The organism is Xanthobacter sp. (genome assembly GCF_041911315.1).
Classification (GTDB): Bacteria; Pseudomonadota; Alphaproteobacteria; order Rhizobiales; family Xanthobacteraceae; genus Xanthobacter; species Xanthobacter aminoxidans.
Window position 1 is genome coordinate 1 of the sequence record NZ_JAYRPE010000065.1, and the last position, 205,608, is coordinate 205,608.

A 205,608-nucleotide genomic window follows, 5' to 3' on the forward strand; every position below is an offset into this window, starting at 1 on the left:
GGGCTGGCAGCCTGCTGGGCGCCGGCCTGGGCCAGGGGGAAAACCGACAGGGCGAGCGCGACCAGAAAGGCCGCGGACGTCTTCACCTTCATATTGAACCTCCGCGGCGGCGTTCCTGTCGCCCGAAGGCGGCAGCCTCGTGGCGGATGGGGGATAAAGGCGTAAAGGTCGCCCCAAACCGCGACAAAAGCGCTGGAAAGACCCGCACCTTTGCCGCTATCTCGTCATCCCCCGGTAGCGATGAGGCTTTCCTGATGACCGCCGATGCTTCCGTCAAGCCCGAGCTGCGGGCAAACGTCCCCGATGCGCTGACGCTGGCGACCGAACTGATCCGGGCGCCGTCCGTCACCCCCGATTCGGGCGGCGCGCTGGAAATCGTCGCCCGCCGTCTGGAGGCCTTCGGGTACCATGTGGAGCGCCTGACCTTCGACAGCGGCGGCATTCCCATCCCTAACATCTACGCCCGCATCGGCACCGGCTCGCCCAACCTCTGCTTCGCCGGCCATGTGGACGTGGTGCCCGAGGGCGATCCCGCCCACTGGCTGCATGGGCCGTTCGCCGGCACCGTGGAGGACGGCAAGCTCTTCGGCCGCGGCGCGGTGGACATGAAGGGGGCGGTCGCCGCCTTCCTCGCCGCCGCGCTCAGCCATGGCCGGCCGGAGGCCGGCAGCCTCTCCTTCCTCATCACCGGCGACGAGGAGGGCCCGGCCCTCGACGGCACGGTGAAGGTGGTGGAGTGGCTGAAGGAGAGGGGCGAGGTCATCGACCACTGCGTCCTCGGCGAGCCCACCAACCCCAACGCCATGGGCGATGCCTTCAAGGTGGGCCGGCGCGGCAGCCTCTCGGGCATCCTCACCGTGAAGGGGGTGCAGGGGCACGTCGCCTATCCGCACCTCGCCGACAATCCCATTCCGCGCCTCCTGAAGCTGGTGGGCGAGCTGACGTCGGCGCCCCTCGATCACGGCTCGGACTTCTTCCCGCCCTCCAATCTGGAGGTGGTCTCCATCGATGTGGGCAATCCGGTGTTCAACCTGATCCCGGCCGAGGCCACCGCGCGCTTCAACGTGCGCTTCAACGACCTCTATTCGCTGGAGACGCTGAAGTCCGAGATCATCCGCCGGATCGACGGCGCCGGCCTCACCTACGATCTCGCCTTCCAGCCCGGCGCCAGCCAGAGCTTCCTCACCGCGCCCGGCCCGTTCGTGGAACTGGTGGCGGACGCGGTGGAGGCGGAGACGGGGCGGCGGCCGGAGGCCTCCACCTCCGGCGGCACCTCGGATGCGCGCTTCATCAAGGACATCTGCCCGGTGGTGGAGTTCGGCCTCGTCGGCCAGACCATGCACAAGGTGGACGAGGCGACGCCGGTCGCCGACCTTGAGGCGCTGACGCGCATCTATTCCCGCATCATCGCCCGCTATTTCGCCACCTTCGCCTGAGCGGACGCCCCCATGACCGAGACCATTCCCGGCGAAACCGCCTCCACCCTCGATGTGGACGGCCGCGCCATCGCCATCCGCGCCATTCCCGGCGCGGCGCCCGGCCTGTTCTGGCTCGGCGGCTTCAAGTCGGACATGACCGGCACCAAGGCCGAGCACCTCGCGCGCTGGGCTCAGGCGCGGGGGCAGGCCAACGTGCGGTTCGACTATTCCGGCCATGGCGCATCGGGCGGGGCGTTCGAGGAGAGCACCGTCTCGCGCTGGCTCAACGAGGCGCTGGCGGTGTTCGACCACGCCACCTCCGGCGACCAAGTGGTCATCGGCTCGTCCATGGGCGGCTGGATCGCGCTGCTGCTGGCCCGCGCCCTCGCGGCGCGGGGGGAGAAGCGGCTGAAGGGGCTGGTGCTGGTGGCACCGGCGCCGGACTTCACCGAGGCCCTCATGTGGGACAAGTTCCCGCCCCCGGTGCGCGAGCTGATCGAGACCTCTGGCCGCTTCCTCAAGCCGACGCTCTATGGCGAGGACCCCTATGTCATCACCCGCGAGCTGATCGAGGACGGGCGCCGCCATCTGCTGCTCGGCGCGCCGTTCGCCGTGGGCTGCCCGGTGCGCATTCTGCAGGGCGCGCGGGACGAGGACGTGCCGTGGGAACACGCCATGCGCCTTGTGAGCTGCCTCGCCGAGGACGACGTGGTGTTCTCCCTCATCAAGGACGGCGACCACCGCCTGTCCCGCCCGGAGGATCTGGAGCGGCTGACGGAGGCGGTGGAAGGGCTGGTGTGAGAGGGGCGTCTCTGCCGGTCGAGGCGTGGGGGGACACGCGATACGAGAACCACCGTCATGGCCGGGCTTGTCCCGGCCATCCACGTCGTTCCGCCGGTGCAAAGGTTTGGCGTCCGTGCCCGGCCTTACCACGTGGATGCCCGGGACAAGCCCGGGCATGACGAAGACGCGGTGAGACGAAGCCGGCGCGTCCGCCCCTCAGCGGCGCATCTGCTGGAGCAGGACGAGGTCGGGATAGCCGTCCGGCAGCAGGCCGGCGCGGGCCTGATAGTCCTGGATGGCGACGCGGCTCTTCTGGCCGAGGATGCCGTCCACGTTGCCGATGTCGTAGCCCATCTGGGCGAGGCGGCCCTGGATTTCCTGCCGCTCGGCCTTGGAGAGGCCGCGCTCCTCCTTCGGCCAGGACTGGACGAAGGCGCCGCCGCCGCGCAGCCGGTCGGCGAGATGGCCGATGGCGAGGGCGTAGGCGTCGGCCGGATTGTACTTCAGGATGGCGTCGAAGTTCCGCATCATCAGGAAGGCGGGGCCGTTGGCACCGCCCGGCAGCAGCAGATAGGCGGTATCGGTGGGGCGCGGGAAGGCGACGCCATTGGCGCGGCGCACGCCGAGGGCGTTCCATTCCCCCAGCGTCTTCTTGTTGCTGCGGCTGGCGAGGCGGTAGTCGAAGCCCTGCGGCAGCGCCACCTCATAGCCCCACGCCTTGCCGAACTCCCAGCCGTCCAGCTTCAGATTGTTGGCGGTGGAGGCGATGATGTCGGGGATGGAATCCACCACGTTGCGCTTGCCGTCGCCGTCGAAGTCCACCGCGAAGCGCTGGAACGAGGTGGGCATGAACTGGGTGGGGCCGAACGCGCCCGCCCACGACCCCTTCAGGTGGTCGTAGGGCACGTCGCCCTTTTCCAGGATCTGCAGGGTGGCGATGAACTCGTCGCGGAAATAGTCCTGCCGCCGGCCGATGCAGGCGAGGGTGGCGGTGGATTCCAGCACGTTGCGCCGGCCGATGCCGTCCGGGTCGCCATAGGTGGATTCGATGCCCCAGATGGCGGTCACGGCGTAGCGGTCGACGCCATAGGCCTTTTCCGCCCGGTCGAAGATGGGCTTGTAGCGCTCCAGAATCTCGCGGCCCTTCTTCACGCGCGTCTCGGTGACGAGCATGTTCACATAGGCGCCGATGGGCTTGGAGAATTCCGGCTGGCTGTCGAGATAGTCCATGATCTTCATCTGCGGTTGCAGCGAAGCGGTGTACGTCTCGAAGGTGCGGCGGGAGACGCCCTTGGACTGGGCCAGCGGCCACAGATTGGCGATGCACTGGGGGAAGTTCGCCTCGGCCTGGGCGATGGCCTGCGGCGTCATCAGCGGATGGCCGGCGCCGGCCGGCGGGGTCTGCTGGGCCGGCGGGAAGCCGAAGATGGAGCCGGTCGTCTGGGCCTGTCCGGCGGCGGGGCTGACGAGACCGGCAAACAGCGCGAGCGTCACGGCCACGCCGCTTCCGAAGGTGGTCCTTTCGCGCGTCGTCGATGCCATCTTGAAAACCTTCCGTTTCCGGCCTGCCGCGAGGGCACCGGGGTGATCGTCTGAGGCTCCTACTGGGCGGCAATATGGTTGCGTCGCGGTTAATGGATGGCAAGTTTCAGCGGCTGGTATGCTGTTGGGGCGGCATTAACCGAAGTTGGGGAACACGGCCGAGATCTCTGCCGTTGCCACTCGGCTGCCATAGGGGCAGGAAAGGTTTCCAGGCGGCGGCGTGCCGCGCAGGGCGCCGTCCGCGCCGAGCTGTGCTAGACGACGGGCGTGGGTATTCAGGAGGGGCATTACTCAAGATGCGTAGACCCATTCGCAAGGCGATCCTACCCGTCGCGGGCCTTGGCACGCGCTTCCTTCCGGCGACCAAGGCGGTGCCGAAGGAGATGCTGACGGTGGTGGACCGGCCCGTCGTGCAGCACGTGGTGGACGAAGCCCGCGCCGCCGGCATCGAGCACATCGTTTTCGTCACCGGCCGCAACAAGGCGGTGATCGAGGACCATTTCGACCGCCAGTTCGAGCTGGAGCGCACGCTTCAGGAGCGCGGCAAGGTCAAGGAGCTGGAACAGCTCGACCGCGACACGCCCAAGGCCGGCACCACCTCCTTCACCCGCCAGCAGCTGCCCCTGGGCCTCGGCCATGCGGTATGGTGCGCGCGCGACATCATCGGCGACGAGCCGTTCGCGCTGCTGCTGCCGGACATGCTGCACATGCCCAAGGCCGGCAATGGCAACGGCCACGGCTGCCTCGGCTCCATGGTCGAGGCCTACAACGAGACCGGCGGCAACGTGGTGGCGGTGTACGAGGTGCCGGACGACCAGACCCACCAGTACGGCATCGTCGGCACCGGCGCCGATGCGGCGAAGGGCGCCAAGGCCATCACCCAGATGGTCGAGAAGCCCAAGGCCGGCACCGCGCCGAGCAACCTCGCCATCTCCGGCCGCTACATCCTCCAGCCCGGCATCTTCGACCTGCTCGCCAAGCAGGAGCGCGGCGCCGGCAACGAGATCCAGCTCACAGATTCCATGCTGAAGCTGAAGGAAACCGAGCCGTTCTACGCGGTGCGGTTCGACGGCGCGGTCTATGACTGCGGCTCGAAGATCGGCTTCCTCATGGCCAATGTGGCCTATGCGCTGTCCCGCCCCGACATCGAGGGCGAGTTCCGCGCCGAGCTGAAGGCGATGCTGGGCGGGAACTGAGGGGCGGCGGCGCCCCCGACCGCTGTCAAACCAACGGCGTCATGGCCGGGCTTGTCCCGGCCATCCACGTCGGGCCGAAAGAGCCTGGCGCCGCGGGTTTATTCCCAGCCGAACCCCGTGGATGCCCGGGACAAGCCCGGGCATGACGGTGGGGCGGGGCGGCGAGGGTGGTTTAGCCTATTCCGCCGCCACCGCCGTCGGGGCCGGCGGGTTGCGGAAGCGGGCGAGGAGGTCCTTCTCCTCGGCCTTCGCGGCTTCGAGGTGCCGCACCTTCACAGGACCGAAGCCGCGGATCTTCTCCGGGATGGAGGCGATGGCGACGGCGAGCGCATGGTTGGCGGGATCGAGCTTCGCCAGCAGCTCGCCCATTGTGCGCTCATACTCCGCGATCAGCGCCCGCTCGGTCTTGCGCTCGTCCGTGTAGCCGAACACATCCAGCGCCGTGCCGCGCAGGCCCTTCAGCTTCGCCAGCAGGGAAAAGCCCTTCATCATCCACGGCCCGAGGGTGATCTTGCGCGGCTCCCCCGTCGCGTCGTTGCGGCGGGCGAGGAGTGGCGGGGCGAGGTGGAACTCGAACCTGAGATCGCCGTCGAAGGCCGCGTCCGCCTGGGCGCGGAAGGCGCCGTCGGCATAGAGCCGGGCGACCTCGTATTCGTCCTTGTAGGCCATGAGCTTGTAGAAATTCTTCGCCACCGCCTCGGCGAGCCCGCCACGGCCGGGCGTCTTGGCCTGCTCGGCCGCGCGCACCTTGTCCACCAGCGCGGTGAAGCGGGCAGCATAGGCGGCGTTCTGGTAGCGCGTGAGATCGGCCACGCGGCGGGCGATCACCTCGTCGAGGCTCTGGGAGAGGCGCCGGGCGTCGCTGGAGACAGTCCCCTTGGGCGTCGCGATGGCCTCCACCGCCTTGGGATCGTGGGCGGCGCGGCGGCCCCAGAGGAAGGCGGCCTTGTTCATGGCCACCGCTTCCCCGTTCAGCTCGATGGCCCGCTCGATGGCGGCGGCCGAGAGGGGCAGGGCGCCGAACTGGTAGGCATAGCCCACCATGAAGATGTTCTGCGCCAGCGCATTGCCGAACAGCGCCTGGGCGAGGCGGCTCGCCTCGATGAAATGGGTCTGCGGCTCGCCCACCAGATCGCGGATGGTACGCTTGATGCGCTCGGTGGGCAGAGAATAGTCGGCATTGCGGGTGAAGTCGCCGGGCAGCACCTCGTGGGTGTTCACCACCACGATGGTCTTGCCCGGCTTCACCGCCGCCAGCACCTTCTTGGTGCCGGCCACCACCAGATCACCGCCCAGCACCACGTCCGCCCCGCGCGCCGGCACGCGGATGGCGGTGATGTCGGCGGGATCGTTGGCGAGGCGGATGTGGCTGTAGACCGCGCCGCCCTTCTGGGCGAGGCCGGCCATGTCGATCATGCCGCAGGCCTTGCCTTCCAGATGCGCCGCCATGCCGAGGATGGCGCCGATGGTGACGACGCCGGTGCCGCCCACGCCGGTGGCGATGACGCCATAGGTGCCGTGGATCTCGGGATGCGCCGGCTCCGGCAGCTCCGGCCAGCTGTCGGCGCCGGCCGCCGCGCCCGCGCTCTTCTTCGGCTTGGCGCCCTTCACCGTGACGAAGGAGGGGCAGAAGCCGTTCACGCAGGAGAAGTCCTTGTTGCAGGACGACTGGTCAATCTCCCGCTTGCGGCCGAATTCGGTCTCCAGCGGCTGCACGGAGACGCAGTTGGACTTCACCCCGCAATCGCCGCAGCCCTCGCAGACGCGCTCGTTGATGAGTACGCGCTTGTCGGGATCGGGGAACTGGCCGCGCTTCCTGCGCCGGCGCTTCTCGGAGGCGCAGGTCTGGTCGTAGATCATCACCGTGACGCCGGGAATGGCCGCCAGCTCCCGCTGCACGGCGTCCAGCTCGTCGCGGTGGTGGATGGTGAGGCCTGAGGGCCAGAGCGTGTTGGCGGGGTATTTCCCCGGCTCGTCGGTGACGACGACGACCCGCTCCACCCCTTCCGCCGCCACCTGCCGGGCGATGACGGGGACGGTGAGGTCGCCGTCATGCTTCTGGCCGCCGGTCATGGCGACCGCGTCGTTGAAGAGGATCTTGTAGGTGACGTTCACCTTGGCGGCGCAGGAGGCGCGGAGCGCCAGATAGCCCGAATGGTTGTAGGTGCCGTCGCCGAGGTTCTGGAACACGTGGCCGCGCTTGGAGAAGGAGGATTCTCCGATCCAGTTGGCGCCCTCGCCGCCCATCTGGGTGAAGCCGGTGGTCTCCCGGTCCATCCACTGCACCATGTAGTGGCAGCCGATGCCGGCATAGGCGCGCATGCCCTCTGGCACTTTCGTCGAGGAATTGTGCGGGCAGCCCGAGCAGAAATAGGGAATGCGCGTGGCCACGTCCGAGGTCGCCGCGAGCACCCGCTGCGCCTCCTCCAGCTCCGCCACGCGCGCGGCGATGTCCGGGATGTCGCCATAGGCGAGGAGCCGGCGGCCGAGCTGGATGGCGATGTCGTTGGGGTCGAGCGCGCCCTTCACCGGGAACAGCCAGCGGCCCTGCTCGTCCTTCTTGCCGATGCAGACGGGCTGATTGGCGGTGCCGTACAGCTCCTCGCGCACCTGCACCTCGATGAGGGAGCGCTTCTCCTCCACCACCATGATGAGGTCGAGGCCCTTGGCGAACTCGTAGAGGCCCTGCGTCTCCAGCGGCCAGGGACAGGCCACCTTCCAGATGCGGATGCCGAGATCGTTGGCGCGCACCTCGTCGATGCCGAGCTCGTCCAGCGCGAGGCGCACGTCGAGGTACGACTTGCCCACGGTGGCGATGCCGATGCGCGGGCGGGCGCCGCCGGAGGTGATGAAGCGGTTGAGGCGGTTGGCGCGCAGGAAGTGCAGCACCGCGTCGCGCTTGAACTCCTGAAGCCGCTCCTCCTGCGCCAGCGGCGTGTCGCCGAGGCGGATGTTGAGGCCGCCGGGGGGCATCTCGAAGCCCAGCGCCGGCTCGATGCGCACGCGATCCAGCCGCCCGTCCACGATGCCGGTGGACTCGATGGTGTCCTTCACCGCCTTGAGGCCGACCCAGGTGCCGGCGAAGCGGGAGAGCGCCCAGCCGTAGAGGCCGTAATCGATGATCTCCTGCACGCCGGCCGGGTTCAGCACCGGGATCATCACGTCGACGAAGTGGAACTCGCTCTGGTGGGCAGTGGTGGAGCTTTCGCAGGTGTGGTCGTCGCCCATGAGGGCCAGCACGCCGCCGTGGCGGGAGGTGCCGGCGTTGTTGGCGTGGCGGAACACGTCGCCGGAGCGGTCGACGCCCGGCCCCTTGCCGTACCAGAGGCCGAACACGCCATCGAACTTGCCTTCCCCGCGCAGCTCCGCCTGCTGGGAGCCCCACAAAGCGGTGGCGGCGAGATCCTCGTTGAGGCCGGACATGAACTTGATGTCGTTGGCCTTGAGCACCTTCTCGGCGCGCAGGAACTGTTGGTCGAGCCCGCCGAGGGGGGAGCCGCGATAGCCGGTGACATAGCCGGCCGTGTTGAGGCCGGCGCGCCGGTCGCGCTCCTTCTGCATCAAGGCGAGGCGGACCAAGGCCTGCGTGCCCGATACGAACACGCGCTCCTGGGACAGGTCATATTTGTCGTCGAGCGAAACAGGCTTCAGAGCCATCGCGACGCCTCCAGCGGGGCCGGGCAGGGGACGGCGTCGCGTGGAAATCACGCGCACCGTTCGCCTTTAGGCTGGCACGGAGTGTCGCACCCGGCAATTTCGTTGTTCCAATTCAAGGCGCAACGAAATTGCCGAAAAGCTGGGCGTGACGAATTTTGGTGCATCGCAACCGAATTTGGCTGCGTTGCGGGAGCTTAGCCCGGCAGCAGGCGCTCGCTTTCGAGATAGCCGGTGAGCAGGCCGAAGCCGAACAGCATCACCAGCAGGGCGGCGCCAAGCTCCACACCCAGCCGGGCCATGATGGACCATTTGGTGTCCCGCCCGGCGATGCGCACGGCGAGCCGTTTGCCATAGACGGCGATGGCGGCGATGGCCGTCACGGTGGCGGCGGTGCCGAGGCCCATGGCGAAAGCGGAGGCGACGCCGCTCAGGAACACGCCCTGCGACAAGGCGAAGGTGAGCACCAGAATGGCGCCGGAGCACGGCCGCGCCCCGGCCGAGACCACGGCGACGGCGGCGCGCTTCCATCCGCCCTGTCCGGCGAGAAGCGCGGGGTCGGGGGCGTGCTTGTCGCCGCAATCGCAGTCGGCGGCATGGATGTGGCCGACATCCCCCCGCGCCGCAGCAACCAGGGCGCGGCCCTTCACGATCGCGAGATAGAGCCCGAACAGGCCTATGCCGCCATAGGCCGCGACTTCCACCACCGTCATGGCCTGCGCCATGGAGACGGCGGTGGCCCCCAGCGCCAGCGCCAGGATGCCGACGAAGAGGATGGCCGCGACCGCCTGCACCATGCCGGCGGCCAGCGACAGGGCCGCGCCCCGGCGCAGCGTGCCGCCATCGGCGAGGAGATAGGAGGAGATCACCGCCTTGCCGTGTCCGGGGCCGGCGGCATGGAACACGCCGTAGGCGAAGGAGAGGCCGGCGAGGAGGAAGGTGGCATTGCCATCCTTTTTGGCCGCGCGCACGGCCCCCACCAGCGCGCGGTAGAATTCCGACTGCTTGGCGAGGATGAAGCCGGTGATGCCGGAGGGCGGCGCGCCGCCGCCGCCGAGGCCGAAGGGCGTCGCCTTTGGTCCGCCGCCACCGGGCGGGCCGAAACCCTGCGCGAAGGCGAGGTCTGGATAGAGCACCAGCGCGACCAGCAGGGCGAACAGCACCACCGCGCCGAGCCCGAGAACGATCATCCCCGCCCGGCGCATCCGCCCGGGGACCGCCGCAGGGAACCCGCTCACGGGCACTTCACCGTGATCTTGTCCGCAAACTGGGCGCCGTAGGTGCTGCCCGCGGTGAGCCCGGCAAAGAAGGCCTCGTTGAGCGTCGAGCTGGCCGGCGGCTCCGGCGAGGTGACTTCCTGCGTGCAGCCGGCCGGCGCTGCGACCATCTTCACCGGATCGGTGTCGGCGAAGGAGAAGGAGACGAACACGGTCGGATCATAGATCTCGATGGTGGCCGCGCCCTTCACCGCGATGGGCTTGGCCAGCGGCAAGGTGAAGTGCAGGGTCAGCAGCTCGTTCTCGTAGGTGAGGTAATAATCCACCGGGTCCTTGAAGGCGAGCTTGCCGGTGGCGGTCTTCCCCCGGACGAAATAGTCATATTCCTTCAAGGAGGTGACATTCACCTCGGCGAGCGGCTTCAGCACGTCGTCGCCATAGCTGCCGTCCTTCTGCTTCTCCAGCCCCTGCAAGGCGAAGGCGGTGAAGGCGTCGTCGAAGGTCCAGGCCTGCTTGAGGGCGGTGAGCTTGCCGTCGGCGCCGTAGACCACTTCGGTCTTCATGGTCACCCAGACGTGGGGATGGGCCTCCGCCACCCCGGGCAGGAGCGCCGCGGCGAGCAGCATGACGACGGGCAGCAGGCGCGCCAGCATCCGAATCTACTTCCTTGTGTCGGGGCGAACCCCTCTCAGGTCGCGCGAGACTTCGGCGGAATGGTGACGCCGGTCCCTACAGGCCCCATGACACGCGGATATGACACGCGGGTGTGACAGGGCCTGCCCGAGCGTCATATTCCGTGCGTCACATTGGCCGGCGCGCTCTTCCCGAGGGTCAGCTGTCCTCGTGCTTCGGCTTTTCCGCCGCGCGGCGGCCGAAGTCGGGGGCGGCGGTTTCCTGGCCCTGCTCGATGATGGAGCGGCGGATGGCGCGGGTGCGAGCGAAGTGCTCGAACAGCACGTCCCCGTCGCCGTAGCGGATGGCCCGCTGCAACGCCGTCAGATCCTCGGTGAAGCGGCCGAGCATCTCCAGCACGGCGTCCCGGTTGGTCAGGAACACGTCGCGCCACATGGTGGGGTCGGAGGAGGCGATGCGGGTGAAGTCGCGGAAGCCGCCGGCGGAGAACTTGATGACCTCGGAGGTCAGCGTTTCCTCCAGATGCGCCGCCGTGCCTACGATGTTGTAGGCGATGAGGTGCGGCACATGGCTGGTGATGGCCAGCACCAGATCATGGTGCTGGGCGCTCATGGTCTCCACATTCGCCCCCGCCGCCCGCCACAGGCCGACGATGCGCGCCACCGCCTCGGGGGCCGCGCCCTCGGGCGGGGTGACGATGCACCAGCGGTTCTCGAACAGAGTGGCGAAGCCCGCGTCGGGGCCGGAAAACTCGGTTCCGGCCACCGGATGGGCGGGGATGAGATGGGCGTGGGCCGGCACATGGGGGGCCATGGCCTCCACCACGAAGCCCTTCACCGATCCCACGTCCGAGAGGATGGCGCCCGGCTTGAGGCGCGGCCCCACCACCTCGGCGACCTTGCCGGAGGCGCCGACCGGCACGGCGACGACCACGATGTCGGCGCCGTCCGCGGCTTCGCCCGCATCCTGCGTCACCACGTCGGCGAAGCCGAGCTGCCGCACGCGGTCGCACACGGCGGGGTCGGCGTCGGCGACGACGAGGGTGCCGGCGAGATGCTTCTCCCGCGCGGCGCGGGCAAGCGAGGAGCCGATGAGACCCGCGCCGATGATGGCGAGGCGCGGCACGAGGGGCTGGATCACTTGGCGGGCCCCTTGGTGGGCCCCTTGGTGGTCCCCGCCGCTCCGCCGGCCATGAACTCGGTCAGCGCGGCGACCACCAGCTCGTTGGCCTCCTCAGTGCCCACCGTCATGCGCAGGGCATTGGGCAGGCCGTAGCTCGCCACCTGCCGCAGCACCAAGCCACGGCGCATGAGGAAGGCATCCGCCTCCTTCGCCGTGCGGCCGGGCTCCTCCGGGAAGTGGATGAGCAGGAAGTTGGCGACGGAGGGCGTCACTTTAAGCCCCAGCGCCTCGATCTTGCCGGTGAGCCAGGGCAGCCACTTGGAATTGTGCGCCACCGACTTTTCCACGTGGGCGGCATCGGCGATGGCCGCCGCGCCCGCCAGCAGGGCCGGGGTGTTCATGTTGAACGGCCCGCGGATGCGGTTCATGGCGTCGATGACATGGGCCGGGCCCACCGCCCAGCCGATGCGCAGCGCGGCGAGGCCGTGGATCTTGGAGAAGGTGCGGGTCATTAAGACATTTTCTGTCGAAAGAGCCAACTCCAGCCCGGTCTCGTAGTCGTTGCGGCGGACGTATTCGGCATAGGCCGCGTCCAGCACCAGCAGCACGTTGGAGGGCAGGCCCGCGTGCAGGCGCTTCACCTCGTCGAACGGCAAATAGGTGCCGGTGGGGTTGTTCGGGTTGGCGAGGAAGACGAGCCGCGTCTTCGGCGTCACCAGCGCGAGCAGCGCGTCCACGTCGGCCGTGAGGTCGCGTTCCTTCGCCACCACAGGCACGCCGCCAGCGGCCAGCGTCGCGATCTTGTAGACGAGGAAGCCGTGCTCCGAATAGATCACCTCGTCGCCCGCGCCCACATAGGTGTGGGTCACGAGGTTCAGGATCTCGTCGGAGCCGGCGCCGCAGATGATGCGCTCGGGATCAAGCCCGTTGGCCTTGGCGATGGCCTCGCGCAAGGCGCGGGCGGAGCCGTCGGGATAGTCCTCCAGCTTGAGCCCGGCCTCGGCGAAGGCGGCAACCGCCTTCTCGCTCGGGCCGAGGGGGGTCTCGTTGGAGGAGAGCTTGAACACCTTCTCCACCCCCGGCGCGTGGCTCTTGCCCGGCACATAGGCCTCGATGGCGAGCACGCCCGGCTTCGGCTCGGGCCGGCCGGTGGGGATCGGGTCGTTCAGCACGGCGGACATCTCGGGTAACTCCAGACGATCTTTCTTCACGGCCGGGCGGCGGGGCGCACCACCTTGTGGGTGGCGGCGTGGCTGCCCACCTCGGCGACGGCGCGGATGCCCGCGCCCGCTTCAGTGAGGGCGCCCGTCACCTCGTCCACGGCATGGCCGGGGGGCAGGGACACCAGCAGAGCGGCGCCGTCGAGGGCTTCATCCGGCGCCACCACCACCTCGGCGAAGGCGGGTATGGCACGGCCGGCGGCCGCGCTCCATCCCGTCACGCGCAGCGAATAGACGCGGACCTCGCGCACGGCGGCATCCGCGATGGGGTGGGACACCACGAACACCGGCAGGCCGGCGGGGTGGTCGTCGCGCTCCACGAAGGGCAGGCGGGCGATGATCTTGGGCGCGCCTTCCGCTTCCAGCGCCGTCCACCAGGGATCGGCGGCAGACGGAGAGGGGGCGGCGGCCAGCAGGCCGAGATCGCCGCGCGAGCCGGCCACCGCGTCGATCACGCCCCGCGCGCCCATATGGGGCAGGAACGGTACGGTGAAGCCGAAGTGGAAGCGCGCGCTGTCGCGCATGGGCGCCTCGCCGCCGGAGAGGTCGGCGTGCACGGAATAGGGCGCCTGCACATAGGTGAAGGTGGCGATGATGACGCGCCAGATGCTCTCCACCGTGTCGAGCGGCAGCAGGCCGTGGTGGCGCTCCACCAGCCGGCGCATCATGTCCGCCTCGCGGGCGGGGCGGAAGGCGGAGCCGCCCTCGGTGCCCTGGGTGTGCTTCACCTGCACGAGGCGGTCGATGATCTCGCTGCGCTCCATGAGCAGCTGGTGCATGGCCGCGTCGATGCGGTCGATCTCGGAGCGCAGGTCGGCCAGTGAGAGCGGAGCGTCGGAGAGGGGAGCGTCGTTGTGTGTCATTGGCGTTCGCGCGTCTGGAGCGCGACGCCCTGGCGGACGAAGTCCGTCCGCCGGATGAAACGCCCCTCCAACTCGGGGACGGAGACCGCGGGACCCGATCCGCCTGCGTCGCAGGCTTCCGGCACGCCCTCCAGCCGGCGAGGCTTACCGGGAACGGGCGCGGGAATCAAAACTTTGTTGCGCGCCGTGCCGGTATCCAGGCGCTCTAGCGCTTGAAATAGCCCTTCGCCAGATGCTGCGCCACGAAGGCGTCGATGGCGGCGTGAATGGTGTCCCAGCGGGGCAAAGCGGTCGCCGGCACCTCCACGGCGGCGGACCAGACGGGCGTCTGGAACCAGAGCTGCGCGCGGGCGTCGGCGGCATCGGGGCTTGCCGGCAGGCGGGCGAGCACGCCACGATCCTCGGAGATGCGCACCAGATAATCGCCGCCCGCTGCCGGAAACCGCTCCAGATCGTTGAGGAAGCCCTGCCTTTTGTCCTCCCGCCGCACGCTGGCGATGGTCTTGGTCATGCCGGCGAAGTCGGGGTGGGGGCCGAGGTAGAAGGCGGTGACGCGGATGGTCGGGTCATCCCCCGCCGGTGCGGCTTGCGCAGTCCCTGCCGCACGCGGCGGCGCGACGCCCGGGGTCGCGGCATGGGCCGCCATGGCAGCGGCCATGTCCGAGAGGGGAAAGGCGAAGGCGGTCTCCCGGCTGCGGATGAGGCAGCCCAGCAGGCCCAGCTCCGGCGGCGCGAGGGCATAGCGCGCGGGGAAGGCGAAGAGGTCGTCCCCGGCGCGGTAGAACAGCGTCTCGCCGAATTTCGCGACCGCCGCCTGCCGCGCCTCCTGCCGCGCCTCTTCCGCCTTGCCCGAGGGCTTTGCGGCAGGTTTGGCAGCAGGTTTCGCGGCGGGCGCGGGCTGGCAGAGCGCGGGGGGAATGTCGGGAACGGGAGCCATCCCCGAACTATAGGCCCTTAGGTCAGGCCGATGCGATAGGTCTGGGGAAACGGCGTGCCGGCCATGTCCACCGGCGCCAGCGGGCGGGCGGCGGGGCGCAGCAGCACGCGCTTCACGATCTCCGGGATCATGGTGCCGCCCAAATAGCGGCCGAGGCACTCGTGGTGCCCGTAGCCGAAATGCAGGTAGGTGTGGAACGGCCGATCCGGCTTGAAGGCGTCCGGCTCCGGCACGAAATCCGGGTCGAACATGGCGGAGAGGCTCAAGGGGAGCACCACCGTCCCCGTGCCCAGCACCTTCTCCCGCGCCGTGCCCTTGGCGAGGGTGTAGGTGGAGGCCGCCTCGCGGAACATGAAGGCGACGATGGGCGAGAAGCGCAGCGCCTCCCACACATAGCCGTCGAACACGGCGTCATCCCCCGCCTTGGCGGCCGCCCGCGCATCGCTGAGCACTTCCGGCCGGGCGAAGAGTTCGGCCAAAGCGTTGATGGCGGCTTCCGCCGTGGTCTCGATGGCGCCGATGAGCAGGCCGCCGATGTTGATGACCACCCGGTCCATGCCGAAATGGTCCGCCGCCGGCAGATTGAGGCTGAGGATGCGGGTGAGGCTGTCGTCCGGCGCGGTGCCGGCCTTGATCTCGGCGATGCGGGCCGGGATGAGGGCGGCGAACAGGGCCCGCAGCTTCACTCGGCTGTCCTCCGCCGCCTGATGGATGGCGTCGGCGTCCGGGCGGTCGTCGTAGGGCAAATTGTTGAACTGATCCATCTGGTTGGCATAGGACCAGTCGAGCAGGTCGGCGTCCGGCCCCTTGATGCCGAAGAAGCGCTGCACGATGCGCAGGGGCACGAGCCGCGCCAGCTTCTGCACCGCCTCAATCTCGGACCCTGCTGCGTTCAGCGCGGCGTCGGCGATCTCGGCCACGGCGGCGCGGATCTTCGGCAGGTCGTCCCAGGCGAGGATGGCGCGCATCACGGACTTGTCGCGGTAGTTCACCACCGTCTCGTCCATGGCGAGCATGAAGTCGCCCATCTTGGGCTTGTAGAGATCGACGGTGAACACCTTCGGCACCGACAGGATCTCGATCACGTCCGCCCGTTTGGCGATGAGCGTCACCTCGCTGGTCTCGTAGACCGGGGCGTGGGCGCGCAGCTCGGCGAAGAAGGGGCGGGGCTCGCTGGAAATCCAGCCCCGCGCCAGCGGCCAGCGCTCGGCGGGGCGGACGGCGGCGAGCTTGTCGAGATAGGGCGTGTAGGGGCGCACGCGCGCCGCGGCCTCAGGGACGGACATCGGGCCCCTCCAGGATCTTGAGATATTCGATGATGGCATAGCGATCCTCGGGGGAGAGCTTCGCCCCGGTGGGGAAGGCGTGGCCGCGATTGGAATTGCCGGGCAGGGCGGTGTCGAAGCGCGACACGCGCACCCGCTCCGCCTCGGGGATCGAATCGTAGGACGAGACGAAGCCCAGCTTCTCCGCGTCGAAGCGCTTCGAGCCCACATAGAACAGCGCCGGGCGCTCCTCCTCGGGGGAGAGCAGGTCATAGATGGTGGGCACCGAACCGTTGTGCAGGAACGGCCCCGTCGCCCACACGCCGGCGAGCGGGCCGGCCTTGTAGCTCGGCGGCAGCAGCCAGCCGGATTGCGGCGTGTCGCTGCTGGGGGCGAAGCGCCAGCCATAGGCGGCCTTGCGGGCGTCGCCGGTGATGCCGCGGGTGCGCAGATTGTTCTCGGTGAGGGTGGTCACTGCCGCCAGCAGCAGCGAGCCGGCGAGCACTTCCTTGCCGTCCTGGGAGTGCGGCGCGGCACCGAGCAGGGGTGCGAAGGGGCCGGGCTTGGCGTAGCGGGTGATGAAGTTCATCGCCATCTTCGGGTCGGTCTTCACGGTGTCGATGTTCACCATGGAGACGGCCAGCCACTGCCGCCCGCCCTCGGTCTCGGCGGCGGGGGTGAGGCGATAGTCGGGACCGCCGTGGCAGCCGGCGCAATTGGCCTTGAACAGCTCGGCGCCGCGCTTCGCCTTGGCGGCGTCCACCTTGCCCAGTTCCTTCTCCGGCCACGGCGGCGGCTTCAGCGTCGAGACCCAGGCTTCGAGGGCGACCAGATTCTCGCCGAGCGCGGTGGAGCTGGCGTCCCTGAGGTTGCCGTTGGCGAAGTCCGGATGGCCGAACACGCCCAGCACCTCGCCGAGATTGCGGCCGAGCGGGTTGCCGGCGACGCCGTTCCACTGCACGTAGCGCTGCCAGGGCGTGGTCCACAGGAAGGGGTAGCTCACCGGCGCGTCGGGGATGCGGTAGTTGGCCGGCTCGTTGAGCGCGGTGGCGGAGACCGCGTTCAGGATGTGGCCGAAGGCGTCGAGCCGCCCGCGCCCGTAGGGCACCGGCGTCCAGGAGGCGGCCTCCAGCCGCCGGATCTCGGTGGCAAGCGCCTCCAGCGCCGGGCGCACGGCCTTGGGGTCCATGGCCACGAGCCGCGCCGCGAAGCGGTGGAACTTGGCGGGATCGGCGAGGGTGATGTCGAGCGCCTTGCTGAGGCGTGCCATCAGAAGCTGGTAGTCACCCTGCGAGGCGCCACCATCGATGCGGATGCGCGCGCCGGTCTTCGCCTCGATGTCGGCGGTGTGGCAGGCGGCGCAGGTGAGGCCGACCATGGGGCCGAGCGCGCTCGTGCCGGGGCGCGGGTCCTTCACGAAGCCGATGGGCAGGCCGTCCGGATTGAGGGCCGAGGGGCCGTCCGCCGGCAGGAAGCCCATCTCCGCCACATGGGCGGGATCGAGGAACAGCTTGTCGGACAGCGGCTGCTCCAGCGCCCGCAGCATGGCGTAGGGCATCAGCTGGGAGCCCTGGGAGGTGAAATAGAACTGCTCGCGCATCTCCTTCGACCAGCCCTGGTCGAGCGGCTGCGCCTTGCCCGGCTCGGCCGGCGCCTCGTTGCGCGACATGATGGCGTCGGTGAGGGCGGCCAGCCCCAGAAACCCGATGATCCCCGCCCCGAGGATCAGACCCTTGCGCCCCAGCATTCTTGCCCCCGGATCGTCCTGCGTCTGCGGCCCCTGCCGGAAGACGCCCGTTTGAACCCCTCAATCGTGAGCGGCCGCGCCATCTCGGGCGCGGCCGTATGATGTCCACGCGCCATGAATGCGCGATGAACCGGTGCGCGATGAACGGTCAGACCAGCGACAGGTCGACGCTCTCGCGCAGCCGCGCGACAAGTTCGCCCTGCCGGTTGGTGCCGGTCTTCTCGTAGAGCGCCTTCAGCTGGCTGCGCGCGGTGGAGAGCGCCACGTTGCGCTGCTGGGCGAAGTCGGCGAGGGAGGCCCCCACCGCCAGCGCCGCCGCCAGCGCCGCCTCGGAGGGCGTGAGCTTGAAGGTGGTCTGGATGCGCCGCGCCACGTCCGCCCCGCCGCGTCCCGGCTGGCGCACCACCACCGCGATCTGCGAGCGGGTGGCGAGGCGCGGGCTGCCCTCGCCCGCCGGCAGCGGATGCAGCGATACCCGGTAGGGGCCGGCATCCTCGCCCGCGCGCGGCACTTCCATGTGCTCGGCATGGGTGATGTTGGCCTCGCCCCGCGCGGCGGCCAGCGCCAGCGCGACGGCGGAGGCCACCTGCCGGGAGGCGCGGTCGTCGCGGAAGGCGAGCTTGCCCTGTCGGACAGTGATGTCGCCGGACTTCACCATGCTCTCGCCGGCCCGGTTGACGTGGGCGACCTGCATCTCCGCATCCACCAGGAAGATGCCGGCATCCACGATGTCGAGGGCGGCGGCGATGTCGCCCACCTTCGCCTTCGCCTCGTCGAGCAGCGCGTAAAGCTCGAACGCGCGCCTGAGGTGCGGCACCACGAGGCCGAGCTTCTGCCGCTCCGCCTGCCCGAACGGCCCCTGCGCACGGCCGCGCATGGCGCAGATGGTGGCCATCACGTCGGCTTCCTGGGCGAAGTAGGAGACGAGCGAATGCTCGATGTCCATGGGCTCCACCACCTCGCGGAACAGGGCCGAGGCGCGAAACTGGTCGGGGTCCACCCCGTCCTCGCCGCAGATGACGCGGCCGGGATTGGAGAGGATGTAGGAGAGGCGGGGGTCTTCCGTCGCGTGGCGATAGAGGAAGGTCTTGTAGTCGTTGTGGTCGTGGCCCCACACGCGCCAGGTGGGCTTGGTCTGCTGCTTGAGGCTGAAGACCGCGAGCTGGCCGACGCGCCCGTCGATGAAGCGGGTGACGCCTTCGAGCAGGATGCCCCACTGGCGGGGATCGCCGGAAAGCTCGTAAACGTCCCCGACGAGGCGGGAGTAGTGATCGAGTTCGCCCATGTCCGTCCCATTTTTCGCGCGGCGATATCTCCGGCCGGGCCGGCGATCGCGTCGCCATGATCCGATGGGCCGCCATGGTCCACCCCGCGAGGACCGGACGGCGACTTAGAGTGTGCCTTGAGGCTTGCCCTGGCGCCCGCCGATGCCGGCGGGCGGCCCACGGAGATCGTGAGCGCAGCATTGCACAACCACCTCAAGCTGCAAGACGTCCGAAAGGGGGTCATCCCCCATTCGGATGATGCTGACCGAACCGTTGAAATGGTGACGTATGGGGGAGCCCCGGGGCGGGGGCATCAGAGGAGCGTGCCCGAGAATGCGTGTCGAAAGGCCCCTTGAGATGACCACCGGAAGCGACGAGCAGCGCCCCTCGACCCGGGAGGCCATCAGCGCGCGCGTCCGGAGCCTTGCCATCGAGGCGGGGGCGCGGCCGAGCGACCATGGCTTCGGCCGCATGTTCCCGACGCTGGCGACGCCCTCGCGCGGCATCGGCGAGGGACCGCGGACGCTGAAGGACCTCGCCCGCCTCGCCACCGCCATGGGCGCCTGCGCCGAGGCGCCGAGCGGGCGGCCGCCGCGCCGCCGCGCCGAGGGCGATGCCGATATTCCCGCCGCCTATGCCTTCCTGGTGGAGTTCGTGCTCAACGATCTCGTCTGGGAGCGCCGGCCGGCGGAGGAGGCGGCGCTCGCGGGCGCGCCGGCCTTCGTTCCTCTGGGCACATTCTCCACCCTGTTCAACCGCCGGTCCGGCTGCCTCGACCTCGAATCCATCTATGACGCGCCGCGCGATCCCGCCGCCGTGCGCCGGATGCTGCTGGGCGAGGTGTGGCGCAACCCGCTGGGCGAGCCGGCGCTGCCGCCGCGCAAGGGCCCGCGCAACGACCTGCCGCGCCTTCCCCGCGCCCTCGACCCGGCCCGTGATCGCGTGCCGCGCATGAGCGACGCGCGCAACGATCGCAGCCTGCCGCTCAGCCAGCTCCACGTCGCCTTTCTCAAGGCGCACAACGCGCTGGTCGCCACCGGCCGCTCCTTCGAGGCGGCGCGCCGGGCGCTGCGGCAGCGCTATCAATGGATGGTGCTGTTCGACCTCCTGCCCAAGATCGCCGATCCGGCGGTGGTGGAGGAGGTGATGAGCGAGGGGCCGCTGCTGTGGCGGCAGGATCGGCCGGGCGACATCTTCATCCCGGTGGAATTCTGGGCGGCGGCCTTCGCCATCGCCCCCAGCCTCGCCCGGCCCAGCTATGACTACAACCGCCACCTGAGGGACGCGGAAGGGGCGGCGCTCTCCACCCGCACCGCCCTCGGCCCCTCCGGCTCGGGCCCGGACGGCCTGCCGGCGGATCGCATCATCGCCTGGGAAGGCTTCCTGCCGCTGGAGGCGGAGGCGCCGCAGCGGGCGCGGCGGCTCGATACCATCCTCGCCGGCGCGCCGGACACGGTGGAGGCGTCGGCGCTCCGGCACCTGTCGCGCGGCTACCGGCTCGGCCTGCCGAGCGGGCAGGCGGTGGCGCAGCATCTCGGCCTCAGGCCGCTGCGCGACGACACGCTGCTCGCCGCACTGCCCGAAGCCCAGCGCGTCGCCGCTCTGCCGTTCTGCGAGGCGACGCCGCTGTGGTTCTACATCCTCGCCGAGGCGGGCGATCCCGCCGGACCGGCGGGCAAGCATCTCGGCCCGGTGGGCAGCCGCATCGTCGCCGAGGCGCTGTGGACGCTGGCGCGCCATTCCGACGCCTCCATCCTCGCGCCGGGCGAGCTGCGCGACTTCGACCGCTTCACCCTGAGCGATCTCGTGCTGCTGGCGGCGGAAGAGGACGGCTGAGCCCGCCCCCATCCCCATCGCCGAAAAGGCCGCCGGCGCTCTGCGTGCCGGCGGCCTTTTCGCGTCAGCACAACCGCAGGAGGTGTGGTCGCGGACAGGCTTCAGTATTGGCGCACTCATTTCATTCACGCTGCCCGGAAATGAAGCAGAATGACCGGTAGTCTGGTAAATATACTTCGTATCATAATACCATTTAAAAGTATTTATGCGTTCACTCAAGAATTGGTGATGACAACATTTTTGGTATGAGCCTATTTTGCGGTGCGGGATCACACGGAAGGGGCGCTTCCGATGGACAGTGTCGATCTGCTCGACGGCGAGCTGAAAGCCGTCGCCTCCCACACGCTTGCCGAACCCCGGCTCACCGAATCCCTGGCCGTCGCCGTGGTCGGCATCGGCTGCCGCTTTCCCGGCGGCATCGCCAGCGGGGCCGATTATTGGTCTTTCCTCGTCGGCAAACGGTGCGGCATCCGGGAAATTCCGGCCGATCGCTGGAATTACCGCAACTATTACGATGCGGACCCCGAATGCGCGGGGCGCTCCTATTCCAAATGGGGCGGTTTCCTCACCGGCGACGTGTTCCACTTCGATCCCGCCTTCTTCGACATGGCCCCGCGCGAGGTCATGTCCATGGACCCGCAGCAGCGGCTGCTGTTGCAAGTGGCGTTCGAGACCGTCGAGGACTCCGGCATCACCCTGCGCACGCTGCAGAAGAAGCGCACCGGTGTTTTCGTGGGCATCTCCACGTCCGACTTCAGCTATTCCCAGCGCTACCGGCGCGTCGCCACCGACATCTTCGCGGGCACGGGATCGGCCTATTCCATCGCCGCCAACCGCATCTCCCACCGGCTCGACCTCAACGGCCCGAGCATCGCCCTCGACACCGCCTGCTCCTCGGCGCTGGTGGCGGTGGACCAGGCGATCCGCCATCTCTCCATGGGCACCTGCGACGTGGCCCTGGCCGGCGGCGTGAACATGATGCTGGACCCCGGCCCCTTCGTCGCCTTCTCCAGCGCCAACATGCTGTCCGCGACCGGTGCCATCTACACCTTCGACGCCCGCGCCGACGGCTTCGTGCGCGGCGAGGGCTGCGGCCTCGTGCTGCTGAAGCCGCTCGCCCGCGCGGTGGCGGATGGCGACCGCATCTATGGCGTGCTGCGCGGCTCCACGGTCAATCAGGACGGCCGCACGCCGACCCTCACCGCCCCCAGCGACGTGGCCCAGACGGCCATGCTCAACAGCCTGCTGGAACAGACGGGCATCGACCCGGAGGATGTGGGCTATGTGGAGGCGCACGGCACCGGCACGCCGGTGGGCGACCCCATCGAGGCGAGCGCCATCGGCCGCGTGTTCGGCGCGGGGCGGGTGGACCGGCCGGTGCTGGTGGGCTCCTTCAAGCCCAATCTCGGCCATCTGGAATCCGCTTCCGGCATCGCCGGCCTCATCAAGATCGTGCTCTCGGCGCATCACGGCATCGTGCCGCCCAACCTCAATTTCGAGCGGCCGAACCCCAACATCCCGTTCGACGCCCTCGGCCTGAAAGTGCCGGTGGAGCCCACCCCCTATGATGCCGAGGACGGGGTGCGCCTCTCGGCGGTCAATTCCTTCGGCTTCGGCGGCACCAACGCCTCGGTGGCGGTGGAGAGCTGGCACGGCGGCGGGCGGCCTGCGAAGGCAGCGCCCGCGCGCGCCGTGCCGTCCGACGACCCCGCCTTCATCCCCCTCTCCGCCAACGGCAAGCCGGCGCTCGCGCTCTGGGCCGAGGAACTGGCCGATGCGGTGGACGAGGGCGGCGCGCTGTCCGGCGTCGCCTACGACAGCCTCTCGCAGGTGCTGAAGACCAGCCGCGACCATCTCAGCGAGCGCGCCGTGATCCTCGCGGACCGTGTGGCGCAGGATCTGCCGTACAAGCTGCGCATGCTGGCGCTGGGCGCCGATGCGCCGGCCGAGGAGGCGGAGGCCGTCGCGCCCTACATCATCACCGGCCGCGCTCGCCCGCGCCGGCTCGCCTTCACCTTCTCGGGGCAGGGCGGGCAATGGTGGGCCATGGGCCGCAATCTGCTCACCACCGAACCGACCTATCGCGCCTTCGTGGACGAGTTCGACGCCGTGCTGAAGCCGTGGACCGGCTGGTCCGTGGTGGAGGAGGTGCTGAAGGCCGAGGACAAGACCCGCATCAACGATGCGGACGTGACGCAGGCCTCCATCTTCACCATGCAGGTCGGCCTCTACCGCATGTGGCGCGAGCGCGGCCTCACCCCGGAACTGCTGGTGGGCCACAGCTTCGGCGAGGTGGCGACCACCTACATCGCCGGCTGTATCGATCTCGAAACCTGCGCGAAGATCATCTACCATCGCGGCCTCATCCCCCACGGCAGCACGCGGCGCGGCGCCATGGCGACGCTGGGCGTCACCTACGACCAGCTCGCGCCTCTGCTGCCCGACGACGGCAGCGTGGTGGTGGCGGCCTATAACGGCCCCACGGCCCAGACCATCTCCGGCATGGAAGCGCCGGTGGACGCGGTGCTCGCCGAGGTGCGTCGGCTGTTCCCGGACGTCCTCGCCCGCCGCCTCACCATGGATTTCGGCTGGCACTCGCCCCACCTCGACGATTGCGAGGCGAAGTTCCGCGCCGGCCTCGGCGAGATCGACTGGAAGCCGCCGTCCATCCCCATCGTCTCCACCGTCACCGCCATGCTGGAGACGCGGTTCGACAGCGAATACTGGTGGCAGAATTTGCGCCAGCCGGTGAACTACAAGAAGGCCATCGACTTCTGCCTCGACCTCGGCATCGACGCCTTCCTGGAGCTGGGGCCGCACCGCACGGTGACGCCGCTGATCCACGGCATCGCGCAGGAGCGCAACGCCGCCGTGGTGGCCGTGCCCTCGCTGGAGCGGCAGGGCGACGACCGCCTCGTCATGGCCCGCTCCATGGCGAACCTTTATGTGAACGGCGTCGGCTTCGACTGGACCGAGGCGGCCAAGGATGCGGAGGCCGATGCCCCCGCCCGCGCGGAGCATCTGGCCCTGCCGCGCCGCCCCTGGGCCAACGAGCGGCTGGTGCAATTGCCGCTGGAGGCCAAGCAGTTCCTCTTCGATGCCGACCGCCACCCGCTGCTCGGCTGGCGCGAGAGCGGGCCGGAGCCGTCCTGGACCAACGAACTCACGCTGAAGAGCCTCAAATATCTCGCCGACCATCGTCCCGGCGGGGACTGCCTGTTCCCCACCGTCGGCTATGTGGAGATGATGGCGGCGGCGCTGCGCGAGCTGTTCGGCGCCGCTCCGGTGGAACTGCGCGATTTCAAGATCATGGAGGCGCTCTCCATCGGGTCCGACGACGTGGTGCTGCTGCGCACCTCCTATGATCCCGTCACCAGCCGCCTGCGCATTTCCTCGCTCAAGCGCGACACGGAGGAGGACTGGCGCCTGCGGGTGGAGGCCTATGGCTGGCAGCACGCCTTCACCTTGCCCAAGGCGAAATTCGACCCCGCGGTTCTCTCCGGCACCCCCGCCATCACGCGGGAGGATTTCTACCGCCTCACCGCCCGCCACGGGCTCGACTACGGCCCTTCGTTCCAGGCGGTGGAGGCGCTGTGGCTGCCCGGCCCGCGCCATGCGGTGGCGCGCATCGTCAGCGCCGAGGCGGCGCGCCGCACCGGCTTCATCGCCTTCCCCGGCCTGTTCGATTCCGTGCTGCAGGCGGGCCTCGTGGTGGACGACGTGGACGCGGGCCTCTGGATTCCCGGCGAGCCTTTGCCTGATATGGAGGAGGTGGGCGGCAAGTATCGCCTCATGCTCCCCATCGGCATCCGCAAGGTGATGGTGGCCGGCCCGCTGCCGAGCGAGGTCATCTGCGAGTTCTTCACCGATCCGCGCGACGACACCGGCATCTATCGCGTCTACGCGCCGGACGGCACGCCGCTTCTGGCGGTGGAGAATTTGCAGGTGAAGACGCTGGGCGCGCTCAAGGCGGCGACCGGCGAGGGCGCCGTCGTCATCGACGAGACCTATGAGAGCGATGCCGACAAGCCGCCGGCCCCGCTGCGCACCGGCCGCTGGCTGCTGGTGAGCGGCGATGCCGCCGAGACCGCGCCACTGGTTGCGACGCTTCAGGCGCAGGGCTCGACGGTGGAGACCATGGACCCGGCGCCCCTGTTCGCCATGGAGGCGGACGCCTTCACTGCGCAGGTGGAAGGCATGCTCGCGGCGCCGGAAGGGCTCGTTGGCATCATCTATGCCGCCACTGCCGGCACACATCTCGGCGACCCCGAAGCCCTCTCCACCGAGGCGCTGCTGGCGGCGGTGGAGCCGGCTGCCAATGGCCTCGTCACGGTCGGCAAGGCGCTGGACCTTCTGCGCACCGCGTCCCTGCGGCCCACCCTCGTGGTGCTCGGCCGCGCCGGGCGGCGGGTGCCGGGCGACGGCGCCATGACCACGGACGGCCTCGCCGATGCGCCGCTCCTCGGCCTCACCCGCACCATCGCCAATGAATGCCCCGAATTCGCCGTCCGCCATGTGGACGCGGACGCCGCGGCCTTCGCCGCCGGGGCGACGCTGGCCCAGGCGGTGGCGGAGGAGAGCGCGGAGTCGGAGATCGTGCTGCGCGGCGCCGGCCGCCTCGTGCCGCGCCTGCGCCAGAGCGAGCTTTCCGCCCAGGCGCCGAAGCATCGCTTGATCGCGGCGGCAACCGACCGCTCCAACTTCACCGTGACGATGACCCAGCCCGGCGTCATCGACAATGTGGTGCTGCGCGAGTGCCGTTATCCCGCCCCCAAGGCGGGCGAGGTGGTGGTCGAGGTTGCGGCCGTGGGCCTCAACTTCCGCGACATCATGGCCGCCACCTCCATCCTGCCGGACGAGCAGGATGGCGAGGGCGCGTGGTGGCGCAATCTCGGCCTCGAATTCGCCGGCACCATCCAGAGCGTGGGCGAGGGCGTGACCGGCTTCAAGGTCGGCGACCGGGTGATGGGCATGGGCAAGGGCTTCCTGCGCCGCTTCGCCGCCGCCGATGCCCGCTTCCTCATGCATGTGCCGGATCATGTGGACCTGAAGGACGCGGCAACCCTGCCGGCCGCCTTCATGACCGCGCATTATTCCCTCGTGGACATCGGCCGCCTGCTGCCCGAGGAGCAGGTTCTGGTGCATCTCGCCACCGGCGGTGTGGGCCTTGCCGCCATCCAGGTGGCGCGCAACATCGGCGCCGGCATCCTCGCCTCCGCCGGCTCGGATGCGAAGCGCGATCATCTGCGCGCGCTGGGCATCACCTGCGTGATGAACTCGCGCAGCCTCGAATTCGCCGAGGACGTGCGCGCGGCGACAAGCGGGCGCGGCGTGGACGTGGTGCTGAACGCGCTTTCCGGCGCCGGCATCGACAAGGGGCTGGAATGCCTCGCGCCGTTCGGCCGCTTCGTGGAGATCGGCAAGCGCGACCTTGCGCAGGACAAGCCCATCGGCCTCAAGTCCCTCTATTACAACAACTCCTACGCGGTCATCGACCTCTCCACCATCGCCGACGAGCGCCCCGCGCGGCTCTCCTCTTTGCTGCGGGCGGTGGAGGCGGAAGTGGCGCGCGGCGTCTACCGGCCGCTGGTGGCGACGCGCTTCCCCGTGTCGCGGGCGGCGGATGCCATGCGGCTGTTCGCCAAGGCGCAGCACATCGGCAAGGTGGTTCTCACCTTCGATGAGCCCGAGGTGGAGGTGGAAATCGACCTCGCCCAGCCCATGCAGCTCTCGGGCGAGGCGAGCTATCTCGTCACCGGCGGCCTGCGCGGCTTCGGCGTCGCGGTGGCGGATTATCTCAGCAAGGCCGGCGCCGGCCGCCTGCTGCTCGCCGGCCGCAACGGCACGCCGGACGAAGACTCCGCGCCGGTCATTGAAGCCATCGCGGCGCGCGGCACCGAGGTGGTGCCCCTCGCCCTCGATGTCACGGACCCTGAAGCGGTGGAGGCGGTGATCGCCGCGCATGCCGCGTCCGACAAGCCGCTGAAGGGCATCGTCCATGGCGCGGCGGTGATCGAGGACGGCTTCCTCGCCCAGCTCGACGCCGCGCAGATCAGCCGCGTCATCCGCCCCAAGGTGGGCGGCGGCTGGAGCCTGCACCGCGCGGTGGAAAAGCATGGCGCCAAGCTGGATTTCTTCGTCAGCTTCTCCTCGCTGGCGCAGGTCATCGGCAGCCCCGGACAGGCGAACTACACGGCGGCCAACGCCTTCCTCAATGCGCTGGGCTCGTTCCGCAAGGGGCGGGGCGTCGCCGGATCGTCGGTGGCGTGGGGCTCCATCGCTGGCTCGGGCTTCGTCTCCCGCTCGGAGGCGCTGGGCAATTATCTCGAAAGCATCGGCATGAAGCCGGTGCCGGACACGGAAGCCGCGGCCTCGCTCGGCACGCTGCTGCGCGCGGAGGAGGAGAACCCCGCCTTCGCCCGCGCCGACTGGTCCGCCATCGCCCGCGCGCTCGCCCGCACCGCCGCGACGGGGCGGGTGAAGCCGCTGCTGGCGCAGCGTTCCGCCGGCCGCTCGCGCATCCAGGCGGATCTCCTCGCCGCACCCCGCGAGCAGTGGGACGCCATGCTCGCCGACCTCATCCGCGGCGAGGTGGCGAAGGTGCTGAAGGTGGCCGCCGCCGATATCCCGCCCGACCGGCGGCTGTCGGAGCTGGGGCTCGATTCCCTCTCCTCCTTCGAGCTGAAGAACCGCATCGAGGCCCATGTGGATGTGAACATCCCCGTGGCCAAGTTCCTGCAAACGCCCACCATCACCGGCCTCTCCGGCGTGGTGGCCGCCACCTTTGAGGCGGCTCAGAAGGCCCGCGCGGCCAGCGCGGAAGCCCTCGCGGCCGGTGGCGAAGGGGCGGCCGGAAGCGCCGGCCCGCTCGCCTTCCGCCCGCTGGTGCGGCAGGAGGCGATGCTCGCCCTCGGCACCCGCCCCATGACCACGCAGGCGGTGCGCGGCGCGTTGGAGGTGGCGGCCTCGCGCGCCGTCCCGGCCGGGCTTGCCTTCGAACAGCTCGCGCAGGCGCTCTCCGACCTCGCGGCGGCGCAGGACGCCTTGCGCCTCACCGCCACCGAGACCGGCGCCATCGTGCTCAACGGCGCACCCGATCTCGAATGGGTCGCCTCCGCCGGAGCCCTCGCGCCGGTGACGCAGCCGGGGCCGCTGTGGCGCTTCGGCGTCTCGAAGGGCGACGATGGAACGCTGACGCTCCATGCCCGCGCCCACCGCGCGGCGGCGGATGCGCTCTCGCCCCATCTCGCCCTCGCCGCTTTGATCGCGGCCGTGGAGACGGTACCCGTCCCCGGCGCGCCCTTCACCACCTTCGCGGCGGAGGGGCGTCCGGCCGATGGCGCGCCGGAGCAGGGGCGTCATCTCGCCTTCTGGAAGGAAGTGCTGCGCGCCGTGCCTCCCGCGCTCAAGACCGGCGTGCGCTCGCTGGCGCTGGCGCCGGCCGGCTTCGGCATCAATCGCGGGCCGGTGGGGCGCATCTCCGCCCGCATCGCCATGCCCGGCTTCGCCGCCTTGCCGGCGGTCGAGCAGGAGGCGCTGCTGCTCTCCGCTTTCGCCCGCACCCTCGCGACGCGCCACGGCGCGACGGCGCTCGCCATCGAGTGCCACGACCCGGCGCGACGCGACGGGCTGCTCGGCCCGGTTTCCACCTCCGTGCCGCTGCTGCTGGACCGGCTGTGCGAAGCCGACCGGCTGGTGCGCCGCACCCGCCAGCGTCTCGCCATGGTCCGCGACCATCGGGCCATCGACACGGCAGCGCTGGAATCCATCCTCGGCGCCAGGCTCAATGCCGCCGGGGCGGCGCTCCGGCAACTGGGCTTCTCCTATGTGGATGCGGCCGCTGCCTCGGCGCTCGCTGCGCTCGGCATCGCCGACCCGCTGGCGGCGCTGGCCGATCCGTTCAACGAGCTGCGGCTCGATGCGGTGGCGGACGGCGACGGCGTGCGCCTCGTGCTCGCCCTCGACACGGCGGCCTTCGACGCTGGCGCCGGGCGCCCCTTCCTCGATGCCTTCGCCACGACGCTGGAGGCCCTCGGCGGTAGTGCCGCAAGCGTCTGCGACGCCACATGGCACGCCCCCGCCGAGCCCCTGCGCCGCACGGCTGCGGCGGTGCCCGAGCCGGTGGCGGTGGCGTCCGCCCCGGTGCATGTGAGCGGCGAGCGGGAGGTGCCGCTGTCGCTCAAGCAGGGGCTGCTGCTGCGCTCCTTCCTGAAGCCAGAGACCGGCCACGCCTGCCGGTCCGCCTGGACGGTCAACCGCGCCTTCCGCATCACCCCGCGCATGGACCTCGAACGCCTGCGCCGCGCGCTCAAGCTGGTGGAGGAGCGGCAGGAGGCGCTGCGCTCGCGCTTCGTGCTGGGCGACGACGGGCGTCCGCGCGTCTTTATCCTGCCCCCCGGCGAGCCGCCTTTGGTGGTGGAGGACATGCCGGAGGCCGGCGAGGCGGAAGTCGAGGCCCGCATCTCCGCCCTCATGGACGACGAGATGGACCCCTTCACCAACCCGCCCTATCGCATCACCGTCCTGCGCTGCGGGCCGGAGGGCGACGTGGTGGTGGCGCACGGACACCATACGGTGTTCGACGGCTGGTCCCTCGGCCTGTTCGTGGAAGAGCTGTTCCAGGCCTTCCTCGGCATCCCGCTGCCGCCGCCGGAGATGGATGTGGCGACCTACGTCAACACCTTCGAGCGGGCGACGGACCCGGCCTTCATGGCCGAGCGCGACGCCTATCTGCGCAGCCTCTATGCGGTGGACCCGCCGCCGGTGCCGCACTTCGGCCGCCGGGCCAAGGGCCTCGCGCCGAACTTCGACCTCACCCAGGGCGGCCCGTCCGGCGAGATGTTCGCCTTCCTGAGCGCCGCCGGCCAGCAGCGGCTGCAAACCCGTGCCAGGGCCGCCGGTGTCACCGAGACGGCGCTGCTCATCGCCGCCGTCGCCCAGACGGTGGCGGCGCGTGGCGGGGTGGATGACGTGATGCTGAACGTCCCCGCCGCCATGCGCACGGACCGCCGGCTCAACGGCTTCATCAGCTGGGTCGCCGGCTCGGCCTTGCTCCGGGCGCCGGCCCGCGCGCTGCCGAAGCTGGAGACGCTGGCCGCAAGCCTCGCCGACCAGCTCAACCGGGCCATGCCCTATGTGCCGTTCGAGTACGCGGCGCTGGACGGGGCGGTGCATGACGAAGTGATCGCCGCCGGCTCGTATCTCGCTTTGTACCAGACCGGCATGCAGGCGCCGGACCGGTTCGCGCGGGGCGCCACCACCTCCACGCTGCAACGGCAGGGCAAGAGCGAGGTGCTGGACCTCGGCCACATCAAGGTCGCGCCCGTGAGTTCACGGCTCATGCGCTACGCCATCAACGAGTTCGACCTGCGCTCCTTCCAGAGCACGGACGGGCTCGCCTACCGTCTCGGCTTCGACCTCACCGCCTTGACTCCCGTCGAAGGGCGCGGCCTCTTGGAGGAGGTGCTGGACCGGATGGAACTCGGCGGCGACGGCTGCACCGCCATCGTCGATGCGGACGAGGAGCAGCCCGCGTGAGCCTCTTCGAAGACTTTGCACCCCCCATCGTCGCGCGTCGCGGGGGGCGCTCGTGAAGCCGGAGCGCGTCCAGCCCGTCCACCTCAAGCCCGACCATTCGGCCGGGTGGCGGCGCTTCGCCGTGGTCATGCTCCTCATCCTCGCGGCGGGTGGCGCCGGCTTCTGGTGGTATGTGCTGCCGGTGCCGGTGGCGTACCACGAGGTGCGCCTGCGGATGATGAGCCTCGAGATCAACGGCCCCGGCATCCTCGACGCCATCAATCGTGTGGTGGTGACGAGCCGCATCCAGGGCTTTCTCAAAGTCATCGAGGCCGACCGCAACGACACGGTGAAGCGCGGGCAGGTGCTGGCCCGCCTCGAATCCGTCGACCTCCAGAACCAGCTCGCCGCCGCCCAGGCGGAGGCGAGCGCCGCCGGGCGCATGGTGACGGAGGCGCAGGCCGATCGCGCCCGCGCGCAGGCGGTGCTGGACAAGACCAAGATCGAGTTCGAGCGCCGCACGACCCTCGTGCGCCTCAACGCCGCCTCGCAGGCGGAGCTGACCACCACGGAGGCCGCCTTCAAGCAGGCCGAGGCGGACATGGCGCGCTCGGAGGCCGGCATCGAGCGGGCGCGGGCGCAGCTCCTGTCGCAGGAGGCAAATGTGAAGGTGCTGGAGGCGCGCCTCGGCGAGGCCACCATCAGCGCGCCGCTGGACGGCGTGGTCATCTCCCGCGAGCGCAATCCCGGCGACCTGCTGCTGCCCGGTGCGAACCTGATGCAGGTGGTGGAGCTCTCCTCCATCATCATTTCCGCCCGCTTCGATGAATCCGCCCGCGCGACCATCAAGGCCGGCCAGCCGGCGCGCATCACCTTTGCCGCCGATCCCGGTCGGGTGTGGAGCGGCAAGGTGCTGCGCCTGTCACGGCAGGTGGACCAGGAGACGCGCGAGTTCACCGCCGACATCACGCTGGATTCCCTGCCCGAGAGCTGGGCCATGGGCCAGCGCGCCAATGTGGCGGTGGAGGCGCAGTCGCCGGAGCAGGTCATCGGCATTCCGGAATCGCTGGTGATCCGGCGCGACGGACGGGCCGGCGTGTGGCTGGCCCAGCGTGGCCGCGCGGCCTGGACGCCGGTCACGCTCGGCTACATCAGCGGCTCCAACGTGGTGGTGACGCGCGGGCTGAAGGAAGGCGACGTGGTGCTGGCCCCGGCCGGGCGCTACGCCTTCCAGCCGGTCAGCCTCGGCACGAAGCTGCCCTGAGGCGCGCCCATGAACATCGCCCTGAGGGACATGCGCTTCTCCGCCCTGCGCTTCGCGCTGACGGCGGTGGGCATCGGCATGCTGCTGGGCGCCACCATGGGAATGATCGGCCTTTATCGCGGCATCGTCCACGAGGCGCTGCTCATCATCAACGACATCGGCGCCGACCTCTGGGTGGTGGAGGGCGGGCGCTCCGGCCCCTTCGCTGAGACCTCGGCGGTGCCGGCCAATCTCGACCGGCGGGTGGAGGGCGTGCCGGGGGTGGATTCCACCCGCCGCTTCATCCAGTACAACCAGCAATACACGATCGACGGCAAGCCGGTGCGCCTTGCCGTGACCGGGGTGGACTACCCCAAGGATTCCGCCGCCTGGATCCCGCTCATCGACGGGCGCGCCTTCCGCTCCACCCGCTACGAGGCCATCGCCGACCAGTCCACGGGGCTTCTGGTGGGCGACGTGATCCGCCTCGGCCATGACGACTACACGGTGGTGGGCCTCACCAAGGGCCAGGTGGACATGGGCGGCGACGGCATGTTCTTCGTCACCATCCCCGATGCGCAATCCATCAACCGCGTGCTCCCCTCCGAGGCCGTGCTGCTGAACCGGCTCGCCAAGGGCCGCTCGCGCATGGGCATGGGCGATGGAGGCTCCATCGCCGCGGTGATGGTGGAGCTGAAGCCCAATGCCGACGTGAAGGAGGTGCAGCGCCGCATCAAGGCGTGGGGCGACGTGGAGGTTCTGACCCAGGACGAGGAGCGCGACATGCTGCTGAACGGGCGACTGTGGCGCCTCAGGGTGCAGATCCTCGCCTTCACCGCCATGACGCTGCTGGTGGCGGGCTCCATCATCGCGCTGACGATCTACATGCTGACGCTGGAAAAGATCAACCAGATCGCCCTTCTGAAGCTCATCGGCGCGCGGGACCGCGTCATCATCGGGCTCATCGTGCAGCAGGCACTGTGGATCGGCGTGCTGGGCTATGGGGTGGCGCTCGCCATCTCCTTCACCCTCTATCCCAACTTCCCGCGCACCGTGCTGCTGCTGCCGGACGACCTCGCCTGGATCGCCTTCACCCTCTTCCTCATCAGCCTGTTCGCCAGCTGGTTCGCCATCCGCCGCGCCATGCGGGTGCGGGCGCAGGAGGTGCTGGCATGAGCGCCCTCGCGGGAACCGCCCCGGCCCCCCGCCTCGCCCCGCCGTCGCCGGACGTGGTGATGGAGGTGCGCGGCGCCAGCAAGATCTACCTCTCCGGCCCCAATGCGGTGGCCGCGCTCTCGGACATGACGCTGGCGCTGAACGCCGGGGAGCTGACCGGCATCGTCGGCCCCTCCGGCTCGGGCAAGACCACCTTCCTGATGATCGCCGGCCTGCTGGAGCCGCCCTCCACCGGCGTCGTGCATTTCCGCGGCCGGCCCATCGCCGATCCGCAGACCAAGCTCAACAGCCTGCGCGACTTCCGCCGCACCCATGTGGGCTTCATCTTCCAGAAGGCGAACCTCATCCCCTTCCTGACCGCCGTTGAGAACGTGCAGATCGCGCTGGAGATCAATGATGTCAGGCCGAAGCTGGCGCGGGAGCGGGCACGGGAGCTGCTGGACCAGTTCGGCCTCGGCCAGCGCGAGGACAATTACCCCACCCAGCTCTCCGGCGGCGAGCAGCAGCGTGTCTCCATCGCCCGGGCTCTGGCCAACGATCCGGTGCTGCTGCTGGCGGACGAGCCCACGGCGGCGCTGGACGGCACGCGCGGCCGGCAGGTGATGGAGGTATTCCGGGCGCTGGCCGACGAGCGGCAGGTGGCGGTGGGCGTCGTCACCCACGACCCGCGCTGGTCGGACATCTTCGACCGCATCGTGGAGATGAGCGACGGCCGCATGGTGTCGGAGCGGGCCGGGGGCGTGGCGGGGCATTTGTAGAAGGTGAGCGGGAGGTGTCCGGGAGAGGGACGAAACCCGTGCCCCGGACCAGCGACGGCGCAGCCGGAGCGCCGAGCCGGGGCCCAGGGGAAAAGTCGGCGAAGCCGGCGACACCCCCAACACCCTCGGTTTGAGCCGCCTGCGGCGAACCCTTGCGCTGGGCCCCGGCTCGCATTCCGCTGTCGCTGCATGCGTCCGGGGCGCGAGGGTGGTTCCGGCGGCGCCCTCCTCACACCAGCGGGGAGACCTGCTCGCGCGCCGTCTCGATTTTCCCGTCGGGCGCCAGATAGTCGATCAGCTTGAGGGTGCGTTCGCCGGTGCCGGCGAGCTTGGCGATGATGGAGCGCATGGCGCGGAATTCGCTCCCCGAGAGCGGGCCGAACAGGGTGTCGTTGGCCGGCGCCTGCACCCGCGTCAGCTCGGCGAGGCGCTGCTCGGCCTCGGGCGTGACGGCGAGCAGCACCCGGCGGCGGTCGCTGGGATTGACGGCCTTGCTGACGAGGCCCGCGGCGACGAGCTTGTTGATCTCGATGGTGACGAAGGCGCCCGACAGGTGCAGGTGCTCGGCGAGGGTGGCGACGCCCAGTTCCGGCACCTTGCCGGCCAGCCGGGCGATGGACATCAGGATCGTGTACTGCGTGCCCGACAGGCCGATGAGGCCGCCGAGGCGGTTGCGCACCTCCTGGATGGCGGCCGCGAAGGCGAGCATGTCGTGCACCAGCTCACGGAACTCGGTGTCCGAACCATCGATCAGCAAGGCGGCGCGTGACGCTGTCAAAGGCAGCGGCCTCCGGCCCCGCCCGTTCTTCGTCTGAGGCATGAACGCGTGCTCCCGCGCACCGTGGACCCTCCCCCTGCAGAGGGGCGGCACGCCGACATGTTTTTAGCCGGGCAGGGGGCTTGACGTCCATCACCCATTTGATAATAGCTTTATAACAAAGCTATCAAGTGCTGTGGACATTGCCCCATGTCTTCGCCGCCCCCCCTGTCTCCGCCCCGCTCTCCGAGCGTCACTGCCTTCGATCCGCGCGCCTTCCGCCAGACGCTGGGGGCGTTCGCGACCGGCATCGCCGTGGTGGCGGCCGAGGCGGCCGACGGAACGCTCATCGGCATGACCATGAGCTCGTTCAATTCGGTCTCGCTGGACCCGCCGCTGGTGCTGTTTTCCGTTGCCCGCTCGGCGCTTTCGCTGCCGGCTCTGCGCACGGCGGCGGCCTACGGCATCTCCGTCCTCGCCCATGACCAGCAGGATCTGTCCGGCCGCTTCGCCCGTGCCCAGGGCGAGAAGTGGACCGGCGTGGACCACCTGCGCGGCCATGGTGGCGCCCCGCTCCTTGCCGGTGCGGCAGCGCATCTGGAGTGCGTGCCCCACGCCATCCACGACGGCGGCGATCACGAAGTTTTCATCGCCCGCGTCGTCGCCCATCGCTCGGCTGCCGCCGAGCCGCTTATCTTCCATGCCGGACGCTACCGCACGCTTGCGGCCGTCGCCGGCTGAACCGAACTTGAGGACCCTGCCATGATCAAGACCGGTGCCGAGCATATCCAGAGCCTGAAGGACGGCCGCGAGATCTTCATCGACGGCCAGAATCTGTCCGATGCCACCACCCACCACGCCTTCCGCCGGTCCATCGCCTCGGTCGGCAAGATGTTCGACTTCCACAGCGCCCCGGAAAACCGGGAGCTGATGACCTTCGAGACCGACACCGGCACCCGCGCCAACCGCATCTGGCAGCTCCCCACCAGCTATGAGGAGCTGAAGACCCGCCGCCGGGGCCTGGAGGCCTGGACCGAGCTGCATGGCGGCTTCCTCGGCCGCGCGCCGGATCACGTCGCCTCCTGCATCTCCGGCATGTACATGGGCCTCGACCAGTTCGAGCTGTACGACCCGGCCCGCGCCCGCGCGCTGGCGGACTATTACCGCTACGCCCGCGACAACGACCTCTATCTCACCTACGTCATCATCAATCCGCAGGCCGACCGCTCCAAGAATGCGGCCGAGCAGGCCGACCCCTTCCTCTCCGCCGCCGTCGTGGACGAGGACACCTCGGGCATCACCGTGCGTGGCGCCAAGATGCTGGCCACCGGCGGCATCATGGCCAACGAGGTGTTCGTCACCTGCATCCAGCCCCTGCAGAAGGGCGAGGAGCCCTATGCGCTCTCCTTCTGCATCCCGATGAATGCGAAGGGCCTGAAGATCCTCTCCCGCAAGTCCTATGAGGCGGCCTCGCCCAGCGTGTTCGACAACCCGCTGTCGAGCCGCTTCGACGAGAACGACGCGGTGCTCTACTTCGACGACGTGAAGGTGCCGTGGGACCGCATCTTCATCGCCCGCGACATCGCCATGACGAACAAGCAGTTCCATGCGACGCCGGCCCACGTCTACCAGAACTACCAGGCGCAGATCCGCCTCTCAGTGAAGCTGAAGTTCCTGCTCGGCATCGCCCGCCGCATCACCGAGGTGAACGGCACCACCAATTTCCCGCAGGTGCGCGAGACGCTGGGCCAGCTCGCCGCCGAGGCCGGCATGGTGGATGCCTTCGTCGCCGCCATGGAAGCCAAGGGCAGCTATTACGGCCCCTATTTCGTGCCCGACCGCCACACCCTCTATGCCGCGCAGACGCTGGCCCAGCAGCTCTACGGTAAGTTCATCACCACCCTGCGGGAGCTCGCCGGCGGCGGCATGATCATGCTGCCCTCCTCGGTGCACGACTACGAGAATGCCGAGCTGGCCCGCCTCATCGGCAAGACCCAGCAGTCGCCCGCTGCCAGCGCCGAGGAGAAGGTGAAGTTCTACAAGCTCGCCTGGGACGCGGTGGGCTCGGAATTCGCCTCGCGCCATGCGCAGTACGAGATGTTCTATGCGGGCGCCTCCTTCGTGGTGAAGGGCCATTCCTTCCGCACCTATGACTGGGCGGGCGCGGAAAAGCTGCTCGCCGACATGCTCTCCTCCTACGCCCTCTCCGACGAGGTGAAGCCCTTCGCCGCCGCCCGCGCGGCCGAGTGATACTTGGTTCACTGGAAGACACAGCCATGGCGATCAACAAGATCCACGACGAGTTCCATACCCTGGACCTGACCACCGGATGGGAAGTGCCCCCCGGCTATCCCTCCGGCATCCAGCAGAAGATCCTCGCGGGCGCCCTCGACGAGGAGAACCGCGCCGGCTCGCGCTCGCGTCTCCTGAAGTTCGAGCCCGGCGTGTTCACCACCAAGCCGTTCGTGCACGAATACTGGGAAGAGGTGTTCCTGGTCTCCGGCGATCTCACCGTGGGCAATGACGACAAGGGCGAGGGCGGCGAGAGCTTCGCGCCCTTCACCTATGCGGTGCGTCCCCCGGGCGCCGTGCATGGGCCGTTCAAGTCGGATAAGGGCTGCATCCTGTTCGAAATCCATTATTTCGATCCGGCCTGATTCCTCTCCCATTCTGGACCCGCGCCCCATGCAGCCCACCCTTGCCGCCCTCGCCGATGATCTCGCCTCCGGCCGCACCACGGCGCGGGCGCTGGTGGAGGACTGCATCGCCCGGATCGATGATCCGGACGGGGAGGGCGGACGCGCCTTCGTGCGGGTGAACCGGGAGGCGGCCCGCGCGGCCGCCGATGCGCAGGACCTGCTGCGCAAGGCGGGGGCCGCGCCCTCGCCCTTCGCCGGCATCCCCATCGGGGTGAAGGACCTGTTCGACGTGGCTGGCGAGGTCACGGCGGCGGGCTCCAAGGTGCTGCGCGATTCTCCCCCGGCGAAGGCGGATGCCCCGGCCGTGGCGCGCCTGCGCCGGGCCGGCTTCGTGCTGGTCGGCCGCAACACCATGACCGAGTTCGCCTATTCCGGCCTCGGCATGAACCCCCACACGGGCAACCCCGCCGCCCCGTTCGAGCGGGCGACGACGCCGCGCGTCTCCGGCGGCTCGTCCTCCGGCGGCGCGGTGGCGGTGGCGGATGGCATGGCCCATGCGGCGCTCGGCACCGACACGGGCGGCTCCTGCCGCATCCCGGCGGCCTTCTGCGGCCTCGTCGGCTTCAAGCCCACCGCCCGCCGCGTGCCGCGCGAGGGGGCCTTCCCGCTCTCCACCACGCTCGATTCCATCGGCCCCATCGCCCGCTCGGTGGCCTGCTGCGCGGCGCTCGATGCCATCCTTTCGGGCGGAGACGCGCCGCTGCCGGCCCGCCCGGTCGTGGGCCTGCGCCTGCTCGTGCCCACCACGGTTGCCCTCGACGGTCTGGACGCGCCCGTTGCCGCCGCCTTCGAGGCGGCGCTGGAGCGCCTCGCCAGGGCCGGCGCGCACATCGTTTCCGCGCCCTTCCCGGAATTCGGCGAGATCGCCACGCTCAACGCCAAGGGCGGCTTTGCCGCGGCGGAGAGCTATGCGGTCCACCGCCGCCTGCTGGCCGAGAAGGGCGAGGGCTACGACCCGCGCGTCTCCGTGCGCGTTCGTCGCGGCTCCGAGCAGTCGGCGGCGGATTACGTGGAGCTGGTCGCCGCCCGCGCCGGCCTCGTCGCCCGCGCCGCCGCGCGGCTCGCGGGCTTCGACGCGCTGGCCCTGCCCACCGTCGCCATCGCCCCGCCGCGCATCGCCGACCTTCTGACCGACGACGACGCCTATGGCCGCGCCAATCTCATCGCCCTGCGCAATCCCACCCTCATCAACATGATCGACGGCTGCGCCATCTCCCTCCCCCTCACCGGCGAAGGCGGCCTGCCTGCCGGCCTCATGCTGGCCGGCGCGCCGGGCACGGATGCCGCCCTCTTTTCCGTGGCCGCCGGCGTCGAGGCGGCGCTGAAGGACTGAACGACCGTCCCGCAAGGGGGGGCGATCGCCTGATCGCGCCCGCTCGTGATGACCTATGTCAACGCAGCCGTCCTGGAGGTGCCGCAAGTTTTGCAGCGGTTCACCGGGTCTCCGTTCGGAGGCCGAGATCAGGGACGCGATCGCCCAATGTGGCGGCGCGGGGGGGCGGGCGCCATGGGCTTGTTTCACTTCGATCGCAATCTCGAGCAGACGCTGGCCCCCATCACCCTGATCCGGGGTGGCAGCAGCCGGGGGTTCTATTTCGAAGGGCGCAACGTCCCCCTGCCGGGCCAGGGGCTTGAAGAGTTCCTGCTGGCCGTGCGCGGCTCGCCCGACCCGATGGGCATGGACGGTCTCGGCGGCAACACCATCCTGCAGTCGAAGACCGCCATCGTGCAGCCCTCCACACGCGAGGGCGCCGATGTGGACTACACTTTCGTGCAGATCTTTCCCGACCAGCCGGCGACCGTCACCTACAAGATGAACTGCGGCAACATCTCGGCCGGGGTGCCGGTGTTCGCCCTGATGAAGAACATGATCCCGGGCGTCCGGGACGGCCGCCTCACCGTGCGCGCCTATTCGACCAACACGCAGAAGATGATGTACATGACCCTCGACGTCGCCAACGGCGAGGCGCTGGTGGATGGCCAGACCGCCATCGGCGGGGTGCCGGGGACGGGCGCGGAAATTCTGGTGGACTTCCGCGACCAGGGCGGCGGCTTCACCGGCCGGACCTTTCCCACCGGCAATCTGGTGGACACCGTCGTGTTGAGCGACGGCAGCAAGATCGATGTCACCATCGTCGACATGGTGAATATCTGCGGGTTCTTCCGGGCCGAGGACTTCGGGCTGGGCTGCACGGGCCTGGAACTGCCCTCGCCCACCGGAGCGGTGCTGACGCCGCCCGGCATGCTCGCCCGCCTCACCGAGCTGCGGCTGAAGATCGCCCAGTTGATCGGCTGGAACCAGTACACGATCGACACCATCGGCAAGGCGACGCTGCCCTTCGCCGTCTCGGTCGCCGCGCCCGCGACCTACACGGACCTCGACGGGCATGAGGTGAAGGCCGAGGCGGTGGATGTCGTCGCGCGCTTCTATCTCGAATCGATCATGCATTCGGCGGCGCCGGGGAGCGGGTCCACCTGCCTCGCGGCCGCCGCGGCCATCCCCGGCACCGTGCCCAACCAGGCCCTGCGCGACGGCGCGCTGAAGGCGGGGAAGGGCGGGAGCCTGACGCTCGGCCATCCCAGCGGCACCTTCGCATTGAAGACCAGCCCCATTCTGGGCGCCGACCGGACCGCCGCCACCTTCTCCGAACTGAGCTTTCCGCGCACCGCGCGGATCATCTGTGACGGCACGGTCTACATCAAGGTCAACCGCCCGTCGGAACAGACGGCCTGGACGGTCGCCGACGATCTTGACGCTGCCTCCTACTTCCTGAGGGGCGAGGACATTTCGGTGCAGCGGTGAGCGGGTTCGCCCTGGGCCCGGACCGGTTCAGGGCGTGCCGGCCTGCCCTCCCGGCTTCGGCAGCCGCACGGTGAGGCAGGCGCCGCCGCCGGGGCGGTCGGAGATGGTGACGCCGCCGCCGTGCCCCTCGGCGATCTGCCGCACGATGGTGAGGCCGAGGCCGGCGCCGCCGCTGTCGCGGTTGCGCGAGGGCTCCAGCCGGTAGAAGGGCTCGAACACCGTTTCCCGCTCGCCCTCGGGAATGCCCGGCCCGCGATCTTCCACCACGAGGTCCACCGCGTCGCCGCGAGCCAGAAGCGTGATGTCCGCGCACGCGCCATAGGCGATGGCGTTTCCGACGAGATTGGCGAGCACGCGGGCGAGCGCGCCGCGATTGCCGGCGACCACCCACTCCGCGTCGGCGCCATGGAGCCTGACGGCCGCGCCCTGCGCCCGGCGCGTCTCGCACTCGGCCCGCGCCAGCGCGCCGAGGTCCACGGTCTCGCCGGAGGCGGGGGCGAAGGAGGCACGGGCGAAGGCGAGGGCGTCGTCCACCAGCGCCTGCATCCCGTCGAGGTCGGTGCGGGCCTTCTCCACCTGGTCGCCGGGCGGCATCAGTTCCAGCCGCAGCCGCAGGCGCGTGAGATAGGTGCGCAGATCGTGGCTGATGGCCCCCAATACCAGCGTGCGCATGCGCACCAGTTCCGAGATGCGGGCCTGCATGGCATTCACCGTGCGGATCACCAGCCGCACGTCCGGGGCGCCGCGTTCCTTCACATGCGAGGGCTGGAGCTGGGCGCCGAACCGCTCCACCGCCGCCGCGAGGTCGGAGAGGGGGCGGGTCTCCCGGCGCACCGCGAGCAGGGCGAGGAGGGCCACGAGGAAGCCGAGGATGCCGCCGATGAGCCCCACCGGAAGGCCGAGGAAGCGCACCGTCACGTCGCCTCCCGCCACGATCTCCAGATAGCCGCCGCCGACCAGCGCAAAGGCCACGGTGAGCTTCGCGCCGCGCAGGTCGCGCAGGCGCTCGACGAGGCCGTGGGGGTGATCGTCGCCGGCGAGCGACAGCGCGATGAAGCGGTCCGGCGGCAGTCCCGTGAGCAGCCGGAGCCGGCGCTCGGCGAAGCCGAGCAGGCGCGGCGTCTGGATGTTCGGCTTCTCGGACCGGATGGCGACGAGGAAGCCGGGACCTGCGGCCGCGCGCACGGCGAGATCGCGCTCGGCGGGGGGCAGCCGATCCAGCAGCTGCGCCAGCGCGGCGATGCGCTGCATCACCATCAGCACGGCGACGGGCGAGGAGGACCGCTGGCGCTCCAGCACATAGGCGGCGAGCATCAGCACCTGCACCGCCAAAAGGCCGGCGACGACGATCAGCGCCAGCCGCGTGCCGAGCCCGAACCGGCGGTGACGGCGCATCGCCGGATCAGAGCTGGCGGACATCGACGGTGAGCAGATAGCCGCCATTGCGGACGGTCTTGATGAGCAGGGCCGCCTCTTCCGAGACGGCGGAGAGCTTGCGCCTCAGCCGGCTGATGGAGACATCGATGGTGCGGTCGAACGGGTCGGCCGAGCGCCCGCGGGTCCAGTCCAGAAGCTGGTCGCGGGAGAGCACGCGCTTCGGCCGCTCCAGGAAGCAGGCGAGCAGCTCGAACTCCGCCGAGGTGAGGTCGAGGAGGGGGCCGTCGGCCTCGGCGACGCTGCGGGCGTCGAGATCGGCCACGAAGCCGGCGAAGGCGACGCGGCGGTTGCGCGGGGCGGGCTCCACCAGCGTCCCGTCCGCCCGGCGCAGCACGGCCCGGATGCGGGCGAGCAGCTCGCGCGGGTTGAACGGCTTCGGCAGATAGTCGTCGGCGCCCATCTCCAGCCCGACGATGCGGTCCACATCGTCGCCCTTGGCGGTGAGCATGAGGATGGGCACGCCGCCCCGCGCCCGGAGGCGGCGGCAGATGGACAGACCGTCCTCGCCCGGCAGCATGAGGTCGAGGATCACCAGGTCTGGCCGCGCGGTCGACAGGATACGGTCCATGGCGACGCCATCCTCGGCCGCCAGCACGCCATAGCCCTCGCGGCCGAGGAAGTCCGCGAGCAGGGCGCGAATCTCGCGGTCGTCCTCGACGATGAGCAGCGTGCGCGGGGCCAAAAGCGGGTCTCCAAGGGGTGGGGTCTCGGCTGGGACGGGGCGAGTTTCGCCGGAGGGACGCCCGCCATCAATGCGCGGCCGTGTGGAGGATACAAAACGTTACAGCACCTCACCGGCAGGCAAACGCGATGCAACGGCCATCCGTGAAGCTCTCCCCATCGCAACCGGCCATGCCCCCCGGGATGGCGCCTGAGTGAGACCGAGATGCCCAGCCTGATCCCCTTCTCCCGTTCCGCCGCCATCCTCACCGTCGCCGGGTTCACGATGCTCTCGGGCATCGGCGAGGCGGCCGCCTGGACGCGCACCGGCAGCACCACCACGCCGCGCGGCACCTACAACAGCTCTGCTGCCGGCGGCTGCGCGGGCGGCACCTGCAGCCGCGCTTCCACCGTCACCGGCCCTGCTGGCGGCACGGCTTCGCATACCGGCAGCGTCACCCGCACCTCCCCCGGCACCTATTCCTACCAGGGCTCCAGCACCGGCCCGGCCGGCAACAGCGTGAGCCATTCCGGCACGGTGAGCCGCTACTGACCGGATATCCAGCTCCGGGCCGTCAAGGCTCGGAAAGCCGGGTCGCGGCCTCCGCCCCAGGTCGCGGCCCGGCTGACCGTTCGGTGTCGGGACGGCGGGGCTGGGGGCCCCACACGGGATCATCGTTATGTTCGGCCTTCTCGCCAGCGGCACCGCCGTGCCCCATCCGCTTGCCTTCGCGCTCATCGCGCTTGCACTGATGCTCGTGGAATTCCTGTTTCACAGGCTCAACCATCACGACAGCTACGACGCGCGGGAGACCGCCGCCTCCCTCGCCATCGCCGTCGGCAACAAGGTGATCGCAGCGCTCACCGCGGGGATCGTCGCCGTGCCCGTGTTCTTCGTCTCCGGCCACAGACTGTTCGACATCCCCATGGACGGGGCCGTGGCCTGGGTCGCGCTCTTCCTCGGGGTGGAGCTGAGCTACTATGTCCACCACTTCGCCATGCACAAGGTGCGCTGGCTGTGGGCGACCCATTCCGTCCATCACTCCGCCACCCGCCTGAACCTCTCGGCGGCGGTGCGCCTCGGATGGGGCGGGCAACTCACCGGCGGGTTCGTGTTCTACCTGCCGCTGGTGCTGATCGGCTTCCCGCCGCTGGCGGTGTTCGGCATGCTGGGGGCGAGCCTCGTCTACCAGTTCTTCCTCCACCTCGCCGCCCCGCCCCATCTCGGCCCGCTGGAATGGGTGCTGAACACGCCCCGCCATCATCAGGTGCATCACGCCGCGAACACCGCCGTCCTCGACCGCAATTTCGGTGGCGTACTGATCATCTTCGACCGGATGTTCGGCACATTCACCGAAGCGCCGAAGGGGGAGCCGCTGGTGTTCGGAGTGGCCGGTGTGGAATCGAGCCTGAACCCCATCCGAATCGTCTCGAATACCTGGGTGGACATGTACCGGCAGTGGGGTGTCAGCCGGGGTGTCAGGGCCCGCCTGCGCGTCCTTTTCGGGCCTCCGGGCTGAAAGGGTACCGAGGTAGGTGGAGATTTGCGTGGAATGCATTTCTGGAATGCGGAAAATACGCGTGCTGCATCGCAGCAAGTCCGGTATGGTGCACCACAGCTAAAGCGCACCGAGATCTTGGCCGCGGGCCGCACGGAGCGCAGCGAGGCTGACATGAAGAACATCCTCCTCGCCGGCGTTGCCGGCCTCCTTTCCGCGACCTCTGTGATCGCGGCCGTCCCTGCCTTCGCTGGCGAGACCCTCCCCGCCGAGCGTCAGGCCATCGTGACCAATCTGGGTGGCAAGGCTTCCGCCGTCACCTATTACGTGCGTGCCGCCAAGGGTTATCAAGTGGTTACGACCCTTGATGCCGCCGGTGAGCCCGGTGCCACGCCGGCCGTGGTCCGCGTTTCCACCGTGCTCCAGCAGCCCGGCGACGAGCAGATCGTCTCCCTCCCCGGCCCGGTCGGCCGTGATGGCACCTCGCTGCGCATCGTGCGCGTCGGCGACGCCATCCAGGTGGAAAAGGTCGGCGCGCTCGCCTACTGACATTTTGCCGCACCGCAGCGAAAAGGCGCCCGTCGGGCGCCTTTTTTGTTGGCCGCGGGAGGGTCTGGTTACCTCTCCCTCAGCTTCACATCGCCAAATCCGCCCCCTGTCGGGGTGACGATGATGACCGCCTCGCCTTCCTCCAGCACCTTCTGGTCGCAGCCTTGAAGGACCTCGGTGGAGCCATCCAGCCGGCGCACAAACCCTTCTCCCAGCTGGCCTTTTTCCCCTCCGTCGACGCCGAACGGGTGGATGCGGCGGTGGGAGGAGAGCAGGGCGCAGTCCATCCTCTCAAGGAAGCGGATGCGCCGGTAAGTCCCTGATCCCGCATGCCAACGCCCCCGTCCGCCGGAGCCGGGGCGGATGTGAAAGTCTTCCAGCAGAACGGGAAACCGCGTCTCCAGCACCTCCGGATCGGTGAGGCGGGAATTGGTCATGTGCACATGCACGCCATCCGTCCCGTCAAAGCCGGGGCCGGCGGGGGAGCCGGAGCAGATGGTCTCGTAATACTGATAGACGTCGTTGCCGAAAGTGAGGTTGTTCATGGTGCCCTGGGAGGCGGACATGGCCTTCAGCGCGCCGAACAGGCAGTTTGTAACTGCCTGAGATGTCTCGACATTTCCCGCCACCACGGCGGCCGGATAGACCGGCGACAGCATGCACCCCTCCGGCACAACGATGCGGATGGGCCTGAGGCACCCCGCATTCATGGGGATCTCGTCCTCCACCATGACGCGGAACACATAGAGCACCGCAGCGCGGGTGACGGGGGCAGGGGCGTTGAAATTGGTGGGCTGCTGGGGAGAGGTGCCGGTGAAATCCACCGTAGCTTCGCGCTTCTCCTTGTCCACCGAGATCTTGACCTTGATAACGGTGCCCTGGTCCATCTCGTAATGGAAGGAGCAGTCGTCAAGACGATCGAGAACGCGGCGCACGCTTTCGGCCGCATTGTCCTGCACATGCCCCATATAGGCCTGCACCACATCGAGGCCGAACGTGTCGATCATCTTCAGGAGCTCGCGCACGCCCTTCTCGTTGGCGGCGATCTGCGCCTTGAGATCTGCAATATTCTGTACCGGATTGCGGGCCGGATAGCGCGCGGAGGTGAGCAGATGGCGCAGTTCGGCCTCGCGGAAGGTGCCTTCTGCGACCAGCTTGAAGTTGTCGATATAAACGCCTTCTTCCTCGATATGGGTGGCCAGCGGGCTCATGGAGCCGGGGGCGACGCCGCCCACGTCCGCATGGTGTCCGCGGGAGGCGACCCAGAACAGGATGGCTTTTCCGGCGTCGTCGAAAACCGGCGTTACCACTGTAATATCAGGCAGATGCGTCCCGCCGTTGTAGGGGGCGTTGAGGGCGAAGACGTCGCCGGGGTGGATGTCGCCGGCGTTCTCGCGGATGACGGTTTCGACCGAGCGGTCCATGGAGCCGAGGTGCACCGGCATGTGCGGGGCGTTGGCGACGAGATCGCCCTCGGCGGAGAAGACGGCGCAGGAAAAGTCCAGTCTTTCCTTGATATTGACCGAGTAGGCGGTGTTCTGGAGAGTCACGCCCATCTGCTCGGCGATGGACATGAAGAGGTTGTTGAAGACCTCCAGCATCACCGGGTCGGCATGGGTGCCAACCGCTTCTGATCGTTGAAGTTTTTCCGTCCGGGTGAGGATCAGGTGGTTCTTGGCCGAGACCTCCGCCCGCCAGCCCTTCTCCACCACCACCGTCTGGTTCGGCTCGATGACGATGGCCGGGCCCTGCAAGCCCATGCCGGGCCTGAAGTTTTCCCGCTTCACCACGGGCGCGTCATGCCATGCGCCGCGGGCGAAGAAACGGGTCTGGGAGGTATCCGAAGGTGTACCGGCATGCAGTGGAAGGTCAGGCTCGGCGATGCCGGCGCCGCCGCCCGCCGAAATCACCTCAAGCGCTTCCACCACAATGGTTTTTTCCGGAGAGACGAAGCCGAACTGGGCCCGGTGCTTGGTCTCGAACTCGGCGGTCATCGACGCGATGTCGGCGAGCTGAACCGGGAGTGCAGTATCGGTTCCACCATATCTCAGGTGGGCTTTCGCCTCTGTCAGGATCGAGTCAGTCAGGATGCCCTGCGCAGCCAGTTCGGCACGAGTGGCGGCGGCCAGTTCGGCTTTCAGATCAACCAATGCGGGAATGAGGGTTGTGGTCATCTCCTCGCCCACGGCGCGGGTGCGCTGGGCGCGGACGGAGGCGAGGCCCATGCCATAGGCGGAGAGGAGGCCGGAGAAGGGGTGCAACAGCACCTTGGTCATCCCGAGCGCATCGGCGACGAGGCAGGCATGCTGGCCGCCGGCGCCGCCGAAGCAGTTCAGGGCGTAGCGGGTGACATCGTAGCCGCGCTCCACCGAGATCTTCTTGATGGCGTTGGCCATGTTCTCCACCGCGATGGTGACGAAGCCGTCCGCCACCTCCTCGGGAGTGCGCCCGCCGCCGATCTCCTCGGCCAGATCAGAGAACTTCCGGCGCACCACCTCGGCGTCCAGCGGCTGGTCCTGGGCGGGGCCGAAAATCCTGGGGAAGTAGTCGGGAATGAGCTTGCCCAGCATCACGTTGGCGTCGGTGACGGCCAGCGGCCCGCCGCGGCGATAGCAGGCGGGGCCGGGATTGGCGCCGGCGGAATCCGGGCCGACGCGGAAGCGCGCGCCGTCATAATGCAGGATGGAACCGCCGCCCGCCGCCACCGTATGGATGCGCATCATGGGCGCGCGGATACGTACGCCCGCGACCTCCGTGTCGAAGGCGGTCTCCAGCTCCCCGTCATAGTGGCAGACATCGGTGGAGGTGCCGCCCATGTCGAAGCCGATGATGCGGTCGAAGCCCGCCAGCGCCCCGGTCTCCGCCGCGCCCACCACGCCGCCGGCCGGGCCGGAGAGCAGGGCGTCCTTGCCCTGGAACAGATCGGCGGCGGTGAGGCCGCCCGAGGACATCATGAACATCAGGCGGATGGCCTCGCCCTCGGCTTCCTTGCCAGCCCCCTCGGCGCCGCCGGACAGCTCCTCCGCCACCTGCCGCACATAGCGGCGCAGAATGGGTGAGAGATAGGCGTCGGCCACCGTGGTGTCGCCGCGCCCCACCAGCTTGATGAGGGGGGAAACCTCGTGGGAGACGGACACCTGCGGGAAGCCGATCTCCCGCGCCAGCGTCGCCACCTGCTGCTCGTGCTCGGGGAAGCGGTAGCCGTGCATGAAGACGATGGCCACCGCCGCGATGCCGTCCGCCTTCGCCTGCTCCAGCGCGGCGCGCACGGTGGCGAGGTCTGGGGCGGCTTCCACGGTGCCGTCGGCGCGGACCCGCTCGTCCACCTCCAGCACACGCTCGAACAGCATGTCCGGCAGTACGATCTTCTTGGCGAAGATCTTCGGCCGCGCCTGATAGCCGATCCTCAGCGCATCCCTGAAACCGCGGGTGGTGACGAGCAGGGTGCGGTCGCCTTTGCGCTCCAGAAGGGCATTGGTGGCAACCGTGGTGCCCATCTTCACGGCAGAAACCAGCCCCGGCGGGATCGCCGCGCCGGCAGGGAGGCCGAGCAGTTCGCGGATGCCGTGCACGGCGGCGTCGCGGTAGGCCTCCGGATTTTCCGACAGCACCTTGTGGGCGACGAGGCTGCCATCCGGCTTGCGGCCGACGATATCGGTGAAGGTGCCGCCCCGGTCGATCCAGAATTCCCAAGGTGCGGGGGAGGGTGCGGAGGCGGGCGGAGAGGGGGCCGCCGCAGCTTCGGCTTCGGCGGCTGCGCTCGTCTTCACATCGTCGCTCGACATCGGCCCCGTTTCCCGTCTGGATGGTGGCTGGCGGGGTTGGCAGGCTTCCTGCTCCCCTGTTTCGGACGCAGCGAGGGCGCGCCCGCGAGGCACGATGCCCCGCTCACGAATAAGGAAGTCACGAGGGCGATAAAACGTCAACAATTTGTTGACGAAATATCGAAGGCGGGAGAACATCCCTTCAAGAGCGCCTGAATGCCGGTTCTTCTTGGCGGGCAGAACAATGGCGCCGGTCTCCAGAGGGGTTCCGATGACCAGCGAAGAATTCCGTCACCGAACGGGGGCCGCGCGGACCTGCGCCCAGGCCCCGGCGTACACCCCGGCGTACACCCCGGGGGCGCCCCGATGATCCGGAAGCTGCTCGATGGCCTTTATTTCGCGTCCGGCGTGGTGGCCGCCGGGTTTCTCATCATCATCTTCCTGTTGATGATGGGCCTGTCGGTGGGCCGGCAGTTCGGCATCAACATTCCCTCCGGCGACGACTTCGCCGCCTGGTCCATGGCCGCCATGGCCTTCCTCGGCCTCGCCCACACGTTCCGCTATGGTGAGATGATCCGTGTCGGCCTGCTGCTGGAGCAGCTCACCGGGCGGCGGCGGCAGGCGCTGGAATTGTTCGCGCTCGTCGTCGCCATCGCCTTCCTCGCCTATTTCACCTGGAACGCCGGGCGCCTCACCTATGATTCCTGGCGCTTTGACGACATGTCCCAGGGCGTCGTCGCGGTGCCGCTGTGGATCCCCCAGACGGGGTACGCCGCCGGCCTCGCCATTCTGCTGATCGCCATGGTGGACGAGTTCGTCAACGTCGCCCGCGGCAATCGCCCCCGCTACGAGAAGGAACCCGTCTCCTCGCCCGAGGAACTGGTGGAGCGCATCGCATCGGGAGGCGGCGTCTGAGCCATGCCGCACCTCGATCTCATCCAGCTTTCGCTGGTCCTCCTCGTCTTCCTCATCGCCATTCTCGCCTCCGGCGTGTGGATCGCCCTCGGGCTGGGGCTCGTCGGCCTGCTGGCCATGGTGCTCACCACGCCGGTGCCCATCGGCCAGGTGCTCGCCACCACGGTGTGGAGCGCCAGCGCCTCGTGGACCCTCGCCGCCTTGCCCCTCTTCATCTGGATGGGCGAGATCCTGTTCCGCACCCGATTGTCGGAAGAGATGTTCCGGGGTCTTGCCCCGTGGCTGCAATGGCTGCCGGGCCGGCTGCTGCATGTGAACGTGATCGGCTGCGGCATCTTCGCGGCGGTGTCCGGCTCCTCGGCCGCCACCTGCGCCACCATCGGCAAGATCGCCTTGCCGGAGCTGGATAAGCGCGGATACGACAAGGGCATGAGCCTGGGCTCGCTGGCCGGCTCCGGCACGCTCGGCCTGCTCATCCCGCCGTCCATTCCCATGGTGGTCTATGCGGTGACGGCCAACGTCTCCGTGCTGCAGGTGTTCCTGGCGGGCTTCCTGCCGGGCCTGCTCGTGATGGGGCTCTATTCCGGCTACATCATGCTGTGGTCGCTGCTCAATCCCAGCCGCACGCCGCCGCGCGACCCGCACATGCCGTTCGTCGAGAAGCTCCGGCAGTCGGCGCGGCTCGTGCCCTGCCTGTTGCTCATCGCGGCGGTGTTCCTGTCGCTGGTGCTGGGCATCGCCACCGCCACCGAATGCGCCGCCTGGGGTGTCACCGGGGCGCTGGCGCTGGCGTGGTGGAGCGGCACGCTCACCTGGAAGACGCTGGTCGAAAGCGTCATGAGCGCCACGCGGCTCAGCTGCATGATCATGCTCATCATCGCGGGGGCCGCCTTCACCACCGCGGCCATGGCCTATACGGGCATTCCCGTGGCCCTGGCGGAGTGGGTGCAGGGGCTCAACCTCACCCCCGGCAAGCTCGCCCTCGCGCTGACCGTGATGTACATCATCCTCGGCTGCCTCGTGGACGGCATCTCCATGATCGTGCTGACCGCGGTCATCGTGCTGCCCATGGTGAAGCAGGCGGGCTTCGACCTCGTGTGGTTCGGCGTCTACCTCGTCATCCACGTGGAGATGGCGCAGATCACCCCGCCGGTGGGCTTCAACCTGTTCGTGCTGCAGAACATGAGCGGGCGCGATACCTTCTCGGTGGCGAAAGCGGCATTTCCCTTCTTCATTCTCCTCAACATCGCGGTCATCATCATCACCACGTTTCCGGAGATCGCCCTGGTGCTGCCGCGCTGGGTGTTTCCGGGCGGCTGATGCCGCAGTTCAGGCGTTTCCGCGCGGGCCTTCGGCACAGTCCGCGCGGCACATGAGCGTAACGCATCGGCGAAGGTCGCAGACCCGCGCCGCTGCGATGAGGGCAACACGTTCGAGACCTTCCCAGGAACCAGAGAGAGACCAGACATGGCGCCTTTCCGCACCCTTGCTCCCGCGCTCCTCGCCGCCGGCCTCGCCGCTCTGGCGAGCACCGCGCCCGCCGCCGCGCAGACCAAGTGGAACCTTGCCTCGGCCTATCCGGCCGACAATTTCCACACCGAGAACCTCGCCCAGTTCGCCAAGGACGTGGAGGCGGCCAGCGGCGGCAAGCTCGCCGTGACGCTCCAGCCCAACGCGGTGCTGTTCAAGGCGCCCGAGATCAAGCGCGCCGTCGCCACCGGGCAGGTGCAGGCGGGCGAGGTGCTCCTCTCCATCCATGAGAATGAGGACCCGATCTTCGGCATCGACGTGGTGCCCTTCCTCGCCACCTCCTACGGCGCGTCGAAGAAGCTGTGGGACGCCTCCCGCCCCGCGGTGGAGAAGAAGCTCGCGGCGCAGGGCATCAAGGTGCTCTACGCGGTTCCGTGGCCGCCCCAGGGCCTGTTCTCCAAGAACGCCGTCGCCAAGGTGGACGACCTGAAGGGCGCCAAGTGGCGGGCCTACAACGCCGGCACCTCGCGCATCGGCGAGGCGGTGGGCGCCCAGTCGGTCACCGTGCAGCAGGCGGAACTGGCGCAGGCGCTCGCCACCGGCGTCGTCAACGCCCTCATCACCTCGTCCGCCACCGGCAACGACGTGAAGATCTGGGAGAGCATCCCCTATTTCTACGACATCCAGGCCTGGCTGCCGAAGAACGTCGTCTTCGTGAACCAGGCCGCCTTCGACGCCCTCGACAAGCCCACCCAGGAGGCGGTGCTGAAGGCCGCAGCCGCCGCCGAGGCCCGCGGCTGGAAGCTCTCCGAGGAGAAGACCAAGGCCTATATGGACATCCTCGCCGCCAAGGGCATGAAGGTCGCCCCGCCCGCGCCCGAGCTGAAGGCCGGCTTCGAGAAGATCGGCGGAACCCTCACCGAGGCGTGGCTCGCCAAGGCCGGCCCGGCGGGCCAGGAGATCATCGCCACGTACAAGAAGTGAAGGCGCGGACCGGGGACGGGCCCTCCCGCCCCCGGTCTCCAGCCAGGACCGTCTCGTCAGGATCGATCCCGTGACCAAGGACACCCCCAAGAAGGCTGGCGAGAGCAAGGCCGGCGAGAGCAAGGCCGCCGAGGGTGCCGCCCGTCGCAAGGCCGGCCCCTCCATCGTCTCCTCCGCCCATCTCGCGGACGGGGCGCTGCCGGCGCTGTCGGAGTTCGAGTTCGGGCTCAACATGCTCACCCACGCCTACGGCCGCTGGATGGTGCGCTGCATGGCGGCGGCGGGCGTGCCGGACCTCTCGGCCCTCGACGTGCTGATCCTGCACCATGTGGTCCATCGCGACCGGCCCAAGACCATCGCCGACCTCTGCCTCGTGCTCGACGTGGAGGATACTCACCTCGTCACCTATGCGGCGAAGAAGCTGCAGGGCCTCGGCCTCGTGGAAGGTGGCCGCCGCGGCAAGGAGAAGACGCTGGCCGCGAGCGACACCGGCCGCGCCGTCTGCGCGCGCTATCGCGAAGTGCGCGAGGCGCTGCTCGCCGACGCGGTGGCCGCGACCGGCATCGACCCGGCCCGGCTCTCCGAGATCGCCGCGCTGATGCGCACCCTCTCCGGCCATTACGATCAGGCCGCCCGCGCGGCCGCGTCGCTCTGAAGCCGGCTTAGAATCTCCTCCACCAGCCATGGTGCGCCGGGGGCGTTCGGCTATGATGGGCCGTCGCCCCCACCCGGACCGCAAAGGACGGACCGCGCCTCATGTGGCTTGACGATCTGCGTCCCTTCCGTCCCGCAGCGGCCGACACGCTCCCCTGCGCGACCGAGGAGGCCTATCGCGCATTCGGGCTGGCGAGCGGCACGGTGGGCGATACGGTGCCGGCCAGCCTCCCGTTCGGCCGGCTGCGGCTGTTCTCGCGGCAGAATGCCCGCGATGGCGTGGCCCCCGCCCGGAGTGTTCTGGTGGTGGCGCCCATCGCCGGCGGCTTCCCGTTCCTGATGCGCGACCTCGTTGCCGCGCTGTTGCCAGCGGCCGGACGGGTGGGCATCACCGAATGGCCCAATGCGCGCTATCTGCCGCTCGGCGCCGGCCGCTTCGGCTTCGCCGAGAACTGCCTGGAGACGGCGCAGATGGCCCGCGCGCTGGCGGTGACGGGGCCGGTGCATATCGTCGGCGTCTGCCAGGGCGCGCTGCCCGCCTTCGCCGCCGCCTGCCTGCTGGCGGAGGAAGGCCTGCCGGTGGCGAGCCTCGGCCTGATGGGCGGGCCCATGGACCCGGCGCGCAATCCCACCCGCCTGTGGAAGATGCTGCAGGAGCGCTCGCTGGAGGCGCTGGAGGCGCAGGTGATGGAGGAGGTGCCGCAGGGCCTGCCCGGCGCCGGGCGCCGCGTATTCCCGGCGTGGCGGCAGATCGACACCTTCGCCCTCTACCTCTGGCGGCAGTCCATCACCGGCGGGGAACTGCCCATGCGCCTGCTGTTCGACGATGGCGACGACCCGCTGTGCTTTCCGCTCTCCCGGCTGTGCTGGACCATGATGGACGTGCCGGCCGAATTCTTCATGGAGAACGTCTCCACCATCTTCCGCGACAATGCGCTCGCCCATGGCACGCTGGAGATCGCCGGACACAGGGTGCGGGCCGAGGCGCTGCGCGGGGCGCTGCTGACCGTCGAGGGCACGGACGACGACATCTCCGCCCCCGGCCAGACCGAGGCCGCGCACGATCTGTGCCGCGGCGTGCCGGACGCCCTGCACCGCCACGTCAGCGTCGCGGGCGCCGGCCATTTCGGCCTGTTCTACGGCCGCAGGATGCGCGCCACCGTGGTGCCGGCGCTGATCGAGGTGATGGAGGCGGGCGAACGGGCGCTGTGAGCGCCCCGCTGCCCGCAGCCCCTCAGTTCCGCAGGCCCTCAGTTCCTCAAGCCCGGCGCTTCCTGGCCGGTGCGGGCGACATATTCCGTGTAGCCGCCATTGTACTGGTGGATGCCGTCCTGCGTCAGCTCCAGCACCCGGTTGGAGAGGGCGGCGAGGAAGTGCCGGTCGTGGGAGACGAACAGCATCGTCCCCTCGTAATCGGCCAGCGCCGCCACCAGCATTTCCTTGGTGGCCATGTCGAGATGGTTGGTGGGCTCGTCCAGCACCAGGAAGTTCGGCGGGTCGAACAGCATCTTGGCCATCACGAGCCGCGCCTTCTCGCCGCCGGAGAGCACCCGGCAGCGCTTTTCCGCGTCGTCGCCGGAGAAGCCGAAGCAGCCGGCGAGCGTGCGCAGGGCGCCCTGTCCGGCCTGGGGGAAGGCGTCCTCCAGCGTCTCGAACACGGTGCGCTCGCCCTCCAGCAGGTCCATGGCGTGCTGGGCGAAATAGCCCATCTTCACGCTGGCGCCGACATTGACCGTGCCGTCGTCCGGCGCTGTGGAGCCCGCGATAAGCTTGAGCAAGGTGGACTTGCCGGCACCGTTGACGCCCATGACGCACCAGCGCTCGCGGCGGCGGATGTGGAAGTCCAGCCCCTCGTAGATGACCTTGCTGCCGTAGCTCTTGTGGACGCCCTTGAGGCTCGCGACGTCCTCGCCGGAGCGGGGCGCGGGGGCGAATTCGAAGGCCACGGCCTCGCGGCGGCGGGGCGGCTCCACCCGGTCGATCTTCTCCAGCTTCTTCACCCGGCTCTGCACCTGCGCAGCGTGGGAGGCGCGGGCCTTGAAGCGCTCGATGAAGGCGATTTCCTTGGCCAGCATGGCCTGCTGGCGCTCGTATTGCGCCTGCTGCTGCTTCTCGTTCATCGCCCGCTGGCCGGCGTAGAACTCATAGTCGCCGGAATAGGTGTTGAGGCTGCCGGCGTCGATCTCGACGATCTTGTTGACGATGCGGTTCATGAAGGCGCGGTCGTGCGACGTCATCATCAGCGCGCCGTCGAAGCCCTTGAGGAAGCTCTCCAGCCAGATCAGGCTCTCGATGTCGAGATGGTTGGAGGGCTCGTCGAGCAGCATCACGTCGGGCCGCATGAGAAGGATGCGGGCGAGGGCCACGCGCATCTTCCAGCCGCCGGAGAGCTTGCCCACGTCGCCGTCCATCATCTCCTGGGAGAAGCCGAGGCCGGCGAGAACCTCCGCCGCGCGGCCCTCCAGCGCATAGCCGCCCAACTCCTCGAAGCGGCCCTGCACCTCGCCGTAGCGCTCGACGAGGGCGTCCATCTCGTCCATGCGGTCGGGATCACCCAGCGCCGCCTCGATCTCCTTCAGCTCCGCCGCGACGGTGCTGACCGGGCCGGCGCCGTCCATCACCTCGGCGAGGGCCGAGCGGCCGGACATCTCGCCCACGTCCTGGCTGAAATAGCCGATGGTGATGCCGCGATCGGCCGAGACCTGGCCCTCGTCCGGCGTCTCCTGCCCGGTCATCATGCGGAACAAGGTGGTCTTGCCGGCACCGTTGGGGCCGACGAGGCCCACCTTCTCGCCCTTCAGCAGCGCCGCCGACGCCTCGATGAAGACGAGCTGCCGGCCGTTCTGCTTGCTGATGTTGTCGAGGCGGATCATGGGAAAAGGGCACCCGGGGCTCTGGGGATCGTTCGTCCCGGGGGCTTAATGCATCTTTGTGCGGTGCGAAAGGGGCGGCACCCGCCTCAGGCGGCGCGATAGGCGCGCAGATAGTGGGCCTCGAACATCCGTTTCACATGGTGCAGCGGGCCGAGCCGGGGCAAGGCGAAGTTGCGCCGCGTGTCGCGGAACACCAGCATCCCCGCATCCAGCGTGTCGACGATGCAGACGAGTTCCGGCCGGAAGGTCTCCCGCTCCGGCCGGCCGGCGAGGGCGGCGGCGATGTTGCGGGCGGCGGCGCGGGCCTGCAGGTCGGCCTGGTGGGCCTGCTTGGGCATCCAGTCCGGGCCGGGGAAGGAGCCCGCGTCGCCCGCCACGTAGACATCGTCGAGACCCTGCACCGCGCAGGTGGCATCGGCCGCGACGAAGCCGCCGGGCGAGAGCGGCAGGCAGCTCTCCGACAGCCATGCCGGTCCGGTGAGGCCGGGCATGAAGAGGATCAGGTCGGCGGGAATCTCGCCGCCCTCCGTCACCACCCTGTCGGGCGCAAAGCGCAGCGGCTTGTGGCCGAGGTAGGTCTTGATGCCGCGCCGCTCCATCTCCTTCAGGAGCCCGCCGACGGCCTTCGGGCCAAGGCGCTGGCCGGGCTGGGTGGAGGCGTTGAAGAAGACCAGATCCACGGCCTCCCGCCGGCCCTGCCGACGCAGCAGGGTGTCGAGGCCGAACAGGAACTCGAACATGGGCCCGCCGCGCACCGCCGAGGGTTCTTGCGGATTGGCGCCGAACCCCACGGCAATGGTGCCACGCGCGAGGGCCGCGAGGCGCAGGCGCAGGGCTTCCGCCACGGCGATGCCTTCGCAGGGGATGAAGGCGTTCTCGATGCCCGGCAGCTTGCGGATATAGCGCCCGCCGGTGGCGATGAGCAGCACGTCGTTCTCAATGACGCCGCCGCTGGTGTGGACGCGTCGCCCGCCGTCCGTCACCTGCTCCACCGTCGCGGCGATGTGGCGGACGCCGTGGCGGGCGAAGAAGCCTGTGAGCGGGATCGTCAGGTCCTCCGCCCGCCGCAGCCCTGCCGGCACCCAGATGAGGCTCGGCAGATAGGTGAGCACGGGGTTGGGCGACACCACCGTGATGTCCGCCCCGACGGGCCGCCGTCGCAGCTCGCGCACGGCGGTCAGCGCCGCGAAGCCGGAGCCCAGAATGACGATGCGTGGCGCGGACATGGGGGTCACTCCGCCGGTTCGAGGTGGGAGCGCGGGGTCTTCGCCGGCGCGGCGGGGCCGAAGTCACCGTCCACGTCGGCACCGAGATCGGCGCGCCAAGGCCGCCACATCTCCAGCCCCACGAGGATCAGCACCAGCACCGCGGCGAGGCCGACGGCCATCACCGGATAGGAGAGGCCGGTGAGGTCCATGAAGGTGATCTTGCCCGGCCCGGAGGCGGCGAGGACCGGCTTCAGCACCGGCTCGGCATAGCCGAAGGCGGTGGCGCCGGCGATGCCGCCGAGGAGGGTGAAGAGGGCGTCGCGATAGCCCACGCCGACCTGCGCGAGCACCGTGCCCGGGCAGGCGCCGGCCAGCGCGATGCCGGCACCGAGCATCAGGCCGCCCACCACGTCGGCGGCATAGAAGGTGGCCTTCGGGGCGAGCTTCACGAGGCCAAAGCCGTGCAGTGCCGCGATCACCAGCGCACCGGTGGCGACGGCAGTGAGGAACACCTTGAGCATGATGAAATTGCGGAACTGCATCTGTCCCACGATCATGCCCGGCTCGAACACGCGGGACTTTTCGAGGGCGACGCCGAACACCGTGCCCATGAGCAGGCCGATGACGATGGATTGGACGAGAGACATGGCGTTTCTCCTTGCCGGTGTTCGGCGTCAGATGCGGCGCAGCAGGAGGAGGGCGGTGGCGATGCCGCCGGCGAACATGGCGGCGACGGCGACGGTGGAGGACACGGCAAGCTGCGCCATGCCGGACAGGCCATGGCCGGAGGTGCAGCCATCGGCGATGCGGGCGCCGAACAGCATCACGAAGCCGGCGCCGAACGCCACCGCATAGCGGACGCCGGGGCTCGCCGTGCCGAGCGCCCGCGACCAGATGGGCGAGATCGGCTGGCGGCGGGCGCCGGAGATGCGCATGGAGAGGAAGGCACCGATGGCGACGCCGACGACCAGCGCCACCTGCCACCAGTTCTTGCCAGTGGCGGCGATGTGCTTGGCCACATAGTCGATGTTGGTCACAGCCGGGTCGATCCACGACGCGGCGATGCCGCCGACGGTGACATAGGACGAGGAGGCGCCGAGCGCCGTCTCGATGAGCAGGAAGGCCGGCACCTGCAGAAGGCCGATGAGAATGCCGGCCACGTAGGGCGACCACGCCTTGGCCTTCAGCGAACAGGCGAAGCCTGAACCGGACCCGCCCCGGGCCTGTGCGATCTCGCTCATGGGGTTCCTCCTTGACGGTGCGTCGTGACGACGTCCAAATCCCTTGACATTCAAAAAAATGAAATTCTAATTCTTGAATGTCAAGAGGCACGACGTGGGGTCAACAGGTCCCGAGCGTGCCCGGCATCCGCCGGCAGGACCGGCGGGCGCACCAATTGGAGGAAACCATGTCGCGGATCGTCATCCTCGGCGCCGGGCTCGGCGGCGTCATCATGGCCTACGAGATGAAGGAGAAGGTGGGGGCGAAGCACGAGGTGGTGGTGGTCAACAAGGGCTCCACCTACAGCTTCGTGCCGTCCAATCCATGGGTCGCCGTCGGCTGGCGCAAGCCCGAGGAGATCACGGTGGACCTCACCAAGGTCTTCCAGTCGCGCGGCATCCGCCTCATGCCCATGGGTGCGAAAAGGCTCGATCCGAAGACCAATTCCATCGAACTGAACGACGGCGAGACGCTCGATTACGATTATCTCGTCATCGCCACCGGTCCCGATCTCGCCTTCGACGAGGTGGAGGGGCTCGGCCCCGCCGGCCATACGCAGTCGGTCTGTCTCACCGACCATGCCGCCGAGGCGCGCACGGCGTTCGATGCGCTGGTGCGTTCACCGGGGCCGATCGTGGTCGGGGCGGCGGCGGGCGCCTCCTGCTTCGGGCCGGCCTATGAATTCGCCTTCATCCTCGATGCCGCCTTGCGCAAGGCCAAGGTCCGCGACCGCGTGCCCATGACCTTCGTGACGCCCGAGCCCTATATCGGCCATCTCGGCCTCGACGGCGTGGGGGACACCAAGGGCCTTCTGGAGGGCGCGCTGCGCGAGAAGCACATCAAGTGGATCACCAACGCCCGCGTCGCCCGCGTGGAGGCCGGCCGCATGAGCGTGGAGGAGGTGAACGAGGATGCGAGTGTGAAGGCGACCCACGATCTGCCCTTCGCCTTCTCCATGATCCTGCCCGCCTTCCGCGGCGTGCCGGCGGTGTCCGGCCATGAGGGGCTTTCCAATCCCCGCGGCTTCGTCATCGTGGACCGGCACCAGCAGAGCCCGGCCTATCCGAACATCTTCGCCATCGGCGTCTGCGTCGCCATCCCGCCCATGGGCAAGACGCCGCTGCCGGTGGGCGTGCCCAAGACCGGCTTCATGATCGAATCCATGGTCACGGCCACCGCCGCCAACATCGCCGCGCTGCTCGCGGGAGAAAAGCCGCGGGCGGTGGCGACGTGGAACGCGGTGTGCCTTGCCGATTTCGGCGACGGCGGAATCGCCTTCATCGCCCAGCCGCAGATCCCGCCGCGCAACGTCAACTGGTCGTCGCAGGGCGCGTGGGTCCATACCGCCAAGGTCGGATTCGAGCGCTACTTCCTGCACAAGGTGCGGCAGGGCGTGAGCGAGACCTTCTACGAGAACGCCGCCCTGAGCCTGCTCGGCATCAAGAAGCTCAAGGAAGTGCGGATGGAGGAGGCGGGGCCGGTCTGAGCAAAGGCCCATGAGTAACCTCATGGGCCTTTGACCAAGCCCGCGCGGCGCTTGAGCGCCAACCCACCCGGCACCGGTCAAGGACCGGGGCCGAGGGAATGACCTTTGCTCACGGGATCAGCATCCGCACGATGGCCTCGGCGGCGGCTTCGGCATCCATGGCGGTGGTGTCCACGCGCAGCTCGGGAGCGGCGGGGGCTTCATACGGGCTGTCGATGCCGGTGAAGTTCTTGAGCTGGCCCGCGCGGGCCTTCTTGTAGAGGCCCTTCACGTCGCGCCGCTCGGCCTCGGCCAGCGGCGTGTCGATGAACACCTCGAAGAATTCGCCCGGCTGCATCATGCCGCGCACCATGTCGCGCTCGGCGCGGAACGGGCTGATGAAGGCGGTGATGACGATGAGGCCGGCATCGGTCATCAGCTTCGCCACCTCGCCCACGCGACGGATGTTCTCCACCCGGTCGGCGGCGGTGAAGCCGAGGTCCTTGTTCAGCCCGTGGCGCACATTGTCGCCGTCGAGCAGGAAGGTGTGCCGGTTCATCCGGGCCAGCTTCTTCTCCACCAGATTGGCGATGGTGGACTTGCCCGCGCCGGACAGGCCCGTGAGCCAGACCACCGCCGGCTTCTGGTTCTTCAGCGCGGCATGGTGCTCGCGGGAGATGTCGGTGGCCTGCCAGTGGACGTTGTCCGAACGCCTGAGCGCGAAGTGGATCATGCCCGCGCCGACGGTGGCATTCGTCATCTTGTCGATGAGGATGAAGCCGCCCAGCTCGCGGTTTTCCGCATAGGGCTCGAACGGGATGCGCCGGTCGGTGGCGATGTTGCAGGAGCCGATGGCGTTCAGCTCCAGCGTCTTCGCCGCCAGATGGTCCATGTTGTTGACGTTCACCTGGTACTTGGGCTCGGTGATGGTGGCGGACACCGTCTGGGTGCCGAGCTTCAGCCAGTAGGGGCGGCCGGGCAGCATGGGCTGCTCGTCCATCCACACGATGACCGCCTCGAACTGGTCCGCCGCCTGCACCGGGGCCTCCGCCGCCGCGATCACGTCGCCGCGCGAGCAGTCGATCTCGTCAGCGAGGCACAGGGTGACGGACTGGCCCGCCACGGCCTCGGCAAGATCGCCGTCCAGCGTCACGATGCGCGCCACCGTGCTGGTCTTGCCCGAGGGCAGGACGCGGATGGCATCGCCCGGCTTCACCGTGCCGGAGGAGATGAGGCCGGCAAAGCCGCGGAAGTCGAGGTTGGGCCGGTTGACCCACTGCACCGCCATGCGGAACGGCTTTTGCGCGTCATGGGCGGCGTCGATCTCCACGCTCTCCAGATGCGCCATCAGCGTCGGGCCGGAATGCCACGGCGTGTTGGGGGAGAGGGTGGTGATGTTGTCGCCCTTGAAGCCGGAGATGGGCAAAGCGACGAAGTCCGTGATGCCGATGGAGGTGGCGAAGGCCCGGTAGTCGGCGACGATCTGCTCGAACACCTCGCGGCTGTAGCCCACGAGGTCCATCTTGTTCACCGCCAGCACGATGTTGCGGATGCCGATGAGGTGGGCGAGGTAGGAGTGGCGCCGGGTCTGGGTGAGCACGCCCTTGCGCGCGTCGACGAGAATTACCGCGAGGTCGGCGGTGGAGGCGCCCGTCACCATGTTGCGGGTGTACTGCTCGTGGCCGGGGGTGTCGGCGACGATGAATTTGCGCTTCTCCGTGGCGAAGAAGCGGTACGCCACATCGATGGTGATGCCCTGCTCGCGCTCAGCGGCGAGGCCGTCCACGAGGAGCGCAAAATCCAGTTCCTGCCCCTGCGTGCCGACCTTCTTCGAGTCGGCCTCCAGCGCGGCGAGCTGATCCTCGAAGATCATCTTGGAATCGTAGAGCAGCCGCCCGATGAGGGTGGACTTGCCGTCGTCCACGCTGCCGCAGGTGATGAAGCGCAGCATGGTCTTGTGCTGGTGGACATCGAGATACTTGTCGATGTCCTCGGCGATGAGGGCGTCGGTCTTGTAGACGGGATCGAGGGGCTCGCTCATCAGAAATACCCCTCCTGCTTCTTCTTCTCCATGCCGGCGCCACCGGCATCCTTGTCGATGGCGCGGCCCTGCCGTTCGGACGTGGTGGTGAGGAGCATTTCCTGGATCACCTGCGGCAGGGTGTCGGCCGTGCTCTCCACCGCGCCGGTGAGCGGATAGCAGCCGAGCGTGCGGAAGCGCACCGAGCGCATCTGCGGCTCCTCGCCGGGGCGTAGCGGGAAGCGGTCGTCATCCACCATCAGGATCAGGCCGTCGCGCTCCACGGTGGGGCGCGGGGCGGCGAAATAGAGCGGCACGATGCGGATGCCTTCGAGGTGGATGTATTGCCAGATGTCCAGCTCGGTCCAGTTGGAGATGGGGAAGACGCGCATGCTCTCCCCCTTGTTCTTGCGGGCATTGTAGAGGTGCCAGAGTTCCGGCCGCTGGTTCTTCGGGTCCCAGCGGTGGTTGGCGGAGCGGAAGGAGAAGACGCGTTCCTTGGCGCGGCTCTTCTCCTCGTCGCGGCGGGCGCCGCCGAAGGCCGCGTCGAAGCCCCACTTGTCCAGCGCCTGCTTCAGGCCCTCCGTCTTCCACATGTCGGTGTGGAGCGGGCCGTGGTCGAACGGGTTGATGCCCTTTTCCAGCGCTTCCGGATTCTGGTGGACGAGGAGGTCCATGCCGGCGTCGCGCGCGGCTTCGTCGCGCAGCTCGTACATGGCGCGGAACTTCCAGGTGGTATCCACGTGGAGCAGCGGGAAGGGCGGCGGGGAGGGAAAGAAGGCCTTTTTGGCAAGATGCAGCATCACCGCCGAATCCTTGCCCACCGAATAGAGCATCACCGGGCGCTCGGCCTCGGCGACGACCTCGCGCATGATGTGGATGCTCTCCGCCTCGAGGCGCTGGAGATGGGTCAGGCTCATCTTGTCTTCGCTCTTCGGTCCCAACGCGACGCAACGGACGGCGCAGGGACACCGCCCTATTCCGCATCTGTGAGATGTGGATATCTTATTTCTACTCCACATTCCGACAAAAGGCGAGCCGCCTGCGCGGGGGCAGGCGACGCGCGTCATTGCGCGCGGCACCGGCCCGGCGGGCTTTGACCGAGATCGCGATCTTGTATGGAAGCTTTGAAGGGGGGAGCTGCGGACGGCGCAAGGGGGCGGCAATGCCGCCCGCAGCTCTTGTCCCCACCGGCGGTGTTTGCGGCCACGCCGGCGGAGGGAGGCAGCTTTGCCGTTCGTGGAGGCCACCGCATCGGTACGAGGTCCGATTTCGGTCAGCGGCTCCGGCAACGGGCTGCAATCACCCCTGCAGTCTAGCTCAGATTGACCTGACAACAAACCGTCTGGACGGTTTTTATCCGAAATATTTTCGCCCCGGTATCTTGGTCCGTCGCAGCGGTGTCCAGGGATGGAATTGCGGTGTCCGGGGATGCCGGATGCCGCCCGTGCAGGTCAGGAGGCGGTCAGGAGGTGGGCCGGCGGGAGCGCCGCGGCTTGTCGGCTTCCGCAGGGGCGGGGGGCTCGGCTGGCCAGTTTCGATCGTCGAGCAGGTATTCGAACATCCGGTCGCGCTCGACGTCCCCCAGCGGGCAGGTGCCCAGCATGGCCGAGAGGGCGAGCCCACGGGCGGAGAACAGGCGGGCCAGCGAGCGTCCCGGATCCCTCGCCTGGCTGACGATGAGCGCGATGGTCTGCTCGTCGCGCTCGCGCACCGGGCTCATGAAGGCGGGCTCCTGCGACGCCACGCCGAGGATGGCGAACGCGATGGAGTTCGAGCCCTTCACGATCTCGCGGAACACGGCAATCTGCGCGGCGAGCGCCGGCTCGGCGTAGGCCGCACCGTGCTCCGCCACGAAGGCTTCGGCGAACTGCGTGTAGTAGTCCGCCTGATACTCCAGCAGGGCCGCGAGCACGGCGCGCTTGTTGGGGAACTGGTGCAGCAGCCCACCCTTGCTGACGCCGCTCTCCTTGGCGATGGCATCGAGGGTGAGGCGGCCGGCGCCGTCGCGGGCGATGATGGCGAGGGCCGCCTCGATGACGGCCGCCTTCGTGCGTTCGGAACGCGTGGTGTTATCCATGCCTCGGGCGGCCCCGGCGCCGCGCGAAAAAGGCAGCGCCCGCACAGGACATACCGTCGATGCCGTCGGCGAGACAAGTCATTCCGACACCACCAGCGGCGCGCCGTGGCGCCCCCCGCGTCTCACGGCGCGGGGTGCCGTTGCGTCGTGTGCCCGAAGCCATTCCGGTTCGCCGGAAAGCCTTCAGGTTTTCGACGCGACCCATGTCCTTCACGCGACCCGGAATCCACTTCGCGTGAAAATGGTCTAGCGCCCGCCCATCACATACTCGCCGCGCTCGTGCACGGTGTTGGCGCGGCCCACCAGCAGCGTCTCCAGCGGGCCGATGCGCTTCTGGTCCTTGTCCTTGTAGGGCAGGGAATGCAGCACGTAGCGCATGGCATTGATGCGGGCGCGCTTCTTGTCATCGGACTTGATGACCGTCCAGGGCGAATCCGCCGTGTCGGTGTGGAAGAACATGGCTTCCTTGGCGCGGGTGTAGTCGTCCCACTTGTCGAGGGAGGCGAGATCCACCGGCGAGAGCTTCCACTGCTTCAGCGGATGCACCTTGCGCTCCTTGAAGCGGCGGCGCTGCTCCTCCCGGCTCACCGAGAACCAGAACTTGATGAGGTGGATGCCGCTGCGCACGAGGTTGCGCTCGAACTCCGGGGCCTGGCGCAGGAACTCTCGGTATTCGTCATCCGTGCAGAAGCCCATCACCCGCTCGACGCCGGCCCTGTTGTACCAGCTCCTGTCGAACATCACGATCTCGCCGGTGGTGGGCAGGTGCTCCACATAGCGCTGGAAATACCACTGGCCGCGCTCCACCTCGCTGGGTTTCTCCAGCGCCACCACCCGCGCGCCGCGCGGATTGAGGTGCTCCATGAAGCGCTTGATGGCGCCGCCCTTGCCGGCCGCGTCGCGGCCCTCGAACAGGATGATGACCCGCTGGCGGGAATCCTTCACCCACGACTGGAGCTTGAGAAGCTCGGTCTGGAGGATGAACTTCTGCTGCTCGTAGTCCCGCCGCAGCATCTTGTACTTGAAGGGATAGCCGCCGGTGCGCCAGTCGTCGGACAGCTCGTCGCTGGTCACGCGCGGATGGCCCGTGGGCTTGGGCATGCCCAGCGACTTGCGCAGCCGCACGGCGTCGTCGGGCGAGGCGCCCGCGAGGATGGCGGCGATGCCGGCCTTCACGTCATCCACGCCCGCCGCCGTGGTGGGCTGGGCCGCTTCAAGGGAGGCCGACAAAGCGGCGACGGCGGACAGTTCCGCCTCCTGCGCCGCCAGCTGGCGTTCCTCGGCCAGCGAGCGCTCCATCTCGGCGGGAATGGCATCGGTGCCGGCCGCGGGCGGGAGGTCGTCGTTGCTCGCCATGCTGTGCTCCTTCGGCGCCGAGGCGCGCGCCATCCGCGGCTGAAAAACCGCGTGAAAACATGGGCCTTAGCCGGCTGAAGAGCGTTGATCGAGATCAAGGGAGAGGGGAGGTAGGGGGCGGCGTCCTCGCGTTCCGGACGCGTGCGGCGCCATCATTTCCGCTTGTCATCGCCCGGCTCGTCTGGGCGATCCACGGTGCGGCCGGATCGATCTTTCGAACATGGCTTAGGCGGCTCGGTGGTTCGCCCGGCTCGTCCGGGCGACGACGGCTGCGCGGGAGCCCCGGCGCGTCGTTGATCCTCGGAAGGGGGCCTACCCCTCATCCGTCACGCGGCGTCGCCGCGCGCCACCTTCTCCCGCAAGGGGAGAAGGTATACCCCCGGTGCCCTCACTTCGGGGCGAACTGCCCGTAGAGGTGCTTCAGGACTTCGGTGGTGGCGGCCTCGGCCTTTTGGCCGGGATAGTTGGTGACGGCCTCCACCGACATGTCGCTCGCCGGCTCCACCAGGATCTTGGCGAAGTTCATGCTGTTGGAGCCGTTGTGGGTGAGCACCGGCGTCTTCGTCCAATCCAGCTTCACGACGCCCCAGCCGAAGGCGTAGTCGCCGGTGGAGGGGGTGCCGGGGGGCGGGTCCTTGAACGGCGGGGTGGTGACACGGGGCTTGTGGATGACGGCCAGCGTCTCCGGCGAGACGATGTGCGGGCCGCGCTTGCCTTGGCCCGCGTTCCAGTCGCCCCAGCGGGCGAAGTCCAGCACCGACATGTGGCCGATGCCGGCCGGGCCGACCACGGGCGGAATGTCCGCCGACGGTCCCCAGGCCATGGGCGTGGCATTGCCCTTGTCGTCGAGCATGTGGCCGATGGGCGCGTCATACTTGCCGAAGGTGGCCTGCGGGCCGAAGCCGGCGCTCTTCAGGCCGAGCGGCGCATAGATGCGCTCCTCCACCAGGCGCTCCCACGGCCTGCCGGAAACCTCTTCCAGCATGGCGCCGGCGAAGATGTAGCCGAGGTTGGAATACTGGAACGGCGAGCCGGTCTTGGGCACCTCCGGGGCGTGCGTCTTCCAGCGCTCCAGCGCGTCGAGGCGCAAGGCGGTGGTGGTTTTCTCGAAGCCCACCGGATTGAAATAGATGCCGACGATCTCCTCGTTGTCGGAGGGGATGCCGCTGGTGTGGGAGAGAAGCTGCTCCAGCGTCACCGCAGCGAGCTTCGGGTCCATGTCCTTCACCTTGCCGCCCAGCACCTCGCCGAGCGTGCTCGTCCACTTGATCTTGCCCTCCTCCACCAGCGTTCCGGCGACGGTGGCGGTGAAGGCCTTGGTGTCGGAGCCGAGATGGAAGCGGTCCTCCGCCGTCACCGGGATGTCGAGGCCGATGGCGCGCTTGCCCACGGCCCCCGCCGCGATGATCTCGCCCGAGCGGGTGACGGCAGCGGCCAGCGCCGGCAGGCCATATTTGGCGCGCACGCCTTCGAGATAGAGGTCGAGGCTTTCGGCGGCCTGCACCGGCGTCGACAAAGCGAGGGCTGCCGCAAGGCCCAGTGCGAAGGCGTGGAAGACGCCTGGTTCCGAACGCCTGAAATCCATGGACGATCCCCCTGTCGCCGCGCCGTTGATCCGGCCAAGCGTGGCCGTATGAACGCAGGCAAACGGGCCCGCTGGCAAGGGACATTCGGCGGTGCGGGCGGCGGCGCTGGCGTGCCCGGGCAACACGGATGCGGCCGTTCATCCGGCTACACGCCGGCCCTCCGGGCGTGTAGAACCGAAGGCAAAGCTCAAGCGCGCGACCGCCCGCAGAGGCGAGTGGCTGCCGGTGTGCCCGCAGCCGGACGCGCGAGGAGGAAACGCATGTACGCCGCCCCGCCTGCCGTGGTCGCCCGCCCGTTCGTGGTGATGCCCGATGCCCTCAGGATAGAGGGTCGCCGCTCCGAGTGGAGCGAGGTCCAGTTCGGCGGCGTGCCGCTGACGACCTTTCTTGAAGGCCCCTCCTTCGATCGCGCGGGCAATCTGTGGGTTGTGGACATCCCGTGGGGGCGGCTCATCAAGGTGACGCCGCAGGGGAAGGTCAGCGTCGAGGCGGAGTATGACGGCGAGCCCAACGGCCTGAAGTTCCACAAGGACGGCCGCGGCTTCATCGCCGACCACCGGCACGGCATCATGGTGTTCGATCCCGCCACCGGCCGGGTAGAGCCTTATCTCGAACGGGCGATGCTCCAGCGCTTCAAGGGCGTGAACGACCTGATCTTCGCCAGCAACGGCGACCTCTATTTCACCGACCAGGGCCAGACCGGCTGGCATGACCCGTCCGGCCGCCTCTATCGCCTGCGGACAGACGGGCGGCTCGACCTCGTGCTGAAGGGCATCCCCAGCCCCAACGGCCTCGTGCTCAACAAGACCGAGACCGTGCTCTTCCTCGCCGTGACGCGGGCCAACGCCATATGGCGCGTGCCGCTGATGCGCGACGGCACGGCGAGCAAGGTGGGCACCTTCATCCAGCTCTCGGGCGGCGGCGGGCCGGACGGCCTCGCCATCGACGAGGAGGACAACCTCGTCGTCTGCCACATGGGCCTCGGTTCGGTCTGGCTGTTCAGCGCGCTCGGCGAGCCGATGCTGCGCATCCGGTCGCCGGAGGGCCATCTCACCACCAATTGCGCCTTTGGCGGGCCGGACAACCGGACGCTCTTCATCACCGAATCGAAGACCGGCACCATCCTCACCGCCGATCTGCCGGTGCCGGGCCGGCGCATGTATTCCCACGCCTGAAATCAGGGGCGGGGATCTTCGGCCTCATGGCCGGGCGTGGTGCGGCGGGGCCCCACCACGCGGTCTGTTCCGCATCTCTCCGCCGTATCGGCAGAGGCTGCCGCTCAGGCCTTGTATTCGTAGAGCAGGCGGGCGCGGATGGTGCCTTCCAGCGCGCGGATCTCGGCGAGGATCGCCTGGCTGTCCACGGCGGAGGCGTCCGCATCGAGCACCACGTAACCGATGTCGGCATTGGTCTCGTAATACTGCGCGGCGATGTTGACCGCGTGGCGGGCCAGCACCTCGTTGAGGCGGCCGAGCATGCCCGGCAGGTTGCGCTGAACCTGGATGAAGCGGGTGCCGGTGGGACGCGCCGGCAACTGCACCTGCGGGAAGTTCACCGCGCCCATGGTGGAGCCGGTGTCCGAATAGTCGAGCAGCTTGCGGGCCACCTCGGCGCCGATGCGCTCCTGCGCCTCCTCGGTGGAGCCGCCGATGTGCGGGGTGAGGATGACGTTGGCGAGGCCCTGCAGCGGGGAGACGAACTTCTGGCCGTTGGCGCTGGGCTCCACGGGGAACACGTCCACCGCCGCGCCACGCAGGCGGCCTTCCTTCAGCGCGTCGGCGAGGGCGTCGAGGTCCACCACCGTGCCGCGGCTGTTGTTGATGAGATAGGCGCCCTTCTTCATGGCGGCGATCTCGGCGCGGCCGATCAGCCCGTGGGTGGCGGGGGTCTCCGGCACGTGCAGGCTCACCACGTCGCTCTGGGAGAGCACCTCGGCCATGGTCGCCACCGGCTCGGTGTTGCCGTGACGGAGCTTGTCGGTGTGATCGTAATAGATCACCCGCATGCCCATCGCCTCGGCGAGGTTGGAGAGCTGCGAGCCGATGTTGCCGTAGCCGATGATGCCCAGCGTCTTGCCGCGCACCTCGTGACTGTCGGTGGCCGACTTGTCCCACAGGCCCTCATGGGCGGCGGCGGAGCGGTTGGGGATGCGGCGCAGCAGCATCACGATCTCGCCGATCACCAGCTCCGCCACGCTGCGGGTGTTGGAGAAGGGGGCGTTGAAGACCGGGATGCCGGCGATGCGGGTGGCGTCGATGTCCACCTGGTTGGTGCCGACGCTGAAGCAGCCGATGGCGATGAGCCGGTCCGCCGCCTCGAGCACCTCGGCGGTGATCTGGGTGCGCGAGCGGATGCCGAGCAGGTAGACGCCCTTCAGCGCCTCCTTCAGCGCGTCCCCGTCCAGCGCCTTGGGCAGGCGGGTGAGGTTGGTGTAGCCGGCGGCGAGCATCATCTCCACGGCGCTGTCGTTGACGCCTTCGAGCAGCAGCACCTTGATCTTGTCGCGGGACAGGGAAAGCTGGGGGGCGTTTTGGGTCACGGGGCGCGACGTCCTTCGGCGGTCAACAGGCGAACCCGCGCGGAAATGAGCTGCCGCAAATGAGGTTCGGCTTGAAATGGTGGTTGCCGGGTGGCGGTTGCGGCCCGGCGGCGGCGCGAAATTAGCGATTTTGCCGCGCCAGTCCAGAGATCGCGCGCCTTTGCCGCGGCTGGGACGTGACGCTGGGGCAGGGGTGGGGCCGCTCTGCGCGGCGGGCTCGCCCCTCAATCCTCGCGCGAGGAGGGGTGGAAGCGGTCGGTCAGCGCCAGAACGGCGTAGGCGGCGACAAAGATGATGTTGGCGACCACCAGCCACTTCACCTGCGCCTCGCTCACGTCCGTCTCCAGCCGCATCAGCGCCTTCAGGAGCGTGATGCCGGTGATGGCCATGAGCGAGGCGAACAGCTTCAGCTTCAGCCCCGAGAAGGAGATGCGCGTCATCCAGACCGGAGAGGAGGGCGTGTCGGCGCGGTCGATCTTCTCGACGAAATTCTCGTAGCCCGAGGAGATCACCACCACCAGCAGCCCGCCCACCAGGGCAAGGTCGATGAGGGTGAGGATGCCCATGATGACGTGCGTCTCGTTCATGCTCGGCAGGGCGATGGCGAAGCGCACGAGTTCCAGAAGGAAGGCGACGACGAGCAAGGCGAGCGCCACCGAGAGCCCCGCGAACAGCGGCACCATGGCCCAGCGGCTCAGCGTCACCAGCCTTACGATCGCCTTGCGCATCGCCTCGTCCCCCTTCCGCTCAGAAGCTGCCGACCAGCGTGCCGAGCCCGATCACCACGGCCAGCGCGATGAGGGCGCCCACCACGGCGGCCATCACGATGTCGAGGTAGCCTTCCTTGTGGGTCACGCCGCACACGGAGAGCAGCGTCACCACTGCGCCGTTGTGGGGCAGGCTGTCCAGCGTGCCGGAGCCGATGACGGCGACGCGGTGCATGAGGGACGGGTCCATGCCGATCTCGTGGGCGATCTTCATGTAGGTCGGCCCCAGCGCGTCGAGGGCGATGGTGAGGCCGCCGGAAGCCGAGCCGGTGAGGGCGGCGAGGATGTTGGTGGCCACTGCCAGCGACACCAGCGGCCCGCCCTCGATGCCCAGCACGAAGTTGCGCACGTCGGTGAAGGCGGGCAGCGCCGCGACGATGGCGCCGAAGCCCACGAGGCTCGCCACCGACAGGATGGGCAGCACCGAGGCGTTGGCGCCCGCCGTCATGGTGGCGCGCAGCTCCGGCACGCTGGTGAAGTTGATGATGATGCAGGTGACGATGGCCGCCGCCAGCGCCACGATCACCGACCACACGCCACCCACCGCCGAAAGCGTCACGCCGCCCCACTGGGGATCGGCGAGGAAGCTCACGTCCATGCGCGGCAGCACCACGAAGGACATGAGCAGGTTGACGACGATCACCACCACGATGGGCAGCGCCGCCAGCAGGATGGGCGGCGCGCGGGGGGATTCATCGCTGGAATGGATCTCGGAGGGATCGAACGGGCCGGCCGTCGAGGCGCGCTCGCGCACGATGGGGTCGTCCGCTGCGAGGTCCGCGCTCTCGTCCGGAGCGGCGATGAGCGAGCCGAAGCCCTCGCCGGCGGCACGCGCCGTATTTTCCCGCCGCTTCAGCCACCACATGCCGAAGCCCAGCATGATGAGCGAGGCGATGATGCCGAGCCCCGGCGCCGCGAACGGCGTGGTGCCGAAGAACGGCATGGGGATGGCGTTCTGGATGGAGGGCGTGCCGGGCATGGCCGACATGGTGAAGGTGGAGGTGCCGAGCGCGATGGCCGCCGGCATCAGGCGGCGTGGCACGCCGGCCGCGCGGAACAGCGCGACGCCCATGGGCGCGAGCACGAAGAAGGCGACGAACAGCGACACGCCGCCATAGGTGACGATGGCGCCGGCCAGCACCACCGCCAGGATGGCGCGGCTGGGGCCGAGCTTTTCCGTCATGTAGTTGGCGATGGAGGTGACCGAGCCGGAATCCTCCATCAGCTTGCCGAATACTGCCCCCAGCAGGAACAGCGGGAAGAATTGCGCGACGAAATCCGCCGCGTTGCGCATGAAGGTCTGCGTCCAGCTCGCCAGCAGCGGCTCGCCGGAGAAGGCGGCCGCGATCAGGCCCGCGATGGGCGCGAGGATGAGGATGGAAGAGCCGCGGAAGGCCAGGAAGATGAGGACGGCGAGGCCGACCAGAATGCCGATGAGACCCATGGATCAGAGCTCCGCCATCAGCTGGTCGAAATTGACGGTGGAGGCCTTGCCGATGTCGGCACCGTGCTCGGTGAGGAAAAGGTCGGCGGCCTTGCGCCCCTCGTCCCTCAGCCAGGTGAGGAAGTCCCACTCGGCATTGAGCTTCGAGGAGAAGCCCAGCTCGTTCATGATGGGGTTGCGCACCACATGCACCCGCATCCGCGCCCAGTTGCAGGCTTCCGTGTCGCCGGAAAGCTCGTGCACGTGGCGCTGGAGCAGCGCCATCATGTACAGCTCCTTGATCGCCACCGAGTTGAACGACACCTCGTTGAGACGGTTGAGGATTTCACCCGGCGTCTTGGGCGTGCCCGGCCGCTCCAGCGGGTTGATGGGCACGAGGATGGTGTCGTCGGACGTCAGCTCGCTCACCAGCGGCGCCAGCGTCGGGTTGCCGGAATAGCCGCCGTCCCAATAGGCCTCGCCGTCGATCTCCACCGCCTGGAAGAGGGTGGGCAGGCAGGCGGAGGCCATCAGCACGTCGGGTGTGATCTCGGCGTTGCGGAACACGCGCGGGCGGCCGGTGCGCACGTTGGTGGCGGTGATGAACACCTTGATCGGGGAGGAGCGCAGCCGCTCGAAGTCGATCTGCTTTTCGAGGATCGGCGCCAGCGCGTTCCCGCCCAGGGGATTGTACTGGTAGGGCGAGAACATGCGCGTCATGAAATCCATCATCAGGAAGCCCGGCGCGGTGTCCATGGACCAGCGGCCGAGCATCTTGTCGAAGGGCGAGCGCTTGAACGGGCTGAAGCGGGCCGCCTCGGAGACGTGGGTCCAGTAGCTCTCAAGGGCGAGCTTGGCGCCCTCGCGGCCGCCGGCGGCGAAGCCGTCCGCCAGCACGGCGGCGTTCATGGCGCCGGCCGAGGTGCCGGAGACGCCCTCGATCTCAAGCCAGCGCTCGTCGAGCAGCCGGTCGAGCACGCCCCAGGTGAAGGCCCCGTGGGAGCCGCCGCCCTGCAGGGCGAGATCGACGAGTACCGGTTCCCGTTCCATCTTGGACCTCATTCACACGCAGACCGCTCAGGGGCGGGCCTGTTGCCATTGGCGTGGCGGGCGTTTCCTCGGGTCGTTCTTGTGTTGTTGGCGGTGGCGGGGAGGCCCGCCAACCGCAGGCCGGTCACGCCGGCTGCGTCTTGACCGGCTGCGCGACGCGCTCCGGCCCGGTGTCCGGCCCGAACCACGCCACATAGAGCGCCGGCAGGAAGATGAGGGTGAGCAGCGTGCCCACCAGCAGACCGCCCATGATGGCGAAGGCCATCGGCCCCCAGAACACGGTGGGCGCGATGGGGATCATGCCCAGCACGGTGGAGACCGCCGTGAGCATGATGGGCCGGAAGCGCAGGGAGGAGGCGGAGACCACAGCATCCCACACGGTCTTTCCCGCTGCGCGGTCCGCCTCGATCTGGCCGATGAGGATGACGGCGTTCTTGGTGATCATGCCGATCAGCGCTAGCACGCCGAGGATGGCGACGAAGCCCAGCGGCCGCCCCGAGGCGAGCAGCGCCGCCACCACGCCGATGAGCCCCAGCGGCGCCACCGACAGCACGATGACGAGCCGCTGGAAGCTCTTCAACTCGAACATCAGCACGGTGAACATGAGGAACAGCATCACCGGCACCACTGCCACCACCGAGGCGAGCGAGGTCGCGCTCTCCTCCACCGTGCCGCCCGGCGTGATGGCGTAACCGGCGGGCAGGGTGCGGCGCAGGGCCTCGATCTTCGGCGCGAGCTTCTCCACCACGCTCTCGGGCAGCACGCCGCGCTTCACGTCCGACTGGACGGTGAGCGTCGGCACCCGGTCGCGCCGCCAGATGGCGGGATAGTCCTGCCCGTACTCGAAGGTGGCGATCTGCGAGAGGGGCACGGTGCGCCCGTTGGGCAGCGGCACCTGCAGGGTGGCGAGGGAGGCCAGCGACACGCGCTCCTCGTCGGTGGCGCGGGCCACCACGTTGACGAGATAGATGTCGTCGCGCACCTGCGTCACCGGCTGGCCGGAGAGCACGGTGTTGAGCACGCCGGCGAGCTGCGCGGTGGAGAGGCCGAGCAGGCGCGCCTCGTCCTGGTCCACGCGGATGGAGACCTGCCGGGCGGGCTCGATCCAGTTGTAGTTGACCGTCTCCACCTCGGGGTTCTCGGCCATCACCTTGGCGAGGTCGAAGGCGATGGCGCGCACCTTCTCGATCTCCGGGCCGGAGACGCGATACTGCACCGGCCAGCCCACGGGCGGCCCCAGCTCCAGCGGCGAGATGCGCGCCACGAGCTGCGGGAAATCGGTGGCGAGCACCTTCTCCAGCTTCACCCGCAGCCGCTCGCGGGCCGCCACGTCCTTCGCCACGATCACGCTCTGGGCGAAGAAGTCGTTGGGCAGCTGCACGTCGAGGGGCAGATAGAAGCGGATGGCGCCACGGCCCACATAGGTGGACCAGCGGGCCACGTCCGGATCATTGGCCAGCACCTTGTCGAACGCCTCGGCGACGCTCTGCGAGGCGTAGATGGAGGCGTTCTGCGGCGAGGCGAGGTCCACCAGCAGCTCGGGCCGGTCGGAGGAGGGGAAGAACTGCCGCGGGATCAGCGGCAGGGCCAGCACCGAGAGCACGAACAGGCCGGCGGTGACGGCGAGCGTCACCCAGCGCAGGCGCAGGCACAGGATGAGGAAGGCGCGGTACATCCCCATCACGCCCTTTGGCGGGGCATTGGGATCGGGGATCTTGTCCTTCGCCGGTGGGCGCAGGATGAGCACCTGGAGGAGCGGCGCGAACAGCACCGCCACGATCCACGAGACGAGGAGGGCGATGCCCACCACCGCGAACAAGGTGAAGGTGTATTCGCCCGCCGAGGAGGCGGCGAAGCCCACCGGCACGAAGCCCGCCACCGTCACCAGCGTGCCCGCGAGCATCGCCGCCGCATAGGCCTTGAAGGCATAGGAGGCGGCGGTGGGCGGGTCGTCGCCGGCGGCGAGGCGCGTCAGCGTCGCGTCCGTCGTGGTCATGGCGTCGTCCACCATCAGCGCCAGCGCGATGATGAGGGCGCCCAGCGAGATGCGCTGCATGTCGATATGCGCGAGCTGCATCAGCGCGAAGACGATGGCCAGCGTGAGCGGGATGGCGAGCGCGACGATGGCCCCCGCCCGTACCCCGAGCGCGATGAACGACACCACGAGGATGATGCCCACCGCCTGCCACAGGCTCTCCATGAATTCGGAGATGGCGCTCTTCACCGTCACCGCCTGATCGGCCACCAAAGTCGCGTCGATGCCCACGGGCATGTTGGCGAGGATGCGCGTCATGGCGCGGTCGATGTTGGCGCCCATGGCGAGGATGTCGCCGCCGTCGCGCATGGCGATGGCGAGGCCGATGGCGTCCTTGCCGTTCACCCGGAACATGGGCTGGGGCGGATCGGCGAAGCCGCGGCGGATGGTGGCGATGTCGGCGAGGCGGATGAGGCGCCCGTTCACCGCCAGATTCACGTTGGCGATGTCGGCTTCCGAGGCGAAGGCCCCGGAGACGCGGATGGAGATGTTCTCCTTGCCGGTCTGGATCTCGCCCGAGGGGCGCACGATGTTCTGCGCCGCCAGCGCCGAGAGCACCGCCTGCCGGTCGATGCCGAGGCTTGCCAGCTCGGCCATGGAGAATTCGATGAAGATGCGCTCGTCCTGCGCGCCGAGGATCTCGATCTTCGACACGTCCGGCACGTGCAGCAGCTCGGAGCGAGCCTCCTCCACATAGTCGCGCAGCTCGCGATGGGAGAAGCCGTCCGCCGTGAAGCCGTAGATGATGCCGAAGGTGTCGCCGAACTCGTCGTTGAAGAACGGCCCCACGATGCCCTGCGGCAGGGTGTGGCGGATGTCGGCGATGCTTTTCCTCACGTGGTACCAGATGTCCGGCACCTCGGAGGCGGTGGCCGAGCCCTTCAGGTGCACGAACACGGTGGTGACGCCGGGCTTGGTATAGCTCTCCAGGAAGTTGAGCTGCGGCGTCTCCTGGAGCTTGCGCTCCAGCCGCTCGGTGACTTGCCGAAAGGTCTCCTCCAGCGTGGCGCCGGGCCAGTTGGCCTGCACCACCATGGTCTTGATGACGAAGGTCGGGTCTTCCGCCCGGCCGAGATTGCGGAACGCCATCACGCCGGCCACCACGGAGATGGCCATGAGATAGAGGATGACGGATCGGTGTTTCAGCGCCCAGGCTGAAAGGTTGAAGCCGCCGCTCACAGGCTGGCTCCCGCCGGGGTGGCGAGCAGGCGCACCTTCTGGCCGGGATGCAGGGCCTGCACGCCCGCTGTCACCACGATCTCGGAGGGCTTCAGCCCCTCGCCGACGCTGACGGACGCTGGGCCGAAGCGCAGCACCTCGATGGTGCGCAGCGCCACCGTCTGGGACTTGGGGTCCACCACCCACACAGCCGGCTTGTCGTTGAGGCGGGTGAGGGCGCTGGCCGGGATTTCCACCACCGGCCCGCGGTCCACCATCACCCGGCCGACCACCGTGGTGCCGAGGCGCAGCGCCTCCGGCGGATTGTTGAGGCCCACGCGCACGCGGAAGGTGCGCGTCACCGGATCGGCCTGCGGGGCCACCTCGCGCACGCGGCCGGTGGCGGTGATGGCGGGGTCGGTGGCGAGGGCCACCGTCACCTCGGGATCGCCGGGGATGCCGGACAGCAGCGCGGCGGGCACGTCGAACACCGCGTCGCGGCCGTCCTGGCGCGCCACCTCGATCACCGGCTGGCCGGCCTGCACCACCTCGCCCGGCTCGGCCCGGCGCTGGGTGACGACGCCGGCGCTGTCGGCCTTCAGCTCGGTGAAGCCGAGGCGGTCCTCGGCCATCTGCAGGCGCGCTTCCGCGTCGTCCACCTGCGCGCGGGCGTTCAGAAACGCCTGCTCGGCCTGCTCATACTGGGCGCGCGGGGTGAAGCCGCGGGCGAGGAGCTGGCGCTGGCGCTCATACTGGTTGCGGGTCTGGGTGAGGTTGGCATTGGCCGCGCCGAGCGCCGCCTGGGCCGAGCGCAGCGCATTCTGCTCGTCCTGCGGATCGAGGCGGGCGAGCACCTGGCCGGCGGTGACGCGATCGCCCACATTCACCAGCCGGTCGATGATGCGGCCGGAAATGCGGAAGCCGTAGGTGGCCTCGTTCTGCGCTTCCACCACGCCGGTGAGGCTCACGGCGTCGCTCGCCGCGCGGTTGGTGGCGACGACCGTGCGCACCGGCCGCGGCTCCTGCGCCTGCGGCTTCTGGGCTTCACCGCAGGCAGAAAGGAAAAAGCAGGCGCCGAGCACGCCCATAAGCATGCGCTTACCTTTCACCACGCCAGCATCCTGCCCGCGATATCCCCGATGGTCACGCACGAGCAGCTCCTCTTCGCAGTGCAACCAGCGTGGCTATAAAGGAGACTTGGACGTTAGACCAGACACTTCGCCGGAAGGACCTTCCTATACGTGGCCGTTTCTGCCATTCCGGGTGGGAACGTGCGCGACATGCGCCAAAAGGAGAATATGAACATGGCTGAGGTCAAGGTCGCCGTCGTCACCGCGGGCGGTTCGGGCATGGGCGCGGCGTGCGCGCGGCGCCTTGCTGCGGATGGCTATGCGGTTGCCATCCTGTCCTCGTCCGGCAAGGGCGAGGCGCTGGCGGCGGAACTGGGCGGCCTGGGCGTCACCGGCTCCAACCAGAAGGCCGAGGACATCGCGAAATTCGTGGATCAGGTGATGGCCCGCTACGGCCGCATCGACGTGCTGGTGAACAGCGCCGGCCACGGCCCGCGCGACACCATCACCGCCATCACCGACGAGCAGTGGCATCAGGGCCTCGACGTTTATCTCATGAATGTGATCCGCTCGGTGCGGCTCGTCACCCCCGTCATGGTGGCGCAGAAGAGCGGGGCGATCGTCAACATCTCCACCGCCTGGGCGTTCGAGCCGGCGGCCATGTTCCCCACCTCCGCGGTGTTCCGCGCCGGCCTTGCCGCCTACACCAAGATCTTCGCCGACACCTATGCCGCCGACAACGTGCGCATGAACAACGTGCTGCCCGGCTGGATCGACAGCCTGCCGCAGACCGACGAGCGCCGCGCCGGCGTGCCCATGGGCCGCTATGGCACCAGCGCCGAAATCGCCGCCACCGTGGCCTTCCTTGCCTCCGAGGGCGCCGGCTATATCACCGGCCAGAATCTGAAGGTGGACGGCGGGCTGATGCGCTCGGTGTGAGGCCCGTCGCCCTCAGCCGACGCCGGGCCCCGGCTTCGCCCGAGCATCCCGCGCCACGTGGATCATCATCAGCTCGCCGACATTCTCCGGCGTGAGCAGGCCCACGAGCCGGCCGCCGGCGACATCGAGCACGCCGACGGCGGGGACCTGGGCGCTGGTGATGAGTTTCAGCGCCGCATCGAGCTTGGAGCGCGCCTCGACGGTCGGGATGTCGTGCTGCATCACCTCGATGACGGGCGTTGACGGCCCCTGGTCCTTCAGCGCCCGGATCATGGCATCGCGGGTGAGCACGCCGCGCAGATGGCCGGCGCCGTCCACCACCGGGAATTCCTTCTGGGTGGAGCGGATGAGCGCCTCCGCCGCGTCGTCCACGGTGGATTGCGGGCCGAGCGTCTCGAAATGCGTGATCATGGCGTCGGCCACGATATGCCCGCGCGAGGCTTCCCTCAGCTGCACCTGCCCGGCCTCGCCGGAGGCGGCGAGGAAGACGAACACGCCGATGATCATCAGCATGGGATTGGTGAAGATGCCCAGCAGCCCGAGGCCGATGGCGAGGCCCTGTCCGATGGAGGCGGCGAGCGCGGTGGCACGGGCAAAGCCCATTTTCATGGCGAGCAGCGCGCGCAGCACCCGTCCGCCGTCCATCGGGAAGGCCGGGATGAGGTTGAACAGCACGAGGAAGATGTTGGCCCCCGCGAGCTTGACCAGCATGGAGGTCCGCGGGTCCTCGATCTTGGCCAGATCCTCCGCCTTGAGGTCGCCGCCGGCGAGGGTGAAGCTCAGCACCACAAGCAGCACGACGGCGATCACCACGTTCACCGCCGGCCCGGCGATGGCCACCACCAGCTCCTGCGACGGCTTCTCCGGGATGCGCTCCAGATTGGCGATGCCGCCGAACGGCCAGAGCGTGATGTCCGGCGTCTTCACCCCGTAGCGGCGCGCGGCGACCACGTGCCCCAGCTCGTGCAGCAGCACGCAGAAGAACAGCATCGCAACGAACAGCACGCCCTCCCACGCCGCCTGCGACCCACCGGACCGGTAATAGGCGGCCCAGATCCACACCAGAAACAGGAGGAAGGTCACGTGGATGCGGATGGCGGTCTCGCCGAGGCGGCCGATGGTCAGGGACCAGGGCATTCGAAATCTCCCTGAGGGATGTGGATTGACACATAGCGCCTCGGGACGGGCACGCAATGACATGCATCAGGCCGTCTCCGGCTTGTTGGTAAGGAAAGCTTATTATATAGTCTCCTTATGAGATCGCCCCCGCCCGCCGCCACGCCCCAGCTCGGTTTCGTCCTCGTGGATGCGGCCCGGCTTTATCGCGCCCGCATCGACCGCGCGTTCGACGGTGCGGGCCTCGGCCTCACCCCCGGCGAGGCGCGGGCGCTGGCGCACATCAACGTCAATCCCGGCCTGCGTCAGTCGGCGCTGGCCGAGAAGATGAGCGTGGAGCCCATGACGCTGGTCGGATTCCTCGACCGCCTCGAGGCGCTGGGGCTGGTGGTCCGCGAGGCGGACCCGACCGACCGGCGGGCCAAGATCGTCGTGCTCACGGATGCGGCGCGGCCCTATCTGGACGGGATCGAGCAGGCGGCGGCGCGGGCGCGCGAGGAGGCGACGCGCGGGTTCTCGGATGAGGAGCGCGCGCAGCTGCGCGAGTTCCTCGACCGCATCCGCGGCAACCTCGCCCGGGACTGCGCGGGCCGCGAGGCCCGGCTCAAGGAGGCGCGGCGGTGAGGGCGCCATCTCCGGCGGGGACCACCGCCGCACCGCTCATGACCGAGCGCGAGGTGTCGATCATCGGCGGCATGATGGTCATGCTCGGCCCGGTGAGCCTCTCCCTCTACACCCCGGCCTTGCCGACGCTGGTGGAGGTGTTCGGCACGTCGATTGCCACGGTGAAGCTCACCCTCACCGTCTTCTTCTTCGGCTTCGCCGTGTCCCAGCTCGTCTGCGGACCCCTGTCGGACGCCTATGGCCGGCGGCCGGTGGCGCTCGGCTTCTTCGGCATCTATTTGTCCGGCGCCCTCGTTGCGATGCTGGCGCCGACCATCGGCTGGCTGGTGGCGGGGCGCATCCTGCAGGGCATCGGCGCGGCGGCGGGCATCGCGCTGTCGCGCGCGCTGGTGCGCGACCAGTATACGGGGCAGGCCTCGGCGCGGGTGATGAACCTCATCGGCACCATCCTCGCCATCGGCCCCGCCGTCTCGCCCACCATCGGCGGCCTGCTGCTCGGCACTTTCGGCTGGCATTCGGTGTTTGTCGCCATGACCGTGTTCGGGCTCAGCCTCATGCTGGTCCTGGTGCTGCGGGTGCCGGAGACCAACCGCACGCCGGACCGTCGCCTCGCCGCCCCCCGCGCCGTCGCGCGAAGCTACCGGCGCCTCCTGTCCAACCGCAGCTTCATGCGCGCGGCGCTGACGGCGGGCTGTGCCCTCGGCGGCATCTACACGCTGGCGGCAGCGGTGCCCTTCCTGCTCATCGATCGCGTGGGCCTCTCGCCCACCGGCTTCGGCCTTGCCATGATGATGCAGACCGGCGCCTTCATGCTGGGCACCCTCATCGTCCGTCCGCTGCTGAACCGCTACAAGGCGCAGCAACTGATCCTGCCCGGCCTGCTGCTGGTGCTCACCGGCGCGATCATCATGGCGGTCGGTACCCATGTGGTGGGGCTGTCCACGCTCAGCGTGATGCTGCCCATCTCTTTCTGGGCCTGCGGCTGCGCCCTGCTGCTGCCCGGCTGCACCACCAACGCGCTGGCCGGCTTCGGCTCCATCGCCGGTGCCGCCTCGGCGCTGACCGGCTTCGTGCAGATCGGCAGCGGCTTCGTCGGCACGTCCCTTTCGGCGCTGCTGCCCTCGCCGCTCATCGCCATGACCATGCTGGTCCCGGTCATGGCCGTGGCGGCGCTCGCCGTCCACCTCGCGCTCGCCCCGCGCCAGACCGATGAGCCCGCGCCGGTGGAGGTTGAACCTCAGGCTCCGGATCTCGAACTCGCCGCCGATCCCCTCGGCCTCGTGGGGGCCGCCGGCGACGAGATCGAGGCGGGAACTTACCGCCAGGCATCCTGAACACGCCACGGCCGCGCTCCCGCCGGTTGACCAAGCGGGAGGCGGAGTGGTCAATTCCCCCTCAGCTCGCGAATCCGGGCTATTGGGGGGACATATGAAACTTCGAGGATTGGCCTTCGCGGCCCTGATGGCGCTCGGCGCGGCAGGCGCCGCCGGCAGCGCCCAGGCGCAGACCGTGAGTTACGCGCAAGCCGCGGGCCTCCTGGCGCAGCATTGCGGCGAGGACATCATGAAGCTCTGCCGCGGCCAGAACCTGGGCAACGGCGCCATCTACAACTGCCTCAGCCAGAATGTGGGGCGCCTTTCCCCCGCCTGCGCCGCCAACCACGAGGGCATCCGCCAGATGACCGAGGCGCGGGCCGCCGCGCAGCGCGAGGTCCACAAGGTCTGCGACCGTGACCGCGCGCAATATTGCCCCGGCATGGTGCCCGGCGACGGCAACATCGTCTCGTGCCTGCTCGAAGCCTCCAAGGTGGTGAGCCAGGCCTGCACGAGTGCCCTCATCAACGCCGGCTACAATCAGCAGTGAAGGGGGAGGGACAGATGAAATTCCAGATGCGTTCCGCCCTGCTGCTGTCCGCCGCGCTGCTGGCGCCGGTGCTCCTCGCCGCGCCGGCCTCGGCCCAGGTCGCCACCTCCAACGCCCAGATCGTTCAGGGCCTTCAGGCCAGCGTCGCCGATGTGCCGAACGTCTCGGCCGAGGCCCTGCGCGGCCTCGCCGTCGCGCACATGAAGTACACCGGCCCGCCCGAGAGCCGCCCGCCGCTGGCCATCCAGCTCGACCAGCTGGCGCAGATCAACGTGGAGATCGAGTTCGATCTCAACTCCGCGATGATCAAGCCCTCGTCCTACCGCACGCTCGGCTCCGTCGCCGATGCCATGCACAACCCGATCCTGCTCGGCTACAAGTTCCTCGTGGTGGGCAACACCGACACCACCGGCACCCGCGAGATCAACCTCAAGCTCAGCCAGGAGCGTGCCGACGCGGTGATGCAGGCGCTCGCCACCACCTTCCGCGTGGATCCGCGCCGGCTCCAGGCCGTGGGCCTCGGCGAGGAAAACCTGCAGGACGTGAAGAATCCGCATGCCGCCATCAACCGGCGCGTCCAGATCTTCAACCTGGGCAGCACGGGCGTCCTCACCCCCTGATCCCGCCGACCACTGAACGCGAGAACGCCGCCGCCGGGGATGCCCGGCGGCGGCGTTCCTGTTTTTGCGACCTCAGTTGAGGACCGGCTCTCAGGCCTTCTTGGCGCGGGCCGGCTTGGCGGCAGCCTTCGCGGGCGCCTTGGCCGGAGCCTTGGCGACCGGAGCGGGCGCCGTCTTCACCGCCGCGGCCTTGGCGCGGGCGGCCTTGGGGGCGGGGGTCTTGGGAGCCTCGGTCTTGGGCGCGGGGGCGGCCTTGGGAGCGGTAGCCTTCGTCGCCTTCGGAGCAACCGGCTTGGCGGCCTTGGCGGCCGGGGCCTTCGCCTCGACAGCCTTGGCCTCGGGCGCGGCCTTCGGAGCAGCAGCCTTCGGAGCAGCAGACTTGGGAGCTGCGGCCTTGGGCGCGGCCTTCGCCTTCGCCGCCTTGGCCGGGGTCTCCGCCACTGCCTTCGGCGCTGCTTCCTTCGCCGCTGCCGGCTTGGCCGCCTTCGGAGCCTTGGGAGACGCGACCTTCACCACGGTCGCCTTCGGCGCGGCGGCCTTGGGCGCAGCGGTCTTGGGAGCCACAGTCTTCGGAGCCGCCGCCTTGGCAGGGGCCTTGGGAGCTGCCTTGGCAGGCGCGGCCTTCGCAGCAGCGGCCTTGGGCGCGGCAGTCTTGGGAGCGGTAACCTTGGGAGCCGCCGCCTTCGCAGGGGCAGTCTTCGCAGCAGCGGGCTTGGCTGCGGCAGTCTTGGCAGCGGGCTTGGGCTTGTCGGGGGACTGGGTCAGAGCGGAAGCCGCGAGGGACTTGATCTCCGCGTGGGTGAGGCTGCCCGGATCGCGAAGGGCCTTCGCGGCGAGGCTGCTCACTTCGTCACTGGTGACTTCCGGCTTCTTGGCCATGACTCTTCTCCGAAATTCTACGCGCCGGCGCGAATTCCGTGTCGAATCACGACGTTCGCCAGCATGTGATCCATCCCCCGGAAAATTTTCGGAATGGTTAACGCCAGTCTTATCAGGACGTTCCAGCGCGCCTGCGATCGGCCACCGGCGGCCCTCGCCGGGGTGTCACACCCTCGTCCCACCATCGGACTAGGGTGCCGAATCAGCAGCGGGCGCGGGGGCGCGATGCTTACCGATTCCCGTTATAAATGAAGGGGTTCGCATGCCCGGCCGTCCGACCGTGCTCTTCCTGTGCCCCGACAATGGGGCGCTCAGCCTGATGGCGGAAGCGGTGGCGCTCCATCGTCATCCCGATCTGCGCCCGTTCAGCGCTGCCGCCGCCACGCCGGGCCAGGTCGATCCGGCCCTCGTCGCCGCGCTTGAGGCGGAGAGCATCCCCGCTGATGGCCTCTCCGCGAAGCCGGCCGGGGTGTTTCTGCTCTCCGGCGCGCCGCGCCTCGATGTGGTGGTGGCGCTGGGCGAGGCGAGCCGGCGGGCCATCCGTCGCCAGCCCTTCCTCGGCCTGTTGCGGCTGGAGACCTGGGGCCTCGCGGAAGTGGTCCGCAGCCTGCCGGCACCGGCCCGCCGCAGCGCCTATCGCCGCCTGCTGCCGGACATCGCCGCCGCCATCGCGCGGCTGGAGGAGCGCATCGCGCTCCGCCTCTCCGGGGTGGCCGCGTAGGGCTTTACGCTGCCTTCGCTCAAGCGCCGCGCGGGCTTTTCGCGTTGCCTCCGCTCAGGCAGCGCGCGGGCCTTTGGCGTCGCCTTCGCTCAGGCGCCGCGCGGGCTTGGAGCGCCCGCGCGCAACGCCGTCCTCAGTCGGCGATCCTGCCGCCGAGTTCGTCCTCGATGTGGATGCGGATGATCTCCTCGAAGGAGTCTTCCGCCTTGAAGCCGAGCGCGGTCGCGCGCGCGGCGTCGAACTTGCGCGGCCAGCCGGAGACGATGGTCTCGATAACCGGATCCGGCACCTTCTTGATGCGCGCCACCGCCTTGTCGCCGGCCACCTTACGCAGCGCCTCGATCTGCTCGCCCACGGTCACGGCGAGGCCGGGCATGGTGAGGTTGCGGCGGGTGCCCACGCTGGCGCCGTCGAGGGTCGCGGCGTGGATGAGGAAGCCCACCGCCGAGCGCGGCGAGGCGTGCCAGTGCATGACATCCTCCGACACGGGCAGGATCGCCTCCTGCCCCGCAAGCGGCTCGCGGATGATGCCGGAGAAGAAGCCGGAGGCCGCCTTGTTGGGGAGGCCCGGCCGCACGCAGATGGTGGGCAGGCGGATGCCGATGCCGTCGAAGAAGCCGCGCCGCGTATAGTCCGCCAGCAGCAGCTCGCCCATGGCCTTCTGCGTGCCGTAGGATGTGAGCGGCGTGTGGAAATATTCGTCCGGGATCGCCTCCGGGAACGGCGCGCCGAACACCGCGATGGACGAGGTGAAGACGAGGCGGGGCGTATAGCCCTCCATCACCCGCACCGCGTCGAACAAATGGCGCGTGCCGTCGAGATTGATGCGGTAGCCCTTCTCGAAATCCGCTTCCGCCTCGCCGGAGACGATGGCCGCGAGATGCAGGATCACGTCCGGCCGGTCCGCCACCAGCGCCGCCGCCTCGCCGGGCACGGAGATGTCGGAGACGCGGGTGTCGATGGGAAAGGGCGCCTCGGGCGGCTTGGGCGTCACCACGTCGTGGGCGGTGATGCGGGTGATGGGGGTGCCGCCGAGGCGGCCGTCGCGGGCGAGGCGCTCGATGAGCTTGCGGCCGACCATGCCGGCGCCGCCGATGACCAGAATGTGCATCTTGGAAAATCCCTTCGCGCTAGAGCACGCGCCGCTCTGATTGCATCGCAATCCGAGCGGATAACGCGTTCTCTTTCCTGGAGTCAGAGAGCCCAGCCGCCGTCGATGATGTGGATCTGCCCCGTGGTGAAGGCGCTCTCGTCGGAGGCGAGATAGAGCGCGAGCGCCGCGATCTCCTCCGGCGTGCCGAGGCGCCCCATGGGCTGGCGGCCGACGAAATCGGCGCGCACCTGATCGAGCGAGCGGCCGGTCTGGGCCGAGACGGCGGCGATGCGCTCGTCCAGCGAGGGCGACTGGATGGTGCCGGGGCAGATGGCGTTCGCGCGCACGCCCTTCAGGATGAAGTCCGCCGCCACCGCCTTGGTGAGGCCGATCACCGCCGCCTTGGTGGTGCCGTAGGCATAGCGGTTCGGCACGCCGCGGATGGAGGAGGCGGCCGAGGCGATGTTGACGATGGAGCCCGCGCCCGTCTCCAGCATGCCCGGCAGGAAGGCCGAGATGGTGCGGTGCATGGACTTCACGTTGAGGTCGAAGGAGAAGTCCCAGTCCTTCTCGCTGGTCTCGAAGATGGTGCCCTGGTGGACGTAGCCGGCGGCGTTCACCAGCACGTTGACCGGGCCGATCTCCTTGGCCAGCGCCGTCACGGCATCGGTGGAGAGAACATCCAGCGACCGCGTCTCACCGCCTTCGAGGCCGGCGAGCTTGCCCGCGTCGAGATCGGTGGCGATCACCCTCGCGCCCTCGCGCACGAAGGCTTCCGCGATGGCGCGGCCGATGCCCTGTCCCGCCGCCGTCACCAGCGCGGTCTTGCCCTGAAGTCGTCCACCCATGGTCTTTCCTCTTTCATTGTCGCGCGGGTTAAAGAGCCGCGCGAATGTCCTCCAGCCGCCGGAGCTGGCGGCCGTTTTCATCGAAATTGTCCGGCGCCAGCCACGCCTCGAAGGCCGCCCTGGCGCGCGGCCATTCGCTGTCGAGCAAAGAGAACCAGGCAGTGTCCCGGTTGCGCCCCTTGACGATCATGTGCTGGCGAAACAGACCCTCGAAGGTGAAGCCGAGCCGCGCCGCCGCCTGCCGGGAGGGGGCGTTGAGCGCGTTGCACTTCCATTCGTAGCGCCGATAGCCGAGGTCCTCGAAGGCGTGCCGGGCCATGAGATACATGGCCTCCGTCGCCCCCCGCGTGCGCTGGAGCGCCGGGGTGTAGAGGATGTTGCCCACCTCGATCACCCGCTGCGCCGGCTCGATGCGCATGTAGGTGGCGTGACCCACCGCCCGGCCGCTGCCCGTTTCCTCAATGGCGAAGAGCAGCGGGTCCGCCTTCTTCGCGGCCTCGGCGTAATAGGCGGTGAAGGCGGCTTCGTCGGGGAAGGGGGCGGGGGAGAGATAGGCCCATAGGGCCTCCTTCTCCGGCCCATGGGAGAGCGCGAAGAGCGAGGCGGCGTGCCGGGCCGCATCGAACGGCACGAGGCGGACGTGGCGGCCCTCCAGCGTCACAGGTTCCGGCCGGCGGGCGGGGACGGTGTCCACGGGCGCGCCGAGGGGGATGGCGTGATCTTCGGCCATCACGTGTCGCTCCCGGCGCGGAAGAAGCCGTTGATCTCGGCGAACGGCATGGCGGCGGCGAACGTGCCGAAGGTGCCGGCGTCGCGGATTTCCTCCACCGAGGCGATGAAGGCGCCCCAGGCGACGCGGCTCAGGGTGCTGCCCACGCTGATGCGGCGCGCGCCGAGCCCGGCGAGGTCGGCGACGGAGAGCCCCGTCGATCCCGGCATCAGCACGTTCACCGGCAGCGGCGCCACCGCTTCCACCACGGCGGAGATGTCGTCCCGTGTCCTGATGCCCGGCGCATAGAGGCAGTCCGCCCCCGCCGCCGCATAGGCCTTCAGGCGGGTGATGACCTCGGCAAGGTCGGTCCGGCCCACCAGAAAGCATTCGGCGCGGGCGGTGAGGATCACATCCGCGCCTGACGCGTCGATGGCCTTACGCGCCGCGCGCACCCGCGCCACCGCGTCGTCGAGATCATAGAGAGGACGCGCCGCATCCCCCGTCGCGTCCTCGATGGAGAGGCCGGACACGCCGGTCCCGATGCACAGGGTCACGCTCTCGGCAACGCCGGCTGGATCGGGCGCGAAGCCCGCCTCGAAATCCGCATTCATGGGCAGGGAGGTGGCGGCGACGAGATCGGCGATGTGGGCCAACATCTCGTCCCGCCCCACGGCGCCGTCCGGCCGTCCGGTGGAGAAGGCGTAGCCCGCGCTGGTGGTGGCGAGCGCCTTGAAGCCGGCGGCCTCCAGATAGCGCGTGGTGCCCACGTCCCACGGGTTCGGCAGCACGAAGCAGCCGCTCTCGTGGAGCGTGCGGAAGGCGCGGCGCTTGTCTGCGGGTGAGGACGCGGCGGGCGAGGTCATGATGGCAATCCCGTTCGCCGCCGGGGTGTGGCGGCGGGGGGAGATTAGAGCTGCGGCGGGCGGACGGGAAAGCACCGTCCGCCCGTCCGCATCGCGATCAGTGGTTGTCGCGCGGCACGCCCATGGTCTGGGCGATGTGCTGGTATTTCACCGCCGGCTTCAGCACCATGCCCTCGTCGAACTGGGCCACCATGGAGCGCTGGATCTCCTGCCAGGGGGTCTGGCTCTCCGGCGCCTTGTAGCCGCCGTGACCCTGAAGGTCGGCGCGGCGCTGGGCCAGCTCTTCCGGCGAGAGCAGGATGTCGGCGGTGCAGGTGTTGAGGTCGATGCGCACCCGGTCGCCGGTCTTCAGCAGCGCGAGGCCGCCGCCGGCCGCCGCTTCGGGCGAGGCATTGAGGATGGAGGGCGAGCCCGAGGTGCCGGACTGGCGGCCGTCGCCGATGCAGGGCAGGGCATGGATGCCCTTCTTGATGAGGGCGGCCGGCGGCTGCATGTTCACCACCTCCGCGCCGCCGGGATAGCCCAGCGGGCCGGTACCGCGGATGAACAGCAGGGTGTATTCGTCGATGCCGAGCGAGGGATCGTCGATGCGGTGGTGGTAGTCCTCCGGCCCGTCGAACACCACGGCGCGGCCCTCGAAGGCCTCCGGATCATCGGGGTTGGAGAGGAAGCGGGCGCGGAACTCCTCGGAGATCACCGAGGTCTTCATCACCGCGTTGTCGAACAGGTTGCCGTGCAGCACGATGAAGCCGGCATCCTCCTTCAGCGGCGCGTCATAGGCCTTGATGACCTCGCGGTCCCAGGAGAGCTTGCCCTTGCAGTTCTCGCCCATGGTGCGCCCGTTCACGGTGAGCGCGCCCTCGTGGATCTTGCCCTTCTCGATCAGCTCCGCCACCACCGCCGGCACGCCGCCCGCGCGGTGGAATTCCTCGCCGAGATATTCCCCGGCGGGCTGGAGGTTCACCAGCAGCGGGATCTTGTGGCCGACGCTCTGCCAGTCGTCCACGCTGAGCGGCACGCCCACATGGCGGGCGATGGCGTTGAGGTGGATGGGGGCGTTGGTGGAGCCGCCGATGGCGGAATTCACGCGGATGGCGTTCTCGAACGCCTCGCGGGTGAGGATCTGCGAGGGCTTCAGGTCCTCCCACACCATGTCCACGATGCGCTTGCCGGTGTCGTAGGCGATCTGCCCGCGCTCGCGATAGGGCGCGGGGATGGCGGCGCAGCCGGGCAGGGACATGCCGAGGGCTTCCGCCAGAGCGTTCATGGTGGAGGCGGTGCCCATGGTGTTGCAGTGGCCGACCGAGGGGGCGGACGACGCCACCACATCCATGAACTCGTCATAGTCGATCTCGCCGGCGGCGAAGCGCTCGCGGTTCTTCCACACCACGGTGCCGGAGCCGGTGCGCTCGCCCTTCCACCAGCCGTTCAGCATCGGCCCGCCCGAAAGCACGATGGCCGGGATGTTCACGGTGGCGGCGGCCATGATGCAGGCCGGGGTGGTCTTGTCGCAGCCGGTGGTCAGCACCACGCCGTCGAGCGGATAGCCGTAGAGGATTTCCACGAGGCCGAGATAGGCGAGGTTGCGGTCGAGCGCCGCCGTGGGCCGCTTGCCGGTCTCCTGGATGGGATGTACCGGAAACTCGAACGGCACGCCGCCCATGGCCTCGATGCCGGCGCGCACGCGGTGGGCGAGGTCCAGATGGTGGCGGTTGCAGGGGGAGAGGTCCGAGCCGGTCTGGGCGATGCCGATGATGGGCTTGCCGGACTGCAATTCTTCGCGGGTGAGGCCGAAATTGAGGTACCGCTCCAGATAGAGCGCGGTCATGCCGGGATTGTCCGGATTGTCGAACCACAGCTGCGACCTGAGCTTCAGGCCGTGCTTCTCGGGCTGGTCGCCCTTGCGCTCGATCGTTCCGTTTTTCCCCTGGTCGGCAGGACCGGACATGGCTTTCTCCACTGCTCCGGCGTTCGGGTGCGCCGGATTTTAATCGATTTGATCGGCGGGATTTATGCGCCCGGCGGCGGCGGAAATCAATCCGGGTTTGGAGGCGTTCCGGTGTGCGATGCACCGTCGGGGCGCCTCCCATGCCGTCGGCGCGCGCGCCTGGACTCTTGCCTCACCGCGCGAACCGTTTATCGGAAGAGCGCTATCGAGGAGAGGTCATGAGCGAGATGCCCGCCGCCGCCGACACGCGCCCCGCCACCGCGCCCTTCGCGCGGCTCGCCGGGGTCGAGGTGACGCGTGGCGCGCGCACGGTGTTCTCCAATCTCAACCTCACCCTTACCGAACGGCGCATCGGCCTCGTGGGCGACAATGGCTCGGGCAAGTCCACCCTGCTGCGCCTCCTCAACGGGCTGATCCTGCCGGATACCGGCACGGTGACGGTGGAGGGGCTCGACACTCGCCGCGACCGCCGCAAGCTGCCGGCGACGGTGGGCTTCGTGTTCCAGAACGTGGACCACCAGATCATCTTCCCCTCAGTCCGGGAGGAGATCGCCTTCGGCCCCATCCAGCAGGGCACCCCCAAGGCCGAGGCCAATGCCGCCGCCGACCGGCTGCTCGCCCGCCACGGCTGCGCCGGCTGGGGCGATCGGGCGGTGTCGGACCTGTCCGAGGGGCAGAAGCAGCTCGTCTGCATCCTCTCGGCGCTGGCCGCCGGACCCTCGGTGCTGCTGCTGGACGAGCCCTTCTCCAGCCTCGACCTCACCACCCGCCTCACTCTCGCATCCCGCCTCGGCGCGCTCGACGTGACGCTGGTGATGGCCAGCCATGACGTGGACCTGTTCGCGGGCTTCGAGCGTGTGATCTGGCTGAAGGGCGGGGAGGTGGCGGCGGACGGGGCGCCGGCCGACATTGTCCCGCTCTACGAGGCCGACGCGCGCGCCCGCGCCGAGCTGGCCATCGGGCGACAGGCCGGAAGGGCGTTCCCGTGATCGCCGGCTATCTCTCCGGCCGCAGCGTGCTGCATCGCCTGCCCGCCGGGGTGAAGCTGATCGCGCTCGCGGTGCTCTCGGTGCTGATCGTGCCGCTGGACAGCCCGGTGCTGCTGGCCATGGTGCTCGCCGCCGTGCTCATCGTCTTTTCCAGCTTCGGCCGGCCGGGACTGCGGCGGCTCGCCCAATGGCGGAGCCTCCTGCCGCTGCTCGTCATCATCTTCGCGCTGCAGGTGTGGGCGGCCTCCGTCGAGGTGGCGTTGGCGAGCGTGCTGCGCATCGCCGTGATGGTGCTGCTGGCCGATCTCGTCACCCTCTCCACCCGCATGCAGGACATGATGGATGCGCTGGCCCTGCCCATGCGCCCGCTCAGACGCTTCGGGCTCGATCCCGAGCGCCTCGCGCTGGCGGTGGCCCTGGTGCTGCGCTTCGTGCCGGTGCTGCTCGACACCTGGCGGGGCCGCGAGGAGGCCTGGCGGGCGCGCAGCCCGCGCCGGCCGGGACTGGCGCTCATTGGCGCCTTCTTCTCCGGCGCGCTCGCCATGTCCGATCAGGTGGCGGAAGCCCTCGATGCCCGCGGCTTCGGCGCGCCGCGGCGCTCGCGCCCCGCGCGCAAGCCCAGAATTTGAAAGGGACGGACCCATGGACCACCAGATCTTCGAGACGCGCACGCTGGTGCGCATCGCCCTCATCGCAGCCCTCATCGCGGCTTTGGGCTTCGTGCCGCCCATCTATCTGCCCCTCGCGGCCGGCGTGCCCATCACCGCCCAGAGCCTCGGGGTGATGCTGGCCGGCCTGCTGCTCGGCTCCCGGGCCGGGGCGGCGGCGACGGGCCTGTTCGTGTTCGTGGTGCTGCTCGGCGCGCCGCTGCTCTCCGGCGGGCGCGGCGGCCTCGGCGTTCTGGCGAGCCCCACGGCGGGCTTCCTCATCGGCTATGTCGCCGGCGGCTACGTCACCGGCCTCCTCGCCGAGCGCCTCGCCGCCCGCAACCTGCCGGCGCTGGCGACGGCGCTCATCGCCGCCATCGCCGGCGGCATCCTCACCGTCTATGCGTTCGGCCTTCCCGGACTGGCGATGATGGCCAACATCAGCCTCGCCAAGGCCTTCATCGGCACGTCCGTCTTCCTGCCGGGCGACCTCATCAAGGCGGTGGGCGCCGCGGTGCTCGCCACCACCGTCCTGCGCAGCTGGTCGGTGGCGGCCCCGCACCGGCCGTGAGCATCACGCGCCACCTCGCCCGCCACGCTCTGGAGCGGCCGGATGCGCCGGCCCTCACCTGCGGCGGTGAAACGCTGACCTACGCCACGCTCGACGCGCTGGTGGCGCGTTGCGCCGGGCGGTTCGCGGGGGCGCCGGCGGGCGGCATCGGGCTTGATCTGCCCAATGGCGCGGCCCTCGCCCTCCTGTTCCTCGCCGCCGCCCGCGCGGGACGGGAGGCGCAGATCCTCGATCCCGGCTGGCCGGAGGGTCAGCGCGTCGAGGTGCTGGAACGGGTCCGGCCGGGCCTGATCGTGAGCGCGCAGGCGGGCGACATCCGGCTCGATCCGGCGCAGGGCGCGGCGGGGCTGACCGAGGCGATCGGCGCCGGCCCGGCGAAGGCAATCGCCGAGCCCGCTCCCGACCTGCCCTTCTATGTGGGCTTCACCTCCGGCTCCACCGGCCTGCCAAAGGGCTACCGCCGCGCGCACCGCTCCTGGACCGCGAGCTTCGATGCGGACACGGCGGAATTCGGCATCGGCGCCCACGACGTGCTCCTCGCTCCCGGGGCGCTCACCCATTCGCTCTTCCTCTATGCGCTGGCGCGCGGCATCGATGCCGGGGCGCATGTGCTGCTCTCTCCGAGCTTCCGCCCGCGCATCGCCGCCGAGCTGGCGCGGACCCATGGCGCGACCGTGCTCTACGGCGTGCCGACGCAGATCGCGCTGCTGTTGGACCATCTCGCCGCCGAGGGCGAGACCCTGCCGGGCCTCACCCTCGTGCTCTGCTCCGGCGCGAAATGGCCGCCGGGGCGGCGGCAGATGCTGGCGCACCTTTTGCCGAACGCGGCCTTCGCGGAATTCTACGGCGCCTCCGAACTCTCCTTCGTCACCGTGGCGAAGGAGGCGGAAAACGTGCCGGCCGGCTCGGTGGGCCGCGCCTTCACGGACGTGCGCCTCTCCATCCGCGATGCCGCCGGGCGGCGGCTGCCGGCGGGTCGCACCGGGCGGGTGTTCGTGGAGAGCCCCTTTTTGTTCATGGACTACGCCACCGGCGACAGCCCCGACCTGTACGTGCAGGGCGATGAGGTGAGCGTCGGCGACATGGGTTTTCTCAGCGATGCCGGCTTCCTGCACCTCGTCGGCCGGTCGCGGCGGATGATCGTCACCTCGGGCAAGAACCTCTTTCCCGAGGAGGTGGAGCGGGTGCTGGAAACCCACCCCGCCATCGCCGCCGCCGCCGTGCTGGGCGTGGCGGACGGCAAGCGCGGCGAACGGCTGGTGGCGTTCCTTTTGCTTGCCGAAGGTGGGGCGCCTGCCCGCGCCGACCTCATCGGCTTCCTCAAATCCCGCCTGCCCCTGTTCAAGGTGCCGCGCCTTTATGCGCGGGTGGCGGACTGGCCGCTGACGCCCACGGGGAAGACCGATTTCCCCGCCATCGCCCGCCTGTGGCCCGACCACTGCGAGCTTCTGCCATGAAGGTCGCGCTCCTCGCCGCGAAACGCACGGCGGTCGCCCCGCGCCGCGGCGCCTTCCGCGACGTGCCGGCCCATGAACTTGCGGCGGCGCTGATCGGCCCGGTGCTGGAGGCGGCGGGGGTGGGGCCGGAGGACGTGGACGAGGTTATCCTCGGCAACGCCCTCTCCGGCGGCGGCAACATGGCCCGCGTCGCCGCGCTGGCGGCAGGACTGCCGGAGGGCGTGCCCGCGCTCACCCTCGACACCCAATGCTGCTCCGGCCTCGATGCCATCCGCTTGGGCGCCGCGCGCATCGCTTCCCGAGAGGCGCGCTATGTGCTGGCGGGCGGGGCAGAGAGCTTCAGCACCGCGCCATTGCGTGCCCACCGTCCGCGCGAGAAGGATGGGGCGCCGGATTTCTATCGCCAGCCGGCCTTCACGCCCTGGCCGGACCGCGAGATCGCCCTCGACGCCTCCGCCGCCGGCATGGCTGAGGCGGAAGGCATCTCCCGCGCCGAACAGGAGGCATTCGCCGCCGAGAGCCACCGCCGGGCGCTGGCGGCGCCGGCGGGGGAGGACGAGATCGTGCCGGTGGCCGGCCTAGCCGCCGATGCCTTCGCGCGCCGCCTCTCGCCCGCGCTGATGGCCCGCCTGCCGGTGCTGGCGGGGGATGCGGCCCATGGCGTCACCGCCGCGACCATCGCGGTGGAGGCGGATGCGGCCGGCCTCGTCCTGCTGGGGCCGGCGCGGGCGGGGGACGTGACGATTGCCGGAGGTCTGGCGCGCGGCGGAGACCCGCTGGTTCCCGCCCTTGCGCCCATCGCGGCGGTGGAGGCCCTGTGCACTCGCCTCGGCATCGCCCCGGGCGCCATCGATCATGTGGAACTCATGGAAGCTTATGCGGCGCAGGCCTTCGTCGCCATCCGCCGGCTGGGGCTGAATGCGGCGCGGGTGAACGCGGGGGGCGGCGCCTTGGCGCGGGGCCATCCCATCGGCGCATCGGGTGCAATCCTGGCGGTACGGGCGTATCATCGGTTGAAGGCGATGGAGACAGGCCGCGCGCTGTGCGCCATCGCTGGTGCGGGTGGCATCGCCACCGCCTTGATGCTGGACCGGGACGGAACCGGCCCGGTGTGCGACCGTTGAGCCCCGGTTCCGGAGCAAAAATGCCCATGCTGGATGTCGCGACCCCCGATGCCGAACGCGTGACCCCGCCCCCGATCCCGCCCCGCGCGGCGGGCGACGCGCTGGCGGACGCTCTCGCGGCGACCATCGAGACCGTGGCCGCGGCGGTGGCCGATCCCGATCCGGTGGAGATGGTGCACGACGCCCGCAAGGCCATGAAGCAGTATCGGGCCTTGCTCCGCCTCATTCCGGGCGAGGCTGCGAAGGCCGAGCGGCGGCGAACGGCAGAGGTGGCGCGCCAGCTTTCCGGCGCCCGCGACCAGGTGGCGGCCCGCGATGCGCTGGACGTGATGGCCCAGGGCGGCTTCCTCCTCGCCTGCGATCAGACCGACGCCGAGGCGGTGCTGGGCGATGACGCCGCCGAGGACGGCGGGGAGCATCGCGCCACGCTCGGCGGCTTTCTCGTCTCCGCGCGCGCCGCGCTGGCCGACACGCTGGCGGCACAGGCGCGGGAGGCGGACGTGGCCAAGGGGCTGGTGAAGGCCTACAGGCACGCCCGCCGCGCGCCCTTCGACACGCCCGAGGCCATGCACGAGGCGCGCAAGCGCGTCGTCACCCACCGCTACCAGATGAGTTTCCTCGCCGAGGCCTTCGGCCATGGGGCGAAGCGCGCCCGCGCCGCGCAGCGGCTGCGTGACCTGCTCGGCGCCTATCAGGACATCGAAACCCTGCGGCCCATGCTGGACGCGGCGGGCGAGGCGCTGGCGGAGGGCACGCGGGAGCGGCTCGGCCTCGCCATGGACCGGGCGCAGAAACGGCTGCGCAAGCGGGCGCAGCGGCAGCACGCGGCGCTGTTCCGCCGCAGCGCCAAGGCCTTTCGCGACAGCTGCCGGGAGACCGTGCGCGTGGCGTCCAATTGACGCGTATCATTGCCGGCTCAGCCTCGGCGCGGCCTGATCGTCATCAAAGCGCCGCGAGAAGCGGCAAAAGCTGAGGTCGCAAAGCTCAAGCGTCCGGCGCGCTGCCGGGCGAGGCTCCGGCATCCGTTTCAAGTCCCGGGCGCCTCCCGCGCCCTGAAGAGATCGGCCGATGGTCAACCTGCCCGCCAATTCGCCCCGTATCCAGCCCCAGACCGTGGGTGGTGCGCCCGCCGCCGCGCGGGAGCCGACTCCCGCGCCCGCCGTGTCCACGCCGGAGGCGCCGGCTCCCGGCGCCGATCTCGCCCGCGCCGCCATGGATTTTTCCAAGCTGCCCGAGGCCGGGCGGCTGATCGCCCAGGCCTGGGCGCGCATGGCCTGCCATGACGAGGAGGATTTCGAGCACGGACCGGGGCCGGAAGCCCTGCGCGCGGTGGACCGCGCCGCCGCCGCGCTTTCCGCCCGCGCCACCTCGGGCCTCTCGCCCACAGCGCTGACTCTGTCGCTGATGGACTGGTGGATGCATCTGGCCGCCGCCCCCGGCAAGCAGGCGGAACTGGCGCTGAAGGCGTGGCGCAAGTCCGCACGGCTCGGCGCCTACATGGTGGCCTCCAGCTTCGACCGGAGCTTTCCCAACTGCATCCAGCCGCTGCCGGGGGACGAACGGTTCAGCGCCCCGGCGTGGCAGGACTGGCCGTTCCGCTTCTGGTACCAGTCCTTCCTGCTGAACCAGCAATGGTGGCACAACGCCACCCACGGCGTGCCCGGCGTCGCGCCCCACAACGAGGCGGTGGTGGCCTTCGCCGCCCGCCAGCTGCTCGATGTCTTCTCCCCGTCGAACTCGCCCTTCACCAATCCCGAGGTGCTGCGCCGGGCGCGGGAGACGGCCGGGCTCAATTTCGTGCAGGGTGCGCGCAATTTCATGGAGGACGCGGCGCGCAAGGCCTCCGGCCAGCCGCCGGTGGGTGCGGAGGCGTTCGAGGCGGGCCGCAATGTGGCGGTGACGCCGGGCGAAGTGATCTTCCGCAACCACCTCGTGGAGCTGATCCAATATCGCGCGACCACCGCCACTGTCGCCGCCGAGCCGGTGCTGATCGTGCCCGCCTGGATCATGAAGTATTACATCCTCGACCTGTCGCCGGAGAACTCGCTGATCCGCTATCTCGTGTCCAAGGGCCACACGGTGTTCTGCCTCTCCTGGCGCAACGTGACGGCGGAGGACCGCGACCTCGGCTTCGACGACTACCGCCGCGACGGCGTGATGGCGGCGCTCGATGCCATCAATGCGGTGGTGCCAGGCGAGAAGGTCCATGCGGTGGGCTATTGCCTCGGCGGCACGCTGCTCTCCATCACCGCCGCCGCCATGGCCCGCGCCGACGACGACCGCCTCGCCTCCGTCACGCTGTTCGCGGCGCAGACCGATTTCTCGGAAGCCGGCGAGCTGCAATTGTTCGTGGACCCCGGCGAGCTCTACACGCTCGAAAGCATGATGTGGGACCAGGGCGTGCTCTCATCCGGGCAGATGGCCGGGGCGTTCGAGATGCTGCGCTCCAACGATCTCGTCTGGTCGCGCCTCGTCCACGAATATCTGATGGGCGAGCGCACGCCCATGAACGACCTGATGGCCTGGAACGCGGACGCCACCCGCATGCCCTACCGCATGCATTCCCAGTATCTGCGCCAGCTCTTCCTCGACAACGACCTCGCCGCCGGCCGCTACAAGGTGGACGGGCGCCCGGTCTCGCTCCAGGACATCAACGTGCCCCTGTTCGTGGTGGGTACGGAGCGGGACCACGTGGCGCCGTGGCGCTCGGTCTACAAGATCCACCAGCTGACCGACACGGACGTGACCTTCGTGCTGACCTCCGGCGGGCACAATGCCGGCATCGTCAGCGAGCCGGGGCACAAGCACCGGCATTTCCGCCTGCACGAAACCCGCCACGGCGACCACCATCTCGGCCCCGACCAGTGGGTGGAGGCGACGCCCACGCAGGAGGGCTCGTGGTGGCCGGCGTGGGAGGCCTTCCTGTCCGCCCGCTCCGCCCCCGGCCGCGCGCTGCCGCCCTTGGGCGCGCCCGGCTATCCGGTGCTCTGCCCGGCGCCCGGCACCTATGTGATGCAGCGGTAGGGCATTTCACGATACGCATTTTCTTCACGCGAACCGGACTCCACTTCGCTTGAAAATGCTTCATGGCACCAGCACGGCTGCCCCTTCCAGCCGTCCGCCGCGCAGGTCGTCCAGCGCGCGGTTGGCCTCGGAAAGGGGATAGGGCGTGACGTGGGTGGAAACGCCGGCCTTGGGCGCCAGCGCGAGGAATTCGTGGGCGTCGGCGCGGGTTAGGTTGGCGACGGAGAGGATTTTCCGTTCCTCCCACAGCCAGCGATAGGGGAAGGCGGGGATGTCGCTCATGTGGATGCCGCCGCACACCACCCGCCCGCCCTTGCGCACGGCCCTCAGCGCCTGCGGCACCAGCTCGCCGGCCGGAGCGAAGATGAGCGCAGCGTCCAGCGGTACCGGCGCCGGGGCATCCGAAGCGCCGGCATAGACGGCGCCCAGCGTGCGGGCGAAGTCCTGCGCCCGCGTGTCACCGGGCCGGGTGAAGGCGTAGATCTCCCGCCCCTGCCAGCGCGCCACCTGGGTGATGATGTGGGCGGCGGCGCCGAAGCCGTAGAGGCCGATGCGCTTGCCCTCACCCGCCATCTTCAGCGTGCGCCAGCCGATGAGCCCGGCGCAGAGCAACGGCGCCAGCGCGATGTCCTCGCCGGCCTCACCGAGGGGATAGACGAAGCGCGCGTCGGCCACCGTATGGCTGGCGAAGCCGCCGTCGCGGGTGCAGCCGGTGAAGACTGGCGAGTCGCACAGGTTTTCGGCGCCCTCTTCGCAATAGGAGCAGCAGCCGCAGGCGCGGCCGAGCCAGCCGACGCCCACCCGCTCGCCGATCGTGAGATGAGAAACCCCCGCACCCAGCGCCGCGACGCGCCCGACGATCTCATGGCCGGGAATGATGGGCAGCCGCGTCTGCGGCAGCTCGCCGTCCACCACATGGAGATCGGTGCGGCAGACGCCGCACGCCCCGACCTTGATGAGGACTTCCCCCGGCCCCGGCACGGGGTCGGGCCGTTCCTCGGCGACAAGGGGACCGCCGACCTCTTTCAGGACCATGGCGTGCATGAGGTGCCTCGCGATATCGCAGGCACCCTCTCACGCCTTGGGAGCGGGAGACATGATCTCCCGCAACGGCATATGGATCAGCTGCCGCCGATGAAGATGCCGGCCGCCAGCACGAGCGCGCCGCCGAGCACCACCTGGAACACCGAGCGCCAGAAGGGCGTCTCCATATAGCGGTTCTGGATGAAGGCGATGGCCCACAGCTCGACGAACACCACGATGATGGCGATGGCCGTCGCGGTCCAGAATTCGGGAATGATGTAAGGCAGGGCATGGCCGAGGCCGCCCACCGCGGTCATGATGCCGGAGGAGAGGCCGCGCTTCAGCGGCGAGCCACGGCCCGAGATGACGCCGTCATCGTGCAGGGCCTCGGTGAAGCCCATGGAGATGCCGGCGCCCACCGCCGCGGCGAGGCCGACGAGCAGGGTGGTGTGGGAATCCTGCGTGGCGAAGGCGGTGGCGAAGATGGGGGCCAGCGTCGAGACCGAGCCGTCCATCAGGCCCGCGAGGCCCGGCTGCACGAAGGTGAGCAGGAACTGCCGGCGGGCCTTCTCGTCCTCTTCCTTCTTCTTGTCGGCGGGCAGATAGCGGTCGGCGAGGTTGCCGGCGATCTCCTCGTGCTGCAGCTCGGTCTGGTAGAGGCTTTCGAGCAGCTTGCGGGTGTCGGGATCGGACGTCTTCTTCTGCGCCTTCAGATAGAAGTTGGCGGCCTCGTCCTCCATCCGCCCCACCTCGGCGCGGATGCGCTCGATGCCGAGGTTCACCACGGCCCACACCGGCCGGCGGCCATAATAGCCGGCGATGCTCTCGCGGCGGATCAGCGGCACGGTGCCGCCGTAGCGCCGCTCATATTCGCGGGTGAGGCTGGTCTGATGGCCGCGCTCCTGCGCCGCCATGCTTTCGAACACCTTGGCCGTGTCGGGATATTCGCTCCGCAGCGCCTCGGCATATTCCATGTAGATGCGCGCGTCGTCTTCCTCGGAGGAGATGGCGAGCGCGAGGATTTCCCGCTCCGAAAGGTCTGCAAACCGGCGGCGGCCGGAGAGAAACGACAACATGCCGGGTGACTCCTGTTTAGAACTCTTCTAACAATCTGATGTTCGCGCGACAACAGCGACGGCAGTGCGACCAAAGCGCCGCACCGGGGGAGAGATGACGGAGCCGGGGCATATCCAGAGCGAGGCCGCCGCCGGGCGGAACCGGTACCTTCTGCTCGCCGCCGCCGTGCTGCCCCTCGTCGCGGGGCTGCTGCTCCAGCTCGCCGGGATGAAGGCTGCCGCCTCGGCCGCCTTCGCCGTGGGCACGGCGCCGGTTCTGGCGGTGCTTCTCCTCGACATCGCCCGCTCCCTGCGCGCGGGCCGGTTCGGTCTCGACGTGCTGGCGGCGCTCTCCATGGCCGCGGCTCTGGCCTTCGGCGAGCCTCTGGCCGGCAACGTGGTCGCGCTCATGTATGCGGGCGGCCAGCAACTGGAGCGGTTCGCGGAAGGCCGCGCCCGGCGGGAGATGACCGCCCTCGTTGCCCGCGCGCCGCGCGATGCGATGCTCCATCGCGACGGCGGGCTGGTGGTCATTGCGGCGGTGGATCTGGTGGCCGGCGACCGGGTGCTGGTGCGCTCCGGCGACACCGTGCCCGCCGACGGTGCGGTCATCGGCGGCCCGGCGGTGCTCGACCTCTCCTCCCTGACCGGCGAGACGCGCCCGGCGCGGCTGGAGGACGGCGAGGAGGCGCCCTCCGGGGCGGTGAACGCCGGCGATGCCTTCGATCTCGCCATCCTGAGGCCGGCGGCGGACAGCACCTATGCGGGCATCGTGCGCCTCGTGGAGGAGGCCGCGTCCAGCCGCGCACCCATGGTGCGCCTCGCCGACCGCTACGCGCTCGCCTTCCTCGTCGTTTCCATCGCCCTCGCTGTCGGCGCGGCGATCCTCGCCCACGATCCGCGCCGGGCGCTGGCGGTGCTGGTGGTGGCGACGCCCTGTCCCCTCATCCTCGCCGTGCCGGTGGCGCTTATGGCCGGCCTGTCGCGGGCGGCGAAGCGCGGCGTTCTGGTGAAGAGCGGCGGCGCGCTGGAGAAGCTGGCGCGCGTCCGCGCCTTGGTGGTGGACAAGACCGGCACCCTCACCCATGGCCGCGCCGAGCTGGAAGAGGTGCGCACCGCGCCCGATTTCGACCCGGAGGAGGTGCTGCGCCTCGCCGCGTCGCTGGATCAGGCGTCGAGCCATGTGGTGGCGCGGGCGCTGGTCCATGCCGCGCAGGACCGGGGGCTCCCGCTCGCGCCGCCCCGCGCGGTGAGGGAGGATGGCGGCGCGGGGCTGGAAGGATGGGTCGAGGGGCGGGCGGTGGCCGTGGGCGGCACGGCCTATGTGGCCGCACGCGCGTCCGGCGACTGGAGCGACCTTCGCGCGCTTCTTCCCCCCGCGAGCGCGGTGGTGGCGGTGGCTGTCGATGGCCGTCCGGCGGGGCTGCTGCTGTTCGCCGATCCCGTGCGGGACGACGCCGCCGACATGATCGCCGCCTTGCGCCGCGGCGGGGTGCAGCATGTGGCGCTCGCCTCCGGCGACCGGGCGGAGGCGGTGGATGCGGTGGGCCGCGACCTCGGCCTCGACGCCTGGACCGGGGAATTGAAGCCGGAAGGCAAGATCGCGCACATCGCCCTGTCCCGCGAGACCGCCAACGGCGGCGCGGTGATGATGGTGGGCGACGGCGTGAATGACGCGCCCGCGCTCGCCGCGGCCGACATCGGCGTCGCGCTGGGCGCGCGGGGGGCGGCGGCTTCCGCCGAGGTGGCGGATGCGGTGCTGCTGGTGGACCGGCTCGACCGCCTCGCCGAGGCCATGGCCATCGCCCGCCGTTCGCTGGCCATCGCGCGGCAGAGCGTGCGCTGGGGCATCGGCCTGTCGCTGGCGGGCATGGTGGCGGCGGCGTTCGGCTATCTCCAGCCGGTGCAGGGGGCGCTGCTGCAGGAGGCCATCGACGTGGTGGTCATCCTCAACGCCTTGCGCGTGCTCATCCCGGGACCGGGCGAGGGCGCGGACTGAGCCCTATGCAGCGGCCTGGACCTGCCTTCGGCGCCAGAAGGGGGCGTCGGGCCAGCGCGTCTCTGCTGCATAGAAGCCCGCGCGCAGCCGCACGCCGGCGGTGAAGCGGGCGAACACGCGGTCCTGATAGGCGTTGAAAGCGCCTGCACCCCCCGCTTGCGCCCCGGCGATGGCGTCGGCGGCGGCGATGCCGTCCTCCAGCGCGCGGGTGAGGCCCTGCGAGAGCAGGGGGTCGAGGCAGGCCGCGGCATCGCCCACGGCGAGCCATCCAGGCCCGGCGACGGCGCTGAGGATGGCGGTGGGCGCGATGGCGATGCGCGGCGGCGCATCCGCGTCCAGCGGGCGGCCGCGCGCGATCTGGGGGCCGATGAGGCGGGTTTCGGCCAGGGCGGCGCGGAAGGCGGCGGCATCGGCGAAGCGGGCGCCGGCATCGGGATCGGTGGCGAAGCCCACCACCACGCGCCCGCCGGGAATGCGGCTCGCATACCACCAGCCCTCCGGCACGGCTTCGAGGAAGGTGCGGGCGGGCATCTCCTCCGGCTCGGCGAGGGCGAGGAGGCTCCAGTGGAAGGCGATGGCATCCACGGGATTGCGCGCCACCTTGAGGCTGCGGAGCGCCGCCGCGCGCACGCCACTCGCGTCCACCACCAGCCCGGCCGTGACCTCGAACGGCCCGTTCGCGCCTTCGAAACGGAGGCGGTGGCCGCTCCCCTCCGCCGACATCATCCGCAGACGCCCCGCATGGAGCGGCACGCCCGCCGCCTGCGCCCTCAGATCGGCGTCGAAGCCGGCGCGGTCGAGATGCCAGCCGCCGCCGAAGGGATTGGCGAAGCCGTCATTGTGGTGGGGCTCGGCCTTCCCCCACACGGCGGTCGATCCCAGCGAGGGCAGGTGCCCGCGCGCGGTGAAGCGGTCCATGAGGCCAAGGCGGGAAAGCAGCGGCATCGCGGCGCCGGGAATGGTCTCGCCGATGCGGGGGGCATCCCCCGTGACGGCCTCGAACAGCATCACATCCCCGATGCCGTGCCGCGCCAGCGCGATGGCCGTGGCGCAGCCGGCCGGGCCAGCACCGATGATGGCGATGCCCACCCGCTCCGGCGACACACTCACGGGGCGGGCGGGTTGTTGAAGGTGGGCCAGGAGGCGACCATCTGGCTGGTGTCATTCTCGAAGAAGCAGGCGACCTCGAGGAACGGGTCTTCCGGCGCGGCGGGGCGGGCGTCCGGGTTGATCCGGCTCGCCTGCACCACGAAACCCACCTTGTGCCAGTTGACGAGAAAGTCCGACCCCTTCTGGAAACGCCCGGCATTGGCGGGATAGATGGTGGTCGTCCCCGCCCCGCGCACGGCGAAGAGCTGGCGCCCCGGCACCCAGCCGGTGGCGGGGTCGAAGCGCGCCAGCGCCTGCGGATAGACCGCCACCGGCCGCTCGGCGGGCCAGGACCAATAGAGTGTCTGGTCGTTGCCGGGGTTCGGATCGCGCAGGTGGGAGGCGCAATGGTTGAAGTCCGAGTGCCAGGGGACAGCCATGAACTTGGTCATGTCGCCCGGCTCCAGCGGCCGGTTCCGAAGGGGGATGTAGCCTACCGACAGGAAGGGCGTGTCGGCGCGGGCCTTCGAATAGTCGAGCAGGGCGGCGTTGACGCGGAAGGCGCCGCCGGGGCCGTTCGCCCAATCCTTCACGTAGAGATTGGGGTCGCGCACGGGGTAGGAGACCTCGATGCCGGGGCTGAAGCGCCCGCCGAGGCAATTGGCGAGCGCCACCCGGTCCAGTTCCTCGCCCGCCCCGAGCTTCAGGCGGCGGCCGGGCGTGAACACGCCTTTGTGCCACTGGCGCAGCAGATGGTACTGGGTGGGCGTCAGCGTCAGGAACGGCCGGTTGGTATCGCCCAGCGCCAGCGGCATCACGGGCGCGCCCAGGACGAGGCTCGCCGGGTCCGAAGGGTTGCGGATGGTTCGGCTGAAGTCGGGAATTTTCTCGGTCGGGCTGTCGGCGGGGGTGATGGCGCCGATGCGGTTGTGGGCGGCGATGGCGGGCGCCGGCAGGTTGGTGTTCCAGCGCTGCTGCATGATGGCGCGGAACAGGGGCGCGGCATCGTCGGAGAAGGCGGCGGAGAAGCCGTCGTTGAAGGCGCCATCAGCGTAAAGCGCCGGCTCCAGCGCGAGCGCGCGCACGAAGGTGTCGTAGACCTCGTCCCAGGCGGTGACGACGTTGCGGGTCTGCGGCGCGAAGCCGGGATCGCCGCAGGTCGCCCAGGCGCCGGCCGCATCCTGCGATGTGCCATCCTCGAAGACGATCCGGGCCGAGACCGGGCCGTCGCTCATGTCGTCGAACCAGTCGGTATTTTCCGCGCCCCATTGATCGCTGACGGAGGGGGCGCTGCCATCGGTCGTGATGCCTTCCGCTGCGCCGAAGCCGGCGGCGAAGATGAGCCGGCCGGTGCCCGCCTCGGTCCTCACGTCGCCGAGCCGGGTCACCGGATCCGCCGGGGTGTGCAGCCGGAAATGGTCCTGCGGGAAGCTCACCGGATAGGCGGGCAGGGGACGCACCGGTGCTCCGCCGCCGCCCGCCTCGGCAAGGCAGCTCGCGGGCGTGGCGCGATCGAACGCCAGGACGCGCCCCTGATCCGTGCGGGCCGAGAGGGCGCGCGGGCCGGGATCGATGACGAGGCGCCTGAGACGGTCCGGGCTGTCGAGCGGGCCGTCCTGCGGGCGGCGGATGGGCATCAGCTTGCCGTCGGCGAACCCCGGCAGCGCGGGGAAATGCCCGATGGGGTTCATCATGCCGAAGGTGTTCAGCTTCTTGTTGGCGACGTGCACCTGCCACACGATGTCCACCACCCGCTTGCCGCCGATGACAGCGCCCAGCGTGATCTCGGTGCTCTCGCCGGTGGGCCAGCCGGTGCGGGTGTAGGCATAGATGCGGAAGCGCACGGCCTGCCGCTTGAGCCGGCCCTGTCCGTCGCGAAAGCCGTCCGCGGTAAGGGGCTGGCCGGTCGCGGCATCGAGGGGCAGGCCGCCCCACAGGCCTTCGCCGGAGGGCGGCAGTTCGCCGGCCGCCGTCTCGGGAGCGAGGTAATAGTCCGGGCTGTTGCCGATGCGGGCGACGCCGATGGCGGGATGGATGCGCAGCACCGGGGCCGGGGCATCATCCGCCGCCGCGAGGCCGGAGGTGGCCGCGAGCAAAGTGGAGCCCGCAGCGCCTTTCAGAAGGTCCCGACGATCCATGAATTCCGCCCCCTATCCGGGACGGAGTTTGTCCAAGCCGATGCCGGGGGCAAGCGCAAAAAGGCGCCTGTCCCCGGCGGTCGCGATCCTATTCGGAGATTTTGCTCACTCGGAGATCTTGCGGGCGCGGCTGCCCAGCGTGCGCAGGCGCAGCGCGTTGAGCTTGATGAAGCCGGCGGCGTCGCGGTGGTCGTAGGCGACGGCGCCTTCCTCGAACGTGACCAGCTCCTGGTTGTAGAGCGAGTAGGGGCTCTTGCGGCCGATGACGGTGGCGTTGCCCTTGTAGAGCTTCACCGTCACCTCGCCGGTCACATAGGCCTGCGAGTAATCGATGGCGGCCTGCAGCATCTCGCGCTCGGGCGAGAACCAGAAGCCGTTGTAGATCAGCTCCGCATAGCGCGGCATCAGCTCGTCCTTGAGGTGCGCCGCGCCGCGGTCCAGCGTGATGCTCTCGATGCCGCGGTGGGCCGCCAGCAGGATGGTGCCGCCGGGGGTCTCGTAGATGCCGCGGCTCTTCATGCCGACGAAGCGGTTCTCCACGAGGTCGAGGCGGCCGATGCCGTTGGCCTTGCCGAGCTCGTTGAGCTTGGTCAGCAGGCTCGCGGGGGAGAGCGCCTCGCCGTTGATGGCCACCGCGTCGCCCTTGTCGAAGGCGATGGTGATGATGGTCGCCTCGTCGGGAGCTTCCTCCGGCGAGATGGTGCGCTGGTAGACATATTCCGGCGCGTCGTCGGCCGGGTCTTCCAGCACCTTGCCCTCGGAGGAGGAGTGCAGGAGGTTCGCGTCCACCGAGAAGGGCGCCTCGCCGCGCTTGTCCTTGGCGATGGGGATCTGGTGCGCCTCGGCGAATTCCAGCAGGCGGGTGCGGGAGGTCAGGTCCCACTCGCGCCAGGGGGCGATGACGGTGATATCCGGCTCGAGGGCGTAATAGCCCAGCTCGAAGCGCACCTGATCGTTGCCCTTGCCGGTGGCGCCGTGGGCGACCGCATCGGCGCCCATCTTGCGGGCGATCTCGATCTGCTTCTTGGCGATCAGCGGGCGGGCGATGGAGGTGCCGAGCAGGTACAGGCCCTCATACACCGCATTGGCGCGGAACATGGGGAACACGTAGTCCCGCACGAACTCCTCGCGCACGTCCTCGATGAAGATGTTCTCAGGCTTGATGCCGAGCAGCTCCGCCTTCTTGCGCGCCGGCTCCAGCTCCTCGCCCTGGCCGAGGTCGGCGGTGAAGGTGATCACCTCGCAATTGTAGGTGGTCTGGAGCCACTTCAGGATGACCGAGGTGTCGAGCCCGCCGGAATAGGCCAGCACCACCTTCTTCACGTCACGCGCCATCACGTCTCTCGGATGTTCGGGGAAAATCGGCGCGGACTATAGGCGCGCGCGGCGGCGTGGCAAGCCGTCTCGGTCAAGGATGGAGTCCGGCGGCGGGTCAGGCGGCTTGTCAGGCCTTGCCGAGAAGTCGGCGCAGGTTCGCCTGAAGAGCGAGGCCGGCATTGCCGATGGCGTCTTCAAGGGAGGCATCGGTGGGGCTGCGCGGCCGGTCGTAGAGCCAGAGCCGCATGGCGACGATGAGCAGGATGACCAGCACGCCGGAAAACACCACATCGGTGAAGAAGTGCCCGCCGAAGGCGATGCGCAACCCGCCGGCCAGTGCGCCGAACGAGACCGCCGCCACCATCGCCACCGCCCCCGCCGGGCCGGACACGAGGCTCGCCGGAGCCACCAGCCAGAAGCCCAGCGAGCCCTCGCCCGAAACGAAGGAGCAGTTGCTGGGGCAGGTGCCATCGGTGGCATACCAGGGGCGGAAGGTGTCCTTGCCGCCGAAGGTATCCACATGCACCGGCCGGGGCCGGCCCCAATGCTCCTTGAGGATGCCGTTGACGAGGAGGCCCGGCCCCAGCGCCATGGTGACGGCGAGCAGCACCGCCGCCCGCGCCGGCATGAACATTTTACCCCGGGGGAAAATGAATTTGAGGATGATGGCGGCGAAGGCCGGGCCGGCGAAGACCCAGGGCAGCCAGTTGGCGAGGGTGCGGATATTGGCCGCCCAGCCGAGGCCGGCGACGCCGAAGGTGCGCCGGCTGGCGTTCCAGAACAGGCTGGAGATGGCCATGTCCCACTCGGGGAACACGGTGAAGAGGATCGCCACCGCGGCCCCGATCACCAGCGCGAAGAACAACACCCACTTCACCGCGTCGCCAGCTCCGATCCGGGATTGATCCAGCCGATTGATTCAGACCCTTGCACGCGGAGCTTCCCCCGCCGCACTCTTCCGCCGCGATGTACAGGCCGGAGACGCCCATGGCCAGCGGCAGCCTCGATTTCTATTACGAGTTCGCTTCGCCCTATTCCTATCTCGCCGCCTGCCGCATCGCCGCTTTGGCCGAGCTTGCGGACGTGCGGGTGCACTGGAAGCCGTTCCTGCTTGGCCCCATCTTCGCCGCGCAGGGCTACGCAAGCTCGCCGTTCAATGTCTATCCCCTGAAGGGTGCGCATATGTGGCGGGATCTCGACCGCCTCGCCGCCGCCCAGCGCCTGCCGCCCATCACCAAGCCGGCGACCTTTCCGGCCAACGGCCTTCTGGCGGCGCGGGTGGCGATGCACCTCAACGATGCGTGCCGCCCCTCCTTCACCCGCGCCTTGTTCTCCGCCGAGTTTGCGCAGGGGCGCGACATTTCGGACCGGGAGACCATCCGTCAGGTGCTCGCCGGTCTCGGACACTTCTGGGACGAGGTGATCGCCGACGCCGAATCCGAGGTGAACAAGGCGCGTCTGCGCGCGCAGACCGAGGAGGCGCAGGCCCGCGGCGTGTTCGGCGCGCCCACCTTCTTCACCACCGACGGCGAGCTGTTCTGGGGCAACGACCGGCTGGAAATGGCGCTGGAGCACGCCCGAAGCCTCGCCCGGAAGGGGTGAGGGACGACCGTTTGCCCCGGCGGCGATCTGCGGGAGCCGCATCCCAGGAATGCTGTCCAGCGCCGCTGCCCCTTTTCGGCCCGGAGTCGGCGGTACGGCGTTCATCCTTGATGAGCATGCCGTGCGTCAGCACCAAGGGGGATCGGTGGACGTTGTATTTCTGGACGGCGGTCTGAATGCCGTTGGCGGGCACAGCTACAGCCTGGTCAGGACGGTGGGGGCCGCGGTCGCGGCGCGGGGCCATCGCGTGCGGATCTTCGGCATGCGCAGCATGAATCGGGAGATGGCGGACGAGCTGGGTGCCATCCCCCATTTCAGCGCATCGCTCTATGACAGCGTCCAGCCGACGCGATGGGAGATGGCCAGGCACCGCCTCGGGGGCGCCGTGCGCCTGCGACATGCCCGCTCGCACCTTCTGCGGGAGCGGCTCAGCGCGGAACGGCTCAATTCCGGCTTCCGCGCCGATCTGGAGGCCTTGCCCGCCGGTGTGATGACGCGGGGAACGCTCGTAATCTTCCCTAACGTCATGCAAAACCAGATCTTGGGTGTCGTCCAGGCGCTGAGCGCGCTGCCCGAGGCCGGACGGCCCCGCGTCGTCTGCCAGCTGATGTTCGCGCCGGACTGGCTTCCCTGGCGACGGTCCGGCCAGCTGGGACCGGGCATCTACAGGCAGGCGTTCGCGCTGGCGCGGCCGCTGCTGGGCCGCAGCCTCGTGTTCGGCACCGAAAATGCGGCCATCGCCGATCTCTACCGGGAGGGCTACGGCATCGATCCCATCCGCCTGCCGGTTCCGTTCGGCAATGTGGAGCGGGCGCGGCCGTTGCCGGAGCGGCCGGTGTTCGGCTTCTTCGGCGTTTCCAAGAACGACAAGGGGTTTCATCTCCTGCCCGAGGCCATCCGCCTGTGCCGGGCGCAGGGCCTCGCCGCGGATTTCGTGGTCCAGGTGCAGCAGTGCGGGCACGAGGCCGAGACGGCGGCGGCCGAGCGGGCGCTGCGCGCGCTCCCCTATGTGCGCGTCATCGACGGGGTTCTGACGGACGAGGCCTTCGCCGCGGAATCCCGCAAGGTGGATGCCATGCTGCTGCCCTATGACCCCGAGGTGTTCGGCATGCGCGGCTCGGGCATCTTCACCCAGTCCGCCGCTGCCGGACGGCCGGTGGTGGCCGCCGCCGGGACGTTCGCCGGCACATCGGTCGCCAGTGGCGCGGCCGAGGGGGAGGTCTTCGCCCCTTACGACGCCGCCACCTTCGCCGGTGCGATCCTGCGGCTGGCCGGCCGACTCAGGGACAGCCATGCGCGCGCCGCGCAGCTCGCCGGCCGGTTCGCGCAGGCGACCAGCGCGGAGGCCTATGTGGATGCCTTGCTGGCGCAGGCGGAGCCCCCGTCCGCCTGAGCCCGGCCGGGCCGGCGCAGCCGGGGCGACCTGCGGCGCTTTTTCCCCTCGCGCGTCACCGGGCCTGTCGCAATGCCGCTCCGCTCTGATATATGCGCGTCACACACAAGCGACGAAACCGCGACGAAGGCTTCACTCATGGCGAATGTCACTGCTTTCCCGGACAAGGCTACCATCGCCGAGCAGACGGCGCGGATGCTGCTCGAGGTCGAGGCGGTGCGCTTTTCCTCCGGCGAGCCCTTCATCTTCACCTCGGGCTGGGCGAGCCCGGTCTATATCGACTGCCGCCGCCTCATCTCCTTCCCCCGCGTGCGCCAGACGCTGGTGGATTTCGGCATCTCCACCATCTACCGCGAGATCGGCTACGAGCAGTTCGACACGGTGGCGGGCGGCGAGACGGCGGGCATTCCTTTCGCCGCCTGGGTCGCCGACCGGATGATGCTGCCCATGCAGTATGTGCGCAAGAAGCCCAAGGGCTTCGGCCGCAACGCCCAGATCGAGGGCCACCTCGCCCCCGGCGAGCGGGTGCTCCTGGTCGAGGACCTGACCACCGACGGCAAGAGCAAGGTCAATTTCGTCAATGCCCTGCGTGAGGCCGGGGCGGAGTGCCAGCACTGCTTCGTGTTCTTCTATTACGACATCTTCTCCGAGGCCTCGGGCATCCTGGACAGCGCCGGCCTCAGCCTCCACCGCCTCGCCACCTGGTGGGACGTGCTGGCGCAGGTGAAGAAGATGAACCGCTTCGAATCGAAGCAGGTGGCCGAGATCGAATCGTTCCTCAACGATCCGCACAGCTGGTCCAAGGCCCACGGCGGCACCGCCACCACCGGCGAGTGACGCCCTTCATGGATCTCTACGCCCTTGTTCGGCCCTTCCTCGGGCTGGTGACCCCGGAGCGGGCGCACGGCTATGCCGTCCGCGCCATGGCGCGGGGGCTGATGCCGAACCTCTCCGGCCATGACGACCCGGTGCTCGCGACCCGCGTGTGGGGCCTCGATTTCCCCAATCCCGTGGGCCTCGCCGCCGGCTTCGACAAGCATTGCGAGGTGGCGGACGGCCTGTTGAAGATGGGCTTCGGCTTCGCCGAGATGGGCACCGTCACGCCGCGTCCGCAGCCCGGCAATCCGCAGCCGCGCCTGTTCCGGCTGGAGGAGGACGAGGCGGTCATCAACCGCTTCGGCTTCAACAGCGAGGGCCTCGCCCCGTTCGTCTACCGGCTGGCCAAGCGCCGCTCGGCGGGCGGCAAGGGCATCCTCGGCGCCAACGTGGGGAAGAACAAGGAGAGCGAGGACACGCTGGAGGATTACGCCGCCGGCGTTTCCGCCACCTGCCGGCTCGCCGATTATATCGTGTGCAACATCTCCTCCCCCAACACGCCGGGACTGCGCGCCCTGCAGGCGCGGGCGGAGATGGAGGCGCTGCTCGCCCACCTCGTCGGCGTGCGCAACGCCTCGGTGCCCGACCCGGCCGAACGCCCGCCGCTGCTGGTGAAGGTGGCGCCCGACCTCGACGACGCCGGCCTTGCCGACGTGGCCGAGGTGGCGCTGGAGACCGGGATCGACGGCATCATCATGGGCAACACCACCCTGTCGCGCCCGGCGAGCCTGCACAGCGCGCACAAGGGCGAGGCCGGCGGCCTCTCCGGCAAGCCGCTCATGTCGCTCTCCACCGAGCGGCTCGGCGCGCTTTATCGGCTCGTGGGCGGACGCCTGCCGCTGGTCGGCTCGGGCGGTATCAGCTCGGGCGCCGACGCCTATGCCAAGATCCGGGCCGGGGCGAGCCTCGTGCAGCTCTATTCCGCGCTGGTGTTCCACGGCCCCGGCCTCGTCGGTCGGATCAAGACCGACCTTGCCGCCCGCCTGAAGGCCGACGGCTTCGCCCATGTGGCGGACGCGGTGGGCGCGGACGTCCGCTGATCCCCCGGTGGCACGCCGCGCTTGACCGCGGCGGCTACTCTGTTACCCCTGATGCTCCTTCCTCCTGACGGTGGGGCATCATGGCCGGGCTGGATCGACGCGCCTTCCTCTCTCTTTTCGGCGCGGCGGCGCTAGTCCCCGCGGCCCGGCCGGGCCTCGCGCGGCCGGCGGTGTTCCCCCTGGCGGACCGGGAGCTGATGGTTCCGGTGAAGGGCGGGCGCATCTATGTGCGCACCAACGGGGTGAGCGCGAACGGCAGGCTGCCGGTGCTACTCCTCCACGGCGGGCCGGGTGGGATGCATTCCACCTTCCACGACCCGCTGGAGCTGGCCGACGAGCGCATGGTGGTGCTCTATGACCAGCTCGACAGCGGCCGCTCCGACCATCCCGACGATCCCGCCAACTGGACCGTTCCCCGCTTCGCTGACGAGATCGACGCCGTCGCCGCCGCGCTCGGCCTCGCGCGCTTCCATGTGCTCGGGCACAGCTGGGGCGCCACCATCGCGCTGGAGTGGGCGGCGCGGAAGCCAGCGACGCTGGCCGGGCTGGTGCTGGCCAGCCCCTTCATCTCCGGCAAGAGCTGGATCGCGGACGTCACCGCCCGCCGCGCGGCGCTGCCGGCGGACGTGCAGGCGGTGATCGACGCCTGCGAGGCTAAAGCCCCGCCGCCGCAGGCCACTTGCGATGCAGCCGCCGGCGCCTTCTACGCCGCCTTCAACCGCCGCGAGCCGCTGCCGGCCATGCGCAAGGCCTATGAGGCGGCGCAGAACCTGAAGCTCAATGAAAGGTTGTACGTCGCCATGAACGGCGCCGGCGAGTTCACCCAGACCGGCACGCTGAAGGATTACGATGGGGAGCCGCTGCTGGCGCGGCTCGACGGGGCGCGCACCCTGTTCGTCATCGGCCAGTATGACGAGACGCGAATCTCCACGGTCGCGGCCTTTGCCGAGCAGGTGCCCGGCGGCGCCGAGTTCGCGGTGATCCCCGGCGCCGCCCACGGCATCTTCAACGACCGCCCCGACGAGTCGGTGGCGGTGGTGCGCGGCTTCCTGCGCCGGCAGGATGCCTTGGCGCAGAAGGATGCGCCTACGGCGCAGGGCACCAAGCCCTGAGCCCCCTGTTCAGGCTTTACATGGTCGGCGGGGCGGGCGGCGCGGGCGTCACCGGCGGGCGGGCGGCGGGCCGCTCGGAGGCGAGGATGTCGCGAATCTCCATCAGCAGCGCCTCGGTCTTGGTCGGCGCGGCCGGCGGCTTGCCGGCTTCGGCCCGCCGCAAGGCGTTGATGCCGCGCACCACGAGGAAGAGCACACCCGCCACGATGATGAAATTGATGGCGATGGTGATGAATGATCCATACGCCAATACCGCGCCCTGCTTCTTGGCGTCGGCGAGGTTTGCGGCGGTCACCGACTTCGAGAGCGGAATGAAATAGTTCGAGAAGTCGAGCCCGCCCGTGACCGCGCCGATGACCGGCATGAACACGTCGCCCACCAGCGAGGTGACGATATTGCCGAAGGCGGCACCGATGATGACACCTATCGCCAGGTCCACCACGTTGCCGCGGACCGCGAACTCCTTGAACTCCTTGAGAATCGGCATTGCGTGCTCCCGCCCGATGTCGCGACCGGGGCGCCGATGCGTCCCGCCGCTTGGCGATACCATAGCCCAGTGCCCCAAGGGCAACGCCCGAGTTGCCGATCCGGTTCGCCGGGCGCGGCCGGATATCGCGCGCATCGTGCCACCCGTGACGCTTTCATGACTTTGAGCGCGCCCCTGCCTATGTTAGGGAGTGCCCGCCACCGATGGCGGGGGCGGCCCTTGCGGGCTCATCAACAGCAACCCTCGGCTGCCCTCGCGGGCGGTGCAGAGGCGGCAAACGGCGACACTGGCAAGAATGGCGGACCGGCAGACCAGCTTCGATTATGAGGATCTCCTCGCGTGCGGACGTGGCGAGCTGTTCGGGGCCGGAAACGCGCAATTGCCGCTGCCGCCCATGCTGATGTTCGACCGGATCACTGAAATCTCGGAGACCGGCGGCGAATTCGGCAAGGGCATGGTGCGCGCCGAGCTGGACGTGAATCCGGACCTCTGGTTCTTCGCCTGCCACTTCAAGGGCGATCCCGTCATGCCCGGCTGCCTCGGCCTTGACGCCATGTGGCAGCTCGTGGGCTTCCACCTCGGCTGGCTCGGCTCGTCCGGCCGCGGCCGGGCGCTGGGCCTCGGCGAACTGAAATTCTCCGGCCAGGTTCTCCCGGGCGTGAAGAAGGTGGTCTACGGCATCGAGTTCAAGCGCGTCATGCGCTCCAAGCTGGTGCTCGGCATCGCCGACGGCTGGCTGGCGGCGGACGGCGAGGTGATCTACCGCGCCAAGGATCTGAAGGTGGGCCTGTTCCAGGCCGAGACGGCACCCCAGCCCGCAGGCGCCGCGAGCGCCTGACAAGGCCTCGCCACGATCTGCGGCGACACTGGGTGCACTCCAATGGGGATTTGACATGCGGCGCGTCGTCGTCACCGGGATGGGCATTGTCTCGTCCATCGGCAACAACACGCAGGAGGTTCTTGCCAGCCTGCGCGAAGCCAAGAGCGGTATTTCCTTCGCCGAGGACTATTCCCGGCTCGGATTCCGGTCCCAGGTGCACGGTGCGCCGACCCTGAACGCGGAAGAGGTGGTGGACCGCCGCGCCATGCGCTTCCACGGCGGCGGCACCGCGTGGAACCACGTGGCCATGGAGCAGGCCATCCGCGATTCGGGCCTTGAGCCGAACGAGGTGTCCAACATCCGCACCGGCCTCGTGATGGGCTCGGGCGGCTCCTCCACCAAGACCATCGTCGACTCGGCCGACATCACCCGCGAAAAGGGGCCGAAGCGCGTCGGCCCGTTCGCGGTGCCCAAGGCCATGGGCTCCACCGCCTCGGCGACGCTCTCCACCTGGTTCAAGATCAAGGGCCTGAGCTATTCCATCTCGGCCGCCTGCGCGACCACCAACATCTGCATCGGCAACGCCTACGAGCTGATCCAGTACGGCAAGCAGGACATCATCTTCGCCGGCGGCTGCGAGGACCTGCACTGGACCCTCTCCGTGCTGTTCGACGGCATGGGCGCCATGTCGTCCAACTTCAACGACCGCCCGGCGGTCGCCTCCCGCGCCTATGACAAGAACCGCGACGGCTTCGTCATCTCCGGCGGCGCCGGCGTCCTCGTGCTGGAAGAGCTGGAGCACGCCAAGGCCCGCGGCGCGCGCATCTATGGCGAAATCGCCGGCTATGGCGCCACCTCCGATGGCGTGGACATGGTGGCCCCCTCGGGCGAGGGCGCCGAGCGCGCCATGAAGCTCGCCATCGCGGGCATCAAGGCGCCCATCGACTACATCAACCCCCACGCCACCTCGACGCCCATCGGCGATCTCAAGGAGATCGAGGCGATCCGCGCCGTGTTCGGCGACAAGTGCCCGCCCATCTCGGCCACCAAGTCGCTCACCGGCCACTCGCAGGGCGCCACCGGCGTGCACGAGGCGATCTATTCCATCCTCATGATGCAGAACGGCTTCATCGCCGAGAGCGCCAACATCGAGGAAATCGACCCGGCCTTCGCCGACATGCCCATCGTGCGCAAGCGGGTGGACAACGTGAAGCTCGGCCATGTGCTGTCCAACGGCTTCGGCTTCGGCGGCACCAATGCCAGCCTCGTCATCAAGCACGTGGATGCCTGACGCAGGTGGACGCCTGAGGCAGGTGGACGCCTGAAACTGCTGGACGCCTGCTGCTCCGATAGGGCGGCGTTCAGGATTGGTCATCAATGGTGAGCCGGCGCCGGCCGAAACGCGATGGCGTGGCCGGGCGCCGTCTGCTATCGGCGTCTCAGGCGCAAGAGGGTAGGTTATGCAGGACCTGATGAAGGGCAAGCGCGGCCTGGTGATGGGTGTCGCCAACGATCATTCCATCGCCTGGGGCATTGCCAAGGCGCTGGCGGGTCAGGGCGCGGAACTCGCCTTCACCTACCAGGGCGAGCAGGTGGCCAAGCGCGTGAAGCCGCTGGCGCAGAGCGTCGGCTCCTCCCTCCTGCTGCCGTGCGACGTGGAAGACCTCGCCAGCGTGGACGCGGTGTTCGCCGCGCTGAAGGAGAGCTGGGGCAAGATCGACTTCCTGGTCCACGCCGTCGCCTTCTCCGACAAGTCCGAGCTGAAGGGCCGCTACGCCGACACCAGCCGGGAGAATTTCTCCCGCACCATGGTGATCTCCTGCTTCTCCTTCACCGAGATCGCCAAGCGCGCCGCGGCGCTGATGCCGGACGGCGGCTCGCTGATCACCCTCACCTATGGCGGCTCCACCCGCGTCATGCCCAATTACAACGTGATGGGCGTGGCCAAGGCGGCGCTGGAGGCTTCCGTGCGCTATCTGGCGGCGGATTTCGGCCCCGTGGGCATCCGCGTCAACGCCATCTCCGCCGGCCCGGTGCGCACGCTGGCGGGCGCCGGCATCGCCGATGCGCGGGTGATGTTCAACTACCAGAAGCGCCATGCCCCCCTGCGCCGCACGGTCAGCATCGAGGAGGTGGGCGGCTCGGCCCTCTATCTCCTCTCCGACCTTTCGGCCGGCGTGACCGGCGAAGTGCATTTCGTCGATTCCGGCTACAACATCATCTCCATGCCGCACCCCGACGTGCTGAAGGCGCAGGAGGATGCGGAGGCGCAGGCCGCCGCCGAGGTGCCCACCAAGGCGGCCGAATAGGGCCGGCGGGCATGGGCGCCCGGGCCGAGCAGCTTTGCCGTCCGCTGACCCGTCGGGGGCTTCTGGCCGCCGGTGCCGGCTTGATTGCCGCAACGGCATCCCCCGCCCTCGCCGATCCCGTCACGCCCGACGCGCGCAAGCTGCTCGACGCCATGCCCGGCAAGGCCGTGCTGGGGGCGCAGAAGACCAGGCCCCTCGTCACCGAGCTGGTGGATTTCAACGCCCCCGACTGGCGCCGCTCCGCCCTCGACATGCGCGAGCTGCTCGCCGGCGACGCCAAGCTCGCCTATGCCATCGTGCAGACGCCGCGGGTGGACGTGGGCTCCATCGAGGCGGCGCGGGTGGCTCTGGCCGTGCTCGCCATGCAGCCGGCCAAGTTCGGCGACTTCTACCTCGCGCTCGCCGCCACCACCGGCGACATCGACGGGGTGAAGGCGCTCAACGTGGTGCGTGCCGAGGGGCTGGACCACTACAAGGTGTTCCGCGCCGCCAACCAGCCGGACATTACGGACATCCTCACCCAGGGGGTGGCGCTCGCCGCCGCGCTCCGGGTGCTCGATCCGCCCGCCTACGTGATCGGTGCGGACGTGGTCGCCGGCTATGCCGACCTTGCCCGCAAGCGGGCGCTGATCGCAGCCGCCTCCCGCTGATCGCCGCCCGATTTCGCCAGGGTCGGTCGCCCGCGCACGATTTTCTCCCTTTACGCTACACAGCCGGCATCGTATCGGGCGATACGTTCGGTCGCCTGCGCCGATAATCAAGCAAGACTCAGACGGGAGTGCAGGCCGGGGGGAAGCCATGGAGGCTTGGCACGTCGCGTTACTGGTCTTCCTCGCGCTTGAGGGCGGCGCGCTGTTCGGCATGGGTTCGCAGCGCTGGCTGAAGGCCCATCACCTCTCCAAGGAGACGCAGGAGGCGGTGAAGCTGGGGGTCGGCATGGTCGCGGCCATGGCGTCGCTGATCCTCGGCCTGATGACCGCCTCGGTGAAGGGCAATTTCGACACCACCGGCAAGGACGTGCAGCAATATGCGACGTTCCTCACCATTCTCGATGCCACGCTTCAACATTACGGGCCAGCGGCCAAGCCGGCGCGCGAGGCCCTGCGCGCCTACACGGTCCACGCCATGAACGAGACCTGGCCCGATGCCAATAGCGCGCCCGTGCTGGTCGCCTCCTTCAAGTCGGAGCAGATGCTAGAGCGCGTCGGCCACGAGATCCGCATCCTCGAGCCCTCCGGTGCCGAGCAGGCCGATCTCAAGGCGGAGGCGCTCGACCGGTTCAAAACACTGAACGCGTTGCGCTGGACGCTGATCGCCGAGGCCGTCACCGAGATCCCGCCGGTGTTCATCGTCGTGCTGATCATCTGGCTGACACTGATCTTCGCCAGCTTCGGGCTGTTCTCGCCGGTGAACCTCGTCTCGCTCATCGTCTTTCCCCTGTGCGCGCTGTCGCTGGCCGGCGCCATCTTCCTGATCCTGGAGATGAGCTCGCCGTTCGACGGCGTCATCATGGTGGGGCCGGAAGCCATCCAGCGCTCGCTCGAGCACATGAAGCTGCCCTAAGGGGCGGTGTAAGGCGGGTGTAACCTCCAGCTTGTCCGGGAGTGCGACCCCGGCGCGGTTGCGCCGGGGCGCGGGGTTCGGTACGTCCTGCCGACCGCGCGGGACGGACCCGCGGCGCCGCCCCCGACGGCGTGCAGAATGGAGGCCGACATGAGCCGCAAGGTGCTCTGGATTGCGGCGGCGAGCGTGCTGGTTGGCGCCGTCGTCCTCGGCCTGAAGACGCTGGCATGGTGGGTCACCGGCTCGGTGGCGCTGCTGTCCGACGCGCTGGAAAGCATCATCAACGTCGCCGCCTCGGCCGCGGCGCTGTTCGCCATCACCGTGTCCGCGCGCCCCGCCGACGACAACCACCAGTTCGGCCATCACAAGGCGGAATATCTCTCGGCGGTGCTGGAAGGCGTGCTCGTGGTGGTGGCGGCCGTCACCATCATGCGCGAGGCCTATTACGGCTTCCTCGACCCGCATCTGCCCGACCAGCCCTTTACCGGCATGCTCATCAACGGCGCGGCGACGCTCATCAACGCCGTCTGGTGCCTGGTGCTGCTGCGGGTGGGCAAGGCCATGCGCTCGCCGGCCCTCGTCGCCGACGGCAAGCATGTGCTGACCGATGTCGTCACCTCCGTCGGCGTGCTGATCGGCTTCGTGCTGGTGCCCGTCACCGGCTGGCCGGTGCTCGATCCGCTCATCGCGGGCCTCGTGGCGCTCAACGTGCTGTGGACCGGCTGGAGCCTGATGAAGGAATCCGTGGGCGGGCTGATGGACGCCGCGCCGCCGCCGGACGTGGTGGCGCGCATCCGCGAGCTGGTCTCGCTCCATGCCGCCGGCGCCATCGAGGCGCACGACCTGCGCACCCGCCATGCCGGGCGCATCACCTTCGTGGAATTCCACCTGGTGGTGCCCGGCGACATGACGGTGGCCGCCGCCCACGACATCTGCGACCGCATCGAGAACGCCTTCGAGCGCGACATGGACGATGCGATCATCACCATCCATGTGGAGCCCGAGGGCGAGGCCAAGCACCGCGGCGTGGTGGTCGTCTAAGTCCTGTCACGCGCCCTTGGGCCGGAACGCGGCGCAGACGGTCGGATCGGTCTCGATGCGCCCGGCGCCGATCAGGTCCAGGCAATAGGGGATGGCCGGGAACACCGCCGCGAGGCACACCGCGATGGACGCGGGCTTGCCCGGCAGGTTCACGATCAGCGTCTTGCCGCGCACCCCCGCCTCCTGCCGCGACAGGATGGCGGTGGGCACCTCGTTGAGGCTGATGCGCCGCATCTGCTCGCCGAAGCCTGCCAGCGGCTTCTCGATCACCGCCGCCATGGCCTCCGGCGTCAGGTCGCGCGGGGAGGGGCCGGTGCCGCCCGTGGTGCAGATGAGGTCCATGTGTTCCGCGTCCGCGAGGGTGATGAGGGTGTCGCGCACGCTCTCGAACCCGTCCGGGATGATCCGGTAGTCGGCGACCCACGGGCTGGTGATGGCGTGGCGCAGCCAGGCCTCGATGGCCGGGCCGCTGAGATCCTCATAGGTGCCGGAACTGGCGCGGTCCGAGATGGTGACGATGCCGATGCGGGCGGGAGACGCGGCAGGGGTCATGGGGAAAATCCGGCTGGAAAGCGTTCCGCCTGTGCTGGCGTGCCCGGCAGTCTAAAGCAAGCGCCGCACCAGCGGTGCCCCGTCGCAGGGTTACAATTTGGGCTTGCGACGCAGCCGCCATGCCGTATTCATGTGAACATAAGAGAAAAGTGTCGTTTCCTCCGGCGCGCCCTGCGTGGTGGAGGCCAATCGGGCCGGGCCGGATGTCGGAATATCTCACCACCCGCGAGCTCGCGGCGCTGCTGAGGGTGCGCGAGCGCAAGGTCTACGACCTCGTCGCCACTGGCAGCCTTCCGGTGCGGCGGGTGACGGGCAAGCTGCTGTTTCCGCGGCAGGAAATCCAGGAGTGGATCGCCGGATCTGCCGATCCCGCGCCAGCCCACGCGCCGATGCCGGAGACCATCCCGCTGGACCATCACGCCCCGCCGGCGGTGATGACCGGGGGCCACGATCCGCTGCTGGAATGGGCGCTGCGCGAATCGCGCTCCGGCATCGCCTGCCTCATGGACGGCGCGCTCGACGGCCTCGACCGGGCGGACCGGGGCGAGTGCATCGCCGTGGGCCTGCATGTGCCGGAGGGCGACGACTGGAATGCGGGAGTGGTGGAAGAGCGCTTCGGCCGCGCGCCGTGGGTGCTGGTGGAATGGGCGCGGCGGGTGCGTGGGCTGATCTGCCGGCCGGGCCTTCCCCGTCCGCCCACCTGCCTCGCCGATGTGAAGGGCCTCAAATTCCAGACGCGCCAGAAGGAGGCGGCGAGCGAGCTGGTGCTGGATCGCCTGCTCGCCGCGGAAGGAATGGGCCGCGACGCCCTCACCTGCGCCGGCACGGCGGAGCGCTCGGAGACCGATCTTGCCCTCGCGGTCGCCACCGGGCGGGCGGATGTGGGCCTCGGCATCGCCGCCGCCGCGCGCCTGCACAATCTCGATTTCGTGCCGCTGGTGGAGGAACGTTTCGACCTCATGGTCTGGCGCCGGGCCTATTTCGAGCCCTCGTTCCAGAAGCTCGTCGCCTTCTGCCGGGAACCCGCCTTCGAGGCGCGGGCGGCGGAGCTGGGTGGCTATGACGTCTCCGGCTTCGGGACGGTTCATTTCAACGGGGCGTGACGCCCTTTCGTCATTTCAACAGACAAAAAAGACCCGCCCGAGGGACCGGGCGGGCCAGTGACGGCAATGGGGTGCTCTATCCGGGCGCGGCTCAGGCGAGCGGCGGCACGTCCAGCGCGCGGAAGATGGCGCAGCGGCGGAAGGCGTCGATGGAGGGCGGCACGCCCTTCTGCGAGCAGTATTTCGCCACCAGCTTGGCGAGGCCCTTGATGTCGCGGCCGGAGGTCTCCGGGAACATCTCCACCAGCGTGTCGATGAGCTCGTTGGAGAGGATGAGGCCGAACTGGTCGCACATCACCCGCCAGATCTTGCGCCGGTCATCCGGGCCGGGAGAGTGATATTTGATGAGGGCGATGCAGCGCGAGACGATGGCCTCGTCGATGTCGTCCACCCGGTTGGTGGTGAGGAACAAGAGGCCGTTGAAGTATTCGAGCACGCGCAGGAACACGCCCACCACCGCATTCATGGTGAGGTTGTCCTGCCGGCGCTTGATGTAGACGTCCGCCTCGTCGATCAGCATCACCGCGCCCCAGCGCTGGGCGCGGGTGAGGGCATCCTTCAAGGCCTGCTCCATGTGCGCCACATCGAGGCCGAGCTGGCCGGAATGCACGCGGTAGAGCGGGCGCTGGATGATCTCGGAATAGACTTCGGCGGTGAGCGTCTTGCCGACGCCGGGCGGGCCGGCGCAGAGCACGGTGGTGCCGCCGGACTTGCCCGCCACCACGTCGTCCATGAGCGTGTTCATCTCGGCGGTGAGGATGTCGATGAGGTCGGTCTGCTCCGGCGGCAGCACCAGCTTCTGCTTGAGTTCCGGGTGGTATTCGTAGGGCCTTATGTCGTCCACATGCACCCACACATGGTGGTGCAGCTCCAGATGGAACATCAGGATCAAGGGATGGACGGGCATGTCGGTGAAGGCACCCTTGGGGATGCTGTCCTTCGCCGCGCGCAACGCCTCGTCTACGGCCATGTGGAAGAGGTTCTGCTTGTCCGCCTTCTTCACGATCTTGTCGAGGAAGAAGCCGGACGTCTCCGTGCCCAGCGTGCGCTCGCCGAGGAGTTCCTCGTCGTTCACCAGCCGCGCCTCGCTGCCGGAGGAGGAGAGCACCACGGTCGCCTTGCGCGCCCAGTCGGTGTCGCGCCGGTTGGCGGTGGGGTCTTCGGCGAAGAGGCCCGTGCCGCGCCCGGAGAACTGTTCGCCATAGCGGCCGCGCCATTCGAAATAGCGCACCATCTGGTCGTCGAAGGAGGCGAGCAGGCCGGAATCCTCCATCAGCCAGCCCTTGGCGGCGAGCGTGCCGGGAATGGTGAGGCCGCGCAGGTCCTTGGAGCGGATCAGCAAATTCTCCACATGGGTCTTGCCGCGATTGTTGGCCTTCAGCTCCACGATCAGCCGCCCCGCTTCCTCCTCGCCGGGGGGCGTGTAGTCGAGGCGGGTGATGAGATAGGGCTCGGGCTTGCCCGAGGGGTTCATGCGGAACAGCCAGCCGCGAATGCAGTGCTTGACGAAGTAAAGCGCGATGGCGCCCGCCAGATCCTCCAACTCGTCCGGGCCGAAGCGCTTGCCGTCGTCCCGGAACACGCCGACGAGATTGGCGAGCTGCTCCTCCTGTCCGCGAATGGTGGTGCCGCCCGTTTTCAGCACCAGCTCGTGCAGGTGGGCCAGCTCATCGGGCTTCAGCGCATCGAGGCCCAGCTCCATGCGGCTCGACAGGCGCGGCTGGGCGAGGAGGTGCGCCTGGTCCGGGAAGGCGTCCACCAGGCTTTCGACCACCAGGCGTTCGACGATGAGTTTCATGGGGCAGCCTCATGTCTCGAACGATGTCGGGGCTTCGACAAATTGGCCGACCTGTGACACGCCCTGGCATCGCGAACGGGGATGCAGGGGCGATAGCAAGATCGGGGCCGGAGCCATGCAGGGCGTCGCCGGGCGCGGAGGGGCGGGCGCCGGGGTACCGGCCGCTCTGCCGCAGGCGTGTGCAGAAGGGCGCCCGCGCCGAGGGCAGGCGCTGCGCGCGCAACCCTCTCAACTCGGCGCAAGCCCTTGGCGATTCAGCGCACAGGCGGGGAGGGCGCTTGCTGCAATGCAGTGAAATCCGCCTGAAATTTCAGCTTGAAGCCACGCCCAAAATAGCTTTGTATCAAACCTAATCGCTGCCCCGCTTCCGTGCCGTCCGCAATCTCCGGAGGGCGACGCCCCAGGTCGAGGAGGGGAGGGCAGCGCCCGCGTCAAGGCGTACGAGAGGAAGGTTGCCCCGGCCCATGCTCGCGCAGCAGATCGTCAACGGCCTCATGCTCGGGGCCATCTACATGCTTGTGGCGGTGGCCTTCACCCTCGCCATCGGCGTGCTCAACTTCCTGAACTTCTCGCTCCCCGGCCTGTTCATGGTGGGCGGCATGCTCGCCTTCGGGCTGATGAAGGCGGGCTGGCCCTTCCTCATCGCCGCGGCGGGCGCGCTGGCGGCGGCGGCGTTCGTCTCGCTCCTGGTGGAGCGCTTCGCCTACCGGCCCATGCAGGGCGGCGACCCTGAGGTGCCGCTGGTCTCCTCCCTTGGCTTCCTGGTGCTGCTCGAGAATTTGATGCTGATCCAGTACGGCTCGGACCAGCAGGCGTTCCCGGCCCTGCTGCCGGACCTCAACATCCGCCTCGGCGGCCTCGTCATCGGCATCGCGCAGCTCATCTCGCTGGCGCTCTCCCTCGGCCTCGTGGCGTTCCTCTCCTGGTATCTCTCCTCCACCGCCGGCGGCCGGCGCATCCGCACCGTGGCGGAGAACCGGGAGACGGCGCTGCTCATGGGCATCGACATCTCCCGCCTCGTGCCGCAGCTCTTCATCGCTTCGGCGCTCTTGGCGGCGCTGGCGGGAATTCTGTTCGCGGTGAACTACCAGCAGGTGTCGCCCTTCATGGGCGAGGGCGTCGGCTTCAAGGGCGTCGCGGCCATGATCGTCGGCGGCATGGGCTCCATCTGGGGCGCGGTGCTGGGCGGGCTCGTCATCGGCCTCGCGGAGGTGCTCTCCATCTCCTTCATCGGCGCGGACGTGGTGAACATCTCCGTCTACGGCCTCCTGCTCCTCATCCTCATCGTGCGTCCGCAGGGCCTCATGGGCCGCGCCGCCAGCCGGGAGAAGCTGTGATGAGCGGCTATCTGACGGGCGTCCTCGTCGTCCTCGCCTTCAATGTCATCGCCGCCTATGCGGTCTACCTGCCGCTGGCGGCGGGGCAGTTGAACCTCGGCATCGCCGGCTTCATGGCCATCGGCGCCTATGCCTCGGCCTTCCTCACCAACGAATATATGTGGCCCATGTGGGCGGCCATCCCGCTCGGCGCGGGGCTTGCGGGGCTGGTGGGCCTGCTCATCGGCGTGCCGGTGCTGCGCACCCACGGCATCTATCTCGCCATGGCCACCTTCGCCCTGGGGCAGGTGATCTCCGCGATCTTCCTCAATCTGGAAGTGGTGGGCGGCGCGGCCGGCTATCCCGTCACCGATTATGCCGGCCCTTACGTGGTCTATGCGGCGGCGGCCGGCGTGGTGGTGCTGATGCTGCTCGTCTCCCGCACCCGTTTCGCGCTCTGCCTCACGGCGGTGAAGAGCGACGCGACGGTGGCGGACCTGCTCGGCGTCTCCGTGCGCGGCATGAAGGTCGCGGCCTTCGCGCTGGGGGCGGCGGTGGCCGGCTTCGGCGGCGGGCTCTACGCGCACCATTACAGTTTCGTCGAGGCCCAGCACTTCAACGTGCTGCTCTCGGTCTTCACCGTGCTCTACGTGCTGTTCGGCGGCACGCAGACGGTGTGGGGGCCGCTGGTGGGCGCTGCCTTCTTCACGCTGGTGCCGGAGCTGCTGCGCGCCTCCGACCAGTGGCGCTACGCCCTGTTCGCCGTCTTCATCATCCTGTTCATGGCCGTGCGGCCGCAGGGGCTAGTGACGTCCTCCCTGTTCCGCCTGTTCCGGCGCAAGGCGGAGGCCGCGTGATGTCCGCTGCTCTCGCCATCTCCGGCCTGTCCAAATCCTTCGCCGGCGTGCGCGCCATCCGCGACCTCTCCTTCACCGTGCCGAAGGGCGTCACCACCGCCCTCATCGGCCCCAACGGGGCGGGCAAGACCACGGTGTTCAACCTGGTCAGCGGCGTCTATGGCGTCGATGCCGGGCGCATCGAGGTGAACGGGCAGGACGTGACGCACATGCCGTCGCGCAAGCGCATCTCCACCGGCGTCGCCCGCTCGTTCCAGAACATCCGGCTGATGCCGCACCTCTCGGTGCTGGAAAACCTGCTGGTGGGCCAGCACGTGCGCGCCTCCTCGCTGGGCGCGCTGCTCACCCCCTACCGCCTCTTTCCCAACCACCGCTGGAAGCGCGAGGCGCGCGCGGCGCTGGAGGAGAGCGGCCTCGGCCGCTGGGCGGACGAGATGGTCTCCGCGCTGCCCTATGGCGTGCGCAAGCGCATCGACCTCGTGCGCGCGACGCTGGCCGGCGCGAGCCTCTTGATGCTCGACGAGCCCGCCGCCGGCCTCAATCCCAGCGAGACCAATGCCCTGCGCGATCATCTCAAGGCGCTGATGGCCAAGGGCGTCACCCTCCTCGTGGTGGAGCACGACATGCACTTCGTGGATTCGATCTGCGAGAACGTGGTGGTGCTGAACTTCGGCGAGAAGATCGCCGAAGGCCCGCTCTCCCGCGTCCGCCAGGAGAAGCTGGTGCGCGAGGCCTATATCGGCACGGACGAGGAGGCCTGAGCCATGGCGCTGCTCGAAGTCTCCGGCCTCTCCGTCTCCTACGGCCGCGTCGCGGCGCTCTCGGACGTGTCGCTGACCGTCAACGAGGGCGAGGTCGTCACCGTGCTCGGCGCCAATGGCGCGGGCAAGTCCACTTTGCTCAAGGCCATCCTCGGCGCGGTGCCGGCCAAGGCGGGGGGCATCACCTTCGCGGATGCCGACATCACCCGCCTGCCGCCGCACCGGCGCATGGCGGCCGGCGTGGTGCTGGTGCCGGAAGGCCGGCGCATCCTCATCACCCTGACGGTCGAAGAAAACCTGCGGCTCGGCGCCCACATGCGGCGCGACACGGCGGCGGTGGAGCGGGAGATGGCGGCCATCTATGACCGCTTCCCCAACCTCGCCGAGCGCCGCCACATGGCCGCCTCCTGCCTCTCCGGCGGCGAGCAGCAGATGCTGGCCATCGGCCGCGCCATGATGGCGAAGCCCCGCCTGATGATGCTGGACGAGCCGTCGCTGGGCCTCTCGCCGCTGTTCGTCTCCAAGCTGTTCGATCTCATCCGCGAGCTGAACGGGGACGGCCTCTCCGTGCTGCTGGTGGAGCAGAACACCGGCAAGGCGCTGAAGGCGGCGCATTCCGCCACCGTGCTGGAACTCGGCCGCGTGGCCATGGCCGGCGCGCCCGACGTGCTCGCGGCCGATCCCCGTTTGCAGGACGCGTATCTGGGCGGCGGGTCGGCCGCCCATTGAACCACGGTCCGAGGGCCCATGGGCCCTCGGGGCAAGCCCGCGCGGCGATTGAGCGTGCGCACCCGGCGCCGGTCGAAGACCGGGGCCGGGAAACAAAAGCCAAGAGGAGAACGGGACATGAAGAAGAGCGTGCTGTTCGGCGCCGGCCTTCTGGCGGCGCTGGTCGCCTCCGGAGCGGCGCGGGCGGAGGGCGAACTGGTCCTCGGCTACATGATGGCCAAGAGCGGCCCGTATGTGAGCCTCGCCAACACCAATGAGGTGGCCGTCGACATGGCGGTGGAGGAAATCAACGCCAAGGGCGGCATCAACGGCAAGAAGATCAAGGTGGTGAAGTTCGACACCGCCGGCGATCCCAAGCAGGCCACCACCGCGCTGCGCTCCTTCGCGCAGGATGCCAATGCGCTCGCCGTCATCGGCCCGTTCTCGTCCTCGGAAGTGCGCACCACCTTCCCGGTGGGCGAGCGCGAGGGCATCTCGCAGATGTCCATGGCCTCCTCGGCCCCCGGCCTCACCAAGGGCTTCACCTACGGCTTCCGCAACACCACGGACGAGGGCAAGGTCATCGACCAGGTACTCGCCTCCATCAAGGACAAGAAGCTGCCCATGGCCTCGGGCGCGGCGGCCTATGCCACGGATGACGTGGTGTCCAAGTCCATCGGCACGGTGGTGGTGCCCAAGATGTTCGAGAAGTACGCCATCCCCTCCAAGGGCTCGGTGGACTTCCAGCTCGCCGCCTTCGACCTGTCGCCCCAGGTGGCGCAGCTGAAGCAGATGGCGCCTGACATCGTCGGCCTCGGCTCGCCGCCCGAGGGCGCGGTGAACCTCGCCAAGGAGCTGAAGCGCCAGGGCGTCTCCACCCGCATCGTTGGCGGCACCACCATCGCCGATCCCGAGCTGCCCAAGCGCATGGACGGCGCCGGCGACAACCTCACCATCGGCACCACCTTCTTCCCCGAGGTGAACGACAAGACCAAGGCCTTCACCGCCGAGTTCGGCAAGCGCACCAAGGCCGCTGGCCTGACCCGCACCGACCCGAACCAGATGGACGCCTCGGTCTATGACATCGTCTACCTCTATTCCGAGGCGATGAAGCGGGCCAACGTGACCGGCGACAAGGCGAAGCTCGCCGAAGAGCGCGCTGCCATCCGCGACCAGCTCGCCAAGCTGAAGGACTACCAGGCGCTGGAAGGCGCCATCTCCTTCACCGACGGCGACGCCGTGAAGCCCGTCTACATCCTCGAGGTGAAGGGCGGAAAGTGGACCCTTCTCGACACGCGCACGCCGAACTGACCAGAGCACGCGCCGATCAGCTTGCATCGCAGGCTGATCGGGTAGCGCGTTCCCGGGTTCAGTTTGGAGCGTGGTCCGAGCAGATTGCCCTGCCCGGATCGCGCTCCAGGTTGGCGCGTCGGCCGGCGCCTCCTTTCCTCCCCCTTTCGGAGGCGCCGGTCTTTTCCCTTTTCCTGAACGAGAGATCCCTATGGGCACGAAGCTCACCTTCACCCTCCACGCCGGCGGCGAGAGCCGCACGGAGACCCTCGCCATCCGCCATGCGGTGATCGCGGGCTGGACCGGTCGCGACAAGGTCGCGCTGGAAAAGCACATCGTGGAGCTGGAGGAACTGGGCGTCGCCCGTCCGGCCTCGACGCCCATCTACTACCGCGTCGCCGCCGCCCGCTTCACCACGGCCGGCGAGATCGAATCCACCGGCCCGGAGTCCTCCGGCGAGGTGGAGTTCATGATCCTTCAGGCCGACGGCCGCCGCTGGCTCGGCGTCGGCTCGGACCACACCGACCGCAAGGTCGAGACCTACGGCATCACCGTGTCCAAGCAGATGTGCGACAAGCCCGTCGCCGCCGACCTCTGGGCGCTGGACGAGGTGCTGCCCCACTGGGACAGCCTGCTCATCCGCTCCTATGCGGTCATCGATGGCGCGCGCGTGCTCTACCAGCAGGGCTCGGTGGCGGCCATGCTGCCGCCGGAGGAGATCATCGCCGGCTATGAGCCCGGATTCTCCGATGGCACCGCCATATTCTGCGGCACGCTCGCGGCCATCGGCGGCATCCGCCCGGCCGCGCGGTTCGAGTTCGAGATCGAGGACCCGGTGCTGGGCCGGATCATCCGCCATGGATATGACGTGACCGTCCTTCCCATCGCCGGCTGAGCGAGAGGCGGGACCAAGACAGAACGACCGGCACCGGTCAGGGAGAGGCGCCATGCAGCTCGATGCACGCGACGTGGGTCGGGAGATCGCCGAGGATGTCGGGCCGCCGCAGGTCCGCTCCCTCCGCGACACGGCCTATGACGTCATCAAGCAGCGCATCATCATGTGCGCCTTCCGCCCCGGCGAGGCGCTGAGCGAGGCGCAGGTGGCGGCCTCCCTCGGCCTCGGCCGCACGCCCGTACGTCAGGCCTTCGACCGGCTCATGCGCGACGGCCTCGTGGAGGTGCTGCCCCGCAAGGGCATCATCGTGCGCCCCATCTCGCAGGACGAGGTGCGCGACATGGTGGAGGTGCGCCTCCTCAACGAGAGCTTCTGCGCGCGCCTTGCCGCCGAGCGGGCGGATGCAAACGTCATCGCCGCGCTGAAGGAGAATGTGCGCCGGGGCACCGCCGCCGCGGGCGACGGGGACATCACCGAACTGATGGCCCTCGACCGCGAGTTCCACCTCACCATTTCCGGCGGCGCGCGCAATCCGGTGCTGGGCGAGATCCTGCGGAACCTGCACGAGCGGGCGCAGCGGGTGTGGTTCGTCTCCCTGCGCGATGTCGCCCACCACCGCCGCGTGGTGGACGAGCACGCCGCCATCGTCGACACGCTGGCCGCCCGCGACGCAGATGCCGCCGAGCAGGCCACCCGCGCCCACATCCTCTCCTTCGCCGAAAACCTGAACCGGCAGCTTTAGGCCGGCTTGGTGCCCACCACCCCGTGATGGGGGAAGGTGACGAACAGCTTGCCCTCGGCCTCGGTCGTCGCGAGGGCTGCGCGGAATGCGGCAAGCTCATCCGCCGGGAGGCGCGGCTCCAGCCGGCCGACGACGAAGCGCCAGAACCCGCTGCCGTTCTCGAAGGACGGCATGGCCGGGCAGGGCACGAGATCCACAAGGCCCGCAGCCCGCATGCGCCGGTAGAGGCTGGCGTCGGCGACGCCCCCGGGCGACACCATGGGCGGCACCACCTCCACCTTGGCGCGGATCGCATCGGGCAGGTCGGCGCTGAAGACGTGCCGGCCGTCGATGGCGCGGACGATGACGCCCACCCGTCCGCCGGGCTTCACCACCCGGAACAGTTCGGCGAGGGCGCGGTCGGCGTCGCATTCCTCCAGCACCGTCACGCTGTAGGCATGGTCGAAGCTGGCGTCGGCGAACGGCAAATGCCCGGCATCCGCCTCGCGGAAGGTGATGCGGTCCGACAGGCCGGCGCTCGCGGCGAGGTCCGCCCCCTCCCGCACCATGTAGGGATTGATGTCGCAGGCGGTGACATGACCCGCCCGCCGGGCGGCGATCCGCGCCAGCGCGCCGGAGCCGGTGCCCACGTCGAGGATGTGATCCGCGGGGCCGGGATCGAGGATGTCGAGAAGCGTCCCGAACATGCCGCGATAGCTGGGGCTGCTGGCGCGGTCCTCCAGCAGGGAGACGCCGCCGAGATGCGCGCCGCCCAGCCGGATCACGGTGAAATGCGCGGCGAGGCGGGGCAGCGCCGCATCCCACTGGGTGGGGGCGAGGAAGAGGGGGAACAGCACGAGGGCCGGCCCCGATCCCCTGATTTCGTAGCTGATGCCGGCATGGGCACCGCTTTCTGTCGCGCGCGTCAGCACGCTGGGCGTTCCCGGCAGATCCCTCAGGGCGTCCACCACCGCATCCGTGCGGTCGCGCACATGGTCGGCCCATCCGGGCTGCGCATAGTTTTCGAGGACGCGCCGGCGGCTGTCGGGAAGGGCCGCCGCGATCACTCCGGCGATCTGGGAGGAGGTGCCGCCATCGCCGGCGAGCACCGTCAGGCGGTCGGCGACGGATGCGAAGGCGGCGGGCTCGCAGCCCACCGGCTCGTGGAACAGCAGGCCCGCGATGCGCGCCGGATGGGCCGCCGCGAAGCCGGCGAGGCTGCCCGGCATCTGCGTCGCCACATGGGCGGCGTCGAGCCCCAGATGATCCCACAGGGCCGCCAGCCGGTCGGCGAGGCTTGCGCTCTGCGCCCCGGCATTGGGTGTTTCGCTCGGCATGGTCCCCCTCCGCGCCATCGAGCCGGATGAAACCGGTTCGTTTAAGGCCATGCTAGCGCATCCCTGCGATGAGGCGACAACGGCCATGCTGCCTCGCTTCACCTCCGTCGCCCTCCGGCGGGACCGGAGGGCCCATGTCGACGTTTGCACCGGCGGCGGGATGGGTCCTCCGATCAAGTCGGAGGACGACGGCGGTTCCAGACGGCGCATGGCCCTCAGCCGGGGAGGCGTTCCCACCCAGCCCCAGCGGAAAGGAACAGCATGGGCGCGTCCACCTCCACGGCGAAGGCGTAGGCGGCGGCGGGGAGGGCGCCACTGCCGGTGAGGAAGGCGCGGCCGGCACGCACCACGAGGCCACCGCCTTCGGGCAGGCGCACGCCGCGGGCATCGCCGGCGAGGCCCTCGCCCGTCGCCTTCAGCACCGCCTCCTTGCCGCACCACTGGCGCAGGGCGGCGGCGGCGCGATCGGCCTCGGGGAGGGCGGACCAGCGGGTGCGGTCGTCGTCATGCATGAAGTCGGGGGCGAGGCGGGTCCACAAATCCAGCCCACGCGCCTTTTCCACATCGACGCCAATGGTGCCGCCGCGCGCCAGCCCCACCGCCACCCAGCTCCCGGAATGGGTGAGGTTGAAGTCGAGATCCGAGGCTACACTGAGCCCCGGCCGCCCGTTCGCCCCGCGCACCACCGGCACGGCGGCGGGGGCGAGGCCCAGGGCGGCACCGAGCAGGGTGCGCGCGAGGCTCCAGGCGGCGGTGCGGGCGGCGCGGTCGTCCGCCTTCACATGGCGGGCGATGCGGGCGGCTTCCTCGGAGGGCAGCGCGATGGCGAGGTCGGTATTGGCCACGGCATCGGCGACCCGCGCGATGGCGAGGAGGCTCGCGCCCGGCGCAAGGCGCGCGGCGTCCACCGGCGAAGACGGCTCAGGCACGGGCAGCGCGCCAGACGGAGAGGGTGCGCTTGAGCAGGGTGAGCAGGCGCGCCTCGTCCTCGCGCACGAAGAAATGGCCGCCGGGCCACACCTCCACCGCCACCGGGCCGGCGATCACCTCGCGCCAGGCATGAAGGCTCGGCTCCGGGGTCCCGGCATCGTCCGCGCCGCCGAGGATCACTGCCGGGCAGGCCAGCGCCGGGCCGGGGGTGAAGGCATAGGTGTCGACCATGCGGAAGTCCGCCTTCAGGGCGGGCAGCGCCATGGCGAGGATTTCGGGGCGGCGGAACAGCACCTCGGGCGTGCCGCCGAAGCGCTTGAGCTCCTCGATGAGCGCGGCATCGCTCATCAGGTGCCGGTCCTGCCGGGGAAACGGCAGATGCGGCGCCGCTCGGCCGGAGAGCACCAGCCCGGCCACGCCGACGCCTTGGCGGGCCAGCGCCCGCGCCATCTCGAAGGCCAGCAGCGCGCCCATGGAATGGCCGTAGAGCACCACCGGCGCGGGACGGTGGAGGAGGGGGGCGGCGATGTCCTCGGCCAGCGTCGCAAGGCTCGCCGGCACGGGCGCGCCGTGGCGGCTGCCGCGACCGGGCAGCTCGGGGCTGTCCACGGTGGCAAGGCCCAGGAACGCGGCCTTCCAGGTGCGGTAGAGCACGGCGGAGCCGCCGGCATGGGGCAGGCAGACGAGACGCACGGCTCAGGCGTCCCCATTCCGGGGCAGTCTCGCCCGTGTGTCTGGACAGCGACGCGGCATCGTGGAAGCCTCCCTTACCGAGATAAGCGGGAAAGGGCCGTCGGCTCAAGGCTTTCGCTGCAGTGCGGCGAAGATGCGGAAGAAAATAGGGCTCTCGCGCTACCGCGGTGCCGCCTTGACGGGGCCGGATGGGCTTGACAACGGGCGCGCCGGGAAATGTAATTCACTAGTTAGTTAAAACGGGACCGAAGAGTCCCGGCCGGGCTGAAACGCAACCTGAGGGAGGAAGCCGCATGGCGTCGCCGCGCCACAGGAATCCCGTGCTCGCCGTCATCGACGCGCCGTGGGCGCGGCCGGTGGGCCTGCTGGTGATCCTCATCGCCATCTGGGATCTCTCGGTCCGGATCTTCCAGATCCCGGCCTATCTCATCCCCACCCCGTGGGACGTGATGCTCGCCTTCCGCAACGATGGCGCCATGCTGGCGCGCGAGGCGGTGCCGACCACCATCGCGACCCTCGCCGGCTTCGCCCTCTCGGCGGCCATCGGCATTCCGCTGGCCATGCTGATCGCGGGATCGCGCACCATCGAGGCCTATCTCTACCCGCTGCTGGTGTTCTCCCAGTCCATCCCGAAGGTCGCCATCGCGCCGCTGTTCGTGGTGTGGTTCGGCTTCGGCATCGTGCCCAAGGTGATCTCCGCCTTCCTGCTCGGGGTGTTCCCGGTGGTGGTGGCGGGGGTGCAGGGCTTCAAGTCGGTCGAGGCCGACATGCGCGACCTCGCCCGCTCCATGAAGGCCTCGCGGCTCCAGACCTTCGCCATGGTGAGCCTGCCCCACGCCATGCCGGCCATCTTCGCGGGCCTGAAGGTGTCGGTGACTTTGGCGGTGGTGGGCGCGGTGGTGGGTGAGTTCGTGGGCTCGAATTCCGGCCTCGGCTTCGTGCTCCAGCGCTCCATCGGCAATTTCGAGCTGCCCACCATGTTCGCCGCCCTCATCGTGCTCGCCCTCATCGGCGTGGTGCTGTTCTGGGTGATCGACCTCGTGGAGCGCCTGATCGTGCCGTGGCATGCGAGCCAGCGCCATGATGCCTTCGTCACCGTCTGAGGAGGGCGCCATGGCCAGACCCAACACCCTGCGCGTGATCGCCCGCAACGAAGGCCCCTCGGCCCGCCGCCGTCTCATCGACATCCGCGGCCTCGCCAAGACCTACCGCACCCGCGACGGCGAGGTGCCCTCGCTGAAGCCCATGGACCTCGACATCTCCGAGGGCGAATTCATCTGCGTGGTCGGCCCCTCCGGCTGCGGCAAGTCCACCCTGCTGAAGCTGGTGGCGGGCCTCATCCCCGCCTCGGCCGGCGAGATCCTCATCGACGGCAAGGCCGTGACCGAGCCGCCGGACGATGTGGGCATCGTGTTCCAGAGCCCGGTTCTGCTCGCCTGGCGCACGGTGCTGCGCAATGTGATGCTGCCGGTGGAGGTGCGCCGGCTGGACCGCGCGAGCCATTTGGAGCGGGCGCGCCAGCTGCTCAAGACGGCGGGCCTCAACGGCTTCGAGAACAAGTATCCCTGGCAGCTCTCCGGCGGCATGCAGCAGCGCGCCGCCATCTGCCGGGCGCTGGTGCACGACCCGAAGATCGTGCTCATGGACGAGCCGTTCGGCGCGCTCGATGCCATGACGCGCGAGAAGATGAATCTCGAGCTTCAGCGCATCCAGTACGAGACGGGCAAGACCATCATGCTCATCACCCATTCCATCCCCGAGGCGATCTTCCTCGCCGACCGGGTGGTGGTGATGACCGACCGCCCGGGCTCGGTGGCCGCCATCTATGACGTGCCGCTGCCCCGCCCGCGCGCGCTGGACATGATGGCGAGCCCCGTCTTCGCCGAACTCGCCAAGACCATCCGCGGACATTTCTACGCCCAAGGCCATCTGGACTGAGGTCTCAGGCCATCGTCCCGGTCGCGACCGGGACGATGGGGCCTCGCTCAATCGCCGCGCGGGCTTAAGCGTGGCTTCGCTCAAACGCCGCGCGGGCTTGAGATCCGCAGGACAGAGAGGACGAACATGCCCTTTCCGCGCATCACCATCCGCGAGGTGGAGATCGGCGAGCGGCTGATGCCCTTCGTCCGCCCGTTCCGCTTCGGCCCCTCGGTGGTGGAGACGGCGCCGCAGGCCTTCGTGAAGGTGGCGGCGGAGGTGGAGGGCTTCGGCCCTGCCACCGGCATGGCCGCCGAGATGATGATGCCGCGCTGGTTCGACAAGGCGCCGGCAAAAAGCCCCCTCGACACCGTGGACGAACTGCGCCGGGGCCTCGCCCAGGCGTCCCGCATCTATGCCAATGCGTTGCCCGCCAGCGCCTTCGGCCTGTCGGTGGCGGCGCGGGCGCCGCAGCTCATGTGGGGCCAGCGCGAAGGCGTGCCGCCGCTCGCCGCCGGCTTCGGCCCCGCGCTGCTCGACAAGGCGGTGCTCGATGCGCTCCTGCGCGCCATGGGTCTCGGCCTCGTCGCCGGTCTCAAGGCCAATGTGATGGGGCTCGACGGGCGCCTCTCGCCCGATCTCTCCGCCGGCCAGATCGGCGCCTTCCTCGCGGCGCTGGTGCCCGTCCCGGCGGTGGCGCTGCGCCATACCGTGGGCCTCATGGACCCCCTCGACGGACCGCACGGCCTCGCCGCCGAGATCGCCGCCGCGCGCCTCGCCTTCTTCAAGATCAAGATCGGCGGCGACCTTGCCGCCGACATCGCCCGGCTGGAAAAGATCGCCGCCATCCTCGTCGCCTCGGCGCCCGGCTATGTGGCGACTTTGGACGCCAACGAGCAGTACGACCCCGACCGCCTCATGGCCCTCGCCGAGGCGCTGAACGGCCCGCGCCTTGCCGCCTTCCGCGCCCGGCTCCTCTACATCGAGCAGCCGTTCGACCGCGCCCAGACCTTCGCCGCGCCGCTGCCGCGGCTGGATGGCCTGCCCGTCATCATCGACGAGGCGGACGACGCGCCGGACGCCTTCCCCCGCGCGGCGGCGCTGGGCTATCGCGGCGTCTCCTCCAAGAGCTGCAAGGGGCTCTACAAGGCCATCCTGAACGCCGCGCGGGTGAAGGCGTGGAATGCGGGCGGGGCGCGTGCGCCCTTCCTCATCTCGGCGGAGGATCTCACCTGCCAGCCGGGCCTCGGCATCGAGCAGGACACGGCCCTCGTCGCCGCCCTCGGCCTCGCCCATGGCGAGCGCAACGGCCATCATTATGTGGACGGCTTCGGCCCCGCGCCGGAGCGGGAGGCCCGCGCCTTCTTCGACGCCCATCCCGACCTCTACACCCAGCGCAACGGCCGGCTCGGCCTCGATGTCTCGCGCGGGCTGCTGCCCACCCGCAGCCTGCTGGAGGCGCCGGGCTTTGCCCGCGCCGCCGAGCCCGACTGGACAAGCCTCACCCCCATCGCGCCGGCCGCGGTGCCCGAACCCATCCCGCACGGGACGCTCGCCTGAGCGCCCGCGCCGCCTTTTCAGGATCGCCACCATGAACGAGCACGCCCGCGCCACCGCCCTTTCGCTCCGCCTGCCCGTGGTGGGCGGGGGGCTGGAGACCTTCCGCCTCTCCGCCCCGCGCGACTATCCTGCCCGCGCCTCCGGCCCCATGAACCGCATCGCCTTCTCCGCCGCCCATGTGGTGGCGGACCCGCTGAAAGACTGCGACCCCTGGCTCGACGCGGCCATCGACTGGGACCGCACCATCGCCTACCGCGCCCGCCTGTGGGACCTCGGCCTCGGCGTTGCAGAAGCCATGGACACCGCCCAGCGCGGCATGGGGCTCGACTGGCCGACCTCGCTGGAATTGATCCGCCGCTCGGTGGAAGCGGCCAAGGCGCACGGGCCGGAGGCGCTGGTCTTCTCCGGCGCCGGCACCGACCATCTCGCCCCCGAGGCGGCGACCTCGCTGGACGACGTGATCCGTGCCTATGAGGAGCAGATCGCGGCGGTGGAGAAGGTGGGCGGGCGCATCATCCTCATGGCCTCGCGCGCGCTGGCCCGCGTGGCCAAGTCGCCGGAGGATTATGAGAAGGTCTATGGCCGCGTGCTGTCGCAGGTGTCGGCACCGGTCATCATCCACTGGCTCGGCGACATGTTCGACCCCGCGCTCGCCGGCTACTGGGGCACGCGCGACCTCGACGCGGCCATGGACACGGCGGTCGCCGTCATCAACGCCAATACCGCGAAGATCGACGGCGTGAAGATCTCCCTCCTCGACAAGGACAAGGAGATCGCCATGCGCCGCCGGCTGGACCCGGCTGTGCGCATGTATACGGGCGACGATTTCAACTATGCGGAGCTGATCGCGGGCGATGCGCAGGGTTATTCCCACGCGCTGCTCGGCATCTTCGACGCCATCGCCCCGGCCGCGTCCGCCGCGCTCACCGCGCTGGCGGCGGGGGACACCGCGCGCTTCCACGACATCCTCGGGCCGACGGTGCCCCTGTCACGGCACATCTTCAAGGCGCCGACGCGCTTCTACAAGACGGGCGTGGTCTTCATGGCTTATCTCAATGGCCACCAGGACCATTTCACCATGGTGGGCGGGCAGGAAAGCACCCGCTCCACGCTCCACCTCGCCGAGCTGTTCCGCCTCGCCGACGCGGCTGGCCTCCTCACCGATCCCGACCTTGCGGTGACGCGCATGAAGGCGGTGCTCGCCGTGCGCGGCGTGGAGGGCTGAGGCGTCGCTGGATCAGCGGCACGCGGCCGAGAACAAGCGCGCCCGCCACAGCAGGGCGCCGGCCCGGCTTGGATGGATGCCGTCGATAGTCGAGACCGATTGCGGCGCCGGCACCACCGCCGCGCCCGTCTCGGCGCCGATGGCGCGGATGGCCGCGTTCTGCTGCGCCACATAGGTCTGGTCCAGCATGTCCGCATAGGGCGAGCGGCCGTGCTCCACCGGGTTCACCTCCACCAGCACCAATTGGCTGCCGGGAAAGCGGGAGATGATCTCGCGATAGAGGGTCCGCCACTCGGCGATGGAATGCTTCGGCTTCACCGCATCGTTGGCGCCGATGGCGATCACCACGCGCGCGGGCTGAAGGTGGTGCTCCAGCGCGCCGGCGCGGGAGAGGAGATCGTCGATCTTGTCGCCGGGCACTGCGGCGTTCAGCACCTCTTCCCCGCACAGGCTGCGCGGGGCGGCCTGATAGGTGATGCTGTCGCCGATGGCGAGCACCGGGGCGTTGCTGAAGCGGGCGCGCACATCCGCCTCCAGGGCGATGCGGGCGCGCAGGGGAATCTGATGCAGGGCCAGCGCCGCCAGAGCGGCCGCGCCACCGGCCACCGCGAGGGCCATCAGCCAGGGCCTGAGGCGCGCCCGCTGGCGCTGCGAGAGAGCGGGGACAAGCTTGCGGAGGGAGGGCAGAGTCCGGCTGCCGGCGTCGGGCCGGCCGGGATAAAAGCTCATCGGGGCTTCACCTTTCATCTGGAAGGCAACGCCCGGAACACCCTTCGGTGTCCGGTCGCAGCGTCGGGTGCCGCCCCTCGCTGTGTGGTCCGAACCAAGATCCCTCTTTCCAACACTCCTCTTTCTCCCCGCCGCGCCGCAGCGGGCCGGAGACAGGCGCCATTTTGCCCCTCCGCATGTCGCAAATTGGACCGTGCCGCGGCTTTTGATGTCACGGGTGTGAAGAAGTGTTTCCGGGTTGCGGGCATCGGAAATGAACGTTTTGGCCCCGTCCGACGTTCCTCCCTCCGCAGGCACTGTGAAGCCCAAGCGCCGCAGGCACCGAAGCCTGAGCGCCGCAAGCCCTGCAAAGCCCCGGCGCAGCTCTGCGCGGGCCATCAGAGCGAGGAGACGACCATGGCGATCGTGCGCAGCGGTTCGGCGGAATGGAGCGGCGGCATCAAGGACGGGCGGGGCAAGATCTCCACCGAGAGCGGGGCGCTCGCCGGCTTCCCCTACGGCTTCGCCAGCCGCTTTGAGGGCCAGCGCGGCAGCAACCCCGAGGAACTGCTCGGCGCGGCCCATGCCGCATGCTTCACCATGGCGCTCTCGCTGATCCTCGGCGAGGCCGGCCTCACCGCCACGCAGCTGGAGACCACGGCGAAGGTATCGCTGGAGAAGCAGGACGCCGGCTATGCCATCACCCAGGTGGACCTCACCCTGGTGGGCACCGTGCCCGGCGCGACCGCCGAGCAGTTCGCCGAGCTGGCCGGCAAGGCCAAGGCCAACTGCCCGCTCTCCAAGGTGATCCGCGCCAATATCACGCTCGACGCCCGGCTGGAGGGGTGAGGGGCGGTCAAGAGATCTGAAGAGCCGTCATCGCCCGGCTCGTCCGGGCGATCCACGGTTGGGCCGGGTCGGGTCTTCGGGCATCGCGCAGGCGGACGGGCGGATCGCCCGGACGAGCCGGGCGATGACGGGCGGAGATGGCTGGCCGCTCACACCGCCGCCGCCGCCTCCACCTCCGCCAGATTTCCCGCAACCTCCGCGATCATGCGGTAGGAGGCGAGGCGCTTGTCGTGGTCGAACACGTCGGAGACCACCATCACCTCGTCCACCTCCGTCTCGCGCACGAAGGCGGCGACGCCCTCGCGCACGCGGTCCGGTCCGCCGATGACCGAGCGGGCGAGGAAGCGCTGGGCCTGCGCCTTCTCCATGGGGGTCCAGTAATCCTCGATGTCGTCGATGGGCGGCTTCGAGAGGCCCCGCGCGCCGCGGAAAATGTCGGCCACGGACATCTGCTGGGTGGTGGCGAGGCGGCGTGCCTCGGCGTCGGTCGGTGCCGCGATCACGTTCAGGGCGGCCATGGCATAGGGCTTGGCGAGCACGTCCGAGGGCTTGAAGCGCGCGCGGTAGATCTCCAGCGCCGGCAGCAGGTCGGCCGGGGCGAAGTGGGAGGCGAAGGCGTAGGGCAGGCCCAGCGCCGCCGCGAGCTGCGCGCCGTAGGTGCTGGAGCCGAGAATCCACAGCGGCACGTTGGTGCCCGTCGCCGGCACGGCAAACAGCGTCTGGCCCGGCTGGGCGGGGGCGAGATAGGCCTCCAGCTCCTGCACGTCCTGCGGGAAATTGTCGGAATTGGTGAGCGAGCGGCGCAGCGCCCGCATGGTCATCTGGTCGGTGCCCGGCGCGCGGCCGAGGCCGAGGTCGATGCGGCCGGGGAAGAGGTGCTCCAGCGTGCCGAACTGCTCGGCGATGACGAGGGGCGCATGGTTCGGCAGCATGATGCCGCCCGCGCCCACCCGGATGCGCTGCGTCCCCGCCGCGATATGGGCGATGACCACCGCCGTGGCGGCGCTGGCGATGCCCTGCATGTTGTGGTGCTCGGCCACCCAGAAGCGGCGATAGCCCCAGTCTTCCGCATGGGCGGCGAGGTCGCGGGCGTTGTCCAGGGCCTGGCGGGGGCCGAACCCCTCCCGCACCCGGACGAGATCAAGAATGGAAAGCTGGGCCATCAACTGCCTCGTCCGCCCCCGAACGACATATGGCCGTGAGATAGGGAGCGCGGGGGCGAAGCGGAAGGGGCGGCGCCGTCCGCCGGCGTCACGGCGTGGCGTCACCACGGCGCCTCGCCAGGCGGTCCTGAACGCAGCGCGACGTCCGCCTGGCGCCGGGAGCGCAACGCGCGCAAGCGCCAGTCGGGCAGTGGTTGGACTTCAGTCCGACGCTGCGATCAGTTTGACGACTCCTGGATTCTGCATGTGCCACCGCTCTTGGTGACGCATATCTGTATCGCTCTTGCGCTGGCCGACTGGACGTTATTCCTGCCCCATGCGGCGCCGCAGTACTTCCTGTCGGAACTGATAGCAAAAGCTTTGGGACCCTTGCCTTTCAGGTATTGACTGTAAACGGACATGCACGCGGCGTTTAAAGGCTGATTTCCGGTGTTTTGGACAGCCGGCCCCGGATTGGGAGCGGTGCACTTTTTGAGATAAGCCTCACGCTCGGAGGTTCCAGCGTAGGCCCGGTTGGCGTCAACGCGCAGGCACCAAGAGTAGTGCACGTTATAGTCCGTCGAGAAAACGCCCGCATGCAGGTTGCCGGTGTTGCACTTGGGATTGGAGCGCACCAGCTGGACGTCGTGAATGGCTTTTGACGCGTATTGGTTGCAAAAACTGGGGGTCTCCGCGTAGGCGGCGCCGGATGCGCAGGCGGTGAGAGCAATAACAAGAGCCTGGCGTGACAACATTTCAATTTTCTCCGGTCGGCCGGGAGCCGGACCAAGTTGGGTGCGAGAAAATGAGGCCGCCCCCGACGCCAACCTCAACCTTCACCTTATGGATTTGGGTTCGGTTTTCAACGGACAGGCGCAGCCGTTGTGCGCGTCATAAATCGACAGTTCGGCATAAGCGGTGGTGGTGTTCGCCGGCTCGGCCCAGCCGCGCGGTGCGTGCCACATGACCATGGATGCCAACGACGCGCTGGCGACCGCCCGCGTCTTCCCCGGCGCGACGCTGTTCGCCGCCCATACGGACGGCTGGGTGCACTTCATGGAGAGCGCGGAGCGCCTCGCCGCGGCCTTCGCCAGCCTCGGCGTCGGGCACAGGCTGGCAGCGCCGGAGCCGGGGCGGCCCGTCGCCTTCGTGCTGTGAGCGTCAGGTCCCCGCCGGGCAGATGGGGGCGGTGACGATGGTGCGCAGGCCGGGGGCGTTCTCCTCGTCGGCGAGTACGCCGTCGAGGCCCTGCACCATGGCCTTGATCATGATGGTGCCGAAGCCCTGCCGCTCGCCCACCTTGCCGCCGCCGTGGTCGGCGACGATCAGGCGGAAGCGCTCGCGGTGCTGTTCCAGCGCCACCCTGAGCGGGCCGGGGGCGCCGCCATAGGCATATTTGGCGGTGTTGAGCACCAGCTCGGTGAGGATCAGCCCCAGCCGCACCGCGCGGTCCGCCGCCATCAGCACCGGCGCCACATCGAGCATGATGTGGGCTTCCCATTCCTTGCCGAGGGCGCTCGTCACCTCGCGGGTGAGGTCGATGAGATAGCGCGAGAGGTCCACCGCCTCCACCTGTTCGCCGGCATAGAGCTGGCGATGCACGAGACCCACCGCCGCCACCCGCCGTTCGGCCTCCGTCAGCGCCGTCGCCGCCTCGCTCTCGCCGAGCCGGCGCGATTGCAGGCGCAGGAAGGAGGAGACCAGTTGCAGGCTGTTCTGCACGCGGTGGTTCACCTCGCGCATCAGGAAGTCCTTGTGCTGCAACAGCCGCTCGTTCTCCACCACGGTCAGGGAGAGCTGGCGGTTGAGGTCGCGCACGCGCCGGTTCTGGCGCGCCTGCAGCACGGCGTGGCCGAGGCGGTTGATGGTCTCCACCTCCGCCAGCGACCAGGCGCGGGCCTTGCCGCGCACGGTCTCGCTCCACGCCTCGAACGAGGCGCGCGGGGTGAGCAGGGTGGAGGGATCGGCCGCGCCATCGCGATGCGGGTTGCCGGCCCAGTTGACCACCTCCACCTGCTCGGCGCGCAGCCACAGCAGCATCAGCGGCGTGTCGCCGGGGATGCTCACCGCCGCGACGCCGCTGGCCAGCGCGGCGAACTCGGCGGCGGCGGGCAGGAGGGAGGGCAGGGCATGGGTGCTGAAGGCCCGCGCCTGCGCCTTGCCCTCCGCCCAGCGCGCGATGCGCCTGAGCGCCGCCTCGTCCGGGCAGCGGCCGGATGCGCGCACGCGGTCGGCCTCCACCACGGCGAAGCCGTCGGCGCCCAGCGCCCGGCGCAGATCGTCGCCGTGGCGGGCCAGCACGTCCTCCACCGGAGCGTCGGCGGAGAGATAGTCGGCGAGGGAATCCTCCGCGCCACGCAGCCGGATGCGGTCGCGATACTGCATCGCTTCCTCGCGGGCGCGGATCTGGCGGGCGAGGTTGGCGGCCAGGGACTGGCAGGCCATGCGCAGTTCATAGGGCAGGCGCCGGGGCGTGCGGTTGTGGCAGGCGACGAGCCCCCACAGCACCCCGTCCTTGACGATGGAGACCGAGGCGGAGGCGCCCACCCCCATGTTGCTGAGATACTGGATGTGGATGGGCGAGACGGAGCGCAGCATCACGTCGGACAGATCGAGTTCCGCGAGCCCGGCCTCGGCCGGACGCAGCGGGGCGGGCTCGTAGGCCACGTCCGGGATCACCCGCACGCGGTTGCGCACATAGAGCGCGCGGGCCTGCCGGGGGATGTCGCTGCCGGGGAAGTGGTGGTTGAGGAAGGAGCTCATCTCCTTCACCTTCGCCTCGCCGAGCACCGTCCCCGCCTCGTCGTCGAGGAACTGGTAGATCATCACCCGATCGAAGCCGGTGATGCGGCGGAACACGGCGGCGGCTTCTGCACACAAATTGCGCAGGTCCGGCGCGCGCTCAAAGCTCACGAAAGCGGCATCGAGCCCGGCCAGCACCTCGGCCGCGCCAAGCCGCACCTCCGGTGCCGGCTCCAGCTCCACCAGGATGCCCTGCGGGGCGCGGTGCAGCAGCACCTCGAAAGTTTCGGCGCGCCCGGCGACGAGGCCGAGGCGGGTGACTCCGTTTTGCGGCGCCTCACGCAGCGGCGCCGACAGATCCTGTCCGAGCAGGGCGTCGAGGGGGGCTCCGAGCCAGTCCCCGGCGAGGCGGCCTTCGATGTCGCCGGCGCCGCCCACCACCGTGCGGGTGCGCGGGTCGGCCACGAGCAGAAGCCCGTGCGGCTGGATGGAGCCCGGAATGTGGATCGGCTCGCGGTCGCAGGCGCCGAGATCCGGCGTGGTGCGGGGCGCGGTGCGGCTGGCAGAGGCATCATTCATGCGGGGCAGTTCGCGCTCGTGCTCGCGGCGCGGGCGATCCCGCGCCGATGATGGACCGGAGCCGGCCGCGCCCCCCGGCGAAGCCCCCGATGCCTGCGTCCCTCGCCGGCGGTAACCGAAGGCGGTGGACGCAGTTTGTTCTCCGTTCATCGCACGGCATCTGCTGCCAAGCCAAATGCCAAGCCGCGGCAGAGCCGCATTCTCCCTCACATATCGCGCCGAAGGCGTGCCATGCCGTACCCGGGGAAGGCGGGTGCCCCGTGGTGGGCACCCATGGGAATTGGCGCGGTTCCTGCTTAAATAGGGACAGCCATGAAGATGCATTCTCTCACCCGCGAACTCATCGAGGCCGGCGGCATCGACGCGCTGGTGGCGCGCGACGCGCCGGACCTCGCCGTGCTCACGGAGGCCGAGCGCGCCGCCTCCCTCAACGCCACCCTGGCGGTGCGGCCGGAGGGGCCGGCCTGGCTGTTCGCCTACGGCTCGCTGATCTGGAACCCGACCGTGCGGGTGGAGGAATGCCGCGTCGGCCGCATCGACGGCTGGCACCGCGCCTTCTGCCTGGAGACGGTGGTGGGGCGCGGCTCGCCGGCCTATCCCGGCCTGACCCTCGCCCTCGATGCGGGCGGCGACTGCACCGGCGTCGCCCTCCGCCTGCCCGAGGAGGGGCTGGAGCACGAACTTTCCCTGCTGTGGCGGCGGGAAATGCTGGCCGGCGCCTACGTGCCGCGCTGGCTGGAGGTGAGCGATCCCGCCGGCGGGCACATCGGCTGCGCTATCGCCTTCACCATGGACCGCACCAACCCGCATTATGCCGGCGGGCTGAGCGAGGCAGAGGTGGTGGACCGGCTCGCCAATGCCCAGGGCGCCATCGGCTCGGCCGCCGACTATCTGTTCGCCACCTGCGAGGGGCTGGCCGGGCACGGGGTGCGCGATCCCGCCCTCGACGCGCTCGCGGACGCGGTGCGCAGGCGCCGGGAGCAAAGCTCGCAAGGGTGACGCCGGGAGGCGCTCGGCTTTCAACGGTGAAGCCGGAAGGCGCAAAACTCCCAAGGGTGACACCGGAAGGCGGTCAGCCTGCCTGGCTGACGTCGGCCCGCTCGGCGCGGGCGACGCCGGCGGCCGCCTGGTTGGCCTCGGTGCGGAAGGCCGAGGGGGCGCGGCCGAAGGTGCGGCGGAACAGCCGGTTGAAGGTGGCGATGTCGTTGAAGCCGGCCTCGAACGCGATGTCCGACACCTTCTTCCCGGCATTGACGGGATCGAGCAGAGCGGCGCCCGCATATTTCAGGCGCGCGGCGGTGATGTGTTCCCTGAGCGTGGTGCCGTGCTTCTGGAACATCTTCTGGAGCGTGCGCACGTTGAGCTTGTAGCGCTGCGCCACCTGGGCCACGCCGTAATCCTGCTGGCGGCAGTTGGCGGCGATGTCGGCGAGGATGTCGCGGAAGAGATGGTCGCCGGTGGGCGGAGTGCCGCTCTCGTGCTCGCGCGCAACCGACAGTAGCGCGAGAAGGCCGGCCTCGCAGGCCCGCGCCAAGGCCGGCGGCAGATCGCGCCCGACAATGCACTGTGCCTGCGTGATGAGCAGGTCCACCGATGCATCCGGCGTCGTGGACAGCGCGCCGCCGCCCGCGCCCGCCTCTCCGGCGCCCGGCGAGCGGTCCGGGGCCGCCACCAGAGTCACCGACCCGGCGGGAAAGTGGATGTCGGCGCCGCGGCGAACCGTTGCAAGGAAAGGCATATTGGCCGGGATCGGCTGGGCCGCCCCCTGATCGAGCGTGATGGTGGAGGATTCGCTGGCCCGCCCCGCCAAGGTCAGAGGCAGCTCCAGTACGGTCATGCGCAGGGCGCCCAATTGTGGCGCGTCTGCGCAAATAATCGCCACATTCGGTAACAGCGTCTGACGCACGGTTAACCGCTTGTTAACCGCTTTGACCTTGGGCAGAGCCTCATCGCTACCTTGCAACAGCGCACGATGAGACTGTGAATCTGGTGCAGAGCAATCATGAATACTCAAATATTGCGTCTGCGAAATCTTTTGAAATTCCCCCATGACTGGCCGCCACGCCTCCCTTGACGGGCGTTACAACACGTCAAACAGAGACTAAACGCAATCCAGGCTACTAAATTACCGCCACCTATTCTGTCTGTGGCTGAGCTGTGGAGTGGTTGCAGGCAACCGTCATGTGCCGATTTTATGGTTAACTCATTGAATAAAATACATAAATTCGACTATGGCAGAAGTGCAACACCTCACGCGAATATGAAGAAATTCGCATTTTGAGCAGTGATGATTCGCGCCCTGCGGAGAGGCGATTGCATCCGCTGGGTAAGTTCGCCTCAGTTCGAGGAGTGTGAGAATCACTCCACAACCAACGGTCGCAGATTGTGGCGGCCGAAACAGGTTCAGGCTGGCGGAGGGCTTCCTCCTGCCGCTGCATGTTGGGGGTGAAGATGGTCAATACGGGCGGCACCATCCTGTCTGGCGCGAATGTTCGGTCCTCTGCGAGGGGGGCATCCGTCACCCGCGGCCGGACACGGGCGCTCCTCCTCAGCTCGGCACTGGCGACGGTGCTTGCGGGCGTCATCCAGCCGGGCACGGCGAATGCGGCTGATCCGTGCGTGGGCAATGCCGGCAGCAATCCCACGTCGATCGCCTGCTCGGGCGGTCCTGCGGCGCAGGGGACGGCCTTCACGACCAACAAGAATGTGACCGTGACGTCCGACGGGACCACCAACGTTACCAGCGGTGGACTGTCCGTTACGGCCAAAGAGAACATTTTCGGTGCGACTTTCGGTAAGAACATCACTGCCGATGGAATGGCAGGATCGTTTACGGGCTCCTCATTCGGGATCAATCTCAATTCCGACGGCAACACCACTGACGGCAATATTACCCTGAACAATTTCTCGGGTTCCGCTACAGGGACCTCCGGGAATGGAATTGTTCTTAACGGCCTATCCATCCAGCTCAATGGCTTCAGCGGTAGCGCCACGGGAAGCAGTGGCGATGGCATTCACGCCAACTCGAGCCTGCTTGGTTCGATTTCCGCCGACAATTTCTCCGGGACGGCATCCGGCAGCGTGAACGGTATTTCGCTCAATGCTGTGGGTGGATTGCCGAACAATACGGCCATCTCGCTGAATAACTTCAGTGGTTCGGCAACCGGCGGCACTGGCACGGGAATTCTCCTCTACACGAATTCCGGCAACATCAGCGTCAACAACTTCACCGGCACGGCGACCGGCGGCGACAATGGCATTGGCGCCACGACCCTTGTCGGCAACATCAGCATGACCGGCTTCGGCGGCTCAGCCACCGGCACCGAGGCGGCGAGCAACGGCATCAACCTGAATGCCGTCGCCGGCAACATCACCTTCTCTTCCACGCCCGCCGCCTTCGTCAGCGGCGGCACGAACGGCCTGAACCTCAACGCCCTCGGTACCGTCAGCGCGACCACCAACGCCGGCTTCTTCTCCGGCACCACCGGTTCCGGCGCGAGCCTGAACGCCCGCGAAGTGGACCTGACGGCCAACAACAGCTTCTTCACCGGCGGCACCAACGGCGTCGCGGCGCTGGGCACCAACCTCGATCTCAACTTCGTCGGCGGCACCGCCATCGGCACCAGCGGCGACGGCATCAACGCCACCGCCGTCGGCGTCTCGGCTGGCCCGCTCCAGCTGCCGGCCATCTCCAGTGTCTCCACCAGCGGCACCTTCGTGCAGGGTGGCACCAACGGCATCAACGCCTCGGCCTCGGCGGTCGGTCTCGGCGGCGTGGGCGTTGACGCCACCACCACGGTCACCGCCAACGGCGGCTCGGTGACCGGAACCTCCGGCGCCGGCATCTTCGCCTCGGCGATCACCGCGCCCGTCTCGGGTGGCCCGAACACCGCCTCCACCACCGTGCAGGGCTCTGCCGACGTGACCGGCGGCTCCAACGGCATTTTCGCCCTGGCCGGCAGCCTCAACGGCAATGCCAACACCACGGTGAACGTCTCCGGCGACGTGGAAGGCACCAACGGCAACGGCGTCTTCGCCCTCGGCGCCAGCGTCGGCGACTTCACCGGCTTCGACCCCAACGACCCCTCCACCTGGAACGCTGCGGTCGGCACCGGCAAGGCCACGGTGGACGTCACCACCAAGGACAATGTGACGGCCGGCAACGGCACCGGCATTCTCGCGGTGGGCATCGGCACCGGCAACTCGGTGACGGTGGACGCCCGAGACAACGTGGACGCCACCGGCGGCTTCGGTGTGCTGGCCGGCTCGGTCGGCACCGGCGGCACGGTGGATGTCACCACGAAGAACGTCTCCGGCACCCAGGGCGGCGTGCTCGGCTTCAACACCGACGGCAACGTCAATGTGCACACCACCGGCACCGTGGAAGTCGCCTCGGGCGGCCTGATCGGCGTCGGCGCGATCTCCAACAACGGCAACGCCACGGTCAACTTCTCCGGCGTCATCGACCCGCCGCTGATCGGCGCCGGCTCGCTCGCCATCGGCAACGGCACCGCCACCACCAACACCGCCGGCACCATCGATGCCGACCTGATCGGTGTGGTCGCCCTGAACGTGGGCAACGGCCGCGCAGTGGTGGACAACAACGCCTCGGTCCAGTCCAGCGTGGGTGCAAACCCGCTGCTCGGCGTCGGCGGCATCAAGGTCGGCAACAACAGCGCCCTTCCCGGCGCGGACGTGGATGTCCAGAACAAGGGCGTGGTCGAGGACTTCGCCATCGGCGTGGCCGGCCTCGCGGTGGGTGATGGCAACACCGTCGCCGTCAAGAACCTCGGCGTGGTGGATGCCGGCTTCCTGGGCGTGGGCGGCGCCGGCATCGGCGACGGCAACTCCGTCGGCGTGCAGAACTACGGTGTCGTCACCTCCGGCGGCGTGGGCGTGCTCGGCCTCACGGTCGGCGAGGGCAACGCGGTCAACGTCCAGAACTTCGCGGTGGTGAACGCCAACCTCGTGGGCGTCGCCGGCATCGGCATCGACAACGGCCCGGGCGCCGGCGTCACCAACGTCTCGGTGGCCAACAGCGGCGCCATCAACACCAACGGCATCGGCGTGATCGGCGCCGCCATCGACCTCGACGGTTCGGGCTCGGCGATCACCTCGGTCAGCAACGGCGGCGTCGTCACCGGCGGCTTCCTCGGCGTGGCCGGCATCGCGGTCGGCCAGGGCCAGGCCAACGGCCTGACGGTCACCAACAACGGCGCCATCGTCAACAACAGCGGCGTCGGCGTGCTCGGCCTCGCGGTGGGCGACAATTACGGCGCCACCGTCAACAACACCGGCGCTATCGACGCGGATGTGGGCGGCGTGCTCGCCGGCATCATCGGCGACAACGGCACCCTGACCGTCACCAACTCCGGCGCCATCACCACCCAGGGTGCGGCGGTCGCCGGCCTCGTGGTGGGCGACGAGGGGCAGGTGAAGGTCACCAACAGCGGCGCCATCACCGGCGGCGTGCTGGGCGTGGGCGGCATCGTCATCGGCGACAACACCACCGGCATCGCCACCACCGTGGAGGTGAAGAACTCCGCGTCCGTCACCAATGACGGCATCGGCGTGCTGGGCGGCGGCATCGGCGACAACCAGGTGGTGAAGGTCTCCACCTCGGGCGCCATCGACTCCGGCCTCCTCGGCGTGGGCGGCTTCTCCATCGGCGCCAACGGCAATGTGGATGTGAAGACCACCGCGGCCGTCACCTCCGGCGGCGCGGGCGTGGTCGGCGCCGGCATCGGCGACAATTCGGTGGTCAAGGTCACCACCGGCGAGCAGGTGGACGGCACCTTCCTCGGCGTCGGCGGCCTCATCGGCGGCGCGGGCTCGCAGCTCACCATCGTCACCGAGGACAAGGTGACCTCCTCCGACGGCTTCGGCGTCGCGGCCCTCGGCCTCGGCACCGGCCAGACCATCAACGTGACCACCCAGCAGGAAGTCTCCGGCGACCTGCTCGGCGTCGGCGCGCTCAACCTCGGCGGCGGCGGCACAACGGTGAACGTCGAGACCCAGGCCAAGGTCACCTCGGCCTCCGGCTTCGGCGTGCTCGGCGGCTCCATCGGCACCGGCGCCAACACGGTGAATGTCACCACCCAGAAGCAGGTCTCCGGCGACCTGCTCGGCGTGGGCGGCGTCATCGGCGGCACGGGCGGCACCCTCACCATCAAGACCATGGACACGGTCGACAGCGCCAACGGCTTCGGCGTGGCGGCGCTCGGCCTCGGCTCCAACACCATCGACGTGACCACCGACAAGGCGGTGACCGGCCGCTACCTCGGCGTCGGCGCGCTGGCGCTCGGCGACAGCAACAGCGTCACGGTCCACACCAAGGACACGGTGAAGTCCGCGGACGGCCTCGGCGTGTTCGGCGGCGCCATCGGCACCGGCGCCAACACGGTGAGCGTCACCACCGACAAGGCGGTCGAAGGCCGCTACCTCGGCGTCGGCGCCCTCGGCATCGGCGACACCAACACCGTCACGGTCCATACCCTCGACACCGTGACCTCCTCGGACGGCTTCGGCGTCTTCGGCGGCGGCCTCGGCACCGGCGCGAGCACCGTCTCGGTCACCACCGACAAGGCGGTGACGGGCGACCTGCTCGGCGTGGGCGGCCTCATCGGCGGCACTGGCGGCACCCTGACCGTCGAGACCAAGGACACCGTGGACAGCGCCAACGGCTTCGGCGTGGCGGCCCTCGGCTTTGGCTCCAACACCATCGACGTGACCACCGACAAGGCGGTGACCGGCCGCTACCTCGGCGTCGGCGCCCTGGCGCTCGGCGACACCAACGCGGTGACGGTCCACACCAAGGACACGGTGAAGTCGGCGGACGGCTTCGGTGTGTTCGGCGGCGCCATCGGCGGCGGCGCCAACACCGTGAAGGTCACCACCGACCAGACGGTCGATGGCCGCCTCCTCGGCGTCGGCGGCATCCTCGGCGCCACCGGCGGCTCGCTGGACATCAACACCAAGGCGGCCGTGACCTCCACGGACGGCTTCGGTGTCGCCGGCCTCGCCTTCGGCAACAACAACACCGTGAAGGTGCTCACCGAGGGCACCGTGAGCGGTGACCTGCTCGGCGTCGGCGCCCTCTCCATCGGCGACGGTGGCACGGTGGACGTCCACACGCTGGCGGCCGTCACCTCGGCCAACGGCATCGGCGTCCTCGGCGGCAACATCGGCGCCGGCCAGCAGGTGACCGTGGTCACCGACGGCACGGTCAACGCCGCCATCGCCGGCGTCGTCGGCTTCAACACCGGCGGCAACACCGACGTGACGGTGAACCAGAAGGTGTCGGTCGCGGCCGGCGGCTTCATCGGCGCGGCGGCCATCGCCGGCGGCACCGGCAACGCCACCCTGACGATCAACGGCGTCATCGACCCGCCCGCGATCGGCGGCGGCGCGCTGACCATCGGCTCGGGCACCGCCACGGTGAACGTGAACGCCGAGGTCCAGGCGACCACCATCGGCATCGTCGGCGCCAACATCGGCAACGGCGCCATCGACGTGAACGTCAATGCGGGCGGCACCATCAAGTCCGACGGCATCGGCATCCTGACCTTCAAGCTCGGTGACGGCCCGACCACCATCGACGTGGATGCGGCGGTCGGCGGCCTCAGCGGCGCGGCCACCGGCGGCGACGGCATCTTCGCCCTCGCCTTCGGCGAAAGCCCGGTGACCATCAACACCACCGCCAACGGCACCATCAATGCCGGCGACGACGGCATCTCGGTGGGCCACATCGGCGGCGGCAACGTCATCGTCACCACCAACGGCACCATCACCGCCGGCGACGAGGGCATCCAGGTGCGCTCGCTGGCGCTGACCACCGGCGACGTGACCGTGACCAACAACGCGGCCATCACCGCCACCGACAACGGCATCTTCATCCTGAAGGGCGGCGACGGCGCGGTGCTGGTGAATGCCAACGCCAACGTCACCTCCACCACCGCCAACGGCGTCGAGGCCAACGTCCTCTTCGGCACCGGCGACGTGACGGTGAACCAGGGGGCCTCGACCACCATCGCGGCCCAGGACTTCGGCGTGATCGCCTCGAAGACCTTCGGCACCGGCAACGTGTCGGTGACGACGGGCACGGCCTCGGCCATCAATGCCACCGCGGGCGGCATCTTCGCCGGCCGGTTCGCCGGCACGGGTGACGTGGTGGTCACCACCGGCCTCCTCAGCAACATCACCACCGTGGGCAACGGCATCGAGGCCCAGTCCATCGGCTCCACCGGCGACGTCACCGTGACCACCGGCACCACCAGCGGCGTGACCGCGGGCGGCGACGGCATCGTGGCGAACAAGTTCGCCGGCTCCGGTGACGTCTTCCTCACCACCGGCACGTCCAGCGCGGTGGCTGCGGGCGACGATGGCCTCACCGCCACCAACTTCGCCTTCGGTCCGGGCAACGACATCTTCGTCGCCACCGGCGTCAACTCCGTGGTCCTCGCCAACGACAAGGGCATCCGCGCCGGCGGCTGGGACAACGTCACCATCAACACCTCCGACGGCAGCATCATCCGCGGCGACGCGGACATGACCGGCGTCGGCAACGCCATCCGCATCTTCTCGGCCGACTTCGCCACGGTGAACATCGGCACCAACAATGCGGTGATCGGCTCCGGCAAGAGCTGGGGCGAGGCGGTGATCTCGGTCAACAGCGATGATGGCACCATCATCAACGTGGGTGCCGGCACGCTGGTCAGCTCCTGGAGCTACCTGGGCGGCAACAACCTGCCCGGCCTGATCGTGGCGGCGAGCGACATCGTCATCGACACCGACGGCGGCGCCACCACCATCACCAACAACGGCACCATCGTCGGCCGCATCGGCCTCACCAACAACGACGACACCTTCAACAACCTGTCGTCGAACACCTGGATCACGGTCGGCAACAACTACTTCGGGGGCGGCAACGACACCCTGAACAACACCGGCCGCATCGTCACGGCGCTGCAGGGCGGGGTGGCCGAGACCACCACCTTCAACAGCCTCGAGACCTTCAACAACGGCGATCCGCTCTTCCTCCAGAGCGGCCTGCTGACCATGATCGACGAGACCCCCGGCCAGATCGCCGGCAACGGCACCCGCGACGTGACCTACGTGAGCGGCACCTGGAACGGCGTCGGCAACAGCAAGGTGGGCCTCGACAGCTACCTCGGCGCGCCGGGCTCCACCTCGGACCAGCTCGCGGTTGGCGGCCTCGACGTGAACGGTGTTGAGATCGCCGGCCTCGTCACCACCGGCTCCACCGGCCTCGTCATCCACGACGTCAACGCGGGACCGGGCGCCTTCAACCTCGCCGGCATCAAGGTGGTGGACGTGCAGAGCGCGGCCGGCACCACGGACCCGACGAGCTTCTACATCTCGCCCGGCTCCACCAACTACTCGCCGAAGTTCGGCGGCGTGATCGACAAGGGCCTGTTCTTCTATGACCTCACGGTCATCGGCAACGACCAGTACCTGATCGGCCTCCCGGACCAGGAAGTGTTCGAGCTGCCGAAGCTCGTCACCGGCGCCCAGGCCATCTGGCACGAGACCACCGGCGTGTGGCTCGACCGCCAGGCCGACCTGCGCACCTACCTGCAGGGCACCCCCACGCAGCTCGTCACCAAGGAAGGCATCAAGACCATCGACGGGGCTCCGGCCTCCGTCACCCCCGGCATCTGGGGCAAGGTGGTCGGCAGCTGGGGCTCTCGCGACGCCTCCAACACCTTCGCGGCTGGCGGCGGTCTCTACGGGTTCGACACCGGCTACAACCAGAGCATCTACGGGTTCATGGCCGGTGCCGACTTCGGCAAGGAAGGCGTGTTCGCCACCAATGACGCGGTGGTGTTCGGTGTCCTCGGTGGCTACGTCGGGTCCAACCTGAACTTCAGCAATTCGCCCACCTCGGCGGATTACTCGGGCGGGACGGTCGGTGCCTATGCCACCTACATCACCGGCAACTGGTACTTCGACGCTCTCATCAAGGCCGACTTCCTCTCCATGGACTACAACGCGCCGACGCTCGCGGGCATCGGCTACTTCGGAAAGTCCACGGACGCCCGGAACGTCGGCTTCGCGCTCGATACCGGCTACCGGCTCTACACCTGGGCCAATGGCGGGTTCGTCGACGGCCTCGCCACCCTGACCTACGTGAACACCAACATCTCCAACCTCGCCATTGCCGGAAACACCTTCGTGGACTTCGGCAACAACGACAGCCTGCGCGGCAGCCTCGGCGCCCGCGTCGGTGGCCAGATCTACGACGCCGCCACCTACAAGGTGCAGGCGAGCGTGACCGGCCGCCTCTGGTACGAGTTCCTCGGCGACAACGCCGTCACGATCTTCAATCCGGGCGTGCCCTTCGGCACCGTCGACAACTTCGACGGCCTGTTCGGTGAAGTCGGCGTCGGGTTCAACGTCTTCGCCAAGGACTCGGGCTGGAACAGCTTCGTGAATGCCGACGTGAAGTTCGGCGACAACTACACGGCCGGCAGCGCCAAGGGCGGTGTCCGCTACCAGTGGTGAGCGGCACCTGATCCTCGATCAGTCCGGCGGGCGGCGTGCCTTGAAGGTGCGCCGCCCGTTTCTTCTCCGGGGACAAGATCGTGACGGAGCTTGGCTTTCGCTCCAGGCCGTCCCATCCTTCCCGTTCGGGTAAGAGCTGCGGGCGCAGGCCGCCCGGTTCCGGGCCCGCGTTTCTGGCCCGCGTCGCGTCAGTCCCCGCATTTCGTCCCTTCTCCGGATTCCTTCTGTCCCCGGGTCCTCGTCCACGGAGGCGTCTCGTGATCCTTTCCCGTCTGTTCCGCACCACCTCCTTCCGCGCCAGCCCCTTTCTCGCCCTTGCCGCGCTCCTCGCGGCGACGCCCTTCGCCGTGCTGTTCTCCGAGGACACGGGCGCCGTCACCGTGGCGCAGACCCAGCAGGCGGCGCCGGCCCAGAACCGCACCGCCCAGAACCGCACTGCCCAGAACCAGCCGGCCGCCCCGGCCGCGCCCGCCGGCCCGGTGAAGACCGAGACCCAGTCGTTCGACAATTGGGTGCTCACCTGCCAGGAGGTGCCTCCGGCCGCCGGCGCCAAGGCCGGCAAGAAGACCTGCTTCGCCGTGCTGCGCATCACCGACAACCAGTCGAAGCGCGTGGTCGTGGTGTGGAAGATCGGCCGCGACGGCAAGGACGTGCCGACCATCGCCATCACCACCCCCACCGGCGTGCTGGTGCGCGACGGCGTGGACCTGGTGCTCGGCCAGAACACCCGCAAGCTCGCCTACCAGTGGTGCAACGGCACCGAGTGCGAGGCGAGCATTGCCTACGACGCGGCCCTCGCCAAGGAGCTGTCCGCCGCCAAGGAAGCCACCATCGCCTTCCGCCTGCAGGACGGCCGGCAGGTGAACGTGAAGGTGGGCGTCACCGGCGTCGACAAGGTGCTGGCCGGGCTCGCCAAGAGCTGAAGGGCCGGCTGAGCCAAAGGGCTGAGCGGGCCGCCCCCCGTCGCCCTGTCGCTTCTGTCCCGCATCCTCACCACCGTCTTCCCCCGGCTTGTCCGGGGGATCCACTTTGCCGCTTGTCCGCTTCATCCGGCCTGACCCCGCTCCGGCGGAGAGGTGGATCGCCCGCACGAGGCGGGCGATGACGGCGTGATTGAGGGTGAGGCGCGCCACGACGGCGCCGGGGACCGTTTCGTGGATTCCGTGATGCGGAGAAAACCTCTACCCTCGCGCGCGAGTTGAGACCCGCGCCCCGGAGGCCCTGTTGCGTCGCCGTATCCTGATCGCCGCGTTCGTCCTGATCGCGGCTTGTGTCGCCATCCGGGCCGCCGTCGTCGCCAGCAACCTGCCCGAGGCGCTCACCGCCGCCCATTTCGAGGCGCTGCGGCCGGAGCCCAACCGCCAGCGCGCCTTTCTCCATCGCATGCCCAAGGGCGGCGACCTGCACACCCATCTCTCCGGCGCGGTCTATGCCGAGCGGCTGATCGCCTGGGCCATCAAGGATGGCCTGTGCCTCGATCCCGCCGCCATGAACATCCTCTCCCCGCCCGCCGATGCCAGCGCGGAGAAGCCCTGCGGCACCGATCCCAAGATCGTCCCCATCGCCGACGCGGTGGCCGGCTGGCGCGGCCAGACCACCTTCGATCTTCTGGTGGATGCGCTCTCCCTGCGCTGGTTCCTGCCCACGCCCCAGGTGCCCTCGGGCCACGATCAGTTCTTCGCCTCCTTCTCCAAGTTCAATCCCGCCGCCGGTGGACCGGACTGGACGCGCACCCTGGAGCGCACCGCCGAGATGACGGTGGACCAGCTGCGCCAGTACGGCGCGGACAACGTGCAATATGCCGAGCTGATGGTGACGCTGATCGAGGGCGAGGACCGCCGCCGCCTCGGCCAGGCCATCGGTGCAGAGCGCGATCCCAAGGCCATGCTGGCGGCGCTGGACAAGGCCGGCATGGCGGAAGTGGTGCGCCGCCGGGTGGAGGACATTAAGGCCCTCGTCGCCCGGGTGGAGGCGCTGCGCGGCTGCGCGGCGGACGCGACCCGCCCCGGCTGCGGGGTGGATTTCCGCTACATCGCGCAGGTGAACCGCAACGGCGCGCCCGCCGAGGTGTTCGCCCAGACGGCGGTGTCGGCGGCCCTCGTGCGGGCCCTGCCGGACATCGTCGCCGGCTTCAACTATGTGGGGCCGGAGGACTACCGCACGGCCCGGCAGGACTACCGCGCCCACATGCAGTGGATCGGCTTCCTCGCCGGCAAGGACGTGCCGGTGGCGCTCCATGCGGGCGAATTGTGGATCGGGCTGGTGCCGCCGCCGGATCTCGACTTCCACATCCGCGATGCGGTGGAGACGGCGGGCGCGCGGCGCATCGGCCACGGCACCGCCATCGGCTTCGAGCGCGACATGGACGGGCTGCTGGCGGAGCTGAAGGCGCGCGGCGTCGCCATCGAGATCGCGCTCACCTCGTCCGACGTGATCCTCGGCGTCCGCGACCGCCGCCACCCGATCCGCACATATCTCTCGGCCGGCGTGCCGGTGACGCTGGCCACCGACGATGCGGGCGTCTCGCGCATCGATCTCACCAACGAATATCTGCGCGCGTCGCAGGACCACGGCCTCGGCTATCGCCGCCTCAAGGGCTTCGCTGAGACCGCCATCGACAAGGCCTTCCTGTCGCCGCCGGAAAAGGCCCGCCAGCGCTCCCGCCTCGCCACCGCCTTCGCCGCCTTCGAACGCGAGGTGACGGACGCCCTGCCGCTGGGCACCCGCGCCAGCGCCTTCCTCCGCGCGATGGTGGGCGCGGGCGGGCATTGAAGGCGGGGCCGTTCCCCGCCATCCTCCGCGCAACGGGGGAGGGGGTGATGGCCGGGGATGACGAGCGGGCCACGGGCCCGGCGCCCATGCAGGGGGGCGGGTTCTACAATGACCATGCCCAGCATCAGGCGAAGGGCGGTGCCCATGGGCTGCCGCTGATCGACCGGGCGTTCGAGGGCATGGCGCTGCACGCGCCCGTCACGCTGGCGGACTATGGCAGCGCCACGGGGCGCAACTCGCTGATGCCCATGGGGCTCGCGCTCGGCCACGTGCGCCGGCGGCTGGGGCCGGACGTGCCGGTGAGCGTCGTCCACACCGACCAGCCGGGCAATGATTTCTCCGCCCTGTTCGCGCTGCTGCGGGACGATCCCGACAGCTATCTCCGGCGAGATGCGCGCGCCTTCGCATCCGCCGTGGGGCGCACCTTCCATGAGCAGGTGCTGCCGGATGCCAGCGTGGATCTCGGCTGGTGCTCGTTCGCCGCCCACTGGATGAGCCGTGCGCCGGTGATGCCGGCGGGCCATGTGTGGCCGCGGCAGGCGGCGCCGGAGGTGCGTGCCGCCTTCGCCGCGCAGGCGGCGGCGGACTGGCGGGCCTTCCTCGCGGCCCGTGCGCGGGAGCTGAAGCCGGGCGGGGCGCTGGTGGTGGTGCAGCCGAGCCTGCCGGAGGACGAGCCCACCACCTTCCCGGTGCTGATGGCGTGGGTGGAGGCGGAGCTGGACGCCATGGCGCTCGGCGGCATGCTTACAAAAGACGAGCGCGGGCGCATGACCATCCTCGTCTTCGAGCGCACCGCCGCCGACACCCGCCTGCCGTTCGCGGATGGCGCCTTCGCGGGGCTCACCCTCGTCGCCGAGGAGGCGCGGGAGATGCCGGACCCGTTCTGGCCGGCCTATGGGGTGGACGGGGACGCGGCGGCGCTGGCGGAGAAGCATCTCGGCTTCTTCCGCGCGCCGTTCCTGCCCTCCCTTCTGGCGGCGCTCGATGCCGGCCGCGATGGTGCCTTCCGCGAAGCGTTCACCGCTGGGCTGATGGAGGCGCTGGGTCGGCGCATGCGCGCGGCGCCGCAGCCGCTTCTGTCCCCCATGGTGATCCTGACCGGGCTGTACCGGAAGGCGGCGGCGGGCCCTCACGTCGGCGCGGAAAAGCCCGCCGCCAGCGCCACCGGCACGCCGTAGCCGTCGCGGGCCATCGCCGCGGCCTCGGCGATGGGGAGGGGGCGGCCGAGCAGGAAGCCCTGCGCCTCGGCGCAGGAGGTGCGGACGAGCAGCGCCCACTGCGCCTCGGTCTCGATGCCCTCGGCGACGGTGGCGATGCCGAGCCGGCCGGTGAGCACGGTGATGGCCTCGACGATGGCGGCGCTGGCCGAGCCCTCGGTGGCGTCCTGCACGAAGGAGCGGTCGATCTTGATCTTGTCGAGGGGCAGGAGGCGCAGCCGGCTGAGGCTGGAATAGCCCGTGCCGAAATCGTCGAGCACGATCTTCACGCCGATCTCGCGCAGCCGCTGGAGCACGGCGAGGCTGGTCTCCTCGCTCTCGAACAGGGCGGTTTCGGTGATCTCGCATTCGAGGCGGCCGGGCGGCAGGCCGCTGTCGCGCAGCGCCGCCTCCACCGTGCCGACGATGTCACCGAAGGCGAGCTGCACCGGCGAGAGATTCACCGCCACCTTCAGATTGCCGGGCAGGGCGGCGATGTCGGCCACCGCCCGCCGCAGCACGAAGGCGCCGATCTCCACGATGCTGCGGGAATCCTCGGCCAGCGGCACGAAATCTGAGGGCTCGACGATGCCGCGGCGCGGGTGGTTCCAGCGCAGCAGCGCCTCGAACCCGGTGAGCGCGCCGGTGACCACCGAGAAGATCGGCTGGTAGGCGAGATCGAACTGCCCTTCCGCCAGGGCCTCCCTGAGGTCCTGCTCCATCTCCAGCCGGGCGCGCAGATGGGTGTCCATCTCCGGTTCGAACACGCACATGGTGCCGCGGCCCCACGCCTTGGCGCGGTAGAGGGCGAGGTCGGCCTGCTTGAGCAGGGTGTCGGCGTCGATCCATGCCGCCTCGGCCACCGCGATGCCGACGCTGACGCTGACCGCGATGGTATGGCCGAGGGCCGAATAGGGCTCCCCGAGCAGGGCGATGATGCGCTCGGCCAGCTCGGTCGCCGCCTGCGGCTGCTGCGGCCCGATGCTGATGATGGCGAACTCGTCGCCGCTGAGGCGCGCCACCACGTCGGTGGCGTGAACGCAGTTGGTGAGGCGGGCGGCGACCTTCCGCAGCAAAGCGTCGCCCACGGGATGGCCGAGGGTGTCGTTGACGTCCTTGAAGCGGTCGAGGTCGAGATAGAGCAGGGCCATCTTCTCGCCCCGCTCGGCGGCCTCGTAGAGCGCCTTGCCGATGCGCTCGCGGAACACCACCCGGTTGGGCAGGCCCGTGAGGTCGTCATGATGGGCGAGGAAGCGGATGCGCCCCTCGCGCTCGATCAGCGCCATGTTCTGCCGCTGCGCCTCGGCGGCGGCCTCGGTGGCGCGCAGGTTGGCCTCGGCAAGCTCCGCCTGCACCGCCTTGAGCGCGGTGACGTCGGTGCGGATCGCGACCACGCCGCCGTCCGCGGTGCGCCGGTCGGTCATCAGCAGCCAGCGCCCGTCGGACAGCCGCCGCTCCACCGGGCTGTGCTCGGGACGATGCCAGCGGGCCCGCTCGGCCACCTGCTCCTCGCTCAGCGGACCGGCCGTGGGGAGATGACGGGCCGCGACGCTCGCCCGCATGATCTCCTGGAAGCGGGCGCCCGGCGTCAGAAACGGCGCGGTGATGGCGAACAGCTCGCGGTAGCGCTGGTTGCAGGCGACGAGCCGGTCCTCGCCGTCCCACAGGGCGAAGCCATCGGACATGGCTTCCACCGCATTGGCGAGCACGGCCGTGGCGCGGGAGCGCTCGGCATCCACCCTTTCGCGCTGGCGCAGTGCCAGGAAGAGGGCACCGGCGAAGGCCGTCACGAGCGTCCCGCCCATGGCGGCGGCTGCGGTCAGGCGATCGCGGAAGCGCCGCCATGGCGCGAGGGCCTCGTCGAGGTCGGTGACCAGCACCACGCGCAGGTCCCCGGGCAGGGAGCTCCGCACCACGGCCAGTTCCGGCTGGCCTTTGTCGCCGGTGGCGACGAAGGCCCTGCCGTCGGGCGGTCGCGTGCCCAGCGCACCGTGCCGCCACTCGCCGACGGCCAGCTCGTCATGGGGCAGCGAGGCCACCAGCTGGCCGTTCGGCCGTTCGATGCGGATGCGCATGCCCGGGGCGAGGCCGGTCTCCGCCAGGATCTTCATGAGGGACTGGGTCGAGACGTCGGCGACGGCGACCACGCCGTTCCATCCGGGAACCGCCCGGACGGCATAGAGCGACCAGTCGCCGTTCACCGGATTCTGCACCGGCCCGATCATGGCGGCAGGCTGAATGCTGGTGGGCTGGGTCACCATGGGCAGCGAGCGCAGCGCGCCGCGTGGCCGGGCCGAGGCGATGATGGTGCCGTCGGGGGCGACCAGCATCATGTCGCGATAGGCGATGGTCTGCAGGTTGAAGCCGCGCAGCAGCTCGTTGGCGGCGGGCGAGGTGGCCGTGACCCCGGCGGCGGCGAACAGCGGCCGGATGGCGGCGAGCGCGCCATGGATCTGGAGCAGTTGACGGTTGAGCGCATTCTCCACGCCCTGGGCGGAGCGCTCGATGTCCGCCTCGGCGATGAGCCGCGTCGCCATGAGGCCGCGATGTGCGAGCAGGGCCGTCCCGACCGTCAGCAGGCCCAGGATGACGATGGTCCCGGCGATAACGGAGAGCTTGAGGCGGTGCCAGATCATCGTCGGCGCCAGTCCCCACGCTTGAGGGCGCCGCCGTCCCCGCCGGGGGAGGCCCTTCCGCCCGGATCATCCGGCCGGCTGCGATCACTCGGCTTTGGCGGTCGTCGCGTGCAGTTCGGCAAGATAGGCATTCCATGCATCGGCGCAAGCCGCGCCACACCGCTCGATCCAGCGCGGCAGGATGGTATTGGAGAGCAGGGTCAGGCGGCGGGCGGCGTCGGCCTCGGATTGCGGCACCACCGCCAGCCGGTGGGTCATCGGCCGGCTGCATGCGACGGCGCCGGTGTTGCAGTCGAGCCCGCGAGCGGTGTCGGCCTGGGCCTGCTGCCAGATGCGGCCTTCGAGATCGGCGAGGCCTCCGCGGATCTGGGCCCGCACGTCCTCCGGCAGGGCCATCCAGGCGTTGACGTTGGCGCCGAAGAAGGAAAGCCCCCAGCTGATCGCCATGCTGTGGACGTGGGTGGTGACGTCGCCGAGGCCGATCTCGTGGCCGCTGAGGGTGCCGGTGATGGCGCAATCCACCACCCCCTGCCGCACCGCATCCACCACATCCGCGAACGGCACCACGACGGGAATGGCCCCGAGCGCCTTCATCAGATCGGACTGGGCCACCGAGGAGGTGCGGACCCGGCGGCCGGCGATGTCGTCGAGGCCGCGGAAGCCGGCGCGGCAGAACAGCACCTGCGCCGGATAGGCATAGATGGCGAGCAGCTCGATATCCCACCGGTCGCGCAGGATGTTGATGAGATGCACGCGGAAGGCGGCGACCGTCTTCTTCAGGGTCGCCATGTCAGGGTTGAGGATGGGCAGGTCCACGGCGTTGAGCTCCGGCTCTTCCGCCGAGACCACCGACATGAGGCCGGTGCCGAACGGCACCACGCCGAGCTGCATGAGCTGCAGCATCTCCTGCCCGCGCAGGCCGCCGCTGTCGTTGGGGATGATGGTGGCGACCACGCGCCCGCTGGTGCGCTCGGTGATCTCGCGCTCCCAGAACGGCTGCTCCAGCCGGGTGAACTGGGTGACGCCCCCGAGCCCGCCCACCACCTGCAGCCGGATGGGTTCATTCTTGGCGCGTGCGGGCGAGACCGGAGACAGGGCCATGAGGATGAGGGCGAGGGCGGCCATGAGCTGCCGCAGGCCCGCCCGTGCCGTCCCGATTCGCCCGTGAAACGCCTTCCGCCCGCGTCGCGCCCGCATCTTCCGGCCCCGCCTTCAGGCCAGCCGCCCGCCCCGAACCGCAACGCCGGGAAGGGATATTTCTGTGAGAGTGAGCGCATGGGCGGGGGATGCGCAAGCACAAGCTTGCCCCGTGGATGCCGCTTTCAGCCCTCAATCGGCGGAGGAGCGTTGTGCCTTCTCGTATTTGCGGACGACCCGCTCCCGCTTGAGGCGCGACAGGCGTTGCAGCCAGAAGATGCCGTCGAGCTGATCGCGCTCGTGCTGGTGGCAGACGGCACGCAGCCCCTCGGCTTCTTCCTCCTGAAAGGCGCCGGCGAGATCCTGGTAGCGCACCCGCACGCGGGCCTTCCGCTCCACCTCCTCCACCGCGCCGGGCATGGAGACACTGCCCTCGGCATGGCGGATGGTCTCGGGCGAGGACCACACGATCTCGGGATTGATATAGGTGCGCGGGCCGTCCTCATGGGACAGCTCCAGCACCACCACCCGCGCGGGCACGCCCACATGGGGCGCGGTGATGCCGATGCCCGGCGCGGCGCGCATCGTGTCGAGGAGGTCCGCCGCGAGGTCCGCGAGCGCCGCGTCGAACACCGTCACCGGCGCGGCCGGCAGCCGCAGCCGCGGGTCGGGGAATTTCACGATCTGGCGTACCGCCATGGGGGGCCTCCGTGTCGCGTCCCGATGCCTCCCGTCCGGACGCACAGCGGGGACTCGGGGCAGGGCGGGGATGTAATTTGATACCGCTTGATGGGAGGTTGGGTGCGACGGCCTCGATCTTGGACCCGGCAGGAGCTGAACCCGTCCCGAACCGGTCCCGAATCCCGCCGATTCCCCTGGTGCTACCCCCACTGAACCTGCCGATATCGGCTCCTATTGCGGGCGCCGCTCCCGCTCGTCCCAGCCGCCGATGACGTCCTGTTCCGGCTCCGGCGGACGGGGCATTCCGGCGAGGCGCAGGGTGCGGTCGAGCAGCACTTCGTAGATCGGCCTGCCGCCAAGTCCTTCTGCCACAAGGTTTGCGGTGACGCAGGTGAGGATGGTCGGCAGCAGGAGATCGTAGGCCCCGGTCAGCTCCGCCACCAGCACCATCCCCACCAGCGGCGCCCGCACCGTGGCCGAGAACAGGCCACCCATGGCGGCGATCCCGCAGGCCGCAAGCATCTGGGGCGGAAGGGAAAAAAGGCTCCCGAGCAAGGTCGCGAACAGCACCCCGACCGCCGTCGCCAGCGCCAGGATGGGGGCGAAGATGCCGCCGGGAATGCCGGTGGAATAGCTCGCCATGGTCATGGCGAACCGGATCAGGACGATCCCCGCCAACGTCAGCGCCGGCAACCCCATGCCCGGCAAGGACACCGCCAGCATCTCCCCCCCGAACGTCGCCTCCGGCCGCAGCACCAGCAACGGCCCCACCGCCGCTCCGACCACCACCGGCAGGACATAGGGCGAGACCTTCAAAGCCAGTCCCCGTGCGGCGTCCAGCGAAAAGACCAGCGCCGCATTGAAGGCGATTCCCACCCCTCCGAGAACCACGCCAAGCCCGACGAATGCGGGCAGGAAATGCAGCGGCACGGCGGCCACATCCATCTGCATGTCCGGCGCGGTACCGCCGATGACCTGGGCCACGATGGCGCTCGCCGCCGAGCAGATGATGACCGCGCTATAGGTCCGCAACCCATAGGGAAACTGCCGCCGCGTCTCCTCGATGACGAACAGGATGGCCGCCAGCGGCGCGTTGAACGCCGCCGCCAGACCCGCCGCGGCACCGGCCGCCAGCAGGCCCCGGCTGTCGCGCGTGCTGAGGCCGGCGGCGTCCGAGATGGCCTTGGCGATGGAGGCGCCCATGTGGATCGTCGGACCTTCCCGGCCCGCCACCAGCCCCGACCCGAGGGCCAGCACGCCGCCGACGAACTTCACCGGCAGCACCCGCTTCCAGCGCACCTCGCGCAGGCCTTCCAGCGCGCCCTCGATCTCCTGAACGCCGGAGCCCGCCGCCTCGGGGGCGAAGCGGCGCACCAGGAAGACCGCGAGGGCCACCATCAGAGCGGCGCCGGCCGAGAGGGCGGCATAAAGCTCCGGCCCCTGGAAATGCTCGCGCAGCAGCAGCGGCCACTCGCCGGCCTTCACCGTCGCCCAGTGGAAACCGGCGCCGACGCCGCCCCCGATGAAGCCCACCAGAGCGGCGAGGGCGTAATAGACGATGTCACGGGGCTTCTGGGCGGGCTCGGCGGTTGTCACGCGGGACCTCGGGGCGGGGCAGCTGGGCAGCCTGATGCACTGCAGCAACAGACTTAGCTGAGGCGTGCGGTGGGGGGCAAGGACTACCGACCCGTCCTCGTCCCGCCCCGCCCGGTTTCAAACCGCCTTGAGCGCCGGGGGCGCGGCCGGTCCCAGCATTCGCGGCGATTCCTCGCCGTGGAGGTGGAGCACCCGGTCATGCAGGTCCACCAGAGTGTTGCGATGGCCGATGGAGATGAAGGTGCTCTCCGGCAGACGCTCCCGCAGCAGGCGGTAGAGCGCCGCTTCGGTCGCCTCGTCGACGGCGGACGTGGCCTCGTCCAGCAGCAGCACCTCGGGCTCTTCCAGCAGTGCGCGGGCGATGGAGATGCGCTGCTGCTCACCCAGCGAGAGCTCGTGCGGCCACAGGGCTTCCGCATCCAGCCGGCCGGCGAGGTCGGCGAGGCCGACGGCGGTCAAGGCCTCGGCGATGCGGGCCCGCGGCACATCGGCGACGGGGCGGGGATAGGCGAGGGCCACATCCAGCCGCCCGGCCGGGACATAGGGCTTCTGCGGCAGCACCATGAGGCGATGCTCGGCGTGCCGGTGCACGGAGCCCGTCGAGTAGGGCCAGATACCGGCGATGGCGCGTAGCAGGGTGGTCTTGCCGGCACCGGAAGGGCCGGTGATGAGCACGCATTCCCCGTGCGCGATGTGCAGTTCGTCAGTGGCGAGAAGGGGCGCGCCGCCCGGCAGGCGCACATCAAGCCCACGCAGCGCCAAGGCCTTGGTGGCGGGAAGGGAGGCGAGGCTCTCGGTGGGACGGTTGGTCTGCGCCGCCGCGATGGCCTTCTCGAAGCCGGTGAGCCGCTGCACGACCGAGGTCCATTCCGCCAGCGTCACGTAACTGGAAATGAAGAAGGAGAACGATCCCTGCACCGAGGAGAATGCGCTCGCCGTCTGCATCAGCTGGCCGAGCTGGATCTGGCCGGAGAAATAGGCCGGAGCCACCACCACATAGGGGAAGATGGTCGAGATCTGGTTGTAGCCGGCGGTGAACCAGGTGAGGCGCTTCTGCGCCTTCATCAGCTCGACGAAATTGCCGAAGATGTGGGAGAAGCGTCCCTCGAGCTTGCGCTCTTCGGCCTGCGCGCCATCCAGAAGGGCGATCTGCTCGCCATTCTCGCGCACCCGCACGAGATCGACGCGGAAGTTCGCCTCATAGCGCTGCTGCTCGAAATTGAGCTTCACCAGCGGCCGGCCGATGAAATGGGCGAGGAGCGTTCCGCCCGCGGCATAGATCAGCGCTGCCCAGAACAGGTAGCCCGGCACGTTCAGCTCGCGCCCGAACAGATGGAGCGGCAGCGAGCCGGACAGATTCCACAGGATGACGGAGAAGGAGATGAGGGACACCACGGTGCCGAGCAGGCCGACGCCCACCGAAATCGTGCGGCTGATGAAGGACTGCACATCCTCGGCGATGCGCTGGTCGGGATTGTCCGCCTCATCGCCGCCGAGCCGCAGGCGATAGTGCACGTCGTCACCCAGCCATGCGCCGAGATAACGCCGGGTGAGCCAGCGCCGCCAGCGCACCTCCAGCCACTGCTTGAGGTAGATCTGGTAGACCGCCACGACGATGGCGCCTGCGGCGATGGCGCAGAAGATCAGGATCTGCGTCTTGAACGCGGCGAAATCCTTCTCCTGTATGGCGTTGTAGAACGCGACGTTCCACTCGTTCAGCATCACCGTGGCGAACACCCACGCGAGCTCCAGAGCGATCACCGCGGCGAGGAGGCCGATGGCGATCCAGCGTTCCTCGCTCTTGAAATAGGGCACGGCGAGGCGGCGGATGTCGCCGAGAAGGGATAGAAGGGCACGCAAGGCCGGGCTCTCCGGGAGGGCTTCGCGGCAAGCATTGAACCCCCGCGCATGACTGAACCATGGCCGCAGGATGAAGGATTGGAAAGGTGCCGGTGGGGCAGGGGAGGCGGGCAGGAATGAGGGAAAGGAATCGGGAATAACGGGCGTTACAGACAGGATTGCGAAAATTGTCTGTAAAAGATAGAAGTTACAGACAGGAATCGAAACCATGTCTGTAGCTCTCAAGCCCATCCCGCTGCCCCTCCAGACGCTCTATGCGGAACTCGTGCAGCAGGTGCATGGGGTCGTGGAGCGACCGGCATCGCTCTACCGGCGCGACATAAAGGGCGTCGAATACGTCTACGCCAAGCGCCCGGTTGGCTCCACCCGGCGCGACCTCTTCATAGGCAAGGCCGACGATCCGCAAGCGGCGGAGCGCATCGGCCTGATCGAGGAGGAGAATAGGGCCGCGAAGGTCCGCTCCACCCTCATCTCCACCTTGCGGCGCGCGGGCATTCCATCTCCGACGGCAGCCCTGTCGCAGGTGCTCGACGCCCTTGAAGAGGCAGGATTGTTGCGGCAGGCGGTGGTGGTGGGAACGGCCGCCTATCAGTGTTATTCGGCGCCGGTCGGTCACGCGCTGCCGGCCTCTGCCATGATGACGCAGGACGCCGACCTCGCCACGGCCAGTCTCGCCATCAGCGCTGTCGATGCGGGAGAGACGCTGGAAACCGTTCTGAAACGGGCCGATCCGAGCTTCCGGCCATTGCCCGGCCTCGATCGGGCCGCCCCGCCTTCCCATTTCCGCTCTGCGGCGGGTTTCGTGGTGGACCTTCTCACGCCTCAATACCGACGCACCGATCCCAATCCCATGCTGCTGCCCGCGCTCGCGGCCGGGGCGGCCCCTCTTCAGCACCTTGCATGGCTGATCGACGCGCCGATGGACGCTGCGGTGCTCTATCGCTCCGGCATCGCCGTGCGTATTCCCCAGCCAGCGCGCTTTGCAGTCCACAAGCTCGTCATTGCCCAGAAACGGGGAGGCGATACGGCCAAACGCGCCAAGGATCTGGTGCAGGCCGGTGCCTTGATCCATGCCCTGAAGGCAGCGGACCCGTTCGCCCTGTCCGATGCCTGCGAGGATGCCTGCGCGCAGGGCGTCACCGGCTGGCAGCGCCCCATCGAGCGCTCCCTCCGGGAACTCGGCCTGACACGGGACGAGCTTTGCGCCTGAGCGAGCCGGCACAGCGCCGGCCCAACCTCACGCCTTCTTCACGAATTCCGTGCGCAGCACGAGGCCCTTCACCTTCTCGACCTTGCAGTCGATTTCTTCAGGGTCGCCGGTGAGGCGGATGCCCTTGACCAGCGTGCCGCGCTTCAGGGTCACGGACGTGCCCTTCACCTTGAGGTCCTTGATGAGAGTGACGTTGTCGCCGTCCTTCAGGACGGCGCCGTTGGCGTCGCGGACTTCAATGTCGGACATCTTCCTCAAACCTCCTTGGCCAGCTCGCGCAGGCGGAACTTCTGGATCTTGCCGGTGGAGGTCTTGGGGATTTCCTCGAAAACCACGTGGCGGGGGCACTTGTACGCCGCCAGATGAGCGCGGCAATGGGCGATGATGTCCTCGGCCGTCGCGCTCATGCCGTTGCGCAGCTCGACGAAGGCGACGGGCGTCTCGCCCCACTTCTCATCGGGCTTGGCCACCACGGCGGCCGCGGCGATGGCGGGATGCTTGTAGAGGGCATCCTCCACCTCGATGGAGGAGATGTTCTCGCCGCCGGAGATGATGATGTCCTTGGAGCGGTCCTTGAGCTGGATGTAGCCGTCTGGATGCTTCACCCCGAGGTCGCCCGAGTGGAACCAGCCGCCTGCGAAGGACTTCTCGGTGGCCGAGGGGTTCTTCAGATAGCCCTTCATCACCACGTTGCCGCGGAACATGACCTCGCCTAGCGTCTCGCCATCGGCGGGGACGGGAACCATGGTTTCGGGGTCCATCACGTCGAGGGCTTCCAGCGCGCTGTAGCGCACGCCCTGCCGGGACTTGAGGAAGGCCCGCTGCTTGGCATCGAGCGCATCCCACTCCGCGTGCCAGTCATTGACGACCGCCGGGCCGTAGACCTCAGTGAGGCCGTACACATGGACCACGTTGAAGCCGGCGTCCTGCATGGCGGCAAGCACGGCCTCCGGCGGCGGGGCGGCGGCGGTGATGAACTCCACCCGGCCGGGCAGGGGGCGCTTGTCGGCTTCCGCCGCGTTGAGCAGCGTGGACATCACGATGGGCGCGCCGCACATGTGCGTCACCTTGTGGTCGGCGATGGCGTCGAACATGGCCTTCGCCCGCACCTGACGCAGGCAGACATGGGTGCCGGCCACCAGCGTGATGGACCAGGGGAAGCACCAGCCGTTGCAGTGGAACATGGGCAGCGTCCACAGATACACCGGATGCTTGCCCAGAGCACACGTCACCACATTGCCGACCGCCAGCAGATGCGCGCCGCGGTGGTGATAGACGACGCCCTTCGGATCGCCCGTGGTGCCGGACGTGTAATTCAGGGCGATGGCATCCCATTCATCGTCCGGCGTCTTCCAGGCGAAGTCTTCGTCGCCGGTGGCGAGAAAATCCTCGTACTCCATCACCCCGATGCGGTCGCCCGGACCGGTGAACTCGGGATCGTCATAGTCGATGACGAGCGGCTTGCAGACGGCGAGGGCGAGGGCCGCCTTGATGACCGGGGAGAATTCGCGGTCGGTGATGAGCACCTTCGCCTCGCCGTGGTCGAGGGTGAAGGCGAGGATGGCGGCATCGAGCCGGGTGTTCAGCGAATTGAGCACCGCGCCCACCATGGGCACGCCGTAATGGGCTTCCAGCATGGCCGGCGCGTTGGGCAGCATCACCGCAACGGTGTCGCCGACGCCGATGCCCACCTTTGCCAGCGCCGAGGCAAGGCGCCGGCTGCGAGCGTAGAAGTCGCGGTAATTGCGCTTCAAATTGCCGTGCAGGATGGCGGTGTGGTCCGGAAAGACGCTCGCGGCCCGCTCGAGGAAGCCGAGGGGCGTCAGCGGCTGGTAGTTCGCCGCATTCCGATCGAGATCCTGGTCGTAGATGCCGGCCATCGTGTCTCCCCCCTCGTCCGAAAGCTTGTGTTCGCGCCGGGATTCCGGTCGAATTGGAGCGCGAACCTAGCCGAGGGCGGCAGGGCGGTGCAATCAGCGGTGCCCGATACCAAAGTACCAGTTCGCCGCATGTGGTTGCAGACCCGGGCGACAAACGTCTTACGCATTTGTGCGAGCTTGCGCTGTAAAAAAGCACCCGGCACTACCGGGCCAAAGAAGACCCTTGAGGGAGACGTCCATGTCCATTGATCGCGCGAGCCGCTACGCGCAGGCCTATGCCGGCTGGAAGACCGATCCGTCCGCCTTCTGGGCCGAAGCTGCCCGCGGCATCGATTGGACCCGGCCGCCGGAGACCATCTTCGATGCCGATGCCGGCGTCTATGGCCGCTGGTTTCCCGATGCGGTGGGCAATGTCTGCCACAACGCCCTCGACCGCCATGTCGCGGCCGGCCGTGGCGATCAGGCGGCACTGATCTACGACAGCCCGGTGGCCGGCACCAAGCGCACGCTCACCTATGGCGAGATGCTGAAGGAAACGGCGACGCTGGCCGCGGTGCTTCAAGACATGGGCGTCACCAAGGGCGACCGCGTTCTGATCTACATGCCCATGGTGCCGGAAGCGATCTGTGCCATGCTGGCCTGCGCCCGCATCGGCGCCATTCATTCCGTGGTGTTCGGCGGGTTCGCCGCCAAGGAGCTCGCCACCCGCATCGAGGATGCCGAGCCGAAGGTGATCCTCGCGGCCTCCTGCGGCATCGAGCCGAACCGCGTCGTGCCCTACAAGCCGCTCCTCGACCTCGCCATCTCCATGTCGGCCGTGAAGCCGGAGCACTGCCTGGTGCTGCAGCGGACCCAGGGGCCGGGCGCGCTTGTGGAGGGCCGTGATCTCGACTGGCAGGCGGCGGTCGATGCCGCAGCCGCGGCAGGCAAGGCCGCCCTCTGCGCCGACATGCGGGCGACCGATCCACTCTACATCCTCTACACGTCTGGCACGACCGGGAAGCCCAAGGGCGTCGTGCGCGACACCGGCGGCTACATGGTTGCGCTCGACTGGAGCATGAAGAACCTCTACGGCATCAAGCCCGGCGAGGTATTCTGGACCGCCTCCGATATCGGCTGGGTGGTCGGCCATTCCTACATCGTCTACGCCCCGCTGATCCTCGGCGCGACCACGCTGGTCTATGAGGGCAAGCCGGTGGGCACGCCCGACGCCGGCGCCTTCTGGCGGGTGATCGAGGAGCACGGCGTCGTCGCGCTGTTCACGGCGCCGACCGCGCTCCGCGCCATCAAGAAGGAGGACCCTGACTGCCTCCTGAAGCAGGGGCGCGATCTTTCGCGCTTCCGCACCCTGTTCCTCGCCGGCGAACGGGCTGATCCCGATACCGTCGTGTGGGCACAGGAGCAGTTGAAGGTCCCGGTAGTTGACCACTGGTGGCAGACGGAGACCGGCTGGGCCATCGCCGCCAACCCCGTGGGCCTCGGCCTCCTGCCCATCAAGCTCGGCTCGCCCACGGTGCCCATGCCCGGCTACGACGTGCAGATCGTGGACGAGGCGTCCAAGCCCGTTCCGGCCGGCACCATGGGCTCCATCGTGGTGAAGCTGCCTTTGCCTCCCGGCTGCCTGCCCACCTTGTGGCAGCAGGACGACCGTTTCGCCGAGAGCTACCTCGCCGAGTTCCCCGGCTACTACAAGACCGCCGACGCCGGCTTCCTCGACGATGACGGCTATGTCTTCGTCATGGGCCGCACCGACGACATCATCAACGTCGCCGGCCATCGCCTCTCCACCGGCGGCATGGAGGAGGTGCTGGCCTCCCATCCGGACGTGGCCGAGTGCGCCGTCATCGGCGTGAAGGATGAGCTGAAGGGCGAGGTGCCCTGCGGCTTCGTCGTGCTCAAGGCCGGCGAGCGGCGCGCGCCGGACGTGATCGAGAAGGAACTGGTGGGGCTGGTGCGCGACCGCATAGGGCCGGTGGCGGCCTTCAAGCTCGCGGTCACGGTGAACCGCCTGCCCAAGACCCGCTCGGGCAAGATCCTGCGCGGCACCATGAAGAAGATCGCCGATCACGATCCCTGGACAGTACCGGCCACCATCGACGACGCGGGTGTGCTGGAGGAGATCGAGGGCGTGCTCAAGGAGCGCGGCATCGCCTGAGCGGGGTGCCGCTTTTTGACCCTATCGAGGCCGGGCGATTGCCCGGCCTTTTTGCGTCCGGCGGCTGGGATTTCGGCCCCAAAATTTCAACGCCTGCCGCCGCCGCGGGAGGGCACATAGCAGCTGTAGCCGATGAAGCACTGGGGATTGTCGCGCGTGGGCACCCATTCCGGGCGGGTCTCCTGGTCGTAGACGCAGAAGCTCTGGTCCCGCACATAGCGATCATAGAGGGTGGGGGAGGTGGCGAGCACCACGGCGCCCTTCGATTGAATGAGGGCCGCGGCCTGGGTGCAGGTGAAGGATCGGCTCTGAGTCTGCGCCGCCGCAGGCCCGGCGAGGGCGGCAAGGCCGGCCGCCATCACAAGGCCGAGAACCGGGCGGACCCGGCTGGTGGTGCACGTCGTCATGGCATCCTCCTTCGTGACGGACCTTTCGAGCCGGTCGTTCCTCACCGGAAGGAATTGTCCCGAGTCGGCACGTAGCAGGTATAGCCCACGAAGCATTGTGGATTGTCCTTCGTCTTGATCCATTCCGGCTTCAGCTGCTCGAAGCCGGAGCAGTAGCGCAGCGAAATCACGTAGCGGTCGAAGATGTTGGGACCCGTGCCCATGACGACGGCGCCCTGGCTCGAGACGAGGCCGGCCGCCGCGGCGCACGTCATCGTGAGGCTGTCTGGCCGCGCCAGCGCGGCGCCGGAGGTGATTGCGGCGAGCGCCGCCCCGGCCGCGACCGACCGCGCAAAGGCGGGGAATCGGTAAGGTTGCATGGCGTCCTCCTTCGGGAGACCTACGAATCCAGACTAAATCCGGGCCTCTGAACGCAGCTTGAAGGCGATTGTTTTTACGAACAATTTACCTTTCGGATCCGGTGACCGCGCCGATAGCCGGCGAAGGGCGGCGAACACCGCTATGTAGCGGTAGCATACTAGGAATTTGGCTCCGAGGCGTGCTGATTTGGGGCGACTGTGGCAAGAATGTTACGGCATTCCGGCGAGACCCCTGCTAGATAGATGTCACTGGACGAAAGGACTTGTGGCCCGAGACGGTCGTCGGTGATTTCGCCCAAAGCACAAGTTACCCAAGCAAGGGGGTTTTGGTCATGAAGCGGTTCCTTCTCGCCACTGTCGCGCTGGCGGCGCTCTCGGCTCCGGCCGCGGCTGCTGACCTGGCGACGAAGTATCCCGTCAAGGCGGTTGCCGTCGTTCCGGTGTTCTCCTGGACCGGCTTCTACATCGGTGGCAACGTCGGTTACGGCGGTGACTCGTTCACCTACGACGTCAACTACTTCGGCTCCCCGGTCGCCTCGGCCAGCCTGAACTCCTCCGGCTTCTACGCCGGTGGCCAGATCGGCTACAACTACCAGTTCGCGAACAACGTCGTGCTCGGCATCGAGACCGACCTGCAGTGGGCCAACATCGCTGGCACCGTCAGCGCTTCCGTCCTCGGCCTGCCGGTCGTGAGCGCTGGCACCACCATCGACTACTTCGGCACGATCCGCGCCCGCCTCGGCTACGCGATCGACCGGTTCCTGCCCTACATCACCGGTGGTGTGGCCTACGGCAAGACCGCGACCACGGCTTCGATCCTGGGCGTGCAGGTGTTCGACCAGTCCAGCACCAACTGGGGCTGGACCATCGGTGCCGGCGGCGAGTTCGCCATCACCAACAACTGGACGTTCAAGGCCGAATACCTCTACGTCGACCTCGGCTCTGCCAACGTGGACGCCGTCGCGATCGCGCCCGGCCTGAGCGCTGGTACGGACTCCAAGTTCAACTCGTTCCGCGCGGGTGTGAACTACAAGTTCTGATCGAAGCTCTGCTTCATCGTGAAGCCCGCTGCCTCGGCAGCGGGCTTTTCTTTTGCCTGCGCGACCCCGGCTTGGCGATCCGATCGCGTTCCGGTCCACGCAGCCGTTTCCGAACCATCAAAGCGCATCAGCGCGCACCGATCCGCCCGGAGCCCGCCACCGCCGCGGTTGTCGCTGAAGCCTCAACTGGGCTAGCGTTGCCCCATGAGCGACGAAATCGCCTTCGACCGAAGCTTTGATGTTCCAGCCGGCCGCCTCGATCAGGTGACGCCGTTGGTCCGGCGCATCGTGGCGCCCAATCCCTCGCCCTTCACTTTCACCGGAACCTGCTCCTACATCGTGGGCAAAGGTACGGTGGCGATCATCGATCCGGGGCCGGATGATCCCACCCATATTGCGGCGCTGCTCGATGCCGTGCGGGGCGAGACCGTCAGCCACATCGTCATCACCCATACCCATCGCGACCATTCCCCCGCGGCGCGCGCCATCCAGGCCGCCACCGGTGCGCCGACTGTTGCGGAGGGGCAACATCGCGCCGCCCGCCCGCTCGCCATCGGCGAGGTGAACCCATTGGACGCCAGCGCCGACATGGACTTCCGGCCGGACGTCGTCCTGCCCGACGGCGAGGCGGTGGATGGTCCGGGCTGGACGCTGACGGGTATCGCGAGCCCGGGGCATTGCGCCAACCACATGGCCTTCGCGCTGGCCGAGGAAGATCTCATCTTCTCCGGCGATCATGTGATGGCCTGGGCCACCTCCATCGTCGCGCCCCCTGACGGCTCCATGGGCGACTACATCCGATCGCTCGAACGCTTCGCGGCGCGTACCGAGTCGGTCTACCTCCCCGGCCACGGCGGGCCTGTGCGCGGAGCCCCGGCGTTCGTGCGCGATTACCTCGCCCATCGCGTGGCGCGGGAGGCCGCGATCCTGCGGGCGCTGGACAGGGAGGTGGAGACGATTCCCGATCTGGTGCGGGGCATCTATATCGGCCTCGACCCCCGATTGGTGGGAGCGGCATCGCTCACTGTTCTGGCGCATCTCGAGCATCTGGTGGCCAGCGGCCGGGTCGTTACCGACGGAACAGCAGCCATCACCGGCCGATTCCGCCGGGCGGCCTGACGCGAGAGAGACCGGCGCGGCCATGTGCGGACGGTTCGTCCAGCTGACGCCCCCGGCGGCCCTCGCCGCCCTGTTTGGGGTTGATCCGACGCTGGCGCCTCTGCCCAACGTCCCGCCCCGCTACAACGCGGCGCCGACTCAGTCTCTCATGGTGGTCCGCCGAAATCCGGAGACGGGGCGACGCCATCTCGATCTGCTGCGCTGGGGATTGGTGCCGTCTTTCGCCAAGGACCCATCCGGCGGCGCCAGTCTCATCAATGCACGTTCGGAGACTGTTGCGGAAAAGCCGACCTTCCGCGGGGCCTGGCGCGTCCGGCGCCGCTGCGTCGTCCCTGCCGACGCCTTCTATGAGTGGAAGGCCGTGGACAAGCGGCGCCAGCCCTTCGTCATTTCCCGCGCCGATGGCTCTCCCATGTCCTTCGCCGGCCTGTGGGAGGGCTGGAAGGATCCCGGCACGGGCCAATGGCTCCGCACCTTCACCATCCTCACCTGCCCCGCCACAGAACGCCTGCGCCCGCTGCACGAGCGCATGCCGGTGATCCTGCACGACTCGGAAATCTCAGCCTGGCTGGAGGGGGAGGAGGGCGCCGCCCTGATGCGATCCTATCCCGGCGAGGCGCTTCGCCTGACCCCGGTTTCGGCCAGCGTCAATTCCGTCCGCAATGAAGGCCCGGGTCTGGTGGAACCGTTGCCGCCCGACGAGGCGGCGGCTGCCGTTGCGCTTCTGGGAACGTCTGCGGTCTGAGACTCAGCGCCGCCGCCGCTCGGCTGCCAAGTCCGCCATCAGCGCCTCGATGCGCTGGGCGTTGGTGCCGAGGTCATGGATGCCGTAGCGGGCGGAGGACCGCACATCGACCCGCGCCCCCTTCGCGGTTGGCCGAATGCGGATCGAGACGTCACTGCGGAAGCCCATGACGGGGGAAACCGCCACGGCCTCGATCTGACCGTCGCGCCGGGTTCCGCGCGGGGGAATCGCATCGAGGATGTGCCAGCGCCGCTTCTGCACCAGGGCAAGGACCGTATTGAACGCCTCTTCCGGCGTCGCCGTGAGGTCGACCGGCTTGATGCCGGGATAGGCCATCCGCTGGGTCTCGGCCGCCGCCGACCCGCCGAAGGCAAGGCTGTTGGCATCCCGGGGGTGGGCCAGCATGAGGGCGCGAAAGCGGGGCGGATCGGTGGGGTCCGTCGCGATATCGGTGAGCTTCGGCAGCATCATGCCACGGGCGAGGACGGCTGCAGGCCCGGCGAGAACCAGACCACCTATGGCGACCGCAGCAATGGCGCGACCTATGCCGAGCCATCCCGTTTCCCAGGTGATGAAGAAGGCGACGATACCCATGGCGGCGGCGATGAGCGCCATGCCGAGCCCCGCGGACAGCGTGGCGATGGCCGGTTGGAAATCCAGCATTCCCGCGCGATAGAGACCGGCAGCAAGCGCCACCACGGGCACCGAGAACAGCGCCAGCCGGAAGCTCCAGCGGGCCAGCGGTGAATAGCGCTCCTCGGTGTAAAGCCGGCGTCTGATCATCCTGCGGCCTGTGGTGCGCGTTCTGCGCCGTTGCCGGTTGGTTAGACCGCGTTTTCGGCGGCGAGGGAAGAGGCTTTGCCCCCCGAGGCGAGGAGGACCTCGGGCAGGTCGTCCACGCTGTCCACCACGAGATCCGCATCGGTGACGAGATCGTCCACCGGCGCCGGCCCGCTGCGCACCAGGATGAAGCGCGCGCCCGCCCCACGTGCGGCCGCAAGGTCGTGGGCACTGTCGCCGATCACCGCCATTGCGTCCGGGTGGTGGCCGAACCGCTCGGCGAACGCCGCCACCATTCCCGGACCGGGCTTTGAGCCGAAGCCGGAATCATAGCCGTGAACCGCGTCGAGGAGATCAAGAAAGCCGAGGGCTGCCGCCTGCTGACGGGCGTTCTCTTCCGCGTCATTGGTGACGATGCCGAGGGCGAAGCCTGCCGCCTTCAGCCGTTGCAGCGCCCGGGCGGGATGGCCGATGGGCGTGAGGTTGGCGAGGCCCTCGGCCGCGAACAGGCGATCAATCTCCGCGAGGAAGCCGGCATCGGCCGGGCGGCCCAGAGCGTGAGCCCAGAGCGGGCCATAATGGGCCGACGAGCCGGAAACGAGGGGCGAGGTGGGCAGGAAGCGTTCCTCGTCGGGGAGATAGTGGCTCACCGCCTCGAGCCGGGCGACGGCATGGGCGTCATCGCGCGCCATCTGCCGCATGACCGCACCGGCCGCCCGACCCCAGGTGCGGTCGAAGTGAACCAGGGTGCCGTCCTTGTCGAAAAGCAGCGCGGTCAGATCCTGCATGGGTTCATCCGCTGGGCGGGGAGGGGCACCCGCAGGCCGGCTCGACCGCAGCGGAGGACGTCTTTAGTATCACGTGTATGTCATCCAGACGACCCGCCGCTCCGAGCCGTTCCCTGACCATGCCCGACGCAGCGCTGCGGAGGGCGGTGCCGTGGAGGGCGGGGATGCCGCTCGCCGTATGCATCGGCCTGGTTGCATTCACGATGCCCGGCCCATCAAGCGCGGCGACCCCGCTGCCACCCGTCAAGCCCAAGGATCTTAAGGCGTCCTCCTCTTCGGCGGTTGCGCGGATGCCCTCCCTGCGCGCGGCCCCGCTTCCGCCGCGGCGCCCGCCGGAACTGGCGGAGGAGGACGGCGCGGCAGAGGCCGATGGGCAGGACGCCGCGCGGCAGGAGGGACCGGTGGACGTTGGCAGGGCAGATCGCTTCGTGCGGGATCCCGTACGGCCTGGGCAGCGGCCTCAGGTGGCCTCGCGGGAGACGGCGCCCGACGCCGCGGTGACCTCCGGCGGCCCGAGAGTCCCGACTCCATCGGCCGTATCTCCGAGCGTGGTGCCGTCGGCACCGGCCGGTCCCATGGTGATGCCCGCGGCCTGCGCCGATCTGGTCGCGGAGGGGGCGATCGAAGCCAGCCTCGAGACGTCCCTCACTCCCAGTCCAGTCTGCGGCGCGTTCATTCCGGTCAGACTGACCGCGGTTCGGCTGGCCGACGGACGGATGCTTCCGCTGAAGCCGGCGGCGATCTCGCGATGTGAAATGACCATGGCTGCCGCGGCGTGGATGAGTGAGGCGCTGGCCCCCGCCGTCGCTGCCGCCGGCGGGGAGCTGACGGCGATCCGCATCGCCGATTCCTACAATTGCCGCCCGCGCAACCGGGTGGCGGGCGCCAAGATGAGCGAGCACGGCCGCGGCAATGCGGTGGATGTGGGCGGCTTCGAGCTGGGCGACGGACGGGTGTGGACGGTCGCGAAGGGGGGCCTGCCGATGGCCCTGCGTGCGTCCATGAAGGACAGCGCCTGCACCCGTTTCGCCACGGTGCTCGGCCCCGGCTCAGACGGTTATCACGAGGATCACATCCATGTGGACCTCGCCCAGCGCCGGAATGACTTCAAGCTGTGCCACTGGAATCTCGACGCCGGTTCAGCCGTGGCATCGCGCAAGGACAAGCCTGCGGCGACCGCTCCGGCGGCTTCGACCGGGGGAGGAGATGACGAGGCGGCGGAGAAGGCCGGGGCAACCGCCGCCGGGAATGCCGAGTCCGAGCCCCAGGCCCAGAGTGCGCCACTTCCTCCGCCCAAGGGCGGGGCTGCAACCGGCAAGCCCACTACCGGCAAACCCGCTACCGGGAAGGGCACGGCCAAAAGTGACGCGCCGGGCGCGGATCGCGCCGCAAAGCCCGGCCAGACGAAGACCTCCCCACCCAAGAATACTCAGACCAAGGACAGTGGCGCAAAGGGCTCCCAGCCAAAGCAGGGTCAGGCCGACTGAAGGCTTCACAGTCTTCCGTAAGGAGAGCGCGCAAACAAAAAAGGGCGCGGCCGAGCCGCGCCCTTTTTGCGTCAGACAGACGTAAGGCTCAGAGCACCACGACCTCGGCGCCAACCGGAACCCGGCTGTAGAGATCGATCACGTCCTCGTTGAGCATGCGGATGCAGCCCGAGGAGATCGCCTGGCCGATGTATTCCGGCTGGTTGGTGCCGTGGATACGGAACAGGGTGTCCTGATTGCCCTGGTAGAGGTACAGGGCGCGGGCGCCCATGGGATTGTGGGGGCCGGGCGCCACATAGGAGGGCAGGCCGGCAATGCGCTGGTGGATTTCCGGCGTGGGAGTCCAGCTCGGCCATTCGGTCTTGCGACCGACCTTGGCCTGGCCGCGGAAGGCGAGGCTTTCCTCGCCGACGGTCACGCCGTAGCGGATCGCCTTACCGTTGCCTTCCACGTAGTAAAGGTACTTGTTCGGGGTATCGACGACCACCGTTCCCGGCTTCTTGTTGGTCGGATACTCAACGATATGCCGCGCATACTGACCCGAAGGCTTCACATTCGGGTACGGCTTGTTTGCAAGAAGCTGCTTGTCACGCGCCGTCATCGCCGTTTCCGGCGCCGGCGCAATTGTCTCGGACACGCAGCCGCTGAGCATCAATCCCGTCAGCAGTGCCCCGACGACCCGCCACATCATAGCTCGCCTCTTTAACTCTTCCCTTGACGCACAAGGAGGATTCGACCCGCAAAAATGAATTAACCCAATGTCCGCTCCGCTAGAAGGGTGTTCAGTTGAGGAGCGGATGCTTGTGAGAAAGCGTTGCAGAAATGCCTCACAGATTGCCCTTTCGGCACCCTCTTTGGAGTTTCGCAAGCTTTGGGGCGCCTACTCTTCGTATGACCGCGGAGAAGTCGCATCGGCTGCACAGTTTTGACGCAGTTGATCGCCATCTCTGGAAGGGTCACGCGAAGGTGCCGCTGCGTAACGGCGCACCACACAGGAGTTGGGACATGTCTACCGGACACCAAGGGCTCAGCCCCCGGGAGGAATCGGATCTGAAGCGTACGGCGCAGAGCCAGCAGTGGCGCGACATCGGCATTTCCGCCGTCGCCGCGGCCGCCCAGCAGGCGAGCGACAAGAAGGCGGTCGAGGCCAAGGCGGCGCAGGCCAACAAGGTCGTCACCCTCAAGGACATCGACTTCCTCGCCGCCTGAGGCGGGAGCGATGGTCCACCCGGAACCGGCGCGGGGGCCGGACCGGGGTGGTGAAAGCGGTGCGCTGGCCGCAAGATGTCACGCATCGACACCCCCACGTCCCGATCGGCGGCGACACCGTTTTGCCGCCGGACGTCCGGGTGGGTGGTATCCGTAGCGGGGAGTGGAAGCGGCGGCGGTCGCACCTCCCGATCGGCTCGGTTCCCACACGTCTCGCGGCGGGCTAGAAGGGCGGGCCGATCAAGGACCGCCGCATGCTCTTCGCCTATATCGCCAGACAAGGAAGCCTTGAGGCCGTTCCGGTCACGGACGGACCCATCCCCGAGGCCGCGGTCTGGGTCGACCTGATCTCCCCCTCCGAGGCCGACGACGACCGTGCGGAATCGTTCGCCGGCATCTCCGTGCCCACACGGGAGGAGATGGGCGAGATCGAGCAGTCGAGCCGCCTCTATGTGGAGGACGGCGCGCGCTACATGACCGCCACCATACTCTGCGGCGCCGATACCGAGACGCCGGTGATGCTGGCCGTCACCTTCATCCTCACCCGCAACCGCCTCATCACCGTGCGTTATGGCGAGCCCCGGGCATTCCCCTCGGTCTCCAACCGGCTGGGCAAGTCGTGCCCCGCAACGGTGAAAGGCGAGGATATCCTCATCGAACTGCTGGAGGCCGTGGTGGACCGCTCCGCCGATGTGCTGGAACAGATCGGCGCGGATGTGGAGCGCATCTCCCGGCGCATCTTCGAGCGTTCCAGCGATCGGGAGAACGCCAACCAGCGCTACCGCGCCATCCTGTCCCATATCGGCCGCAAGGAGGGGCTCGTCTCCTACGCCCGGGAAAGCCTTGCTTCCCTGCAGCGGCTCATTTCCTTCCTCGGCGCGGACACCGACGGCTCGACCATCGCGAAAGACGGCAAGGCCAACATCAAGTCCATGAGCCGGGACGTGGCCGGACTGTCCGACTACGCCAATTTCCTCGGCGACAAGCTGCAGTTCCTGCTGGACGCCACCATCGGCATGGTGGGCCTGGAACAGAACAACATCATCAAGATCTTCGCCGTGCTCTCGGTGGTGCTCATGCCGCCGACGCTGATCGCCTCGATCTACGGCATGAACTTCCAGCACATGCCGGAGCTGAGCTGGACCTATGCCTATCCGGCGGCACTCGTCGCGATGGTGATCTCCGGCATCCTGCCCTACGTCTTCTTCAAGTGGCGCGGCTGGCTGTAGACCGCCGCGTCAGACGTGCTGGCCGCCATTGATGTGGATCTCGGCGCCGTTAAGGTAGGAGGAGGTCTCCGTGCACAGCACGTAGATGATCTTCGCCACCTCGTCCGGCGTGCCGAGGCGCTGCATGGGAATCTGCGCCACGATCTTGTCGGTGCCCGGCGAGAGGATGGCGGTGTCGATCTCGCCCGGCGCGATGGCGTTCACTCGGATGCCCCTGCGACCAAAGTCGGAAGCCATCTCCCGCGTCAGGGAGGCCAGCGCCGCCTTCGAGGTGGCATAGGCCGCGCCCGCGAAGGGGTGCACCCGTGAGCCGGCGATGGAGGTGACATTCACCACCGAGCCCTGCGCCTTCTCCAGTTCCGCCGAAAGCCCGCGGGCGAGGATGATGGGGGCGAAGAAATTCACCTGGAACACGTCCACCCAGGTTTCGAGGTCGGTGTCCAGCGTACCGAGGCGGGTGCCGCCCTCGCCCTTGGGCGAGATGGCGGCATTGTTGACCAGCGCGTCGAGCTTGCCCTCCGGCAGGCGGCTCTTGACCTCGGCGATGGCCGCCTTGGTGCTGGCAGGGCTCGAAAGGTCCACCTGCAGATGGTCTTCGGGGCCGGCACCCCACGGGCACTTCTCGGGAAAAGCATGGCGCGAGCAGGAGATGACGCGCCAGCCGGCGGCGGAGAAGCGCTTCACCGTGGCGTGGCCGATGCCGCGCGAGGCCCCGGTGAGGAGCATGATGCGCGGCCGGTCTTCGGTTTCGGATGTCATGATGTCAGCCTCGGCCACAGCGGGCGAACGTGATGCAGCATCCGCCCACGTCCGGGTCAAGTCCCGTCAGCCCCGCCGCCAACCCTTTCGGTCAGGGATAGAGCCGCGTCTTGGTCCAGGCCTCGCCCTCGCCGGCGCGGCGGAACACCACGCGGTCGTGCAGGCGGAACGGCCGGTCGTGCCAGAACTCGATGGCCACGGGCAGGATGCGGAAGCCGGTCCAGTGGGGCGGGCGCGGCACGGTGCCGAGGGCATATTTCGCGGTCGTCGTCGCCACGGCGGCCTCGAGCGCAAAGCGGCCTTCCAGCGGGCGCGACTGGGTCGAGGCCCAGGCGCCGATCTGCGAGAGGCGGGGGCGGGTGGCGAAATAGGCGTCCGCCTCCGCGTCGCTCACCTGCTCCACCGGCCCGCGCACCCGCACCTGCCGGCGCAGCGACTTCCAGTGGAACACCAGCGCCGCCTTCGGATGGGCCGCCAGCTCCCGTCCCTTGGCGCTGCCGGTGTTGGTGAAGAAGACGAAGCCGCGTTCGTCCAGCCCCTTCAGCAGCACCATGCGCGCGTCCGGCAGCCCGTCCTCATCCACGGTGGCGAGGGTCATGGCGTTCGGATCGTTGGGCTCGGACTTGCAGGCCTCCTCGAGCCATTCGGCAAAAAGACGGAAAGGCTCGGAAGATTCGGTGAAATCACCGGATGTTAAGGGATCACGGGGTTCCATGGTGTCGCTCGCCGTCATGTGGAGCCCCTCGTGTCTGACCGTTCGCACGCCTCTCCGGGCGGCTTCATCGTTCTATATAGAAGTGTCGGGCGCCCGCGCGAAGGGCTCGCGGCCATGGCAGGCGCGTGTCTTCTCGCCGCGCTCCTGTCCGGTTGCGCCAGCGCGCCGCTCCACGACGACGATTCGCTCGTCACCGGCTCCATCAAGGCGACGCAGGTCTCCCTGCCGGTGCCGGAAGGGCCGGCCCCCAAGGGCATCACCGCCGGCGACTGGACGCAGGCCAAGCTCGCCCTCGACCAGGCTCTCGCCGCCCGCGATGGCGACGTGTCGGTGCCGTGGGACAATCCGGAGACCGGCGCCCGCGGCACGGCGACCCCGGTCGGCCCGACCCAGGCCGGTTGCCGCGGCTTCATGATCTCGCTGGTGGACGGCAAGTCCGCCGACCGCTGGGTGCAGGGCGAGGCGTGCAAGGGCCGCACCGGCACAACGCTCAACCAGGTCCGCCTGCTCGGCCGCGCCTGAGCCTTCTCCCAAGGAATGGCGCGGAAAACGGGCATGGCGCACAAAAGCGCAATCGGGTTGAGCGGTGCCGTTGCATTTTCTGCGCCGCGAACCACATGTTCCCTGCGGCTGGCCGCCTGAGTGCCGGCCGGCGAGGTGACTATTCATGCGTGATCCCTACGACGTCCTCGGTGTTTCCAAGACCGCCGACGAGGCAGAGATCAAGCGCGCCTACCGCAAGCTCGCGAAGAAGCTCCACCCGGATGCCAATGCGTCCGATCCCAAGGCCCAGGACCGCTTCGCCGAGCTGAACACGGCGCACGAGATTCTCTCCGACAAGGAGAAACGGGGCCAGTTCGACCGCGGCGAGATCGACGCGGAGGGCAAGCCGCGCGCTCCGGAATTCACCGGCTTCGGTGGCGGCGGCCCCCGGCGCGGGCCCGGCGGCTTTTCCGGCTTCGACGGCGACACGATTTTCGAGAGCTTCTCCTTCGGTCCCGAAGGAGCCCGGCGCACGTCCCGTGGCGGCGGTGGTGGGTTCGAGGATATCGGCGACATCTTCGGTTTCGGTCGGCAGCGCCGGTCTGCCGGTGGCGGCTTCGCGCCCCAGCCGGGCGCCGACATGGAAATCACGCTCCCCGTCTCCTTCGAGGAGGCGACGCAGGGGGCGTCCAAGCGCGTCGGGCTGCCCAACGGCAAGCAGATCGACATCAAGATCGCCCCCGGCACCCGCGAGGGGCACCGGATGCGCCTCAAGGGGCAGGGCGAGCCGAGCCCCATGGGCGGCCCGGCCGGCGATGCCTACGTGACCATTTCCTACGCCAGCCATCCGCTGTTCGAGCGTGATGGCGACGACCTCAGGCAGTCGCTGGACGTGCCGCTCGCCGATGCAGTGCTCGGCGCCAAGGTGCGGGTGCCGACGCTCACCGGCGCGGTGGAACTCGCCATCCCGGCCTGGACCTCCGGCGGGCGCACCTTCCGCCTGCGCGGCAAGGGCCTGCCCAATGCGACAGGGGGCCACGGCGACTTGCTGGCGCGGGTGAACGTGGTGCTGCCGGCGGAGAAGAGCGCGGAGCTGGAAGAGCTGATGCGCAAGCTCAAGGGAAAGGCGGCCTAAAGGCCGCCTCCTTCTGCCATCCGGCTTGCCTGCGACGTTCCGGCTTACCATTTCGGCCGGCTTTCCACCCGTGCGGCTGCCTTCTAGAGTGCGCGCCCCGACAAGCATAACGGAAGCGCGCCCATGTTCCTCGAATTGCAGAACCTCTTTTTTGAAGACCTGACGGTTGGGCGCATCGAGCGCATGTCGAAGACGGTTTCGTCGTCCGACATCGTGGGCTTCGCCGAGCTGACCGGCGATCGCAATCCCATCCATCTGTCCCAGCATTTCGCCGCGCGCACGCCCTTCGGCGGCCGTATCGCCCATGGCCTTTATACGGCGAGCCTGATCTCCGCCGTTCTCGGCACCCGCCTTCCGGGCCCGGGCGCGGTCTACATCTCCCAGACGCTGAACTTCCGTGCCCCCGTGCGCATCGACGACACGGTGGAGGTGGAAGTGCGCGTGGTGGAGCTGATCCCCGAGCGCTTCCGCGCCCGTCTCTCCTGCATCTGCACGGTGAAGGGCGAGGTGGTGCTGGATGGCGAGGCGTGGGTGAAGGTGCCGTCGGCCGCCACCCAGAAGGTTGCATCGGCCTGAGCGGTCGTCCACGCTGCCTCCCCCGGCACGAGGAGAGGCGGCATGTTCGAATCCGCGACGTTCGCGCATCATCTCGACAAGGCCGCCTTCAAGGCGATGGAGCCCAGCCTGCGCGAGGATTTGCTCACCGCGCAGTTCCAGCTGATCGAGCAGAAGCGACGCAGCCTCATCGTGCTGATCCACGGGCCGGATGGCGCCGGCAAGGGGGCGGTGCTGAACCGCCTCTATGGCTGGCTGGATGTGCGCAAGCTCCAGACGCTGACCTTCGACATGCCCTGCGCGCCGGAAGATCGTCCGGCCATGTGGAAATACTGGCGCGAGCTGCCGCCTTTCGGCCAGATCGGCATCATGCTCGGCTCCTGGTACCACGCGCCCCTGTGCAAGCGGGCGCTGGACGAGATGAAGCGCGGCGACTTCATGGCGGCGCTCGAGGAAATCCAGCGCTTCGAGGCGATGCTCCACGCCGAGGGCGTGAGCCTGCTCAAGATCTGGCTCTATCTGGATGCGGAGGAGGCCCGCGTCCGCCTCAAGGGCGTCACCAAGGGCGACTGGCAGCGCCCCGTGGTGCGGGAATGGGAGGAGCTGAAAGGCGCCGGCCCGCGCAAGCGGCTGCTCGCCATCTCCGAGGACGCCGCCCGGGCCACCTCCACCGAAACGTCGCCCTGGCATGTGGTTCCGGCGGCCGACGAGGAGTATCGCGACGCCATGGCCGGCAGCCTGCTGCTGGAAAAGCTGCGCGCCTTGGTCGCCGAGCCCGAGCCGGCGCCCCAGCCGCTCGCGCCCAACCCCACGCGGCTGCCCCCGGCGCTGCCGACCTTCTCCATCCTTTCCACGCTGGACCTGTCGAAATCTCTCAGTGAGGACGATTACGACCGCCAACTGGCGCAGGAGCAGAGCCGTATCACCCGCCTCACCAATTCCCCGCGCTTTGCCGATGCGGGGCTGGTGGTGGCGTTCGAGGGCTCGGATGCGGCGGGCAAGAGTTCCACCATTATGCGGCTGCGGCGGGCGCTCGATCCCCGCCGCTTCCGCGTCCATCCCATTGCCGCCCCGACCGACGAGGAGCGGGCGCGGCCCTATCTCTGGCGCTTCTGGCGGCACATTCCGGCCCATGGGCGCACGGTCATCTTCGACCGGTCCTGGTACGGCCGCGTGCTGGTGGAACGGGTGGAGGGCCTGTGCGGGCCGGACGACTGGGGCCGCGCCTATGGCGAGATCAACGATTTCGAGGCCCAGCTCTCGGCGGCGCACTATGTGGTGGTGAAGTTCTGGCTCGCCATCAGCCAGGAGGAGCAGGCCCGTCGCTTCGAGGAGCGCGAGACCGTCGCATACAAGCGCTTCAAGCTGACCCCCGAGGACTGGCGCAACCGGGAGAAATGGCCGCTCTACGAGGCGGCCGTGACCGAGATGGTGGACCGGACCTCCACCCGCGTCGCCCCGTGGACACTGGTGGAATCCGAAGACAAGCGCTACGGCCGGGTCAAGGTGCTGAAGACCATCGCCGACCGGCTGGAAGCGGCGCTCGGCTAAGCGCGCGCCTCCCACACCTGCCCCGGGTGAAGCGGCAGGAAAAGGTGCCGCGCGATGCCCGCGGCGTCGAGTGCCTCGCCCAGCGCGCGCTTCGGCGCATCCTGCCCTTCGTCCGTGAGGCGGAACGTGCCCCAGTGGATGCCGAGGCCCTGGGCGGCGCCGGTGTCCTCCAGGATGCGGACGGCCTCCGCGGGATTGGTGTGCTGGGGCGCCATGAACCAGCGCGGCTCATAGGCGCCGATGGGGATCAGCGCCACGCGCGGCGCGCCGAACGCGCTTTTGACCGACCGGAAGATGGCGCCGGTGCCATAGCCCGTATCGCCGGCGAAATAGATCAGCCCTTCCGGCGTCGCCAACACGAAGCCGGCCCACAGGGCGAACCGCCGGTCCCTTATGCCGCGCGCCGACCAGTGGTTCGCGGGATGGACGATCGCCTCCACGCCCGCGCCGAGATCGAAGCGTTCTCCCCAGTCGCCGGTGGTGATGTCGAGGGCCTTGATCTGCGGGCGCAGGATCTTGTCGTTGCCGAGCGGCGTCAGCACGCGCGGGCAGTGGGCGCGCTGGAGGCGACGCAGCGTCGCGAGATCCATGTGGTCGTAGTGGTTGTGGCTGAGCAGCACCCAATCGATGGGCGGCAGCGCGCCGAAGTCGATGCCGGGCGGGGTGTGCCGCTTCGGCCCCAGAAATCGGAGCGGACCTGCGCGTTCCGACCAGACCGGATCGGTGAGGATGTTCAGCCCCGCGACCTGGATGAGCACGCTGGCGTGCCCAACCATGGTGATGCGGATGCCGGACGTCACGCGAGGAGGCGGCGTCTCCTGCCGTGCGGGGAGTCGCGGCTCGGCTGGCCAGCCGATGGGTGCGGGCTCCTGTCCCCGCTTGGCGCGGCGCCAGGCGAGAAGATCCTTCAGGCTCTTGTCGGTGGAGGGGTGGTCGGGATTGAAGAAGCGCGTGCCGTCGAAATGATCCGAGGGCGGGCCATGATGGTACGGACGGGGCATGGCTCGACACTAGCCGAATTTGGTGGTGCTGGCGCGCTATTCGGCCGCCAGCGCGTGCTCGGCATGGGGAAACGGGCAGGCCGCGCCCTGCAGATGGCCGCGCCCGAAATCGGCCAGCGCTTCCACGACGCCGCGCAACGCCTCGCCCTTCTGCGTGAGCCGGTAGCCGACTTGCGGCGGCACCGTGGGATAGACCCGGCGCAGCACCAGCCCGTCCGCCTCAAGCTCGCGCAGCGCCTTGGAGAGGATGCGCTGGGTGACGTTCGGCATCCTCCGGCGCAGCTCGGAGAACCGCAGCTCGCCGCCCATGAGGTGATGGAGCGTCGCGCCCTTCCACTTGGCGCCGATCAGCGCCAGCGTCGCTTCCACGGGGCATCCCGTTCCCGGATAGGTCACGTGGCGCGTTGCCAATGCTCGTCCCTCCAACCGCCGCTATGGCGGCGAAGTATGGCGGAGGGCGATCGCTCACACCACACGGCGTATCATGACTGATACCAGCCCACCCGATTGTGCCGTCTTGCGCCGCGCGCCGGACGATCAAGATTAGGGGACACCGGCGCGCCCCGCGCCAGCTTCGAGAGAGATCGTCATGAAGGCCATCGGTTACGTTGCCTCCCGTCCCGCCGACAGTCCGGATGCCCTGTTCGCCTTCGAGACGCCGAACCCCGTTCCGGGTCCGCGCGACCTGCTGGTGCGGGTGAAGGCCATCTCGGTCAATCCGGTGGATACGAAGGTGCGCATGCGCCGCCAGGGGACGGCCGAGGCACCGGTGATCCTCGGCTGGGATGCGGCCGGCGTGGTGGAGGCGGTGGGCGCCGACGCCGGAGCGTTCGCGGTGGGCGACGAGGTCTATTATGCCGGTGCCATCACCCGGCCCGGGACCAATGCCGAGCTTCATCTGGTGGATGCCCGCATCGCCGCGCGCAAGCCGCGTACCCTCTCCTTCGCCGAGGCCGCTGCCCTGCCGCTCACCGCGCTCACGGCCTATGAGAGCCTGTTCGACCGCCTGCGCCTGCCGCGCGGTGTCGCCGACGACAAGACGGTGCTGCTGATCGTCGGGGCCGCGGGCGGCGTCGGCTCCATGGCGGTGCAACTGGCGCGCCGGCTCGCCTCCGCCACCATCGTCGGCACCGCCTCCCGCCCCGAGAGCATCGCCTGGGTGAAGGAACTCGGCGCCGACCACGTGATCGACCACACCAAGCCGCTCGCGGGCGAGCTGAAGGCGCTCGGCCTTGGCGGCGCGCACCGCATCTTCAGCATCACCGGCACCCAGCAGCACTGGCCGCAGCTGGTCGAGGCGCTGGTGCCTCAGGGCGCCATCTGCGTCATCGACGATCCCGCCGTGCTCGACGCCACCCTCCTGAAGCCCAAGAGCGGGGCGCTTGCCTGGGAGTCCATGTTCACCCGCTCCATGTTCGAGACCCCGGACATGGACACCCAGCACCGCATCCTCTCCGAGGTGGCGGGACTGGTGGACGAAGGCCTCCTGCGCACCACCCTCGGCGCCCACTTCGGCCCCATCACCCCGGACAGCCTCCGCCGCGCCCATCTCGCGCTGGAGACCGGGCGGTCCATCGGCAAGATCGTGCTGGAGGGCTGGGAGTAGGCGGCATGGCGCGGTGGCTGGGGCGCCTGGATTCGAACCAGGGAATGGGGGAATCAAAATCCCCTGCCTTACCACTTGGCTACGCCCCAACGCGGCGGCGGAACATATAGGCGTGGGGGGCTCATGTCCACGGATCGGCGTGTGATTGCCGATGCGAATGGAGGATGCCGGGCGCGGTGGTTGATGTGCCCGGCACAACGGCGGCGCGGCAGTTGTGCATTGGGATAAATTACGCAGCGTCATCAAATGTTTGTGCCGCGATTTCGCCTTTGTCGCATGGCGTGCTGACGCGGCGTCCGAAACCGGACCGTGCGCCGCGCCGCTTCGCGCGGCCCTCTTTGGAGGCCTGCACCCATGCGTGCACGTACTGCCATCCTCGCCTTCACCTTCGCTGCCGCCTTCGCCGTGCCCGCCTTCGCGCAGAGCACGACAGCCCCCGCCACGACCAAGCCGGCCGCAACCACGCCGCCGGCGGCCGCGACCACGCCTCCTGCGCCGACCGCTCCGGCCGCCACGGGCGCCGGCACTGCGGCCAAGCCTGGTGCGCAGCCCTCGGCTGCGAAGACGGCAGCGCACCAGCGTCAGGAAGCCTGCGGCGCAGAGTGGCGCGCGGCGAAGGCCGCGGGGAAGATTCCCGCCGGTCAGACCTGGCCGAAATACTGGAGCGCCTGCAACACGCGCCTCAAGGCGCAGGGAAAGTAATGGCACTGGCCCGGGCGCATCGCGTCCGGGCCTTGCCGGCCGACGGCGCGATACGAACAGGTCCAGCCGGCTCTCAGGCGTCGGCTGGTACGGGTGCCGTGCGGGTCAGCTGCCCGTGAAACGGGGCGCCCGCTTCTCGGCGAAGGCGAGGCGGCCTTCGCGATAGTCGGAGCTGGCATTGGCGAGGGCGGTGGCGCGCTTCGCCTCGCCGGTGAGCGGTTGGCTGCCGCTTTCGGCCGCGCGGATGGCGAGCTTGGCAGCCTTGAGCGTCAGGGGTGCGTTCTCGGCGATGCGGTGGAGCGTGCGCTCGGCTAGCGCCTCCACCTCGGCGGCTGGCGCGATGAGGTCCACCGCGCCGACCATGTGAGCGCGCTCGGCCGGGAGGCGATCGGCGGTGAAGAACAGCTGCCGCGCGCCTTGGCTGCCGAAGGCCCGAAGCACCCGACCGAGGCCGCGCGGATCGTAGCCAAGGCCAAGGCGCGCCGCGGGAATGGCAAAGAAGGCGTCGTCAGCGGCGATCCGCATGTCGCAACTCGCCGCCAGCGCAGCCCCCGCGCCGACGCAGGCGCCGCGGATGAAGGCGACCGTCGGGAAGGCCAGACCCTCGATGGCCGAGCACGCCTGCTCCACCAGATCGTCATAGCTCTGCGCACCGGAGGCATCCGAGCGGGCGCTGTCGAAGTCGGAGATGTCCGCACCGCCGGAGAATGCGAGGTCGCCCGCGCCGCGCAGCACCGCCACGCGGATGTCCGAGCGGCGGGTCGCCTCCTGTGCAAAGGCCGAGAGCGCACGCCACATGGTGCTGGAGATGGCGTTGCGGCGCTCCGGATTGGTCAGCGCAAGGCGGGCGATGCCCCCCTCGACGGTGATGGCGATGCTACCGGCCAAGGTCGTCTCCCTGCTCCCCGCCGACGCTCCTTGGGGGCGCGGCTTCTCGCCAGTCGGCGATCGCCGGTGGCTGAGACGTTCCTAGAGCACGGGCCGAGGCCATTGCAACGCCATCGGGCCGAAACGGGATTTCCCGCGGCAGAGTGGTGAAATAGCTGGGCCGCATCCCGGCGTTTGGCGCGGTAAGGGGGTCCGGGACGGCGCAAGTGCGCCGTCCCGTCCCCTACGGGCGCCGGTCAGGGCTTGGCACCCGAAGCACGTCCTTCAGGGCTGCGCGACAGCTGCAAATGCCCTTCGGAAGGTATTATATTATTATGACTATCCCTGCCCCTGTGTGGACGGGGATCAAAGCAGGTTCAAGGAAAAAATGTTCGAACAGCTCTAAATTTCGGGGCTGGTACTCGCATCCGTCTGTTGATCTTCGTTCCGGTTGCATACCAAATCACATCCGACGGCCGCTCTTCACAGCTCATTCCTTGCGGAACAATATGTTGGCGATGAAGCCGACAACCAGACTGCCTAGGGCCACGGCCAGTCCATATAGCAGCGCATCGTTGAGGGCGAACTCTGCTACGCGTTGCTCGAAGCCGATCTTCCGCACGTCGAAGTGGGCCTGTTCCGTCGCGGAAATCAGCCCGTTTCGCAGCAGCTTGACCTCGATCTGATACTGACCGATGGGCGCTGCACCGGGGATGCGGACCTCGGCGCGAAACACGCGGGGCGCGAGGAAGGTGACGCCCTTCGGGTTTTCCTCATAAAGCCCCTGCGCCGATTGCAGGCGGAGGAAGGCGGCCCGGAACGGATCGGTGGGCACCACGTCGGCGAAGTCGCTGCCGACCCGCTGGACGAAGATGTTGCGGGAGAGGCCGATCTGTTCCCGGCGCAGGATCGTGAGGCTGGCCATCTCGTCCGTCGGCCGGTTCGACAGCACGGTGAGAAAGGCCGGCACGCCGATGAAGGTGCGGCTGTCGGTGTTCACCCACAGGCCGAGCACCTGGGCCTTGCGCCAGGTGGTGAAATCCTCAGCCGGCCCCCGCACCGTGACGACCACGTCGGGCGCATCGTCAAGCGGGGCGCCATCGGTGGTCTCGGCAACGCCGAACACGACGAGCTCGGCGCCGGAGAAGCTGGAGGAGATGCTCACCATCTGCTGCGACACCGACAGCACCAGCCGGTCCGCACGCGCCGGCGAGGTGTTCACGCCAGCAATCGACGCCAGGGCGAGGAACGCGAACCGGGCGAGCCATGCCGGTCCCGCTCCAGCGCGGTAGCGGACGGGGCTCATCGGATCGTCTCCACCACGGTGACGGCGAAGGTATCGGCCGGCGCGGTCACCAGTTCGGCGCCCACCCGCACCGCCACCGACAGCACCAGAAGCCCGAGCAGCAGCCGCAGGTTCTCCGCCTTCAACGTCTGTCCGGTGCGGGCGCCGAACTGGGCGCCGACGGTGCCGCCGATCATCATCACCAGCGCCAGCACGGCATCCACCGTGCCGTTGGCGACCGCGTGCAGCACGGTTGCGGCCGCCATGGTGACGAGCGTCAGCACCAGCGAGGTGCCCACCGAGGTCTGGGTGGGGACCCGCAGCAGGTAGATCAGCGCCGGCACCAGGATGAAGCCGCCGCCGACGCCCAGCACCGCGCCCAGCAGGCCGATGACATAGCCGATGACGATCACCGGCAGGGCCGAGATGTAGATGCGCGAGCGGCGGAAGCGCATCTTGAAGGGCAGGCGCATGAACAGGGGGCGTGTGCCGGGGCGGCGTACCGGCCGCGGCGCGCCGGATCGTTCCCGCAGGATGGCGCGCACGCTCTCCACCAGCATCAGGGATCCGATGGCGCCCAGTAGCAACATGTAGGAGAGGCGGATGGCGAGGTCCACCTGCCCGATGGAGCGCAGCCAGAGGAAGAGCAGAACGCCCGACAGGGTGCCCACGAGGCCGCCGGAGAGCAGCACCCCGGCCAGCGTCGTATCCACCATGCCCTTGCGCCAGTAGGACAGGGCTCCAGAGAGGGACGAGGCCGCCATGTAGGGCGAGACGCTGGCCACGGCCACCGCCGGGGGAACGCCGGTGAAGATGAGCAGGGGCGTCATCAGGAAGCCGCCGCCCACCCCGAACATGCCGGAGATGAAGCCTACCGCGAGGCCCATCGCGAGGATCGAGAAGATGGCGACGGGCAGCTCGGCGATGGGCAGATAGATCGTCACGGGCCGGCTTTCGGTACGCGGGGATGGGCGAGCCTATAGCGGTTCATGCCCGAAGGCGAAAGCTGTAGCTATTCCATCGACTTAAAGGCGTCGGCCCGGATGGCGGCGGAGGGATGCCGGGCCTGGGCGGCGAGGGCAATGACAATCTGCGACAGGCCGCGCCCCATCCGTGCCCGCGAGACGCCGGCTGGCCGGCCCTCGTGCCGCGGCAGGTGGACGAACAGCACCGGCCGCGGGCGCCCGCTCTGCCGCCCAGCCCAGGCGAGGGCGTGGAAATAGCTGGCGTTGCACAGATATCGCCCGGCATCCCGCGAGGGGGCGGCAGGGATGCCGGTCCGGCGCAGCGCGTTCGCCAACGGCCCGGCCGGGACGCAGGCGCGCAGGAGGGGCGGTCCGTCAGCCGCGAGATGGCGCGCCGGGGGATGCCGCTGGGCAACGTCGGGCGCGGCGCGCGTGGCGTTGATCGCCCGCATCTCGATGGAGACGCGGCTCCGTCGGGCTGCAACGCCGAGGAGCAGCACCGCGTCCGGATCGAAAGCTTCGAGGCGCGCATCGAGCCGCGCCAGCGCATCCCAGCGGGTGGGCAGGATTTCCAGCGCGATCTGGATACCGCAGAGGGCAGGGCGGCGCAGGCGCAGGAGGTCCGACGCGAGCTGCTGCGAGGGGTTCACCGCCACGCCCGGAAACGGGCCGAAGGCGCAGATGAGGATGCGCATCGGCCTGTTCACGGCCTTACAGCCCGATCAGCCCGGCGATTTCGGCTGCGGCGAGGGCCGGGGAGAGGGCGCCTTCGGCGACCTCCCGCTCCAGCGCCGGCAGCCGGGCCTTTACGCCGGGATCGTGGGCGACCTTCTCGGCCAGGCGCTCGTTCAGCAGGGTCCACATCCAGCGCACCTGCTGGGCGCGGCGGGTGGCGGCGAAGGTGCCGGCCGCCTCGCATTTCTGCCGGTGCAGGATGACCTGCTCCCAAACGCCGGGAATTCCGTCTCCGGTCAGCGCGGAATAGGTGAGGACCGGCGGCGACCAGTGCGCCTCCCGCGCCCCGAGGAGGTGCAGCGCGGCGCGATATTCGCCGGCCGCCGCCCTGGCGCGGGGAATGTTGTCGCCATCGGCCTTGTTCACGGCCACGATGTCCGCCAGCTCCAGCACGCCCTTCTTGATGCCCTGGAGTTCGTCACCGGCGCCGGGCAGCATGAGCACGAGGAAGGTGTCGGTGAGATCGGCCACGGCCGTCTCCGACTGGCCGACGCCCACCGTCTCCACCAGCACCACGTCGAAGCCGGCGGCCTCGCACAAAAGCATGGTCTCGCGCGTCTTGGCCGCGATGCCGCCCAGCGTGCCGCCGGACGGTGAGGGCCGGATGAAGGCGGCGGGGTCCACCGAAAGGCGAGCCATGCGCGTCTTGTCGCCGAGGATGGAGCCGCCGGTGCGGGTGGAGGAGGGGTCCACCGCCAGCACCGCCACCCTGTGACCCAGCCCGGTCAGATAGGTGCCGAGCGCGTCGATGGTGGTGGATTTGCCGACCCCCGGCACGCCGGTGATGCCGATGCGATAGGCGTTCCCGGTTCTCGGCAGGAGCGACTGGAGCAGCGCCTGGGCGCGGCGGCGGTGGTCCGCGCGACGGGATTCCACAAGGGTGATGGCCCGCGCCAGCGCGGCCCTCTCTCCCTTCGCGACGCCTGCGGCCAGCTTCTCGTCGTCGTACACCGCGGCGCTCATCGATCTTCCCCTATTACGCAAAACTTAGCGGAACTCTCGGCCGAGCGTGAACGTTGTTGTCGCATATTTCCACTGCTACGGAGGACGAGCCGATGAATTGGGATCGTGTTGAAGGCAACTGGAAGCAGTTCACGGGCAATCTGAAGGCCCAGTGGGGCAAGCTCACCGACGATGACCTCACCGAGATCAACGGGAACCGCGAGGTTCTCGAAGGCAAGCTGCAGGAGCGCTACGGCTATGCGAAGGACGAGGTGAAGCGCCAGGTCGATACCTGGTCCACCAACATCCGGACCATGTGAGCCGAACGCTCCTGCAAGGACGGGCCTCGTGCCCCGGCCCCGCGTCTCTTGGCGCGGGGCATTTTCATATATGGGACGTGCTGTCTTCGTGGCGCGTGATGCCGCTCTGGTCCAGCTTTGCCAGCGCCTCCGATGCGCGCACGCCGCCGACCACGATGTCGGGTGCGATCTCGGTGAGCGGCACGAGCGCGAAGGCCCGTTCCATGAGGCGGGGATGGGGGATTTCGAGATCCTCCTCCCGCACGGTCTCATCGCCGAACAGCAGAATATCGATATCGATGCGGCGCGGGCCGAAGCGCACCTCGTTGGGACGGTCGCGCCCCAGCATCCGCTCGACTTCAAGGCCCAGCGCCAGAAGGCTTTTCGGCCCGATGGGGCTGTCCACCTCCACCACCTGGTTCAGATAGGGCCCCTGCGGCACCGGCCCCCAGGGCGGTGTCTCGTAATAAGAGGAGCTGCGGCGCAGGGTGAGGCCGGCGCGGCACAGGGTGGCCAGCGCCTGCGCCATGGTCTGCGCGCGATCGCCCACGTTTGAGCCAAGGCAGAGATAGGCGATCGTCATGATGCGTCCCGGATCGCCTCGGCGACACGGGCCGCCTGCACGTGGGCCGCCACGTCGTGGACCCGGATGATCTCCACCCCGTCCATGATGGCGATGACGTTGGAGGCGATGGTGCCGGGCACCCGCTCCTGCGGCGTCGTCTGGATCACTTTGCCGATCAGGGACTTGCGCGAGGTGCCGAGGAGGATCGGCAAGCCGAGCGCGCGCAGCTCCGGCAGGCGGCGGATGGCGGCGAGGTTCTGCGGGAAGCTCTTGCCGAAGCCGATGCCGGGGTCGAGCACGAGCTTTTCCCGCTTCACGCCGGCGCGGTCGGCGATCTCCAGCACCCGCTCGAAGAAGCCCAGCATCTCCGAAACGATATCGAGGGATTCATCCACCTCGGCGCGATTGTGCATCACGACCGCCGCGGCGTCGTAATCGGCCACCACTTTGGCCATGTCGGGATCATGGGTGAAGCCCCAGACGTCGTTGACGATGCTGGCTCCGGCCTGAAGCGCGCGGCGGGCCACCTCGGCCTTGTAGGTGTCCACCGAGACCGGCACGCCCATCTCCGCCACAAGGGCGGGAATGACGGGGGCGATGCGCGCCCACTCGTCCTCCGCCGCAACCGGCGTATGGCCCGGCCGCGTCGATTCGCCGCCCACATCGAGGATTTCGGCGCCTTCGGCGACGAGGCGCCGGGCATTGGCCAGAGCGTCGTCGGGCGCAGCACTGCGGCCGCCGTCCGAGAAGGAATCGGGCGTCACATTGAGGATGCCCATGATGAGGGTGCGCGGCCCAAGGTGAAGGGCGTGGCCGCGCGCGAGGAGGGTACGGGAAGGAGCAGCGGGCATGATGGGGACCAGATGAGAGGCGCCCACTCAAGCCCGCCGCGTGTCGATTTGGCAAGGCGGCGCATCAGCGCCGCCAAACCCGTCGATATCCGGCGTATCAGCGCCGCCAAACTCCGTCGAGGTCAGGCGCGTCAGCGCGGCTTCGCGTTTGGCTTACTGCGCGGCGACGCCGGTGCCGATGGGGCAGGAGACGCCGGTGCCACCGAGCCCGCAATAGCCGTTGGGGTTTTTCGCCAGATACTGCTGGTGATAGCCCTCGGCGAAATAGAACGGTCCGAGATCGACAATCTCCGTGGTGATGGCGGGGAAGCCCCGCGCCTTCAGCGCCGGCTCGTAGGCCGCCTTCACCGCCTCCGCCTCGGCACGCTGCTCCGGCCCGGAGACATAGATCCCGGAGCGGTACTGCGTTCCGACGTCATTGCCCTGCCGCATCCCCTGTGTGGGGTCATGGCTCTCGAAGAACAGCTTGACCAGTTCGGCGTAGGACACCACGGCCGGATCATAGACCACCAGCACCGCCTCGGTATGGCCGGTGCGGCCGGAGCAGACCTCCTCATAGGTCGGGTTCGGCGTATGGCCGGCGACATAGCCGACCGCCGTCGCCCACACGCCGTCCTGCTGCCAGAACTTGCGCTCGGCGCCCCAGAAGCAGCCGAGGGCGAACACTGCCGTCTCGAAGCCCTCCGGGTACGGACCCTTCAGGGCGTGGCCGTTGACGTAATGAACTTCGGCGGTGGGGATGGCGGCGGCGCGGCCGGGCAGGGCCTCGGCGGCGGTGGGCAGGTCGAGGGACTTCTTCTGCCAGAACATGGCGGGCTCCTCGTCTCGCAACCGGAGGGCATCGGACCCTGCGGTCACGGCATGGTGTTGGATGGGGCAGGGGGGGAAACCCCGCTGGATCCCCAATATGGGGATGCGGCCGTGCTTGCGCGAGGGGAGGGGTTGGCAGATCAGCCGATCTCGAAGCGCGAGCGCTCGCGCACCCGGCCGAGGCCCATCAAGATCAGCCCGATCAGCAGGAGCAGCGCGAAGGCCGGCATGGAGAGGAGCGGGAGCAGAACCGTGTTCCACACGGCCGGCATCCCGGCCTTGGCCGAGGTCTCCGCCCGTTCCAGGCTGCCCGGCGCCAAGGCGAACCAGGCATCTCCGGCCGAGGTGAAGACGAGGCCGGAGGCCGCGATGGAGCGCGTGCCATCAACGATGAGCGCGACGAAGCCGCCGGCAAGCAGCCAGAATCCGGTGAAGCGGAGCAGGAAACGGATCATGGGGCGGCGCGCGGCTCCTTGCAGCGAAGGCTCAACGGCACCCATTTAGGCAGGATCGCGGGTAAATGCACCCCGGCACGTCGGCCCGCGCCTACCGCTCGTGGGGCGCGTCGCCGCCATCCGCGCTCCCGGCCGGCGCGTCCGGCACGGATGCGATGAGCGCATCGAAGCGGTCGATGTCCATGGGGCGGCCGAACAGATAGCCCTGGAACACCTGACACCCGGCCTCCACCAGGCATCTGAACTGCTCCCTTGTCTCGACGCCTTCGGCGACGGACACGAGCGAGAGTGTATCGGCGAGGGAAATCATGGCCTCCACGATGTGGAGGCTGGATTCGTCGGCCGGCAGGCCGCGCACGAACGACTGATCGAGCTTGATCTGGGCGAAGGGAAACCGGCTGAGGGCCTGAAGCGACGAGTAGCCCGCCCCCAAATCATCCAGCGCCCAGACGAGGCCGATGTCGCACAGGGCCTGCATCCGGGCGGCCATGTCGGGCATGTTTTCGGCCAGCATGCTCTCCGTCAGCTCCAGCTTCAGCCGCGACACGTCACAGCCGCTCCGCGTCACGATGTCGGTGACATTGCGGACGAAGTCGGGCTGGAGGAACTGGGCGACGCTGATGTTGACCGACAGTGTCATATGCGCGGTGCCGGGCTGCGCGTTCCACGTGGCGAGTTGCGCGCAGGCGGCGCGCAGCACCCAGTCCCCGATGGGAACGATCTGGCCGGTTTCCTCCGCCAGCGGAATGAACTGGCTGGGCGGAACGTTGCCGCGCTGCGGACTGTGCCAGCGAACGAGCGCCTCCGCGCCCACCCAGCGGCCACTGCGATCCACCTGCGGCTGGTAGGCGAGGCGGAACTCGGCTCCGGCGATGGCCCGGCGCAGGTCGTGTTCCCAGCCGCGACGGTCGGAGAGATCGGCGTGCATCAGTCCGAGGGTGAAGACCAGGGCCGCGAGGGCCGACACGGTATTCACCCACGCCGCCACGAGTGCCGCCTCAGGCGGGATGAGCAGTTCCGGGTCGCTGATCGCCAGCGGCAGGAGGCTGAAGGCGACGAAGGCCAGGAGGTAGAAGGCCGGAAGGACAAGCCGCAGATAGAGGTTGTCGCGCTGGAACACGAAATAGCTGCCGGTCGCGATGGGCAGGAAATACAGGAGCGTGGCCTTCGGCAGGCCGGCTGGAGGGTTATCGAACAGGCATGACGCGGCGACCGCCAGAAGGGCCAAATGGGCGGCGAGGATCGTCGCGAGCCGCAGCCGCCCCCGTCGCAACAGGACCAGCAGGCATGCCCCGAAGACGGCCATGGCGAGATTGATCCCGGCCAGAAGCGGCCGGTCGATCACCATCAGGGCAACGAACCAGAGGCAGCCGAAGCCCATCAGCAGGAAAGCTTCGAGCAGCGTCATCGCGCGCACGCGCTGACTGTGACTTTCATCCCAGGAAGGGTGTGCCATCAGACTGCCGATCCGTTCCGGTCGTCCAACCTCGCGCATTGGTTGCGACACTGGGGCCGGGTTCGGCGAGCCGCGCCCTCCTTGCCGGGGGCCGTGCGCACCGTGGCCAAGACGGTCCTTAGGATGCCTTGGTGCAAGGTGATTCCCTAGAGTTGTACCGTGCGTTGGTCAAGGGAGCTGGAGCGGAACCTTGAGGATCAGCGTGTGCGCATGGCTTTTGCGGTCTTGGCTTTCGCGCGCTTTGCTGTTCCTGGCGTCGTGATGGTGGCTCTCGACGCGGCGGTGTTTCGACCGCCCCAAATCACATCGAATGACCGATGAATGAATTAAAACAAATTCTATTGACTTTATATTTTAAAGCCCGCTTCCTTGATGGGGAATAACGGAGTTCCCCATGAGCGCGTCCCTGTCTCCTGCCGCCCCTCCGGACCTGTTCTGGTTCATCCCGACCCATGGAGACGGCTCCTATCTCGGCTCGGAGACGCAGCAGCGGCCGCCGGAATTCGCCTATTTCCGCGAGGTCGCGCAGGCGGTGGACCGGCTGGGTTTCAAGGGCGTGTTGCTGCCCACCGGCCAGAGCTGCGAGGACAGCTGGATCACCGCCGCCGGTCTCGCCACCGCCACCGAGCGCCTGAAATTCCTCGTGGCGCTGCGTCCGGGCGTCACCTCGCCGGCCTTCGCCGCGCGGCAGGCGGCGGCCCTCGATCGGCTTAGCGACGGCCGGCTGCTGTTGAACGTGGTGGTCGGCGGCCATCCCGCCGAACTCGGCGCCGACGGCATCTTCCTGGAGCATGACGAACGCTATGCCCAGGCGGACGAGTTCCTGACGATCTGGCGGGATCTCGTGGCCGGCAAGACGGTGGATTTCGAGGGCAAGTATTATCGCGTCGCCCACGGACGGCTCGATTTTCCGGTGGTGCAGAAGCCGCACCCGCCTTTGTGGTTCGGCGGCTCTTCCGAGGCCGGCCACGAAGTCGCGGCCGAGCATGTCACCACTTATCTCTCCTGGGGCGAGCCGCCCCACATCCTGAAGGACAAGCTCGCGGACGTGCAGGCCCGCGCCGCGAAGCGCGGGCGCAAGCTGAAATTCGGCCTGCGCATCCACTTCATCGTGCGTGAGACCGAGGCGGAAGCCTGGGCCGCCGCCGACAGGCTCATCTCCCGCGTCTCCGACGCGCAGATCGAGAATGCGCAGAAGCGCTTCAAGGTGGAGATGGATTCCGTCGGCCAGGCGCGCATGGCGGCGCTCCAGCCGGGCGACCGTAACAAGCTGGAGATCGCGCCGAACCTGTGGGCCGGCATCGGCCTCGTGCGCCGCGGCGCCGGCACTGCGCTGGTGGGCGATCCCAAAAGCGTCGCCGCCCGCATCCGCGAATATCAGGAGATCGGCATCGAGACCTTCATCGGCTCGGGCTACCCGCATCTGGAAGAGGCCTACCGGGTGGCGGAGCTGCTGTTCCCCGAACTCGGCATCGACGGTCGCCGCCGCAAGGTTTCCGACAACATCGTCAACGAATTCGCCGTGGGCTCCCACAGCGCAGAGCGGCGTCTCGCCGCCGTCTCCTGAGCATTCGAGAGGTCTTCGAGATGAAAACCCGTCGCGCCGTCCTCGGCCTTGCTGCCGCGCTCGCCCTTGCGCCCCTCCTCGCGGCCGCGCCCGCCCAGGCGGAGGGCGTGCTGCGGATCGCCCAGCAGTTTGGCACCCTCTACACGCCCTTCCACGTGATGAAGGAGAAGGGCCTCGTCGAGCAGCACGGCAAGGCGCTGGGCATCGACATCAAGGTGGAGTGGATCCAGCTTTCGGGTGGATCGGCGGTGAACGACGCGCTGCTCGCCGGCAACATCGACATCGCCTCCGCCGGCATCGGCCCCTTCCTCACTCTGTGGGACAAGACGCGCGGCACCTCCAACGCGGTGAAGATCGTCGGCGCCTTCGGGGCGCAGCCCAACTATCTGCTCACCAACAATCCCGACGTGAAGACCATCAAGGACTTCACGGAGAAGGACAAGATCGCCATGCCGGTGGCCGGCGTGTCGGTTCAGGCGCGCATCCTTCAGCTCGCCGCCGAGCAGACCTTCGGGCCGGGCAATGCGAAGAAACTCGACGCGCTGATGGTGACGCTGCCCCATCCGGACGCCACGGCGGCCCTCCTCTCCGGCTCCACCGAGATAACAGGCTATCTCTCCAATGCGCCGTTTCAGAACCACGCGCTGAAGGACCCGAAGATCCACAAGGTGTTCTCCTCCTACGACATCTTCGGCGGCCCGGTGACGCCCACCGTGGCCTATGCCACCGTCAAGTTCCGGCAGGAGAATCCGAAGACCTACAAGGCCTTCCTCGAAGCCTTCGAGGAAGCGACCAAATGGGTGGAGCAGAACAAGAAAGAGGCGGCGGACATCTATGTGAAGGTCGAGAAATCCAAGCTCGATCCCGCCTTCGTCGCCGAGGTGCTGAGCGATCCGGACACGCAATACACGCTCGTTCCCCTGGGCACGCTGAAGTTCGCGGATTTCATGAACCGCATCGGGGCCATCAAGGCGAAGCCGACGAGCTTCAAGGACTTCACCTTCGAGGACCTGCACTCCGCGTCGGGCAGCTGAGGGGGAAGCGATGACCATTCACGCCCCCGTTTCCGCCGCCGTGCCTCCCGTCGTCCACACCGCGCCGCCCGTGCTGGAGGCGTGTGGCCTGACGCTCGACTATGTCGGGCAGGCCGGCCGCCACCGGGCGGTGGAGGATGTGAGCTTCACTGTCCACGCGCGTGAGCGTCTTGTGCTGCTCGGCCCCTCGGGCTGCGGCAAGTCCTCCATCCTCAAGGCGCTGGCTGGATTCCTGAAGCCCGCCGCCGGCACGGTGAGCCTGCGCGGCAAGGCGGTGACCGGGCCGGGGCCGGATCGCCTCGTGGTGTTCCAGGAATTCGACCAGCTGCTGCCGTGGAAGAGCATCACGGACAACGTGGCCTTCCCGCTGCGCGTCGCCCGCAAGGTGCCACTGAAGGAAGCCCGCGAGCGGGCGCGGGCGGCCCTCGCCAAGGTGGGCCTCGCGCGCGCGTTCGATGCTTATCCGCACACCCTTTCCGGCGGCATGAAGCAGCGTGCCGCCATCGCCCGGGCGCTCGCCGCCGAGCCGGACGTGCTGCTGATGGACGAGCCTTTCGCGGCGCTCGATGCGCTCACCCGGCGCACGCTTCAGGAAGATCTGTTGCGGCTTGCGGAGGAACAGGGCTTCACGCTCGTGTTCGTCACCCACGCCATCGACGAGGCGGTGCTCATCGGCACGCGGCTGCATCTGCTGGCCGCCCATCCCGGCCGCACCATCGCCAGCTTCGACACCTCCGGCCTCGGCCTTGCCGAGCGGGGCTCGCCGGCCTTCGAGGGCGTGGTGCGGGACGTGAGCGACCTTCTCTTCGCCGATGGAGCCCGCCATGACTGACGTTTCCCTGTCCGGCGCGCCGGGCGCCGCCACGCGCCGGATCTTCTCGCCCGCCGGGCTGTGGCGCTTCACCTTGGTGCGCCGGCTGGTGGTGCTCGCCGGCCTCGCCGTGCTGTGGCAGGTGGCGGCGACATGGCAGAACAGTCCGCTGCTCTTTCCCACCTTCACCGACACCATCTCGGCGTTGGTGGAGGCGCTGCGCCATGAGGATCTGTTCCCCGCCTCGGTCGCCTCGCTCACGGTGCTGGTGAAGGGCTATGTGCTGGCGCTGGCCCTCGCGCTGGTGTTCGTCTCGGTGGCCATCGCGGTGCCCTTCGTGAAGGAGGTGCTGCTGACCCTGACCGCCATGTTCAACCCGCTGCCGGCCATCGCCCTCCTGCCCCTCGCCATGATGTGGCTCGGGCTCGGCGAGGCGAGCCTGCTGCTGGTGATGGTGCATGCGGTGCTCTGGCCGTTCGCGCTGGCGGCGCTGACCGGCTTTGAGCAGGTGCCGGAGACGCAGCGCCTCGTCGGCCGCAACTACGGGCTGAAGGGGCCGGCCTATGTGGCGCTCATCCTCGTTCCGGCGGCGCTCCCCTCGCTGCTGTCGGGCCTGAAGATCGCGTGGGCGTTTGCGTGGCGCACGCTGATCGCGGCCGAGCTGGTATTCGGCGTCTCCTCCCGCTCGGGCGGCCTCGGCTGGTTCATCTATCGCAACCGCAATGAACTGCTGACCGACCGGGTGTTCGCCGGCCTCGTCACGGTGATCCTGATTGGCCTTCTGGTTGAGGTGCTGTTCCGCCTCGTGGAGCTGCGCACGGTGCGCGCCTGGGGTCTCCAGCGCTGAGGTTGTAACGCTAAAGAAAAGGGCGCCCGGCTCATCACCGGGCGCCCTTTCTGTTTGCCGGGGGACGTTCAGACGGCGGCGAGAATGCGCCGCTGGAGGTCGAGCGCCTCGGTGGAGGCGATGCCGCTGCGCGGGCGGGGCAGGTCCACCGGCACGTCGAGGGCGATCTCGCCTTGCCGCAGCACCACCACCCGATCCGCCAGCGCCACCGCTTCGGCCACATCGTGGGTGATGAGCACCACAGTGAAGCCGTGCTCGGTCCAGATGCGCTCGGTGAGGCGGTGCATCTCGGTGCGGGTCAAGGCATCAAGGGCGCCGAAGGGTTCGTCCAGCAGCAGCACGCCGGGGCGCGAGACCAGGGCGCGGGCCAGCGACACGCGCTGCTTCTGCCCGCCGGACAGGACGGACGGCCAGTCCCGGCCACGATCGGCGAGGCCCACGTCGCGCAGCGCCGCATGGGCCTCTTCGCGCCAATGTGGGCCGCGCGCGATGCCCACATTGGCGAGCACCCTCTGCCACGGCGCGAGGCGCGCATCCTGGAACAGCAGGCGCACCTGCGGCATCAGGCCGGTGACGGGGCTTTCCCCCACCCGCACGGTGCCGGAGGTGGCGAGGTCGAGCCCGCAGATCAGGCGCATGAGCGTCGTCTTGCCACCACCGGAGCGGCCGACCACGGCGAGGAACTGCCCGGCCGGAACGTCCAGATCCAGCCGCCGCAGGACGGGGCGGGCGCCGAAGCTTTTGGTGACGGCGGACAGGTGGACCGACTCGCCCTTCCAGCGCGGGGCGCTCGCGCGCGGTTCGGGCGGCGCGAAAGTGGCGCGGATTTCGTCGGCGCGGACCTTCGCGGCGACGTCGGCGTCTGCGGCGGCGAAGATTTCCATCAGGCTGCTCCTTCCGAGCCGTTCTGATAGGCGGGATGCCACGCCAGCGCCCGCCGCTCGATGGCGCGGGTAAAGCTGTCGGCGAGCTTGCCGAGGAGGGCGTAGGCGAGCACGCCGAGCACCACCACGTCGGTCTGCAGGAATTCGCGGGCGTTCATGGTCATGTAGCCGATGCCCTCGGTGGAGGAGATGGTTTCGGCGACGATGAGCGTCAGCCACATGATGCCGAGAGCATAGCGCAACCCCACGAGCACCGAGGGCAGCGCCCCGGGCAGCACGATGCGCCAGAACAGGGCGGTGCTGGACAGGCCATAGACCCGCGCCATCTCCACCAGCCCGCGATCTACCGTGCGGATGCCGTGAAAGGTGTTGAGATAGATGGGGAAGGCGACGCCGATGGCGACGAGGAAGATCTTCGCCTCCTCATCGATGCCGAACCACAGGATCACCAGCGGGATGATGGCGAGATGCGGCACGTTGCGCAGCATCTGCATGGTGGAATCGAACGCTGTCTCGGCCGGGCGCACAATTCCGTTGAGCACGCCCAGCGAAAAGCCGATGGAGCCGCCGATGGAGAGGCCGATCAAGGCGCGCCGGGTGGAAACGGCGACGTTGGTCAGCAGCGAGCCGTCACCCAGCGTCCGCCAGAAGGCGACCGCCACGTCGCTTGGCGCCGGCAGCACGCGCGAGGAGAGAAGGCCAAGGCTCGCCCCCGCCTGCCACAGGGCCAGCACGCCGAGGGGCAACGCCCATGGCAGGAGCGCACGGCCCAGCGCGGCGGCACGGGCGCCGGCGAGGCGGCGGATTTCCGCGGGTTCCGCGGCGAGAGATGCGGTGGCCGCCGGAAGAACGGCGGCCTCACTGTGGGCGGGCGGGCTCATGGCTGGCTCCTCGCGTCCCGGTCACGACTTCGGCGCGCGCAGGGCGTCGGCGATGCGAATGGGCTTGGGGATGAGGCCGAGGGCGAGGAAGGCGTCCGCCACCTGCTGCTGCGCCGCCGCCACCTCGGGGGTGATGGGCTTCACGTCATATTGCTGGCGGGCGAGGGCGACCTCCAGGATGGGGGCGGGGATGCCGATGAGCGGCGAGAACTCCGCGGCGGCCGCCTTCGGGTTTGCCTTCACCCATGCGCCCACCTCGGCGACGCCCTTGAGCAGCACGTCCACCACCTGCGGCGCCTGGTCCGCGAAGGTGCGAGTCGAGAGATAGAACTGGTAGTTGGAGACGATGCCGGTGCCGTCGGCGAGCTGGCGCGCGTCGATGGTCTTCTCCGCCGCCGCCTGGAAGGGGTCCCAGATGGCCCAGGCATCCACCGAGCCGCGCTCGAAGGCGGCGCGGGCGTCGGCCGGGGTGAGATAGGCGGTCTTGATGTCGGAATAGGGCACGCCCGCCTTCTCCAGCGCCTTCACGAGGAGATAGTGGACGTTGGACCCCTTGTTCAGCGCCACTGTCTTGCCCTTGAGGTCGGCGACGGTCTTGAGCTGGCTGTTCTTGGGCACGAGGATGGCCTCGCCCTGCGGGGCGGCGGGCTCGTAGCCCACATAGACGAGGGGCGCGCCGGCCGCTTGGGCGAAGATGGGCGGCGCCTCGCCGGTGTTGCCGAAGTCCACCGCGCCGGCATTGAGCGCTTCCAGCAACTGCGGACCTGCGGGGAACTCGGCCCATTTCACGCTGTAGCCGAGCGGCTTCAGCAAAGGCTCCAGCAGACCCTTGTTCTTCAGCAGGATGAGGGTGCCGTATTTCTGGTAGCCGATGCGCACCACTTTCTCCTGAGCGCGCGCCGGAGTAGCGCCGAGGGCAAGCGCCCCCGCGAGGCCGGAGGCGAGGACGGCGAGGTGTCGGCGCGTGATGCCCGTGCTCATGTCTGCGTTCCTTTGAATGGGGATCAGAGGGAGAGGCCGCGATAGCTGCCGGCCCAGTAGAGGAGGGGCTCGGCGCTCTCGGTGATGCGGGAGGCGACCACCCGGCCGATGACGATGAGATGCGAGTGCCGCTCGATGGCGTCTTCCAGCTCGCAGTCGAAGGCGGCGAGCGCGTCGGCGAGCACGGGCGCGCCGGTGGAGAGGCGGGTCCAGTCGGCGCCATCATAGCGGGCCGGCCCCTTGAGACCGCCCTTGCCGGCGAAGCGGTCCGCCACCGGCTCGTGATGCGGCCGCAGCACGTTGATGGCGAAGGCACGCTCCTTCAGCAGCGGCACGACCGAGGAGGTGGCGCGGTTCACGCAGATCAGGAGCGTCGGCGGCTCCACCGAAAGGGAGGTGACCGATGTCGCGGTGAGGCCAGTGCGCTCGTCGCCCTGGCCCACCGTGAGCACGCTCACGGCGCCGGCCAGCTTGCGCATGGCACTGCGAAAGGCGAGCGAGGCGGCGGAAAGCTCGGGAGCGGGGGCGGGAGCGATTTGGGCCGGCTGGCTCAGGGCGGCGGAGACGTGCGCGTTCATCGATCTGCCTTCTTCGAACGTGCGGGAGAACAAGGGTCATGCCCGCGTTTCAGCCCCTCGGGGCGACACGGTCCAGCGCGCCTCCGGAGGAAACCGGAGGGGGTGGATCGGAGAAAAGAATAGACAGGCAGATCAAAGCTGGTCAATAAATTCTATAAAGTTTATTGAATTAATGCCGGAGGGCGTGGCCCCGACGCTCCCGGCCCCATCCGGAGCCTGTCCATGACCCTCGCCCCGTCCTCTCCTGTCGCCGATCCGACCCTGCCTGCCGCGACCGAAGCCAACGTGCTGTGGTTCCTGCCCACCCATGGGGACGGCCACTATCTCGGCACGTCGCACAAGGCGCGCGAGGTGAGCCTCGGCTATCTCCGGCAGATCGCCCAGGCGGCGGACCAGCTCGGCTATTTCGGCGTGCTCATTCCGACCGGCCGCAGCTGCGAGGACAGCTGGATCGTGGCTTCGGCCCTTGCGGGCCTCACCGAACGCCTGCGCTTTCTGGTGGCGGTGCGCCCCGGTCTGCTCTCCCCGGCGGTGGCCGCGCGCATGACGGCGACGCTTGATCGCATCTCCGGCGGTCGCGCCCTGATCAATGTCGTCACCGGCGGCGACCCCGTGGAGAACAAGGGCGACGGCTTCTTCGCCGACCACGCCGAGCGCTACGAGATCACCGCCGAGTTCCTCGACATCTACACCCGCCTTCTCAAGGGCGAGGACGTGAACTTCGAGGGCAAGCACTTCAGGGTGGAGGGCGGTAAGCTGCTCTATCCGCCGGTCCAGCAGCCGCACCCGCCCTTGTTCTTCGGCGGCTCCTCCGCGCCGGCCCATGATGTGGCGGCGCGGCAGGTGCAGAAGTATCTCACCTGGGGCGAGCCCCCGGCGCAGGTGGCGGAGAAGATCCGGGACATCCGCGCCCGCGCTGCCGCGCTCGGACGCGAGGTGACGTTCGGCGTGCGCCTCCATGTCATCGTCCGCGATACGGCGGCTGAGGCCTGGGCGGCGGCGGACGACCTGATCCGCTATGTGGACGACACCACCATCGCCGAGGCGCAGAAGGTGTTCTCGCGCATGGATTCCGAAGGCCAGCGCCGCATGAGCGCACTGCATGGCGGCCGGCGCGACAGGCTGGAGGTGGCACCCAATCTGTGGGCTGGCGTCGGCCTCGTGCGCGGCGGCGCCGGAACCGCCCTGGTCGGCGATCCGGAGACCGTGGCCGAGCGGTTGAAGGAATACATGGCGGTGGGCGTCGATACCTTCGTGCTCTCGGGCTACCCTCACCTGGAGGAGGCCTATCGCTTCGGCGAAAGCGTGCTGCCGCTGCTGCCGCGGGCAGCCGGAACCGGCGCGCCGGGCGTTGTCACCAATCATCGCGGCCCGTTCGGGGAGATCATCGGCAATGCCATCGTTCCCGAGGCGCGCCGCGTCTCCGCCTCCTGACCGGATCGCCTCGCGAGGAGCAACGCCATGCTGAATGCCTGGGAAACGCAGGGCGCGGAACCGCAGCGGGATGCGCGCACCACCGTGGTGGTCGTCGGCGGCGGCTTCAGCGGGACCCTGTTCGCGCTGGCGGCAGCGGCCGCACGGCTCGACGTGGTGCTGGTGGAGCGGGAGGCGAAGGCCGGCCCCGGCCTCGCTTATGGCGCCTGCGATGCTCGCCACCTGCTCAACGTGCCGGTGGCGCGCATGGAGGTCGGCCTCAAGCCGAGCTTCGCCCAGTGGCTGAAGGCGAGTGGCGCCGACCTTTCCGCTGCCATCGAGGAGGCGGGGGGCGATCTCGCTCGCGCGTTCGTCCCGCGCGCCATGTTCGGCGCCTACCTCGCGGAGCGACTGGAAACGGCGCTCGCGGCCCGCAACGGGCGTCTGCGCCGGGTTCGCGGCGAGGCGGTGCGCGTTTCCGATCGCCCGGTGCCCAGCGTCACCCTTTCCGATGGGCGGCGCATCGAGGGCACCCATGTGGTGCTCGCCACGGGCAATCTTCCGCCCCGCCCGCCGCGGACCCGCGACGGCGGCGTCTATGACAGTCCGCTGTTCGTTCCGGACCCGTGGCGATGGCAGGACATCGACAGCCTTGCGCCGGATGCGCCGGTGCTCCTCATCGGCTCGGGCCTCACCACGGTGGACGTGGCGCTGATGCTCGAGGCGCGCGGCCATCGCGGGCCGATCTGGAGCGTGTCGCGCCATGGCCTGGTGCCCCATGTCCATGCGGATGTGGCGGGTCGGCTCGGTGGCGTGGAGCCGTTCCTTGATCCGGACAAGGCGCGCGACCCGATACAGGCGCTCCGCCTCATCCGCGCGGAGGTTCGGCAGGCTGCCGCGCGTGGGGTGCCGTGGCAGCGGGTGATGGATGCTGCACGCCCGGCCCTGGCCGCGGTCTGGGCCGGCTGGCCGCAGAAAGCCCGTGCGCAGTTCCTGCGCCACGGGCGCACCTGGTGGGACATTCACCGCCACCGGATGGCGCCACGCATCGCCGAAGCCTTCGGGGCGCTCGTCCAATCCGGGCAACTCACGGTCATCGCAGGCCGCATCGCCAGCCTGGACCGCGTGCCCGGTGGCGTTGCTGCGACGCTGCGCCGGCGCCATTCGGGCCGTGCGCTCTCGCTGGAAGTGGCGCGGGTGGTGAATTGCTCGGGCCCGCGCGCGGACTTCGCCGGGCTCGCCATTCCACCATTCGAGGGGCTGCGGGAGACGGGCCGCATCCGGCCGGACCCATTGGGGCTGGGACTGGAGACCCGCGGCACCGCGCTGCTCGATCGCTACGGACACGCCTCCACATGGCTGCACGCGCTCGGCCCCTTGTCGCGTCCGGCCTTCTGGGAGGTGACGGCGGTTCCCGAAATCTCGGTGCAGGTGCATCAGCTCGTCGAGGAACTGGCCCGTCCCGCGAGCCGGCGCCAGCGCCCCGACGCGCGTCTGATCGCCGAATTCGTCGATCTCGGCGAAGGAATTTGAGGCGGCTCCGGCGGCCCCAAGGGGTAGCCGGCGGGGGAGGGGCGGGGCGCCAGCGCCCATATGGATGCTCTCATCAATTTGAATTTTCGAGCTTTTTTCCTCCCAATCGGCGCAGGATGCGCTGAGTTTTCCACAGCCGGCAACAGATCCGATCGGGCTCAAAAACAAGGGTGTTGACAGGTCTGAGGGGCACCCTTATAAGCCACATCACTGACGGGGCGCCGCCGCATGGCGGGACGGCGCTTCCCCGGAGCTCTCCTCTCCACTGTCCGTAGTGGCAGCCGGTCAAAAGCCGGACGGAAAGGTGTTCTCTGGACCCTCCCAAGGGTGTGAGGCTTTCGCTTCGGCGAGGCAGGATTTGCCCGACAGGGCGCGCTGTTTGACATGTATGACAGAAGAAAGAGAAACGTGGACGGCGGAGTCCTTGCGGGCTGGGGCTGACCGAGAGGTTGGTTTTCAGCTGAGTAAGACTTGGCGGTCTAACGGAACTCCGGACCTTTTTGTTATCACGCGA

At 69.0% G+C, this 205,608-nt stretch carries 172 protein-coding genes and 1 tRNA gene; 88 read left to right on the forward strand and 85 right to left on the reverse strand.

The window, feature by feature from the left end:
• Positions 1-254 precede the first annotated feature (254 nt).
• Positions 255-1,436, forward strand: coding sequence for a succinyl-diaminopimelate desuccinylase (dapE, locus tag ACE3QW_RS18250; RefSeq protein WP_374253040.1), 1,182 nt, complete (start codon positions 255-257; stop codon positions 1,434-1,436).
• 12 nt (positions 1,437-1,448) lie between these two features.
• Complete coding sequence (locus tag ACE3QW_RS18255; RefSeq protein ID WP_374253042.1) at positions 1,449-2,219, forward strand: alpha/beta hydrolase; 771 nt, start codon at positions 1,449-1,451, stop codon at positions 2,217-2,219.
• A 198-nt stretch (positions 2,220-2,417) separates the two neighbouring features.
• Here the strand turns inward: ACE3QW_RS18255 and ACE3QW_RS18260 are convergent, their stop codons facing one another.
• Complete coding sequence (locus ACE3QW_RS18260; protein ID WP_250168692.1) at positions 2,418-3,743, reverse strand: lytic murein transglycosylase; 1,326 nt, start codon at positions 3,741-3,743, stop codon at positions 2,418-2,420.
• A gap of 296 nt (positions 3,744-4,039) precedes the next feature.
• On the opposite strand from ACE3QW_RS18260, the gene galU reads away from it, so the two are divergent.
• Positions 4,040-4,939, forward strand: a complete 900-nt coding sequence (galU, locus tag ACE3QW_RS18265) for a UTP--glucose-1-phosphate uridylyltransferase GalU (protein WP_374253044.1) — start codon at positions 4,040-4,042, stop codon at positions 4,937-4,939.
• Positions 4,940-5,116: 177 nt separating this feature from the next.
• Here the strand turns inward: galU and ACE3QW_RS18270 are convergent, their stop codons facing one another.
• From ACE3QW_RS18270 to ACE3QW_RS18315, 10 genes are all read right to left on the reverse strand, one after another.
• On the reverse strand, positions 5,117-8,596 hold the full coding sequence (locus ACE3QW_RS18270; RefSeq protein WP_374253046.1) for an indolepyruvate ferredoxin oxidoreductase family protein: 3,480 nt from the start codon (positions 8,594-8,596) through the stop codon (positions 5,117-5,119).
• A gap of 194 nt (positions 8,597-8,790) precedes the next feature.
• On the reverse strand, positions 8,791-9,783 hold the full coding sequence (locus ACE3QW_RS18275; RefSeq protein ID WP_374253048.1) for a nickel/cobalt transporter: 993 nt from the start codon (positions 9,781-9,783) through the stop codon (positions 8,791-8,793).
• A 44-nt stretch (positions 9,784-9,827) separates the two neighbouring features.
• Positions 9,828-10,463, reverse strand: coding sequence for a DUF1007 family protein (locus ACE3QW_RS18280; protein WP_374253050.1), 636 nt, complete (start codon positions 10,461-10,463; stop codon positions 9,828-9,830).
• Between the two features lie 178 nt (positions 10,464-10,641).
• Positions 10,642-11,583 (reverse strand): prephenate/arogenate dehydrogenase family protein, encoded by a 942-nt coding sequence (locus tag ACE3QW_RS18285; RefSeq protein WP_374253052.1) that lies wholly within the window; start codon positions 11,581-11,583, stop codon positions 10,642-10,644.
• Positions 11,580-12,746: a histidinol-phosphate transaminase gene (hisC, locus tag ACE3QW_RS18290; RefSeq protein ID WP_374253054.1), complete on the reverse strand. Its 1,167-nt coding sequence runs from the start codon at positions 12,744-12,746 to the stop codon at positions 11,580-11,582. The genes ACE3QW_RS18285 and hisC overlap by 4 nt, the downstream gene beginning before the upstream one ends.
• Positions 12,747-12,772: 26 nt before the next feature.
• Positions 12,773-13,648 carry a chorismate mutase gene (locus ACE3QW_RS18295; protein ID WP_029555877.1) on the reverse strand — a complete coding sequence of 292 codons (876 nt, stop codon included), beginning with the start codon at positions 13,646-13,648 and terminating at the stop codon, positions 12,773-12,775.
• A 205-nt stretch (positions 13,649-13,853) separates the two neighbouring features.
• The gene (locus ACE3QW_RS18300) at positions 13,854-14,585 is read right to left on the reverse strand and encodes a hypothetical protein (RefSeq protein ID WP_374253056.1); all 732 of its coding nucleotides are present in this window, start codon (positions 14,583-14,585) and stop codon (positions 13,854-13,856) included.
• Positions 14,586-14,602: 17 nt separating this feature from the next.
• Positions 14,603-15,871, reverse strand: coding sequence for a cytochrome P450 (locus tag ACE3QW_RS18305; RefSeq protein ID WP_374253058.1), 1,269 nt, complete (start codon positions 15,869-15,871; stop codon positions 14,603-14,605).
• Positions 15,858-17,597 carry a di-heme-cytochrome C peroxidase gene (locus ACE3QW_RS18310; protein ID WP_374253059.1) on the reverse strand — a complete coding sequence of 580 codons (1,740 nt, stop codon included), beginning with the start codon at positions 17,595-17,597 and terminating at the stop codon, positions 15,858-15,860. The genes ACE3QW_RS18305 and ACE3QW_RS18310 overlap by 14 nt, the downstream gene beginning before the upstream one ends.
• Positions 17,598-17,745: 148 nt before the next feature.
• Positions 17,746-18,882, reverse strand: coding sequence for a helix-turn-helix transcriptional regulator (locus ACE3QW_RS18315; protein WP_374253060.1), 1,137 nt, complete (start codon positions 18,880-18,882; stop codon positions 17,746-17,748).
• Between the two features lie 337 nt (positions 18,883-19,219).
• Here ACE3QW_RS18315 and ACE3QW_RS18320 point away from each other — a divergent pair, with 337 nt between their 5' ends.
• The 5 genes from ACE3QW_RS18320 (at position 19,220) to ACE3QW_RS18340 (ending at position 33,391) form a co-directional block, all read left to right on the forward strand.
• Entirely contained in the window at positions 19,220-20,698 is a 1,479-nt protein-coding gene (locus ACE3QW_RS18320; RefSeq protein WP_374253061.1) for a hypothetical protein, read from the forward strand.
• 291 nt (positions 20,699-20,989) lie between these two features.
• Entirely contained in the window at positions 20,990-30,235 is a 9,246-nt protein-coding gene (locus ACE3QW_RS18325; RefSeq protein ID WP_374253062.1) for an SDR family NAD(P)-dependent oxidoreductase, read from the forward strand.
• Between the two features lie 52 nt (positions 30,236-30,287).
• Positions 30,288-31,478 (forward strand): efflux RND transporter periplasmic adaptor subunit, encoded by a 1,191-nt coding sequence (locus tag ACE3QW_RS18330; RefSeq protein ID WP_374253064.1) that lies wholly within the window; start codon positions 30,288-30,290, stop codon positions 31,476-31,478.
• Positions 31,479-31,487: 9 nt separating this feature from the next.
• The gene (locus ACE3QW_RS18335) at positions 31,488-32,633 is read left to right on the forward strand and encodes an ABC transporter permease (protein WP_250168703.1); all 1,146 of its coding nucleotides are present in this window, start codon (positions 31,488-31,490) and stop codon (positions 32,631-32,633) included.
• A complete protein-coding gene (locus ACE3QW_RS18340) occupies positions 32,630-33,391 on the forward strand; it encodes an ABC transporter ATP-binding protein (protein WP_374253066.1) in 762 nt (253 codons plus the stop codon). The genes ACE3QW_RS18335 and ACE3QW_RS18340 overlap by 4 nt, the downstream gene beginning before the upstream one ends.
• A 229-nt stretch (positions 33,392-33,620) precedes the next feature.
• Here the strand turns inward: ACE3QW_RS18340 and ACE3QW_RS18345 are convergent, their stop codons facing one another.
• Positions 33,621-34,169 carry a MarR family winged helix-turn-helix transcriptional regulator gene (locus ACE3QW_RS18345; RefSeq protein ID WP_374253068.1) on the reverse strand — a complete coding sequence of 183 codons (549 nt, stop codon included), beginning with the start codon at positions 34,167-34,169 and terminating at the stop codon, positions 33,621-33,623.
• A gap of 189 nt (positions 34,170-34,358) precedes the next feature.
• On the opposite strand from ACE3QW_RS18345, the gene ACE3QW_RS18350 reads away from it, so the two are divergent.
• From ACE3QW_RS18350 to ACE3QW_RS18370, 5 genes are all read left to right on the forward strand, one after another.
• Entirely contained in the window at positions 34,359-34,889 is a 531-nt protein-coding gene (locus ACE3QW_RS18350) for a flavin reductase family protein (protein ID WP_374253069.1), read from the forward strand.
• Positions 34,890-34,910: 21 nt separating this feature from the next.
• Entirely contained in the window at positions 34,911-36,398 is a 1,488-nt protein-coding gene (locus ACE3QW_RS18355; RefSeq protein ID WP_374253070.1) for a 4-hydroxyphenylacetate 3-hydroxylase family protein, read from the forward strand.
• A 26-nt stretch (positions 36,399-36,424) separates the two neighbouring features.
• Positions 36,425-36,805 carry a cupin domain-containing protein gene (locus tag ACE3QW_RS18360; RefSeq protein WP_029555865.1) on the forward strand — a complete coding sequence of 127 codons (381 nt, stop codon included), beginning with the start codon at positions 36,425-36,427 and terminating at the stop codon, positions 36,803-36,805.
• 28 nt (positions 36,806-36,833) lie between these two features.
• A complete protein-coding gene (locus ACE3QW_RS18365) occupies positions 36,834-38,180 on the forward strand; it encodes an amidase (protein WP_374253072.1) in 1,347 nt (448 codons plus the stop codon).
• A gap of 174 nt (positions 38,181-38,354) precedes the next feature.
• On the forward strand, positions 38,355-39,650 hold the full coding sequence (locus ACE3QW_RS18370) for a PrpF domain-containing protein (protein ID WP_374253074.1): 1,296 nt from the start codon (positions 38,355-38,357) through the stop codon (positions 39,648-39,650).
• A 27-nt stretch (positions 39,651-39,677) separates the two neighbouring features.
• Here the strand turns inward: ACE3QW_RS18370 and ACE3QW_RS18375 are convergent, their stop codons facing one another.
• Together ACE3QW_RS18375 and ACE3QW_RS18380 are read right to left on the reverse strand one after the other, a co-directional pair.
• On the reverse strand, positions 39,678-41,045 hold the full coding sequence (locus ACE3QW_RS18375) for an ATP-binding protein (protein WP_374253076.1): 1,368 nt from the start codon (positions 41,043-41,045) through the stop codon (positions 39,678-39,680).
• 7 nt (positions 41,046-41,052) lie between these two features.
• Positions 41,053-41,769: a response regulator gene (locus tag ACE3QW_RS18380; RefSeq protein WP_374253078.1), complete on the reverse strand. Its 717-nt coding sequence runs from the start codon at positions 41,767-41,769 to the stop codon at positions 41,053-41,055.
• 204 nt (positions 41,770-41,973) lie between these two features.
• On the opposite strand from ACE3QW_RS18380, the gene ACE3QW_RS18385 reads away from it, so the two are divergent.
• The 3 genes from ACE3QW_RS18385 to ACE3QW_RS18395 all read left to right on the forward strand — a co-directional run bounded on the left by ACE3QW_RS18385 (position 41,974) and on the right by ACE3QW_RS18395 (position 43,795).
• Positions 41,974-42,300, forward strand: coding sequence for a hypothetical protein (locus ACE3QW_RS18385; RefSeq protein ID WP_374253080.1), 327 nt, complete (start codon positions 41,974-41,976; stop codon positions 42,298-42,300).
• A gap of 127 nt (positions 42,301-42,427) precedes the next feature.
• Positions 42,428-43,267, forward strand: a complete 840-nt coding sequence (locus ACE3QW_RS18390) for a sterol desaturase family protein (RefSeq protein ID WP_374253082.1) — start codon at positions 42,428-42,430, stop codon at positions 43,265-43,267.
• A 153-nt stretch (positions 43,268-43,420) separates the two neighbouring features.
• On the forward strand, positions 43,421-43,795 hold the full coding sequence (locus tag ACE3QW_RS18395) for a hypothetical protein (RefSeq protein WP_374253084.1): 375 nt from the start codon (positions 43,421-43,423) through the stop codon (positions 43,793-43,795).
• Positions 43,796-43,863: 68 nt separating this feature from the next.
• On the opposite strand, the gene ACE3QW_RS18400 is transcribed toward ACE3QW_RS18395, so the two are convergent.
• Positions 43,864-47,580: a hydantoinase B/oxoprolinase family protein gene (locus ACE3QW_RS18400; protein WP_374253086.1), complete on the reverse strand. Its 3,717-nt coding sequence runs from the start codon at positions 47,578-47,580 to the stop codon at positions 43,864-43,866.
• Between the two features lie 345 nt (positions 47,581-47,925).
• On the opposite strand from ACE3QW_RS18400, the gene ACE3QW_RS18405 reads away from it, so the two are divergent.
• The 5 genes from ACE3QW_RS18405 to ACE3QW_RS18425 all read left to right on the forward strand — a co-directional run bounded on the left by ACE3QW_RS18405 (position 47,926) and on the right by ACE3QW_RS18425 (position 52,794).
• Positions 47,926-48,474 carry a TRAP transporter small permease gene (locus tag ACE3QW_RS18405; RefSeq protein ID WP_024280966.1) on the forward strand — a complete coding sequence of 183 codons (549 nt, stop codon included), beginning with the start codon at positions 47,926-47,928 and terminating at the stop codon, positions 48,472-48,474.
• Positions 48,475-48,477: 3 nt separating this feature from the next.
• Entirely contained in the window at positions 48,478-49,794 is a 1,317-nt protein-coding gene (locus ACE3QW_RS18410) for a TRAP transporter large permease (protein WP_029555856.1), read from the forward strand.
• A gap of 147 nt (positions 49,795-49,941) precedes the next feature.
• Positions 49,942-50,928, forward strand: a complete 987-nt coding sequence (locus tag ACE3QW_RS18415) for a TRAP transporter substrate-binding protein (protein ID WP_250167359.1) — start codon at positions 49,942-49,944, stop codon at positions 50,926-50,928.
• A gap of 163 nt (positions 50,929-51,091) precedes the next feature.
• Positions 51,092-51,583 (forward strand): winged helix DNA-binding protein, encoded by a 492-nt coding sequence (locus ACE3QW_RS18420; protein WP_156026438.1) that lies wholly within the window; start codon positions 51,092-51,094, stop codon positions 51,581-51,583.
• A gap of 101 nt (positions 51,584-51,684) precedes the next feature.
• The gene (locus tag ACE3QW_RS18425; protein WP_374253090.1) at positions 51,685-52,794 is read left to right on the forward strand and encodes a hypothetical protein; all 1,110 of its coding nucleotides are present in this window, start codon (positions 51,685-51,687) and stop codon (positions 52,792-52,794) included.
• A gap of 38 nt (positions 52,795-52,832) precedes the next feature.
• Here the strand turns inward: ACE3QW_RS18425 and ACE3QW_RS18430 are convergent, their stop codons facing one another.
• The 4 genes from ACE3QW_RS18430 to ACE3QW_RS18445 all read right to left on the reverse strand — a co-directional run bounded on the left by ACE3QW_RS18430 (position 52,833) and on the right by ACE3QW_RS18445 (position 56,904).
• Positions 52,833-54,455, reverse strand: coding sequence for an ABC-F family ATP-binding cassette domain-containing protein (locus tag ACE3QW_RS18430; RefSeq protein ID WP_168457604.1), 1,623 nt, complete (start codon positions 54,453-54,455; stop codon positions 52,833-52,835).
• Positions 54,456-54,541: 86 nt separating this feature from the next.
• A complete protein-coding gene (locus ACE3QW_RS18435; RefSeq protein ID WP_374253092.1) occupies positions 54,542-55,681 on the reverse strand; it encodes an NAD(P)/FAD-dependent oxidoreductase in 1,140 nt (379 codons plus the stop codon).
• A gap of 5 nt (positions 55,682-55,686) precedes the next feature.
• On the reverse strand, positions 55,687-56,310 hold the full coding sequence (locus ACE3QW_RS18440; RefSeq protein WP_374253094.1) for a YeeE/YedE thiosulfate transporter family protein: 624 nt from the start codon (positions 56,308-56,310) through the stop codon (positions 55,687-55,689).
• 27 nt (positions 56,311-56,337) lie between these two features.
• Positions 56,338-56,904 carry a YeeE/YedE thiosulfate transporter family protein gene (locus ACE3QW_RS18445; RefSeq protein ID WP_374253096.1) on the reverse strand — a complete coding sequence of 189 codons (567 nt, stop codon included), beginning with the start codon at positions 56,902-56,904 and terminating at the stop codon, positions 56,338-56,340.
• Between the two features lie 167 nt (positions 56,905-57,071).
• Between ACE3QW_RS18445 and ACE3QW_RS18450 the strand changes: the two genes are divergently transcribed.
• On the forward strand, positions 57,072-58,370 hold the full coding sequence (locus tag ACE3QW_RS18450) for an NAD(P)/FAD-dependent oxidoreductase (RefSeq protein ID WP_374253098.1): 1,299 nt from the start codon (positions 57,072-57,074) through the stop codon (positions 58,368-58,370).
• A gap of 109 nt (positions 58,371-58,479) precedes the next feature.
• On the opposite strand, the gene cysN is transcribed toward ACE3QW_RS18450, so the two are convergent.
• The 5 genes from cysN to ACE3QW_RS18475 all read right to left on the reverse strand — a co-directional run bounded on the left by cysN (position 58,480) and on the right by ACE3QW_RS18475 (position 65,390).
• Positions 58,480-60,390, reverse strand: coding sequence for a sulfate adenylyltransferase subunit CysN (cysN, locus tag ACE3QW_RS18455; RefSeq protein WP_374253099.1), 1,911 nt, complete (start codon positions 60,388-60,390; stop codon positions 58,480-58,482).
• Positions 60,390-61,289 (reverse strand): sulfate adenylyltransferase subunit CysD, encoded by a 900-nt coding sequence (gene cysD / locus ACE3QW_RS18460; RefSeq protein WP_250167367.1) that lies wholly within the window; start codon positions 61,287-61,289, stop codon positions 60,390-60,392. Before cysD ends, cysN begins: the two co-directional genes overlap by 1 nt.
• Before the next feature lie 545 nt (positions 61,290-61,834).
• Complete coding sequence (locus ACE3QW_RS18465) at positions 61,835-62,449, reverse strand: TetR/AcrR family transcriptional regulator (RefSeq protein WP_374253102.1); 615 nt, start codon at positions 62,447-62,449, stop codon at positions 61,835-61,837.
• Between the two features lie 246 nt (positions 62,450-62,695).
• Positions 62,696-63,805, reverse strand: coding sequence for a polyphosphate kinase 2 (ppk2, locus tag ACE3QW_RS18470; protein ID WP_250167369.1), 1,110 nt, complete (start codon positions 63,803-63,805; stop codon positions 62,696-62,698).
• A 388-nt stretch (positions 63,806-64,193) separates the two neighbouring features.
• Complete coding sequence (locus tag ACE3QW_RS18475; RefSeq protein ID WP_374253104.1) at positions 64,194-65,390, reverse strand: serine hydrolase domain-containing protein; 1,197 nt, start codon at positions 65,388-65,390, stop codon at positions 64,194-64,196.
• Positions 65,391-65,651: 261 nt separating this feature from the next.
• On the opposite strand from ACE3QW_RS18475, the gene ACE3QW_RS18480 reads away from it, so the two are divergent.
• Positions 65,652-66,566, forward strand: coding sequence for an SMP-30/gluconolactonase/LRE family protein (locus tag ACE3QW_RS18480; protein WP_374253106.1), 915 nt, complete (start codon positions 65,652-65,654; stop codon positions 66,564-66,566).
• A 104-nt stretch (positions 66,567-66,670) separates the two neighbouring features.
• On the opposite strand, the gene serA is transcribed toward ACE3QW_RS18480, so the two are convergent.
• The 6 genes from serA to ACE3QW_RS18510 all read right to left on the reverse strand — a co-directional run bounded on the left by serA (position 66,671) and on the right by ACE3QW_RS18510 (position 75,475).
• Positions 66,671-67,930 carry a phosphoglycerate dehydrogenase gene (gene serA, locus ACE3QW_RS18485; RefSeq protein WP_374253108.1) on the reverse strand — a complete coding sequence of 420 codons (1,260 nt, stop codon included), beginning with the start codon at positions 67,928-67,930 and terminating at the stop codon, positions 66,671-66,673.
• Positions 67,931-68,154: 224 nt separating this feature from the next.
• A complete protein-coding gene (locus ACE3QW_RS18490; protein ID WP_029555840.1) occupies positions 68,155-68,658 on the reverse strand; it encodes a YqhA family protein in 504 nt (167 codons plus the stop codon).
• A 19-nt stretch (positions 68,659-68,677) separates the two neighbouring features.
• On the reverse strand, positions 68,678-70,141 hold the full coding sequence (locus ACE3QW_RS18495) for a GntP family permease (RefSeq protein WP_374253110.1): 1,464 nt from the start codon (positions 70,139-70,141) through the stop codon (positions 68,678-68,680).
• A gap of 3 nt (positions 70,142-70,144) precedes the next feature.
• Entirely contained in the window at positions 70,145-71,170 is a 1,026-nt protein-coding gene (locus tag ACE3QW_RS18500) for a patatin-like phospholipase family protein (RefSeq protein WP_374253112.1), read from the reverse strand.
• 124 nt (positions 71,171-71,294) lie between these two features.
• Positions 71,295-74,384, reverse strand: a complete 3,090-nt coding sequence (locus tag ACE3QW_RS18505) for an efflux RND transporter permease subunit (protein ID WP_374253113.1) — start codon at positions 74,382-74,384, stop codon at positions 71,295-71,297.
• A complete protein-coding gene (locus tag ACE3QW_RS18510) occupies positions 74,381-75,475 on the reverse strand; it encodes an efflux RND transporter periplasmic adaptor subunit (RefSeq protein WP_245279279.1) in 1,095 nt (364 codons plus the stop codon). The genes ACE3QW_RS18505 and ACE3QW_RS18510 overlap by 4 nt, the downstream gene beginning before the upstream one ends.
• 192 nt (positions 75,476-75,667) lie before the next feature.
• Here ACE3QW_RS18510 and ACE3QW_RS18515 point away from each other — a divergent pair, with 192 nt between their 5' ends.
• Complete coding sequence (locus tag ACE3QW_RS18515; RefSeq protein WP_374253115.1) at positions 75,668-76,372, forward strand: SDR family oxidoreductase; 705 nt, start codon at positions 75,668-75,670, stop codon at positions 76,370-76,372.
• Between the two features lie 12 nt (positions 76,373-76,384).
• Here ACE3QW_RS18515 and ACE3QW_RS18520 read toward each other — a convergent pair whose 3' ends face one another.
• Positions 76,385-77,509 carry a site-2 protease family protein gene (locus tag ACE3QW_RS18520; protein ID WP_374253117.1) on the reverse strand — a complete coding sequence of 375 codons (1,125 nt, stop codon included), beginning with the start codon at positions 77,507-77,509 and terminating at the stop codon, positions 76,385-76,387.
• A gap of 117 nt (positions 77,510-77,626) precedes the next feature.
• Between ACE3QW_RS18520 and ACE3QW_RS18525 the strand changes: the two genes are divergently transcribed.
• From ACE3QW_RS18525 to ACE3QW_RS18540, 4 genes are all read left to right on the forward strand, one after another.
• The gene (locus ACE3QW_RS18525) at positions 77,627-78,112 is read left to right on the forward strand and encodes a MarR family winged helix-turn-helix transcriptional regulator (RefSeq protein ID WP_374253118.1); all 486 of its coding nucleotides are present in this window, start codon (positions 77,627-77,629) and stop codon (positions 78,110-78,112) included.
• Positions 78,109-79,446: a multidrug effflux MFS transporter gene (locus ACE3QW_RS18530; RefSeq protein ID WP_374253120.1), complete on the forward strand. Its 1,338-nt coding sequence runs from the start codon at positions 78,109-78,111 to the stop codon at positions 79,444-79,446. Before ACE3QW_RS18525 ends, ACE3QW_RS18530 begins: the two co-directional genes overlap by 4 nt.
• A gap of 94 nt (positions 79,447-79,540) precedes the next feature.
• Positions 79,541-79,975 (forward strand): hypothetical protein, encoded by a 435-nt coding sequence (locus ACE3QW_RS18535; RefSeq protein ID WP_029555831.1) that lies wholly within the window; start codon positions 79,541-79,543, stop codon positions 79,973-79,975.
• Positions 79,976-79,989: 14 nt separating this feature from the next.
• Positions 79,990-80,595 carry an OmpA family protein gene (locus tag ACE3QW_RS18540; protein ID WP_250167380.1) on the forward strand — a complete coding sequence of 202 codons (606 nt, stop codon included), beginning with the start codon at positions 79,990-79,992 and terminating at the stop codon, positions 80,593-80,595.
• Between the two features lie 90 nt (positions 80,596-80,685).
• On the opposite strand, the gene ACE3QW_RS18545 is transcribed toward ACE3QW_RS18540, so the two are convergent.
• Complete coding sequence (locus tag ACE3QW_RS18545) at positions 80,686-81,474, reverse strand: hypothetical protein (RefSeq protein WP_374253122.1); 789 nt, start codon at positions 81,472-81,474, stop codon at positions 80,686-80,688.
• A gap of 262 nt (positions 81,475-81,736) precedes the next feature.
• Between ACE3QW_RS18545 and ACE3QW_RS18550 the strand changes: the two genes are divergently transcribed.
• Positions 81,737-82,195, forward strand: coding sequence for a hypothetical protein (locus ACE3QW_RS18550; protein ID WP_374253124.1), 459 nt, complete (start codon positions 81,737-81,739; stop codon positions 82,193-82,195).
• A gap of 133 nt (positions 82,196-82,328) precedes the next feature.
• Here the strand turns inward: ACE3QW_RS18550 and denD are convergent, their stop codons facing one another.
• The 5 genes from denD to ACE3QW_RS18575 all read right to left on the reverse strand — a co-directional run bounded on the left by denD (position 82,329) and on the right by ACE3QW_RS18575 (position 87,659).
• Positions 82,329-83,306, reverse strand: coding sequence for a D-erythronate dehydrogenase (denD, locus tag ACE3QW_RS18555; RefSeq protein ID WP_374253125.1), 978 nt, complete (start codon positions 83,304-83,306; stop codon positions 82,329-82,331).
• An 83-nt stretch (positions 83,307-83,389) separates the two neighbouring features.
• Entirely contained in the window at positions 83,390-84,136 is a 747-nt protein-coding gene (locus tag ACE3QW_RS18560; protein WP_374253127.1) for an SDR family oxidoreductase, read from the reverse strand.
• 28 nt (positions 84,137-84,164) lie between these two features.
• Positions 84,165-84,866: a GNAT family N-acetyltransferase gene (locus ACE3QW_RS18565; protein ID WP_374253129.1), complete on the reverse strand. Its 702-nt coding sequence runs from the start codon at positions 84,864-84,866 to the stop codon at positions 84,165-84,167.
• On the reverse strand, positions 84,866-85,711 hold the full coding sequence (locus ACE3QW_RS18570) for an oxaloacetate decarboxylase (protein WP_374253131.1): 846 nt from the start codon (positions 85,709-85,711) through the stop codon (positions 84,866-84,868). The genes ACE3QW_RS18565 and ACE3QW_RS18570 overlap by 1 nt, the downstream gene beginning before the upstream one ends.
• Before the next feature lie 97 nt (positions 85,712-85,808).
• Entirely contained in the window at positions 85,809-87,659 is a 1,851-nt protein-coding gene (locus tag ACE3QW_RS18575; RefSeq protein WP_374253132.1) for an IlvD/Edd family dehydratase, read from the reverse strand.
• A gap of 218 nt (positions 87,660-87,877) precedes the next feature.
• On the opposite strand from ACE3QW_RS18575, the gene ACE3QW_RS18580 reads away from it, so the two are divergent.
• From ACE3QW_RS18580 to ACE3QW_RS18610, 7 genes are all read left to right on the forward strand, one after another.
• Positions 87,878-88,648, forward strand: a complete 771-nt coding sequence (locus ACE3QW_RS18580; RefSeq protein ID WP_197022940.1) for an energy-coupling factor ABC transporter ATP-binding protein — start codon at positions 87,878-87,880, stop codon at positions 88,646-88,648.
• A complete protein-coding gene (locus ACE3QW_RS18585) occupies positions 88,645-89,277 on the forward strand; it encodes an energy-coupling factor transporter transmembrane protein EcfT (protein ID WP_374253133.1) in 633 nt (210 codons plus the stop codon). The genes ACE3QW_RS18580 and ACE3QW_RS18585 overlap by 4 nt, the downstream gene beginning before the upstream one ends.
• A gap of 13 nt (positions 89,278-89,290) precedes the next feature.
• Positions 89,291-89,866, forward strand: a complete 576-nt coding sequence (locus tag ACE3QW_RS18590; RefSeq protein WP_250167390.1) for a biotin transporter BioY — start codon at positions 89,291-89,293, stop codon at positions 89,864-89,866.
• Positions 89,863-91,323, forward strand: coding sequence for an AMP-binding protein (locus ACE3QW_RS18595; protein ID WP_374253134.1), 1,461 nt, complete (start codon positions 89,863-89,865; stop codon positions 91,321-91,323). Before ACE3QW_RS18590 ends, ACE3QW_RS18595 begins: the two co-directional genes overlap by 4 nt.
• Entirely contained in the window at positions 91,320-92,447 is a 1,128-nt protein-coding gene (locus ACE3QW_RS18600) for a beta-ketoacyl synthase N-terminal-like domain-containing protein (RefSeq protein WP_374253136.1), read from the forward strand. Before ACE3QW_RS18595 ends, ACE3QW_RS18600 begins: the two co-directional genes overlap by 4 nt.
• Positions 92,448-92,467: 20 nt before the next feature.
• Entirely contained in the window at positions 92,468-93,346 is an 879-nt protein-coding gene (locus tag ACE3QW_RS18605; RefSeq protein WP_374253137.1) for a CHAD domain-containing protein, read from the forward strand.
• Positions 93,347-93,716: 370 nt separating this feature from the next.
• Complete coding sequence (locus ACE3QW_RS18610) at positions 93,717-95,471, forward strand: PHA/PHB synthase family protein (RefSeq protein WP_374253272.1); 1,755 nt, start codon at positions 93,717-93,719, stop codon at positions 95,469-95,471.
• 60 nt (positions 95,472-95,531) lie between these two features.
• Here the strand turns inward: ACE3QW_RS18610 and ACE3QW_RS18615 are convergent, their stop codons facing one another.
• Positions 95,532-96,515, reverse strand: a complete 984-nt coding sequence (locus ACE3QW_RS18615; protein ID WP_374253139.1) for a zinc-dependent alcohol dehydrogenase family protein — start codon at positions 96,513-96,515, stop codon at positions 95,532-95,534.
• Positions 96,516-96,592: 77 nt separating this feature from the next.
• Positions 96,593-97,570 carry an iron exporter MbfA gene (mbfA, locus tag ACE3QW_RS18620; protein ID WP_029555814.1) on the reverse strand — a complete coding sequence of 326 codons (978 nt, stop codon included), beginning with the start codon at positions 97,568-97,570 and terminating at the stop codon, positions 96,593-96,595.
• Positions 97,571-97,664: 94 nt separating this feature from the next.
• Here mbfA and ACE3QW_RS18625 point away from each other — a divergent pair, with 94 nt between their 5' ends.
• Positions 97,665-99,548 carry a heavy metal translocating P-type ATPase gene (locus ACE3QW_RS18625; RefSeq protein WP_374253141.1) on the forward strand — a complete coding sequence of 628 codons (1,884 nt, stop codon included), beginning with the start codon at positions 97,665-97,667 and terminating at the stop codon, positions 99,546-99,548.
• 3 nt (positions 99,549-99,551) lie between these two features.
• Here ACE3QW_RS18625 and ACE3QW_RS18630 read toward each other — a convergent pair whose 3' ends face one another.
• The 4 genes from ACE3QW_RS18630 to ACE3QW_RS18645 all read right to left on the reverse strand — a co-directional run bounded on the left by ACE3QW_RS18630 (position 99,552) and on the right by ACE3QW_RS18645 (position 104,969).
• Positions 99,552-100,658 carry a tryptophan 7-halogenase gene (locus tag ACE3QW_RS18630; RefSeq protein ID WP_374253143.1) on the reverse strand — a complete coding sequence of 369 codons (1,107 nt, stop codon included), beginning with the start codon at positions 100,656-100,658 and terminating at the stop codon, positions 99,552-99,554.
• Positions 100,655-102,775: a LodA/GoxA family CTQ-dependent oxidase gene (locus ACE3QW_RS18635; RefSeq protein ID WP_374253144.1), complete on the reverse strand. Its 2,121-nt coding sequence runs from the start codon at positions 102,773-102,775 to the stop codon at positions 100,655-100,657. The genes ACE3QW_RS18630 and ACE3QW_RS18635 overlap by 4 nt, the downstream gene beginning before the upstream one ends.
• A 105-nt stretch (positions 102,776-102,880) precedes the next feature.
• Positions 102,881-104,110 (reverse strand): argininosuccinate synthase, encoded by a 1,230-nt coding sequence (locus tag ACE3QW_RS18640; protein ID WP_029555810.1) that lies wholly within the window; start codon positions 104,108-104,110, stop codon positions 102,881-102,883.
• 109 nt (positions 104,111-104,219) lie between these two features.
• On the reverse strand, positions 104,220-104,969 hold the full coding sequence (locus ACE3QW_RS18645) for a phosphatase PAP2 family protein (protein ID WP_374253147.1): 750 nt from the start codon (positions 104,967-104,969) through the stop codon (positions 104,220-104,222).
• A gap of 110 nt (positions 104,970-105,079) precedes the next feature.
• Between ACE3QW_RS18645 and ACE3QW_RS18650 the strand changes: the two genes are divergently transcribed.
• The 5 genes from ACE3QW_RS18650 to ACE3QW_RS18670 all read left to right on the forward strand — a co-directional run bounded on the left by ACE3QW_RS18650 (position 105,080) and on the right by ACE3QW_RS18670 (position 110,115).
• Positions 105,080-105,694: a 2-hydroxychromene-2-carboxylate isomerase gene (locus tag ACE3QW_RS18650; RefSeq protein WP_250167400.1), complete on the forward strand. Its 615-nt coding sequence runs from the start codon at positions 105,080-105,082 to the stop codon at positions 105,692-105,694.
• A gap of 262 nt (positions 105,695-105,956) precedes the next feature.
• Positions 105,957-107,087 carry a glycosyltransferase family 4 protein gene (locus ACE3QW_RS18655; protein ID WP_374253149.1) on the forward strand — a complete coding sequence of 377 codons (1,131 nt, stop codon included), beginning with the start codon at positions 105,957-105,959 and terminating at the stop codon, positions 107,085-107,087.
• Between the two features lie 138 nt (positions 107,088-107,225).
• Entirely contained in the window at positions 107,226-107,924 is a 699-nt protein-coding gene (locus tag ACE3QW_RS18660) for an orotate phosphoribosyltransferase (RefSeq protein WP_024280914.1), read from the forward strand.
• Between the two features lie 8 nt (positions 107,925-107,932).
• Positions 107,933-109,003: a quinone-dependent dihydroorotate dehydrogenase gene (locus ACE3QW_RS18665; RefSeq protein WP_374253151.1), complete on the forward strand. Its 1,071-nt coding sequence runs from the start codon at positions 107,933-107,935 to the stop codon at positions 109,001-109,003.
• Between the two features lie 80 nt (positions 109,004-109,083).
• Positions 109,084-110,115, forward strand: a complete 1,032-nt coding sequence (locus tag ACE3QW_RS18670; protein WP_374253153.1) for a proline iminopeptidase-family hydrolase — start codon at positions 109,084-109,086, stop codon at positions 110,113-110,115.
• A gap of 16 nt (positions 110,116-110,131) precedes the next feature.
• Here the strand turns inward: ACE3QW_RS18670 and mscL are convergent, their stop codons facing one another.
• A complete protein-coding gene (gene mscL, locus ACE3QW_RS18675; protein WP_250167473.1) occupies positions 110,132-110,596 on the reverse strand; it encodes a large conductance mechanosensitive channel protein MscL in 465 nt (154 codons plus the stop codon).
• Between the two features lie 301 nt (positions 110,597-110,897).
• Here mscL and fabA point away from each other — a divergent pair, with 301 nt between their 5' ends.
• From fabA to ACE3QW_RS18705, 6 genes are all read left to right on the forward strand, one after another.
• On the forward strand, positions 110,898-111,440 hold the full coding sequence (gene fabA / locus ACE3QW_RS18680; RefSeq protein ID WP_024280910.1) for a 3-hydroxyacyl-[acyl-carrier-protein] dehydratase FabA: 543 nt from the start codon (positions 110,898-110,900) through the stop codon (positions 111,438-111,440).
• 55 nt (positions 111,441-111,495) lie between these two features.
• The gene (fabB, locus tag ACE3QW_RS18685; RefSeq protein ID WP_029555803.1) at positions 111,496-112,713 is read left to right on the forward strand and encodes a beta-ketoacyl-ACP synthase I; all 1,218 of its coding nucleotides are present in this window, start codon (positions 111,496-111,498) and stop codon (positions 112,711-112,713) included.
• A gap of 169 nt (positions 112,714-112,882) precedes the next feature.
• Positions 112,883-113,731 carry an enoyl-ACP reductase FabI gene (gene fabI, locus ACE3QW_RS18690; RefSeq protein WP_374253155.1) on the forward strand — a complete coding sequence of 283 codons (849 nt, stop codon included), beginning with the start codon at positions 112,883-112,885 and terminating at the stop codon, positions 113,729-113,731.
• A gap of 11 nt (positions 113,732-113,742) precedes the next feature.
• Positions 113,743-114,381, forward strand: coding sequence for a hypothetical protein (locus ACE3QW_RS18695; protein WP_374253157.1), 639 nt, complete (start codon positions 113,743-113,745; stop codon positions 114,379-114,381).
• Positions 114,382-114,529: 148 nt separating this feature from the next.
• Entirely contained in the window at positions 114,530-115,294 is a 765-nt protein-coding gene (locus tag ACE3QW_RS18700; RefSeq protein WP_374253159.1) for a hypothetical protein, read from the forward strand.
• Positions 115,295-115,444: 150 nt separating this feature from the next.
• Positions 115,445-116,335, forward strand: coding sequence for a cation diffusion facilitator family transporter (locus tag ACE3QW_RS18705; RefSeq protein WP_374253161.1), 891 nt, complete (start codon positions 115,445-115,447; stop codon positions 116,333-116,335).
• A 6-nt stretch (positions 116,336-116,341) separates the two neighbouring features.
• On the opposite strand, the gene mog is transcribed toward ACE3QW_RS18705, so the two are convergent.
• Entirely contained in the window at positions 116,342-116,887 is a 546-nt protein-coding gene (gene mog, locus ACE3QW_RS18710; RefSeq protein ID WP_374253163.1) for a molybdopterin adenylyltransferase, read from the reverse strand.
• A 203-nt stretch (positions 116,888-117,090) separates the two neighbouring features.
• On the opposite strand from mog, the gene ACE3QW_RS18715 reads away from it, so the two are divergent.
• Positions 117,091-117,990 (forward strand): substrate-binding domain-containing protein, encoded by a 900-nt coding sequence (locus ACE3QW_RS18715; RefSeq protein WP_374253164.1) that lies wholly within the window; start codon positions 117,091-117,093, stop codon positions 117,988-117,990.
• A gap of 91 nt (positions 117,991-118,081) precedes the next feature.
• On the opposite strand, the gene ACE3QW_RS18720 is transcribed toward ACE3QW_RS18715, so the two are convergent.
• Complete coding sequence (locus ACE3QW_RS18720) at positions 118,082-119,788, reverse strand: AAA family ATPase (RefSeq protein ID WP_374253166.1); 1,707 nt, start codon at positions 119,786-119,788, stop codon at positions 118,082-118,084.
• Between the two features lie 464 nt (positions 119,789-120,252).
• Between ACE3QW_RS18720 and ACE3QW_RS18725 the strand changes: the two genes are divergently transcribed.
• The 7 genes from ACE3QW_RS18725 to ACE3QW_RS18755 all read left to right on the forward strand — a co-directional run bounded on the left by ACE3QW_RS18725 (position 120,253) and on the right by ACE3QW_RS18755 (position 126,357).
• Positions 120,253-121,125 carry a branched-chain amino acid ABC transporter permease gene (locus ACE3QW_RS18725; RefSeq protein WP_168461426.1) on the forward strand — a complete coding sequence of 291 codons (873 nt, stop codon included), beginning with the start codon at positions 120,253-120,255 and terminating at the stop codon, positions 121,123-121,125.
• On the forward strand, positions 121,125-121,961 hold the full coding sequence (locus ACE3QW_RS18730) for a branched-chain amino acid ABC transporter permease (protein WP_374253168.1): 837 nt from the start codon (positions 121,125-121,127) through the stop codon (positions 121,959-121,961). The genes ACE3QW_RS18725 and ACE3QW_RS18730 overlap by 1 nt, the downstream gene beginning before the upstream one ends.
• Positions 121,961-122,722, forward strand: coding sequence for an ABC transporter ATP-binding protein (locus ACE3QW_RS18735; RefSeq protein WP_169124694.1), 762 nt, complete (start codon positions 121,961-121,963; stop codon positions 122,720-122,722). Before ACE3QW_RS18730 ends, ACE3QW_RS18735 begins: the two co-directional genes overlap by 1 nt.
• Positions 122,723-122,725: 3 nt before the next feature.
• Positions 122,726-123,451, forward strand: a complete 726-nt coding sequence (locus ACE3QW_RS18740; protein WP_374253170.1) for an ABC transporter ATP-binding protein — start codon at positions 122,726-122,728, stop codon at positions 123,449-123,451.
• Between the two features lie 117 nt (positions 123,452-123,568).
• The gene (locus tag ACE3QW_RS18745) at positions 123,569-124,741 is read left to right on the forward strand and encodes an ABC transporter substrate-binding protein (protein WP_374253172.1); all 1,173 of its coding nucleotides are present in this window, start codon (positions 123,569-123,571) and stop codon (positions 124,739-124,741) included.
• 190 nt (positions 124,742-124,931) lie between these two features.
• Positions 124,932-125,615, forward strand: coding sequence for a DUF2848 domain-containing protein (locus ACE3QW_RS18750; RefSeq protein ID WP_374253174.1), 684 nt, complete (start codon positions 124,932-124,934; stop codon positions 125,613-125,615).
• Between the two features lie 52 nt (positions 125,616-125,667).
• Entirely contained in the window at positions 125,668-126,357 is a 690-nt protein-coding gene (locus ACE3QW_RS18755; protein WP_081837477.1) for a GntR family transcriptional regulator, read from the forward strand.
• Here ACE3QW_RS18755 and ACE3QW_RS18760 read toward each other — a convergent pair.
• The 3 genes from ACE3QW_RS18760 to ACE3QW_RS18770 form a co-directional block, all read right to left on the reverse strand.
• Entirely contained in the window at positions 126,354-127,673 is a 1,320-nt protein-coding gene (locus ACE3QW_RS18760; RefSeq protein ID WP_374253176.1) for a methyltransferase domain-containing protein, read from the reverse strand. The genes ACE3QW_RS18755 and ACE3QW_RS18760 overlap by 4 nt on opposite strands.
• Before the next feature lie 215 nt (positions 127,674-127,888).
• Positions 127,889-128,602, reverse strand: coding sequence for a 4'-phosphopantetheinyl transferase superfamily protein (locus tag ACE3QW_RS18765; RefSeq protein ID WP_374253178.1), 714 nt, complete (start codon positions 128,600-128,602; stop codon positions 127,889-127,891).
• Positions 128,595-129,296, reverse strand: a complete 702-nt coding sequence (locus ACE3QW_RS18770) for a thioesterase II family protein (protein ID WP_374253179.1) — start codon at positions 129,294-129,296, stop codon at positions 128,595-128,597. Before ACE3QW_RS18770 ends, ACE3QW_RS18765 begins: the two co-directional genes overlap by 8 nt.
• A gap of 293 nt (positions 129,297-129,589) precedes the next feature.
• Between ACE3QW_RS18770 and ACE3QW_RS18775 the strand changes: the two genes are divergently transcribed.
• From ACE3QW_RS18775 to ACE3QW_RS18790, 4 genes are all read left to right on the forward strand, one after another.
• Positions 129,590-130,399: an ABC transporter permease gene (locus ACE3QW_RS18775; protein ID WP_029555785.1), complete on the forward strand. Its 810-nt coding sequence runs from the start codon at positions 129,590-129,592 to the stop codon at positions 130,397-130,399.
• A 10-nt stretch (positions 130,400-130,409) separates the two neighbouring features.
• Positions 130,410-131,234 (forward strand): ABC transporter ATP-binding protein, encoded by an 825-nt coding sequence (locus ACE3QW_RS18780; protein ID WP_374253181.1) that lies wholly within the window; start codon positions 130,410-130,412, stop codon positions 131,232-131,234.
• A gap of 126 nt (positions 131,235-131,360) precedes the next feature.
• Positions 131,361-132,773: an enolase gene (locus ACE3QW_RS18785; RefSeq protein ID WP_374253183.1), complete on the forward strand. Its 1,413-nt coding sequence runs from the start codon at positions 131,361-131,363 to the stop codon at positions 132,771-132,773.
• Between the two features lie 31 nt (positions 132,774-132,804).
• Positions 132,805-133,998 carry a dihydrodipicolinate synthase family protein gene (locus tag ACE3QW_RS18790; protein ID WP_374253185.1) on the forward strand — a complete coding sequence of 398 codons (1,194 nt, stop codon included), beginning with the start codon at positions 132,805-132,807 and terminating at the stop codon, positions 133,996-133,998.
• 12 nt (positions 133,999-134,010) lie between these two features.
• Here the strand turns inward: ACE3QW_RS18790 and ACE3QW_RS18795 are convergent, their stop codons facing one another.
• On the reverse strand, positions 134,011-134,727 hold the full coding sequence (locus tag ACE3QW_RS18795) for an SGNH/GDSL hydrolase family protein (RefSeq protein WP_374253186.1): 717 nt from the start codon (positions 134,725-134,727) through the stop codon (positions 134,011-134,013).
• Between the two features lie 396 nt (positions 134,728-135,123).
• Between ACE3QW_RS18795 and ACE3QW_RS18800 the strand changes: the two genes are divergently transcribed.
• Positions 135,124-135,555 carry an OsmC family protein gene (locus tag ACE3QW_RS18800; RefSeq protein WP_029555781.1) on the forward strand — a complete coding sequence of 144 codons (432 nt, stop codon included), beginning with the start codon at positions 135,124-135,126 and terminating at the stop codon, positions 135,553-135,555.
• A 149-nt stretch (positions 135,556-135,704) separates the two neighbouring features.
• On the opposite strand, the gene ACE3QW_RS18805 is transcribed toward ACE3QW_RS18800, so the two are convergent.
• Together ACE3QW_RS18805 and ACE3QW_RS18810 are read right to left on the reverse strand one after the other, a co-directional pair.
• Positions 135,705-136,718: an LLM class flavin-dependent oxidoreductase gene (locus ACE3QW_RS18805; RefSeq protein WP_374253188.1), complete on the reverse strand. Its 1,014-nt coding sequence runs from the start codon at positions 136,716-136,718 to the stop codon at positions 135,705-135,707.
• 218 nt (positions 136,719-136,936) lie between these two features.
• Positions 136,937-137,452, reverse strand: coding sequence for a hypothetical protein (locus ACE3QW_RS18810; protein WP_374253190.1), 516 nt, complete (start codon positions 137,450-137,452; stop codon positions 136,937-136,939).
• 208 nt (positions 137,453-137,660) lie between these two features.
• Here ACE3QW_RS18810 and ACE3QW_RS18815 point away from each other — a divergent pair, with 208 nt between their 5' ends.
• Positions 137,661-137,855: a hypothetical protein gene (locus ACE3QW_RS18815; RefSeq protein WP_374253191.1), complete on the forward strand. Its 195-nt coding sequence runs from the start codon at positions 137,661-137,663 to the stop codon at positions 137,853-137,855.
• Between the two features lie 3 nt (positions 137,856-137,858).
• On the opposite strand, the gene ACE3QW_RS18820 is transcribed toward ACE3QW_RS18815, so the two are convergent.
• The gene (locus tag ACE3QW_RS18820) at positions 137,859-140,018 is read right to left on the reverse strand and encodes a histidine kinase dimerization/phosphoacceptor domain -containing protein (protein WP_029555778.1); all 2,160 of its coding nucleotides are present in this window, start codon (positions 140,016-140,018) and stop codon (positions 137,859-137,861) included.
• Between the two features lie 312 nt (positions 140,019-140,330).
• Between ACE3QW_RS18820 and ACE3QW_RS18825 the strand changes: the two genes are divergently transcribed.
• Positions 140,331-141,017: a gamma-glutamylcyclotransferase gene (locus ACE3QW_RS18825; RefSeq protein ID WP_374253193.1), complete on the forward strand. Its 687-nt coding sequence runs from the start codon at positions 140,331-140,333 to the stop codon at positions 141,015-141,017.
• Positions 141,018-141,090: 73 nt separating this feature from the next.
• Here the strand turns inward: ACE3QW_RS18825 and ACE3QW_RS18830 are convergent, their stop codons facing one another.
• Positions 141,091-141,855 carry a helix-turn-helix transcriptional regulator gene (locus ACE3QW_RS18830; protein ID WP_374253195.1) on the reverse strand — a complete coding sequence of 255 codons (765 nt, stop codon included), beginning with the start codon at positions 141,853-141,855 and terminating at the stop codon, positions 141,091-141,093.
• 1,244 nt (positions 141,856-143,099) lie between these two features.
• Here ACE3QW_RS18830 and ACE3QW_RS18835 point away from each other — a divergent pair.
• The 4 genes from ACE3QW_RS18835 to ACE3QW_RS18850 all read left to right on the forward strand — a co-directional run bounded on the left by ACE3QW_RS18835 (position 143,100) and on the right by ACE3QW_RS18850 (position 154,492).
• Positions 143,100-150,542 (forward strand): hypothetical protein, encoded by a 7,443-nt coding sequence (locus ACE3QW_RS18835; protein WP_374253197.1) that lies wholly within the window; start codon positions 143,100-143,102, stop codon positions 150,540-150,542.
• Between the two features lie 257 nt (positions 150,543-150,799).
• Complete coding sequence (locus ACE3QW_RS18840; protein WP_250167431.1) at positions 150,800-151,465, forward strand: invasion associated locus B family protein; 666 nt, start codon at positions 150,800-150,802, stop codon at positions 151,463-151,465.
• A gap of 301 nt (positions 151,466-151,766) precedes the next feature.
• Positions 151,767-153,314, forward strand: coding sequence for an adenosine deaminase (locus tag ACE3QW_RS18845; protein ID WP_374253199.1), 1,548 nt, complete (start codon positions 151,767-151,769; stop codon positions 153,312-153,314).
• A 47-nt stretch (positions 153,315-153,361) separates the two neighbouring features.
• Positions 153,362-154,492, forward strand: coding sequence for a hypothetical protein (locus ACE3QW_RS18850; protein WP_374253201.1), 1,131 nt, complete (start codon positions 153,362-153,364; stop codon positions 154,490-154,492).
• Here the strand turns inward: ACE3QW_RS18850 and ACE3QW_RS18855 are convergent.
• From ACE3QW_RS18855 to ACE3QW_RS18875, 5 genes are all read right to left on the reverse strand, one after another.
• On the reverse strand, positions 154,444-157,146 hold the full coding sequence (locus tag ACE3QW_RS18855; protein ID WP_374253203.1) for an EAL domain-containing protein: 2,703 nt from the start codon (positions 157,144-157,146) through the stop codon (positions 154,444-154,446). The two genes, ACE3QW_RS18850 and ACE3QW_RS18855, sit on opposite strands and share 49 nt — an antisense overlap.
• Before the next feature lie 84 nt (positions 157,147-157,230).
• Complete coding sequence (locus ACE3QW_RS18860) at positions 157,231-158,271, reverse strand: TRAP transporter substrate-binding protein (RefSeq protein WP_374253205.1); 1,041 nt, start codon at positions 158,269-158,271, stop codon at positions 157,231-157,233.
• A 204-nt stretch (positions 158,272-158,475) separates the two neighbouring features.
• Positions 158,476-158,982 carry a peptide deformylase gene (locus ACE3QW_RS18865; protein WP_029555769.1) on the reverse strand — a complete coding sequence of 169 codons (507 nt, stop codon included), beginning with the start codon at positions 158,980-158,982 and terminating at the stop codon, positions 158,476-158,478.
• A 213-nt stretch (positions 158,983-159,195) separates the two neighbouring features.
• The gene (gene clcA / locus ACE3QW_RS18870) at positions 159,196-160,560 is read right to left on the reverse strand and encodes a H(+)/Cl(-) exchange transporter ClcA (RefSeq protein WP_374253207.1); all 1,365 of its coding nucleotides are present in this window, start codon (positions 160,558-160,560) and stop codon (positions 159,196-159,198) included.
• 117 nt (positions 160,561-160,677) lie between these two features.
• Positions 160,678-162,420 (reverse strand): ABC transporter ATP-binding protein/permease, encoded by a 1,743-nt coding sequence (locus ACE3QW_RS18875; RefSeq protein ID WP_374253209.1) that lies wholly within the window; start codon positions 162,418-162,420, stop codon positions 160,678-160,680.
• Between the two features lie 208 nt (positions 162,421-162,628).
• Between ACE3QW_RS18875 and ACE3QW_RS18880 the strand changes: the two genes are divergently transcribed.
• The gene (locus ACE3QW_RS18880) at positions 162,629-163,630 is read left to right on the forward strand and encodes a GSU2403 family nucleotidyltransferase fold protein (RefSeq protein ID WP_374253211.1); all 1,002 of its coding nucleotides are present in this window, start codon (positions 162,629-162,631) and stop codon (positions 163,628-163,630) included.
• Between the two features lie 27 nt (positions 163,631-163,657).
• On the opposite strand, the gene ACE3QW_RS18885 is transcribed toward ACE3QW_RS18880, so the two are convergent.
• Both ACE3QW_RS18885 and ACE3QW_RS18890 read right to left on the reverse strand, forming a co-directional pair.
• Complete coding sequence (locus ACE3QW_RS18885; protein WP_024280870.1) at positions 163,658-163,870, reverse strand: alkylphosphonate utilization protein; 213 nt, start codon at positions 163,868-163,870, stop codon at positions 163,658-163,660.
• A gap of 14 nt (positions 163,871-163,884) precedes the next feature.
• Positions 163,885-165,510, reverse strand: a complete 1,626-nt coding sequence (locus ACE3QW_RS18890) for an acyl-CoA synthetase (protein ID WP_374253213.1) — start codon at positions 165,508-165,510, stop codon at positions 163,885-163,887.
• A 238-nt stretch (positions 165,511-165,748) separates the two neighbouring features.
• Here ACE3QW_RS18890 and ACE3QW_RS18895 point away from each other — a divergent pair, with 238 nt between their 5' ends.
• A complete protein-coding gene (locus tag ACE3QW_RS18895; RefSeq protein WP_250167439.1) occupies positions 165,749-167,665 on the forward strand; it encodes a propionyl-CoA synthetase in 1,917 nt (638 codons plus the stop codon).
• Positions 167,666-167,751: 86 nt separating this feature from the next.
• Here the strand turns inward: ACE3QW_RS18895 and ACE3QW_RS18900 are convergent, their stop codons facing one another.
• Together ACE3QW_RS18900 and ACE3QW_RS18905 are read right to left on the reverse strand one after the other, a co-directional pair.
• Positions 167,752-168,072, reverse strand: coding sequence for a hypothetical protein (locus ACE3QW_RS18900; RefSeq protein WP_029555764.1), 321 nt, complete (start codon positions 168,070-168,072; stop codon positions 167,752-167,754).
• A gap of 41 nt (positions 168,073-168,113) precedes the next feature.
• A complete protein-coding gene (locus tag ACE3QW_RS18905; RefSeq protein ID WP_029555763.1) occupies positions 168,114-168,431 on the reverse strand; it encodes a hypothetical protein in 318 nt (105 codons plus the stop codon).
• 332 nt (positions 168,432-168,763) lie between these two features.
• Between ACE3QW_RS18905 and ACE3QW_RS18910 the strand changes: the two genes are divergently transcribed.
• The 3 genes from ACE3QW_RS18910 (at position 168,764) to ACE3QW_RS18920 (ending at position 171,335) form a co-directional block, all read left to right on the forward strand.
• Positions 168,764-169,471 carry an outer membrane protein gene (locus tag ACE3QW_RS18910; RefSeq protein ID WP_374253216.1) on the forward strand — a complete coding sequence of 236 codons (708 nt, stop codon included), beginning with the start codon at positions 168,764-168,766 and terminating at the stop codon, positions 169,469-169,471.
• 204 nt (positions 169,472-169,675) lie between these two features.
• Positions 169,676-170,590: an MBL fold metallo-hydrolase gene (locus ACE3QW_RS18915; protein ID WP_374253218.1), complete on the forward strand. Its 915-nt coding sequence runs from the start codon at positions 169,676-169,678 to the stop codon at positions 170,588-170,590.
• Between the two features lie 22 nt (positions 170,591-170,612).
• The gene (locus ACE3QW_RS18920; RefSeq protein WP_374253220.1) at positions 170,613-171,335 is read left to right on the forward strand and encodes an SOS response-associated peptidase; all 723 of its coding nucleotides are present in this window, start codon (positions 170,613-170,615) and stop codon (positions 171,333-171,335) included.
• A 3-nt stretch (positions 171,336-171,338) separates the two neighbouring features.
• On the opposite strand, the gene ACE3QW_RS18925 is transcribed toward ACE3QW_RS18920, so the two are convergent.
• The gene (locus ACE3QW_RS18925) at positions 171,339-172,118 is read right to left on the reverse strand and encodes a DUF1499 domain-containing protein (protein ID WP_024280863.1); all 780 of its coding nucleotides are present in this window, start codon (positions 172,116-172,118) and stop codon (positions 171,339-171,341) included.
• Positions 172,119-172,159: 41 nt separating this feature from the next.
• Positions 172,160-172,903: an HAD family hydrolase gene (locus tag ACE3QW_RS18930; RefSeq protein WP_374253221.1), complete on the reverse strand. Its 744-nt coding sequence runs from the start codon at positions 172,901-172,903 to the stop codon at positions 172,160-172,162.
• A 575-nt stretch (positions 172,904-173,478) separates the two neighbouring features.
• Here ACE3QW_RS18930 and ACE3QW_RS18935 point away from each other — a divergent pair.
• Positions 173,479-174,390 (forward strand): extensin family protein, encoded by a 912-nt coding sequence (locus ACE3QW_RS18935; protein ID WP_374253223.1) that lies wholly within the window; start codon positions 173,479-173,481, stop codon positions 174,388-174,390.
• An 88-nt stretch (positions 174,391-174,478) separates the two neighbouring features.
• Here the strand turns inward: ACE3QW_RS18935 and ACE3QW_RS18940 are convergent, their stop codons facing one another.
• On the reverse strand, positions 174,479-175,081 hold the full coding sequence (locus ACE3QW_RS18940; RefSeq protein ID WP_029555757.1) for a L,D-transpeptidase: 603 nt from the start codon (positions 175,079-175,081) through the stop codon (positions 174,479-174,481).
• 314 nt (positions 175,082-175,395) lie between these two features.
• Between ACE3QW_RS18940 and ACE3QW_RS18945 the strand changes: the two genes are divergently transcribed.
• Positions 175,396-175,599, forward strand: a complete 204-nt coding sequence (locus ACE3QW_RS18945) for a hypothetical protein (protein ID WP_024280859.1) — start codon at positions 175,396-175,398, stop codon at positions 175,597-175,599.
• A gap of 254 nt (positions 175,600-175,853) precedes the next feature.
• Positions 175,854-176,828, forward strand: a complete 975-nt coding sequence (locus ACE3QW_RS18950; protein ID WP_374253225.1) for a magnesium transporter CorA family protein — start codon at positions 175,854-175,856, stop codon at positions 176,826-176,828.
• A gap of 9 nt (positions 176,829-176,837) precedes the next feature.
• Here the strand turns inward: ACE3QW_RS18950 and ACE3QW_RS18955 are convergent, their stop codons facing one another.
• Entirely contained in the window at positions 176,838-177,554 is a 717-nt protein-coding gene (locus tag ACE3QW_RS18955; protein ID WP_155982467.1) for an SDR family NAD(P)-dependent oxidoreductase, read from the reverse strand.
• A gap of 124 nt (positions 177,555-177,678) precedes the next feature.
• Positions 177,679-178,320, reverse strand: a complete 642-nt coding sequence (gene pdxH / locus ACE3QW_RS18960; RefSeq protein ID WP_374253227.1) for a pyridoxamine 5'-phosphate oxidase — start codon at positions 178,318-178,320, stop codon at positions 177,679-177,681.
• Between the two features lie 96 nt (positions 178,321-178,416).
• Between pdxH and ACE3QW_RS18965 the strand changes: the two genes are divergently transcribed.
• The 4 genes from ACE3QW_RS18965 (at position 178,417) to pap (ending at position 182,026) form a co-directional block, all read left to right on the forward strand.
• Positions 178,417-178,824, forward strand: a complete 408-nt coding sequence (locus ACE3QW_RS18965; protein ID WP_374253229.1) for an RT0821/Lpp0805 family surface protein — start codon at positions 178,417-178,419, stop codon at positions 178,822-178,824.
• A gap of 145 nt (positions 178,825-178,969) precedes the next feature.
• Positions 178,970-179,920, forward strand: a complete 951-nt coding sequence (locus ACE3QW_RS18970; RefSeq protein WP_374253231.1) for a DnaJ C-terminal domain-containing protein — start codon at positions 178,970-178,972, stop codon at positions 179,918-179,920.
• A gap of 123 nt (positions 179,921-180,043) precedes the next feature.
• Positions 180,044-180,496 (forward strand): MaoC family dehydratase, encoded by a 453-nt coding sequence (locus tag ACE3QW_RS18975; RefSeq protein WP_029555753.1) that lies wholly within the window; start codon positions 180,044-180,046, stop codon positions 180,494-180,496.
• Positions 180,497-180,538: 42 nt separating this feature from the next.
• Positions 180,539-182,026, forward strand: a complete 1,488-nt coding sequence (gene pap / locus ACE3QW_RS18980) for a polyphosphate:AMP phosphotransferase (RefSeq protein WP_029555752.1) — start codon at positions 180,539-180,541, stop codon at positions 182,024-182,026.
• Here pap and ACE3QW_RS18985 read toward each other — a convergent pair.
• Positions 182,023-183,027, reverse strand: a complete 1,005-nt coding sequence (locus tag ACE3QW_RS18985) for an MBL fold metallo-hydrolase (protein WP_374253233.1) — start codon at positions 183,025-183,027, stop codon at positions 182,023-182,025. The two genes, pap and ACE3QW_RS18985, sit on opposite strands and share 4 nt — an antisense overlap.
• 36 nt (positions 183,028-183,063) lie before the next feature.
• Positions 183,064-183,396 (reverse strand): winged helix-turn-helix transcriptional regulator, encoded by a 333-nt coding sequence (locus ACE3QW_RS18990; RefSeq protein ID WP_374253234.1) that lies wholly within the window; start codon positions 183,394-183,396, stop codon positions 183,064-183,066.
• A 220-nt stretch (positions 183,397-183,616) separates the two neighbouring features.
• Here ACE3QW_RS18990 and ACE3QW_RS18995 point away from each other — a divergent pair, with 220 nt between their 5' ends.
• Entirely contained in the window at positions 183,617-184,633 is a 1,017-nt protein-coding gene (locus tag ACE3QW_RS18995; RefSeq protein WP_374253235.1) for a zinc-binding alcohol dehydrogenase family protein, read from the forward strand.
• A gap of 14 nt (positions 184,634-184,647) precedes the next feature.
• Here the strand turns inward: ACE3QW_RS18995 and ACE3QW_RS19000 are convergent.
• Positions 184,648-184,722 (reverse strand) — tRNA-Gln (locus ACE3QW_RS19000).
• A 265-nt stretch (positions 184,723-184,987) separates the two neighbouring features.
• Between ACE3QW_RS19000 and ACE3QW_RS19005 the strand changes: the two genes are divergently transcribed.
• Entirely contained in the window at positions 184,988-185,335 is a 348-nt protein-coding gene (locus tag ACE3QW_RS19005; protein ID WP_374253237.1) for a hypothetical protein, read from the forward strand.
• A 105-nt stretch (positions 185,336-185,440) separates the two neighbouring features.
• Here the strand turns inward: ACE3QW_RS19005 and ACE3QW_RS19010 are convergent, their stop codons facing one another.
• From ACE3QW_RS19010 to meaB, 5 genes are all read right to left on the reverse strand, one after another.
• Positions 185,441-186,223, reverse strand: coding sequence for an enoyl-CoA hydratase-related protein (locus tag ACE3QW_RS19010; protein WP_250167452.1), 783 nt, complete (start codon positions 186,221-186,223; stop codon positions 185,441-185,443).
• Between the two features lie 469 nt (positions 186,224-186,692).
• On the reverse strand, positions 186,693-187,508 hold the full coding sequence (locus ACE3QW_RS19015; protein WP_374253239.1) for a TIGR02186 family protein: 816 nt from the start codon (positions 187,506-187,508) through the stop codon (positions 186,693-186,695).
• Complete coding sequence (locus ACE3QW_RS19020; protein WP_374253241.1) at positions 187,505-188,431, reverse strand: sulfite exporter TauE/SafE family protein; 927 nt, start codon at positions 188,429-188,431, stop codon at positions 187,505-187,507. The genes ACE3QW_RS19015 and ACE3QW_RS19020 overlap by 4 nt, the downstream gene beginning before the upstream one ends.
• A 68-nt stretch (positions 188,432-188,499) precedes the next feature.
• Positions 188,500-189,147 carry a peptidase C15 gene (locus tag ACE3QW_RS19025; protein WP_374253243.1) on the reverse strand — a complete coding sequence of 216 codons (648 nt, stop codon included), beginning with the start codon at positions 189,145-189,147 and terminating at the stop codon, positions 188,500-188,502.
• Between the two features lie 16 nt (positions 189,148-189,163).
• Positions 189,164-190,150: a methylmalonyl Co-A mutase-associated GTPase MeaB gene (gene meaB, locus ACE3QW_RS19030; protein WP_374253245.1), complete on the reverse strand. Its 987-nt coding sequence runs from the start codon at positions 190,148-190,150 to the stop codon at positions 189,164-189,166.
• 92 nt (positions 190,151-190,242) lie between these two features.
• Between meaB and ACE3QW_RS19035 the strand changes: the two genes are divergently transcribed.
• Positions 190,243-190,449: a CsbD family protein gene (locus ACE3QW_RS19035; protein ID WP_029555742.1), complete on the forward strand. Its 207-nt coding sequence runs from the start codon at positions 190,243-190,245 to the stop codon at positions 190,447-190,449.
• Between the two features lie 64 nt (positions 190,450-190,513).
• Here the strand turns inward: ACE3QW_RS19035 and folK are convergent, their stop codons facing one another.
• The 5 genes from folK to ACE3QW_RS19060 all read right to left on the reverse strand — a co-directional run bounded on the left by folK (position 190,514) and on the right by ACE3QW_RS19060 (position 194,565).
• Positions 190,514-191,011, reverse strand: a complete 498-nt coding sequence (gene folK, locus ACE3QW_RS19040) for a 2-amino-4-hydroxy-6-hydroxymethyldihydropteridine diphosphokinase (protein ID WP_374253247.1) — start codon at positions 191,009-191,011, stop codon at positions 190,514-190,516.
• The gene (gene folP / locus ACE3QW_RS19045; protein ID WP_374253249.1) at positions 191,008-191,844 is read right to left on the reverse strand and encodes a dihydropteroate synthase; all 837 of its coding nucleotides are present in this window, start codon (positions 191,842-191,844) and stop codon (positions 191,008-191,010) included. The genes folK and folP overlap by 4 nt, the downstream gene beginning before the upstream one ends.
• 153 nt (positions 191,845-191,997) lie before the next feature.
• Positions 191,998-192,654: a peptide-methionine (S)-S-oxide reductase MsrA gene (gene msrA / locus ACE3QW_RS19050; protein ID WP_374253251.1), complete on the reverse strand. Its 657-nt coding sequence runs from the start codon at positions 192,652-192,654 to the stop codon at positions 191,998-192,000.
• 140 nt (positions 192,655-192,794) lie between these two features.
• A complete protein-coding gene (locus ACE3QW_RS19055; protein ID WP_024280838.1) occupies positions 192,795-193,109 on the reverse strand; it encodes a hypothetical protein in 315 nt (104 codons plus the stop codon).
• Between the two features lie 91 nt (positions 193,110-193,200).
• Positions 193,201-194,565: a putative bifunctional diguanylate cyclase/phosphodiesterase gene (locus ACE3QW_RS19060; RefSeq protein ID WP_374253253.1), complete on the reverse strand. Its 1,365-nt coding sequence runs from the start codon at positions 194,563-194,565 to the stop codon at positions 193,201-193,203.
• Positions 194,566-194,959: 394 nt separating this feature from the next.
• Here ACE3QW_RS19060 and ssuD (ACE3QW_RS19065) point away from each other — a divergent pair, with 394 nt between their 5' ends.
• Genes ssuD (ACE3QW_RS19065) through ACE3QW_RS19080 form a run of 4 tightly spaced genes read left to right on the forward strand, consistent with a single transcriptional unit; the run spans position 194,960 to position 198,824 of the window.
• Entirely contained in the window at positions 194,960-196,132 is a 1,173-nt protein-coding gene (gene ssuD, locus ACE3QW_RS19065; protein WP_374253255.1) for an FMNH2-dependent alkanesulfonate monooxygenase, read from the forward strand.
• Between the two features lie 20 nt (positions 196,133-196,152).
• Positions 196,153-197,166, forward strand: coding sequence for an ABC transporter substrate-binding protein (locus ACE3QW_RS19070; protein WP_374253257.1), 1,014 nt, complete (start codon positions 196,153-196,155; stop codon positions 197,164-197,166).
• A gap of 10 nt (positions 197,167-197,176) precedes the next feature.
• The gene (locus ACE3QW_RS19075; protein WP_029555735.1) at positions 197,177-197,998 is read left to right on the forward strand and encodes an ABC transporter ATP-binding protein; all 822 of its coding nucleotides are present in this window, start codon (positions 197,177-197,179) and stop codon (positions 197,996-197,998) included.
• Positions 197,991-198,824: an ABC transporter permease gene (locus tag ACE3QW_RS19080; protein WP_374253259.1), complete on the forward strand. Its 834-nt coding sequence runs from the start codon at positions 197,991-197,993 to the stop codon at positions 198,822-198,824. The genes ACE3QW_RS19075 and ACE3QW_RS19080 overlap by 8 nt, the downstream gene beginning before the upstream one ends.
• A gap of 68 nt (positions 198,825-198,892) precedes the next feature.
• Here ACE3QW_RS19080 and ACE3QW_RS19085 read toward each other — a convergent pair whose 3' ends face one another.
• Genes ACE3QW_RS19085 through ACE3QW_RS19100 form a run of 4 tightly spaced genes read right to left on the reverse strand, consistent with a single transcriptional unit; the run spans position 198,893 to position 202,148 of the window.
• Positions 198,893-199,708, reverse strand: coding sequence for an ATP-binding cassette domain-containing protein (locus ACE3QW_RS19085; RefSeq protein WP_374253261.1), 816 nt, complete (start codon positions 199,706-199,708; stop codon positions 198,893-198,895).
• Positions 199,708-200,589: an aliphatic sulfonate ABC transporter permease SsuC gene (gene ssuC / locus ACE3QW_RS19090; RefSeq protein WP_374253263.1), complete on the reverse strand. Its 882-nt coding sequence runs from the start codon at positions 200,587-200,589 to the stop codon at positions 199,708-199,710. Before ssuC ends, ACE3QW_RS19085 begins: the two co-directional genes overlap by 1 nt.
• 21 nt (positions 200,590-200,610) lie before the next feature.
• Entirely contained in the window at positions 200,611-201,570 is a 960-nt protein-coding gene (locus ACE3QW_RS19095) for a sulfonate ABC transporter substrate-binding protein (protein ID WP_374253265.1), read from the reverse strand.
• A 23-nt stretch (positions 201,571-201,593) separates the two neighbouring features.
• Entirely contained in the window at positions 201,594-202,148 is a 555-nt protein-coding gene (locus tag ACE3QW_RS19100; protein WP_374253267.1) for a flavin reductase family protein, read from the reverse strand.
• Positions 202,149-202,370: 222 nt separating this feature from the next.
• On the opposite strand from ACE3QW_RS19100, the gene ssuD (ACE3QW_RS19105) reads away from it, so the two are divergent.
• Both ssuD (ACE3QW_RS19105) and ACE3QW_RS19110 read left to right on the forward strand, forming a co-directional pair.
• Positions 202,371-203,582 carry an FMNH2-dependent alkanesulfonate monooxygenase gene (gene ssuD, locus ACE3QW_RS19105; RefSeq protein ID WP_374253269.1) on the forward strand — a complete coding sequence of 404 codons (1,212 nt, stop codon included), beginning with the start codon at positions 202,371-202,373 and terminating at the stop codon, positions 203,580-203,582.
• Positions 203,583-203,609: 27 nt separating this feature from the next.
• Complete coding sequence (locus tag ACE3QW_RS19110) at positions 203,610-205,094, forward strand: FAD/NAD(P)-binding protein (protein ID WP_374253270.1); 1,485 nt, start codon at positions 203,610-203,612, stop codon at positions 205,092-205,094.
• The last annotated feature ends 514 nt before the right edge of the window (positions 205,095-205,608 follow it).

Bases quoted from the DNA above. Each gene is read 5' to 3' on its own strand.
- ACE3QW_RS18440 (WP_374253094.1), bottom strand. From the start codon at position 56,310: ATGTCTCTCGTCCAATCCATCGTCATCGGCCTGCTCATGGGCACGGTG.
- ACE3QW_RS18495 (WP_374253110.1), bottom strand. From the start codon at position 70,141: ATGGGTCTCATCGGCATTCTGGTCGGCCTCGCCGTCCTCATCTTCCTG.
- ACE3QW_RS18965 (WP_374253229.1), top strand. From the start codon at position 178,417: ATGGCAGGCGCGTGTCTTCTCGCCGCGCTCCTGTCCGGTTGCGCCAGC.
- ACE3QW_RS18625 (WP_374253141.1), top strand. From the start codon at position 97,665: ATGACGGAGCCGGGGCATATCCAGAGCGAGGCCGCCGCCGGGCGGAAC.
- ACE3QW_RS18590 (WP_250167390.1), top strand. From the start codon at position 89,291: ATGGACCACCAGATCTTCGAGACGCGCACGCTGGTGCGCATCGCCCTC.
- ACE3QW_RS18260 (WP_250168692.1), bottom strand. From the start codon at position 3,743: ATGGCATCGACGACGCGCGAAAGGACCACCTTCGGAAGCGGCGTGGCC.
- ACE3QW_RS18280 (WP_374253050.1), bottom strand. From the start codon at position 10,463: ATGCTGGCGCGCCTGCTGCCCGTCGTCATGCTGCTCGCCGCGGCGCTC.
- ACE3QW_RS18910 (WP_374253216.1), top strand. From the start codon at position 168,764: ATGAAGCGGTTCCTTCTCGCCACTGTCGCGCTGGCGGCGCTCTCGGCT.
- ACE3QW_RS18790 (WP_374253185.1), top strand. From the start codon at position 132,805: ATGAACGAGCACGCCCGCGCCACCGCCCTTTCGCTCCGCCTGCCCGTG.
- ACE3QW_RS18865 (WP_029555769.1), bottom strand. From the start codon at position 158,982: ATGGCGGTACGCCAGATCGTGAAATTCCCCGACCCGCGGCTGCGGCTG.
- ACE3QW_RS18615 (WP_374253139.1), bottom strand. From the start codon at position 96,515: ATGCACGCCATGGTCCTGAAAGAGGTCGGCGGTCCCCTTGTCGCCGAG.
- ACE3QW_RS18720 (WP_374253166.1), bottom strand. From the start codon at position 119,788: ATGAAACTCATCGTCGAACGCCTGGTGGTCGAAAGCCTGGTGGACGCC.
- ACE3QW_RS18360 (WP_029555865.1), top strand. From the start codon at position 36,425: ATGGCGATCAACAAGATCCACGACGAGTTCCATACCCTGGACCTGACC.
- ACE3QW_RS19075 (WP_029555735.1), top strand. From the start codon at position 197,177: ATGACCATTCACGCCCCCGTTTCCGCCGCCGTGCCTCCCGTCGTCCAC.
- ACE3QW_RS18975 (WP_029555753.1), top strand. From the start codon at position 180,044: ATGTTCCTCGAATTGCAGAACCTCTTTTTTGAAGACCTGACGGTTGGG.
- ACE3QW_RS18925 (WP_024280863.1), bottom strand. From the start codon at position 172,118: ATGATCAGACGCCGGCTTTACACCGAGGAGCGCTATTCACCGCTGGCC.
- ACE3QW_RS19080 (WP_374253259.1), top strand. From the start codon at position 197,991: ATGACTGACGTTTCCCTGTCCGGCGCGCCGGGCGCCGCCACGCGCCGG.
- ACE3QW_RS18970 (WP_374253231.1), top strand. From the start codon at position 178,970: ATGCGTGATCCCTACGACGTCCTCGGTGTTTCCAAGACCGCCGACGAG.
- ACE3QW_RS18810 (WP_374253190.1), bottom strand. From the start codon at position 137,452: ATGTTGTCACGCCAGGCTCTTGTTATTGCTCTCACCGCCTGCGCATCC.
- ACE3QW_RS18725 (WP_168461426.1), top strand. From the start codon at position 120,253: ATGCTCGCGCAGCAGATCGTCAACGGCCTCATGCTCGGGGCCATCTAC.
- ACE3QW_RS18915 (WP_374253218.1), top strand. From the start codon at position 169,676: ATGAGCGACGAAATCGCCTTCGACCGAAGCTTTGATGTTCCAGCCGGC.
- ACE3QW_RS18815 (WP_374253191.1), top strand. From the start codon at position 137,661: ATGACCATGGATGCCAACGACGCGCTGGCGACCGCCCGCGTCTTCCCC.
- ACE3QW_RS18335 (WP_250168703.1), top strand. From the start codon at position 31,488: ATGAACATCGCCCTGAGGGACATGCGCTTCTCCGCCCTGCGCTTCGCG.
- ACE3QW_RS19100 (WP_374253267.1), bottom strand. From the start codon at position 202,148: ATGAACGCGCACGTCTCCGCCGCCCTGAGCCAGCCGGCCCAAATCGCT.
- ACE3QW_RS19015 (WP_374253239.1), bottom strand. From the start codon at position 187,508: ATGAGCCCCGTCCGCTACCGCGCTGGAGCGGGACCGGCATGGCTCGCC.
- ACE3QW_RS18355 (WP_374253070.1), top strand. From the start codon at position 34,911: ATGATCAAGACCGGTGCCGAGCATATCCAGAGCCTGAAGGACGGCCGC.
- ACE3QW_RS18895 (WP_250167439.1), top strand. From the start codon at position 165,749: ATGTCCATTGATCGCGCGAGCCGCTACGCGCAGGCCTATGCCGGCTGG.
- ACE3QW_RS18415 (WP_250167359.1), top strand. From the start codon at position 49,942: ATGGCGCCTTTCCGCACCCTTGCTCCCGCGCTCCTCGCCGCCGGCCTC.
- ssuD (WP_374253269.1), top strand. From the start codon at position 202,371: ATGACCCTCGCCCCGTCCTCTCCTGTCGCCGATCCGACCCTGCCTGCC.
- ACE3QW_RS18955 (WP_155982467.1), bottom strand. From the start codon at position 177,554: ATGCTCCTCACCGGGGCCTCGCGCGGCATCGGCCACGCCACGGTGAAG.
- ACE3QW_RS18385 (WP_374253080.1), top strand. From the start codon at position 41,974: ATGCCCAGCCTGATCCCCTTCTCCCGTTCCGCCGCCATCCTCACCGTC.
- ACE3QW_RS18325 (WP_374253062.1), top strand. From the start codon at position 20,990: ATGGACAGTGTCGATCTGCTCGACGGCGAGCTGAAAGCCGTCGCCTCC.
- ACE3QW_RS18860 (WP_374253205.1), bottom strand. From the start codon at position 158,271: ATGGCCGCCCTCGCCCTCATCCTCATGGCCCTGTCTCCGGTCTCGCCC.
- ACE3QW_RS18425 (WP_374253090.1), top strand. From the start codon at position 51,685: ATGTGGCTTGACGATCTGCGTCCCTTCCGTCCCGCAGCGGCCGACACG.
- ACE3QW_RS18295 (WP_029555877.1), bottom strand. From the start codon at position 13,648: ATGACACACAACGACGCTCCCCTCTCCGACGCTCCGCTCTCACTGGCC.
- ACE3QW_RS19110 (WP_374253270.1), top strand. From the start codon at position 203,610: ATGCTGAATGCCTGGGAAACGCAGGGCGCGGAACCGCAGCGGGATGCG.
- fabI (WP_374253155.1), top strand. From the start codon at position 112,883: ATGCAGGACCTGATGAAGGGCAAGCGCGGCCTGGTGATGGGTGTCGCC.
- ACE3QW_RS18560 (WP_374253127.1), bottom strand. From the start codon at position 84,136: ATGGGTGGACGACTTCAGGGCAAGACCGCGCTGGTGACGGCGGCGGGA.
- ACE3QW_RS18465 (WP_374253102.1), bottom strand. From the start codon at position 62,449: ATGGATAACACCACGCGTTCCGAACGCACGAAGGCGGCCGTCATCGAG.
- dapE (WP_374253040.1), top strand. From the start codon at position 255: ATGACCGCCGATGCTTCCGTCAAGCCCGAGCTGCGGGCAAACGTCCCC.
- fabA (WP_024280910.1), top strand. From the start codon at position 110,898: ATGGCGGACCGGCAGACCAGCTTCGATTATGAGGATCTCCTCGCGTGC.
- ACE3QW_RS18715 (WP_374253164.1), top strand. From the start codon at position 117,091: ATGTCGGAATATCTCACCACCCGCGAGCTCGCGGCGCTGCTGAGGGTG.
- ACE3QW_RS18525 (WP_374253118.1), top strand. From the start codon at position 77,627: ATGAGATCGCCCCCGCCCGCCGCCACGCCCCAGCTCGGTTTCGTCCTC.
- ACE3QW_RS18880 (WP_374253211.1), top strand. From the start codon at position 162,629: ATGTCTGTAGCTCTCAAGCCCATCCCGCTGCCCCTCCAGACGCTCTAT.
- ACE3QW_RS18520 (WP_374253117.1), bottom strand. From the start codon at position 77,509: ATGCCCTGGTCCCTGACCATCGGCCGCCTCGGCGAGACCGCCATCCGC.
- ACE3QW_RS18640 (WP_029555810.1), bottom strand. From the start codon at position 104,110: ATGGCGCGTGACGTGAAGAAGGTGGTGCTGGCCTATTCCGGCGGGCTC.
- ACE3QW_RS18760 (WP_374253176.1), bottom strand. From the start codon at position 127,673: ATGCCGAGCGAAACACCCAATGCCGGGGCGCAGAGCGCAAGCCTCGCC.
- ACE3QW_RS18430 (WP_168457604.1), bottom strand. From the start codon at position 54,455: ATGATCCGCCTCGACAACATCAGCAAGCAGAACGGCCGGCAGCTCGTC.
- ACE3QW_RS18545 (WP_374253122.1), bottom strand. From the start codon at position 81,474: ATGGCCAAGAAGCCGGAAGTCACCAGTGACGAAGTGAGCAGCCTCGCC.
- ACE3QW_RS18600 (WP_374253136.1), top strand. From the start codon at position 91,320: ATGAAGGTCGCGCTCCTCGCCGCGAAACGCACGGCGGTCGCCCCGCGC.
- ACE3QW_RS18750 (WP_374253174.1), top strand. From the start codon at position 124,932: ATGGGCACGAAGCTCACCTTCACCCTCCACGCCGGCGGCGAGAGCCGC.
- ACE3QW_RS18315 (WP_374253060.1), bottom strand. From the start codon at position 18,882: ATGGGCGAACTCGATCACTACTCCCGCCTCGTCGGGGACGTTTACGAG.
- ACE3QW_RS18365 (WP_374253072.1), top strand. From the start codon at position 36,834: ATGCAGCCCACCCTTGCCGCCCTCGCCGATGATCTCGCCTCCGGCCGC.
- ACE3QW_RS18405 (WP_024280966.1), top strand. From the start codon at position 47,926: ATGATCCGGAAGCTGCTCGATGGCCTTTATTTCGCGTCCGGCGTGGTG.
- ACE3QW_RS18780 (WP_374253181.1), top strand. From the start codon at position 130,410: ATGGCCAGACCCAACACCCTGCGCGTGATCGCCCGCAACGAAGGCCCC.
- ACE3QW_RS18805 (WP_374253188.1), bottom strand. From the start codon at position 136,718: ATGGCCCAGCTTTCCATTCTTGATCTCGTCCGGGTGCGGGAGGGGTTC.
- ACE3QW_RS19095 (WP_374253265.1), bottom strand. From the start codon at position 201,570: ATGAGCACGGGCATCACGCGCCGACACCTCGCCGTCCTCGCCTCCGGC.
- ACE3QW_RS18735 (WP_169124694.1), top strand. From the start codon at position 121,961: ATGTCCGCTGCTCTCGCCATCTCCGGCCTGTCCAAATCCTTCGCCGGC.
- folP (WP_374253249.1), bottom strand. From the start codon at position 191,844: ATGCCCGCTGCTCCTTCCCGTACCCTCCTCGCGCGCGGCCACGCCCTT.
- meaB (WP_374253245.1), bottom strand. From the start codon at position 190,150: ATGAGCGCCGCGGTGTACGACGACGAGAAGCTGGCCGCAGGCGTCGCG.
- ACE3QW_RS18890 (WP_374253213.1), bottom strand. From the start codon at position 165,510: ATGGCCGGCATCTACGACCAGGATCTCGATCGGAATGCGGCGAACTAC.
- ACE3QW_RS18830 (WP_374253195.1), bottom strand. From the start codon at position 141,855: ATGACCGTACTGGAGCTGCCTCTGACCTTGGCGGGGCGGGCCAGCGAA.
- ACE3QW_RS18705 (WP_374253161.1), top strand. From the start codon at position 115,445: ATGAGCCGCAAGGTGCTCTGGATTGCGGCGGCGAGCGTGCTGGTTGGC.
- ACE3QW_RS18920 (WP_374253220.1), top strand. From the start codon at position 170,613: ATGTGCGGACGGTTCGTCCAGCTGACGCCCCCGGCGGCCCTCGCCGCC.
- ACE3QW_RS19005 (WP_374253237.1), top strand. From the start codon at position 184,988: ATGCGTGCACGTACTGCCATCCTCGCCTTCACCTTCGCTGCCGCCTTC.
- cysN (WP_374253099.1), bottom strand. From the start codon at position 60,390: ATGAGCGAGCCCCTCGATCCCGTCTACAAGACCGACGCCCTCATCGCC.
- ACE3QW_RS18605 (WP_374253137.1), top strand. From the start codon at position 92,468: ATGCCCATGCTGGATGTCGCGACCCCCGATGCCGAACGCGTGACCCCG.
- ACE3QW_RS18565 (WP_374253129.1), bottom strand. From the start codon at position 84,866: ATGGCCGAAGATCACGCCATCCCCCTCGGCGCGCCCGTGGACACCGTC.
- ACE3QW_RS18310 (WP_374253059.1), bottom strand. From the start codon at position 17,597: ATGCTGGGGCGCAAGGGTCTGATCCTCGGGGCGGGGATCATCGGGTTT.
- ACE3QW_RS18900 (WP_029555764.1), bottom strand. From the start codon at position 168,072: ATGACGACGTGCACCACCAGCCGGGTCCGCCCGGTTCTCGGCCTTGTG.
- ACE3QW_RS18580 (WP_197022940.1), top strand. From the start codon at position 87,878: ATGAGCGAGATGCCCGCCGCCGCCGACACGCGCCCCGCCACCGCGCCC.
- folK (WP_374253247.1), bottom strand. From the start codon at position 191,011: ATGACGATCGCCTATCTCTGCCTTGGCTCAAACGTGGGCGATCGCGCG.
- ACE3QW_RS19055 (WP_024280838.1), bottom strand. From the start codon at position 193,109: ATGATCCGTTTCCTGCTCCGCTTCACCGGATTCTGGCTGCTTGCCGGC.
- ACE3QW_RS18700 (WP_374253159.1), top strand. From the start codon at position 114,530: ATGGAGGCTTGGCACGTCGCGTTACTGGTCTTCCTCGCGCTTGAGGGC.
- ACE3QW_RS18950 (WP_374253225.1), top strand. From the start codon at position 175,854: ATGCTCTTCGCCTATATCGCCAGACAAGGAAGCCTTGAGGCCGTTCCG.
- ACE3QW_RS18370 (WP_374253074.1), top strand. From the start codon at position 38,355: ATGGGCTTGTTTCACTTCGATCGCAATCTCGAGCAGACGCTGGCCCCC.
- ACE3QW_RS18400 (WP_374253086.1), bottom strand. From the start codon at position 47,580: ATGTCGAGCGACGATGTGAAGACGAGCGCAGCCGCCGAAGCCGAAGCT.
- ACE3QW_RS18635 (WP_374253144.1), bottom strand. From the start codon at position 102,775: ATGGATCGTCGGGACCTTCTGAAAGGCGCTGCGGGCTCCACTTTGCTC.
- ACE3QW_RS18390 (WP_374253082.1), top strand. From the start codon at position 42,428: ATGTTCGGCCTTCTCGCCAGCGGCACCGCCGTGCCCCATCCGCTTGCC.
- ACE3QW_RS18930 (WP_374253221.1), bottom strand. From the start codon at position 172,903: ATGCAGGATCTGACCGCGCTGCTTTTCGACAAGGACGGCACCCTGGTT.
- ACE3QW_RS18660 (WP_024280914.1), top strand. From the start codon at position 107,226: ATGGCGAATGTCACTGCTTTCCCGGACAAGGCTACCATCGCCGAGCAG.
- ACE3QW_RS18535 (WP_029555831.1), top strand. From the start codon at position 79,541: ATGAAACTTCGAGGATTGGCCTTCGCGGCCCTGATGGCGCTCGGCGCG.
- mog (WP_374253163.1), bottom strand. From the start codon at position 116,887: ATGACCCCTGCCGCGTCTCCCGCCCGCATCGGCATCGTCACCATCTCG.
- ssuC (WP_374253263.1), bottom strand. From the start codon at position 200,589: ATGAGCCCGCCCGCCCACAGTGAGGCCGCCGTTCTTCCGGCGGCCACC.
- msrA (WP_374253251.1), bottom strand. From the start codon at position 192,654: ATGTTCTGGCAGAAGAAGTCCCTCGACCTGCCCACCGCCGCCGAGGCC.
- hisC (WP_374253054.1), bottom strand. From the start codon at position 12,746: ATGTCCGCCGTGCTGAACGACCCGATCCCCACCGGCCGGCCCGAGCCG.
- ACE3QW_RS18570 (WP_374253131.1), bottom strand. From the start codon at position 85,711: ATGACCTCGCCCGCCGCGTCCTCACCCGCAGACAAGCGCCGCGCCTTC.
- ACE3QW_RS18985 (WP_374253233.1), bottom strand. From the start codon at position 183,027: ATGCCCCGTCCGTACCATCATGGCCCGCCCTCGGATCATTTCGACGGC.
- ACE3QW_RS18730 (WP_374253168.1), top strand. From the start codon at position 121,125: ATGAGCGGCTATCTGACGGGCGTCCTCGTCGTCCTCGCCTTCAATGTC.
- ACE3QW_RS18935 (WP_374253223.1), top strand. From the start codon at position 173,479: ATGGTGATGCCCGCGGCCTGCGCCGATCTGGTCGCGGAGGGGGCGATC.
- ACE3QW_RS18755 (WP_081837477.1), top strand. From the start codon at position 125,668: ATGCAGCTCGATGCACGCGACGTGGGTCGGGAGATCGCCGAGGATGTC.
- ACE3QW_RS18775 (WP_029555785.1), top strand. From the start codon at position 129,590: ATGGCGTCGCCGCGCCACAGGAATCCCGTGCTCGCCGTCATCGACGCG.
- ACE3QW_RS18445 (WP_374253096.1), bottom strand. From the start codon at position 56,904: ATGAGCGAGATCGCACAGGCCCGGGGCGGGTCCGGTTCAGGCTTCGCC.
- ACE3QW_RS18665 (WP_374253151.1), top strand. From the start codon at position 107,933: ATGGATCTCTACGCCCTTGTTCGGCCCTTCCTCGGGCTGGTGACCCCG.
- cysD (WP_250167367.1), bottom strand. From the start codon at position 61,289: ATGAGCCTGACCCATCTCCAGCGCCTCGAGGCGGAGAGCATCCACATC.
- pdxH (WP_374253227.1), bottom strand. From the start codon at position 178,320: ATGACGGCGAGCGACACCATGGAACCCCGTGATCCCTTAACATCCGGT.
- ACE3QW_RS18795 (WP_374253186.1), bottom strand. From the start codon at position 134,727: ATGAGCTTTTATCCCGGCCGGCCCGACGCCGGCAGCCGGACTCTGCCC.
- ACE3QW_RS18350 (WP_374253069.1), top strand. From the start codon at position 34,359: ATGTCTTCGCCGCCCCCCCTGTCTCCGCCCCGCTCTCCGAGCGTCACT.
- ACE3QW_RS18945 (WP_024280859.1), top strand. From the start codon at position 175,396: ATGTCTACCGGACACCAAGGGCTCAGCCCCCGGGAGGAATCGGATCTG.
- ACE3QW_RS18340 (WP_374253066.1), top strand. From the start codon at position 32,630: ATGAGCGCCCTCGCGGGAACCGCCCCGGCCCCCCGCCTCGCCCCGCCG.
- pap (WP_029555752.1), top strand. From the start codon at position 180,539: ATGTTCGAATCCGCGACGTTCGCGCATCATCTCGACAAGGCCGCCTTC.
- ACE3QW_RS18825 (WP_374253193.1), top strand. From the start codon at position 140,331: ATGAAGATGCATTCTCTCACCCGCGAACTCATCGAGGCCGGCGGCATC.
- ACE3QW_RS18655 (WP_374253149.1), top strand. From the start codon at position 105,957: ATGCGCAGCATGAATCGGGAGATGGCGGACGAGCTGGGTGCCATCCCC.
- denD (WP_374253125.1), bottom strand. From the start codon at position 83,306: ATGCACATTCTGGTCATCGGCGGCGCCGGCATGGTCGGCCGCAAGCTC.
- galU (WP_374253044.1), top strand. From the start codon at position 4,040: ATGCGTAGACCCATTCGCAAGGCGATCCTACCCGTCGCGGGCCTTGGC.
- ACE3QW_RS18480 (WP_374253106.1), top strand. From the start codon at position 65,652: ATGTACGCCGCCCCGCCTGCCGTGGTCGCCCGCCCGTTCGTGGTGATG.
- ACE3QW_RS18850 (WP_374253201.1), top strand. From the start codon at position 153,362: ATGGCCGGGGATGACGAGCGGGCCACGGGCCCGGCGCCCATGCAGGGG.
- ACE3QW_RS19060 (WP_374253253.1), bottom strand. From the start codon at position 194,565: ATGGCACACCCTTCCTGGGATGAAAGTCACAGTCAGCGCGTGCGCGCG.
- ACE3QW_RS18785 (WP_374253183.1), top strand. From the start codon at position 131,361: ATGCCCTTTCCGCGCATCACCATCCGCGAGGTGGAGATCGGCGAGCGG.
- ppk2 (WP_250167369.1), bottom strand. From the start codon at position 63,805: ATGGCGAGCAACGACGACCTCCCGCCCGCGGCCGGCACCGATGCCATT.
- ACE3QW_RS19025 (WP_374253243.1), bottom strand. From the start codon at position 189,147: ATGCGCATCCTCATCTGCGCCTTCGGCCCGTTTCCGGGCGTGGCGGTG.
- fabB (WP_029555803.1), top strand. From the start codon at position 111,496: ATGCGGCGCGTCGTCGTCACCGGGATGGGCATTGTCTCGTCCATCGGC.
- ACE3QW_RS18475 (WP_374253104.1), bottom strand. From the start codon at position 65,390: ATGGATTTCAGGCGTTCGGAACCAGGCGTCTTCCACGCCTTCGCACTG.
- ACE3QW_RS18255 (WP_374253042.1), top strand. From the start codon at position 1,449: ATGACCGAGACCATTCCCGGCGAAACCGCCTCCACCCTCGATGTGGAC.
- ACE3QW_RS18650 (WP_250167400.1), top strand. From the start codon at position 105,080: ATGGCCAGCGGCAGCCTCGATTTCTATTACGAGTTCGCTTCGCCCTAT.
- ACE3QW_RS18305 (WP_374253058.1), bottom strand. From the start codon at position 15,871: ATGTCCGTCCCTGAGGCCGCGGCGCGCGTGCGCCCCTACACGCCCTAT.
- ACE3QW_RS18435 (WP_374253092.1), bottom strand. From the start codon at position 55,681: ATGTCCGCGCCACGCATCGTCATTCTGGGCTCCGGCTTCGCGGCGCTG.
- ACE3QW_RS18500 (WP_374253112.1), bottom strand. From the start codon at position 71,170: ATGGAACGGGAACCGGTACTCGTCGATCTCGCCCTGCAGGGCGGCGGC.
- ACE3QW_RS18375 (WP_374253076.1), bottom strand. From the start codon at position 41,045: ATGCGCCGTCACCGCCGGTTCGGGCTCGGCACGCGGCTGGCGCTGATC.
- ACE3QW_RS18740 (WP_374253170.1), top strand. From the start codon at position 122,726: ATGGCGCTGCTCGAAGTCTCCGGCCTCTCCGTCTCCTACGGCCGCGTC.
- ACE3QW_RS18800 (WP_029555781.1), top strand. From the start codon at position 135,124: ATGGCGATCGTGCGCAGCGGTTCGGCGGAATGGAGCGGCGGCATCAAG.
- ACE3QW_RS18450 (WP_374253098.1), top strand. From the start codon at position 57,072: ATGTCGCGGATCGTCATCCTCGGCGCCGGGCTCGGCGGCGTCATCATG.
- ACE3QW_RS18300 (WP_374253056.1), bottom strand. From the start codon at position 14,585: ATGGCTCCCGTTCCCGACATTCCCCCCGCGCTCTGCCAGCCCGCGCCC.
- ACE3QW_RS18275 (WP_374253048.1), bottom strand. From the start codon at position 9,783: ATGATCGTTCTCGGGCTCGGCGCGGTGGTGCTGTTCGCCCTGCTGGTC.
- ACE3QW_RS18855 (WP_374253203.1), bottom strand. From the start codon at position 157,146: ATGATCTGGCACCGCCTCAAGCTCTCCGTTATCGCCGGGACCATCGTC.
- ACE3QW_RS18550 (WP_374253124.1), top strand. From the start codon at position 81,737: ATGCCCGGCCGTCCGACCGTGCTCTTCCTGTGCCCCGACAATGGGGCG.
- ACE3QW_RS18820 (WP_029555778.1), bottom strand. From the start codon at position 140,018: ATGAATGATGCCTCTGCCAGCCGCACCGCGCCCCGCACCACGCCGGAT.
- ACE3QW_RS18270 (WP_374253046.1), bottom strand. From the start codon at position 8,596: ATGGCTCTGAAGCCTGTTTCGCTCGACGACAAATATGACCTGTCCCAG.
- ACE3QW_RS18575 (WP_374253132.1), bottom strand. From the start codon at position 87,659: ATGTCCGGTCCTGCCGACCAGGGGAAAAACGGAACGATCGAGCGCAAG.
- ACE3QW_RS18745 (WP_374253172.1), top strand. From the start codon at position 123,569: ATGAAGAAGAGCGTGCTGTTCGGCGCCGGCCTTCTGGCGGCGCTGGTC.
- ssuD (WP_374253255.1), top strand. From the start codon at position 194,960: ATGAGCGCGTCCCTGTCTCCTGCCGCCCCTCCGGACCTGTTCTGGTTC.
- ACE3QW_RS18610 (WP_374253272.1), top strand. From the start codon at position 93,717: ATGGCCTGCCATGACGAGGAGGATTTCGAGCACGGACCGGGGCCGGAA.
- ACE3QW_RS18695 (WP_374253157.1), top strand. From the start codon at position 113,743: ATGGGCGCCCGGGCCGAGCAGCTTTGCCGTCCGCTGACCCGTCGGGGG.
- ACE3QW_RS18395 (WP_374253084.1), top strand. From the start codon at position 43,421: ATGAAGAACATCCTCCTCGCCGGCGTTGCCGGCCTCCTTTCCGCGACC.
- ACE3QW_RS19035 (WP_029555742.1), top strand. From the start codon at position 190,243: ATGAATTGGGATCGTGTTGAAGGCAACTGGAAGCAGTTCACGGGCAAT.
- ACE3QW_RS18670 (WP_374253153.1), top strand. From the start codon at position 109,084: ATGGCCGGGCTGGATCGACGCGCCTTCCTCTCTCTTTTCGGCGCGGCG.
- ACE3QW_RS19070 (WP_374253257.1), top strand. From the start codon at position 196,153: ATGAAAACCCGTCGCGCCGTCCTCGGCCTTGCTGCCGCGCTCGCCCTT.
- ACE3QW_RS18540 (WP_250167380.1), top strand. From the start codon at position 79,990: ATGAAATTCCAGATGCGTTCCGCCCTGCTGCTGTCCGCCGCGCTGCTG.
- ACE3QW_RS18515 (WP_374253115.1), top strand. From the start codon at position 75,668: ATGGCTGAGGTCAAGGTCGCCGTCGTCACCGCGGGCGGTTCGGGCATG.
- ACE3QW_RS18320 (WP_374253061.1), top strand. From the start codon at position 19,220: ATGACCACCGGAAGCGACGAGCAGCGCCCCTCGACCCGGGAGGCCATC.
- ACE3QW_RS18995 (WP_374253235.1), top strand. From the start codon at position 183,617: ATGAAGGCCATCGGTTACGTTGCCTCCCGTCCCGCCGACAGTCCGGAT.
- ACE3QW_RS19085 (WP_374253261.1), bottom strand. From the start codon at position 199,708: ATGGAAATCTTCGCCGCCGCAGACGCCGACGTCGCCGCGAAGGTCCGC.
- ACE3QW_RS18410 (WP_029555856.1), top strand. From the start codon at position 48,478: ATGCCGCACCTCGATCTCATCCAGCTTTCGCTGGTCCTCCTCGTCTTC.
- ACE3QW_RS18940 (WP_029555757.1), bottom strand. From the start codon at position 175,081: ATGATGTGGCGGGTCGTCGGGGCACTGCTGACGGGATTGATGCTCAGC.
- ACE3QW_RS18490 (WP_029555840.1), bottom strand. From the start codon at position 68,658: ATGCGCAAGGCGATCGTAAGGCTGGTGACGCTGAGCCGCTGGGCCATG.
- ACE3QW_RS18905 (WP_029555763.1), bottom strand. From the start codon at position 168,431: ATGCAACCTTACCGATTCCCCGCCTTTGCGCGGTCGGTCGCGGCCGGG.
- mbfA (WP_029555814.1), bottom strand. From the start codon at position 97,570: ATGTTGTCGTTTCTCTCCGGCCGCCGCCGGTTTGCAGACCTTTCGGAG.